Source organism: Alkaliflexus imshenetskii DSM 15055 (assembly GCF_000517065.1).
GTDB lineage: Bacteria > Bacteroidota > Bacteroidia > Bacteroidales > Marinilabiliaceae > Alkaliflexus > Alkaliflexus imshenetskii.
The window spans coordinates 1990491-2221176 of record NZ_KI912105.1; the positions used below are offsets into that span (position 1 = coordinate 1990491).

The following is a 230686-nucleotide window of genomic DNA, read 5'->3' on the forward strand; positions in this document are numbered from 1 at the left end:
CCACACGCATCCGAATGGTTCACGAACCCCGTCAAACCTTCAAAGGACACTGGGCTGGTGTTGATCTCGGTCTCAACAACTTCTTCTCATCGCCCTTTAAGAGCGAACTGCCCCAAGATGCGCGCTTTATGGACCTCAACACAGGCAAATCGGTTACCGTAGGCGTTAACATCCTTCAGCACAACATTGGCCTGCAAAAAAACAGCAACAACCTGGGACTGGTCACCGGTATGGGAATCACATTTAACAATTACCGTTTGGATTCACCCAATATTCTTACCCGCGACGAACAGGGAAACACCTCCTACATTGTTACCGACAGAGATATCAAGAAAAACAAGCTCACCACCACCTTCCTGACTGTGCCGTTGCTGCTCGAAGTGCAAATACCTAACAGCTCCGACAGAAATCGGATTTATCTAAGCGGGGGCCTTTATAGTGGATTTAAACTGGGCTCACACACCAAAATGGTGTATCATGACAACGCCGGCAGTAAAAAAGAGAAATCACGCAGCGACCTCAACGTAAACTCTTTCAAGTACGGAGCCACCGTAAGAGCAGGCTCCCGTTTTGTGAAACTTTATGCCACCTGCGACCTGTCAAGAATGTTTCAGGCCGGGCAAGGACCCGAACTATATCCCTGGAGTGTGGGGATTACACTCTTAAACTTTTAACTTTGCACGGGCTTTACAGGGGAGTGAAATAGCCAAAATGAAGATTGCAAGCCTTATGATGCGCATCATTTTTAAAGCACTTTCGCTCCCAAACAAGGCTCAATGAATCAACACACCAAAGACTAAAACATCAACCATGATACGCTTATATCGACTCATAACACCAGTGCTATTGCTGCTTGCTGCACCAATGCTATTGCAAGCCCGCCAAAACACAGAACAATGGGAACGCAAATGGGCTATGAAACCCGGTGTTTATAGAGTTCTAAAGAATGGGCAAATCGGCATCGTTAATGAGAGTGGCAAAATTTTGGTGCCGTGCAGTTTCGATCAGGTTTACGATTTGGATGACGAAAATTACGTACGGGTGCTCAAGAGCCTTAAAATTGGCTTATACCATCTTGAGAAGGGCATCATTCTTCCTGCCGAATACGACCAAATCTGGCCATTTTTAAACGACAAAGCCAAGGTGCTGAAAAACCGCAGGATGGGATACGTGAATCGCGATGGCTCCACATTCATCCCGGCCGAATATAATCACATCTGGCCTGAGGAGGATGGATTTTTTAAAGTGCTCAAAGATGGCAAAACCGGCCTGATTGATACGGAAGGTAACGTGGTAGTGCCGGCCGATTTTCAGCAGATATGGCCATTTAAAGATGGGCTGGCCCGCGTTCTACAGAATGGGAAACTGGGATTTATCGATCGTAACGGCAATCCGGTCATCCCGCCAATGTACGATCAGGTAAGTGATTTCACCGATGGAAAAACCCTGGCGATGATGAATGGTGTTTCTATGTACATTGATACAGAGGGGCGCGTGATTCACATCCCCGAAAAAACCAAAAGTGAAGCGCTGATACCGAATGAAAATTTATCAAAAGATTCTATTAAAAGCCCTACGCACAGTGAACCAGCCGTTCGTATAGGTCGTGAGCAGGTGCAAATTCATCGTGAAGGCAATGTGAGAGAAATAACCATTAGTCCGGCTTACCGCTCACCCAAACGCCGCATTCGCTATTTCGAAGGAAACCTGTCGGGTATCAACCTTGGCATAAACAGCTATGTGGATGCCGACTTCAATGAAAACGTGCCTCCCGGCTACGAGTTTATGGATCTGATACATGAAAAATCCATTGAATTCTCCATCTATCCAGCACAAAAGAACATCCGGCTAATTGGGTCACACGTGGGTCTGGTTTCATCATTGGGACTGCAATACAACAACTATCGCTTTGACTTGAACCGCTTCTCAGATTTGAATGAAAACTCTATGGCATGGTTCCCCAGTATCTCTGAAACAGCTCGTATCGGAAAGTCCAAACTGACAACCCTCTACCTCAATGCGCCTGTGATGCTGGAGTTTCACATTGCCGATGCCCGATCAAGAGACCATTTGTATGTAGGATTTGGCGTGGTGGGCGGCATGCGGCTGCGATCACATACCAAAGTGAAATATTCCGACGAAGGATCAAACTTCAAACGTAAAAACCGCGACAGTTTTGACCTTAATCCATTCCGGTACAGCTATATTGCGCGGGCAGGATACAACAAAATAGGTATCTACGCCACCTATACACCAATTTCGTTGTTTAAGGATGGTAAAGGGCCTGAACTTTATCCCTACTCTGTGGGCGTGTCGTTCAATTTTAACTGACAGGTTGGCCGCTGCAAATAACTGACTATATTTGTAATTGCCAACCAAATATCAGTACCATGATGGAGATACAAACCATTGACGACCTGAAGCTTATTTCAAAAAAACGACCCGATAAGGTAACGCTCAGGTTCTCCGCTCTGGATGATGCCCAGAACCACGACTGGAGCAAACAATTCAACGACCTGCTCGACGAATGCGGATGCAGTTCGGGCAGGCAGTTTATCACCTATGCAGCACCTTTCTACATCATACTCATTGTTTTTCTGGCAGCTTTCACAAACCTCACAAAACCTGTCATCATCGGCGTTTTTGCAGGAGCTATTGTTGTAACCGGTGTAGCTGGCAAAATAGTCGGACTGCGACAACGCAACCAAAAAATCGATGCCCTTATCAACCAGTTTTTGAAAGATACCAATCTCTAAAAGAGGTTGTTTCTGGATAATTGTTTTTGGATGTTTTAATTATTAAAGCAAATGCTGGCAGTCTAATCACTTCATTTACCAGAGCCCTTCCGCTCCACAATTCACATCATACTGCCTTAACTCCCACAAAACACCCACCCATCAATAAGTAAAGTGCTTTCATCCAAATCTAACCCTCTATTTGTTATTACCCTAACCATTTTTTTAGTAATATTGCATCCGTTTTGGGGTAAACAAAACTGAATCATAACCAGGGAAAATCGCGATGAAAATCTTAAAATCCTCTCTTTGCCGGATTTTTTTCTATACACAGCACATCCATCTTTCCTTCCGTTACAGTATCCCGCATTTCAACAATCTTTTCAAATAACAAACCACCTTAGTAAAATGCCAAAACGGAACGACATCCACAAAATTCTCATCATCGGATCGGGCCCCATTGTGATTGGGCAGGCGTGTGAGTTCGACTACTCAGGCACCCAGGCCTGTAAAGCGCTGCGTGCGCTGGGCTACGAAATTGTGCTGGTGAACAGCAACCCGGCCACCATCATGACCGACCCCGAGATGGCTGATTTCACCTACATTGAGCCGCTCAATGAGTACGCGCTCACCGAAATCATCAAAAAAGAACGTCCCGATGCCCTGCTGCCCAACCTGGGTGGACAAACAGCGCTAAACCTCTCGCTCGACCTGGCCAACAAAGGCATTCTCGAAAAATACAACGTTAAGGTCATCGGTGTGAACCTCAAAGCCATCGAAAAAGGCGAAGACCGCATCGAATTCAAAAAATCGATGAATGAACTGGGCATTGAAATGGCACGCAGCGAAGCTGTGGTTACCGTTGAAGATGCCGAGCGTGTAGCCGATGAGCTTGGCTATCCGGTGGTGATACGCCCTGCCTATACCATGGGTGGCACAGGTGGCGGTCTCGTTTACAACGTGGAAGAACTTCGGACCATTGCTGCACGAGGTATTGCTGCCAGTATGATTAATCAAATCCTGATTGAGGAGTCGGTGCTTGGATGGGAAGAGCTGGAACTCGAAATTGTGCGCGACCAAAGCGGAAAAATGATAACCGTTTGCTTCATCGAGAATGTGGATGCCGTGGGCGTTCATACCGGTGACTCATTCTGTACAGCGCCAATGCTCACCATCTCAAAGGAAACGCAGCTGCGCCTTCAGGATTTCGCCTACCGCATCGTAGAGAGCGTGGGCGTGATTGGCGGAACCAACGTGCAGTTTGCGCACGACCCCAAAACCGGCCGTGTGGTGGTTATCGAAATCAACCCACGCACCTCACGCTCCTCGGCTTTGGCATCAAAAGCTACCGGCTTCCCCATTGCCCTGATATCGGCGATGCTGGCCTGCGGACTTACGCTCGATGAGCTGCCCTACTGGAAAGAAGGCACCCTTGATAAATATGAGCCGTGGGGCGATTATGTGGTGGTGAAATTTGCCAAATGGGCATTCGAGAAATTCGAAGGATTGAATGACAAGCTAGGCACCCAGATGCACGCCGTGGGCGAAGTAATGAGCATCGGAAAAAACTATAAGGAAGCATTTCAAAAAGCCATTCGCTCGCTGGAGACCGGTCGTTATGGGCTTGGTTTTGCCAAGAACTTTAATGAGTTGCCACTCGACGCACTAATGATGTTACTTAATCACGCATCAAGTGAGCGCCAGTTCATCATGTACGAAGCGTTGCGCAAAGGTGCCACAGTGGAGCAACTGCACGAAAAAACAGCCATCAAAGCCTGGTTCATCGAGCAGATGAAAGAAATGGTAGAACTGGAGGAGCAACTGCTCACCTACAAAGGAAGTCAACTGCCTGACGCACTGTTCCTACAAGCCAAAAAAGATGGCTTTGCCGATAAATATCTGGCCAAATTACTTGCCATCCCCGAAAAGGAGATTAGAGAGCGCCGCCTTTCACTCGGACTTGAAGAGGCGTGGGAGCCTGTACCGGTTAGCGGCGTGAACGATGCAGCCTACTACTACTCCACCTACAACGCACCCAACCAGGTGAAGGTGGATGACAAAAAGAAAATCATGGTGTTGGGTGGTGGTCCCAACCGCATTGGACAAGGCATCGAGTTCGATTACTGTTGCGTACATGCGGCCTTCGCCATTCGCGATGCCGGTTTTGAGTCCATCATGGTGAACTGTAACCCCGAAACCGTATCTACCGATTACGATACATCAGGCAAACTTTACTTTGAGCCGCTCACAGTAGAAGATGTGCTGAGCATCTACAATAAAGAAAAGCCCGATGGTGTAATTTGCCAGTTTGGCGGTCAGACACCGCTCAACGTGGCCAGCGAGCTGCAAGCCAACGGCGTAAAAATCATCGGCACCACGCCGGAGACCATCGACCTGGCCGAAGACCGCGACCAGTTTCGCAAAATCATGGAGAAGCTCAACATCCCGCAACCACCATCGGGCATGGCCAGCACCGAAGAAGAAGCCATCGCGATTGCTTCACGCATCGGATATCCGCTGATGGTACGCCCATCTTACGTTTTGGGTGGAAGAGGTATGAAAATTGTGTTGGATGAGGCCATGCTGCGTCAGTACGTGAAAGCGGCTGCCGCCGAAGTGTCGCCCGACAGGCCACTGCTCATCGACAAGTTCCTTGAGGATGCCATAGAAGCAGAAGCAGACGCCATTGCTGACGGAACAGATGCGTTTGTACCCGCTGTGATGCAGCACATCGAATATGCAGGCATCCACTCGGGCGACTCGGCCTGCGTGATTCCGCCCGTGGTGATTACCGATGACCAGATTGCGACCATCGAAGATTATACCCGTCGCATCGCCATCGAAATGAAAGTGATTGGTCTGATGAATATCCAGTATGCCATCTACAACGGTGAGGTGTACATCCTGGAGGCCAACCCCAGAGCATCGCGGACGGTTCCTTTGGTATCAAAAATCTGTAACATCCCCATGGCAAAAATTGCCACGCAAATCATGCTTGGCAAAAAGCTGTCGGACTTTAACCTGAAGAAACCTGTGTTCTCGCACTTTGGTGTGAAAGAAGCGGTATTCCCCTTTAACATGTTCCCCGATGTGGATCCCGTGTTGGGGCCAGAAATGCGCTCCACCGGCGAAGTGCTGGGTATGGCCGACAGTTTTGGCCTGGCCTTCTTCAAATCACAAGAAGCCACCAAGTTGAAGCTGCCCACCGAAGGCAACGTACTCATTACCATTGCCGACCGCGACAAAGATAAAATAGTGGACGTAGCCAGGGATTTTGTGAAGATGGGCTTCGGCATTGTAGCCACCAAAGGCACCAAAGCATTCCTTGCCGGGCATGGCGTTGAGGCTCAGGAAGTGTTAAAAGTTCACGAGGGGCGTCCCAACATTGTGGACATGCTCAAAAATGGCGACATCAACCTGGTGATTAACACCCCCGCCGGTAAGCAGAGTGAGTTTGATGACTCCTACATTCGTAAGAGCGCCATCAAACACAATGTGCTTTACATCACCACTACCGCAGCAGCCAAAGCAGCAACTGCGGGTATCAAGGAGCGCCACAATGGCAATTATCAGGTAAAATCTCTTCAAGAATATCATAAAGGGATTAGCTAATAAATTGATACCCCCAAACAAAACAAAAAGCCTCCAATCAGGGGCTTTTTGTTTTTTTATATCGATGAATAACACTCCCACCACGTCATTAACAATGCTTTTCAATCATAAATCAACACTTCATCGCCCTCATCTACACTTTTTTCTTTCTGAATAAAAACTAATTTTGCCATAAAGGAATTTAACTGTGAACGAACCAATAGTAGTCGCCATTGAAGGTGTGGGAGATGTGATGTTTCGCCCTGACAAGCGAAGCAAGCGCCTATCCATTCGACTCAAACCTTTTGAGGGCGTACAGGTGATATATCCTCCTGGCTTTCCGGTAAAATCGGCCTTTGATTTTGTGAATGAAAAAAAAGAGTGGATAAAAAAAGCCCGGATAAAAATGGAAGCGCGCGAAAGCGATTTAACCCTCTTTGACGAAACCACCCAGTTTAAATCACGCTCCTTTACGCTAAAGATACAAAAAGCGCCACGAAACGATGTGCGACTGCATCTGGCCAATGGTTATCTAAACGTTTACTATCCACAACATTTGAATGTGGCCGAGACCCCAATACAGGAAGCCATACGTTATGGCATTGAAGAGGCTCTGCGGCGCGAAGCCAAACGCTACCTGCCAACAAGGCTGCACCAGCTGGCCATTCAAAATGGCTTGCGATACAAACAATTGTTTGTGAAGAACCTCAAAAGCCGTTGGGGAAGCTGCTCAGGCGTTGACAATATAAACCTGAACCTGCACCTCATGCGCCTGCCCGACCATTTGATTGATTATGTGTTGCTACACGAACTGGCTCATACCGTAGAGAAAAACCACGGCCCTCGTTTCTGGGCACTGTTGAACCGAATGACAGGCGGACAAGCCAAACTTCTGGCTGAGGAGATGAAACAGCACCGCACCAAGATATACTAATTGCATTAAGCAATAATTCAATTATTGCAACCATTATCCATCACAATAAGGCATATTTCAATGTTTTGCACTATTTTTGCACCGAAAATATCATTGTTCAATTTCTATATTTTGACAAAACATTAATATGGCAACTACAGCAGATTTTAGAAACGGGATGTGCATCGAGTATAACGGACAGCTGTGCACCATCGTTCAGTTTCAACACGTAAAACCGGGAAAAGGTCCGGCATTTGTAAGAACCAAACTAAAGAACATATCAACCGGTCGTGTGCTGGAAAACACTTTCTCCGCAGGTGTAAAAGTAACCGAAGCACGCGTGGAGCATCGTCCGCATCAGTTCCTGTACAAGGATGAAATGGGCTATCATTTAATGAATTGTGAAACATTTGAGCAGATGGCTGTGGACGAAAATCTGGTTGAGAGTCCCGATTTGCTTCGCGAAGGCCAGGAGGTGGATATGGTTTACCACGTAGATTCTGAAACACCGCTGATGGTTAACCTGCCGCAATTCATCATATATGAAATAACATATACCGAACCCGGCGTTAGAGGTGATACATCTTCTACCTCATCATTGAAATCTGCCACCATTGACACCGGCGCCACCATAATGGTTCCACTCTTTATTGAGCAAGGTGAAAGAATTAAAGTGGACACAAAAGAGCGTACTTACGTTGAGAGGGCAAAAGAATAATTTACTGGAAAATAACTTCAGAATGGAGTGCGGTGTTTCCGCCACCCACACACCGTCGTTATCCATCTCAATTTCATGCAAATACACACCTTTGCATCACAACTTTAACAAGGATGAACTGGTATAACCGGCTCATCCTTTTTTCTTTTTCTGTCAAAAGTTATGAACATTCAGCCATCATTCTAATAAAACACTATTTGACTACATCATTTTTTTTGTAAATTTAGTCGGTAGCTGAATGGGCAATTTCACGAAGATGATTACACAGACCAAGAAAAAACGCATCAAACTCTATAAAGACCGGCTCAACATTCTGCTGGATTTGGCGCAAACCATCAATGAAGATCACAGCATTGATGATTTGTTGTCGGAGTTTGAAATACTCCTGCGCGAAGAGCTCGACGTAGGTAAAGTATTGGTCTATACCTGCTCAGATGGCATTTGGCGAAACCTGCTCATATCAGGAGTTACTCCCGAAGAGGTTGCAAAAATTGATGTAGAACGAGATTTACTTGTTTACAGTGGCATCGAAAACATCACCCTATCCCCGCCCGAGAATTTGGTGGGGTTTGATGCCATCATACCATTGTTTCATCGGTTTAAAGCCATCGGATACGTTCTGATTGGCGACGTGGACGAAGAGCATCAAGGCATAAGTCCGACCATCAAACACCTGAAATTAATCCAGATTATATCAAACCTCATCATTGTTTTTATCGAAAACAAACGGATGCAGGATGCCCTTCTGGAGCAACAGGCAATGAAAAAAGAGTTGGAACTAGCCTCACGCATTCAGAACCAACTCATTCCCGGCCCCGATGCGCTGCCCAAACACCGGCGGCTTTCCATCCACACAATCTATTTGCCACACCAGGGCGTTGGTGGCGATTACTACGACTTCGTGAAACTATCGCGCAATACCATTGGATTCTGCGTGGCCGATGTATCTGGGAAAGGTATTGCTGCTGCCTTGCTGATGTCCAACTTTCAGGCTGTGTTGCGCTCGGCATTTACATCGCGTGTGAGTTTACGAAAACTGGTTCACCAACTAAACCGGCGGGTGAATGAAAGTGCCAACAACGAGAAATTCATCACCATGTTTATCGGGAAATACAACATCTCATCCCGAAAACTCACTTACGTGAACGCCGGGCATTTGCCCCCTTTCCTCTTTGAGCCTAAAAAAGGACATCTTATTTCGCTCGATAAGGGTTGCATAGGCCTAGGGATGCTGGATGTGATTCCGGTTATTGAGGTAGGTCGAATATCCATTTCGAAAAACTCCAAATTTCTGGCATTTACCGATGGCTTGGTGGAGCTGGAGCGTGGCAATAAAATCACCTCCGGACTGATGTCGGTAGAAAAAATCATCTCCAACGCCAATCCCATCGAAAAAAACATTGAAGAGATTAAAGCCTTCATAAACAAACACATCGACCGCCGTGCCATTTTCGATGACATTTCTCTCATCGGGATGAGTTTTTTCTAATGGTACCCAATCTGATTTTTTCTATTTTTGTGGCGGTTTAATCATTTCAACAGAACATTCTATCATGGAAGAAGATGTAAAAATAGTACTGGAAGATGCCGCTGAAAAGATGGGCAAAGCAGTAAACCACCTGGATCAGGAAATTGGGAAAGTAAGAGCTGGAAAAGCCAATCCCAAGATGCTGGAATCGGTCATGGTTGATTATTATGGCACAATGACGCCGATTACGCAGGTTGCCAGTATCAACACGCCGGATCCGCGCACCATCGCAATTCAGCCATGGGAAAAAAACCTCATCCCCATTATTGAAAAAGCCATTATGGCTGCAAACCTGGGCATGAATCCCGATAACAACGGCGACATAATCCGTATCAATGTGCCGCCTCTTACCGAGGAACGACGTAAAGACCTGGTAAAGCAAGTGCGAAAAATGGGTGAAGATACCCGAATCGTGATACGAAATATTAGAAGGGATACCAACGAAGAGTTTAAAAAGCTGAAAAAAGATGGTCTGCCGGAGGATATGGAAAAAGATGGCCAGGATCAGGTTCAGAAACTAACGGATAAATACACCAAGCTGGTAGATGAACTGCTGGAGAAGAAAGAGAAAGAGATTCTGACAGTTTGATTTACATTGTGATAACGTTTTAAGAGCTGCCCTATTACCGGCAGCTCTTTTTTATTGGCTACCGTATGAGCAATAGCACCGCCGACAACGCAATGACCACCACCACAAAATAACGGAAGCCCATTTCAGGTATGTAACTCACTATTTTTCGGCCTGTCATGGCGCCAAAAAACACTGCCGGAATCATCACAAAATTCATTTGAAGCGTTTGAAGAGTGATAGATTCCCATATAAAAAAGTGAAGCGGCACCTTAATAAGATTGAGTACCAGAAAAAAAATGGCACCCGTACCCAAAAAGCTGTTCTTGGGCAAACGCATTGAAAGAAGGTAAAGATCGAAAATTGGACCCGCCGCGTTGCCAATCATTGTAGCAAAACCTCCTGAGAAACCAGTAAAACCAGAGAGAAAACCCGACTTGGAAAAATCGGGCTTTCGGCCACTCAAGTCAAAAACAATCACCAAAAGCAAGCAGGCCAGAACTGCAATGGCCATTATATTGCGGAACAGCGCATCGCTGATGAGTTTGCCAACTAAAACCGCTAAAAGGATGCCCGCCAACGACCAGGGTAACAGCCTGCGCACATGACTCCATTTGGTACTTTTACGGTAGTAGCGCAAAGCAAAAAAATCGCCAAACACCAAAAAAGGCAATAAAATACCAGCCGAAGCCATCCCACCATACAAGTAAGCCAGTATGGGAATGGAAACCATCCCAATGCCCTTAAGTCCACTTTTTGACAACCCATTGATAAAGGCACAACCCAACGTGGCAAACCAAACACCCCAACCCACATTCAAAGGGTTCAATATCTGTTCAAGCATCAATTATTCTGGTTAGCTTATTAGTGATAATTATGGGCTATCAAAGAAGACTCTGAATCTTCAACAATAGCACATCATGTTATGCTGCACGAATCACTGCTTCATGCATCTGGCATATTAAGAGTTTAGTTGCCTTCGAGCTCGGCAAGAATGGCAAAAGCCTCCTCTGTAGAGTTGCCGCAGATAAGCGGTTCGGCCTTAAACCCGTCGCACACCCTTGGGCGATCGGGTGAATTAAAGATGGCGCACCGAATGTCATCGGTCAGATGAATGCACCGTACACCGGCAGGTTTGCCATTTGGCATCCCAGGTATGGGCGACGAGATGGAGATAACGATACAGCAAGCCCCACATTTTTCCCTACACTTCATGGAAAGTAAAATTTTGGTGCAAAAATAAGTAAAGCCTTGCCGATAACAAAGCGTTAACATGTCAATAACCACTTTAAAATCAGAAGCGACAACCTTTCTACCTGATTGCTGGTTAAAGATGTAGAGGAAATATTGCTAACTTAGCCGTAATGATTGATGTAAGACAGCCGTCTGTTATAACCATGACAAAGATGGTAAATTGCGAAAACAGATGACGCGCATCATGTCGGCCAAAGCAGTATAATATAGTCGAAAAGGGTGCTTTTTACATCTACTATTACCCTTTAAATGAGGCTTTAAGTTTTAGCAGATAAAGCATTACTATGAACAAACATTTTGATTTACTCAAGGAGTGGTTCTCGAAACAAAAAGGCACCTTAACAGCTCTCTCGGGAGGTGTAGATTCATGTCTGGTTGCCTGGGCTGCCCGACAATCACTTCCAAAGGAGCGGGCCATCGCCATTATTGGAGACTCCCCGAGCCTTAAACGCCGTGATTTGCAAACTGCCATCGCATTTTGTGAGGAGAATGACATCCAGTATGCCATCATCCACCCCGGTGAGATAAACGACCCCAATTACCGTCAAAACCCCGAAGACCGTTGTTTCTGGTGCAAAAGCTCACTTTACACTGAAATGGGCGAGTATCGTAATCAACATTACCCTGATTTCATCCTTCTTAACGGAAACAATAAAAGTGATTTTGGAGACTACCGCCCGGGACTTAAAGCAGCAGAAAAATACCATTCATACAGTCCTCTGGCTGAGTGTGGCATGACCAAGGAGGATATTCGCGCCTTAGCCAAAGCAGCCGGGCTTAAAGTTTGGGACAAACCAGCCAGTCCGTGCCTTAGCAGCCGCTTTCCTTACGGTGAACTCATCACAGTTGAAAAACTATCACTGGTAGAAAAAGCAGAGGAAATTGTTTCGTCATACGGTTTTATTGATGCCAGAGTGCGCTATTTTGGCGAAAAAGCCAGAATTGAAGTGCCTCAGTATCAAGTGTCACTACTCAAAACCAAGATGCCTGAAATAAGTCGCCAGTTTGAATCCATTGGTTTCAAAAGCACAGAAGCCGATGAGGAAGGCCTCGTTTCGGGGAAGTTGAACCGCGCCATAGGTAAATAAGGAAAATTAGATATGAAGTTTGACACCCCATTGGTGCGCGGGCGCCTCATCAAACGATATAAACGTTTTTTGGCTGATGTAGTTCTGGACACTGGCGAAACAGTTACGGCACACTGCACCAATAGCGGCAGCATGAAGAGTTGTCTGGAAGATGGTGCAGAAGTATTCCTTACGCCTGTAAACGATCCAAAACGCAAAACACGTTTCACGTGGGAAATGATACGCATCAACGGCAACTGGGTAGGAATTAACACCTCCAACCCCAACAAACTGGTATTTGAAGCCATTCGGAACAAGGAAATACCAGGTCTTGACAACTACACCAGAGTCACCCGCGAAGTGAAATTTGATGAGAGTCGCCTTGATATTCTTGCGGAGAACGATTATGAGCAATGCGCCATCGAAGTAAAAAATGTAACGCTAAAGGATGGTGATTTTGCCACATTCCCCGATGCCCGAACCGAACGTGGGCTAAAGCATTTGCACACGCTCATCCGGCTGAAAAAAGAGGGCTACAGAGCTGTAATGGTGTATGTGATTCAACGTATGGATGTGACAACCTTTGCCCCCGCTGCCGACATTGATCCGCAATATGCTACCGCCCTCAAACAAGCAGCTGAAAATGGTGTTGAGATATTTCCGGTTCAGGCCCGGGTTACGCCTGAAGAGATTAAAATTGAGCGGGTGCTTAGCTATGTTTTTATTCGATGAGAATAATCGAATAAATCGTAACAATTGGTTAAAAAAAGATTATTACGACACTCACTTAGGCACTAAGCTCGAAAAAGGATTTCGCAGGCCACGGAACTCTTCTAGGTCACAGGTGAAAGAGCCCACCACCAGATTAAACCGGATTCGTATGGGAATGCGATTGGCATCACGGGTAATCCATACGTGCATGTCGTCTTCGGTTTTAAAGGCGCGCCCAACCTCGGTAACCGGTGAAAACTTATAACACTCCAAACGACCAAACTTGGTGTTTATGGTTTCAATGCCACGGTAACGTATTCGTAATGGAAACTCCTCATCCGAAAAGTAGGTCATTATCTCAATCACCTCACCCTCCTTCATATTGTCGTTGAAGTATTTTTTGCGTGCCAGATAAAACGCTGCAACAATATCGTATATATCTGCCTTAACATATTTTTGCCCTGAACGCTGGCTGTTGATAAATGTAGAATCGGGGCCATGGTTAAAAAGAACCTCGTTGTAATAGCGGTAGCGCCCCTCTGAAATGTTTCGGATAGATTTTACCGGATAATCGGTCTTTGGATCCACAAAACTTTCGTACACGTTTCTGATTTTAAAGACCCTATCGGCCAGTCCAACAGTGTGTGCTGAACCTACAAGATGATGAAGCTTTTTGCCATTGAGGACAGTGTCCCTTACGGATAACACCCCACGACCGCCGGTAATAAAACCATAATTCATCACATAATGCAACTCCTCACCAGGACCGTAAGCCATACGCGACACCGGTTTGGTTGATTGAGCTGTTATAACAGGGATAAAAGCCATAACAACAGCCAGGGCAAAACCATATTGTTTGAACACTCGCTTCATAATTCAGATTTTAGTGGGTATTAAGCCAAAACAGCTTCATCACTCAACTACGCAGGATTGGCCCTATTCCCAAACCAAACAGATAACATTTATAGAGCCTAAACTGTTTAATCGATTCTCTTTTGAATCACCGGTAGTAGTTGTTATAAATCGTTATACAAATTATGCGCCTTTCTTGTTTCAAAGATGCAACAAAAGGATTCGACAATGCCCCTTGCCCCTATTTTTCAGATAGTTACGACATCATAAAACAATTAAATAATTTTATTTTTGGGGGTGGTAGCAACAAATTCTTTAAGATAGAATGGCTCGAAGTAGGCCACGTTTTCAAACTTAGCTTCGAGGAAATATTTAAAGGCTATTTTATCCATCTGCGATGCAAGTGGTACAATGTTGTCGATATAAACAATATTGCTATGGCGCATTGTCTCCATGCATTTACCTGCCCCATTTCCAAAAAATGCAATCTTTTTATCCTCGAGCAAATGCTGATAACTGTGTTCGTCGATTATCTCGGCACAGGTATTTGTAATGGGATTCATATCTGTATCGAAAAGCGCTGTATAAACTTCCATACGACGTGCATCCATCATCGGGCAAAGCAACTCAACCTCCTGCGGGAGCGTCTCCATGTTAACACCCAAGGCCATAACTTCCAATGAGGGAATGGCAATGAGGGGGATTCCCAATGCAAAACATATTCCCTTGGCTACTGAAACACCTATACGCAATCCGGTGTAGGAACCCGGCCCGCCACTCACTGCTACAGCATTTAACTGAGACATTGCATATCCTGAAGTCTCCATCAGGCGTTGAATGAGAACCGTGAGTAGCGTACTATGAGAGTTGGGCGAATCTTCGCGCATTGACGCTATTGTAGCACCATCCTTTGATAAAGCAACGGAGCAGACACTTGTTGATGTTTCGATACAAAGAATTAGCGACATGAAAATCGGAATTGATGTGCGACAAAATTAAAATTTATAAAGTGATATATCAACCTCATTACTCCTGATACGCCTATACAAAAAACAACTGAGAGACTTTATCTCACAGAAGTCAGATTTTCTTATCAAAAGAGTTTAAAACCTGACGGTATCTTCAACAATTTTCACTTTATTCGCGATATCATAAACAACCAAAACCGCAATAGTTATGAACCTAACCTTTAACCAGTTCGCGTTTTTAAACCAATTTAAACCGGACAAACCCGTTCGATTAAATCAGATTCAAATCGGGCTAATGAAGCACCTGTTTCTATTTCTTACCATACTTCTGGTTACGAAAGTAAGCGCTCAGGACTTTGACCATCTGGCGGCAAGGCCACAAATTGAGTGCTCTGACATATCGCTCAACAGTTCCCTCCTATTTGAAGAGCTATTTCTGGCACACAATACCGATTCGGCTGCTCAGTTACTAACTTATTGGCGCTCAAGATGCGGTATGCGCGAACCCATTCATAGAGCCTATATTCTTCTTGCGCTAAAGAACAACCAGTTTCAGGACTCTTTACTTACCGATAACGCCCTTTACTTTGTCTTTAACTACCTTAACCGGCTTGAGATGATGCGCGAACAGAGTTATTTTGCCTATGATAATTACAAGCCATACTTTGGTTTTGTGCCGGTAGGTCAAGAGTTTGACAACTTCACCATTAGAGCAGCAAAGGAGCTAAAGCGAAACTTTGAAGTGGGCACCATTGAATATCTGCTATGTGATTTTTATGGTGGAAATGAAGATGTTTTCGCCAATCTGCAAGCAGAAGAATACAAAGAGTCGGCACTTGCATCCCAGTATCATGAAGTTGTGGCAAAAAACCTTAACTCGCCCGAATTTCACATGGCCTGGATAACCGGTGTATGGATTCCGACCGTCGCCTTGAGCAAGCTCGGTGTGCATCCTGAACTTGGATTTCAGATGGGCTACAAAAAAGAAAAAATGAATTATGACCTGACAATGGCTCTGAAATTTATCAACTCACCAAACGAATTTTATGCCAAAAGACCCAAGTCTGATGCTGGTCCGGAACTCACCGACTACTTTTTTGGCGGATACATAGGTGTTGATGTGGGACGCGACGTTTATGTGAACAGAAAACATGAGATGCAAATTACCGGCGGCATTGCTTTTGATGGATTTACGGTACTCGAGGCCGATGATGACAACAACCTGAAATCGGCATCGGCCAATTCATACAATTTTAATCTGGGGATGGGATACCGCTATTACCTGAATCAATCGTTCTACCTTGGATTAAAGGTGAAATACAATCTGGTTGATTATACCCTGACAGACGTGATTGATTTCTCAGGTTTCCCAATAACCATCCATTTTTTAATTGGGGGTTTTGAAAACAGCGTAAAGCGTAAAAATCTAAGGGAGTTAAAATACAAATGGAGAGAGTAATACCGATTTTTTGAAGACAATATTGTTGCCTCTTCGCAAGAAAACAGTTGCAACGGAATATGTCTGCAAACAAATAAGCCCGGCAAGTTCAGTTGCCGGGCTTATCCATTCTTAACCAGTATTTATGATTGATGTATTACAAAACAAGCGGTCTGCCCTGGTAAAAATCAAGAATCTTTAGCCGCAGAAGGTAGGCGTACTTAGCCTGAATAAAATCAGACTCCGCTTTCATGTATTCTGTTTTTGATACGTTATAATCCACAGAGTTCAGCAACCCAACATTAAAGCGCTGCTCGGTATATCGGAACGACTCTTCGTAGGATGCCACAGCCGACTGCCCGGCCATATACTGCCGGAAAGCCGCTTCGGCATCGGCCACAGCCTGTTGAATCTCTTTACGCAACACCTGCTTTTGGCGATTCAGTTCATGCTGCGCATTCATAACACCAAGCGAGGCATTTTTAATTCCCATACGAGCCTGTAAACCATTAAAAATTGGTATTGTAACATTCACGCCATAGTATCTGAAAGCGTTGTCTCTAAACTTGCGTTCAAAATCGAAATTTGGCTCCTGCTTATATTTTGAGACATTGGTTCCCAATCCGGCCGTTAACGACACACGCGGATAGAGATAACCCTTGGCGATTTTAACATCCATCTCACTGCTTTCGAGTCTAAGCTGTGCCAGGGATATTTGTGGCAGCGTATTCACAGCATAATCGTAAACAGAGCTAACGGCAACCAATTCAGAACCCGAGATTTCGGGAATTTCAGGCGTAACAATATCAAACCCTTCAGCATCTTCCAAATCAAGAGCCTGCGCCAAATCGAGAAGTGAGAGCGTGAGATTGTTTTCAAGTCGCGTTACATTTGAAAGCTCACGGGCAGCAAGAGCCCGCATCTCAAGAAGATTGCCTTCGGGCAGACTACCGGCACGCACAAGTTTCTCAGACCGATCAACCTGCATATTCACCAGCTCGAGCTGATGACGCCCGGCTGCCAGGAGCTCTTTATCAAACAGTATTTGCATATAGAGTGCTGTGATGTTCAGCGCAATGTCATTCTCGGTTTTTTCAACCTCTTTTAAAGCCGCTTCCCAGTCAACCAGCCCCTGTTCAATGCTGTTACGACGGGTAAACCCCTCAAAAACCGGCACAGAGGCAGAAGCACCAAGATTAAAAACCCGGGTGGTAACATCAATAATCTCGTAATTCACATCGTTGCGAACCCGTCCCATATTGGTGGTAAAACTGCTGGAGCCGTTCACGCTGGGATAGAGATTCAATTTTTTCTGCTGATATTGGTTTTCGGAGTATTGTGCATTTAGAGAGCGCTGCTTTATCACGAGATTGTGCTGTCTGGCATGCTCAATGCACTGTTCGAGGCTCCAGACACCGTTGTCACGGGCACTGACTCCGGCAAACAGAAACAACGACAAAACAATGGTTATAATTGATTTCATCTGTCTATAATTTGAATTTTATTTGTTAGATGGAACTCGCCATTTAGTCATTACCATGTACTTAGAAGCATACTATATGGCGCGTTTCATCTGTTATAGTTTGTTTTTAATGGACACATGGGGTAACATGAACCCGGCATGTATCATGACACTTTACATTTTCTGGGTTCCTGACACATTCACCATCAATATTGCAAAAGTGTCAAAGATGAGAAAAAAGGGGTTATCCTTTATCAAGGAAGCAGAGAGAGTTTGTGTAGGATAACCCCTGAAACAGCCAACAAAAAAGGCGCTATATTTTCGGTACTTTCACTTTCTCCTCACTGTTCAAACCATCCACAACTTCTATGTTAATACCATCGGAAAGACCTGTTTTAACCTGCCGTTTCACAAAAGTCTGGGGAGCGGTTTCCACCTCTACAAAGATGGAGTCTCCACTAAACTGAAGCACTTTTTCGGCCACCACAAGCACGCTGTCGCGCCGGTCGAGCACAATGTCAGCATTTGCACTGTATCCGGCTCTGATGAATACATTATCCTGAAGCTTCACAGCGGCACGGATTTCAAACTGAATGGCTCCGCTCTCCTCCACACCCTTGGGCGAGATATACTCAAGGTATGCATCAAAAGATTCCGACTCAAGCGCACCAATGGTAAGCAGCAGGTGCATGCCTTCCTTTATTTTGCCCACTTCGGTTTCATCCACCTTACCTTCAAAAATCATCTCGTTCATATCGGCCACTATGGCAATGGTTGTTCCATCGTTAAAAGCGTTGCTTCTGATTACTGAGTTGCCTTCCTTAACCGGTACATCTAAAACCATTCCTTCAATTGTTGAACGAATAAGTGTGTTGGTTTGAGCACCCATTTTTTTGGTTACCCCTTCCTGAATCAGCTGCAAGTGGTTTTCGGCAGCACTCAGGTCTTCGCCTCTGGTTTTAAAGCGCAACTCTTCGGCTTCAAACTCCGAGCGTGCAATCACACGTTGCTCAAAAAGCTCTTTTTTCCTTTCGAATTCGGTACGCGCGTTCTCAAATTCAAGACGCGCTTTATTCAGCCTGTTTTCAGCAGCATTCACCTCAATCATCTCAGGAATAATCTGGATGCGGGCAATCAAATCACCTTGTTTCACACGATCACCCGGATTCACGAAAATATCGCGGATTATACCGGACTCCTGAGGCTTTATAGCAATTTCACGACGTGGCACCACACTGCCGGTAGCCACTGTCTTTTTAACAATTGTGGTAGTGAATGGTGATTCCACATCATACACTATTGGGTCGGCTTTTGATTGTTTGTAGAGATATACAAATACCCATAACACCAATGCGGCAAAAACCAGAAGTCCGAAGATTTTGAGAATACGTTTCATTTTATTTGGGTTTTATAGTTTTTGTTTTTGTTTATTATTTTCTGATAACCATTAAGTTTATATTACTCATGCCGGAGAGCTTCAATCGGTTTGATGCGTACCGCTTTTTGAGCCGGTATAAGACCAGCGATAAGTCCCGTAATCACCAAAATGATGAGAGCTGATATGGCCATGCCGGCACCCACTTCCGGGTTCATGAAAAAGACGTTCTCGTCAGGATTGGCGGCAATGGAGCGCTCAATCAACACATCCACTCCTGACAGAATCAGCGTGCCCAGAGCCAGACCGATAAAACCGGCCAGGGTGGTAAGGAAAACTGACTCTGTAAGAATCTGGCTCACAATAGTCCAGGGCTTGGCTCCAATGGCACGTTGAATTCCAATCTCTTTGGTGCGTTCTCTTACAATAACCAACATGATGTTACTAATACCTACTGCGCCGGCAATCAGCGTTCCTATGCCCACAATCCAAATCAATACATTGATTCCAATAAAGAGATAACTCATGGTTTTCACTTGCTCTTCGATGTTTACATGGCCGATGGCATCCAAATCGTCGGGGGCAATAGAGTGTCGACCTTTGAGGTATGCAGAGACCTTCTCGGCGGTGCTGGCCACACTTTCGCCCTTTCGAGCGGTGAATCCAAAAAAATGAACCTCATTTCCATAGTTGTAGGCTTGCTGCATGGTGGTGAATGGCACAAATACGGATTCACGCTTGTCGGCGCCAAAGTTGATGTTCGGGTTTTTGGAGCGTGATACGCCGATAACCTGAAACCAGACACCAGACACCTTAAGATATTCGCCTACGGGATCTTCGCCGGGGTCAAACATCACTTCATAAACCCTTTCACCAATCACACACACCTTTCGGTTATGCAGGATGTCCATCTGGTTAATAAACCGTCCGTATATCATCTCATTTGGGTCGATAAGGTTATATTCGGGCACTTCGCCAAAAACCCTGAAAGAGCCGCTTCGCAATCCGCGAATCACATTTTCGCCGCTGGAGATGCGCCATCCCTGAAGTTTGGGAGCAATCACCTCCACCTCTGGAATTTCCCGGCGAATGCCTTCAATGTCCTCATTGCGAAAACTCCAATAGCGTCCCTGTCTGAACCCTTTGTATGGTTTTGTGGTGCGATTGGTCCATACAAAAGCGCTATTTGGGGCAAAATCTTTAAACCCACTGGTTACACCATTCACGAGTCCGTTGCCGGCTCCGGTCATGGTAACCAGCATGAAGATGCCCCAGAATACACCAAACGCCGTAAGCACACTTCGCAATTTGTTTTGTTTTATGGCATTGAAAATTTCCTGCCACCTGTCCCTGTCAAACACGATAATAAGAATTAAGAGTTAGTAGTTTCAGAAAGTTCGCCATCCAACATCACACTATCCATTTGGCCGGGCGTCCTAAATTTATTTATGCATCGCATCTTACTCATCGTGCAATGCTTCGATGGGCTTGATGGCCGCAGCCTTACGAGCCGGGATAAAACCAGCCATTAACCCGGCAATTACAAGTACGACCGCGGCCGAGATGGCCACACCAAAATCGGCCGAGGGATTATAAAACACATATCGAATCATCTCATTTCCCTCTGCGATATTAGCCAATACCATTGTAGCGATGTGTAACAGCCCCATGCCCAAAAGTAATCCTACAAAACCAGCCACCGCCGTGATAAAAAGGGATTCGAATAAAACAAGCTGAATAACACTAAATGGCGATGCGCCTATGGCTTTTCGAATGCCAATCTCCTTTGTGCGTTCCTTCACGAGAATTATCATGATGTTGCTCACGCCAACAATTCCGGCAATGATGGTCATGATACCAACAATCCATACAAACAGACGAATACCACCAAACACACCTTGAGCCCGCTGAAAATCTTCCAAAGTATTCCATACATTCAACGCCCTGGTGTCAGACTCGGCAAAACGATGTCGTTTAGCTAGAAAGGATCGTATTTCTGCTTCTATTTGCTTGTTCTCTTCCACACTGGTTGATTCGGTAGTAAGGGCCAGATTGCTGATGCGATTGGCGCCATTGAATACGCCCTGCCCTGTTGTAATTGGCAATATGGCATCCTTTGAATCCTTGTTGGTGGGGTCTTCAAGCACACCAATCACCTGAAAAAATATGCCTCCTACCTTAACATATTTGCCAATTGGGTCTTCATCTTTAAAAAGATTGTCAATAATAGATTTAGACAAAACAATTACTTTGCGGGTTTCATTAATATCGTTGTAGTTGATAAACCGCCCGTTAACAATGTTTAGGAGCCTGATATTCAAAAAATCGGGCATCACACAGGTTACGGTATAATTGCTGTACTCATTTTTATAGGTTATGGCCACATCCTGCCACAAATAGAGACGACCAGTAATGTTACTGATACCTTTCAATTCGCGCTTGAGCAGTTCGTAATCCTCGTTGGTGAACTGAATGCGCCGGCCTTTTTTCAGGCCTTCGAACGTTTCGCCGGTTTGTCCCGGCCAAATTTGTATGGCATTTTTAGCTATGGAACGGAAGTTAAACTCCATGCCATTCTGCAAACCCTTGCCGCTGCCAAGAAGGATAATCAACATGAATATCCCCCATGCCACACTGAAACCTGTCATCACAGCCCTAAGCTTATTTTGTTTCAGAGTGGTCAGTATTTCTTCCAAATAATCAAACATGGGTATTGTTGGTTGGTGGTTAGAGATGAGTTGAGCCTATTGTCGCATTTACGACGCATCATGGCCAAACTAATTCACTTTGACTGATTCCAGCTCAAAAGCATGGTTAACCTCGTTGGACTCGATAAGTCCGTCTCTCAGACGAATAATTCGTTGAGTTCGGGCAGCAATATCGTTTTCGTGGGTTACAATAATGATGGATATGCCGGATTCGTTAACCTCCTTCAATATCTCCATTACTTCGAGAGATGTTTGCGAATCGAGCGCACCGGTAGGTTCATCGGCCAAAATCACTTTTGGGTTTGAAATCAGTGCCCGGGCAATGGCTACCCGCTGTTTTTGTCCGCCAGACAACTCTGATGGCAAGTGGTGAGCCCATTCTCTAAGGCCAAGCCGCTCGAGATAGTCTAATGCAATGAGGTTTCGTTTTTTGCGGTTAACACCCTGATAATAGAGCGGCAACGCCACGTTCTCCATCGCATTTTTAAAAGAGATCAAGTTAAACGACTGAAAGATAAAGCCGATGTAGCGGTTTCGGAAACGGGCAGCTTTGGTCTCATTCATTTTGCCAATATGCTTCTCGTCCAGATAATAGGCACCTTCGTCGTAATTGTCGAGAATGCCTAAAATGTTGAGTAAGGTGGATTTCCCTGAGCCAGATGATCCCATAATACTAACCATTTCGCCTTCGCGGATGTCCATGTCCACTCCTTTAAGCACGTGTAGTGAGTTGCTGCCATTCACATAAGATTTGTGCAGCGATTCTACCCGGATAATGCTTCTACTCATTGTAAGATAATTTTGTGGTTAAGTGTTTTTTTATTCAATCCCAAAACCGGACAAGCCACGAATCAGGAAACCATAATATAGGACGGATATTATATTCCGTTAGTTACAGGCAGTATTTATATTTAGAATACAATTAATTGCGATGATTTTATTACAATCATTAAGCCAAAACGGATATGTGCTTAATTTTCTGCATTATAAGTTTTTTACAAAAGTTCAAAAAAAGATGACAATTGTCTGTTTTTGGACGCCAGATGTTCGAAAACGGACAAAACCAAAGATACAACAGATTCACTTGAGAGTAAAGTATTAAACACAAAAGCTCCCTGTTGCTAAATCACGATTTGCTGCAACAGGGAGCTTTGCGCCTATAACCAATCACTGATATCAGAAAAACCAGCGATAGGTTAGATTGAAATTTCTTCCCGGCATCACAAAGTTCCTGTCTTCAATTCGTGAAAGGTGGTCACGGTATTTTGTGTCCAGTGCGTTGTGTACTTTAAGAATGATGACATGTCGACCCATGCTGTTTAGTCTCAGACCTGCCTGCAGGCTCAGAAGTGAATATCCTTCGGTCACATCTTCCTCCGGAGCCACCTTACTCTGGGGGCTTACTGCCATAAAACCGGCACCCACCCATCCACGGGTAAAATCGTACTCTATCTCATTGTTGAACCTAAATGGTGGAATAAAAGGCAGGTTTTCATTTGGGGCATCTTCAATTTGTCGTATGCCGCGCACCCAGTCGGTACTTGATTGAAATCGCAAACCTGGCGCAAGTTCAAGACCCATACTTATTTCGCTGCCAAACAGTACAGTCTCGCCTTCGGTGTATTCAAAAACTGGATAACCGCTGGGCTGATGCACCTCTCCGGTGGGCTGAAAAATAATGTAATTGGCAAAATCGTTCACAAAACCGGTTATCTCAATCTCAAAATTGCCCCTGCGGTAATTCACAAATAAATCGCCTCCATGGCCAATCTCATCCTTTAAGCGTGCATTTCCTTTTTCATAAACACCTGCCCCCAGGTGGGAACCATCAGCAAAGAGTTCTTCAACCAAAGGGTTTCGGTGTGAGCGAGCAAGCTGACCGCCAATCTCCAAACCATCAAACGGGCGCACATTTAATCCAAGCGAACCCGAATAGTTAAAAGCGTTGCGCTTAAGACTTATATCAGGAAAAACCTCGTTTTTAAGTGCACGGGAGTTTTGAAAATCGAGTCGCAGTCCGAACTGTAACCGCATGGTGTGTGAAAGAGGCACCTCCTGAAAAGTGAAGGTTGCTAGCGAAAAACGCTGTTCTCCAGGCGTGTAGGCTTCGTCACCTATCACATCAAGCTTCTGACCGTTAAAGCTGAAACCAATTGCACCCCGGGCCAACACACCTACTGGTTTATGTTGCAATGTGAGCGTTGAGCTAATGGCCATCTGCTCATATTCCAGTTCAATCTCTTCATTTGAGCCTCCGCCGGTGAGGTGTTCAATCTCAACCTCCTGCTGATGAAAATGGGTGGCATTAAACCGCACCTGTGCCTGGTCAATGAAATTACCCTCCAGCTTACGTCCGAAACGTCCCTGGAATGCCATCCTTCGGGCACGAATTTCAACACTCTCCTCAGGCACATCAATCGATTCGGGAATCTCAAAAGCCTGATCAGAAACCGAAAAACTCATACCGCCATTTAAATTGTCACGTTTCATACCCCAACCAAACGCCCCATCGTAATTGCGCATGGATGTGCCGGGAATTTTTCCTTCCGGCGTGGTGATGTCACCGGCCTGTCGCATGGCGATACGGCCGGTGAAAGCGTTTTGCTCACCCCCGTAAGTCATACGTCCAAAGCCTGCTCCCATGTTATTCATGGTGGCGGCCTGTCCTGAAACTACACCGGTAACACCCATATCCCACTGGTCTGGAATATCGGTCGTCATCAAATTAATGACACCACCCAACGCACTGGAGCCATAAAGAAGACTGGCAGGACCACGTATCACCTCTACACGGCTGGCCACAAGCGGGTCGAGAGAAATGGAGTGGTCGGCCGATGTTTCGGAAATATCGCCCATGCGCTCACCATTCTCGAGCACCAGAATGCGATCCCCATCCATGCCACGAATAACGGGACGTGCGGGCGCAGAGCCAAAACTACGCATGGCCACACCCGGCTGTCCATTGAGCATCTCGCCAAATGAAGGTTCTGCCCGACGCTGAATCTGCTCTCCCATAAACACCGCATCGGGCTGATAACGAAAACCACTTGCCGTTGGCGATGCGGTTAACGTTACCTCATTAAGGCTGATACTGGTGGGCGTCAGTTTTATATCTACCTCACGTGTGGATTTCGCAATGGCTTCGATCTCCACTTCAGTAATGGTATAACCCATACTCTGAGCAAGCAGTATGTGGCGCCCTTCGGGAAGATTGGTTAATAAATAGTGGCCACTGGCATCGGTAATAGTTCCAATACGGGTACCCTTGATAAGTAAATTTACAAATGGCAAATGTTCACCGGTTTGTGCATCAATCACGTGCCCAAAAATGTTGGCATCGGTATTGGGACGTTGATCAACAGGGTTTGCATAAACCTGCATCACATTCCCTGCCATTAAAAGAATAATAAAGATAAATATATTGCGCATAGTTGTGTAAATATTTAATTTTAAGATGATTTGTTTGTGTCTCAGTTGTAAACAGCGCCTAACTTGCTCCTTAGGACATTATCAGCGTATCAACTGCAAAACGTTTGTTTCAGATAAGTGCCCCGAACAATCTTCGCTCTCCCTGAACGAGCTTAAAAAAGTGGAAGTACAATGTGACAGTCTGGTTCAACAAACTCGTGGCGCACAGCCCTCCTGCTAATTCAGGCTCAAACTAAGAGCGGCATAGTTGACTTTACTTACGGGAAAAACGATGTGATTATCAGCCTTGGTAGAATGAAATGACCTCTTCCGTATTCCCACAATACCCATTTAAAGATCCTTATGACCTTTGGTTATTCGGGAGATGACTGATTGGGAAAATTATTGAAGCGAAATTTGTGGGGGACCTCTGAGTTTCAAAGCACGGTAGAATCCATGCTGCAAATCACTCTCCAACAGAGTTCGGTGAGCTCTTCGGGTTTGCGTTTTGAATAAAATACCAAGAACCAGCAGTGCGACCAAAAGCGGCGCAGCGCTGTATATCAACGAAAGAAACAGAAACTCAAAACTATTGTGATGGTGCTTTTGAAACGGAGTGCCAGGAATAGTATTGCTCTTGTAAGGGTGGGCATGCTTCATTACCGTTCCATTGTCCAGCACGTGGTAGTGCCAGTTTGTTATCTGGTTATGATAAAGCCAGATTACAAGCGGCAAACTAAGCAGTATAAACAATTTTTGTATGAACCTCTTACGTTCCATCCGGAGCGGATTTAATATGTCCGATTTTTGCAAATATAGCGAAACAGCGCTGTTTATCAACTAACGAAGCAATGCATTAAAAAGTTTTAGAAGAATTTATTGTTTGTTAGTAAACAGTGAATTACATAAGTACAAATTCATAAACATCATTTTAACCAAAAATTAACTTTTACGCATTCATCTTTATATCAGATGATTAGGTCTTAAATCTTGCGCCATCCCTTCGTATGGCATACTGCACTGATGCATATTCGCTCAAAATCAACTAATTTTGCGCCCTCAATTGGAATTTGATTTATGCAGAAACTCAGAAACATTGCCATCATTGCTCACGTTGACCACGGTAAAACCACCATGGTAGACAAGATGCTGATGGCCGGTAAACTCTTCAAAGAACACCAGCAGGTGGGAGAGCTTATCATGGATAGCAACGACCTGGAAAGAGAACGCGGAATTACCATCTTATCAAAAAACGTATCCGTTACCTGGAAAGGACATAAAATCAACATCATAGACACCCCCGGCCACTCCGACTTCGGCGGAGAAGTAGAGCGCGTACTCAACATGGCTGATGGCGTTTTGTTGCTGGTAGATGCTTTCGAAGGCCCTATGCCACAGACACGCTTCGTGCTGCAAAAAGCATTGGCGCTTGGACTTAAACCCATCGTGGTGATTAACAAGGTGGATAAACCAAACTGTCGCCCCGAAGAGGTGCAGGAGTCGGTTTTCGATCTCATGTTTAACCTTGAAGCGACCGAAAACCAGCTCGATTTTGTGACCATATATGGTTCAGCAAAAGAGAACTGGATGTCGAAAGACTGGCAGACGCGAACCAGCGACATCAGCGTGCTGATGGATGCCATAATAGAGCATATTCCTGCACCGGAGATAAACGAAGGTACACCACAGATGCTCATCACATCACTCGACTACTCCTCTTACCTTGGACGAATTGCCATCGGACGTATGCACCGGGGCACGCTGAAAACCGGAATGGAGATTGCCCTTGTAGGACGAAAAGGCGACATGTACAAAACGCGAATTAAGGAACTTAACGTATTTGATGGTCTTGGACGTACCAAAGTAGACTCTGTGCCTACCGGTGAAATCTGTGCCATCGTGGGTCTCGACCGTTTTGACATCGGCGACTCAGTATGCGACCCTGAAAATCCTGAACCACTGGATCCCATCGCCATTGATGAGCCAACAATGAGTATGTTATTCACCATCAACAACTCTCCATTTTTTGGTAAAGAGGGAAAATTGGTCACATCGCGTCACATCAGAGATCGTTTGGACAAAGAGCTGGAAAAAAACCTGGCGCTGCGTGTAGAACCAACCGAATCTGCTGATGCATGGAACGTTTTCGGGCGAGGTGTGCTTCACCTTTCAGTACTCATCGAAACCATGCGCCGCGAAGGTTATGAGTTGCAGGTAGGCCAGCCAAGGGTTATCATTAAAGATGTGGCCGGCGAAAAACACGAACCGGTAGAAGAACTTACCATTGACTTACCCGACGACTGCTCTGGTCGCGCCATCGAAATGGTGACTCAGCGCAAAGGCGAACTGCGCATTATGGAACGTAAAGGTGACCGGGTACATCTGGAATTTATCATCCCATCGAGGGGAATCATCGGTTTGCGTAACAACCTGTTGACTGCCACTGCCGGAGAAGCTGTAATGGCTCACCGTTTCATCGAGTTTCAACCGTGGAGAGGCCATATTGAAAAGCGTCAGAACGGCTCCCTTATCTGCATGGAGAGTGGAACAGCCTTTGCTTATGCCATCGATAAATTGCAAGACAGAGGTAAATTCTTTATCCATCCGCAGGATGAAGTATATATGGGACAAGTAATTGGTGAGAACAACCGTGATGGCGACCTTACCGTGAACGTGACCAAAAGTAAGAAACTGACCAACATGCGGGCATCCGGATCAGATGACAAAGTGCGCATCGTGACGCCGATTATTTTTAGCCTCGAAGAAGCACTGGAATACATTCAGGCCGATGAATATGTAGAAGTAACGCCCAAATCCATCCGTCTGCGCAAAATCCTGCTGTGGGAGCATGAACGTAAACGCGTATCAAAACAGGGTGAGTAAATAGTTATGGTGCGCAGTATTTAAAGCTTTCGAAGTTGCACAAACTCAATGGGCATCTAAGAAATCATCGGCGCCATTAACATACATCTTGCAGATATCAAAAAAACTGCCTGAAGAGACTTTCTATGTCACTTCAGGCAGTTTTTTTAAACATCGTCATTGTGCATGATGCGAAAACGTGTGTAACCATAGGTTGGCACAGGATGTCGCATAAAACTCTCAACCCGCGCAAATCCAGGCCCTCTTTGGCACCTCTCCAAAAACTGCTTTAATGCACCCGCTTCACCTTCCGCATCAATTTCGACCCTTCCACCGGGCAGATTTTTCACATACCCGTTCACCTGGTGGTGCAATGCCTGTTGGTGCACAAAATACCGGTATCCAACTCCCTGCACGCGTCCATCAACCAAGACCTTAATCCTTTGCATAACCGGTTTTTCTTTCAAAATTAATCAATTCTGTAAATGAAGGGAATAGATTTTAATTGCAAGAATGGCGCTTTTTTTTATATTTGTTTAATGCATTGAACCTGAACAAGCAATAGCGGTTTCGATGTATATAACATCAGAATCGCATGGCGAGTTTAAACGCCCGTATATTGGAGCTGCAAATTGTATTGCATCTAATTGTCATACAGTAAATTTAAAATTACTTCAGTATAAACCCATACCTGAACAGCCATGGAAGAAAACGTAAAATTCATTCTGGATGAGACCCGTGAGCACATGGAAAAAACCATCGAACACCTGGATAGGGAGATGGCCAAAGTACGAGCCGGTAAGGCCAACCCCAAAATGCTGGATGGCATAATGGTGGATTTCTACGGCACCATGTCGCCTCTTTTGCAGGTGGCCAGTATCAACACCCCGGATCCACGCACCATTGCCATTACACCTTGGGATAAAAAGATAATCCCCGTTATCGAAAAAGCCATTATGGCCGCCAATCTGGGCATGAATCCCGACAACAACGGCGACGTGATCCGTATCAATGTACCTCCGCTAACCGAAGAACGCCGTAAAGACCTGGTTAAGCAGATTAAAAAAATGGGTGAAGATTCACGTGTTGGTCTGCGCAATGCACGTCGTGAAGCCATTGATCAATTCAAAAAACTTAAGAAAGAGGGCCTTCCCGAAGATATGGAAAAAGATGCCGAACAACTGGCACAAAAAATGACCGACGAGTACATGAAGAAAATTGATGAGCTTCTGGAGAGGAAAGAGAAAGACATTATGACGGTTTAGTTGTTGATTTGAACTGCTTGGTTTGAACCTGTTCCAATACCATCTGCAAGGGACTGTTTTTGCATCAGTATGGTGCTGCCATTCTCCTGTTATTTCTCTTTCAAAAAAAAGAGACCTAAAACATCAACCAGTTTCTTTACCAAAACACATCAAAAAAGTTATTTAGAAACATTCTTCATAAGCAGTAGAAGAATGTTTCATTTTGCTTTATTTCAACAACTTAAACGCCAGACGAAAAATCTGATTAATATTCGATTAATACCCTCATAAGATTTTTTTACGCAGAATATTAAGATGGAACTAAAGGCGCCAACCTACATTTACAATCGAAAATAGAGCCGGGGATATCTGCAGGTTACATGCACAGTTCAGAGCAAATACGTAATCAAGATTGGTAAGAGATTCCGGAAGATTTTTTACAAACAGACCAGATTTTTAAACCTGTAATTGAACCGTCTCTATTTTTAATTCATTATCAAAGCGTTTTTTTTCATAGTTTAAATCACACCTAACAGACAAATCCCGGTATGCTGGAGTTTCTTCTCTCCAAACATACCGGGATTGTTTTTTTAAACCTTCGGTAAGATATCTAAGCAACTTCAGTGATTCATCACCATAAATGTGCGATTACATCTATGTATCATCTATCCCAAAAAAACGTTACGATACCCTAAATGAATCTATTACGCCTCCGTTTAAATTGCGATAATCAGTGAGTAGCTCTTTTTACCTTTCTGCACCAGAATATACTTGTTATTGAGCAAGGCCGAAGCATGAACTGTTGCTTCATGCGACTCTACCTTCTCTTTGTTAATGCTTACACCACCACCTGCAATGGTGCGTCGTGCATCTCCTTTAGATGGAAAAACAGCAGCCGCATCTGACAGCAGGTCGAGTACGTTAACACCTCCATCAATCATCGCCCGTGGCACTTCAAATACCGGCACCCCATCAAAAACCGAAAGTAGGGTTTTCTCGTCCATCTTGCGCAAGGTTTCGGTGGCGCCTTTACCAAATAGAATCTGAGAAGCCTCCAGTGCAAAATCGTAAGCTTCGCGTCCATGTACCATCACGGTTACTTCTTCGGCCAGTCGCTTCTGTAAAAGGCGCATGTGTGGTGCCTCCTGATGCTCGGCCACCAATGCCGCCACTTCTGTGCGCGGTATGAGGGTGAAAATCTTGATGTACTTTTCGGCATCGGCGTCAGAAGTGTTCAGCCAAAACTGAAAAAACTGATATGGACTGGTGCGTTCGGGGTCGAGCCACACGTTGCCCGATTCCGTTTTGCCAAATTTACCCCCATCGGCCTTGGTGATGAGCGGACAGGTAAGTGCAAAAGCTTCGCCGCCCGCCACGCGGCGAATCAGCTCGGTGCCGGTGGTGATATTGCCCCACTGATCGGAACCGCCCATCTGCAACTTGCAATTTTTGGTTTTGAAGAGATGCAGATAGTCGTAGCCCTGCACCAACTGGTAGGTGAATTCGGTGAATGACAAGCCTTCACGAGAGTCGCCACTGATGCGCTTTTTAACCGAATCCTTCGACATCATGTAATTTACAGTGATGTGTTTACCAATGTCCCGAATGAAATCCAGAAAAGTAAACTCCTTCATCCAGTCGTAGTTGTTCACCATCTCCGCCCTGGTTGGCACATCGGAGTCAAAATCGAGAAAGCGACTCAACTGATTTTTTATGCACTCCTGGTTGTGTCGAAGCGTTGGTTCATCCAGCAAGTTACGCTCAGACGATTTCATGGATGGGTCACCAATCATACCGGTGGCACCGCCCACCAACACAATGGGCTTATGACCTGCCGCCTGAAAATGCTTCAGCATCATTACACCTACAAGGTGGCCAATATGGAGCGAATCGGCAGTTGGGTCAATTCCCACATAGGCCGATGTCAACTCATTTTTTAACAGCTCTTCTGTACCTGGCATGATGTCGTGAATCATGCCACGCCAGTTTAGTTCCTCAACAAAATTCATTTTATCTCAGTTTTATAACTTCAAAATATAGTAGGTGCATCGCGTTTTAAGCAGTCAGCATCCAACGGCTCAAATGAGCCTTGCCCCTGAACATCAATTTGCAAAGATATTAAAAAAGCCAACAGTAAAAATCGGAATTTTCAGGTCATTACGGGCGGTGGTGTTTCTGTCATTGGCTCACCCGGAATGAGATGCTTAAAGGGAATTTCGAGCAGACGCAATGTAGCCGGCGCAAACTCCTTCAGCGGTATAAAAAGAAATGAGTCCGACCGCGTCTTTTCCGAGAAAGCCCTGTCACCATAGCCAAACGCCTGAAGTGCCAGCATCACAGCACTAATGAGAAAAGCAGCCTTTATGATTCCGAAAAATGCGCCCATCAACCGGTTGAGCCATCCCAATGCAATGGCATTCATCAGCTTGTCAATCATTCGGGCAAAAAGATGCACCAGAATCACTACGCATACAAAAATCAAGATGTATGAAAGCACCGACACAAACTGAGAAGTTACGAAACCCGAGAGCCATCCCGCTGTTGCATCCGAAAATTTAACGGCCAATATAATGCCCAATACCAATGCTACCAATGATGCCAATTCAATAATAAATCCATTCTTAAGACCCTTTAGAAGGAAAAGCAACAGAATGATGCCGGTTACAATATCAAAAACAGTCATTTATTTTGCATGTTTAGAGTGCTTTAGGTCAGCCTTTGTTTAAAACGGCAATAGGCTTTAACCCTGGCTATACAACATATAGTGATAAGAACATTTTGCTTCAATTCATGTCTTAAAAATAATACAAATTAATCAGCAGGCAAGGATGCTGCATCGTCAACAAGGAAAATACCCAAAGGTACACGCACAAGTGAAAACTCACAAAAACTTCACCAGTGGATAAAATGAGCGCTTGCTGCTCACATCAATCTTTAAAAAAAAGTACTTTTGAAATAAAATCAGAAATAAGTCAAGGATACCATGATTGATAAAGCTTCACGTTTTGATGTGGTGGACGCCCTGCGAGGGTTTGCCATACTCTCCATAATGTTGCTCCACAACATTGAACATTTTGATATGTATCACCTTCCCGATACACTTCCTGAATGGATTAAAGCGATGGATACAGTGATATGGGACGCCCTGTTTTTTATGTTCGGTGGAAAATCGTATGCCATCTTTGCCCTGCTTTTTGGGTTGACCTTCCACATACAAATGAGCAACAGACAAAAGGATGGGTACGACTTTGGCATGCGCTTTTTGTGGCGTCTTTTGCTGTTATTTGGTTTCGGGTTCATCAACTCCCTATTTTATCATGGCGACATTCTGGCTATTTATGCTCTGATAGGAATCTCTCTGGTACCCGTGCGGCATCTCTCCAATCGTGCCGTACTCATCATTGCCACCATTTTGATGTTGCAGCCGCTTGAGTGGGGAAAAATCATCTACATAATTTCCAATCCGGAGTACATAACCCCGGCCAGAACATCATACATCTACTTTGGCAACATACACCAATATCTTGGTGATGGCTCATTTACCGACGCCGTAATAGGCAACCTGACCAACGGACGCACCGCCGTATTTTTCTGGTCTCTGGAGGAGGGACGCTATTTTCAGACGGCATCACTTTTTATGCTGGGAATGCTGCTTGGCAGACAACAACTGTTTGCTGAAACCGATAAAAGCAAAACATTTTGGTTGCGTACACTGCTATTTGCAACAGTGATATTTATTCCGCTCTACATTTTTGTGAAGAACATTCCGGAAGTAGTAGCCGACCAAACGCTCCATTTTCCCCTAACCGTAATCTTTAAATCGTGGTCCAACTTTGCCTTTATGATGATATTGGTTTCGCTGTTTGTACTATCCTACCGACATTCGGCCGGCGTTAAGCTGTTTGGCGGACTTCGCTGGATGGGACGCATGAGTTTGACCAACTACATTATGCAATCCATTTTGGGTTCATTCATATACTATGGTTACGGCCTGGGCATGTATCTGCATACCGGCGCAACTTACAGTCTGCTGATAGGGATTGCTCTGGCCACCATACAAATGCTTTTTAGCCGATGGTGGTTTACGCGTCACAAAATGGGGCCACTGGAAAATATTTGGCATCGTGCCACGTGGATTTAATAAAGCCATTGCTTCAAACTTTTTTATTTATCTTTGAGGGATAAAAAATTAAGGTTGCTATGTATGCCCATAATCAATGATATTTTCTCCCTTTTTAATGCCAGACGCGGCACAGAGATAGAGTATTTCAGGCAAAATGCCGGTGCGGTTCAGGAAAAACAGTTCCGAAACCTCATCGACAGAGCCAAAAGCACCGTATATGGAAAGCAGCATGATTTTGAATCCATCCGTTCAGTAAATGCATTCAAAGAACGGGTACCTGTTCAGGATTATGAAGGGCTGATGCCACACATCATCCGACTTCGGCAGGGTGAAAAAAACCTGCTTTGGCCAGGCGAAATCAAATGGTTCGCCAAAAGTTCAGGTACCACCTCTGCCAAAAGCAAGTTCATACCCATATCGCGTGAAGCATTAAATGACTGCCACTACCAGGGTGGCCGCGACACATTGGTCATCTATAACCAATTGATACCCGACAGCAATCTTTTTTCGGGTAAAACGCTCACTTTGGGCGGGAGTCATCAAATCAACAGTTTCAGTAACGACTCGGTCTACGGTGACCTATCGGCCATCCTGATCGAAAACCTGCCGTTTTGGACCAATTTTGTGCGCACACCGGGTCGCGAAATCGCTCTGCTCGATGAATGGGAGAAGAAACTGCAACTGATTACCGAAACCACCATTAAAGAGAATGTAACCGCACTGGCCGGCGTTCCGTCATGGTTTTTGGTGCTGCTAAAAAACGTATTGGCCTACACTGGCAAAAAAGACCTTTTGGAAGTTTGGCCCAATCTGGAGCTTTTCATACATGGTGGTGTGAGCTTTGTGCCTTACCGACAGCAATATCAGGAGCTCATACCTTCCCAGAGTATGCACTATCTGGAAACGTATAACGCCTCCGAAGGATTTTTTGCCATTCAGGATGACTTCTCCTCACCTGGCTTGTTGCTCATGCTCGATTACGGGGTGTTTTATGAATTCATGCCTTTGTCGGAATTAGGAAATCCGTACCCTAAAACTTATACCATTGAGGAGACAGACACTGAAACCGATTACGCGCTCATCATCTCCACCAACGGAGGATTGTGGCGTTACCTTATTGGCGATACCGTCCGCTTTGTGTCTAAAAAACCCTATAAAATCATCATCACAGGCCGTACCAAACACTTCATCAACGCCTTCGGCGAAGAGTTGATGATTGAAAATGCCGAAAAAGCCCTCCAGGTAGCCTGTAATGCCACAGGCGCCATCATAAAGGAGTATACAGCAGCGCCAGTTTATATGGGTTCCGATGCCAAAGGAGCCCATCAATGGCTCATCGAATTTGCCAATCATCCGGATGATTTCGGAAAATTTACCAACCACCTGGACAATGCCCTAAAAGAGGTGAACAGCGACTATGAAGCCAAACGTTATAAAGACATGACGCTGGTGATGCCCGAAGTAATAATTGCACGCGACAACCTTTTCTTTGATTGGCTTAAGAAGAAAAAGAAACTGGGCGGACAAAACAAGGTGCCACGACTTGCCAATAACCGTGAGTATATGGACGACCTCCTTAAATTAAACCTTTAACTAACATCAGACTAGAGAAAACATGCACATAGCCATTGCAGGAAATATAGGTTCCGGAAAAACATCGCTTGCCGGATTGCTTGCCAAACATTATGGATGGGAACCTCACTACGAAGAGGTGGACGAGAACCCATATCTGGCCGATTTTTATGAAGATATGAAGCGATGGTCCTTTAATCTGCAAGTCTATTTTCTCAACAGTCGCTTTTCGCAAATTGTGAAGTTTCGTCAAGCCGAGAAAACAGTTGTTCAGGATCGCACCATTTATGAAGATGCTTACATTTTTGCCACCAATCTATACGACATGGGGCTAATGAGTGAACGCGATTTTAAAAACTACCTCTCGCTGTTTGAACTCATGACGAGTCTTATTCAGCCGCCCGACCTGCTCATTTATCTTCGCGCATCGGTACCAACTCTCGTGCGTCAAATTGAACTGCGTGGGAGGCCATACGAAGCTACCATACGCCTCGATTACCTCAAGAGGCTAAATGAGCGTTACGAAGGGTGGATGATGAACTACAAAGAAGGAAACCTCCTCACCATAAGCGTGGACGAGATTGATTTTGTGAACGACCCATCGGCTCTGAGCCTGGTATTTGATAAAGTGGACGCCAAATTACACGGGTTGTTTTAAGAATGAAGCACGCCTTTGGGCAAAACAAAAATTTGCTTAGCCACATAGATATTACAAATTAGTCTGCTTTGAAGATTATTTGACTATTAGATGCGGAGCAAGGCGAAGTACCGCAATGCGGGGTAAAATATTTAGGCCGATAGACAAGATCAATCCAACTATCTTTCTCAGCTACTCTATCTGTCTGAAAGTCTTTGCATCAATATCGTGTATTAAGAATTATATTTAAACAGTTACTGAGTTGTACTAACCTTAACAAACCAACTTTATGCGTTTACTTGGAAACATTATCTGGCTTGTATTTGGCGGACTAATGATTGCCGCTCAATATCTGATAGCTGGTTTAATCCTGATGGTTACAATCATAGGGATTCCTTTTGGTATTCAAGCTTTCAAACTGGCTTTTGTGGCGCTGGTGCCTTTCAATGCCAAAGTGGTATCCACCCAAAGTCAGGGTGGCTGTCTCAATACCATTTTCAATATCATCTGGATTTTTCTGGCCGGAATATGGATTGCCCTGACCCATGTTTTTTGGGGACTGCTGCTTTTTATCACAATCATTGGAATTCCTTTTGGCCGTCAACATTTTAAGTTGGCGGGCCTGGCACTCACACCTTTTGGATATAGGGTTGAAGGTTATTAACATCTGGGTTCATCAACTTTGATAATCTAAAATTATTTAGCTTTGTAAAGTTGTTTCGAATTATACCAATGCCGTTTGGTTGGATACTAGAAGGAATTTAGGTGACTGTCCAGAAAAAGCATTCAACAGCCTCTAATTTATTGGAAGGGTAACACGACTTGTTTCATCAAGCAAAAATTTTTGTTGCATCATTGTGATTCTGTTTTCAAAAAACTTATAACGTGCCATTTATGAAATCAACGATAAAAAAAACGGTGGCCGCAACAGGCCATTTCCTTTTCAGATATGCGCTCGGCATTCTACTCATCTGGATAGGCATAATGAAGTTTCGCACACCAGAAGCACGATACATTGAGCAAGCTCTGGCCGAGACGTTTGTTTTTAAATGGATGATGAAATATGTCACGCTCTACGCTTTTACCAAAATAATAGGAATTCTGCAGATTACTGCAGGGGTTTTGATAATGCTCAAACCTGCTTCCAAAAAGCTTTCGGCCTGGGGTGGCGCATTGGCTACCCTGATACTTTTAGCCGGTGTAGCAGCCTATTTTTCTTCTGGCATTCTTTGGCAAGGCAACATTGGAAGCATTGGTTTCGCAAATACATTGGAGGCATTCCTCAAAAGCTTTATTTTATTGGGCGTAGCAGGCTGGTGCTGGAGCGACTCTATTTAAAAACAAACCTCAAACCCCATGATTAAAAATATAACCATTTATTGCGCTTCGAGTCCCGGCATTCCGACACACTATTTTGAAGCAGCCCAAGCGGTAACCGCCCTGCTGGTAAACCACGGTTTTGGAGTCAGGTACGGTGGTGGTGCCGTAGGGCTGATGGGTACCGTGGCCGATACAGTACTTAAGTTAGATGGTCAAATCACCGGAATTATCCCAAAATTTATGATAGATGTGGAATGGGAACACAAAGGTGTAAAAAACATGATACATGTTAACAGCATGCATGAACGGAAAGCCCTTCTCATTCAAGACACATCGGCCGTTTTGGCGCTTCCCGGCGGAAGTGGAACCCTTGAGGAACTCTATGAAGTGGTGTCGCTCAAAAAGCTGGGGTTCTTTCCCCACCCCATCATCCTGCTTAATACCAACGGCTATTACGACCCACTTGTGGAGATGGCTCAAAAAATGGCCGATGAAAACTTCATGCGCCCTGAGCACCTGAAAATCTGGAGTGTAGCAAACACACCGGAATCGGTTATTGAGGCCATTGAAAAACATGAGCCCTGGGGGCCCGAGGTGATTAATTTTGCGGCCGTTAGAGAGGGCGAAAATTAGTCTGAAAGTGACGATGGTGGAATAGAATCACGTTGAACTACCAAATTATTAACTGATGAAGTATTTGAGTGAATTATATGTTGCAGTACCACAGGAAGTTCAGTTGCCTCAGGTCACCCTGCCTCAACCAACTGTACTGCCGCAGGCTACTGATACAATTCGCTCCCAGCAATTGCCTCGACCCGTTATTCAATTGATAGATCCGGCACTATCACGTGAGGTTCCCGAACGGTTTCAACTCAGACCACAAAGAGCTACACCTCCCCCGCCACCTGAACTCTCTGCGGCGGACTCAATAGATTTAAACCTGGTTGGAAACACCGGAATGCGAACCAACTGGGAGGTGAAATTTAACCTGCTTCAGCCTTTCGACGAAACAGATGATGGCGAAGTAAGTGAGGCTTTTCTGCTAAAGCACCAACCAGCTGCGACAGACACACTCCAACATACTTTGGAAGGCGTTGAAACGCCAGCCAGCCGTGCTGCTGAAATCATTGCCCATGTGGCTCAAGAAACAGAGACCGATTTACCCGCCAGGTTGCAAGAGCAGCAACTGATGCGCAGCGACTGGTTTATTGCCCTCTTAATTGTTTCCGTATTGGTTACAGGCATCGTGAAAAAGTATTGGGCCAGATACCTCAATGATCTGTTGCAATCACTGGTATTCCCCTCACAAATAAGCAGGTTAAGCACCACAAATGCCTCCAACTTTCAGCCATCACTCATCTTGAGTCTGTTGTTCTATTTCAACAGCTCGCTTTTTCTATTCCAGTTTTTGGAGCATACTAACCGTACTTTCATGAGCCTATCAGGCGCAATTATGCTGCCTTTGCTCTTTATCTTTCTGTTTCTGCTATTCACCGGAAAAACATTGGCTTATAGAGTTGTAGGACGCGTGTTTGGCACCTCCGGTCAAATACATGATTATCTATCAGGGTCATCGGCTGTGAGCAAAGCCTTTGGCCTTTTCCTTCTTCCCATCATCCTGTTTATGCCCTTTGTTGAGCCTGACACACAACTCTTGCTCATCAAAGCCGGCATCGGCATGTTTATGACACTCTATCTGATACAGATAACCCGTGGTATTCATAACAATTTAACCAATATTGTTTCAGGATATTACATTATTTTGTATCTTTGCGCTCTGGAAATTCTACCCTTATCCGTTCTATTTAAGGTACTGTTCAAATAAAGATGGAGTAGTTCCGATTTTTGTTGAACTAAAACTGAATCACATTGAAGATCAAGAAAATTCTGGTTTCGCAACCAAAACCAACCACGCCTAAGTCGCCCTATTTTGAATTGTCTGAAAAGAACAATGTAAAAATTGACTTTCGACCTTTCATTCAGGTTGAAGGATTAGACGCAAAAGACTTCCGCAAGCAAAAAGTCGACATCCTGAATCACACTGCAGTTGTTTTCACCAGCCGCACCGCCATTGACCATTTTTTCCGACTCTGTGAAGAGACCCGTATCACTGTTCCCGATACCATGAAGTACTTCTGCATATCTGAAGCTACTGCATTTTACCTTCAAAAGTACATTGTTTACCGGAAACGAAAGATTTTCCATTCGACTGGAAAATTTGCCGACCTGGTAGATGTCATCAAAAAACATAAGGAAGAGAAGTTTCTTGTTCCATTGTCTGACATCCACAAACAGGAGATTCCGGATTTGCTCAACAAATCGAAGGTGAAATATACCAAAGCCACCTTCTACCGTACCGTAAGCAGTGACTTAAGCGACATCAAAGAGATTGACTACGACATGCTTGTGTTCTTCAGTCCGTCGGGAATCGCATCACTGTTCCAGAATTTTCCCGACTTTAAGCAGAACGATATAGTGATTGCTTCATTTGGCCCTGCAACCGCCAAGGCCGTGACCGAAGCCGGACTGCGCCTCGACATACAGGCGCCCATGCCTCAGGCTCCGTCAATGACTGCAGCACTCGAAATGTATATCAAGCAACACAATAAAAAGTAGTTGTTTGACTTCCGATACACGGAATCTAAACATCAAACACTCCATTCGTATCGCCTACGAAGCGGAGTGTTTTTTTTAACAGAGAGACAACCGCCATGCAACCAGAACGCCGTACATTCCCCAAAAAGGAACGTCTGTGCAGCAAAAAACAGATTGAAGCACTCTTTTCGCAGGGGCGTTCGCTCATGGCTTATCCCGTAAGGGTTCAATATCTTTTGGTAACTGCAATAGATGATGCGCCATCCAAGACACTCTTCTCAGTACCAAAAAAACGCTTTAAAAGGGCCGTAAAAAGGAATTTAATCCGCCGCCGGATGCGTGAGTCCTTCAGGTTAAATAAACACCTTATCTACCCGCTTATTCCATCCGGAAAACAATTGCTTTCCACATTCGTTTATATTGACAATGCCGTACTTGATTACACAGCCATCGAAAAGGGCCTTCTAAAGGCATTTGACAAACTGGCGAAAGAACTTGCACGTGCTGCTGGTGAAGAGACCCAGGAAAACTAAATGGCGGCAAAAACCAATGTGGTTACAATGGAAAAAATCGTTTCATATATACGTCAGGCGCTGGTGTTTATTCTGATATTGCCAGTAAAATTCTATCAGTATGTCATCTCGCCCATGATTGGTCCATCGTGCCGATACACACCAACCTGTTCGGCCTATACAATTGAAGCGCTGAAAAAACATGGCCCGCTGAAGGGTTTGTGGCTTTCGGTAAAGCGAATTGTCTCATGTAACCCATGGGGAGGCCATGGCCATGATCCGGTGCCCTAAACACTTATTCAAAAAGAATGGTTTAGGGTCACCACACTCTATCTGTTCTCCTCCTATCCGAACAACGCCAAAATCTGCACGCAAATGATGAGCAAAACCATTGCTACAGGATAAACAGTGGCGTATGCTACTGCCGGTGCATTGGTATCTGTCATGGGCGATACGGCTGCCAGACCGGGTGTACTTGTCATTGCTCCGGTGAGGGTACCCATCAGAGAGAGGAAATTCATCTTTTTAAAGAACCTGGCGACTAAAACTGCGAGAAACATTGGTATAAGGGTGATTGCACCACCAATAAAAAACAGGTTCATCCCATACGCTTCAAATGTCTCTTCGATATTGGCGCCGGCTTTGGTGCCCACCTCCACAAGGAAAAACATAAGACCCAATTGGCGTAAAAGTTGGGTTGCAGCTCCCGACATACTCCAGATAACCGGTCCGGTTCGTCCAATGCGGCTGAGAATCATTCCTACGGCCAAAACGCCGCCGGTGAGTCCGGGATTAAAAACAAAACCATTTTGGCTGCCAAATGAAAGTGAGAGATTTCCCAACAACACACCCAGCACAATACCCAAAGCGATAGGGAAAAAATCGGTATCGGAGAGTTTTTTATCATTGTTTCCGAAGAGACGGAAAACCTGCTTCATGTTTTCATGACTGCATGCCACCATCAGCTTGTCACCCATTTGCAGGCGTAACGATGGCGACGGCGCAATGTCAATGCCACTTCGACGAACGCGCGTCACAGTGGCCTGATACGTAGTGCCAAGGTTAAAAGAACCCAAAGGCTGGTTCATCACCTCTTTGTTTGTCACCAGCACAGATTGTACTTCGTAAGATTTATGAAGCGGAATCTCCTCATCACTTTCGCTGCCCACAAGCAGCCCGAACTTTTGAAGTGCATCCTCAGTTCCCACAGCCTTAACCAAATCTCCTTTATGAAGTACTGCCTCGGGAGAAGGAACCATTGCCTCTCCCATGTGCTGAATACGCGAAATAACAGCATTGGTCATGGAGCGTATTCGCAAATCGGCAATGGATTTATTGATGATGGCATCGTTTTCGACACGGAAAATTCGTGTTTTGATTTCCGGATATCCGGAGAAACTCTCCTGTTCAAACTCCTCTTCGGCCTGTTTTACGTTTGCCCTGATTAATTTCGGATACAAACGCACAAATAAAATAACCCCTATCACGCCAAATGGATACGCAATACCATAACCGATTGAAATCATGGGTGAATGGGTCGCATCGATAGCTGCCGCCAAACCGGGAGTACTTGTGAGTGCGCCGGTGAGCAGACCAATGGCAACAGGCATTTCAACACCCGTCCAATACCAGGCAAAAAAAGCAAGCAAGGATGCAGACACAATCACGATGGTGGTAAGCACCACCAAAAGTCGACCCTGCTTGCGAAAAGAGTCAAAAAAGCCAGGGCCGGCCTGCATACCAATGGTATAAATAAAAAGTATGAGTCCAAGCTGGCCAATGATTGGTGGAATGACCAATCCATGATGACCAAAAAATATGGCCACAAAAATAATGGCTGATATGTCGAGTGAAACACCTGCAATTTTAATGTTGCCAATGATAAAACCAATGCAGATAATGACGAAAAGAATGAAGTAAGGTTGTGTCAGAAAATCCATAGCGCGTAGGGTTTGATTGAAGTTACAAAGGTAGCGCAAAACAGCGTGTAATCTTTGGTAATGACGCTGTTAAATGTTGTTAAACAAAATATGCCTGCAGCGTGGCAGGCATATTTATGCTTAATATTTGTCAAAAAGGTTGTTAAAACCGATATACAAAACCAATTTGTGCATTAAAAATGTACTCCTGAATTGAGTAACCATCATTCACCCTCAAACGGAATGAGGAGAGGTCGCCCGGTCCACTCTCATAGGACAAGACAGGAGGCATCATCATGTGAAGTCCCCATTTTTGGCTAAAGGCATAGGAGAAGCCGGGACGAATACGCAAACCAATTGAGCTGTCGCTATCCACATCGCCGCCATAAAAATTTAACGGTAACTCACCCTGTCCGAAAAAGCTGAATGCCGAAGGGTTGCCAAAAGTATAGCGGGCAAATGGAACAATGGAAGTCGTATTTATTTTAGTGGTAGTGAGAGCGGTCTCAACTTTGGTATTGGAAAAGCCAATGCGCCCACCAATGGCCCATTTTTCATTCAAATGGTATCCAAACTCGGGCATAAACGTGGTAGTGGATTGCTCGTTGGTTCCATTGTCAACACTGCTGATACCAAGCGTACCGCCAAGCCACATTTTAGCATCCTGTGCAGAGACCTGAAACATCAGACCCATTGCAAACGCTACTGCTAACAAACTGTTTTTCATGGTTTTGGTTTTTAAATTATACTCAATAAAAAATAAAATTAGAACATTCTCTATATCAACACAAAAATTATTATTTGTAATATCTGACATACAGCGCGCGCAGTCCACAATATTTTGTAAAGTTTTAATCCGTTCAATCCAACTTTCTTTCTTATTTTTGTGAATGGGTAACCCAGAGGCAATTGAGAATACAAATATACTAAAGCCTTGCACTGGGTCAAAAATAAACAATTGCGGCTCATTTTTTGAGACATTACAATTATAGTGCCGATAATGGGTTAAGCAAATTTGTTGAAACATAAAGGCGACGTTGATTGTTCAAATAAAATCTGTTTGATTGAATGAAAGAAGCGAAAGAAACAAATAAAAAGCAGCATCTGCTGGATCAACGGTACCTTGCCATGGCTGCCATCTGGGCGCAAAACTCATATTGTAAGCGTCGACAAGTTGGCGCCTTGCTGGTTAAAGACAAGATGATTATCAGCGATGGTTACAATGGCACCCCTTCGGGCTTTGAAAATGAGTGTGAGGACGAGAACAACAAAACCAAACCCTATGTGTTGCATGCCGAGGCCAACGCCATTACAAAAGTAGCGCGCAGCAACAACAGTTCCGATGGCGCAACCCTATATGTTACCTCATCACCCTGTATTGAGTGTTCAAAACTTATCATTCAGGCTGGCATCATCAGAGTTGTATTTTCAGAGAATTATCGTATGGAGGATGGCATTCAACTCCTTAAGCGAGCCGGAATTGAAGTGGTTCAAATTGATGTGTGATGATAACCTGAAATCCAATCCAGATAGCCTCACTGCCATTCTGGTAAATGCAACCCAATTAACACACATCTACTAAGTAGCTAATTATAAAAATTGTATCATAATGCGATATAAGAACAGTTTAAAACAGATAGTATTGCCGGTGGTTTTGGCATTGGTACTAATCGTAGGATTTTTCATCGGAAAAATCTGGACACCCGGACACCCACAGGCTTCGGGAAGTCGCTTGTTCATATATCCGCAAACCAATAAAATTGAGGCACTGCTCAATCTCATTCAGGACGAGTATGTAGATACCATCGACAAAAACGATTTGATAGAGAAAATCATTCCCGAAATCCTTAAAAACCTTGACCCACATACGGTATATATTCCGGCACAGGATCTTAAAACTGCCAACCAGGAGTTGGAAGGAAACTTTGGTGGCATTGGGGTGCAGTTCAGCATGCAAAACGACACCGTTATGGTGATCAGTGTGGTGTCGGGCGGCCCATCTGAAAAACTTGGTATCATCCCCGGCGACCGCATCATAACCGTAAACGACAGTACCATTGCAGGTGTTAACATGAACAGCGACAACGTAGTGGGCATGTTACGGGGAGAGATGGGAACAAAGGTGAATGTGGGTATTCTGCGTCGTGACCGCCCGGAACTGATAAATTTTGAAATCACCCGTGGCAGTATTCCGGTTTACAGTGTGGACGTCTCTTACATGATAACCGACTCCATTGGCTACATCAAAGTAAGCCGGTTTGCACGAAATACGTATCAGGAGTTTCTGACAGCCATGGCCCGTCTGAAAGCGCACAATTGCCAAAATGTGATTATTGACCTAAGAGGCAACTCAGGTGGATATCTGGATGTGGCAATTAGCATGAGCAACGAATTTTTGGGAAAAGGAGACCTCATCGTTTATACAGAAGGGAAATCGAGCCCACGACAAAATGTTTACGCCAATGGCGCCGGCTCATGTCAAAATGTGGGTGTTACCGTGTTGATTGATGAGTTTAGCGCCTCGGCGAGTGAAATTCTTGCAGGTGCCATTCAGGACAATGACCGTGGACTGGTGGTGGGTCGCCGCTCATTTGGCAAAGGACTGGTTCAGCAACAGATTCCCCTGCCCGATGGCAGTGCCATTCGCCTCACTGTGGCCCGATACTATACGCCAAGCGGCCGCTGCATTCAAAAACCTTACGAAAACGGTGTAGAAGATTACCACCGCGACATTCTCGCCAGATTTGAGCATGGTGAGTTTTTTGAGCGCGACAGTATCCTGCTCGACGAATCGCTGCGCTACCAGACGCGAGGCGGGCGCGAAGTTTACGGTGGTGGAGGTGTTATGCCAGATGTATTTGTACCCCGCGACACATCGGCGCTAACCGACTATTTCTTTGCGCTGCGCGACCGTGGTTTGATATATCGGTTTGCACTGCAATATACTGATGACAACCGCCTGCAGCTTCAGCGTTTTGAGACCGTTACCGCTCTTAAAAAACATCTAGACAGCCAGCCCATTACCGAGCAACTGATACGTTTTGCCACCAGACAGGGAGTGCCGTTTAACGAAACGCAATACCGCAGGTCGTTGCAACAGATAAATGTTGAAGTGAAAGCCTATATTGCGCGCAACATCCTTGACAACGATGGCTTTTACCCTGTTTTTCATGAAATTGACGAAATGGTAAAAACAGCCATCAGAGAAATACGTGCCGGAAATGACAGGATTAAGATCGCAAATCCTTAGAGCAGATTTGAAACGGATAATTGGTAATGAACGATTTTAGCGTTTCAATCTAAAGCTTTATACCCAACTCTGAATAATTCACCAGACAACCCGCTAACTAACATTTAAACAGGCGTTGAACGCATGTATATAGCCTGACTAATCATCAAAATAGAGATAAAATGATTTTTAAAGTCATATTGTACCTAATCATCATCTACTACATCCTAAAATTGATAGGACGTATTTTTCTGCCCATTTTTGTAACAAACCGCATCCGTAAGATGGAGGAAGACAAACAGAAGGCCTATAAAGAGTATATTAACCAGAAGAAGCGTAACGAAGGCAAAGTAACGATAGACCGCGCACCCGGAAAATCAGGAAAAGAGCGTGCTGACAACGGAGAGTACGTGGACTATGAAGAGATAAAATAATCAAAGGTTAGACGCACTGACATCCGTATTACATAGAAACGCAGGCCGAAAATTTTTCAGCCTGCGTTTGTCATTTAACCCGTGTGGGTTTTACCGTTTGTGAAGACCACACTCTTTGGTGTCCGGATTTTCCCACCACCAACGGCCGGCACGCACATCCTCACCGGGCTGAATGGCACGGGTACATGGCTGACAGCCTATTGAGGGAAAACCCTTGTCGTGTAGCACACTATAGGGTACTTTATTGGCTTTTATGTAATCCCATACCTGCTCCTCAGACCAGTTGGCCAATGGGTTTACCTTTACAAGTTTATTGTTTGCATCCCACTCTACCACATGTATGTTGGTGCGCGTTACCGATTGGGATGCTCTAAGCCCGCAAATCCATGCATCCATGGTTGAGAACGCGCGCTGAAGTGGTTCAATTTTTCTCAGGAAACAGCACTCTTTCCGATTTTCCACGCTCTCGTAAAACAGGTTGATGCCTTTTCCATTCACCATCTCCTGCACCCTTTGGTAATCGGGAAAAAATACCTCGATATTGATTTTGTATTTACGCGATGTGCGATCAATTAAGTCATACGTCTCGGGGAAAAGCCTTCCTGTATCGAGTGTAAAAACACGTGCCTGTGGATCTATCTTCAGCAACATGTCGGTAAGTACCTGGTCTTCGGCACCCATACTCGAAGAAAGCGCAATGCGGCGACCAAAAACGTTGACCATCCGCTCTATTATCTCCTGCGGCGTGGCTTTGGAAAGCTCATCATTCAGTTTGTCAATCTCTTCCTGTTTCATCGTTTAGAAAATGGTATAAAAACCAACTTAAAATGTGTATAAAATTAATATAAGTATCACTGTGAAAAACAACTGATTAAACTCCATTTGTAAAACATGATATGGCCACGAAGAGTGTTAGTTTTTAGACAGATAGCACAATTTAGGAAGATGAAAACCTAAACAATCCACATCAAGTTTTATAAAAAGCTTATCTGCAATCGCCAAAGCAAACGCCCAGATAGCGCCCTTTCTCTACCAAACCATTGGTTGGATCCACGAGTCGCAATTTTCCACCTACCTCATCCAATGGTATGGACGTGATGATGCCGTTGCGTAAGGCCACCATTGAGCCAAATCTACGCTCGTTTACCATCTTGGCCGCATAAGCACCAAAACGAGTGGCCAGAATACGATCCGTCGCTGTTGGGCTTCCTCCTCGCTGAATGTAGCCCAGAATGGTCTCCCGGGTCTCCAGCCCTGTGGCTTTGCGTATCTGCTTTGCAATGTATGCGCCTGCCGACTTCTTTGAGGCTTTCTCGATACCTTCACCTACTACCACAATGGAATAGGGCTTTTTCTTGCGGCTACGCTCCATCAAGCACTCATTCACCAGATTCAGGTCATAGGGTATTTCCGGTATCAATATCACATCGCCACCACCGGCAATTCCCGAGTGCAAAGCAATCCATCCGGCATGATGCCCCATCACCTCTATTACCATCACCCGTTTGTGCGAGTAGGCCGTAGTATGCAAGCGGTCAATGGCCTCTGTGGCAATATGCACAGCGGTATCAAATCCAAATGTGAGGTCGGTTCCCCATATGTCGTTATCGATGGTTTTGGGCACGCCTATTACATTTAAACCCTCTTTGGCGAGCATAGCGGCGGTGGTCTGGGTGCCGTTGCCACCAATACACATTAAAGCATCAAGACCCAACTCTTCGTAGTGCTTTTTAATCAGGTCAGGCTTGTCATTCACATCTTCACCATCTCCAGCTTTATATGGTTTGAGTCGCGATGTTCCCAGAATGGTGCCACCCAGAGTCAGAATACCTGAAAGCATCTGCTCATTAAGTTTAATGGTATCCTTCTGCACCAAACCGCTAAACCCATTGATAATACCTATCACCTCCATGCCATATTCTACTATGGCAGTTTTACCTACTCCACGAATGGCAGCATTGATACCCGGGCAATCGCCGCCGGCCGATAATATGCCGATTTTTATTTTCTTGCTTCCCATTTCTTTGCGTTTAATCGGATTAAAATTGTGGCCTAATGTTTATGAAAAAATCTATTAGCATCAAGGGCAAGGTATCGAATCAGGAATGAAATACCAATAAAGGTATATCGGTATTAAACAACAACTTTTTTGTAATGGACGGGCTGAATATTTGCCTGAGTAGCGTACGTTTCCGGCGGGTCATTGCCACCAGATGGGTCTCGTTTTCAGCAATATATTCTTCAAGTGTTTTTAAATAACTTTTACCTGTAATGATGTCAAAGTTGATGCTATAATTGGGATAGGTTGAATCGCAGTATGTTATGAGTTGCTCCATGCGTCTGATGTCATCACGACCCGCTTTGCCGGGCGAGTAGTGCACAGCAGAAATCTCTGTATGAAACGGTGAAATGATACGTATAAGTCTATGGAGTGAAACATAGTCGCGCTCATTAAGTTCAACCAAAAAAAGCACTTTTCCCAGCTTGGTTAAGTCGATGGTTGAATGAGACGGAACAGCCAAAACAGGTGCAGTAGAGCGGTTTATCACATCACTTGTAATGCTTCCAAGCGTCTCCTTAATGGTTTCGCCTTTGCATTTTGTTCCCATAATAATGACATCAAACTGCTCGTTATTGCTGATTTGAGGAATTACATCCTCGGGATAGCCATACTCAAAACGATGCGTCATCTCGATGTTTCGGTTCTGCAACGAAGTCATGGACTGCAATATATCACTGGTAAGCTGTTGCAAACGCTCTCTTTTTAAGCGCTCGTCACCTTCAACATCCGGTCGGTTCTGTTCATCGGCCGGCAGTTCGTCGAGTGTAACAAAACTGGAAAAACAATGCAGAATAGTAACTCCGGCAGGAAACTTTTCAGCCAGTGTCAGAGCAAGAGTGAGTGCATTGATAGAGTAATCGGTGAAATTTACCGGAACCAGTATTTTTATCATATCAAAATTTCTTTGCCTCTACGGTAGCTGAAAGTTAAGATTTTTTCGGTCTTTCTGCATATATTAATGATCAAAAAATGGAATGCTGTCATTGGCATTCCATTTTTTTATTGATAAACCAAAGGCATCGCCTTATAATATCATTATACTAGATTATAAGCATGGCATCACCATAAGTTCCAAATCGGTACTTCTCTTTAACGGCAGTTTTATAAGCCTTCATCACAAGGTCGTATCCGCCAAAGGCCGCAACCATCATCAAAAGAGTGGACAATGGCAGATGAAAATTGGAAATCATGCAGTTGGCAACCTGAAAATCATACGCCGGGAAAATGAATTTATTCGTCCAGCCTTCGTATGGTTTCACATGACCGTAGGTGCTTACCGAACTTTCGAGGGTTCGCATAACGGTGGTTCCCACAGCGCAAACCTTCTTTTTCTTATCCTTACCGTTGTTGATGATATCGGCATCCTTAGCGGTGATGATGATCTGCTCTGAATCCATCTTGTGCTTGGTCAAATCTTCCACATCCACAGTCCGGAAATTGCCCAATCCCACGTGAAGTGTCACGTATGAAAAATGGGTGCCTTTAATCTCAAGACGTTTCAGCAGCTCGCGGCTAAAGTGCAATCCGGCGGTAGGTGCGGCCACAGCCCCTTCGTTACGGGCAAAAATGGTTTGATACCGCTCACTGTCCTCGGGTTCAACTTCACGTTTGATAAACTTTGGAAGCGGTGTTTCACCAAGACTGTAGAGCGTTTTTTTAAACTCCTCATAGGAACCATCGTAAAGAAAACGCAACGTACGACCACGCGAGGTGGTATTGTCGATAACCTCGGCCACCAATGAGTCGTCATCACCAAAATAGAGTTTGTTTCCGATACGGATTTTACGTGCCGGATCCACCAACACGTCCCACAGTCTCTGTTCCTGATTAAGCTCACGCAACAGGAATACCTCAATCTCAGCACCTGTTTTCTCCTTGTTACCATACAAACGAGCCGGAAAAACCTTGGTGTCGTTAAACACCATTACATCATCCACCTCGAAATAATCAATGATATCTTTAAAGATTTTATGCTCGATTTTGCCGGTGGCCCGGTTAACGACCATGAGTCGAGACTCATCCCGATTGGGTACCGGATGGAGCGCAATCAGTTCGTCAGGCAGTTTGTACTTGAATTTTGATAACTTCATTGCAACAGAACGGTTATGTGAATATATTAATTTCGAAACTATTTGATACAGGAAAAACAGGCCTGTATGACACCTGATATTTTATACAAAAATAAGCTCAACTTATACGGGTTGACACTCAATTTGTTTGAATTTTTTTCAATATCTCTTCAAAATCGGAGACATCATAAGCTTGTGAGAGCCTAACGGGGCCAATGGCTGTACGTTCAAGAGCCGAAAGGTGGGCTCCATTGCCGAGTGCCAATCCCAAATCGTGGGCAAACGACCTGATATAGGTGCCTTTACTGCATACAATACGCACATTTGCTACCGGATTATCAAAACTGAGCAACTCCAACTCCATAAATTCCACTTCCCTGGCTGCCATCTCCACATCTTTGCCCTTTCGGGCATGCTCATAGGCACGTCTGCCATTCATTTTTATGGCGGAGAAAACCGGTGGTCGCTGCATCTGTTTCCCCATAAAACCAGTGAGTGCATGCTGCAGATTGTTGACATGAATTGCCGAAGCATCAAAAAGCGCATTCACATCAGTCTCCAGGTCGTATGAAGGTGTTGTGGCACCAAAGGTGATACCTGCCACATACTCTTTGGGCATTCCCATCAGCGCCTCAATTTGCTTGGTTGCGCTTCCCGTACAAAGAATCAGAAGCCCTGTGGCCAACGGATCCAATGTGCCTGCATGTCCCACTTTTATCTTTTTAAAGCCCAGATGATTACGAAGCATTATCCGCACTTTATTTACCACATCAAACGAAGACCATTTGTAAGGTTTATTGATGAGCAGGATACGTCCATCCTTAAAATCGTCGGGCCTGCAAGTGTCGTGAACACGCAAGCTATTTACCAGTTCTTCCATCCAACTATTTATCCAAGCAGACTACCGGTTATTGCAATAAGTGCCACAATTGCACAATATATTGCGAACCAAATCAGTTTGCCTCTCTTCACAATGTTAATCATCCATTTACAGGCCAACAGGCCGGCCAGAAACGCGGCCACAAACCCAACGACCAAAGCCGTGGTTCCGGGAGCATTAGATGCTGCCTGCGCTGCGCTATCATATTTTAAAACACTCAGAAAGTTTTCGCCAATAATGGGAATCAGCACCATCAAAAAAGAAAACCTCGCTACTTCTGTTTTGCGGTTTCCGAGCAACAAACCTGTTGCGATGGTGGCACCCGAGCGCGATATACCCGGCATTACTGCAACAGTTTGTGCTATACCAATAATGAAAGCATGTGCAAATGATATATCCTTATCGCCCGATTTCCGGTAGTAGGCAAATGCGAGTAATGAGGCAGTTACCAAAAGCATAAAACCTACAATAAGCAAAATGCGTGGACTGTCGAACACAGCCTCCACTATATCCTTAAAAAACAGCCCTACGATGGCAATAGGAATCATTGACACGGCAATTTTAGCAATGTACTTCGTTTCGTCGTTCCACTTAAATTGAAACAGACCCACGAGCAAATCGGCAATGTCATGCCTGAAAACAAAGAGCGTGCTCAACACCGTAGCGCCATGAACAATAACTGTAAAAGTAAGATTCTCGGTGGTATCCACTCCCAGCAATTGCTTTCCAATTTCGAGGTGGCCACTGCTACTGACCGGCAAAAACTCAGTTAATCCCTGGATAAGTCCAAGAATAAGTGCTTCGAACCAATTCATATTTAACTATTGTTGTGGTGTAATAGGATCAATTCTTTTTGTCCACCGAGGGTTTTTTCATGATGGCATAGATGGCAAACAAAAATCCGAAAAGCACCACCATTGGTGCAAGGGTAACCCTTCTGAATCCATAAACAGCCTCGCTAAACACATCCGGATCGTCGCTGCCGCCGCCTATCATCAGGATAAATCCAATAACCACGATGGCAAATGAGATGGCCAGCAGGATGTAATTCTCTTTGTCGAGGGCCATGTCAAACTTTCTTCCTTGTGTTTCCTTTTTTAAACTCTCTTTTTTAACCATTTCAAAAGGGTTTTATCAGTAATAAAGTTCATCGGTATGCAACCGCAAATATTTGTTCACTGCAAAAAATGTAGAGACAAGCGTAATGGCAATGCCAAGCATGATTACCAGAAAAAACAGTACCGCAATAAGAAAGACATTGGCAAAACCAACCACCCCTTCCATTTCACTACTTACCATGTAGATGAGACCGGAGAGCAACAGTATGGCCACGGTGGCACCTGCCAGTCCGTGCAAAATACTTGTGACCAAAAAAGGCTTTCGGATAAATCCCCTTGTTGCACCCACAAGCTGCATGGTTTTAATTAAAAAACGACGTGAGTAAACCGACAACCTAATGGTGTTGTTGATTAGGGCAACAGAAATAAGGAGCAACAACACGCCAAAAAGTCCAAGTACAATGGTGATTTTTCGAACATTTTCATGGATGGCATCGAGCAGGTTTTTCTGATAATAAACCTCCTTTACCTGCGGAAAGCTCATGATTTGCGCTTCGATTCGCGCCATGCTGTCGGGATTTGCCCATGCAGCAGCCAGCTTCACCTCTATGGATGCCAAAAGCGGGTTATATCCTAAAAAATCAACAAAATCTTCGCCCAGCTCTTCCTTCAACAATTCGGCTGCCTGATCCTTGTTTACATATTCGGCTACACGAACATAAGGCGAGGCACTGAGAATTTTTTGCAAGCGCATCACTTCCGCTTCGCGGGCATTGTCTTTTATCAGGACAGTAAATCCAAGGTTTTCCTTCACATAAACCGAGAGCCTGCTGGCATTCAGGTAAATAAAACCTATGATACCCAGAACAAACAACACCAGCGATATGCTGATGATGGTGGTGGCATAAGAACTACGAAGTTTGCGTTTGGCGACGGTGTTACTCATAAACAGCCTCAGTTTGGATTCTGAAAGGACATAATTATCTCAACTTAGCCGCAAAGATAGTACAATTGCCACTCATTTCCAGAAAAAAAGGCATCAATAACCTTCACAACTGCGCAAAGGCTTATTGGGCAATGTTTTTTAATCTCAAATAAACTGTTTAATTTCGGGCGATGGTGATTCATTTTAAATTGATAATTGGGCACATAAACCTACTTAATGTCACCAAAGCATTGATAACCACCAAAAACAGCAAAGTTGAGATTCACAAATGCTACCCGTGAAAAGCTCCAAAACCTAAGTCGCCGCCCCCTTGTGCGCAATGTGGGCGTTGTGGCAGTTGGTACGGCACTGGCGCAAGCTGTAGCCATGGCCTTCTCGCCGTTGATAACGCGTCTGTATGGTCCCGATGCCTTTGGTGTACTGAGCGTGTTTATGTCGCTGCTGACAATACTAGCCCCGGTAGCTGCTTTAACTTACCCCATCGCCATTGTGCTGCCTAAGTTTGATGCCGATGCAATAGCCCTTAGCCGGCTTTCGTTGGTAACAGCCCTTCTTTTGTCATTCATTACGGGCATAGCCTTATTGCTATTTGGGACATACATTACAGGTTTTCTGAATATTGAGACCATCAAACCGTACCTTTACCTTATACCGGTGGCCATGTTTCTGTCGGCCTTGCTGCAGATTGCTCAACAATGGTTGCTCAGAAGACAACAATTCTCTTTCACATCGAAAACGGGTGTGCTGCAAGCCATCATGGTTAACGGCCTAAAACTTGGCGCTGCGTTCTTTAGTCCGGTAGCAGCATCGCTTATCTTCATCACCACTATCGGAAATGGGCTGCATGCCGTAATGCTTTCAAGAAAACTGACGAGGGAGTATGCAATGATGTTTAGAACAAAAATCAGAACATCAGCAGTAACCATCAAGTCAATTGCACTAAAATATAAAGACTTTCCGTTGTTTCGGTCACCGCAGATGCTCATCAATTCGATATCACAAAGTTTGCCCGTGCTCATATTAACCACCTATTACGGACCAGCCGCTGCCGGATTCTATGGTATCGGGCGAACAGTGCTAGGAATGCCCTCTCAGCTGATTGGAAAATCGGTGAGCGATGTATTTTACCCCAGAGCAGCACAAGCCTGGCAAAACGGCGAAGACATCACCAAATTGCTTGTAAAATCTACAGCCATGATGGCATTGGTGGGATTCCTCCCCTTTGCCATTGTATCGGCTGTTGGTCCATGGCTCTTCAGCCTGGTGTTTGGCGCAGAGTGGGATGTGGCCGGAAGATATGCGCAGTGGATGTCACTTTGGCTCTATTTTGCCTTTCTGAACCGCCCTGCTGTATCAATTATTCCTGTAATTAAACAACAGCAATTCTTTCTTTACTATGAAGTTATAAGTTCCATTTTACGTGCTTCTGCTTTGGTCGCTGCATTCCATTTGTATGCCTCGGATGTTTATATGATTGCTGCATTCAGTCTCGCCGGAGTTGCGCTGAACATCTTTCTCATATCTTACGTGATTTGGAAAACACGGCAGATTAAAACAGATAACAAGAAACCTGTATGAGCGACTTTCTATACTCCTCGCAACAACAACCACCGGGTCAAATGGCGGCGATTGTACGTCGCATCTATCCGGAGCAATTCCGGCCTGTGAAGGAGTTTCACGGACGCTGGGGCTCACTGGCCGTTAGCCAAAATCACTACAACGGGTTTGACGCCGTTGAGACGGAGACCTACATTTGTGCAGTAGCCGGAGGGCCGTTACTCACGTTTTGCGACAATCAATTTCTTGCCGGATTGCCATCGTCAGTGGGCACGCATAAAATCCTATCAAGATGGAAAACAAGTAAAGAGATTGTTTGGGACGAGGATTTAAGCGGGCCTTTTGCCATAATCCTTATTGATAAAATTAGTGGGGAGATAGAGACTGTTACCGATTTGATGTCGTTTATCCCTTTGTTTAAGACTAAAGATAAAGATGCCTTATACATTGGTTCACATGCTGATATTGTAGCAGAAATATCACAAAGAAATCAACTTACCGATGTGGTTTCGATAGCGGACTTTGTTCTGAATGGATTTGTTACCTACCCATTCACTTTTTACAAAGATATAGAACAGATGCCGCCAGCCTCTGTAACAAGAGTTAGTCTGGCCAACATAAACGAACTTATATCGGCGCACTATTGGATTCCGAATGAATCTTATTCATTTGACAATATAGAAGATGCATCACTCTACTTACGTAATGGTTTAACCAAATACATCGAACAGGTGACTGCGTCGATGTCACATATAGCGCTTTTCATCAGCGGAGGAGAGGATTCACGAGCCATTTTGGCTATGACACCGGAGCGCTTGAAGCGAGACGCCTATGTGTTTTTGGACGGATTCAATGCCGAAGCAAAAGTGGCAAAAAAAATAGCTGCTATCTATGGTGCAGCATTTCATTATTGTGAACGGTCACCAACCCATTATCTGGACAACCTTGCGCCATGTTCGAGACTTACAGGCAGCGGAGCCCAGTTTCATCATGTACACAGTTACGGCTTTCACAAAAGTTGTAATCTTGATACGTATCAGGCGGTTCTGGGTGGCTTTTCATCAGATGCACTGTTAAAATGCTCCCACCAGCCCCGACGGTTTAAATCCAACAAGTTTCCAGAATTGGTTCAAATTCCGGCTAAAGGCGGCTTTTCAATTCAAGTTGAAAACAATTTATTCCATGATGAAATATTAGAATCTGTAGGAAATCGGCGTGCGGCGCACATGCAATTCATAAGACAATTCCGCGGAGAATCGGCCGAAGAGTGGTTTGAACTCTGGCCCGCCTCCATGAATATGAACATTCCGAACCTACATGGTAACCGCCGCTTATTCAGAAGCTATGAACCATTTATGTCAACTGTTTCTGTAAAAGTATCGGCATCGGTACCACAGAGGTGGAAAACAAATCGCCGTCTGTTTCATAAAACCATGCAACCGTTATTTAAACCCTCGCGTGGCATACTTCATGCCGATGGCTGGCTGCCATACTGGCCATGGTGGGCAAATGTACCGCTTAAATTGACGAACTGGCTCATGAGAACCACTGCTATAAAACTGGGGATTATCAATAGGAACCAAGGCCCATGGTGGGACTGGCAGACACTTTGGTCAAGTAGCGTTTGGAAAATGCGTCAAAAGGAGATGCATCTACCCGCGGAACTATTGGGAACGAAGGAACCACCCGACCCCCAGTCTCCTCAATTGTCAAATATGCAAAAACTCAATCTGCTGCAAGTGGATCAATTTTTTAAGCATTGAGAATTCAGAGTGATAGCGGCCACTGCCGACGTATTTTTTTCAGCAACAGATAGTTCATAAACTGTCTGAATACGGAGGTGTCGTAAAACTGTTTAAAATTTTGAATGATAGACTCATCTATATATGCGTCTGAACAAAAACTTTCGGTATCGAGATAGTCTGTTAAAGCGGAATAATACCGTTTACTGCGCCGCATGTGAGTGCCCGAGCCATCCACTCCAAGGTTGGCAACAAGCGATTTTGCAGGGTAAACCGTTGGCATCTTCTGACAAAAGCCGGCATAAGCAAACCGGACGGCCCATGAGTTGTTCTTTCCAATTTTCTGTTTCATGAGCATTGGTGTCAAATCGTTACCAGCTTTATTAAAAGCTTTAATTTCATCATCTGAATGGATGAATTGGTTAAAATGGTGTACATGCCAATCGGCCATCTCCCATCTGTTACGCCAGGTAGCCCAACCCCATGAACCAATACGGGGTGCCAGATAAGTGCTGAAGGCATAGCTCTGAGGCACAATGTCGGGTGGAGTATAGCCACATACAGAAAAAACATTACAATCTTTGTAGAAATCAATGGCTCTGTTCATAAATAGCAAAAAACCAGGACTCACTATAAGATCATCTTCCAGGACAATCAGCGCATCCTCAGTTTGAAACAGATCCGTCAGCCCGGCGATAATATTGTCTGCAAGTCCCATGTTATAATCTCGCGCAACCATCTGAACCTCTCTAAAACCATGCACGCCATCACATATCCGCCTGACGTGATTCACCAAAGGCCTTGATTGCTCATCCTTTGGTCCATCACTGAATATAACCAGCCGCGACTGACCAGCACCGGGATTGTTGGCCAGCGCATCCAACGCTTTTTGGGTATGGATAGGCCGATTGTAAGCAAACATTGCAATGGTTCTCATTTTATTCCTTTGAATTAATCTGTTGTTCGAAAATATCAATAGCCTCCTTACAAGTTAAAGAGCTATCTACCCGCTGCATGATAAAACTGCATAGCTCCTCATAAAACAGATTGATGCCCGGACTAACACGCTGATTGTTACGGCAGTTGTGCCAGAGAAAAGTAAAGACGCCATTAAAACGTCTGCATTCGGAAAGCAATTGATCCAAAGATTCCAATATACGCTGATTTTCAAGTCCACGTTTCTCGAAGAGCGTAGTATCCATAGCCAGTAAAGGTAACTCCCATAATGGGAGCATCATTTGATTGTCATGATCAAAAGGGTGATACGGATGACAATAGCCATGCCTGAAACCCTCCCTGGCAGAAAACCCCATCGTTGAATCATATACCAGACCAGCCGATGACTGAAAACGAAAAAGTTCTGGAAGCGTTCCAACCAAATAGTGTTGTCTTGCTCCGTTTGGCTCTATGCTAAAGTATTTAATAAATTGAGATACCTCATCGTGATAATTTTCAACACTTTTTAATGACCTAAACGAACCATGCAACCCCACCTCACAATTGTTGTTCTGCAGATACTTAACCAATTGCTGAATGGGTTTACGGTTGAATGTATAATCACCAGCTGGCTCACCTCTGCGTTTATTAAGCATAAACCAAGTGGACCGAATTTTATGCTTCTTTTGAGTTTGAATCAGAAACGGAAAACTATAATACAAGTTGTTGGGGTGTGCGAGTGGTGCAAAATAGCGCAAACTGCTATGCCAGGCAAACCGCAACCTATCTATAAAACAATACTGACTATCGCCTTTTACAAATACATCCAACCACCTGGACAATACCGATTTGATTTTAAAGAAATTAATGCGATCCACATCGTGTGTCATCAAAAGCACAGGGCCTGAAAATGGATGGCGTCTCCGTAGCTCCAGACTGTGAAACCGGGCAAAAGCCTCCAGCCCATCAATAATTACATCAAAATAATAATTAACTAGTGGTTTGTCTATGATATTCAACTCCTTTTGAACAGACCTATTGTAATCATAACGCCCGTACGCGTCGATCAACTCAGGATTGTCCCATTCATGATAGCCACTCAGAATAAAGAAAGCTGATTTCAATATGTCATGATGAAATTGCAGATTACCCTCTTCCGTCAGCGTATAGAAGCGGGCGTTTTCAGAACATGGGAACAAAACAGGGATATCATCCACCAGCATGACATCATTTTCTATATAAGGTTTATGTGATGATATAAAACTTATTGACTTATTCATACTTATGCAATTATCTACATAAAAAACAAAACCACTCACCTTGTCCCATCCACACAGATGATGACCCAGATGATGCAGTACATAATTCAACTGTTGTTTGTTTAATGGCGCTTGCATGGATAGATTGAAAACTTCTGAAAATGTAATATGTGGGCAATTGAAACTCAAAACAATAAACCTGGAGACATCAGTCTGCCATCGATGTCTTCACAATTAAAAATAACCAATCCTGCTGTGATTGCAATGTTTTTTATAATTTACATCGTTATAAAAACGATTGTAACACACCTTGAAGAATTAAACTGTTTTTATAACACAATTTATAACAACAATATACCTATATCTTTTATACTAATAATTGAACAAAAAATGAATGCCAAATCCATCAGAGAGGAGTATCGCGCACTGAGAAATGAATTGGATAAAGAGATTTCCAATCTCGAAAAAACACACAACCAGCACATGATCTGCAAGAAAGGTTGCGACCTTTGTTGTTTGTCTTTCAATGTTTTTCCAATTGAATTTGATGTGATACGTGAAGAGATGCAGTTGGAATTGGACAAAACAGCCATGTCGGCTGAGGAGACGCCCACAGATACGTGCTCCCTGCTTCAGAACCACAGCTGTACCATATATCCCTCGCGGCCGTTTATTTGTCGCACACACGGACTGCCTTTGCTTTATATGCAGGATGACGAATGGGTCTTGTCGCACTGCGAATTAAATTTTACGAACATAGATGAGGATTACTTTGAACCGGAACAGTGTCACGCTCAGGACACATGGAATAGCCGCCTCTTTATGCTCAACAAGCGATACATTGAATCTCTTAACGACCCAAACCTTAATGAGACTGACCTGATGCCATTGTCGGCACTCAAAACACGATAGATAATAGATTTAACGCAGATCCGCTACCGAATGCTATGTGGAAGAAAATATACCAACCTATCCATCCGTCCATAAAATGGGTGATGGCTTTTTTTGCATTATCGCTCTGTTTGCTATGCATTTTTCCGCGGCCCACATTTAAAACACCCTATGCCACCGTTTTAACTGACCGGCACGGACAGCTTTTAGCGGCTCAAGTGGCCGATGACGGACAGTGGCGTTTTGCACCCGGCGACTCGGTGCCATGGCGTTTTAAAGAATCCATCCGGCTTTTTGAGGACGAGTATTATTACCGACATCCCGGAATCAATCCGGCTTCGTTGGTGAGGGCTTTATGGCAGAACGTGCAACACTCGTCGGTAAAGAGCGGGGGCAGCACGCTGACCATGCAGGTAGCCCGACTGGCACGACCGGCACCACGCACCCTTCCCAACAAAATGATTGAGATGTTCAGGGCGATACAACTGGAACTATTCCTCTCCAAAGATTCTATCATGACACTCTATGCCGCACATGCGCCATTTGGAGGAAATACAGTTGGTATTGAAGCTGCCGCCTGGCGCTATTTCAACCACCCACCCCATGAACTCACCTGGGGCGAATCCGCTTTACTTGCAGTTCTTCCCAATGCACCCGGGCTTATGCATCCGGGAAAAAACCAGGAATTGTTGCGACAAAAGAGAGATCGCCTGCTTAATAAACTTCATCACAAAAACATCATCGATGAGACAACGCTCCATTTGGCGCTGATGGAGCCGATTCCTGTTCATCCCAGACAGATGCCTCAACTCACACCGCACCTGCTCGACCAACGAATAGTGCATCATAAAGGCAGCACCTATGCCACCACCATCGATTTGCATCTTCAGGAGTTGGCCAGTCACGTTGTTAACCGTCACAGCAGACTTTTGGCGCGCAACGAAATACATAACGCCGCGGCCATAATCGCTTCGGTAGAAACGGGCGAAGTGGTGGCCTACGTAGGTAACAGCACACCGCTTCATCACAACAAAGGGCATCAGGTGGACGTTGTTCGTGCACCTCGCAGTTCTGGCAGCATACTTAAACCACTTCTTTACGCAGCAGCCATGCAGGATGGACTAATCCTCCCCGGATCCTTGATTCCCGATGTACCAACTTTTTACCGCAGTTTTGCGCCACGAAACTATCAACGGCGATTTGACGGTGCAGTACCGGCAGGAGCCGCATTGTCCCGATCGCTCAATGTGCCCTTTGTACGCCTGCTGGATCAGTATGGCGGCGAGAAGTTTCTTAACGATCTTCATAAACTGGGATTTTCGACCATGGAGCAGCCTTACGGTCATTATGGGCTAAGCCTGATTCTTGGAGGCAGCGAAAGCACCTTGTGGGATCTGGCCGGAGCCTATGCTGCACTGGCGCGCACCCTGAACCGCTATGTTAGGGAGAACGGCATCTACCTGAACACCGACTTAAGGCCACTTCATTTGTCGTTAAAAGAACAATCAAATCAGAGCCAACCAACCGAGGAGCCAAAGCTCTTTCAGTCCTCAGTAATACATGCCACACTATCGGCACTTACAGGCACGCAGCGGCCCCCGGAGGAATCCGGATGGGAACATTTTTCGTCATCGCAGCGGATAGCCTGGAAAACAGGGACAAGTTTCGGCTTCAGAGATGCCTGGAGTGTAGGTGTTACACCGCAGTATGTGGTGGCAGTATGGGCGGGAAACGCTTCAGGAGAGGGCAGGCCGGGCATCATTGGTGGCATTGCTGCGGCTCCAATTATGTTTGAACTCTTCGGCTTGCTGAATGCCGGCGCGGCCTTTGAGACACCTTATGATGACATGGTTCAGGTAGCTGTATGTTCAGAAAGTGGCTTTAGAGCATCACAGTTTTGCCAAAAGGCTGATACGCTCTTTATCCCCAACACCATAAAAAAATCGCCACCCTGTCCGTATCACCATCGTGTACACCTTACAGCTGATGGACGCTACCGTACAAGCATAGAGTGCGAACCCCCCGGCACCATCCGCAGCGAAACGTTTTTCACCCTCCCTCCTTTAATGGAGTGGTACTATCGACCTTTGCACCCGGGCTACCGAACGCTGCCACCCATGAAGCCAGACTGTGGCAACGACGTTGATATCAACCCGATGGATTTTATATACCCGCCGGCCAACACAACCATATATATTCCTACCACGCTCGATGGCGACAAAACCCGCCTGGTTATTCGCGCGGTGCACCGTCACCCAGAGGCCACCATTCACTGGCACATCAACGGACAATATATGGGAAGTACCAATCAGATACACGATATGGAGTATCTTCCCGACACCGGAAGGCACCTCATCACATTGATTGATGACAGCGGCAATCAAATCAAAAGAACCTTTAATTGCAAATGATATTTATTGAACAAATTACCCCTTAAGAGTTGTTAAATGACAATTAATCTTAAATTTGCAGATTACTGCTCTTGATAACTTCGGAGATGGAATAAATTTTGCTTCAGCTATCGATAAAATAAAGAATACATGAGAAAACGCAGAGGATTATCAGCAAAAGGCTGGCTACTGGCCGTTGTGCTGAGTATTACGGTAACCATCGGATTTGTGGCCGCTACCGGCGACCGTCGCAACTTTGAGTTGGTAAAGAACCTTGACATATTCTATACGCTCTTCAGGGAACTGAATAGTTATTACGTAGATGAAATAAACCCCGAAAAACTCATCAAAACCGGAATAGATGCCATGCTGGAATCTCTGGATCCCTATACATCATTCATCCCGGAATCGGAAATGGATGACTTCAGGTTTATGACCACCGGCGAATATGCAGGCATTGGCGCACTGATAACCAAGAGGGGTCGTTATGTAGTTATTTCAGAGCCCTACGAAGGATTCCCGGCGCAGGAAGCAGGCTTAAAAGCCGGTGACCGAATTCTTGAAATCGACGGGAAAGACATGAAAGATAAGGAGACCTCCTTTGTGAGTGATCGACTGAAAGGCCCTGCCGGCACCCAAATAAACGTGCTGGTAAAACGTCCCGGCATCGACAAGGAGCTGATGATAACCATCAACCGCCGAATGATACAAATAAACCCGGTTCCTTATTATGGCATGGTAAATAACGAAACCGGACTAATCATTCTCAACAATTTTACTCAGGAGTGTGCCCGCGAAGTAGAAAGGGCATTTACTGATTTGAAAAACAATCATGGCATGAAAAGTCTCATCCTGGATTTGCGTGGCAACCCCGGTGGTTTGATGGATGAGGCTGTGAAAATTGCCAATTTATTTCTGCCCCGTGGCAGTGAGGTGGTGAGTACCCGTGGCAAGGTGTCGCAGTGGGACAAAACATACCGTGCACCACGTGAACCAATTGACACCGTGATGCCGCTTGCCGTATTGATTAATCGCGGATCGGCATCAGCCTCTGAAATTGTGGCTGGCGCCATTCAGGATCACGACCGCGGTCTGGTAATCGGACAGCGCTCATTTGGCAAAGGTTTGGTTCAAACAACCCGAAGCTTGGCATACAATACCAGCCTCAAAGTAACCACTGCCAAATACTATATTCCAAGTGGCCGTTGCATTCAGGCTGTTGACTACTCCAACCGCAATGAAGACGGAAGCGTGGGCTTAATACCCGACTCGTTGATGAAAGCCTTTAAAACAAAGGGTGGACGCACCGTATTCGATGGTGGAGGCATTTCACCTGATATCACCATCACACCCGAAAGATTTGCCAACATAACCTTTGCATTGATGGCGCAACAAACAATCTTTGATTTCTCAACCGAGTTTGCTGCCAAAACGCCAACCATTGCTAAACCGGAAAAGTTTCAAATCACCGATGAGATGTACAACGCCTTTAAAGATTACGTAAGCAATCTGGAAGAGTTCCGTTATGAGTCTCAATCACAGGAACAGTTTCGGAAGCTGAAATCAGTGGCGCAGCGTGAGGAGTATTTCAAGTTGGCCGAAGAAGCATTCAAGGAGCTGGAGGTGTTACTTACGCCCAATGCAACAAGAGATCTGGAGATTTTCCGCGAAGAGGTAAGTGAATTGTTGTCTATGGAATTAATCAGACGTTATTACTTTCAGCGTGGAGCCATCATCTTTAACATTGGACGCGACAAAGAGATCAAAGAAGCCTCAAATGTATTGGCTAATAAAAGCGAATACCGTGACATGTTAAACGGAACGGTACTCACACATGCCGGAGACAAGCGGATGAACAATTAACCTCTGCTACAAGTTATCAGAAAAGGCACAAGGAGAAGCGGGAATAACCGCAACCTTGTGCCTTTTTATATTATTGGTGAGTTCGCTAAACCTGCAATTGAGTGAAAAGCCAATCAGACCAAATTCATCTGTTGTCATCGGCATACCACTCGGCAAAAGAGTTGGCCGTTTCGTTCAGTTTAAGACTGAAAAGTTCGACATAAGGGGGCAGGTTATGTTGCAATCGTTGCGCAAAATCGATGAGCATATTTTCGCAGGTGGGCTGATAATCGAGGATAAAATAGCGCTCTGTCATCTGTTCCAATTGCCTGAGCTGGGCTTCCGGTACGCGATTGCTCAGCACGATGGCATGATCCAGTTTCTGCACAATTTCGCGGTTCACAATCTCTTTAAGATCGCCAAAATCCATCACCATTCCGAGCTTCACATTGTCGACGTCGGTAATGGGCGTTCCAATAACGGTAACTTGCAGAATATAGGAGTGTCCGTGAATATTTTTACAAAGCCCGTCATAATTCCACAGGGCGTGAGCCATCTCGAAACGAAACTCCTTGGTAAGTCTTATTTTTGACATTTCTCTCTCTTCAACTGATTATAATTCAACTTCACCTGATACCAATACAATCATCCTGCTGAGCATTTGCTTACACAATCAATGATGTTTCGCAAACTGTCATGTTTCAGAAAATAGAAGGTGTTTTTTCCATCGCGTTGCGAACTGAGCACCCCTTTATCCTTTAAAATACCCAAGTGATGGGACGCAGTACTCTGTTCAATTTTCAGCAGGTTATGGATTTCGGTCACCGTCATTTTTCTGCCATCTTCAAGATGCGAAAGAATTGCAATACGCATTGGGTGCGCAATGGCCTTAAGCATACTTGCAGCCTTCTCCAAAACAACCGGATCCAGGTCTTTTATCTTCATGTCGTAAACAATTGGTTGCATGATTGGTTCTAATTTTAGGTTAACCACATTGGCATTGACCGGTATCGTATTGATAACAATGGTCATGATTTAGAGTGTGGTGCAAAGATAGATAAAAGAACCATACAAATATCTACATTCTGCAAATATTTACATATTTAGATGTGATTCCAACAAAAATGTACAGTCGGGCAGCCTTTGAAGGAATGGCTTCAATTAAAACAATCACAAACCCCGACAAACGAAGAATTTATATAAAAGAGAAAGTTAATTACCTTATAAATTGCTATTTTTGACTTTTGTTAGGATCAATCAATGAGTATATCTTCCAAAATTAAGGCCCCCATAGAAAAGGAGATGAAGGAGTTTGAGCGTTACTTTAAGACGCAACTCAATTCCCGCATCCCCTTACTAACGATCATTACAAACTATGTGTTGCGACGCAAGGGAAAACAGATGCGTCCGATGCTGGTGTTTCTGGCTGCAAAACTGAATGGTAATATCACTGACGCAAGTTATACTGCAGCAGGTCTCATTGAACTGCTGCATACTGCCACACTGATTCACGACGACGTGGTGGACGAGACTTATCAACGTCGCGGTTTTTTTTCAATCAACGCGTTGTGGCGGTCAAAGATTGCGGTGCTCGTTGGTGACTATTTCCTCTCCGTGGGCCTTATCAGTGCACTGAAAACAAAACAAATAGGCGTGCTCGAAGTGGTTTCAGATGCAGTAAAGGAGATGAGCGAAGGCGAATTGTTACAGATTGAAAAATCGCGCCAGCTCAACATCACCGAAGAGGTGTATTACGATGTGATACGCATGAAGACGGCCACCCTCATTGCAGCCTGTACCAAGGCCGGCGCCTATTCCGTAAATGCCACCGAGTCTCAACTGGAAAAAATGCAACAGTTCGGCACCTATTTGGGCATGGCTTTTCAGATTCGCGACGACCTGTTAGACTACGAAAAAACCAATCTGGCCGGCAAACCCACCGGTAACGACCTAAAGGAAAAAAAGATAACCCTGCCGCTCATTCATGTGCTCAACCAGATGCAGAATGGCGAAAAAAGGGAGATACTGCGTACCATCAAGCGACATCATAAAAATGAGCGAAAAATTGCGCCTATTATGCATATGGTGAAAGAGCGCGGAGGCATTGAATATGCCCGGCTAAAAATGATTGAGTACCGCGACAAAGCACTAAACATCCTTGATACATACCCCGAATCAGACGCTCGCGAGTCGCTGCGCGAGCTGGTCTATTTTACCACCACCCGAAAAGTGTAACAAAGCTCATTAACATTACTTTAACTTCGTTTAGTAAACTTTCGGTGCACCCCTTCGTTAGTTCAATATAGATGTTTGTTAACTAACGATATTGTAATGTTATTCAACTTACTAAGAGTAAAACTACTGGCTTTTCAAATCATGGTTTCCGCTTTGGCACTGAGCCAAAACACCATTACCGGTACAATTTATGACCAATCAACCAGGCAACCTATCGAATTTGCACAAATAGCACTTATTCAGCCATCAGACAGCCTTTTGGTAACCGGAGGACTAACCAACCAATATGGTCGTTTCGAGATTCACACCGGCTCATCGGGCAATTATCTGATGCGAATAGGATACATCGGTTATACCGAGAAGTGGAAAAACATACAGATCATCTCTGAAAACAACTATTTGGGAAGAGGTTACCTCGCGCCATCCACCACCGCGCTTGGGGAAGTACAGATGATGCCTTTAGCCAGCGGCGCGGGTTTACTCGGGAGTCACAAGTTATAACCCTCTCTCTTACATATCGTTTCCGCAATTTCCGTCAGACCAATGACCGTACAAGAGACAATGGCATTGATGGTGATATTGAAGGCCTCTTCTGAAATGTTTAACAATTACTTCGTCTGAGTGAACAATTTGCCTATTCAGATGTTTTTGTCTTATTTATTCATTTAATGTAAATATCATGAAAACAACCGCATTTATACTTATCGCACTAATGGCATTGCCAGCAGCAAATGCCCAAACACTTAATCTTGATGTACAGAACAGCACCATACAATGGACCGGACGCAAAGTAGCCGGAAGCCACTATGGCAACATCAGTTTTGAATCGGGCAGCCTGATACAACGTGACAACAGCTACAGTGGTGGTGAGTTTGTAGTAGATATGCAATCTTTGACAGTAGAAGATATAAAAGACGCACGCACCAATGCGCAATTGGCAGGTCACTTGCGTTCCGATGATTTCTTTGGCGTGGATACATACCCAAAATCAAGGCTCGTCATCCGTTCGGCAAAACAAACCACAGGTAACAATTTTGAGTTTAGCGGCAACCTTACCATAAAGGATCAAACACATCCCATCACCTTCCAGGCCGAGAGAGCAATATCCGGAGGTGCTGCACGATTCACCGGGACAATAATTGTTGACCGTTCAAAATTCAACGTACGATATGGCTCCGGAAGCTTTTTCTCAAACCTCGGTGACAACCTCATCTATGACAACTTCGACTTGAAGTTTGACGTGACATTTAAATAATCCAGAGGATTAGATGTAAGATGATTAGATTTAAGATGATTAGTTGTAAGATTTGTAGATAGAAGATGGATAGATATTGAGAGACGAAACAATGTGCAACGAATTAATCTTTAACAGGTTTGATGTGATTCTGTCATGAACATTGCTACTTCTACTCTATGATTGAAATCTAATTATTCACATAGAGAATTATAAACAAGAAAGTGCGCAAAGAGCTGTTCGTAAAAACACGCTTTGCGCACTTTCTGCAATATTTTGATGAGTGTCCTAAAAACTTAGTTGTTGAGCCTTTCAATTTCAGCACGAATGGCTTCCCAGCGCGCTTCGTCCATTTTGGGGCCAATTACTTCAATCACATTGGCCGATAGCATGGCGCCAATTTGTCCGCAATGTTCAAGAGGCAAGGCATGAATCAATCCATATAAAAATCCGGCAGCATACAAATCGCCGGCACCGGTGGTGTCAACAGGTGAAGCAGGTAGAATACCAACTTTAACCACCGTGTCAATATGCTTTATCATTGAGCCTTTTTCACCCAGCTTCAACACCGCTGTTTCGCACAGGTTACCCATCCATTCCAAGGCCTCATGCCCTTCCAGACCTTGCGTAAAAGCGCGGGCTTCCTCTTCGTTGGCAAAGAGAATATCCACGTAATCGTTGACCACACTGCGCAAAAAATCGAGGTTATCGGTCACCACATTGTAACTGGCCAAATCAAGAGAAACTTTTAATCCCTGCGCTTTAGCCTTTTTCAAAGCCTCACGAATAAGCTCCTGATTTTGTACCAGATAGCCCTCCACATGAAAGTAAGCATATCCATGAAAAAGATCCTCGGGTATATCGTTGGCAGATAATTCTACTGCCGCACCCAGACAAGTAGCAAACGTGCGTTCCGAGTCGGGAGAAATCAGAGCCATAGCCCGTCCCGATTCATTATCGCTCAACAACAACATCGGTGAGATGTTTTTGCGTTGCATGTCGTTGCGGAAAAAGGCACCCCACTCATCGCGTCCCACTTTACCAAAAAAACCGGTATTCACGCCCAGATTTGCCAGTGCATGAATGGTATTGGCTGCAGAACCACCGGATGCCTTGCTGCTCCCGTTTTTTCCGGCCACATCAAACACTTTTCGAGCCGTGTCACTGTCAACAAGCTGCATACTCCCCTTTGGCAGTGCCAACTCATTTAACACCTGATCACTTTCGAGCCGCATCAACACATCCACCAGGGCATTACCCATTCCCAATACTCTTCTCATAATTTGCTGTTTGTCAAATTTCAGACTGCAAAGATGAAAATTTTTTCGCAAAATGAGTTGCATAATTAAATGAAAGGATATAGTTTTGCAGGGCAATTGAGAATTGTAGCCGGTTTCAATGGTTTTTGGACGTTTACAACAATTTGCAACAAAAAATTCCTCAGTAGCTCAGTTGGTTAGAGCGGCGGACTGTTAATCCGTAGGTCGTAGGTTCAAGTCCTACCTGAGGAGCTCCCCAAAACATCCTAATGAACGATTTTGGCAGATTCAAAAGCGAATCTGAAACAAACAAGACTGATTTTCATACTCCTCAGTAGCTCAGTTGGTTAGAGCGGCGGACTGTTAATCCGTAGGTCGTAGGTTCAAGTCCTACCTGAGGAGCTTTTTTATTTACCTCTCCGGAGTTTCTCACCTCAATCATTTATCACACATTCTTATCGGGTCAAAAGTGATGCTTGGATGCAAATGCTTTGCAATTCCATGTTTTCTGTCATTTACAAATTGTGTATGTTTGGATAAATTTGCTTTCTGAAGCTGCTTCGCTTTGCTTGTAAGCAATAAAAAATTCAACCTTATAATCGTCATGTATAAATCATTTAGGAAACATCTCCAAAAAGAACTGGAAACCATTGAAGAATCAGGCCTGTTTAAAACTGAACGCATCATCACCTCGCCTCAGGGAGCTGAAATTGATGTGGCCGGATCAGGAAAATCGCTGAACTTTTGTGCCAACAACTATCTGGGGCTTTCAGCGCATCCGAGGATAATTGATGCAGCCTCACGTGCATTGCAAACACATGGTTACGGCATGTCATCGGTACGTTTTATTTGTGGCACGCAGGACATTCATAAGGAGTTGGAGGCATCCATAGCGCGCTTTTTTGGCATGGAAGATACCATCTTATATGCTGCCTGTTTTGATGCCAATGGCGGCGTTTTTGAGCCACTTTTTTCAGAAGAAGATGCCATCATATCCGATGAGCTTAATCATGCCAGTATTATCGATGGTGTGCGTTTGTGCAAGGCAGCGCGTTACCGTTATAAGCACGCGGACATGATCGATTTGGAAGAGAAACTTAAAGCCGCACAGGCGCAGCGTTTCCGAATCATCGTAACAGATGGTGTTTTCAGCATGGATGGTGACATTGCTCCATTAAAGACCATCTGCGATTTGGCCGAACAATATGACGCGCTTGTGATGGTGGACGACAGCCATGCAGCAGGTTTTATTGGCAAGACAGGCCGTGGAACGCATGAACACCACGATGTAATGGAACGCGTTGACATCATCACAGGGACCCTCGGCAAAGCGCTTGGCGGCGCCATGGGTGGATATACTACCGGTAAAAAAGAGATCATTGAGATGCTACGCCAGCGCTCCCGCCCATACCTGTTTAGCAACTCTCTGGCACCGGCCATTGCAGGCGCCGGACTCGAAGTGTTCAAAATGCTTGAAGAAAGCACTGCTTTGCGCGACAAACTCATGGATAACGCGGCTTATTTCAAAGCGAAAATTGAAGCTGCCGGTTTCACCATCAAACCATCCAATTCGGCCATAATTGCATTGATGTTGTACGATGCAAAACTGTCACAATCGTTTGCTGCGCGTTTACTCGAAGAGAACATTTACGTCATAGGATTTTATTATCCGGTAGTGCCCAAAGGACAAGCACGGATACGTATTCAGTTGTCGGCAGCGCACGAAAAAGAACAGCTTGACAAAGCCATTGATGCCTTTATTAAAATTGGCAAAGAGCTTGGCGTTATCTAATCAGAATTCTCTATGCAGACCCATCTGACTCAAAATTTTAAGGGTAAGTTAAAAGCAACAAAACCATCGGCAATCCGATGGTTTTGCTGCTTTTAAGATATAGCCAATATTATTAACACGGTAACACCATTGGCAAAAAATGAAAAAAGCAGATACCCATCAAGCAATCCACCTGATTCCATTTTACGGCCGCGGACGCCACATCGGTAAAGACTTTGTGTTCGAGACAGGACTAGGAGTTGGCTACAGCTGGGTATTCGAAAAGTTTGATTATTTTGATTTTAGCACCGAAACAATAAAAGAGAATAAAAATACCAAACGCGAAACCGCATAAGGCATTCGCCTCAAATTAAGATATCTGTTTTAGCAAGTCGGCACTTAACCCTTATTCGGGCCATATCAAACGGATAATCTTCTGGGCGTTAAAGCTGTCAAGAAAAGGTGCAACCATCTCCCACCTCTGGTCAATGTCTTCCTGTTCTATGGGTTTATGAAGGTATTCCGAAACAGTGGTGGCCCACTCCTCCTCGGTAGATGCAATAACGCACATTGACTCCAATCCCGTATTTTTAACCATTTCGGGAGAAGCAATACAGTGCCTGCCGGCAAACAACGAAACCAGCAACTTGAGCCGTAAACCGGTGGTTTGCTTAGCAGGAAGCACAATGGCCGATGCGTTGTGAATCAGATCCAACATTTTGGCGTCGTCTGGATTACTTACCAGCTGACAATAAGGCGTCTCCAACACTCTTCGGGCCAGATCATAAGATGGCTTTTTGCCAGCAATAATAAGCGGAACCTGAAGTCGCATGCACAATTTCAGCATCGCCTCAGCTGCGTTTACATTTTCCGATACCGATAAATCGCCATGATACATTACGTAGTCACCCTTACCGGGAACAACCGACAGCTCAGTGTGCCCATGAAATGCTGTTACAAGTTGAGTGTTTGAATTGATATCCTTCCAAAACGCTGCATCGCTGCCCGAGATGGCCATAATACCCGTTGCAGATGAGAGTGAACGTTCATAACGCTTAAGACGCGCCGCTTCCACAATATAAAAGAGCTTCTTTTGCCATGACTTTTCCACATTTGCAAGGGAACTGTAATAGTGGTATTCCACGTTGTGGGCTCTCACCCACACGGTGCGACCTTTTAAGGATGGATGGTTAAGCCATGCGGTGGAATGCGTTCCCTCAAATAGGATGGGGTAATCATCCTTTGTAAGTGTATTGAGTAGCTGTCGCGAATGCCTGCTTTGAATAATATATGGCAGTGTTGAGAGCTGGCTGACAAACCCCATTCTTCGCCGGTAATAATAAACCTTTGAACAATACTGTTTCATAATGGGCGCTTCTTCCCTGCTGTAGAGAAAACAGTGCAGTATAATGTTCACACCAGACTCATGAAGCGCTTTGATTTTGTAAAACAAATCAATGGCACCGCCATAATTGGCCGGCCAGGGTACCGTAAATGAGACCACGTGCAAAGTCTTACTTTTTTCCATATAAAACGCGCATGACAAGAGTAAAGTGTTGAAGAATTGCAGTTGTGCTGAAACACAGGTAAAAGCAATTTGTCAAAAGCAATTAAAATGCTAAGATATAAGAAAAGACCGTTTTCTCACAAACTTTTGGCATTTAACGGCAATTTGATAAAAAAAGTACTGCCCTTCCCCACTTCACTTTCGACCCAGATTTGACCGTTTTGCATTTTCGTAAGCTGATAACACAATGGGAGGCCAAAACCGGTGCCTGCTTCACCTGCTGTGCCCTGTGTAGATGATGTGCTGTCAACAAAAAAAAGTCCATCGAGCACTTCCTTACGGATGCCCACTCCATTATCCTTCACGCTGATAATGGTATGGGAGGCATCAGAGTGGGTTGCTACAATAATTTCACTGTTTGGATAGGAGAACTTAATGGCGTTGGAGACAAGATTGCGTAAGACCGTATTCAACATGATTTCATCGGCCCAAACATAAGCCGAATCAGACACCTGTGCGCTGATATTGATGTTTTTGTTGGCGGCAAGGGGCTTCACCTGGCTTATGGCTTTTTCTACCGATGGCTTAACTGGCAACACAGAAGGGAAGTATTTCATCTTTCCGGTTTGCGACAACGCCCAGTTCAGAAGGTTTTCAATAAGCTCGAAAAGGGCATGCGCATTATTATTGAGAATGGATACGAGATAGAAATTCTCATCGTTGGTATTGCTATGAAATTGAGTGCTTAGCAACTCAAGAATACCGATAAGGTTGCCGAGGGGGTTGCGCAAGTCATGGGCAATAATGTAGAGAAACCGGTCCTTTTGTGAGTTTATCTCCTGCAATTCGGCATTTAGCTGGCGTAAAGAGTTCTCCATCTCAATATGGGAAGTTACATCTCTGGCGGCGCCAAAAAATAAGTCGCCAAACGGTGCCGAGCGCCATTCGATGTATTTGTATGAGCCATCTTTGCATCGGTAGCGGTTGATGAAGGAAACAACAAAATTGCCCTCCAACAACTTTTTATGTTCCAATGTGGTAATATTGATATCATCCGGATGAACAAAATCCATAAATCTACGTCCGAGTAACTCATCCAGGCTGTATCCCAAAACCCTTTCCCACTCAGGGTTTAAACGCGTGAATACACCTTTACTATCCGTTATGGACAACATGTCGAGCGTAAGAGAAAAAAAGTTGTCGAGCTCCTCGGTTTTCTGTCTGGCCAGGTCTTCAATGGAACGCTTCCAGCTCACATCATAAGCTGTGCCCCTTATTCTAAGGTCCGTATCCTGTTCGTCGAGGTATGTTTTAGCGTTTACTTTGAGATGAACCGGCACGCCATCCTTGCGTTGAAAGATGACTTCATGTCCATAAATTTCGCCTCGTTTTAATAACGTCGAAAAAGAAATGGCATCTTTAATAGCCTGCTCCCGGGGCATAAGCTCAGTGTATTTTCGCCCCAAAATTTCACTGATATCATATCCAAGGGTTTTTACCCACTGCTGATTCACAAAAACAAACCGTCCATCACCATCCATTTGAAAAATAAGATCCTTTGAGTTTTCGACTAAATCTTTATAGAGCCTTTTGGATTTACTCACCTCCTCGTGTAAAAGCAGTTCTTCGGTAATATCTTGTATGGTGCCAATCATTATATCCGGCATGCCATCCAAACCAAATGTAAGCTTCCCCTTTGCGTGCATCCATCTGGTCTGGTTATCGTTCATACGAATTATGCGATATTTTTTGTTGAAGTGCTGTTTGGCGGTCAATATTTCATTATAGAAGTAATCCTGTATCATCATCCGGTCGTCTGGATGAATGATTGCAAACCAACCTTCAATATCTTTTTTATAGCCGGAAGGCAATCCAAAAATCTCGCTCAATCCGTGGGAATTGTTCCAGTTTCCATTTGAAATGTCAAGCACATAGTATCCGAAGTTGATAATTTTGCGTGCTTCGTTAAGGAAGTATTCGTTTTTTTTAAGTTCGTGATGGTAGCGATCCAACTCGGACACATCCTTAAGCATTAACAATGCGGCATTTCTTTCATTGATATCACTGGCATGTTCAAAAATAACCTGAATGGCTCTGTGGGGAAAGTCCAACAGATGAAATAGTACCGCATTTACATAGACCGCTTGATTGTTGGCAACTTCATATATCATTTTGCGCATGGTTTCGCGCTCTGTTGATACCAGCAGATCTTGTATCACCCCGTCAAATCGCCCGTAATCGGTGGCATAGAGCAATTGCTGCGCCTTATGGTTAATTTCGATTATAAAGCCCTTCTCATCGATTAACACCATGCCATAGGCATCACTTTGCCACCCTCTTTCAAAAATGCGTTTATATGCAATAACTTTTGCCAACTCCTGCTCAAGAGTCCGAATCTCTTCGGTCAGTACTTCATAGGATTTCAGTGTTTTCATTTTACCCTTAGTATCATGAACATTTGCCATCTGATATTCATCTCATTCAACAGGGCTTAAGGATAATGTATGATTAAATTTCGACCATTTTATTTTCAAAGGCAACTCTAATTTTATTATATTCAGTAAAAAAAGCCCGGGAACAAATTCCCGGGCTTTGAGGGTTGGGGTACTATTACATTTTAATTACAGTTTCTCTTTACCAAGCATCACATCGCGAAAGAATTTTCCGGAACGTGTAGGCGTGTAGTTCCAATCCTGAATCAACTGTGGAGACCAATCTGGATCAAAACACCAGGCTACCCATGAAATGCCTTTATCCTTAAAATATTTCATCAGTGTACGGCCATATTCTTCATCACCGATACAGGGAATGTGTGCGCCCCGATCCGTAGCCTGCATAAACCCTATTTCGGTCGCAATCACCGGATAACTATCGGCAGCAAATCCAAAATCCCGTTCCCACTGAGGCACCCAAGGCTGATTGCGCTTTTGCGGATAGGGATGACTCACATAAGCAATACCGGGAATTTTTAGCGGTGCATACATCAACGGAGTTAAATCATATGCCCAGTTAAATCCTGCTACCAGCGGAATGGCATGAGGACTGTTGGCTCTGATTACCGCAATGATGTCGATGACGATTTCGCTCCATTGCTCCCAGGTAAGAGTGCCGAGCTGGTCTGAGAATGTGGTGGGCTCATTAAACACCTCATAAAGAGCAACTATTGGCTCATTGGCATATCGACGTGCAACAATATACCAGAACTCCATAGTTTCTTTAAGTGTGGTGTTATACATTTCGTGTTGAAAAAGACCGGTACGCAGGTTTCCGATGGAGTGCCAATCGATAATCAGGTAGAGGTTGTACTCGCGAGCCCACTCCACGGCCTGATCGATCAGTCGCAGATAATCCTCTGTGCCTCGTGAACGCCAAGCACTGGGATGCACCGGAAGGCGCACAATATTTGAACCCCAGTCACGCGCTTCCTTAAAAAGATTTTTTTTCCATTGACCTTCCTTAACCAACCGGTCGGGGTCAGCCAGGTTAATTCCCTGAAAAATTATCGTTTCACCTTTATCATTAACAAAACGATTGCCCTCAACTGATATGCGAGGCAGGGTTTTGTTGCTCTGTCCGAAAGCTGAAAGTGTCAGACTTAGGAACAGGCAACCCATAAAAAATAGAATGCGCTTACTTGTGTTCATCTGTATAGAATTTGTTTTACATATTCAGTGTAGATACTTTACGTGCCTTGAGTACCAATAGAAAACCGAAAATCACATTGTTAAAAATGTTTGGCTATCCAATCATTCAAAAGTATGAAGAGCACGGAGTTGGATTAAGTGTATCATCAACACTAATACAAATATATAAACAATCTACATTTTTTTACAAGATGTTTTTAATTTTAACACATTGGGTGGTTGCAAAATTGTTCTGAAATATGTCAGGATTGACTCTTGGATATGCATAGAATCCACACTCTGGCTAAAAGAACTCTAACCTCTAATTGCTTTAGATTGCAATGGTTTTATTTTGAAAGGATACTTCGTACAATTGTAGAAGCAGCAATAATTCCGAAAAGAGCAGGCATGTAACTGATGGTTCCTACAGTGGTTTTCTTGTTGGGTTCATCATCCACAAAAAGAAGGTGTTCCTTTTGCACCATTTCGGGACTGAATACAACTTGAAAGCCTGATTTAATATCAAACTTATTCAATCGTTTACGCACCATCCGGGCCAACTTGCAGTTATAAGATTTGGAAATATCTGCGACCTGCACCAGAGCCGGATCCAATTTTCCACCAGCACCCATCGATGAAATAACCGGTGTACCTTTCTGTAGAGTATATGCGATGAGCAAAACTTTGGGTGTAAGTGAATCAATGGCATCCAACACGTAATCATAAGGCGTTTGTAACAACTCTATTATTTCCTGTTCCGTTATGAAACAATTGATGGGATGAAGAACCAATTCGGGATTGATATCCAGCAGCCTGTTAGCCATCACCTCAACTTTTGCCTTAAATTGCGTACTGCTCAAGGCAGGCAATTGACGATTTCTATTTGAAGGTTTAACGTCATCGCCATCCACAAGAGTTATTTCACCTACGCCTGCACGCACGAGCATTTCAGCAGCCCAGGAACCAACCCCACCCATACCGGCAACCAATACATGCGCTTTTTGAAGCTTTTCCAAACCCTGACTTCCAACCAGCAAATCTGTACGCTCTAACCAATCCATTTATGATTCAAATAAACTTATGTAGCTTTTATATATTGTGTGCTTTATTGTCTCCACTGATTCATTTCTATGATTTGCTGCCAGTTTATACACATCCTGAATTGAGCAATTTGCTTCATCGGTTTCGAGGAATAACCGGTTTTGAGGAACCACCTTAATCGAAGCTGCTGCTTTTGCCAAAGGGTTTGCCATTGCAACTCCAAACGAGAGATAAATTCCGGCATTAATCAGTTGAACCGCAAGGTTTGGATGAGCATTAAAACCATGAACTATCCATTTTTGTGTTGGTTGCAACTGCTTATATAAAGTTATTAACTCATTATAATAACCTATGCAATGTATAATCAATGGCTTATGTTTTCTCTCTGACAGATTCACCTGATACCTGAAGGCTTGCTCCTGTATTTCAAAAGCCCCTCCTCTATACTTATCAAATCCACATTCTCCTATGGCATGCAGATTATTATAGTCGTTCAGTTGAATTAACAGTTCATTTAAATTCGGTGTGTCTGTATCCCAAGGATGAACACCACAGGCAAAAGGCCCGGATACAGGCTGAACTGCCTGCTCCGGAACCATCCTGAAACTATAGAGCCGGATTACATCGAAATGCGTATAATCCTTATGTGTATGAATATCTATAAATTTCACAGACATCTGCAGCTCGCACGTTAACGTTCAACCTCTACCCAACTTCCGGATTCGGAAGCTCTTACGGAATAATCGTACATGGCTTCGCAAGAAACAGGTGGCAGAAAAAACCTGCCTGTATAAGAGGCATGTAAAACAGTCACCAATCTTTTTCGCTCCCCTGCACGCAATGTGAAATAAGAATAGACCCTGTCATCGCGTATGTCGCGATAATCAGGTTGATCCAGCTCATGAGCCTGTCCCGACTCCTCAAACCTAAGGTTGCGAACCTCCCAACCTGAAGGAAACACCTGAGAGAGAGCCAAATTGTGCATTGGAACCGCGGATGAGTTGTTCAACGTAACCACCACTTTGAAATCAGTGCCTTGCTTTAGCTTGGACACATCGATTGGTCTGTTATCCAAATCAAAATAGCGAATCTGCATCCCAAGGCTTCCTGTCTGCGATATGTGCGCGGTGTCCAGCATGGGTTGCCCTGTAAGTATCAGGTTGGCAAAAACTTCACCCTCTGATTTATTCTCAACCGTAATTTTTCCTTCTGGCAGATTCTCAAGCAACAGCGGCTTTTGCCACATAGCCTTTTGAAAAGTTACCTGCTCAGGAGTCTGGCTGTTAACCACAATCTGAACCCTGGCATTGTTGCTGGTGACAGCGCGTCCGGCAGCATAATGACTCAGTGCCATCAGTGCATAGGCAGTGGTTTGCGTACTCATCCAGTCAGCCGCTCTCATGCGGATAGACAACTGCTGGGCAAGTCTGGCCGCCCGTTCGCTGTCGTTGAGCAAGATTAGCGTTTCGAGCATCATGGCCATATCCCTTTCAGGCGAACCGTACGTGCCGTTCCAGTTATATTCTGTGGATTGTTCAGGGGCTCCGGTAGTCAGCTCCCGCGCCACCTCACCGATGCCAGCCAGAGCATACGCCGCAGCAAGGCGCCAGCGCACCTCTCCGCTGATACCGGGCTGTTGTCGCAGGCGATTCATACCCGCCATGTCCGTTTCTCCGGCAAGCACAAGGGTGTATAGCCTGTAGGCTTGTATCAAGTCGCTACCTCTGTTACGTCCCGAGCGGTCGGGCGCCCATGCCGACGAAGCCGTTTTTTGGTGATTTATCCATGCATTCCTCAAGTTTCGGGGTACAGTATAGCCCTTCTTCTCAGCTTCGAGCATAAAATGGCCTGCATAACTTGTGGACCACGCATCGGGTTGCGCCCCGCCCGGCCAATAGGCAAAACCGCCATTGGGTGTTTGATAGGCCGCCAGTCGACCAATTACACTCCTTACATTTTCCTGTGTTTTAGATATTTCTGCAGGTTGTAACATAGAAACATCCGGAAGATAAAGTTGCGGGAAAGCACCAGATGTTATCTGCTCAATGCAACCATGTGGATAATCAAGTAAGTATTTAAGTCGGCGACCAAAATCTATTGGCTGAATAGTACTTAACTCCAATACAGCAGAATTGGTTCCAATCATCCCGTTGAGTTTGTAAGGGAGCTCGGATTTTGCTCCGGCAGGAATCACAGCAGAGACCACTCTTGTGACCGGAGAACTTGCGCTCCTAATAGGTAAATTAACTGTATGTGAACCTTTCTCAGATCCATTTTCAGCGGTAACTTCCACACTGGCTGAACCCACAAACTCACCGGCAGTTAATTCAAAGAAAATCGTCTTTTCCCCATCTTTATCGAAACGTACAACTTGCTCTCTGTTTCCATTAACTGTTAATCCTTTACCAGTATTTACTTTTACCTTAACTTCACCTAACGCACTGCCGCTGGCAAAAACAGTAACAGGGAGTGAGACCCGCTCGACAGGGCCCAGAACACGAGGTAAGGCACTCCACACCATTAAAGGCTGACGCACTGTAACACCCTTTTCGGCGGCACCGTGAGCTTTTCCAGAAGTAGCCACTACCATAACGCGCACCGAACCAAAATAGTTGGGAACATCAATCTGATGACGGTTCTTTCCGCGCCGTTTGAGCTCAAAGGGCCCTAAATAACGCACCATAGGTTCGAAGCGTCGAACCTGATTGTCGGTACCAGCTCCCAGCAGCTCATCGTCGCCACCAATGCTGAACAGCCGTTCAATACGCCCGCCATAAGCACCCAACACGTAATCATATATATCCCAGGTTTTTACGCCAAGCGCCTCTCTGGCATTGAAGTGATTCCAGGCGTTGGGTGTACGAAATCGGGTAAGCCCCAACAGACCATCATCAACAACTGCCAGAGTATAACTCATCTCAAGTCCTGATTTTTCAGTAACTTCAACAGATACGCGTTGTCCGGGTCGCCATTCGGCAGCAGTGTTAATGACAGGGCTCAGAACAGTAGCTGGTGAATGAACCATCACAGGAATGACACCATACATACGCACCGGCAAATCGTTATCCTTAAAGCCATGTGGTTGTAGAAGACTGATATGCAAATAAATATTAGGCGTCATTTCCTCTGTTACATCAAATGAAAAACTGGTAGAACCCTTTGATGGAAAGACCCACCACGTACGCAAAACGCCAGAACCATTCTCTACACTAATAAGAGCACGCCCTTTATCACCAGAAGGAAAAGTGACAGTGGCTTTTTCTCCAACACTATACTGAGGCTTATCGGTATTAAAAGTTAAAACAGATGCAGCATCAGCATCTATCCCGCCCGGTTTTTGAGCCCATCCGGGCCAATCAACCAAAACCGTTTGAGAAGCCGAATGCCCTCCCGCTTCGTCAACCACACGAATCAAGTATCGTCCCCACTCGGGACGATCGATGCGAAATGGCAACATGGCTTTTCCTGAAGTGGTGTTAAGCCGTCCTGACTGAATCAATGTGGCCGAACCCGAACTCACATATCTGGCCAAATCCTCCTCGGAACGATCCCACCACCACCGCCAGTTCAACTTATAAATCTGAAAGCTCAGATTGTTGACCGACAGAGGTTCACCTGTCTCACTCACAGTAGCAACCTCAATCTGATGGGTATCATCGGTAAGCAGCATCCCGTTTTGGTCACCTTTTGGGGCACGTATGCCCACATAGCGACCATAAGGTGAGAATGGAACCGCAACACGATCAATGCTGAATGAGCCACCCTCCTCAAAAACCCGGGTGGTGAATGCCGCCTGCAGAAAACCCGGAGCTCGTTGCTCCATCGAAGGCAATGCATTAAAAACAGCCTTTCCGGTTGCATCAAGCGTGCCATCAAACACTATCGATTCAGAAGGCTCAAACTGACGTGTTGCATCATCAAAACTGAAACCCTGAAAGTTGGTAAAAGACGTTCTCATGGTTTGAAGACCAACTGTAACACGACTTTTTAAGTTTGATGCCGTTGCGCCGTGTAACCATTCCGCAAATAGCTTAACCGGAAGGGGCTTTTGGGCTGAAAGTGTCTCACCGTCAAAACCCAGTTCAATGCGCAAACGATTGGGCTTAATGGTCTCAATACGGATATTCTGCTCAAAAACGGCATCGCCCAGAGATACACGAGCGAGCCAAAAACCGGTGGGAGCGCTCTCCTGTGTGGCCGTACGGAAGGTGTAGAGCCGGTTATTCGGATGACGCGCGACCTGACGCGCAACCAGCTGACCACGAGGATTGATAAGCTCAAAAACAGCTGGATGGTTCGCCGGGAGGCGGTTTTGCCTGTCTTCCGGTATAAAGGATATGAAGATGGAATCTCCCGGGCGCCAAACGCCACGTTCGCCGTAAATATAACCCTTCAAACCATCACGTAGGGTCTGTCCGGCCACGTCGAATCTGCTTAACGAGAGGGAGCGGCCATCATCGAGGCGTAAGTAACCACGCTGTTTATCTTTTTTCGCAACCAGAAGAAAAGGTCGTCCATCTACTTGAAACGAGGCGCTTCCATCAGAGGCTGTTTTTCCACTCACCAAGGGCTGCATCTGAAAGTTGAGCACTTCCAGGGTGACATCAGACACCGGCTCGGTGCTGCGCAAGTCCGTAACAAAAACCTTAAGCTGACCGGTGGTGCCAGATTTTAGAATGATGCCCAGATTGGAGGCCATCACGTTGCGACTCACCCACCGTGAACGACGGTAATAAGCATCCGAGCAAGGGTTGTCGCGCTGATACCAATCCCACGGTTCGTAATAATAAGGATATTCACTGTAATAATCATCGGGACGATCCCAGAAATCCTGGTCGTTGGCCATCCGCTCAAGCGTCATTCCGGATGTTTCATTTTCAGAACCTTCCGCACAAGGATAAACCGAGCATGAGCGGTCAAAAGCCAACTCAATTCGATATATGGCTCCCGGATCAGGCTGAATAAACCGCGACAGTTCAAGAGCGAAACTGTTCCACCGGTTCAGGTCGAGCGTTGGATCTTCGTCGAGCGCCAGCATGGATTGGTGCACAAGCCGACCCGCGCGTTTTAGCTGTGTACTTTCATCGAGGGTATTGATTTGTAAAAAATGAGGCACATTGTTTTCATATATCTTTATAATGCGCACCATAATCTTTTTAAGACCAACCGCTTTAAAGTGCATCATCAGGTTATCGGAAAATGGAAGGATATTGCCCTGCCCAATAAACTCCACTGCCGGGTTTAGGCTGGCAAAGGCGATCTGATGACGCAGTACTTCAGCAATTCGGGCACCGCGAGCGTTCTGTATGCCGGGCATTACAACAACCTCAAAATCGCCATAAACAGGTAGCGCTGGAAAAACCTCCACTACATTGTCGTTGAGCACATAAGAGAAGCGGCTGACATCTGACAAGGAGATGAGCCCTTCAAGATTTTGAAGACGGTCAAGCGGATCACTAAACACCAGCCTAACCACTTGCCGGGGCTGTTGCTCCGACTCCACGGCTAAAAGCGAAAACTCACCTTTGGCAGGTATGGTTTGTGAGAGCACACCTTCGCCTTTGGCGCCAATGGCCTTTCCTGAGTGAGAAATGGCAACATTTCCCTGGGCTGTACCCCTCTCGATTGGTGCCACTTCAAAATAGTGGTTTTTTCCATCCGGGTGTTGCCATGTAACAGGCAGCACTTTACCATTGAGTGTTACGGAAACAATCTGCCGTGCTTCGGCAGAAGTTATGTCATCGGCAACAAGCAGTTTGCCTGATAACTTGTAATTATCAAAATCGCCTTCGGAAGCAGACTGCAAGGTGTTTAGAATCACTCTGTAGTTCTGCTCCATTGTCGCAACGCCAAAGTGAAAATCGTCCTTTTCGCCGGGGAAAATCTTATTAAGGTGCATGGTCACCTGCCACTTTTGACCCGATGGCAGTCGGGATGCAGGCACAAAACGCAACGTTCGGTGATCCACCCAATTCCACTTTCCGCTAACTTTTGGCGACAGGGAAGCGATTGATGCAGGAGCCTCGGCGCCGGGTACGGCAGATGGCACGCTGTCGCTAAACTCAACCAGGAAACTTCCTGAAGCAGAAATATAACCAGATGTAAAGGCCGCAATTCGCGGATGAAACGGAGAGTGAAATATCTCTTTGGATACTGATTTTTTACAACTGCCAAAACTCAAAGCAAACAGAGTTATCAGCACGAGGAAAAAGGGTTTTCTTATTGTTTGCATGATTTCAATTATTATTCAGACAATTCATCGTGTTCATTTTCAATGTTTTTATGGCAACTAATCACCTGTAATCGCTATCACTACTTTTCCCCGGGCATGCCCAAGCCCTGCATACTGCATTGCCTCGGCAGTCAGTGACAAAGGGTACATTTTCTCGATTACCGGTTTGATGTGTCCCTCATTCATAAGCTCAGCCAAAAATTGCAAATCATCCGTATTTGATTTGGCAGATACATTAAGCAACTTTCGTGAGCCCAATGAGATGAATCGGCCTAAAATCAAAAATTTCATGATTTGGGTCAGGCTTCCTCCAACCATAACACATGCACCGCTACGTTTCAGCAGCCGCTTATAAGTTGTGAGCGGATGGTTTCCATTTATGGCCAGAATCCTGTCGTAACGCTGCTGGTGATTGGAGAAATCTTCCCGTGTATAGTCTAGGACACGATTTGCTCCAAGCGCACTGGCCTGCGCCACATTTTGAGTGCTGCAAACAGCCGTAACCGAAGCTCCAAAGTATTTTGCAAGCTGAATAGCAAAAGTGCCAACGCCCCCGCCACTGCCCACTATCAGCACATCGTGCCCATGTATAATATCTCCTGACTTTCTGATGGCCTGTAAAGCAGTGATGGCAGCCAACGGAAAAGCTGCGCATGATTCATACGAAAGATCTGTCGGTTTATGTATCAAAAGCTTTTCGTTCACCGCAACATATTGAGCAAAAGCACCAAATCCGGAGTCGGCAAGTTCACAAATAACGGCATCACCTAACTTAAATCCCTGTACGTCGGAACCAACTTCAACCACTTCTCCAACCACATCAGCTCCAAAAATGCCATTCTTTGGGATGATGCCCATCTTGAAGGAACGATAATCCGCCGCGTTAATCGAAGAGGCGTATATTTTCACCAACACCTGCTCTGCTTTTGGCCGGGGTTTTTCTACATCGCAGTAGCAGAGCCTGTCAGGCTTACTCCTTTTTTGATAAACAACTGCTTTCATCGATTCCATACTCCAATAATTAAAATTTTAAGAGTAGAGTTACCTGCCATCAAAACATGAAACCCTATTTCCGGGCAGGGATTGACTAAAAAGCTTCATGTCAGCCTTTATCCTGTCCGCATCATCTTCGGGATAAACTGAGATATCATACACATGCACCAATTGTCTGCTGTTCACAAACTCGATTTTGGTTTTGTGTATGACCACATCTGCAATTTCATGCCAACGGAGAGATACCGGCGTTTTATATGTGTTTTTAAACTGAATGATGTTGGAATCGGCAGATATGTAGCTCTTTTCTACACGTAAACTTTTACCATAAAGCACAAATACCAGGGAAAATAAACCGACAATAAAACCTGAATAGCTGATAAGCATATCGGGCTGAAAGCCGTGCTTTACAGATACAAATGTGGCAAAGCCAAGATTCACAACGGCTACAAGCCACAGCCATGATTTGTGAGCAGATGACAGTGTCTTCCTGCCTTTAAAACTAAAAATCAGAGAATTCATAAATATAAATTGATGAGATTTTAATACGTTACTCTACCCAAACAACTGAGCCCAGCGCTGCAATTCCATTTTCGTTGAACGCTTCTACAGCAAAGCAATACTTTTGTGTCGTGTTCAAGGCGTTAATGGTGATGGTAGTGTCATCCAAAACCTGATAATTGTGGTAAAGTCGCGATTCATCCACGCCAAAGCGGACATTGTAACCTGTTGCACCAGGCACCTTTGCCCATGAAAGTGATACACTGCGCCGGTCATTCTGATTGCGAACCGCATCGACTGAAGCAACCGTTTCCGGAGCGACGCCATAACCCTTGCCAAAAACGCGGAACCCGCTCAAGGCAAAATGCCCATCAGGAACTTCCACGTTCTTAACCTTCACAAAACGGCAAGTAACCATTGTTGGAAGTTGTATGTAATCATGAGTATTGTCAACCATGTTCGCAGATTTATCAATCAACAGCGTCCAGTTTTTCCCATCGGTGGAACTCGCCACCGTGTAGCGGTGATAAAGTCCTGGTTGCCGGCCAAAAATATTGGTTTCATGTTCAGCAAAATTGAGTTGAAGGGCATACACATCGTGCAGTGCACCCAAATCGATGATTGCAAACTCTCCGGCATTGCCACTGGCAGCAGCCCAATAGGTGCGGATATCCTCATCGGTGATATAGCTGGCAGGTAATGAGTCCACAGACGAAGAGACCTGAACCTCCTTGCCATAGGAGAGCAACATCCATCCCGGGAAAACATCTTCAAAACCATCGATTTTTTTGGTAGGCACAATCATTGGCCAATCGCCAAAACGCGTGACAGCGTGCATCGTTCCCTCCTCATCATAAAAAGCCGGATAGATACCAAGGCGGCGTTCAAAAATCTGTTTCTGAGAGATGGTGATGGTTCCGATTTGCCACAAGTTGTTATATGCATCCAGAAAAGAACTTCCGTGGCCTGCACCCGCTGCAAAACCTTCGGGTTTCCATGCAAATGGATTATGCGTCTGAATGGTGAACGGCCCCAGAGGGCTCTCGGCCTGATACACGCCGTCGGCATAACTCTTATATTCTGTACCCGGCCCAGAATATTGCAAATAATATACACCATTGTGCCTGGTCACCCATGCGCCTTCAATCCATGGCGCCTGATTAATCAACGTATTGTAGTCACCCGGCACTTCCCAGCCATATATCTCTGTCCTGGCGTGCATAAGTTCAACTGGCTCTCCAATAAATGCAAAATTGTTGTGATAATCTACTTCTACACCATAAATCGGATTGACATCCGAACAGCCCCAATAGAGATAGAGACGGCCATCGTCATCGAGGAAAAAAGCAGGATCCCAAACAGGTTGCTGCAGCTCAGCTACAGCAACTGACCACTCGCCACTTAACGGATTTGCGCTTTTGTAAATGGTACTAAGGTCGTTGGAAGAGGCCAGAAAAAAGAGTGTGTCATCCAAGACAATTGCTGTGGGGGCATATTCTTCGATGGGAATCTGATTTGTTTCGATAAATGTCCATTGCACCAAATCTGTTGAGTGCCAATAGCCGCCAGACTTGGATGCAAACAGGTAATACCTGTCGCGAAACCACACCACGGTAGGGTCAGCGGCTTCCCGGCGCGATGGCTCATCACTGCAAAACCGATAGCTGATATTGACAGGATTGCAGATGGTTTGAAAGATTGCGGGCTCAGACTGGGTGGATGTTTGGCATCCAACAAGCACCATAAATAAAATTAGGGCTAATAAAAAAGGCTTCATAACTTGTGTTGGGTTAATGTGAATTCGGTTGGAGTTTTACGTTTCTGTTTCTGAATAAGATAACTGCATAGGATACCCATAATATGGTTTCGATGCTTATGGCAATTAAAATCGAGTTGTTAACTGTTCCACGGATAAACTCATAAGAACCCGCGCAGGCCAATCCAAACAAAGTAAGTCCGGCTGCCAGACAGATAAACTGGCGCACATCGGAATGTGGTAAATTACGCGTTGCAAACATCAGCACCGATAAACCCATCATAAACATTGCTACACGGCGTGCAAGAATTAATGTGGTGTCGGATGGCATAAGCCCAATGTCAATTATGAATGCGGCCGACATGAAAAACATCTGAAAGGCCAGATAAGCAAACAAAATAGCTGTGGCAATGGCAACAGTTTTAAAGAGATTCATTTTTGTAAAAGGTTAGTGGTTAGTAGTAATTTATGATAATCATACCTTGTGGGGGCACAATATGTATGATACATATAACTGCCGGCACTGGTATATAGTAAGGGAATCTAAAGCTAAGGAAAAAATGGCGAATTGATTTGGCTGCACTGGAAAAAATACATTTCGATATTTGGTGCTCACCAAAAAGCAAACCGATGCCACTTTAGATAAGCGCATCGGTTGGAAAGATTCAATTAAAAACCTAAAAGAGTTTATCCTACTGGAATGTGTGACATCAGAGAAATGTTTTTAATATCGGAATAATCGTATAGGTAAAATCCATCATCGCCAATCATAAATAGCAACCCGTTAATCGGAATTACATCATATGCCTTAATAAATGGGAACCTAACTATTTCATTTTGTTTGATGCGGGTTTTATCAGTTGCATCGAAAACTTTCAAACCAGCGTCTCCTTCGCATACAAACAATACACTACCATCGATACCTAAGCCATACGGACTAACCATGTCAAATGAGCCCACCAACGTATTGTTTTTGTAATTTTCCGAAAGCTGAATAACATCCAAACGATTCACATTACTTCCACACATTGTTCCTCCCCGCAAAGTCACATAGGCATAGCCATCTGCCACAACCACCGGATCGCAAGCTGTCACATGCCAAAAATTACTAACTAACAAAGGCGCTAAGGGCACCTCTAAACTGAAGATTCTCATCCCAGATGATGTTCCTAAAAACATGTGGTTATCATACATGAAGATGGTTTCCACATCCCAACCAACGTTTTGTTTTCCAGCGGCTACCGGGTTGTCTGGCGCTGACACATCAAAAAAATAACAGGTGGATATGTCCACTGCATAAAGAAAGTCATTGTAAAGACCGAACCGAGCCATTGAACCAGCCACACCCACAGTTGAACCTGAAGAACCCCCCACGCCATTTCCAGAGCCAAAAAATGCCCAATCGTTGTGCATCCAACGCCATGTTGGATATATTGGATAATACTGAGGCTCTAGTTCTTGTCGAATGGTTTCCACACGCCAATCAACTACCACACCTTGCTCTCGATTCACATCCAATTGACGATAATTATTGCCTGTGGGTGGCACCATATATGGTAAGGCGTCTTGTACACGGGCAACCTCCTTTATTGATGTTACATCCGATACATCAATCGATACCAAATCAACAAAACTGTCGGCATATAAAATATTATATCGGACGGCGATGTCAACACAACCGGGTATCTCGATGAAAGCAACATTCTGCGGCGATTTAGGATTGCTTAAATCTAAAACATGTACGCCCTTCATAAACTCTACCACAAAAATATGGTCGTCCTTGAAGTATATCTTGCCGGGCTTCTCCAGATTTCTGGCAGATGAAGCTTTCACCGCAGCCCGCAACTTATCAAAAGTCATGTAAATGGGTGCGTTGGCTCTAAACTCCTCTGTATAAGTGTCCATACAAGCGGATAGACAAAAAACGGAGATTAATAATGTTATAAGTGTATATTTCGCTTTCATCATTTATCTAGTTTATGATTATACCAAGTTTTATGGTTAGCCGGTTGTAATCCACATCAAGACTATAGTCATTGTTTGCAGCATAATTTAATCGATGGAAACGATATCCTGCCGAAATAGTAATGGCGTACCCGGAGCGGGTCTGACTGAAAATACCAATCGCTGGATTAACAAGAAACCCACCTTTGGCCTTAAATGGAGTATTCTCCTCCACAGGCCAGGGCCATATCATGCCAGGAGCGTTGCCATTATTTATAATTGCCCCATAGGAAGTGCGGGATTTTTCTATTGGAAAGAGATAGCCGCCATGTAAAATGAGAAAAGGAACGGTACGCCCACTTCGTAGATTATACATCGCATTTACAGTTGCGGGCACATACGTTTCATGAAGAAACTCGACACCGCTGCCTAACCCAAAGGATAACTTGCTGAATACAGAGTAATTAAAGGAAGAACTTACAACAAATGGCGCTGATTGACGATTCTCCGGATTTCCGACTAAAAGTCCCATCTCGCTTAAGTTGAAGAATCGGTTGTTTGACACAACTACTTCATCGAAATTATCTGTTTTATCCTGCTTGATTCGCGGTGGTCTGTTTTTGGATATAAACTCAACTTCAGAGGCATCTAAAACAAATGTGCTTTGTTGAGAAACGATTTGGATCTTTTCTAAATCGGAGGTGTAAATGTAATCACCCTTAATCACCCTGCCGTCCTTTAGGTGTATGAAGCCCCGGGCATAACTTCCTGACTCAATTTGAGCATAGAGAGGGACAAAGAGAAATGTTGTGATTAGGGAAAGCAAAAGTTTTACCATCATCGTAAGTTTTTCATATTGATGATGATAAATAAATAGGTTGCGCCTAATACAAAATTAAATATACAAAAGAGAAATCCATGCTACTCCAATCTAAAAGAAAAGCGAAACCAGTTCGTCAGCTGATTCATTCAAGGTGTTTAGCAGTTCACAACTTCTAATTGATTCTCTTAAATCATTTTTAGAATGATACTTACCCTCAATCATATTAATTAATTGTTTTATAATGCTTGCATCAGGATGGTTGGATTTTATGTCGGCATGGGAAATGCGACCTTTATCTACTTTCATCTGAACTGCAAACACATAACCATTAAATACCGAACGTTTCCTGAACTCATAGGGTGGGCCATAGCTGTAGTTCCATTCAGTGGTAGAATATTTCTCCTCACTGAGTTTCTCAATGGCCATCACTTCCGATTCAAGAAAATCAGAAAATATTATCCCATTGTTTGATTGTCTGATAGCTTCTTCCAGTTCAACTAAAAATTCATTGGCAGATGTAATTCTGTTGAATATCTCAGTAAGATTCATCACCTGGCTTCGAACGGATTTTACCGCCTTGTCGCGAAAGCGCGTAGGATCACTCTTAAGACTGCCGGTAAGCATGTCGAGCCGCGAGTTAAACAACAACGTGCCATGGTGCATCACACGCCGCTTATAAACATGACAGGCATTTCCGGAGATTTTTTTAAAGTTGACCAGCAAATCATTACGGTCGCCACTTCTGGCCGGAATGCCCCAACTGTTTAACACATCCACAATGGGTTGAGTGGCGCACTTAAAATTCACCAAATCATGCGTTTCTCCGTTTTTAATAAAGCAGAAGTTTATGTTTCCCTCGTCGTGAAATACAGTACCTCCGCCCGACAAGCGGCGATAAAGAGGGATATCATTGGCTTCGAGAAATGAAAGATTTATCTCAGCCAGCGCATTCTGATGTTTACCAATAATCACTGAGGGTTTGTTGATATAGAAGAAATGCACATCCTCAGCCACATGCCGCAACAGGTACTCTTCGGCTGCAAGGTTAAAGGCCGGGTTGTTACTTCGGCTGATAATGGAGCGGGTATGTTCAGACATGGTGACTTTTTACTTACTATTCGTATTTTATTGACAATGTAAAGATAAAACCACAATCGGAAATTTAAGTTTAATGCCAACATCAATGAAAGCACCGAATCTGAAAATGAAACAAACAAATCTTTTTATCTTTAAACGGCTAAAAGTAAAAATATATTTAAACATCGTAACTTCCGCACCGAAATGAGGGTTGTAATACAAAGAGTTACCAAGGCAAAAGTAACCACATCATCCGGACATGAGTCGCATATTGAAAGAGGTCTGATGATTCTCGTAGGCATTGAGCATCGGGATAACGAAACCGATGCCGATTGGCTGGCCAATAAAATTGTGGCACTTCGCATTTTCGATGATGAGAACGGCGTGATGAACAAAAGTGTGATGGATGTGGATGGTGGATTGATGGTCATCAGCCAGTTTACATTGCATGCGCGCACCAAAAAAGGCAACAGACCTTCGTATATCGAAGCTGCCCAACCCAACGTCTCGGTTCCCTTGTACAATTTGTTTGTAAAGAAACTGGAGACCATAACCAATAAAACTGTTGCCACTGGCGTGTTTGGTGATTACATGCAAATATCGCTAGTGAACGATGGCCCGGTGACCATCGTGATGGATTCCCAAAATCGTGAATAGCTTAGAGGCTGCTTACTTTAAAATCGTTACAAATGACAATTGAAGCGTTACAACAATCGGTAGATGGCTGGATAAAAACCCATGGAGTGAAATATTTCAGCGAACTTACGAACACAGCCATCCTGATGGAAGAGGTGGGCGAGCTGGCACGGCTGATGGCACGGAAATATGGCGATCAGTCGTTTAAAGCAGATGAGTCGGATCGTGACCTGGGTGATGAAATGGCCGATGTACTCTGGGTTTTGGTTTGTCTGGCCAACCAAACGGGAGTGAACCTGACCGACGCCATTCAGGCCAACATAGAAAAGAAAACGCGCCGGGATGCCGAAAGACATAAAAACAATCCAAAACTTAAATAGAGTAAATCATAAATAACTGATAATAAAACAGAAAGAATAAATTATGGAAACGTATCCTTTATTTGAATTGTTTCAAGAGGACTTTGAAAAAATCCCTTCTTTTGATGCCGCCACCTTAGAGAAACCTTCGGCATCGGAAGATTTGCTGAAACGCATTTTCAATTGCATCGATCTTACCAGCCTGAACACCACCGATAGCAGCAACTCAATTGAGGAGTTTTGCGAGAAAGTAAGCAACTTTCCGGCGGCCTTTCCCGACATGCCAAATGTAGCTGCCGTGTGCGTTTATCCGGTTTTTGCATCCATACCCACCACCAAACTACGTAATCTGGAAGTAGAGCGCGCGGTGGTTTCAGCAGGATTCCCATCGTCACAAACCTTTCTCGACACCAAAATAGAAGAGACCAAACGCGCAGTGTTTTTTGGTGCCAATGAGATAGATATAGTGCTTTCGGTGGGCGAGTTTCTGGAAGGAAACTATGAATTTGCCGGGAATGAAATCACCGCCATTAAAGGAGCAATGGGCGACGCACATCTTAAAGTGATACTTGAGACAGGTGCACTTAACAGCAACGAAAACATTTGGAAAGCAAGTTTGCTGGCAATGGAAGCCGGCGCCGACTTTATCAAGACTTCCACCGGAAAAATGAGCCCGGCCGCCACACCCGAAGCCGCCTGGATAATGACGCATGCCATCCGCGCCTTTGCTCAGAAAAAGAAGAAAATCATCGGCTTTAAACCAGCAGGAGGCATTGTAACTGTTGAAGATGCATTGGTTTACTGGAGCATTCAACAAGAAGTGTTAGGCGAAAAATGGCTCACCAATAAACTTTTCCGACTTGGAGCAAGCCGCTTAGCAAACAATATTCTCACCGAAATTGAAAGTTTGAGAGGCACTGGAAAAACCGTCAGCTATTTCTAACAATTGATTGCTAACTCAGACTGTTGTAAGAACTCATTTACGATTATGAGGCCGCACTCGGTTCATGGTATCGGCAAAATTAACAGGCGGATAGCTCGTTGATTGAGCCGAAACCACCATGAATTGCTCCTTCCCGTTTTTAAGTTTAACGGTGAGAAGGTATGCTTTGCTGCCATCTTCGGTTACTTGAAAAAGAGCATACAGAAATCGCTTTACAGATACATCATTAATATCATCAAAACTAACTATTTGGTCATAGTCACCTATCTTTTTTGTTAAACCTTTGTATGATACCGATATTTGACCAAGTTTTGTAAGTGCCCGCCTGATTTTTAGATGACAGAATAGCACCAGAAACGCCACAGATAAAACAATGAAAATAAGCAGTATAACATACATCCTGAACGAAAGACCTAAGGAGTGCGTAGCCAGGGTTAATAAGGATGGCGTAAGAGAAACCAGCGGAATTGCAAAAATTCCGGCACGGCTCAAAACTCTTATCTGATTTAACGATAACGTTTTTGATGTGTAAATATCGAATGAGTTCATTGGGTATGGATTAAACAAGGCAGTTCTGGGTAAGGAGAACACCGAGACTTCAAAATACAAAAATCTGAATAAAACCAAAACTAATAATAATTCAGTAATTTTGTGAGAAAAGAAATCAGATGCAAGAAAATCAAAATGTTGAATGGAAAGAAAATTGGAAAGATGAATATCTAAAATGGATTTGTGGTTACGCAAATGCATCTGGAGGAAGCATAATTATTGGAAAAAATGATAATGGAGAGATTGTTGAATTAAAGAACACCAAAAAACTTCTTGAAGATATCCCAAATAAAGTAAGAGACATTCTAGGTATTTTGGTAGATGTTAACCTCCACAAAACAAAAGACGGCAATTTCCTTGAAATCAATGTTGAGTCACAGCCATTCCCTGTAAATTACAAAGGGCAGTATCATTATCGAAGCGGAAGCACAAAGCAAGAGTTAAAAGGAGCGGCATTGGATATGTTCTTACTTGAAAAGAAGGGAAAAAAGTGGGATGGCGTTCCTGTTCTCAATATTTCTGTAAATGATTTAAAGAGCGAAACATTTGAATTTTTCAAAAAAAGGGCAATAGTCAGTAAGAGAATTGATGAAAGTATTCTAACAGAGGATAATATCAACATCCTTGAAAATCTGAAACTAACAGAAAAACCATACTTAAAACGCGCATCAATATTGCTGTTCCACCCTGACCCAGAAAAATATGTTACCGGAACCTATATAAAGATTGGTTATTTTCAAACAGATACAGAGTTGATATTTCAAGATGAAGTAAAAGGAAATCTGTTCGAACAAGTAGAGAGAACAATTGAATTACTTTTTACAAAGTATATCAAAGCATTAATCTCGTATGAAGGTATACATCGGGTTGAAACTTATGAATATCCAAAAGATGCTGTTCGTGAAGCTCTTCTAAATGCTCTCGCACATAAAGATTACTCAAGTAGCACTCCAATTCAAATAAGCGTTTATGATGACAAAATTATGATTTGGAATTATGGCCAGTTACCTGAGGATTGGACTGTTGACAATTTAATGCGAAAACATTCATCAATTCCTTACAATCCAGATATTGCAAATGCATTTTTCAGAGCAGGTTATGTTGAATCTTGGGGACGAGGAACAATAAAAATCATAGAACAATGCAAAATGCACAATTTACCAAAGCCTGATTTTCAGAATATAGGCAAAGATTTTTGGGTTATCTTTAAGAAGGATATTTATAATAATGAATCCTTGCAAAAGTTAAAGCTTAATGAAAGACAGATTAAAGCTGTACTGTTTGTAAAAGAAAAGGGAGAAATCTCAAATAAAGATTATCAAGAAATATGTAAAGTTTCGAAAGGAACTGCGACAAAAGAATTACGGGAACTTATCGAGGAATTTAATATATTAGAAAGAAAAGGCAACGTTGGTGCTGGGACAGTTTATGTAATAAAATAAAAAACGAATTGGATAATAATTGGATAAATTGGATAATCTGATAAACCCCAGCCCACAATAGTGTGAATAACCAATGGCTTTGGTTCGGCTAAAAAGTAACCCTTCTGCCCCGCCTTATTTTCTGTAACGCCGGACAAAGACGCAGCTCGCAAAAAGCCACTGATCATACATAGGTGCATTACATTCGAACAGATTCATGACCTTACTCGAAAGGTTAAAAGTAATTCAAACCACATTGATTTCCAAGCCGATTCACACGACCCAAACAGAATGCACCCAGAGAAACAGCAGAACCCTTCTCAGAGGAGTGTCAGCTACATCAGGATTTTTTTTGTTGCCGACAATCTTTACCTTTACAACTCAATATCAATGACAATAATCCACAAACCATTCATCAATGATTGAAAAATTAAAACCTTTCGGACCATACCTGGCCGCTATTGGATTCTTTATCGTACTGACTTTTGCCTATTTCAGTCCGGTGCTCGAAGGAAGGGCATTGCCACAGATGGACAACACCCATGCCATCGGGATGGCCAAAGAACTGGCAGACCATGAGTCACAAACCGGCGAAAAGGCACAATGGACCAACTCTATGTTTGGTGGGATGCCGGCTTATCAAATCAAAGCCGACTCCTCTGCAAACCTTTTCAGTTATGTGAACCGCTATTCGAGGCTGGGTCTTCCCTATCATACCGCAGCCATACTGTTTCTCTATCTGGCAGGTTTTTTCATTCTCATGAGAAGCATGGGTTTCAATCACTGGCTCAGTGTGGTAGGAAGTGTGGCTTTTGCATTTGGCTCCTACAATCTGATTATCATCATTGCCGGACACATCACAAAGGCTTACGCCATTGCGCTGATGGCTCCGGTTTTGGGTGGTATGCTCTATACCTATAACAAAAACAAATGGGGCGGTGCACTTTTCACCACAGTGGCACTGGGAGCCGAAATAGCCTACAACCATGTTCAGATTACCTACTATCTGGCACTTCTGGTTTTGATATTGGTGTTGGATAAACTCTCGCGCGCCATTGCCAACAACACACTGCCTGATTTCATTCACCGCACAGGTTTGTTGGTTGCCGCAGCTCTTTTGGCTGTGTTGCCAAATATCACCAACCTTTGGACCACCTACGAATATGGACGCGAAAGCATTCGTGGAAAATCAGGCCTGATGGAGGAAGAGACAGCAAAAAAAGTAAGTGGTCTGGATCCCGACTATGCATTTGCCTGGAGCTATGGCAAAGCAGAAACACTTACGCTTCTCATTCCAAACTTTAAAGGAGGCGCTTCTGAGCCCATTGGTAATAATGAGTCGGTTATCAGTAACGTGGATGATCGATTGCGTTCCATCGTGGCAGAACAGTCACAATACTGGGGCGGAAAACCATTTACCAGTGGCCCTGTATATGCTGGTGCCATCATCTGTTTCCTGTTTGTATTGGCGCTCTTCTTTTACAAAGGAAGAGAAAAATGGTGGCTATTGGCCGGTACCGTTCTCTCTATTCTTTTGGCATGGGGCCATAATCTGGAATGGTTCAACATGCTCATGTTTAACCACTTTCCTCTATACAACAAGTTCCGTACGGTGGAGATGGCACTCGTCATCGCCTCACTCACCATTCCGGTGCTCGCGCTTTTGGGGCTGAAAGAAGTTGTTGACAACCCATCAATTATCAAAGAAAAAACAACCTGGTTCATGCTTTCGCTGGGACTTACCGGCGGTGTGGCGCTTCTCTTTTATCTGTTCCCGGGTATCCTTAGCTTTATCAATGCCCACGAGCTAAACGCCCTCACAGCACAGAAAATGGCCAATCCCGATCAGGCGGCCATGATTGACTTGTTCATTCAGGAGCTGAAATTTGCCCGTATGGCATTGCTTAAAGCAGATGCTTTCCGCACGCTCATTTTCATTGCCCTTGGCAGTGGCTCGCTCTGGTTTATGGCCATGGAACGCATCTCAGCCAAATATGTGGTGCCGGGACTACTGTTACTTATTCTGGTAGATTTATGGGGCGTTGACAGACGTTATCTTAACAACGACCACTTTGTGCCTGCGCGCCAAATGCGCCAGCTCTTTACGCCTACGCAAGCAGATTTGGAAATACTCAAAGATAAAGACCCAAATTTTAGAGTTTTCTCCATCTATCGAAATCCGTTTAATGAGGTACATACCAGCTATTTCCATAAATCAATTGGCGGATATCATGGTGCCAAATTGCAGCGCTATCAGGATGTGATTGATCGCTACCTACAGCACGATGCACGCGGCATGATGACTCTATTGCAACGTAGCAGCAATGTCAATGATTTGGCAGATGTTTTGGCCGAAATGCCTGCCATAAATATGCTCAACACCCGCTACATTGTATTTCATCCTGAAATGGAACCCTTTCAGAATCCTCATGCCATGGGTAATGTCTGGATTGTGAACGAGATACGCACGGTTTCAACTTACAAAGAGGAGATTGACGCCCTGCTGGAAGAAGACCTCCACAACACGGCCATTGTGCACAATGAGTTTGCCGACATCCTTCAGTATCAAACTGTAGGTACAGAGGGCGGAAGCATAGAGCTTACATCCTACTCTCCTGAAGTTCTGAAGTACTCGGCTTCATTGGCTTCGCCCCAATTGGCGGTTTTCAGTGAAATTTTTTATACCGGCGGATGGAAAGCCTTCGTGAATGGTTCTGAAGTACCCATTATAAGAGCCAACTACCTTCTGCGCGCCATCTTTGTTCCGGCTGGAAACAGTGAAATAGAATTCCGCTTTGAACCCACCTCCTACCGATACGGAAAAATGGTTGCCACCATTGGTTCAATATTGGTGCTATTACTTGTTGTACTCTACTTCTGGAGACGAAAACAACACACTGAAATATAACTAGTTACTAAACATACATTAAAAAGCCCCGGCAAACTGTATGGTACAGTTTGCCGGGGCTTTTGATTATAAACACGATGTTGAAAATCGATTGACAGCTACTATTTCAAGGGCACACCAGCTTTTTGAAGAATGGCACTGCACTCCTGCCTCATAATAGCAAGCTCACTCTCTATCTTGATGATTTTGGAATTGAGCCCTTGCAACATAGCCTCAAGAGAATTGAGTGTTTTTCGCACAAAAAAGGCTGATAATTTGATTTTATGCTCCTCCACCCAGTCGATGATAAGGTTATTGAAAAAAGTGTCTTTAAAGCCAGTAATTGATTCAAAATGCAAGGCCAAATCTCTTCCGGGAGCAAACTCTCCAAGTTCATTCTTGAAGGCGCAAAGCAACATATGTGCCTCCACGGCGTGACTGAGTATTTCGATGGATGCATTTTCAGGCTTTAAGAACTCCTCCATATCGGCAGTGCCGCCCCAAACCACAACTTCTTTCAGGTTTCTGTTGAGCGAAACCAATTGATGTCGCGCCATCTCACCCAAATCAAAAGCAGAGCGCGCTTCCTTTAAATCGGCTTGTAAATTCTCTATTTTAAACAGATAGGCAACCAAACTAACGGCTTTGGCATCATCCACACCGGAGACAAACTTCTCGAATTGTTTTTTCAACTTTCGCTCGGAGGTTTCAAGCGCTTTAACCGAAACCTCTTCATGGGACATGTAACCTACGCGTTGCGACAAATACGCTATAACCTGTGCGCCGGCAAGTTGATTCAGCTTGGCAAAAAGAAGCGACATTCGTGTGGGAAGTTTTCCAGGCGTAGCAGAGCCCAACATATTATAAAAAAGGAGATTTAACGGCAGTGTTTCTCCAGAATGAGCCCCATAACCCACCTTCTTTAATCGGGTTTCTGCTTTTCGAAAGGCTCTTTGTTCTTCTTTGAGGGCAACAAAGCATCTATCATAAAGACGCTTTTGATGAATACGTAAACGAATAACCCTTCTTGTTTCAGAGATCTGTTGTTGAAAATCATGAAACATCATACGCTCATTATTTATCGGTTTAGGGGTAAGCAATTTTATATGCTTAAAAAATCAACTATCTGATATTACAGCTGATAAACTTTAACAGCCAACACACATTAGGTAACCATTTCGGTTAAGTATCCATACAATTCCAACTGGTTCTGGTTAACAAAACAAAAATCTTCAAAATATGTTTAGTAAGACTCCTATCTGCCTGTTTGATAGCCACATAACCAGGCCACACAAACAGAGGTAACCATATTTCAATTCAGGAGCCCAAATATAATAAAATGCTAAAACATTGTTATTCTTATTGTTTACTTTTTCGTCAATTTTTCAAAACCGACCATGCTTAACAAAATAATAAATAAACTTTAAAGAGATTGGAACGTGATGAATGATAGTGCTTACAATACCATAATTCTTCACCATAATATGAAAACGTTCGCGCAATCCGGGCAAAATATTTTTTTTCGTTAGTCCGCCATCCAGAAACCGCGACAGCACAATATTTGTATTTTCAACTTGGTGTGAATTTCTGAGCGCAGAAAGAAGCCACTCATAATCAGCTGAGAAGCGATACTTTAAATTATACTTGCCACATACGCGCCGATGCACTATCACTGATTGATGGCTTACCAGCATACCACGCTTAAAATCTTTCCAGGTAAGCTTGGCGGGTGGCGATAGTCTTCTCAAACCCAAGGCCTTTCCGTCCTCATCCACAATAACGGTTTCTCCGTAATATACATCTGCACCCAATCTAGATCTAAACACATCGAAAAGGGTTTCCGCACTCTCAATTTCATCGCCAGAATTGATAAACCAGAAATAATCACCGGTTGCGTGAGCCATTCCTTTATTCATGGCATCATAAAGTCCTTTGTCAAGCTCGCTAATAAAACAGGAAACCTTTTCAATATATTTTTGCACAACCGCATGTGTACCATCATTACTGCCTCCATCCACAATCAGATACTCAAGATTTGGATAGGTTTGCGACAAAATGCTTTTGATGGTTCGTTCGATGGTGGTTTCACCATTGAACACCACCGTGATGACTGAAACTTTTGGAAATGCAATTATCTGCTCGCCGCTCTCCATACTACCGGAGTAATGATTCATACAGAGCCATATATTTACGTGAAACAATCTCTGGTGTAAAATGTTGCAGCACCTTTTCTCGCGCCTTTGAACGAAACATCTGTTCGTCGCATTTAAAAAGAAGCGTATCGATGCTATCAGCCAAACCTGTTGCATCACCCGGCGCGGATAGAAATCCGTTGATGCCGTGGGTAACCATTTCGGGCACCCCTCCAATGCGAAATGCAACAATTGGCGTGCCACAAGCCAACGATTCCATTACCGTGTTTGGAAGATTATCTTCAAGCGATGGAAGCACAAATACATCTGCTGCCGAATATAAACTAACCAACACGTTAGGGTCGGTTATATAATTCATTAAGTGAACACGAAACGGCAACTTGGCCACAAGCTGATCCGAGGCTTTTCCGAACATCACCAACTCAATCTGGTTGGATTTACCCCTCTCCGAAAGTTTCTCCATTGCTTTAAGAAGATGTACCATGCCCTTTCGTGGATCGGTCACATTGGCCGCTCCAAAAAGAATAATTTTCTTATCAGACGGCAACCCAAGTCCTAAACGGGCTGCTTCACGTGGAACCGGCTTAAAAAAATCTGTATCTATCGGATTGGGAATAGATGTAATATCCGTATTTTCAGTAAGGGTGGCGCGTTTTGCCTCCGATGCGAGCCAGCTGCTGCATGCTACCAGAGAGAGCTTCCCATTCTGATAAACCTCCCGCTTTCTATTATGTTGAATGAATGACAGGTCTCCAGCTGATGCGTCACGGATAACAGGACAATTGCCACACTTTATCTGAAACCCGACACAAGAGCCTGCATAATGACAGCCGCCGGTAAAACTCCACATGTCGTGAAGTGTCCAAACCACCGGCTTTCCTAATAGCAGCAGCTTTTCTAGCCCCCGCAATGATAAAAAGCCCTGATTAAACCAATGTAGATGAATGATATCTGATTCTTTAACAAGATGATGCTTGCTTAAATCAAAACCTTTACGTGAAGTAGAAAAGGCAAACCTTGTGGCACGACCCTTCTCATGCGGAATGAAACCAGCTACTTCGTATAAAAAGTTATAGAGCAAGCGAGCCTTACCCCTGCGCGATTCAGCAACAGATGTCACCCAGTTATTTGTACTCTTTTTCTCCGCCACCAACATAGAAGTATCCACTTCCATTGTTCTTAACGCATTAACAATGCGCGATGCGGCCACAGCAGCACCTCCGGTTACGTCACTTTTATTGATATGTAATACGCGCATAGCTCTGGATTTCAAATTTGAACATATTGCAACTGCAAAAATATAAATAGACTAAAAATACAACTCGCTTAATTGTATTCTAAAACATACAACTAACATTGTGTTGGCTTGATGTGAGCAATCACAATGAACCAAAGTCTCTCAAAGATAAAGCAATAATTTACAAATACCGGACAGGTAACCACTCTTAACGCTGTTTAAACATGTAATTCTCCCTCATAATTTGTAATTTGGCTCTCTTAAACTGCCTCAAAAAACACTATTACAATAAGTCATCGATTACAAAAGTTAATATCAAACACAGAAATAAACACACATGTCTGAAACAAAACCAAAATTGTTCCTGCTTGATGCCTATGCGCTTATCTTCAGGGCCTACTACGCATTTATCCGCGCACCGCGAGTAAACTCAAAAGGGATTAACACTTCGGCAGCTTATGGTTTCACCAACACCCTGCTTGACATACTCAAGCGCGAAAACCCATCACACCTGGCTGTGGTAATTGATTACTCCGGCCCTACTTTTCGCAACGAAATGTATCCCGAATACAAAGCACACCGCGAAGCCACGCCCGAAGACATCAAAAAATCAGTTCCACAAATCAAATCCATATTAGAAGCATTAAACATCCCGCTTATTTCTATATCAGGATATGAAGCCGACGATGTGATTGGTACTTTGGCCGTGAGAGCATCAGAAGAAGGCTATATGACTTATATGGTTACTCCCGATAAAGATTATGCACAGCTTGTAAATGAGAATATTGTCATGTACAAACCGAAGTCGCGCGGCAATGAAATAGAGATATGGGGAACAGAGCAGGTATGTGAAGAATTTCAAGTGCCCAGTCCCATCAATGTGGTGGACGTACTGGCACTTTGGGGCGATGCTGCTGACAACATTCCGGGTTGCCCTGGCATCGGGGAGAAACGCTCAAAAGAGCTTATCGCAAAATACCATAATCTGGATGGCGTATACGCAAATATTGAAGATTTTAAAGGCAAACAAAAAGAGAATCTCATTGCATACCGTGACCAGGTTGAACTGGCGCGCAAACTGGTAACCATCTGCACCGAGGTGCCTGTTGAAGACCAACTGTCTGACTTTAATATAAAAGCGCCAAACCTGGAGAAACTGCGGGCGATAATGGACGACCTGGAGTTTAAATCGCTTTGGGAGCGAATTTCAGGCGAAAACAAAACAGTAAAACCAGCACCTTCACAAGGGTCGCTTTTTGATGTAGCAGAAGTAAGCATTCAGCCTGCTGTTAGCAGCTACAAAACAATTGAGGATGTGCCGCATCAATACTATTTGGTAGACAATGAAATGGCCATAGCTTCTCTGTCGATGGAACTGTCAATGCAGGAAAGTTTCTGTTTTGATACAGAAACCACCGGACTGGATGTGTGGAACGACTCACTGGTAGGCATCGCGTTTGCCTGGAAGTCCCATGAAGCCTATTATATGCCGCTTTCAGCCAATAAGATGGAGGCTATAACACAATTGTCAAAACTTAAATCCGTTTTCGAAAACAAAAACATCCTCAAAATTGGCCAAAACATCAAGTTTGATGCTTTGATGCTTAAAAGCTACGGCATAAATGTAAATGGGCCATTTTTCGATACAATGGTAGCACATCACCTGATTCAGCCGGGCTTGCGACACAACATGGATTATCTGGCCGAAATTTACCTGAACTACACGCCAATATCCATTGAATCACTTATCGGAACAAAAGGCAAAAATCAGGGCAGCATGAGGGATATAGCCATCGATAAAGTTAAGGAGTATGCAGGCGAGGATGCCGACATCACCTTTCAACTTAAGGAAGTTTTGGAACGAGAACTGAAAAAAGATGGATTAACCTCTTTTTTTAATGAGGTTGAAATGCCTTTAATTGAAGTTTTAATTGAAGTGGAGTACAACGGTGTTCGCATCGATGTGGAGGAGTTAATGCAGTCTGACAAAGTATTGGAATCACGCCTGAACACATTAGAAGCTGAAATCATTCAAATGTCAGGTCGTGAATTTAACGTTAACAGTCCTCGACAAGTTGGTGAAATATTGTTTGATAAGTTAAACATCGACAGTAACGCTTCAAAAACAAAATCGGGTCAGTATACCACCAACGAGGAGACGCTTCAAAAGATTAAAGACCGGCATCCTATCATTCCCTTAATTTTGGAACAAAGAGGACTTAAAAAATTGTTATCCACCTATGTATATGCATTACCTGAACTTGTAATTAAAGCAACCGGACGTCTTCACACTTCATACAATCAAGCCACCGTGGTAACCGGCAGATTGAGCAGTAGCAATCCAAACCTTCAGAATATTCCGATTCGAGACGACGAAGGAAAAGAGATTCGCAAGGCCTTTACAGCACGGGATCATGAGCACACTTTCCTAAGTGCCGACTACTCTCAAGTTGAGCTAAGGTTAATGGCACATCTCTGTAAAGATGAACATTTAGTGGCTGCATTTAACCGCGGAGAGGACATTCATGCCGCTACTGCAGCGCGAATCTTCAACGTGTCTATTGAAAACGTAACCTCAGACATGCGCAGAAAAGCAAAAACAGCCAACTTTGGAATTATTTATGGCATCAGCGCTTTTGGGTTAGCCGAACGACTAAACATCTCGAGAAGCGAAGCAAAATCAATCATCGATGGCTACTTTGAAAGTTTTCCTGGCGTTAAAACATACATGGACAACTGTATTCGCCTGGCACGGGAGAGTGGTTTTGTAGAAACATTGTTCGGAAGAAAGCGTTACTTACCCGATATCAACTCCAGAAATGCAGTGGTGAGAGGAATGGCCGAACGCAATGCCATCAATGCCCCTATTCAGGGAACTGCTGCAGATATAATTAAAAAAGCCATGGTCGATATCCAAAAACGTTTAACCGAAGCCAAACTTGAGACTAAAATGATACTTCAGGTACATGATGAATTGAACTTTGATGTGCCAAACCAGGAACTCCATATTGTAAAATCACTTGTTAAAGATGCCATGGAATCGGCATGCAAGCTTAGCGTTCCACTGGTAGTTGATATGGGCGAAGGAAAAAACTGGCTCGAAGCCCATTAAATTAAATTGTGGATTACCGTACAAAGGAGTAGGTTTTATGTGTGGTGATAAAACAACAGGGACTGCGCGAACATGGCAGTCCCTATTTTTTTGCAATATCTTGTCCAAAATAATCCTGGATAGATTTGGCTCTGGCAGCACCTACAACATCTTTCAACTCATCAAATGATGCAGATTTAACGCCTGATAACGATTTAAATCTATTGAGAAGTGATTCCATCGTTTTGCTTCCGATTCCGGGAATAGATTCTAACTTCGAAACAAAAGCACCTTTGCTGCGTTTGTCACGATGAAAAGAAATTCCGAATCGGTGGGCTTCATTTCTAAGGTGCTGAATTAACTTTAACGACGGCGTATTCTTATCCAGATAAAGAGGCACCGGATCTCCGGGATAAAAGATTTCCTCAAGTCTCTTGGCAATTCCAATTATGGCAATTTTATCACCTAAATTCAATTCGTTTAACGCATTCATGGCTGATCCAAGCTGTCCTTTACCGCCATCAATCACTATCAGTTGAGGTAAAGAACTCCCCTCCTCCAACATACGCCGATACCGCCTATGCACAACTTCTTCCATCGAGGCAAAGTCGTTAGGTCCTTCCACTGTCTTTATATTAAAATGGCGGTAATCCTTCTTGGAAGGCTTGCCATTTTTAAACACCACGCAGGCTGCAACCGGATAGGCTCCCTGAATGTTAGAGTTATCGAAACACTCAATGTGAACCGGCAGTTGTTTTAACCTAAGATCTTTTTGTACTGTTTCCAGAAGCTGCACATGTCGGGGTGTTTTTAAGTTATTTGACTCCTGCTTCAACTTCTCAAGCCTGTAAAACTTTGTGTTGCGTTCAGACAATTCAAGTAACTTCTTTTTATCACCTATCTGTGGAATTGTAAACTCCACACCTTTCAATGTGACATCAGGTTTAAAAGGAAGAATAATTTCAGGCGCATTGCTCTGCAACCTGTCTCTAATCTCAACAATGGCAAGAGATAGTAATTCACTCTCCGATTCCTGTAGCCGCTTTTTATACTCAATGGTATGTGCCTGAACAATGGCGCCATTTAGAACTTTCAAAAAATTGATATAAGCAGATTTCTCATCACTCAGAATAGAGAACACATCCACATTGTCAATCTTTGGATTTACGATGGTTGATTTGCTTTGGAAACCAGTTAAGAGTTTAATGCGCTGCTTTATCTCCTCGGCCTCTTCAAATTTATAATCAGTCGCATATTGATGCATCAAATCTTTCAGGTAACGTATTACAGACCCAATATTGCCTTTGAGAATGTTGCGTATGTCTTCTATGTAGTTCTGATAATCAGCTTCGGTTTGTAAACCTTCACAAGGCGCTTTGCAGTTCCCCAGGTGATATTCCAAACATCGTTTAAACTTGCCTTTGGCGATATTGTCAGCAGTAAGTTGTAGTCGACAAGTACGAATCGGATACAAGTGACGAAACAGTTCGATGAGTGTGCGCACCATTACCACAGAAGTGTATGGCCCAAAATAGAGACTGCCATCACGTATCAGTTGACGTGTTTGATATACTCTGGGAAAGGGTTCGTTACGTACCACAATCCATGGAAAAGATTTGTCATCCTTTAAAAGCACATTGTACCGAGGCTGATACTTCTTGATGAGATTATTCTCAAGCAACAACGCATCCTCTTCGGTATCGACCACAATGTGGCGGATGGTTCGTATTTTTTTAACCAACACGCGTGTTTTGCCATTCTCTGGCTCTCGGTTAAAATAGGAGGCAACACGCCGCTTTAAGTTCTTTGCCTTGCCCACATAAATAATCCGATCGTTCTCATCGAAAAACTGATACACACCCGGATTGGTTGGTAAAGTTACAACGATACCTCTGAGAGATTCCAGATGGCTATTGGCAAGTAGAAAACTCATGCTTTTTCAAAAAGAGGAACAAAATCAAATTTATTGACGTCAAACAGCCCTTTGTCACCGAGTTTTAAAGATGGGATAACCAACAACGACAAAAAAGAGAGTGTCATAAACGGTGCCCGGAGCGTGGAGCCTAACGTGTGAGCCATCTGATCTAACGTCTCATACTTCTTAGCCACAACCTCACCCCGTTCAATACTCATCAAGCCTCCAACAGGCAATGGCAAAATTTCTGTATAAGAACCATCAGAAGCAGCAATACCACCAGCGTTTTCTATCAAAGCATTTACAATGCGTACAATAGATTCATCATCCACGCCGGCAACAATGATATTGTGACTGTCGTGCGCCACAGTGCTGCCCAATGCGCCCCGCTTTAAGCCCATATTCTTCACAAAACCAACGATGGGTTTCTGAGGGTGGTATCTGTTAACAACAACCAATTTCAGAATGTCAGAGGAAAGATCAGACACAACCTCTTCTCCTGAAATGAGTGTGGGGTTCCATTTAAATTCATTTGTCAAAAGTTCTCCATCCATGACTTCAATAACGCGTATATGCTGGGTGTTGTTTGGCAAATAGACTTTGACGTCATCCGGCGAAATTGCGTTGCAATTAAAAACATTTACTGGACTCACATCGGGTAGATTAAAGTTGATGCCATTTGCTAGAGAATAAACCAGTACACCATCAATATATGTATTCTGCACATTAAAGTCAGACAAGTTATCCACTACAATTAAATCCGCAAAATCACCTTCGCGGAGTAGCCCAACTGGCAAACCATAATGTTCAGCAGGCACTACGGTAGCAGAGCGTATCAAATCAAAAAAATCTACTCCCTTTTCCAAACCAAGCCGAATCAATTTGTCGATATGCCCTTTTTGAATCAGCTCATCGGGGTGACTGTCATCCGTACAAAGCATTATGCTGTCGGCATGCTTTTCGAACAGTGGATAAAGGGACGAGAAATTTCGAGCAGCACTTCCCTCCCGGATTTGAATTTTCACTCCAAGCTTCAACTTCTCGAGAGCTTCCGCTGGAAATGCACATTCATGATCTGTCGATATTCCGGATGCCACATATTTTTTAAGAGACTCCCCGGTGAGCCCGGGCGCATGACCATCAACGGGTTTTTTCGCTGCCTTTGCAGCATTTAACTTGGCATGCACTTCAACATCATCATAGACCACTCCCGGAAAGTTCATCATTTCGGAAAGAAACCATATATCTTTGCGGCTGAGTAATCGCGACACAACTTCACTGTTGAGATTTGCACCAGAAGTTTCAAAACTGGTGGCAGGCACGCATGAGGGCGCCCCAAAGAAAAACTTAAGCGGCACTTTATTACCATCCTCAATCATAAATTCAACGCCCTTCTCCCCGGCCACATTGGCAATTTCATGAGGATCTGTAACCACTCCTACTGTTCCACGTGAAACAGCCAACTCGGCAAACCGCGAGGGCGTGAGCATGGAGCTTTCAATATGCACATGTGAATCTATCAGTCCAGGCAAAATAAAACAATCAGGAGCTGTGTCTGTTTTGCGAATTTCCTGAATAATACCATCGCAAACAACTATTTCGCCTTTATAAATGTCGCGTGTAAACACGTCTACAATATTTCCTCGTAAAATAAGATTACTCATAAAAATGGCTTTAATAATTGTGTAACTAGACAGAAACTGTGATAATAATAAAATTACTGGAGAAGGGGCTTCGCGTTATAAGGATTCGGCTGGTGACTATAAAATGGTTTATCACTGGCACCGCTGCGTAGACTAAACGCTCTAATATGTAATAATTCGTCGTTGTTCCACGTGAAACACTATCGACCCATTAATACCAATAACACATTAATATCGCTTGGTGAAACTCCACTTATTCTGGATGCTTGCCCAATCGTTTCAGGGTCTATCTTTTTTAGCTTCTGCCTACCCTCCGTTGAAATGGTGTGTATCTCCTCATAGTTAAATTTACCTTTTATGCGAATGTGCTCAAGGCGTTTTAACTTATCGGCTATTATCTTCTCACGTGAAATATAACCTTCATATTTAATTACAATCTCTGCTGCTTCAATTATCTCCTCGTATCGATCTATAGGTATCTGATCACAATATGTATTTAATGGTTTATACCATTTTACCAAGTCGAGAAGTTTAACCTGAGGACGCGAAATGATATCAATAAGTTTTATACCTTGAGAAAGCGTGGCAGAACCAACAGAAGTCAGAAAGTCATCCACATCAATTGGTTTAATACTATGACTCCTTAAGAAGTCGATCAGGCCATTTCGATGCTGGAGTTTTTGATTTAAGAGATCTAAACGATAATCATCTGCCAAACCAATATCATAGCCCTTTGGTGTTAACCTAACATCAGCATCATCCTGACGGAGTAATATACGATACTCAGCTCGGCTGGTAAACATACGGTAAGGCTCATCTACCCCTTTGGTAATTAAATCGTCAATTAACACACCAATATAGGCTTCATCACGCTTAAGCACAAAAGGTTCTTTCTGCTGCGCAGAAAGCGCTGCATTAATACCAGCTATCAATCCCTGAGCTGCTGCTTCCTCATAACCGGTTGTTCCATTAATTTGTCCAGCAAAATATAGCCCCTCAATAAGCTTTGTCTCTAAAGTGGGCTCTAACTGCGTAGGATCGAAAAAATCGTACTCAATGGCATAACCGGGACGAAAATACCGTGCATTCTCTAAACCAGGAACCATTTTTAAAGCTTCAAACTGAGCACTCATTGGTAAAGAACTGCTAAAACCATTAAGGTAATATTCAATGGTATGCTCTCCCTCAGGCTCAAGATACAACTGATGCCTATCCTTATCCTTGAAGGTTACAATCTTCGTCTCAATACTTGGACAATATCGCGGACCTAAACTCTGAATGGTTCCATTATACATTGGACTTTCGCTTAAACTCGCTTCAAGTCGATCGTGAACCTGCGAATTGGTATAAGTGAGATAACAACTACGCTGATGTAAAATTTTATTAGATACAGGCAGATAACTGAACTTATAAAAATTATCCTCTCCTTGCTGTTCTTCAAGTTTAGAAAAATCTATGGTGCGTGCGTCAATACGAACTGGTGTGCCAGTTTTCATCCGATCAGTTTTAAAACCGGCGGCAAATAATTTTTCGGTAATACCATAAGAAGCCGGTTCGGAAATACGTCCACCCTTCACCTGAGTAGAACCGATGTGCATTAAACCGTTCAGAAAAGTTCCCGTAGTAAGAATGATTTTTGATGCAAAGAATTTAACACCCAATTGAGTGATAACACCGGAAACACAATTGTTATCTAAAATTAGATCTACAACAGAATCTTGCCAAAATGATACTCTGGGAATCTGTTCCAGCGTTTCGCGCCATTTAGTTGAGAAAACCATGCGATCACATTGAGAACGTGGCGACCACATAGCCGGACCTTTACTGCGATTCAACATGCGAAACTGTATCGAAGAGGCATCGGTGACTAATCCCATACGTCCCCCCAGCGCATCAATTTCTCTCACAATCTGACCTTTTGCGATGCCACCAACAGCGGGATTACAACTCATTTGAGCTATCTTATTCATGTCCATTGTAATAAGCAAAGTCTCCATTCCCATGGTACCGGCCGCCGCCGCTGCCTCACACCCTGCGTGACCTGCTCCAATTACAATTATATCAAAATCATATTTCATATCGATAAAAAAAGAAAGGCAATGAAATGTAACAAAAAGTAAACTTAACGGGATTAATAAAAATGGCAACGATAAAAAAATATAACTCCTTTCTACAACTGAATAAAGTCAACTTAAAAAATTCTACTTCCAGATTGTTTACTAAATGAAAATTTTATATTCTTTTCCATTTCTATAAAACCTTTAACCAGCAAAAATAAGTAAAACAAATGAAATAGAAAGATGTTAATACTTAATCAAAATATTTAAAAATAGAGATACTTAAATATTTTAAAATAGCGCTCTAATAAACATAATTAAGAGTCTGTGCTCGTCATATAATAATTAGGCAAACACCTACAATGGGGTGAAACAAACCACAGGTGGTAAAAATAGAGGAATAAATTGATTTACAGAATGTTAATGCACTAATCCTGAAAGCTTCTCGAGCCAGAAATCTTCCTGGGCACGCATTTTTATGCGATCAGCATCTGTTGAATCATCCCAGCCTAGAAGATGCAATACACCATGAACGATGACACGATGCAACTCATCGTGAAATGAAAGGTTGAAATTGGCGGCATTACTTTCAACAGTATCTACGCTAATGAATAAATCTCCGGAGATAGTTTTCCGAGACGAGTAGTTGAAAGTAATAATATCTGTGTAGTAATCGTGATTTAAAAATTGACGATTCATCTTAAGAAGATACTCGTCGCTACAAAAGACAACAGAGAGAGACCCTACAGTTTTAAGTGTTGATTCTATAACTTCCTGCAACCAAGATTCGGCCTTTGTATAATCAAACAAAGGTTTCTCAACATCTTCGTTATAGAAAGCTATACTCACAAACTAAGCGATATTGAAAAAAAGTGAAACCTGGTTGCCCGAATCATTAAACTCAATTCTGTCAGCGAGATGATTCATAAGAAAAATACCTCTACCATGCGTTCGTTCAATATTCTCTGGCAAGGTGGGATCAGGCAGATTATTATAATCAAAGCCGGGACCACAGTCATGTATACAAAACTGAATTTCTTTGTCAGTCACTTGATATTCCAATACCACATCCTTTTCCCTGTCGAGTTTGTTACCATGCACAATGGCATTGTTTACACCTTCAACAACGGCTAAAAGTAATTTCCCGTAGATATCTGTATGAATCTTGTATTCTGCGGATATCTCGTCAATCAGCTTCTCAACGAGGCTTATATTATGTATTTCTGATTTTAGTATCATCCGGTTCACTTGCCTTGCGTTTTAATGTAAGTTAGATAACCATAGGGCTATAATTCAATATTTACCTTATACTAAAATATCTATAAAGAGTTTCCTAAATTACAGATTATTTTATGGTCGTAACCATTTTGCTGGATCTAATTTCTGATTTCCATTCCAAATTTCAAAATGTAAAACGCCATTGGCTTGCCCTGTCTCTTTATAAACTTTACCTAAAATCGTGCCAGCATTTACACTTTGGCCTTGTTTTACGGCTACTTCGCGCATATTGGCATATACAGTAAGAAAAGTACCGTGACGCACAATAACGGCCGTATTATAGCCAGGAATGGCCACTACCCGACTGACTTCGCCCATGTGAACCGCAAAAACATCATCGCCTGCTACACTTTGAATGTCAATACCATTGTTTTTAATGGTTACATTTTTAAGCACAGGATGCTCATGTTCACCGAAACGATTAACTATAACACCACTGGAAACAGGCCATATCAATTTTCCTGCAAAATCTTTAAAATCGGTACCTAAATTGCTAACACTTGCCGTTCTGATATATTCTAAAATTCTATTTTCCAAATCTTTGGCTTGCTTCTCCTTGGCACGCAAGTTAGTAAGTAGCCATTGTTCTTCCTTTTGCAAATTGGTAACAAGTCTGTTCTTTTCCCGACGACTATTCTCAAGTAAGCGATACTCCCGCTCTAGCTCTTGTAAGCTCTTCTCTTTTTGATCTCTTTGTGCTTTAATATCTTGCAAGAGTGCTCGGAGTTTATCTTGCGAATCTTTTAATATACGTCCCTGATTTTGTCGATATTGCGAATACTCCTTAAGCAATCTGTAACGTCTATATGCCTCTGAAAAACCATTAGCACTCATAAAAAAGGCCAATTCCTCAAGTGCATTTCTTCTTTTGTAAGTATCCTGAATAAGCAGGGCATATTCCTGTTTTATAGCGTTGAGATCAACTTCCAACTTATTAATTTGCAATTGATTGAACTCTAAACTTTGATCTATAAGGGATATTTCCTGTTCCAGCGATGCGAGCAACTGTTCGCGAACTGATACTTCACGCGCTATGACCTGAACTTGTTGAAAAGCGCTCTCTCTTGTAGATCGTTTATCTTGCAACAACTTATTGGTATTGGCAATCTCCTTTAGCAATAAATCACGCTGCGATCGAAGATTATCAACATTTTGCCCCATTAACGCCTGAGAGACAACAATAGAGAGTAATACAATTCTAAAAATTAACAACTTCATAATTACCGGGTATCCTGAAAGATATAGATTGGGAACCATTAATATCAAAACCTACATAGTTGAACTTTATAGACATAGACTCCCTGCCATGTGTTCCAAAGATGGATATTTTATTAGGGAAAGAGTGCCGATTATTAATTTGATTAAAATCAGCATACTCAATTCTTAGCACAGATTGGTTTGAGGGTTGCGAAATTATTGAGCGATTAATACGAAACTTACCCGGAGCAATCTCTAAACGGTGAATGGTAAGATCATCACCACGCTGTAAAGAGCGAGAGGCTGTGCGGTCATCTGCAGATTGCAGAATATAGAGATTATCGCCTACAGAGGCTCGATAACGCTTTATTTGACGTAAATCGGTATCAGGATAACCAAAAAGCGAGTTGGTTAAAATTTGCTGTATAATTTTGAAATTTAGGTTAACAGAGTATTGCTGTGATAAACTGCGGTAATCACCTTTCATCACCTGCCTGTTTATACGATCAATAACAGTTATATTTCGTTCATCAAGACAAATTCTGAAAACTTCTATTCCCATAAGTGGCACAACAGAAATTATAATGGCAGAATCTTTTTTGATATACATATTGGCTCTGAAAGAACGTACCTGACCGGGAATATCCAACTCTACCAATAGACGGCGGAAATATAAGGATTCATAAGGTAAATCGTTAACTTGAATCAAATCTACAAGCCTGTCTTCGCTTAAACCCACAACAGCATCACCAGTAATAATTCGCTCTTTACTTCGGCACGAACCCATGAAAAGAGTCAAAACTATAACAACAACTAAATAACAAACTAATCTCAGGTTCATAAAACAGTTCAAAGTATAAAAAATCTTCTTCTTAATAATCCCCTAAACCTTAATTTTCTGGTATAAAGGAACTGGTTCGAATCTTTTCAGCCAGCACACTGGAGACCTCGTCATCGGTTTCAGACGCCAATTTCCAGTAGACCATTGCTTTATCTACATTCCCATTCTTAAACAGAATATCACCGTAATGTTCAAGAATCACACCGCTTGATGCTCCGCCATGCTCCATAGCTTGTTCAATAATGAATAGTGCTTCTACATAACGGGCTTTTTTAAACAGTACCCAGGCGTAAGTGTCCAGGTAGGTAGAATTATTTGGCTCCAATTCAATCACTTTGCTTATCATTTGCTCAGCGCGATCTAGATCTTTGCCAACCACACTAAGATAATATGCATAGTTATTTAAAACCACGATGTTGTCAGGGTTAATCTCAAGACTTTTACGATAGGATTCGAAACTTTGTTCGGGTTTACTTAACTGGAAATAGATATCACCCAGCATACCGTATATTTGGCTTTTGAGCGAAGTATTTGAATCACTTAACTCGACAGCTTTTAACAAATAACCAACGGCATCTTCGTTACGTTTGTTGAGCAAATAGGCATAACCCGCAGTATAGTAAAAAAATCCATTTTCGGGAAATAGAGTTGCAGCACGTGTTGTGTGCTTAATCATACTCTCAAGTTCATAGTTTGTAAAAGCAAGTACTAAAAACTCCTGCCAAACATCTTCTTGATTTTCATCAATTAAAAGAGCAGATTCAAAGTGAGTAGCAGCGAGACTATCCTTGCTAAAATGCCTATAAAAATTAGCGTACAAAATATGTGTTTGAGATTCATGGGGATGCGCTTTAACCATTGCATCAAAGTAAACAATGAAATCTGAATACCCTAAAGGATTCTCTTTTGAATCAATAGACATTAAAAATGGGATAATACGTTGTATTTTTGATTCAATGTCTACATTTGAGCTTGAAAAAGCAGTTTTTAAGGAACTCTTAAAATTAGCAGAGTCTCTTTGATTCAGATAGTAATTGGCTAAACTGAAATGTACCTGACCGTTTTGAGGATCACGCAGTCGTACATCGTTATATACCTGGTAAGCCTTTGGTAACTGGTTCGTTTGCGTATAAAAATCTCCCAGATAGATACGATATACCAAATTCGCTGGGTAAGTATTTATAAGCTTTGTAAGTTCTTGTTCGGCAAGTTTTGGCTTGTTAGCAGCAACCCATACTGAATGCTTCTCTAAACTGAGCATTTCATTTATTCCTACCAGCGACTCAATTCGGTTTAGAGTATTAACTGATGCTTGATACTGACCCACACCGTATTGTATTTGCGATAAATGATATAAATACTCAGGATTTGTAGGGTATTGATCAGCAAGATATAAAGCGGATTTAAGAGCCAGTTCTATTTTGTCATTATGAAGATAAAGCTTACTTAGCAGAGAGAGAAAAAACTCGTTAGTAGGATCATATTGAACTGCTTTAAAAAGATAGTTTTCAGCGTTTTCAAAATCTCTACTCTGTATAAGTAAATTACCTATTTCAAAGTAACATGTGGCGCAAGTTGAATCTAACTTAAGTGCTTCAGTATAATAGAGTGCGGAATTGCCGAGATCGCCCATCATCTTTAATCTGTTACCTTCGAGAAACAGATACTCAAAGCGTCTTTGTACAAATTCATCCTGATGCTTTATGGTAAAGAAACGTCCGGTTGGATAAAGTACGTCTTCAAAAGAGGTAGATGCCTTCTTGGTAGAACCACATGAGGCAACAACAACGAGTATAAAAAAACTATATAGGGCATTCTTAAAATAGTTCATTCAAACGGATATTAAAATTTGAAAATCAATGTTTTTTACGTTTTCTAAAAGTAAGAAGTTATCAAAAAAGTAATCTTTTTAAAGAGATGATAAAAGATCAATGTTTTCCTGTATGGCCAAAACCTCCGGCTCCCCTATCTGTTTCAGTTAGCTCAGAAGCAATCTTCCAGTCAAAACGTTCATATTTGTTAATCACCATTTGACAAATTCGATCTCCACTATTTATCTCAAACTCCTCTGAAGAGAGATTTATAAGAATAACTTGTATTTCTCCACGATAGTCAGCATCAATGGTACCAGGAGAATTAAGTACAGTAATTCCATGCTTGATAGCCAAACCACTTCTTGGTCTGATTTGTGCTTCATAGCCATGTGGTAACTCAATGAACAATCCAGTAGGTATCAAAACACGTTCCAAAGGCTTAATAATTACTGAACTTTCTATTGATGCCCGTAAATCTACCCCCGCTGAATGTATGGTACTAAACTCAGGTAAAGGATTGTTGCTACGGTTAATAACTTTAACTTCAATCATTTGCATTATAATTTAACAGATTTACGTTGTAGTGCTAGAAAAAAGAAAACGAACAGAACATACATAGTGGTTTTGAAAATCATACTTACTATTATATTTTCAAAGCCTATTAGGTTGTCCAATGTGAACACAATTGTTCCAAACAGTATATACAGTGCAATTCGCTTCAGATTATAAGGTACCGGGTAAAATTTCTGACCAATAAAATAAGATACAAGAACCATTATACCATACCCTGCAAGCATTGCCAAAGCACCACCTAAAATTCCAATTTTTGGTATTAGAACAAAGTTTAGAGTGATAGTAATCAACATCCCAATTATCCCAAAGATAGCACCAAAGTAAGTTTTATCAGTTAGTTTATACCATAATGATAGGTTAAAATAGATGCCGTAAAAAAGCTGACTTACCAATACAAACGGGATAATCAGATTACCTTTAATATATTCGGCAGTGAGTAGAATATTGATTACATCAAGATACAGCATTACACCTAAAAATATGAAAATGCCAAAAAACACAAAATAATCCATTATACGCGCGTAAGCATAAACCCCTTTATCCTGGTTCTTAAAAAAATAAGGTTCAAATGCAAAGCGAAAAGATTGCGTAAAAAGACTCATCAGTACACCTATCTTGAAATTGGCACCGTAGATAGCCAACTGATGAAATCCATCTTCGCCAATCAACCTGGGCATTAGAATTTTATCACTATTTTGAGTGAGCATACCAGTAATACCTACAACAAGTACTGGCCATGAATAAACCATCAAACTTTTCAGAACTGAAGTATCAAATGAACCTTTTAATCTAAAGAATTCAGGTAAAAAGAAAATAATGATTCCAATACTACTTATGGCATTACTAAGCAGAATGTAAAATACACCGTTACCGGAATTATACAAATTAACAATGCTTTCAGGCAAATAATCATGTCTTATAAGCCAAGGAATAAACAACAAAAAGAATAAATTGAGAAAGATATTGGAAAAAATGCTTATCAACTTAATTACACCAAAACGTACAGAACGGTTGTGTAATCGTAAATTGGCAAAAGGGATAGCTAAAAAAGAATCAAAAGCTACTATAAGGCCCATTAAAAGCAATGAAGCGCTATATTGACCATCATAGTATACTGAACTAATAGAAGGCGAAAGAAAGGCCATAAAAAGCACAAGTATGGCACTTGTTACAGCCAACATAATTATGGAGGTCTTATAAACCGTATCACTCTGCTTTAATCTGGAAAATCGAAAAAAACCTGTTTCAAGACCATAAGTAAACATTACCAGCAGTATGGAAATGATACCGTAAATGTTAACTATTGCGCCATACTCCTGTGTTGTAATGGTACGAATGTAAAAAGGCATCAAAAGCCAATTTAACAGACGTCCAATCATAGTTGTAGCGCCATAAATTACAGTTTCACCTGCTAAAGACTTTAAGCTTGTACTCATTGATTACCCGAATAAGGAATTTTGAAGTGCGCCCGGTGTACGTCCAAAGTGTTTATAAGCTAATGCTGTTACAACCCGCCCACGAGGGGTTCGCTTTAAAAATCCCTCCTTTATTAAGAAAGGCTCGTAAACTTCTTCTATGGTTCCACTGTCTTCACCTACAGCTGTGGCTATGGTAGTTAAACCAACAGGGCCACCATCAAACTTATCGAGCAGGGTAAGAAGAATTTTCCTATCCATATCATCTAAACCATACTCATCTATGTTTAGTGCCTTAAGAGAAAATTTAGTAATGCCAAGATCAATTTCTCCGTTACCTTTTACCATGGCAAAATCTCGTACACGTCGGAGTAAAGCGTTGGCAATACGCGGAGTTCCTCTACTGCGTCTGGCAATTTCATCGGCAGCACTATGCTCTATTTTGGCATTTAAAATACTGGATGAACGCGCTACAATGCCACTTAAAATATCATTGTCATAATATTCAAGATGGCAATTAATGCCAAATCTGGCTCGTAATGGACTGGTTAGTAAGCCGCTTCTTGTGGTGGCACCAATTAGTGTAAAGGGATTTAAGTCTATTTGTATGGATTTGGCTCCCGGACCTTTGTCAATAACTATATCAATTCGAAAATCCTCCATAGCTGAGTAAAGATACTCTTCTACAATGGGACTTAAACGGTGAATTTCATCAATAAATAAAACGTCGTTGGGTTCCAAACTGGTGAGAATTCCTGCCAAATCGCCTGGTTTATCCAGTACAGGTCCGCTTGTAAGCTTAAAACCTACTTTTAATTCATTGGCAATGATGTTTGAAAGTGTTGTTTTTCCCAAACCCGGAGGGCCATGCAAAAGTACATGATCCAAAGCATCACCGCGCATTAGCGCCGCTTTAACAAAAACTTCCAGATTTTCAACGATTTTTGATTGACCTTTGAAATCATTAAAGGCTAGCGGACGCAACTGTCTTTCTTCTTCTATATCGCCTGACCAGCTTTTATCAGGGTTTCTCAAATCAATATCCATGGGTAAATTTACCTCTCTCTCTAGTTATTCACTATACCCAAATCACTGATAATGGCATTAAATATCTCAATATCGAAAGGTTTAGCCATGAAGTCATCCATCCCAATGGCGAGACATTTTTCCCTGTCAGCATCAAATGTATTGGCAGTTAAACCGATAATGGGAGTATGCGAACCACGCTGTTGCTCCATTTCACGAATTCGTTTGGTGGCTTCCATACCATCCATCACAGGCATCATTAAATCCATGAGAACAAGATCATAATTTCGTTCCTGAAGCTTATCCAATGCTTCCTGCCCATTATTGGCCACGTCAATGGAGAACCCATACCGGGTTAAATTCAAAAATATCAGTTTCTGGTTAAGAATATTATCTTCCACTAACAGTAATGACAGTCCCTTCATAACGAATTATTTGATATAAAAATTTGCAATCTATGAAGATTATCAAAGATACGAAATTATAAATTATTGATTATAAATTATAGAATGCTGAAAATTAATTGCAAAGTACAACAATAAAGTATCAAAATTCTTTGATACCATAAACTGAATATATCTGTAATTTAACTTGAAATTTAAACTAAAGTTTGAGTTTAGCAGATAAATCAAGCATACGTTCAATGGGCTTAAGAGCCTTTAAACGTATATCTTCATCCACATAAACTTCCGGATACTCATGCTTGAGAGTAAGATAGATCTTCTGTAAGGTGTTTAGTTTCATAAACTCACAATCATTGCAACCACACGTTGAATCCATTGGTGGTGCAGGTATAAAGAGTTTTTCGGGTGAGGCTTTTTGCATCTGATGAATAATACCGGCCTCAGTAGCGACGATAAACTCTTTACTCTTATTTTCAACGGAATATTTAAGCAAAGCAGCTGTACTGCCTATAAAATCAGCCATTATCAACAATGGTTTCTTACACTCAGGATGTGCCAAAAGGAGTGCGTTGGGATGGTCTTTTTTCAACTGGGCAATTTTTTCTACCGAAAACTTCTCATGTACATGGCATGCACCATCCCATAAAATCATCTCTCTACCACTCAACCCTTGTAAATAGTTACCCAAATTCCGGTCCGGGCCAAATAGAATAGGTGTTTCTTTTGGAATACTGTTGATAACCGCAACAGCGTTGGTACTTGTAACCACAATATCGGATAATGCTTTAACAGCTGCAGAGGTATTCACATAAGTAACAACTTCGTGATTTGGATATTGCTTAACAAACGCCTCAAACGCATCGGCGGGACAACTATCAGCCAAGGAACAACCGGCATTTAAGTCAGGAACCAGCACTTTTTTATCAGGTGATAGAATTTTAGCAGTTTCACCCATAAAAAATACTCCAGCCAATAGTATGATGTCAGCATTGGTTTTGGCGGCCTGTTGAGCTAAAGCAAGGCTGTCACCTACAAAGTCAGCTATTTCCTGAATCTCTTTAACCTGATAGTAGTGGGCCATGATGATTGCATTCTTCTCCTTTTTCAGACGATTGATTTCTTTTACTAAATCAATCTTTTCCGAAACACCCTCCGTCACATATCCGGCACTTATCCACTCACTATTATTATTCATATTAATTAATTTTAAAATAGAATGATAATGATAATAGCCTGTTCATTCTGTTGAGAAAACTATTTTAAATTTATTGTTTTGTATGGTTATGAAACTTTGAAGTTCACTTATGAACACTTTTCAAACTCAAAACTTGTTGAAAAACAAAACATAGCACTAGTTGTTCACAGGCTGTTAAGAACTTTCAAAGTTAGAAAATAATTCATTTGAGAGAAATCAATTCTGGTTATAAAAGGTGTTTATAACTTATTCCATGTTTTTAAAAAATATGCTTGCAGAGTTCTTTTTTTGGATACCTAGGGATTATTTCAGAGAATATCAAGAAATATTTATCTAATTCTATTCACTTGTGTCCACAAGATATTAACAATGTTTTTAACGATTGTGTTTCTCAATTGTTACTTATCTGACGGTAGCAGTGTGATAGCGATTTAAAGTAAAATTAGATATACGTACATTTAGGTAGACAGTTACTTACAAAATATTAACAGCGCTGTTAAAACCTGATGTTTATGTTTTATCTTTGAACCACTGAATTGTGTGTTAATGTAATTAATCTGGTATTTAACGTTTGAATTTGTGAATAATGAATGCTAAAAAAATTGCCATCGGATCTGATCATGCAGGTTTTGAGCTGAAAGAGATTTTGAAACAATATCTTACTGATAAAGGTATAGAAGTTATTGATTTTGGAACACATTCTGCCGATAGTGTGGATTATGCGGATTATGCTCATCCTTTAGCAAATGCCATTGAAGATGGTAGTTGCGAGGCGGGCATTACCATTTGTGGTAGTGGAAACGGAATTAACATGACTGTTAATAAACATAGAGGTATTAGGGCAGCCCTTTGCTGGTTACCTGAAATTTCTCGTCTTGCAAGGGCACACAACGATGCCAATGTGTGTACTTTACCTGGTAGATTTGTAAGTGAGGATACTGCCAAAGAAATTGTTGATCTGTTTTTAAGTACCCCTTTTGATGGAGGCAGGCATTTGCAGCGTATTCAAAAAATATGCATCTAAAAATTGTTTAAATGATTAGCAAGACAAAGAAATTTTTGTCTGATTCAGAACGGATTGTATTTGATCGCAAGCATCGAAATACAATCCGTTTCAATATTTCTAAATACCAGGTTTCTGTTGAAGCTGGTAAAAAAAGATTTAGCGCGCTGGAGGATGCAAAGTCACGCGCAGCGGTAGTTAAACGATATGTAGTTGAACATCTCTCGAGCTATTTGGAAGAGTTTGAAGAGAGAGCTACCGCTAACGGAATTGAGGTATTGTGGGCTGAAGATGAAGATGAGGCGATAATGCATATCAAAAATGTTATCGTTTCAGAGAAAATTAAGAAAGTTGTTAAGAGTAAATCAATGACCTCAGAAGAGATTGCTTTTAACGAAGTTTTTGGTGATTTAGGTGTTGAGTGTGTTGAAACAGATTTAGGTGAGTTTATTGTTCAAAATGCCGGAGAAAAGCCATACCATATACTTACACCTGCCATGCACAAATCACGTGGTGATGTGGCTCAACTGTTTAATCGATTGTTTGGCACTTCCACTGAGGCCACTGCTTCTGAAATGACAAGTTTTGTAAAGGGTGTATTGCGAAGTCAATTTGAATCGGCAGAGATGGGTTTAACCGGTGCCAATTTTCTTCTGGCCCGTGAAGGGGCTATTGCTTTAACTGAGAATGAAGGAAATGGATTGTTTTCTGTTTCTTACCCGCGTGTACATGTGGTTCTTGCTGGTATCGAAAAAATACTTCCATCAGTAGAGTATCTGGATCTGTTTTGGCCATTGCTTGCTTTGCATGGTACGGGTCAGCGACTTACTGCTTATAATTCTGTGATTTCCGGACCTGCCAATGAATCAGAATTAAATGGTCCTCAGCGCATGGTTATTGTTTTATTGGACAACGGACGTACAAATCTTTATCAAAAAAAGTATCAGTCAGAATCGCTTGCGTGTATTCGTTGTGGTGCTTGTTTAAATGCCTGTCCGGTATATAAGAATGTGGGTGGTTATACTTATAATGCAGTATATTCCGGACCAATAGGTTCAGTAATTATGCCGCATCTTAAACCAAATGATGATTATTCACATCTAAGTTTTGCAAGTTCGTTATGTGGTGCTTGTTATGATGTATGTCCGGTAAAAATCAATTTACCGGAATTACTTTTACGCAACAGAAGAGATACTGTAGAAGGTGCAAAGAAGTATGTAGGCAGCTCTTTATTAATGAAATCTTTATCTGCCGTCTTAAAAAATCCACGCTATATAAGTCATATTAATTTTAAAATTCAATCATTTTTATTCTCTTTGTTTATGAAAAAAGGTTTTGGTAAACAACGTGATGTTCCAACTATCGACAAATCATCTTTTCAATCGCAGTGGAAAAACCATCAGATAAAACATTGATTTATGTTGTCAAATACTTGTAAATACGCATTACGTTCGATAATTTTTATAGGCATAAAGTCGCAGAATGGAAATCTGGTGAACGTTCGAACTATCGCATCTGAGTTAGATGTGCCCATGCAGTTCCTGAGTAAAATTTTGCAGATTTTTGTTCGTAAGGAGATACTTACCAGTGTGAAGGGACCAGCAGGGGGCTTTAAGTTTTTGAAGAATCCTGATGATGTAACCTTATTTCAATTGGTAGAAATAATAGATGGTCCAGAGTTATTCGAACATTGTATTATTGGAACCAAACCATGTAATTCAACCGATTCAGATGTGAAAAAATGTCCTGTGCACGATGAGTTTGCATCTGTGCGACAACAGGTGGCTGAATTTTTTAAGAGCGAAACCATTGGACGTGTAATCCGTGATTACGACAATAAAGAAAAACTATTTCTAGCGCTTTAAAATTAAGCGTATCATGCGATAAAGGAAAAACCCTGCTAACACACCAAGTGTGTTTGCAATAAAGTCGAAATATTCGCAGCTGCGATTTGATAGGAGTGGTTGTAGAATTTCAATTATACCTCCGGTCGCAATAAGAGCCAAAATGTGCCAAATATTGTTTTTAGGTTTCAGGTCTGTTTGTTTCCATATTCTGGTACGGTTTCGTTCAAAGAATAGCACAAACGAAAGTGAAAAATACATTAGGAAATGCACAATTTTATCTGAACCCCTGAAATCCCAAAAATTAGAAGATGGTACATTTGAACTTTGAATAAGACTTAATATGAGGATAAATGCTCCAACCGTGATGGTTAATTTATATCTGAAAATGCTCTTTGCGAATGATGTCATATTGAAAATTTATGGTTGCAAATTACAATATTTTATGGTTTCAAATTAACTGATTTACTTTTTTTATGTTTGGAACTTCAATTTTGAAGCCAATTGTTGATAAATGCGGAAATAGTTTCGTTTTTTAGTGAATAAAGTGTTTATAACCTGTTGAAAACCCTACATAACTCTTTGTTTTTGAATGTTTCACGTGAAACATTTTATCTTGAAATATAATATGGCAGGTGTTTATTTACATATTCCTTTCTGTTTTACCCTTTGTGGATATTGTGATTTTTATAAATCCACAAAACTGGATAAAATGGATCAATTTCAGAATGTATTGTTGATGGAAATGGAAAGCAGAAGTGTCGATTTCAGATTTCCTATCGATACCTTTTATGTGGGCGGTGGTACACCATCTTTGATTGCAGCCGATTTCTATCAAAAGTTGTTTTCGCTATTGCATAAAAATTTTAATTGTAGTGTAAATATGGAGTGTACCATCGAAGTTAATCCCGATGACATTTCAGAAGATTATTTGCACGCTTTAAAAAATGCCGGATTTAATCGTGTAAGTATAGGAATTCAAAGTTTTCATGAACAAGACTTGCGCCAAATGGGACGGCGCCACAATGCACAACAGTCGATGCAAGCAGTTGCTTTGGCGAACAGTTGTGGTTTTTCTAATATTGGTATTGATTTGATATATGGATTACCATGGAGCACAGAACAGTTTTTTGAGAAAAATCTACAGATAGTAAAGGATTTACCCATTCAACATTTATCTGCCTATCATCTTACCATTGAAAAAGGAACAGGATTTCATAGATTAAAGCAGTCCGGAAAATTAACCGAAATAGATGATTCTCGCAGTTTAAGGGAGTATGAAATGCTATGTAATGAGGTTGAAAAAATGGGAATGCAACATTATGAAGTCTCTAATTTTTGTCTGTCAGGGTATGAATCAAAACATAACTCTTCCTATTGGAATGGCGTGCCTTATCTTGGTTTAGGTCCCGGAAGTCACTCCTTTGATGGAAAAAAGCGTCGATGGAATAAGTCGGATCTCACGCTGTACAACAAGGGCAATCTTGATTTAATATTTGAAGAAGAGGTTCTTTCTGAAGTTGATTTTTTTAACGAACAAGTGATGCTGGGTTTACGTACATCAAAAGGCATATCTCTGACCGAAATGGAAATACGCTTCCCACACTACTATCTGGATTTTTTAAAGCGTATTGATAAATGGATACACCGCAATAATCTGGTAGTTACTAATGGCTTTATAACGTGCAGTGAATCCTCCTGGTTCGTGGTGGATTCAATTATTGAGGATTTGTTTGTTGTTTAATAATTTCACTATGTACGCGCTGTTTCTTTTTTTTTCTTTGTTTTTTTCCAGGCCAGAGGCTGTTGAATTGGAACCAATCGTGTTTCTTGAGAAAATGGAACATTCTGGAAATTATCTTTTGATTGATACCCGGCGGGTAGAAAAATATTGCGAATCACGATTGCCCGGTGCTGTTTGGTGTGGTAGCAGAAAGATGTTGCGCGGTAAGGTGAAAGATGCTGATAAGCATATAGATCTATTTGTTTATTGTAGCATTGGAAAAACGAGTAAAATAGCCACAAAACAATTAATTCGTATGGGCTTTAAAAATGTGTATGAATTGAAGGGAGGATTTCCGTTGTGGAGCGAATTGGGATTTCCTATGGATGCGATGCCCTTTCACGATGGTGATATCTGTAATGACGTTTTATTTACTCCTTAACGCTTACTTACCAGTAGGTGTTATGTGTAGCAGATAATTGTTTTTCAATCGAGATATTCACACACAAAACAACTGACATTCATTTAATTAGTTATTAATTAGCAATTTTACAATTTAGAGTTTTTATATTGCGCTTTAAGTTTAACCTACTCATCAGTAAGTAGTTGATTGAGTATTTTGTATAGTTGATTTTGGTTGTTTGTCCTTCTTATTTTAATAGGAATGTTATAATTAAACGTAAATGAAGAAAAATACGCCTTTGATAATCACCTGGCTATCAATATTTTTGAATATACTCTTGTTTATATTGAAGTTCTGGGCTGGTGTAGTATCAAATTCAGTTGCCATTCTGGCCGATGCCTGGCATACACTTTCCGATTCTGTTTCTTCTATCGCAGTTTTAGTCGGTATTAAGTACTCTTTGCAACCAGCTGATAAAAACCATCCTTTTGGCCATGGACGCGCTGAGCTTATTGCATCGCTAGTGGTGGGTGTATTATTGGCCGTGGTTGGCTTTAATTTTTTAGTCGAGTCGGTTGTAAAGTTTAGGGAGCGTGAAGCGTTTTTTTATGGGCCATTGGCTATTTGGGTTACCGCAATTTCCATTGTCATCAAAGAAGTAATGGCCCGTTATTCAATGTACTATGGTAAAAAGTTCCGCTTCAATTCATTAATTGCCGATGGCTGGCACCACCGTTCCGATTCAATTAGTAGTATCGTGATAATGGTTGGTATTTTCCTTGGTAACCGTATATGGTGGATTGATAGTGCTTTGGGTGCGATGGTTTCCATCTTGATATTTCATACAACATACACCATCATGAAAGATTCCATCAGCGTGCTGATGGGTGAAGCGCTCGACAGGGAAACCGAAGCAAAAATTGTGGGTTTTGGTGATGGTTTGGTACCAGGAATGGAGTTGCATCCGCACCATTTCAAAATTCACCATTACGGAAATCATACCGAACTTACTTTTCACATTCGGTTACCCGGTAACTTAAGTCTTGAGGAGGCTCACGATATAGCCAGTAAGTACGAAGCTTTAATAGAAGATAATCTGAATCTGTGTGTTACAATTCATGTGGATGCGGTAGAATGTGCTTCAGAATGATATGGCACGCCATAAAACGCGAAAACGGCCTGAAATTGATTTTTTCAGGCCGTTTTTCGTCATCAAATATCTTTGGAGTTATCAGAACCCCATTTCTCCGTCGGAATACTGTCTAACGAGAGATAATACAGCTTCAGCGCAACCTTCCTCTCCGCCACGGAACGAGAAAACAAGTTGATATACTTTTGTGGTGCGGCAAACAAAGTCAAAAGCTTTATACATTTTGCCGCTTTCCAGGTTACTTACAAGCAATCGGTCCTGGTCGTATAGTTGCATAATCACTTCTTCGGGATTTGCAGGTCCGTTTACTACGTTGAAACGATAATGGTTACGGCTGTTAAGCAGTACGTTGAAACGAACCATTCCGGTTTTAACTTCATTGGGTTTTTTAACCAGAGATATAGAAAAATCTTTAATGTACTGGCTGTCTCCCATTTCCTGCAGTGCTGATTTTTTCACTGAATCGTCACATTGCGACCAACAGGTTACAGTTCCAAGCGTGAATACCAGTATCAGACTTAATATTATCTTCTTCATGTTGATTATTATTTTAGCATATTAAGTAGAACAGTCTTTGTCAAAATCAGGCAACAATTTTTGTGCGGATTTTTTCAATGATGTCCATTATGTTATTTAAAGTTTCTTCTGAATAGTGAACCGTACTTATTTCATCCTGAATAAAAATGAGCACGCCATCTTTTTCAATACGCTGAGGTTCTCCAAGTTCTCTGGTTATGCGTATGGGAGCGTATGCTTCTTTTAGCTCACGTATGTCGGCTACTAAGTCGGCAAAATTTGGTTCAGCAGCATAGTTACTCAAAATAATTTCCAATATATTGATAATATCCTTTTGCTCAGCAATTCGAATGGATAAATCCTTATTTCCAGATTCTCTAACAACACTCGAAGCAATGTAAAGACCTTCAATCCAGGCACCGGTAACAATAAGGGTACTCACGTTGCTGCGATTTTGCTCACGCAGGTAGCTGTCCATACGGTTAAAACTGGTTACTGACATCTCCATTAACGAATCCAGATTGGTTGAACTGGATGCCATACGGCGAAGTGCATTGAAATCGAAAAACTGACCAACACGAATACCATCGGCAAGCGTTTTAACTGCCAAAAGATATGATACAACAATGTTATTTTTATCAAAGGTGTTGATGTACCCTAAGTCGGCACTGAAAACACCAAGGTTTAATGCCCTTTTAAAGCTTGTTTCATATCTCGATACATTGTCGGGATTGTTAAGAATTCGCTGGGTAAAATCTACGCCCGAGGTTTTGAAAAGATTGGCCATCTCAACAGGTGATGAGATATTGCCAATAACTTCGTTCATGATCTCTTCTGAAAGCTTAAGTGGCGCGTCGGTAATTAATGAATCCGGAAGCGTGAGGGCATTTTTGTCTGATTTTTTCGATTCAGAACAGCCTGAACAACTTCCTAAAAGTTGAAATCCGGCAAGTATCAACAGGGCAATAAGTAAGTTCTTTATCATGACAATTAAATTTAATTATTTCGTTTAAGTTTAAGTTATTGTGCGTTATACCTTCTTTTTCTTAAAAAGGTTTCTTTTTCCCCATTTGATGCTTCCGGCGTAGTTAAGGCCTTTTTTCAACAGGTCAAAATATAGCATAATATACATGATGAATGTCAATATCCATACCATAGTAATATTAAACCATAGTGTTTCGAAAAATTTTCCGCCGAAATGTTTCATTGGCGCGAAAAAGTGTGTTCGGAACGACCATGCTTTATCTGGCTCAGGCAGCTGATATATGGGGTCAGCCATTTGTACCAGATGATTGCCCTGACGAACAATTTTGTTTTTCTCAAATTCTCGGCGCACAATGGATGAAATACTCTCATTGTAATAATCGTCTTTTATACGATTAAAGCGCTCAGGGTTTGCATTCAGGTTTACAGTAATAAACTGGTCCTTAAGTCCATTGGCTCTTGAGAATACAGTGCGGTAGTGAGCCGTTAATCTGGTGATGTATTCGTCTGCTTTGTTGCCGGCATCAACAGTAAAGTTTTCGGGTGTAAAAGCATTCAATAGATCAAATCCAATCTCGGGAACACGACGCATCTCTTTTGCAATTTCGTTACGGAGTAATTGCAGGTCGTTTACATATTTCTTATCGCGACGGTCTTTTTCGTCGAGCACATGAACAGTACATTCTGTTAATAGTTGTCTCAACTCAGGCAGATAATGCACCTGTTTGAAGTCGGCGCGGCTCTCCTCCATCTCAATTTCAAAGAAGTTTTTCTTGAAATTGTTGTGCTTATATTGATGAACGATAATACCTTCATATATGTAGCGCGATGGCATGAACTCGGCAATTGCGGGCACTTTATCTACGCTGGTAAAATCTTTATTGAGTTTGTCGAAGGTAAACATGGCACCGCCAAGAACCATCTGCGGAATCATCACCAGTGGAATGAGAATATAGATGGTAACAATTGAGTTAAACGATGCCGAAAGTATCAGACCCAGTATGTTGGCAAAGGCAGCGATGGAAAAGAGTGCCAGCCAAAATTCAAAATACATGTCTCTAATTCCCAAAACATAGTTTCCTACGGCTACAAACAAAAGCATTTGAATGGCTGAAATAGAGAAAAGCAACAAAATTTTTGACCCCAGATAGCTTGAACGACTTAGCTTTAAGAACGACTCACGTTTTAGTATTTTGGCATCTTTGAAAATCTCTTCAGCACTGATTATCAGCCCAAAAAACAGCGCTACCACAATGCCCATAAATACATAAGGCGGAAGGTTTTCGTTTTCCCTAAAAATGTATATATCTGATGTAGGATCTGCAATGTAGCGTATCAGATAAGCCAGAATAAATCCCAAAAGCGGCGCTTCGAGCAAGTTTAATGCAATGTACTGGGTGTTACTGATTTTGGCAAAAAAGTCACGCAGCGTATAAATTTTAAACTGGTTAAACCATGAGGGAATATCCAGACTTTTGGGTGGAGGTGTTTTAATTTGCTCTACCGTAGGTATTTGATTCTCTTTTTTGTAGTGAACATGCCACTCTTCTGGAGATACTTTACGCTTGTTTGTGTAGTTTCCGTATTCGTCAATTACACTGGCATCTATAATGTTAAAAATCAGCTCAGGGTTCAGGTTTCCACAAGTGGGACACTCTCCCTGGTCGCTGTTAATTTGTGAATCGAGTTGTTTAAAGTAGATGAGTGATTCGCCCGGGTTTCCATAAAAAACTGGGTAACCGCCAGTGTCAAGAATAAACATCTTGTCGAACATTTTGTAGATGTCCGATGAGGGTTGGTGAATTACAACAAAAATGAGTTTTCCTTTAAGCGCCAATTCGCGTAAAAGGTTCATCACGTTTTCCGAGTCTCGTGATGACAGTCCCGAAGTAGGCTCATCAACAAAAAGAATGGCTGGCTCTCTGATGAGTTCCAGTGCAATGTTGAGCCGCTTACGCTGGCCACCACTAATCATTTTGTTGAGGGGAGAACCTACCTTCAGATGACGTCGTTCATACAGTCCGAGGCTCTGCAACGTATCGTCAACGAGGGATGTTAGTTCCTCTTCTGATTTGTTTTTGAAACAAAGTTTGGCATTATAGTAAAGGTTGTCAAAAACCGACAGTTCTTCAATGAGCAAGTCGTCTTGCGGAATAAGACCAATTACACCCTCCAGCTTCTCTTTCTCGGTATGCAGGTTATGCCCATTGATGAGCACCTCTCCTTCAGTAGGTTTTTCAATTCCTGATAACACATTTAGCAGGGTGGTTTTTCCTGCTCCCGAAGCACCCATTATACCAATGAGGCGCCCGTGCTCTTCGGCAAGGTTGATATCGCGCAAGCCAACAGCTCCGTTTTTAAATCTGAACAGCACGTTGTTTACCTCATAGGAAATACGTGCTGAATCGCTGTCGGCCAGAAACCTGCTTACCACATCGGTGTAGTAAATAGGCTTGCCTTTAGGGATGCGGATAAAACTTCCCTTTGGGAAGAGATATATCCGTTTGATGTTAATTGATAGGCCATTAAGAAACAGCTCCTGATCTCCGGTATAGCGCATGAAATACAAATCGGCACTTTTCACACGCAGGATAATGATTGAGCCGTTTAAACCGGAGGTCTGGATATGTTTGCTTAGTTCCTCGTTTTTGGGCTGGTCGTTAACCAGCATGAAATCAGCGCTGTTAAGTTTTTCAATATCCTGTTCGAGTACGAAAGCCTCTATGGCAGAGATTTCGTTTTTAGGAATTTTGAAAACATCGGCCACCGTGTTGATGATGGCCATTCGCTGATCTGTCAGTTTCATGTCCATGCTAATGAGTTCATACAAACGCACCAGCACGACCACTTTTTGTTCGCGGTTTAATTGTTTATTGATTTTTTTGCAGATGCCGAGGATTTTAACAGAGTCCTTCATTGAGGTCAGTTTTACTTTGCCCTCCTCTTCAGTATCTTTTCCATCCTCTTTGCTGGCCTCGGCCGAGTGTTTCAAAAAGAGTGCAAAATATTCTTCAACAGCCTCAGTATTAAGCTGCTGTTTCAGAAACGAGCGCACATACTCCGTCTCATTGGATTCAACGCCTCCATCCTGCTTGGTAATTAAACCAAACAGCTGCATTAATGCTTTTAGAATTTCTTCACTCATTCTTTAAAAAATCAATGGAACGCTTGTTCCTACCGGGAATTAGTCGGTGTAAACAATATAGTCAAATGGGATCTCCACAATGTCCGAATACTCCTCACCTGCCTCGAGCATGTCTTCTTCGTCCTCGTGGTAATGCCACTTAATCACAACTTCTTTTCCGCTTTCTACAATTTCTTCAAATTTGAGAAGAATATCCAGAATTACTTTTGAAGAAGCAGTGTTGAAGTACTCCAGTTTAAAATTAAATTCAGTCCGGTCATTTGGTTCTTTGGCGTACGCATCAATCCAGTCTAGAATTTGCTCATAAAACTGGTTAACGTCCTCAGGAAGAGAACGACCCGAAATTTCGAATTGACCGCTCGCCTTATCCAGAATCACGTTTGGGGTATCATCTGTTCCTTTGATGTTAATAATTTCCATAACTATCAGCGCTTTAATCAGTTTCTTTTAATTGTTGAGGTGAGGATAAAAAACGAAACTTTATCATTCAGTTCCTTAAATTGGTATCCCAGCTTGCTCCCGGTTTTCTTTGCAATATCGATAAATCCGAGTCCTGCACCACCTTTTTCAGAAATTGTGGTTTCTTTAATTTGTTGTTTGAACAGAGCAGAAAGTCCTTCTTTATCAAGGCTGTTGATGTGTTCCAGGTTTTTCTTAAGATCCGGTACTTTCTCGTTTTTAATGATGTTGCCGGTAATGATGTTGTAGGAGTCATCACCTTTGCTCACCATTACAATGCCGCGACGCTCCTCGTCTTCTTCACTAAGGGCATCGGCATGTTTGCTGATGTTTTGTAAACATTCGACCATTACATTGAAAACCTTTTTCTGCACAGTGTTTGATTCTGCACTTTTTGAAAGGCTTTTTTCAGTTAGGGAAGTAAAGGTTTTGGTTATTTCCTGTGTTACTTCACCCTCGTAAACCAAACTAATTTCGTTGGTTTTCATAGTCTTATAGAGTTGGTAAGCAAACTCCAGAAAACCTTGCTTCTCTTTTTCCATTTCGTTAATCATTCAATAATCAAAAAAGTATGTAAATATAACTACAATTCAATTCCTATCAATAGCACATCGTCAACTTGTTTTTCATCGCCCATCCATTCATAAAAATCTTTTGAAAAATGACGGGCAAAATGTGCCATACTGGTGCCTGCATTTTCGGTGAGGCTTTCACGAATGCGACGCGCCTGATACTTTTTGCGGTCAGTGCCTCCAATCTGATCCGGCAAACCATCAGAGAACACAAAAATTTGATCGCCTCTCTGATAGTTAATAACGTGATTTTCAAAATCTTTTTCAACTTTATTTCGAATTGGAATGCCACCAATTGCTTTTCGGGTTCCCTGGTATTCGTTAAGTTCGCCGTTACGAACCAAATAAAGTGGGCGGTGCGCACCTGAATAGTTTAGTATCTGTTTCTCCTGGTCGATGATGCAGAGAGCTAAGTCCATTCCATCGCGTCCAAGGGCTCCTTCCTGGTCTTGCTTTAGTGTGCTTCGAACCTGTTGATGTAATTCATCCAGAATTTGAGCCGCACTGTGGTCTGTTTGGGCGTTTACTATGTTGTTGAGCAGGAAGTATCCAATAAAGCTGATAAGTGCGCCCGGCACTCCATGACCGGTACAGTCTACGGCCGCCACGTATGAAATGTTATCTTTTTGGAAAAACCAGGGAAAATCACCGCTCACCACGTCTTTCGGACGATAGAAAATAAACGACCGTGGGAAATACCTCTGAATTATACGTGTATCAGGCAAAATCGACGTCTGAATACGTTGCGCATAATTGATACTGTCCGAAATTTTCTTGTTTTTCTCTTTGATGTCCGCTTCAATTTTCTTGAATTCGGTCATATCGTGCGCCACAAAGAGAATGGTTTCCAGCTCTCCCTCCTCTCCCAGTTCCGGGATGGCTTTAATCTGCATTATGCGCTCCCCGTCCATTGAGTTAATAGCCACTTCTGAGATGGACTGGGTCATGTACTCTCTGATATAGGCCAGGCTCTCCTGAACAAAGTCGATAAATCGGGTATCAATATCAAGTTCGTTGATACGTTTTTTCACCAGTTCGTGCGCCGGAAGGTTCATGAATACAGAAACGGCAGGGTTAACATATACAAGTTTACCCATTATATTTAAACGGATGATCATATCGGGTGAGTTTTCCGATAAGCTTTGCATCCGGCTCTTCATCCGTTCTTCTTTCTCTGCACGTTTTCTTTCAGTTATATCCTGGGTGTTGAAAATAATTCCCTTAATGGCAGGATCGTGCAGCAGGTTTTTTCCTTTGGTCTCGAGAAATAGTTTCTCGCCGTTTTTTCTGAGATAGGTATATTGCGCTGTTTGCTCGCCTCCAGGAGTATCAAGCAGATATTGAAAGAGGTTGTTAATGGTTTTTAAACCGCGTGGGGTGAGGATATCGGGATCCATACCCGTAATTTTGTCATCATCATTATAGCCCAGAATGCGTTTAACCGATGGACTTTCGAAAAGCAGTTCCTGCTCCTCACTGTAGATGGAGATAAATTCTGACGCGTTGGTAAGCAGCGCTTCGAGTCTTTTGCGTGAGTTGGCCACCTCTTGAATTTGTGACTCAAGCATTTTATTAGAACGCTCCAACTCCTCTTGTGCCGCAATCATTTCATGAGCGTTTTTACGGAGCTGGTCCTCGTTTTCGCGCAGCGCAGCAGTCATCTGTTGCGATTCAACAAGAAGCTGTTCGGTGCGGGTGGTAATTTTCAGGTTGTATATGGTTTGCCCAATGGTAGAACTAATTTCTGATGCAAACTGCAACATAAATCCAGGCACTTTGTCATCCAGAAAAGCCATCTCCATAACGCCTTGCAGATTCTCTTCCTGCTGAAGCGGTAATATAAGGATACTTCTGGGTTTTTGCTCACCCAATAAGCCGGAGGTAACCGTGTAATAATCCTCTGGTATTTCGGTACGGTAAATCATGGCTTTTTCGTACGCAGCGGCTCCAATGAGACCTTTTCCAATCTCCACCTCATTGAACTCAAAACGTCGTCTGCCGTAAGCGTACATGGCTGTACGTTTTAGCACCTGGTTGTTTAGTATATAAAATGCGCCTTGTATGGCACCTGTATAATTAATGATGGCTTTAATGGTGCTGAATGAGAGATCTTCAAGATTGTGTGCATTGCGCAGCAAATCTGAAATTTCCTCTTTTCCTTTGGTAATCCAGTTATGCTCTTCTTCTTTCTTCTTGCTTTTTCGAATATTCTCTCCAATGTCAATAAGGGTTTCTGAAAGAACATCTCCATTGGATTTTAACATCTCCCATTTGTTGCTCTTCAGTGCGCGGGCCAAATCGTAATTGCTACGGATACGGTTATTTAGCTCTTCTAGCTGATGTTGTGTGTCCGAAGTTTTAATTTTCACTTTGTTGAGTGAATAGAGAAGCAGTAAAGGAAAGGCTATAATTAGCACATTGACAATCCATACCGGTACAAATTTGTGTAGGTAGAGGATGTTTAATAAAGTCACCGGCAAATCGAGGAAAGCCAGAAATCCTGACCATGAGAAAAAGAGCAGGAATAATACGGAGAGCAGCAGGTAGTATCTCTCACGCATGTTGAGCACATACGGAGAAAATTGCTTTTTCCACTTTTTACTTATGTATTTTATGTTTAATGATTCTAACATCATCAATACTTATAGAATTCCTTTATCAATTAACTTTTCAGAAATGACATGCCACATTTTTTCAATTTCGGTGTTATGAAAGGTTATCATTTCCAGCAAATATTTACATTCGCCATTTTTAATTACCGGCAAAAGATATAAATAACCTTTTGAGGATGCTCCTAATCCGGACGATATTTGAAAATAGTCCTCCGGCAAATCCGCAACCAGCATTGGAACACCATCCGATACAGCCTGGCCGTTAAGACCTTCTCCGGCTGTAAATGAAGCAGGAGTAAAATCTTCGGGCAATGCATAGCTCTGTTCTACGTTAAAATGGCCTTTGGGTTCTGTTTCTTTGTAAAGAACCAATGCCCCTGCTTGAAATACTTCTGAGATTAAATGCAGAAGATGGTGCTTGTCTCCTTTTTTTATATCGTTACGGAATAGTTTGAGCATTACCTTTTCCTGATAAGATGCAAATTTTTGTGATGCGTACTCTTTCTCTTCGTATGCCGATAGCTTCTCCTGTAACTCTCGTTTTTGGTTCTCCCAGTCGGTCGTAGCATTTTTAAAATCTGCCTCTAAGGCAGAAAGTGCATTGTTGGTTTTGCGGTATTGATTATCGATAAGATAGATAGCCAATACGAACAGCATGAAGGTGACCGATTCAAGCATATAGAAATAGCCTGAAACAGAAGGTGGTGCTACCAAATATTTCACTACGGCCACCATCAATGCGATAAGCGCCGGAACATAGAGCTTCAAGAGCGCAGAATGCTTTTTTAGTATGTCAGTGTTCATTGTGGCAGAGCATTTAAAAATTCCAGAATTTGTTGGGGATCAAGAACCAAATCAGGTTGAAACAGTTGTAGCGCCGAACGTGGCATCGTATCAATGTCACACGATTTTGGGTCCTGAACAATGGTAAAGCCTTTGTTATCGGCAATCTCTTTTATTCCCCTGGCTCCATCTTTGTTTGCGCCGGTTAAAAGAATGCCCAACACCCGGTCGCGAAAAGCATACGCTGCCGACGACAAGGTATAGTCGATTGATGGGCGGCTGTGATTAAAACTCTCCTCGGTTGATAGTGCAATGGATCCGTCAAGTTCAAGAAACAGGTGGTAGTTGGATGGCGCCAGATAGACCGTGTTGGGTCGCAGCTTCGCCTTATCGTTGGGTTCAACCACCGGTATAACTGACTTTAGGCTTAAACCTTCGACCAAACCAGATCGTACATGCTTCAATCGGTGAAGACATAAAACAATAGGTATTTTGAATTCGGGGTTTATGCCAGCCAGAATATGCGATACAACAGAAAAACTTCCTGCTGAACCACCCATTACAATCACTTTATATGTCTGATCCTGATTATACATGATTGAAATTGCGTATTCTGGATGGTTTTTGGAATATTTTCTCGTTTTTATCGATGGTGATAAGCTCTTCTTGCAGAAAAGATGGCAGCTCCTCTTTTACGCCTATGGCTATGAATCCGCCAGGCATTAGTTTTTCAACCAACAAGCGGAAAGTATTATCAGTGAGCTTTCGATTGTAATATATGGATATATTTCGAAACAGTATTAAGCCAATATTCTCTTTACTGTTTTCCTGTGAATGAAAAGCCTCGTGCCTGCATTGAACAAGATTGCGGATTTGCTGCGAAACCGTTAGTGAATTGTTGCCAACCTCAAAGTAGGATTCGTAGTTTTCCTTATCTTCCAATCGTTTATAGTTGGTTTGATTAATGTCGTTGTGTCCCGGGTTTATTCTTCCTGCAGCAATGTTTTCACAGTTTTTTAACGATGTGTTGTTGCAGAGAATTTTGTACTTGTCTGACAATCCGGCCTCGTGAAGAATTATAGCGAGCGAAAATGCCTCTTCCCCACTTGCTTCATGCGGTAGCCAAAGTGTTTGGCAATCTTCAGGCAATTTAGGCATAACCTGATCACGGAGATGTCGCCAGAAAGCAGGATCCCGAAACATTTCCGTAGTTTCTACATTCATCAATGTTTTCACATCATCTCTGAAGGCACTTTTCGAAAGGTATTCGATGAACTGCTCTTTGCGGCGTATATGCAGTTGTTTACAAATCATGGATAGCCTTCTTTTGAGAAAGGCAAATGCATAATCAGAATAATCCATGTCAGGAAAATCTGCCATGGATGCTGTTAATTCTTTTATGTCGTTTATTCCAAGATTCACAATAAAACTATCTAGTATTTAAAATGAAATGTGTTTGTACGTTCGTAAACTGGGCCGTTTTTCGCAAATTTTGTTTTAAAAAAGCCGTTGATTGACTCATGTGTGCCCAGCACCATTGCCCCACCCGGGAACAGGGTGTCGTGAAATTTCTGAATTATTCTTGATTGCAGACCCGAATTGAAATAAATCAAAACGTTACGGCAAAATATTAAATCGAACTTATTGTAAAACGGCAAAGGCTGTTTTACCAAATCATGTTTTATAAACTTCGCTTTACCAAGTAAGGATGGCTTAACGGACATTCTGTCTTTTGACTCGTCGATATCAAAATATCCCAGGAACTTTTCCTTCGGAAGGTTTGGAAAGGCATCCTGAAAATTGTTCAGATATTTCTGAAAATTGAAATTGTACTTATATGAACCGCTATTGGCTACTTCAAGAGATTTTTTACTTATGTCTGTGGCATAAATTTCGCATTTATCGGCTAATCCCATTATATCCAACAATATGAGGTTGGAATATACTTCCTGACCCGATGAGCATCCGGCATGCCAGATGTTTATTTTTGGTCTGCTCTTTAGTGCCCAATAGACTTTTTCATAAAGATGTTTCCATACCGGAGGATCACGAAAAAGCTCTGTGGTGTTAACAGTAATTGCTTCTACCACAAGCTCAACAAACTCCTCGTCGGTGCGTGTTTTATAGATTAGTTCATCCAGATTCAGGCGATAATCCTGCATTATTTTCTGGATGCGTCTATCGATTGAATTATCTGAATATTCACAAAAATCATAGGGTGAACATTCCTTAAGTACTTGCAGATAATCCTTATATGTCTGTCTCTCTTCCCTATTCTGCATGCTTAAGGCTATTGTTAAAATAATTCTACTTCCACATTTTGAATAAATGCGGTATACGAAAAACTGTTGTCAACCTGGGCTTCGGAAAGCAGGAACAGTACCGGAACATCTTCACCGTATTTGTTTCTAATAGGAATTTCGCGTCTTTCGCCAATGATTTTGTTTCCTTCTTTGGTTACAAAGGCGGCTACAAACTCGTTGGTTTTGGTTGTTTCTTTAGAAAATAGCATCGACACACTTTGTCCCAGCACTTCTGAACGATCATAACCCCAAAGTTTCTCAGCTGCCGCATTGAAAAACTCGAGTGTGCCGTCATCATTGGTTGTGATGATGGCATCCAGCGCACCTTCAAGGGTTTTTTCATTGCGAATTTTTACTGCCTCAATCTCCTTGAATTGTTCTTTCATTTCGTTGCGCGCATCCTCCAGCATCATACCCAGCTCCTCTTTGCTTCGCTTAAGGGCTTCCTCCATTTCAACCTGTTCAGTGATGTCATTTTCGAGACTCAGAATCTTGAGAATGTCGCCATTGTGATCCATAACAGGACTATAGGTTGATAGCAGATATATCTCATCGCCTGATTTGGTGCGTCGTCTTACGCGTCCACGAAAGTTCTGACCATTTTGCAAATCAGCAAGAATTCTGTCGAGTTCTCCAACATCCTCTTTAAAGAAAAATATCTTCAGGTTTTGTCCTTCAACCTCTTCGGGTTTGTATTTGAATCTTTTCAGGAAGTTATCGTTAACGGACAACAGCTTTCCACTGATATCAAATTCACATGAGATGGCGGCATGGTCAATGGCTTCGAGAATTCCTTTTCGCTCTATTTCTCTACGGTCGCTCTCTTCTTGTGTTGCACGCATCTCTTCAAGGTTTTGGCGCAGCTCTTCCTCTTGTTGAGCCATTTTTTCAGCCTGAATCTGCGTCTCTTTTAACAGTTTGTTGGTCTGTATGTTATTTTTTACTGTGGCAATTGTTGCGGCAATACTTTCTGCAGACTTTTCAACCAACTCCACTTCAAATTTCTGAAGCACCTGAAAGGACGCCAGCTCAATTACACCATAGAGTTCATCGTTGGTTTTAAGCGGTACAATAAGTATTGTTCCCGGATTGGCCTCTCCCAGTCCTGAGGTAATGTGAATGTAATCGCTTGGGATGTCGGTAAGCAGTATGGTCTCTTTTTCGAGTCCGCATCGACCAATGAGCCCTTCGCCCCAGTTTATTGTTTTGTCTGTATATTTTCGCCTGTCGAAAGCAACGCAGGCAGTCATTTCAAAGTATTTGTCGCCGTTTTTGCTTTGGTTAAGCAGAAATACTCCACCCTGATTTATTTTCATGTAGTTTACCAGGTAGCGGATAATGTTGTATGAGAACTCTTCCAGGTTGTCATTCGATTTGCGAAGTATTTCGCCAAATTGGGCAAGACCTTGTGTCACCCAGGTGCGTTGCTCCTCCTCTACCCTTCTGCGTTCCTGTTCTGTTTTACTTTGCACCATAAATTCGCGCAGGTTAAGCAGTGCCTTAGTCATTGGGTCTTTCTTGTCCTCATTGGTGAGTGGTTCGTCAAGTTTGTCCTGTCTGAGGTTTTCGATAAATGACAAAACCATTTTGGTACGTCCGGCTTCTTTGAGGAGCTTATTCGTTTGTCTTTTAATAATGGCACCAAATTGTCGGGCTATATACCAAGTCATTAAAGCAAAAGCGAGCGGAAGTACCACAACACCCCACATACCCGGAAAGATACGGAATAGTTCGGCCAAGGTTCTGTTGGATTGGGCAAATGCCGGTGCATCAAAACTAAGCAGAACAATTATAATGGCAAGGATGAAACCCAATGCCACACTTTGCAGTGTAGATTTGGAAATCAGTTTTTTATACTTAATTTTTTTCATTATTTGCAAACTTGATAAATGATTCCGACAATTATACGTGACAGGTATAAATGGGTTTTAAAAGAATTTTTTGATAAGACTTGGGCCAATGTCACCAATACCCAAAATTTCTTTGGCAGCTCCCAGCTTTATTGCTTCTTTGGGCATACCGAAAACAACGGAGGTTTCCTGGTTTTGCGCTATTGTGTCTGCCCCTACTTCTTTCAGTTCTAAAAGCCCTTTGGCGCCATCTGCTCCCATGCCGGTAAGTAAAACGCCGGTTGCATTTTGTCCGGCATATCGGGCAGCTGAGCGAAAGAGTACATCAACCGAAGGACGGTGTCGATTAACCAGAGGACCCGTTTTAACTTCGACAGAATACTCTTTACCTACCCGCTTAAGCAGCATGTGGTGGTTTCCGGGCGCAATAAGTACACGACCTTGATAGAGACGGTCACCATCTTCAGCTTCTTTTACCTCTAATTCACAAATGTTGTTGAGGCTGTTGGCAAAAGAACGTGTGAAACCTTCTGGCATGTGCTGCACAATGGCTATTCCGGGCATTCGTGGGGGCAAGCTTTTCAGAAACAGACGAATGGCCTCCGTCCCTCCTGTTGAAGCGCCCAGTACAATAATTTTTTCAGTATCTACAATGCGATTCTTCAATGAAGAACGCTCAAGAATGATGTCGGCCGAATATTTGGGCTGCACCAGCTGTGCAACCGGGGGATTGTTTATTTTTAACCGCGACAGTTTTGCCTGAGATGCAGCTTTTACCGCATCGCAAAGCATAATTTTTGATTCATTAAAAAACTGTGCAGCGTTCATCGCGGGTTTTCCGATGATTTCTGAGGCTCCATATTCCAATGCTTTCATGGCCACTTCGGTACCTTCACTGGTAAGGGACGAAATAACGACAACAGGAATCGGATGCTGCGACATTATTTTACGCAGAAATGTAAGCCCGTCCATGCGTGGCATTTCAATGTCAAGTGTTATGACATCGGGCACTTCCTTCATTATTTTTTTTACAGCAATCAGTGGATCAGCAGCAGTACCCATCACTTCAATCTGGGGATCGCTCTCCAGAATTGATGTGAGGCTTTGACGCACCACAGCCGAGTCATCGACTATTAATACCCGAATTTTCTTATCCATAGATTGCTCTGATAAATGTTGAAATTAACATCAGGCCTGGTGCGATTGTTTTCGCTTTCGGCCTGATGTGCTAATATTCTCTTTTATCAATGAATTTGTGCCTTACCTCCCCAGTATCGGTAAAAAAGAGGATTTTCCTCCCTTTTCGGCCACCGGTACTGGAAGCGACTATCGGAATGTTCTTTTCCTCAAGTAACATGCGGGCCACCCGTATATTGCGTTCTCCGATGAGCATTGCACTTCGGTCGGCCGCAATAAGATCCCCTCCTCCAAATATCTTGGCTTGTAGGTTTTCTTTTCTGCATCCTAAAGCATAGAGTCGTTCCAGCAGTTTTTCAATGGCAATGTTGCCATATTTAGGCGACGCCAAATCGTTTCCGTTCCAGTTGGGAAGCATATAGTGATTGATGCCGCCCGCCTTTACAACCGGATCCCACAGGCATATAGCCACACAGGATCCGAGTATGGTTTTTACCATATAAGGCTCCTTGCTGGCAAACAGTGTTGAAGGATACAAAAAATGTTGATAATATTGATTCATTCTAATTCCTTAAAAAATCTCGTCATCATCATCGAAGAAGATGTCGTTTCCTTCTCCGCTAAATCCTTCAACTACGTTTTTTGCTTCAGGAATTCTAACCGTAAAGGTAGAACCGTCCCCTTTTTTGCTGGCGATTTCGATGGATCCACCCATTACATCAAGTAGCGCTTTGGTGATGGACAAACCAAGACCATGGCCGCGGTTAATGGAGTTGATTCCTGAATCGAGACGCTTGAAACGTTCGAAGATGACTTTTTGATTTTTCTCGGAAATGCCGGTTCCATAATCCTGAACCGAAATATTGAGCGAGTCCTCATCGGCCGTCATGGTGATGATGACTTTACTATCTTTAAAACTGTATTTGAGCGCGTTGTTAAGCAGGTTACTCATGATGAGTTTAAGCTTTTCACTGTCGGTTTTAAAATAGAAGTTCTTTCCAAAACCATATTCGATATTGTAGTTGAATTCAATATCGATACCCATTTTGCGTGCTACCAGGCTGAAAGACTCTATAATGGTCTGAACAATGTTTCTTACATTAACCTTTGCAATGTTGGGTACTACTTCGCCAGCCTCAATTTTTGCGGCAACAAAGATGTTACGAAGCTGAAAATCGAGGTTAAATGCCTCACTGTGGATGAGCGCAACCATGGAAACTACTTTTTTCCAGTCGTTTTTCTCAACCTGAAGGATGGATTTGGACAATCCAAGTATAGATGTAAACGGGTTTACAATCTCGTTCGAAATGTTGGAGATGAAGTGACTCTTTAATGCTTCTGATTCTTTAAAACGCTTTGTTACATCCTGAAGCTCCTGTGAGAGCATATTTACCTCCTGCTCGTATTTGGTACGCTCCTGGAGCCTGTCTTTGAGCTCCTTTAAAAGTTGTCTGTCCGAAAGATTCGTCATAGTACAGTTGTTATTATATCCTCTGGTTTGATTGTATTTATTTTTTTCTAAAAATTGTTGGCTTTATATGTTCAAGCGGTAAATCCATCCCTGAGAGTGACTCTGAATGGCCGATGAAAAAATAACCTCCTTTTTTGAGGTGCATACACAATTTCGAAATAACCCGTTCTTGTGTGGGTCTGTCAAAATATATCAGTACGTTTCTGCAAAAAACTATATCAAACGTTTCCTGTATGCCGTAAGTTGCGTCCATCAAGTTAAGATAACTAAGCCTGATGTTTTTTTGAAGCAACGGATGTACCCGGCTTGTTTGATTGTGAGGATCCTTACTTTTAAGGAAATACCTCTTTTTTATTTCGAGCGGAATGGTAGCTACCTTGTTCATGGCGTATACACCGCGAGCGGCTTTTTCGAGCATTTGGGTTGAGATATCAGTACCTAATATCTCAAATTTGAACAAGGGGTTTGCCCGCTCAAACTCATTCAAAACAATAGAAATGGTATAGGGTTCTTCTCCACTTGAACAGCCTGCGCTCCAAACCTTTAGTGGCTGATTGCCGCTGTCTCTTCTAAACTCAGGTAAAACAGTCTCATTGAGAAAGATAAAATGCACCGGTTCTCGAAAAAAATCTGTTTTATTGGTTGTAACTACGTTTAAAAAGTGCAGAAGTTCCTTTTCCTGGCCTTCTTTACTAAAAAAGTAGTCTTTGTATTCCGAATAAGAGTTCATACGCAGTTCCCGTATGCGTTTTAACAAACGTCCCTGCAACATGATTCTTTTTATCGGAGGCATCTTTATGCCATATTCGGAGTAGATGTAACGGCTAAAAACCTGAAAATCTTTCTCCGATAATTCTGCTTTAAAGCAATCCAGACCTCCGGAATTTTCACTTCCAATATCCATTGATTTGCTCGTTGGTTATTTGATGTTGGTTATAATATCCATCATGGAAATGATCTCCTTCTGATTGAACACCATATCGGCGTTTAAAATATATATGAATTGATTGTCAGATGTATATGTTCCTAAAATGTATCCTGGCCGGTAGTCATCATCGATGGTTTTAACGCTGCTTTGGTCGGCTTCAAACACGTCCGAAACGGCATCCACCAAAATTGCTACCCGGTAGGTTTTTCCGAGCACGTCGTTGGTAAGCTGCAACACGATGATGCAGGTGGATGGTTCAACCTGTATGGGTGTCATGCCAAATTTTATCGATGTGTCAATCAGCGGAATCACTTCATCACGGTATTCAATAACTCCTGTGACAAAAGGAAGTGACTGCGGGAGTGGTTTTGGGGTGATATACTCTTTAATCTCCATTACTCTCGCCACATTTACGCCAAACACGTCTTCTCCGAGTTTAAAGGTGAGATATGAATTTATTTCAACGGACATATCAGTTTTTTTTCCCTGTTATTTTTCAATTACTTCCATTATGTTTTTGATATCAATGACGTGTATAAACTCTTCATTGATACAAAGCGTCCCTTCAAAGGTGTCGATCAATCCTTTCTTACCATCGGTAACAGTTTCTGTTAGTTCAGATTGATTGGTCTCGATAACTTCCTTTACCATATCTACCAGAAGACCCAACCGGGACTCCTGCTCAGCGTTTGGGTTTATTACAATGATGGAGGTATCAGCTCCGTTAATGGTTTTTTCATTTCCCATTAGGATACGCATATCCACCACGGGAACAATATTACCGTGCAGATTTATGATACCCAGCATGAATACCGGTGTGTTGGGGACTGCTGTAATGGTTGATGGAACCTCGAGTATATGGTTTACCTGAAGTGCATCAACAGCAAAAATGTCCTCACCTATTTTAAACGACAATAATGTCAAATCCTGAGATGTCATAACTTGTATGGCTTGGTTTTTACAGATAAAACAGACTGTATCAGCCGGTTACTTTAATATTTTTTCTGGACTGTAACAGTCTTGATGTATCAATTACCATCGATATTGTGCCATCGCCCATGATTGAGGCTCCGGAAATTATCTCCTGTTTTTTAAGGTATCTGCCCAAGGGTTTTACCACAGTCTGGTACTCTCCAACTACGTTATCTACAATTACGCCGCTTTTTTTGTCTTCAGATTTAACCATGACCATCTGTACAATATCAGTCTGGTGTTGTGGTTCATTGAATACTTTTCTGAGATCAATAAAAGGCACTTGCTCTTTGTCGATAATCACAACGTTGTTAAACGATTGTTTGATTTGAGCCGGATCAAGGGCGTATATTTTGTCGATGGATGAAATGGGTATTACATATTGATTGTCAGCAACTTTTACAAGCAAACCATCAATAATAGAGAGCGTAAGTGGCAGACGTATCGATATCAGGGTGCCTTTTCCAACTTGAGATTCAATGGTAACTTCTCCCCTGATGTTTGCGATTTTTCGTCGTACTACATCCATACCAACGCCACGTCCCGATACATCAGATACCGTATCACGCGTACTAAAACCGCTCACGAAAAGCAGCTCAAGTATCTCTTTTTCGTTGAGAACCGCATCGGCCTCAATAATGCCCTTTGAAATGGCTTTTTGACGGATATACTCCGTATCCATGCCTTTACCATCATCCGAAATCTCAACAATTACGTTGGCTCCTGAATGAAATGCTTTGAAAAGGATGGTGCCTTTAGGAGATTTTCCTTTTGCAATACGCTCTTCGGGCAATTCAATACCGTGGTCTATTGAGTTACGTAGTATATGTAGCAGCGGATCGGTAAGGTTTTCAATGATGTTTTTGTCTAACTCAAGATCGCCACCTTCAATTACAAAATCAATATCCTTGTTCTGCTCTTTGGACAAGTCTCTGACCAGCCTCTGAAAACGCATCAACTCACTTTGCAATGGTATCAACGAAATGTCAAAGGCATTTTCCCGTAACTGCCGAGATAGCTTTTGAATGTTCTCAGTAAGTGCACCAATTACAGGATCGTCATGATTTTCGGCATAAAGACTAAGCTGGGCCTGAATGGTTACCAATTCGCTCACCAAGGTAACCAGTTCGTCAATTTTGTGCGATGTTACGCGAATACTCGATATTTTGTGTTCTTTAACGACAACTTTCTTTTTTTCTTCAGGTTCTTTTGTCTGAACCTTATTCCAGTCGCCACTTTTAAAGTCATCAGGAGTTAAAAGCAGGTTGTGTTGTAATGCTTTTTCAATAAGTACGTTGATTTCCGGTTTGCCGATGATATTAGTTTCAGCAATTTGGTCAACGTGAAGTTCACATTCATCCTCAACAAAAATGAAAACATCCTTTATTTCGTTGACCGACTCGGCAGTGTTGACGAGAATTTGCCAGATGCAGTAGTTGGACGTGTTGTCAATTAAATCGAGAGATGGAACCTTGTGCGTGTATGCAATTGAAACGGCTTGCCCCAGAGCGTGAATGTCATCCATCAGGTATAGCGGGTTGGTGCCGTTTTGAAGGAGTTCAGGCTGTGGTATAAAACTAATCAGGTAAGTTTTTGTGGCGATGGCCGCTTCAGCTCCGCTGGCTTCAACCGATGTCATGCCTGCTTTTTGAGCCGGCGAATCTGTAAGGGTCAGAAAAGCTTGTACACGCTGAATAAACGCTTTTTGGTCTGCAATTTCCTCATCGTTAGTTAAATCTCCGGTTTTCAGCAGGTGGTTGATGTGGTCGATAGCCGAAAAAGTAAGAGAGATAAGATCGGTAGATACGGCTAACTTATTACCTCTCACCCAATCAAAAATGGTTTCCAGGTGATGGGTAAACTCGCTCAGATGATTAAATCCAAACATTGCTCCGCCCCCTTTCAGGGAGTGCATCGCCCTGAATATCCTTTCAATGAGTTCTTTATTGTTCATGTCTTTTTCCAGAAGAAAGAGTGCTTCTTCCAGATCATGAACATTGTCCATTGATTCCTCTACAAACTTAGCTTTGAATTTATCTATCATGAGAAAAATGCATTTGGGCATTTAAACGTATTGAGAATTACCTCAATTACTGTCTTTGAATACTGTTCTCTTCTACAAATGTTTGAATGAGCACTTCGATGGCTCTTTTGGTTTGCCAAATAAGTTGAGGCGTTAGATTTCGCTGCCCTGCCCTTATGTCATAAAAGGTTCTTTCCAGTTTTCGAGACAGTTTGGATGCCCCGTCGAAACCAAGCATCGGCCCCGTACCACTTATTTGATGTGTCAGGGTAAAGATTTGTTCTGTCAAAACCGGGTGGTCTTCAACCGGCACCTCCTCATGAGAGAGCTTTATGTTGATGTCTTCCAACTCTTTGACAGTTGTTTCGTAAAACTGTTTCTTAATTTCTGCTAACATTGCTTTACGCTATCGAATAACTCTGGAAATGGCAGAAAGCAATTTAGCTGGAACAAACGGTTTAATAATCCATCCTGTAGCTCCGGCTTCCTTGGCTTCCATTTTTTTAGCGGCCTGTGACTCAGTTGTCAGAAAGAGGATTGGAATGTGTTTGTAATTTTCCATCTCACGCACTTTTCTGATAAGCCCCAGCCCGTCGAGGTTTGGCATGTGAAGGTCGGTGATGATAATATCAATATGACGGCCGTCGAGGAATTTTAACGCGTCTTCACCATCAACACCAACGAGCACATCGTAACCTTCATTCTGAAGCGTAAAATTTACCACTTCACGGATACTTTCGGAATCGTCTACAATTAGAACGGTTTTAGCCATAATATTTTGATTTTTAGTTGTTTTGTTTGAGTAGATTGCCGAACCCGGCGTTTACGATCAAGGATTCCAAGTCCTCGGGCAAAGTCATGGAGAGATTCACCGCAAAACCCTTTTTCTTTCCGCTGTGTTTGATTGAGTGCAGCAGCTGAATAAAGGTTAAATCGATGTTGTCAACATCCTTAACTGTAATATTAACTACCGACTGATCGGTAATTTGACTCTTCACGCTTTCGGTTACTTTTTTGATGGTGTTGATAGTCAACTGTCCAGTGAAAGTAATGTCGAGTTCGTGGTTGTTTTTCTTATAGTCGATGTTGAAATTCTCTGCCATGGTTTCTATTTTGATCGTGTCTGATACGCAGGATTAACCTAAAAAGTTATATTCTTATGAAACTTCAAAACTTTTCATAGTTGTCCAAATCAAATTCCTTCTCGAGGTTAGAAAGATTCTGCTTGATTCCACCGGGTTTTGACGAATCCAGCGTTTCTCTGCTGCCAGCTTTTTTGTCAGCAGATGGTTTTTCTGTTTTCGATTGAGGTACCGATTGTCCTGCCTTTTCCTCCCCTATATTGAAATAGCTGACCGCCTCCTGAAGGTTTTGTGCCAAACCGGATAGCTGCTCTGAACTTTGGGTAAGCTCATCTGAGCTGGATGCATTTTCCTGGGTAATCATGTTCAATTGCTGCATGGCCAGATTAATTTGGTCGGCACCAGTTTTTTGTTCCATGCTGGCTGCGGTAATCTCTTTAATGAGCAAGGTGGTTTTCTCGATGTCGGGTACCAGCATTCTGGCTTTCTCGCCGGCTTCTTTCGATACCTTGAGTCCTTTGTTAACGAGGGTTACAATTTCATCGGCTGCCGATTTACTTCTTTCCGCCAGTTTACGCACCTCTGCTGCAACAACCGAGAAGCCACGACCGTGTTCTCCGGCTCGTGCCGCCTCAACCGCCGCATTTAGCGCCAGAATATTTGTCTGGAAAGCAATGTCGCTGATGATGGAGATTTTTTCTGAGATGGCGCTCATGGCTTTGGCCGCTTCAGAACTCAGCTCGTTGGCGATGTTTACGTCCTTGGCTGTTTCTACTGTAATTTTTTCAGTCTGAATGGCATTGTCTGTGTTCTGGTCGATGTTTGCAACCATCTCTTCGATTGAGGTAGATACCTCCTCGGCAGATGCTGCCTGATCAGCAGAACCTCTCGACAATTGCATTGAACTTTTCTTCAGAACATCACTTGAGTAGACCAGATTAGCGGCATTTTCCTTAATGGAAACGACAGTCCTTTTAAGGTTGTCGGCCATGTTTATCATCTCTTTGGCAAGTACACCAATTTCGTCATCCTGATTTACATCCACACTTGCAGTGAGGTTACCACTTCCAATTGCTTTTGCAAATTCAACGCCTTTGTTAAGTGGCAACACAATGGCACTGTAAAGCAGCCATGCAATACCTAACGAAGCCACAATCAGTAACAATCCCATGATGATAACCACCCAGGTTAGTGTGGCAAATGCTGAACGCATATTTGCCAGAGCCTCTTCGTTCAGTGCTGCGTATTTATCGGAGATAGTTGAAATCTCATCGGCAATTTGATCCGAGAGGCGCATGATACCGCGACCCTCCATCACCATGTCCTCAGCCTGGAAAAATACCATTACATCTTCATAGGCTTCAAATGAATCAAGACTCTCCATCACTTCGCGTTGCAGACCGTAGAGCGAATCTGTACGATGGATTATTTTTTCCAATAGTTCAATGTCTTCACTGTCTCTCCAGCGATTTGCAATTGGCCTGAGTCTTTGCTGAAGTTGGGGCCAATCGGTGTTTTGAAGCTCAACTAATCTTATTTTGTCAGGTGTTCCCGGCTGTTTGTCAACGAATACCCAGTTTCGAATGAGCATTTTACTCTGGGTAATTTCGGTATCTAACTCACTTAAAGCCTGAACTGTTGGGCCATATATTCCGGTAACCTGATTGTTAAGGTTTGTGCTTCTTACCAAAGTAAAGATTGTAAGAACACTGTTAAGCAAAACAACAACCAAGATAAGGCCGAACCCATACAACAATTTCTGGCCTATATTCAACTTCATCTTCATTTTTTAATCATTTGTTGGTTTATATCTCTCGTTTTCTGGTTCTGATATTACGTCTGAATTCAAAATATCAAGCAAGCATTCTCACTACATGATACCACAAAAATGGTTTTCAGAATAAAAACTGACCGCCGCAACTCGCCAAGCTATATGGTTTAATTCGTAAATTGCGATAAATCAGTTTATTCTGAACACACTATTTTGCCGTCGGCAATTTAGCAAAATTATCAAAGAGATACAGAAACCTTTATTGAAAAAATGGCATAATTCATTTAATCTTAAAAGTACTCTTCTCTTTTTGACTGATGCAATCAATAAAAATACAGTTGATGGCCTTTGCACAGGTTTTACAAGTTGATTGCTGCAGCCATTCCTTCAAGCCTTGAGCTAAACTGCAACCCCATTCGTGCAGCATTTGCTTTGTGTAGCTCAAACCGCAATGTGCCGTCGCGAACTACAAAATTAATTGCCGAACCATGATTTGTTGCACCTTCAGAATCAGTTATTATCAGGCTGTTTTTTTGACGGGCCTTATTAATAAGCGCTTCTGAATTGCTCCGTAAGTTAATTGATGAGGATACATAAATCACCTGACAGCCTTCTACTTCGTCGATGCTTCTGTATTCTCTAACAACGACATCTTGAAACCCAAACTTTTTTCCTTCGGATTGACTTCGAATCCAGTCTGCAATTTCGCGGTCACGTACAACTCCAATTACAAAATCTCCCTGTAGGGACGATTCAGGCCACCCAATGTATCGTATGAAATTTAGGGTGAACACGGCTTTAAACTTTGCCTCCTGCGCTACCATTGAAAACATGGGAAGCATGAGAAGCAATAACAATAAGTAATGCTTTTTCATAGAATTGTGTCCTTTCTCTTTTTACCTGACCAATATTACGGAGAGAAAACTATTTGGTTTCTTTTTTTACAATTTTTCAGAATGTGAGCAGGTTTTAAGATTTTGGTTAACATAGATGTTTGCAGGTAAAGTGCTGGCTAACAGGCATGAATTTAATATGAAAGAAAAATGCAAAAATGAATTTTAGTGTGTTGAAAAAGGGGTATCTTACAAATTGTAAGTGAGATTTGCGGACTCAGTTAGATCATCTTTCCGCTTCAATGAAAACAGGAGTTTGATTAAGCTGACAGACTCAGAAAAGAAACATAAGCACCAACAAAATTGACTTAAACCTTCTTCTACACCCAGGTTTTATAGCAGGGTGTCTACTGTTTGCTTTCTGTTTGCTATCTGTTATTTACATGGCTCGGATTTTTCTCTCAAAGGTGATTTAAAACAGTTTCTTATTTTTTGCTTAAATTCGCATCTTTTTGCGGATATAGAGGTTAATACAAACAAATATGTGGGTTAGAGTTGCCAGTACCATTCTTAGAAACCGTTTGCCAATTTTGTTTATTCTGGGTGCCATAACTGTGTTTATGGCGTTTCAGGCTCAACGCATTGAGATGTCATATCAATATGCGCCCTTGCTGCCCGAAGACGATCCAACTTACCTTGAGTATGAGTATTTTGTAAAATTGTTTGGCAACGAAGGAAACCTTTTGGTTTTGGGCGTTGAAGACGCTTCATTTTTTGAGAAAGAGCATTTTAACAGATGGCAGATTTTGGCTGCTGAGTTAAAGGCAATTCGAGGCGTGAGTTCTGTCTTTTCAGCAGCTGATGCCTATAATCTGGTTCGAAGTCAGGAAGAGCGAAGTTTTAGGGCTGAACCTCTGTTTGCCACTGCTGAAACGGCCGCAGAGATTGATTCGCTGCGTCTGGTTTTTGAGAATCTGCCATTCTACGAAGAATTGATATACAATAAGGAAACCAACGCCTATATGATGGCCGTGATGTTGGTTCCAGAAATTTTGCAAAGTCCTGACAGGGTTCAACTAATTGAAGAGATTAAAGCAGCCGGTAACAGATACGAGAGTGGTAATGGCACAAAACTACGTTACTCGGGACTTCCATTTATAAGAGTAGAAACAGCCGAGATGGTTAAACGTGAATTAAACATGTTTATACTGCTGGCACTTGGCGTAACTGCACTCATCATATTCCTGTTCTTCAAATCATTTAAAGTGGTATTGTTTTCCATGCTTGTGGTGGGCACAGCCGTTATCTGGGCGCTGGGCAGTCAGGCGTTGCTTGGATTTAAAATTACCATTCTCACCGGAATGATACCACCGCTCATTATTGTAATCGGCATCCCAAATTCAGTTTTTATGCTGAATAAGTACCATCAGGAGTTCCGCAAGCATGGAAACAAAATAAAGTCGCTCCAGCGGATGATTCGCAAAATTGGCAATGCCACTTTTTTAACCAACCTGACAACAGCCAGTGGTTTTGCCACCTTCGTATTTACCAGCAGCCGCATCCTGGTTGAGTTTGGAATTGTAGCGGCTATCAATATAATGGTGGTTTTTATTCTTTCTCTGCTGCTTATTCCGATTATCTTCAGCTTTTTGGCCGACCCGCAGGAAAGGCATATCAAGCATTTGGATCGCAAGTTAATGGTAAAGGTAGTTGAGAAGTTAATGCACATTTCACTCTATCATCGACGTAAAGTGTTTGTGGTAACCGCCATAATGCTAATTGTTGGACTTTATGGAATTTCACGCATCAAAACCACCGGCTATATGCTTGACGACATACCTCATGAACACGCCCTGTATGAGGATCTTAAATTCTTTGAGTCGCATTTCAGCGGTCTGATGCCGTTGGAGATTCTAATTGATTCACGGCGCCCCAATGGAATGATGCAAAGTGCCAACATGCAGAAAATGGATTTGTTGCAGGAGCGACTTGACTCCATTCCGGTTCTTTCACGCCCCCTCTCCTTTCTTGAACTTGTAAAGTTTTCGCGACAGGCATATTACAATGGCAACAGCAATTTTTATGGTGTGCCCAATAGCAGGGAGCGCAATTTTATATTGTCATATATGCAGGGAGGCGGAAGTGACACAACCGGACTAATGAGTGCTTTTATGGACTCTACGCGGCAGAAAACACGCATAAGCCTCCGCATGGCCGATATTGGAACTACCCGTATGGGCGAGCTTGACACAGAAGTGCGTGCCATTATCGAAGATGTTTTTCCGGCTGAGGAGTATGATACATTGATAACCGGTGCCAGTGTGGTCTTTTTTAAGGGTACAAACTATCTGATTCGCAATTTGTTTATTAGTTTGTCATTGGCAATAGTGCTTATCGCATCGTTTATGGCATGGATGTTTAGTTCCAAACGTATGGTGCTTATGTCTTTAATTCCCAATATTATTCCGCTATTGATGACAGCCGCACTCATGGGCTATTTTGGCATACCCATTAAGCCCAGCACAATATTGGTTTTCAGCATCGCTTTTGGTATTTCGGTGGATGATACCATTCACTTTTTAGCCAAGTACCGGCAAGAACTCAGAGAAACCAACTGGAGCATACGTGCCGCAGTAGTTCTTGCAACAAAAGAGACCGGGTTGAGCATGATTTACACCTCCATAATTTTGTTTTTTGGCTTTGGCATATTTAGTATGTCAGAGTTTGGTGGTACTGTGGCTTTGGGCTTACTAGTGGCATTTACACTGCTCGTGGCCTTGTTTGCTAACCTTATTTTGCTGCCATCGCTTTTACTCACACTTGAAAGGTTAATCACCAACCAATCGTTCCGTGAGCCATTGCTTACCATCTACAATGAAGATGAAGATATTGAGATTGATGATTTGGTAATAGAATCAAAGAAACCAGTTAATAACTCTATACAAGGCGAACAATAACCCAAAACCACACAATTATGGCATACATTCAAAGTTTTCAGGAAGAGATAGAATCCGCACTCTCAAATATGGAAGTTGGCCGGGAGCCAGCCGGTTTGTTTGAACCTGTTACTTATATATTGTCGTTAGGCGGAAAGAGAATTCGCCCTGCGCTCTGTTTGGCCGGTTGCGCACTTTTCGATATGTCGCAATTAAAAGATTGTATGCATGCCGCTTTGGGGCTTGAAGTGTTTCATAACTTTACTCTTTTACACGACGACATAATGGATGGTTCGCAAATGCGCCGTAACCACCAGACGGTTCATGAAAAGTGGAATGTGAATACCGCCATCTTATCCGGCGATGCCATGCTGATTAAAGCATACCAGCATATTGCCAGCATATCAAAATCAGCTTTGCCGGATGTGTTGACAGTGTTCAGCCGCACAGCCATGGAGGTGTGTGAGGGTCAGCAATACGATATGGAGTTTGAAACACGAAATAGTGTTGTTGAGGATGAGTATATTAACATGATACGTTTGAAAACTGCCGTACTAATTGGTGGCAGTCTCGAGATTGGAGCTATTATTGGCGGTGCATCAAGCGATGAGCGCAGTAATCTTTACCGTTTTGGAACCAACATCGGAATATCATTCCAGCTTCAGGACGACTGGCTCGATGTATATGGTGATTCCGAAACTTTTGGGAAAGCCATTGGAGGTGATATCGTTAACAATAAGAAAACCTTTCTCCTAATCAATGCACTGAACAATCTTTCAGTCACATCGCGTAAGGAGCTGGAAAAATGGATATATGCCAAAGAGTTTAATCGCGAAGAGAAAATTACCGCAGTGCGCAATCTTTACGAAGAGGCAGGTGTAGGGCAGAACGCACGAGAATTGATGGATAAATACTATCAGAGCGCGTTGAAGCATCTGAGTCTGATTGAAGGAAATCAGGAAGTTAAAAGTGAGTTGGCTTCATTTGCGCATCAGTTGATGGAACGATCCCGGTAGTTATATCTTCGTATTTTGCTGTGTGGCAGGTTGAATGTTCCAATCAACTCAGGTGTTTGAATCTATTATTACCTCAGACTCTATTTTTCTGGTACATTTTAAAACCCGATTCCAATTTAGCCGTATAGGGGTAGCATGATTTTTTGTTTTATTTCTGTAATAAAACCAATCTTGTTGCGTGAACCTGCATTAATTGCAGGTAAAGGGATTTGAGAAAAGTTGATTAAAAAAACCAACCATTCAGATAATTCCGGAATTAATTTGTAACTTTTACCTCCATACGTATAAAAATTTTAATCAGATGGCACAGCTTACCGGAAAGGTTATTCAGGTTATCGGTCCCGTGGTGGACGTAGAATTTGACATACTCGCCACAGAACTTCCGCAAATTGACGAAGCGCTGGATATTCTTGCTGATGATGGCAATAAAGTAGTTATCGAATGCCAGCAGCATATTGGCGAACACACCATCCGATGCATTGCAATGGATTCAACCGATGGTCTGCAGCGGGGCATGACTGTGATTTCGCAGGGAAGTCCAATCAGTATGCCACTGGGCGATGAGGTAAAAGGACGCTTGCTAAACGTTGTTGGGCGTGCCATCGATGGCATTGGCGAAGTAAAAAATGCTCCCAAAGCTCCCATTCACCGACCTGCTCCAAGGTTTGAAGATCTTTCTACCGAGGCGGAGATCCTTTTCACCGGCATTAAAGTAATTGACTTGATTGAGCCTTACTCCAAGGGTGGAAAAATCGGTCTGTTTGGTGGCGCAGGTGTGGGGAAAACGGTATTGATTCAGGAGCTGATAAACAATATTGCAAAGGGCTATTCCGGCTTAAGTGTTTTCGGTGGAGTGGGTGAGCGAACCAGAGAGGGTAACGACTTGCTGCGAGAGATGATTGAATCGGGCATTGTAGATTATGGACCAGCATTCAAGAAAAGCCTCGAGGAGGGACGATGGGATTTGGACAAGGTAGATATGTCTGCTTTGCGAAACAGTCAGGTGGCGATGGTTTTTGGCCAGATGAATGAACCCCCTGGAGCGCGTGCGCGTGTAGCTCTTTCAGCACTAACCATTGCCGAAGGTTTTCGTGATGGTGATGGCAAAAGTGCCGGTCGCGATGTGCTTTTGTTTATCGATAATATTTTCCGTTTTACTCAGGCTGGCTCCGAAGTATCGGCTCTATTGGGACGTATGCCTTCTGCAGTAGGGTACCAACCCACCCTTTCCTCTGAAATGGGTGCTCTGCAAGAGCGTATCACATCTACCAAAAATGGTTCCATTACATCGGTGCAGGCGGTGTATGTGCCGGCCGATGACCTTACCGACCCGGCTCCTGCTACTACATTTACTCACCTTGATGCGACTACGGTGTTAAGCCGCAAAATATCCGAATTGGGTATCTATCCTGCGGTTGACCCGCTTGACTCCACATCACGTATTCTAACTCCCGAAATAGTGGGTGAGGCACATTACCGTACAGCTCAGAATGTGAAGGAAATTCTCCAACGATACAAAGAGTTACAAGATATTATTGCCATTCTGGGAATGGAAGAGCTCTCCGAAGACGACAAAGTGGTTGTTCACAGGGCGCGAAGGGTGCAACGCTTTTTGTCACAGCCCTTTTTTGTGGCTGAACAGTTTACAGGACTAAAGGGCGCAAGGGTTTCCATTGAAGATACCATTAAAGGGTTTAACATGATTCTGTCGGGTGAACTGGATAAATATCCCGAGGCCGCGTTTAACCTGGTTGGTACTATTGAGCAGGCCATCGAAAAAGGAGAAAAACTATTGAAGGAGGCCCGAAGAAAATGATGGATCTTTATTTAGAGGTAGTTACTCCCGAAGAGATTCTGTTTGAGGGTTTTGTCGGGATGGTTGAAGTGCCCGGAGCCAGTGGTCGCTTCACGGTGCTTCGCGATCATGCGCCTATTATATCCACGCTTATTGCCGGCCGTATCCGGGTCATTGGTAAAGACGGAGTGGAGCGATTCTTTAACTGTCGTCAGGGCGTAGTGGAGTGTCGTGAAAATCAGATGACGGTGCTCATGGATAATCCGCGCTTAACGCCTTCAGAAGCAGGTGATTTGTAGACACAGGATCCAATACATACGTCTCAATTCCTTTAATGCCCTTGTTGGTAGCTTTATGCCATCACAAGGGCATAATTATTGTGTAAAAATAATACCTTTGTTTTATTAGTAATCATTAAAAAATCTGCAATATGAGTTTTAGTCAGCTTTGTAACAGAATTTTTGGCGAAACTACAGCCTTGTACCATGTAACCGACGATGTAGACGCACAACCTGTAAACCCATATAATCAGGGTAGTATTGAGTTTTTGCTGTTCTCAAAAAACTGGATTGATGCGGTTCAATGGCATCTTGAAGATATCATTCGCGATCCGCAGATTGATCCCATCGAGGCATTGAAAATTAAGCGTCGTATTGATATGTCCAATCAAGACAGAACGGATTTGGTTGAGTATATCGATGGCTATTTTATGGATAAATTTAAGGATGTTAAACCAAAACCGGAAGCAGGGTTAAACACCGAAACACCAGCCTGGGCTGTGGATAGGTTGAGTATTCTGGCATTGAAGATTTACCACATGGAGCAGGAAACACTTAGAACCAATGCAAGCACAGAGCACATTGCCGGTTGCAAGCAAAAGTTGAATGTATTGCTTACCCAGCGTGTTGATTTAAGTGGAGCCATTGATGAGTTACTAAGCAATATTGAATCGGGCAAAAAGTATATGAAGTTATACAAACAGATGAAAATGTATAATGATCCGGCTTTAAACCCCGTACTTTATAAAACCGGAAAGTGAGCAGTAGAAGTAAGATTCTGATATTCAGATTTAGCGCATTGGGTGATGTGGCAATGACTGTACCGGTCATCTGGTCGTTATTGCAACAATACCCTGAGCATGATATTGTTTTTGTATCCCGTCCCTTTGCACAGAAGTTTTTTACACCAATTGCTAGGGTGCAATTTGTATCTGTTGATTTTGGCGGAAAGCACAAGGGATTAAAAGGTCTTTACCAATTGTTTAAGCGGCTACGTGAACTGGGACCTTATAAGATGGTTGCTGATTTACATGGCGTTTTAAGAAGCTATGTGTTAGGAGCAATGTTCCGGCTAACAGGAGCAAAAGTGCTTTGCATTGATAAAGGAAGGCAAGACAAGAAGGCTCTTTGCGCAAAGGAGAACAAACAACTTGTTCAGCTTAAGCCAACATTTGAGCGTTATCGTGATGTGTTTATTAAGGCAGGTATGAATTTTCCATTGGTTGGTTTTCCCGGGCGAGACATTTACAATGCTGATGCCGACACCGTTCCACACAGCGCACTTAATAATCGTGGTGCCAAAATAGGGGTGGCGCCCTATGCCAAACATCAATGGAAAATGTGGCCTATAGAGAAGATGCACCGATTGGTAGAGATTCTCGATGGTAAAGGATATCAAGTGTTTCTGTTTGGAGGAAGAGGCGAAGAAGAAGCTACGCTGGAAGAGTGGGCTTCGGAGTTTGTCAATGTGCATTGCCTGGCAGGCCAGTTGAGTATGGACGAAGAGTTAAAAGCCATTGCCAATCTTGATTTAATGGTCTCGATGGACTCAGCCAACATGCATCTTGCCAGCTTGGTAGAGACGCCGGTAGTGAGCGTTTGGGGAGCCACACATCCATACGCCGGGTTTTACGGCTGGGGACAAAAACCGGATAACGCAGTACAAATAGATTTGGAATGCCGACCATGCTCCGTTTTTGGTAATAAACCCTGTTTCAGAGGTGACTTTGCCTGCATGGAGTCTGTTACCGTAGAGATGATTGAAGCTAGGATTGAACAGATTGTATCGTTGAAGAATTGACAATGGGTATTGCCTATAGCTTATTCTGAACATAAAAAAATCCCGCATCGACGGGATTTTTTTATACAGTTTTTACGAAAAAATTAATGCTTCGTGATAGTTAAATTACTAAATGGTGTAATATATTTGAACCTTTAAATAATATACCAGTTTTAAACCGTTAATGGTATACAGACTGCCTGTATTTTTTGTTGCAACGTTAACCTGACACAATTTTGAAGGATGAAGATTTCAGTAGTAATAAACACATATAATGCAGAACAGCATCTGGATAAAGTATTGGAATCGGTAAAATCCTTTGATGAAGTTGTGATATGTGATATGCACAGCACGGATAGAACAATTGAAATTGCTCAAAAATATGGTTGCAGAATAGTATATCATGCCAAGGAAAAGTATGTAGAACCAGCACGAAACTTTGCCATACAGCAAGCGCAATACGATTGGATTCTTGTGGTTGATGCCGATGAAGTTATCCCTGCTGCACTTAAGGAGTACTTATACAATCAATTAGATAAAAAGGACTGCCCAGCCGGAATATTTATTCCCCGAAAGAACTATTTTATGGGTCGTTTTATGCGTATAGCATATCCAGACTACAACCTGCGCTTTGTAAAAAAGGATGCGACATTTTGGCCTCCTTATATCCATTCACATCCAATAATAGAAGGTAAAATCATTAAAATACCTGCCAAATATGTTGGGCTGGCAATGGAGCATTTGGCTAACGATAGAATTGAACAGATTCTGACTAAAAACAATGTTTACTCTTCCGCAGAAGTTGTTCGACGTGCCAATCAGAAAGTATCCATTGGTCACATCATTGTTTCACCATTTTTCCGATTTATAAAATTGTATTTTTTTAAAGGCGGTTTTCGCGATGGAATGCCTGGGTTTTTATTCTCAATATATAAAGCGCAGTACAAATTTGACACGCTAGCAAAGATGGCAGAATCTCAATATCGTAATTAAAATTATTCGGTTACATTAAGTAATCTCCCTGATTTATGCAAAGTACAAAACCATCTGTCTCTCTCATAATCAGCACATACAACTGGAAAGAGGCATTGAAGCTATCAGTTGAAAGCGCATTAAAACAATCGGTTCAACCTGATGAGATTATTATTGCCGATGATGGTTCACGCGACGACACCCGGCTGCTTGTTGAGAGTCTTAAGGCTGTTTCGAGTGTACCAATAGTTCACATCTGGCATGAAGACATAGGATTCCGTTTAACAACCATTAGAAATAAGGCAATTGCTGCGAGTGTTGGCGATTACATCATCCAGATTGATGGTGACATTATTCTTCATCGCCATTTTATAAAGGATCATGTTGAAACGGCCCGGCCTGGATGTTTTGTTTGTGGAAGCCGGGTAGGGCTTGACAAAGAGAGTAGTTCCAAAATTTTTAAGAATCAAACATTTAGTAGCAGCCCACTGTCCGGAGGATTTAAGTACTTTTTGAATAATTTTCGGTTTTCACCGTTGCGTCGATTTCTCGCGCCGCGCTACGGACAGAAAAAAGTAGACCGCCTAAGGGGATGCAACATGGCCTTTTGGAAGATGGATTTGGTTGATGTAAATGGCTACAACGAAACACTTACCTCCTGGGGACATGAAGACGCCGAGCTTGCTTATCGGTTGATTTATGCCGGCAAAAAAAAGCGTTTTCTTAAAATGGGAGGTATTGCCTATCATCTCTGGCATCCAGAAGCGTCAAAAGATGATGAGGCCAAGCATCATGATGTTATTAATCAGGTGAAATTGTCACAATCAAGGTGGTGTGAAGATGGATTGAGGAAGTATTTAAAGGGGTAGGGATAAAGTATGGTGAAGCCTTTGATTTCTGTTATTATACCTGCGTATAATGCCGAAAAAACAATTGTTGAGTGTTTGACTGCTGTCTGTGGCCAATCTTATCAGGAACTTGAGATTATAGTTATCAATGATGGTTCTACGGATGGCACATCAACCATTATTGCTGATTTTCAAACAAATGATTCGCGAATTAAAATCATTGATCAAAACAATGGAGGCGTATCATCGGCCAGAAATGCCGGTTTGATGATTGCCAGCGGTGACTACATTGCTTTTGTGGATAGTGATGACATCCCGGATAGGGAAATGATAGAAGTTTTGTTTCACGGTCTGGTATCCAGCAATAGCGATATCAGCATCTGTGGACATTGGGTTACTTTTGTAGGTCAGAGGACTAAACAGTATGGTTCATTAAAGCGATATCAAAGAGTACTTTCAGGTAATGAGGCTCTTCAGCTGTTAATATATGATAAGGAAATAAAGAGCTACCCATGGGATAAGTTATATAAGAGAGCGTTGTTTCAAGGTATTTTATTTCCAGTTGGACGAATTTATGAGGATTATGCGATTATGTATAAGGTATTCATGCGCGCGCAAGGGGTTTACCAAACTAGCCAACCATTGTATCAATATGTTCATATTGCAAACAGTCTATCTCGTAATTTTAGTCCCAGAGGCGAGTATCACTTTTTTCTATCTGTTAAAGAGCGGTTCTTTTTTATGCAGAATCATCCATGGTTGATAAGTGACATGAAACGGTTTACTGCAGAAACTGTTAATCTTACATTTACGGTACTTAAGCGCTTTATTCGTATGGATAGATCAATCGTCATGGTTGATGAAATAAAGGAGATAAAGACGTTTTTCTGTTCTTTCGCGGGCTTTGACAGGGGACACCTTAATTTTGTCAGGTACATAAAGATTGTTTTGATGATGAGGTTTTTAAGTCATTATTCCGCCATTTTGAGAATTGTGAAAAATATATCTACTTATCTTTATACCAAAGTAAAGTTGTCTGGATAGGAACAAGAAATACAAATACCATGCGAATAGCTTTTGATGCCAAGCGAATTACACATAATGCCACGGGATTGGGGAACTACAGCCGTTTTGTAGTGAATGGACTTAGCCGTTATTTTCCAGAGAATGATTATTTGCTCTTCTCGCCATCACAGGGACATGATCACCTCCGTCAGCAAATTGAAAGCAGTCCATCGGTGCATTATCATCTTCCTGAGATGTTTCACCATCGAAAGTTGCGGTCGTTTTGGCGCTCTTATTGGGTTTCTAAAACTTTACAGGAAAGGGGTATAGACCTTTTTCATGGATTGAGCAATGAACTCCCCCTCAATATACGCAGCAGTAAAGTGCCATCAATTGTTACCATTCACGATTTGATTTTTCTTCGATATCCTGAGTTCTATAAACCCATCGACCGGGCAATTTATAAGTACAAGTTTAAAAAGGCTTGTACCGACGCTACGCACGTTGTTGCTGTCAGTGAATCTACCAAACGCGACGTAATCAGTTTTTTTGGTATTGATGAAAGAAAGATTTCGGTGGTCTACCAAGGGTGTAATCCTGTGTTTGGAATAGCTGCATCAGAGGAGTCTCGTATACGCGTTATTCAAAAATACGCACTCGATGAACCATTTATCCTCTATGTAGGTAGTATAGAGAGCAGAAAAAATTTGCTGGTTGCCGTTAAAGCAATGAAGCGCTTACAATCAGGTATCAGATTGGTGGCAATTGGTCGCGAAACGGCATATACCAAAAGTGTACGCACCTATATCCATGCCAATGGCCTATCAAATAAGGTTTCTATCCTGAACAATGTACCATTTGAAGACTTACCTGTTTTTTATCAGATGGCGAAGGTGTTTGTCTATCCTTCTTTGTTTGAGGGTTTTGGCATTCCTCTTTTAGAAGCGCTTTCGGCTAGAGTACCGGTTATTGGTGCTACCGGATCATGTCTGGAAGAGGCCGGTGGTCCGGGCTCACTATATTTTAATCCATCTAACTCTGACCAGCTGAGCAGTTACATCACCCAGATTCTTAATGATAGCGAACTGGCCGGGAGAATGGTTTCTGACGGGCTTGTACACCTCCAAAAGTTCCAGCCTGAGACGCTCAGTTCTCAAATGATCTCTCTTTATAGAGAAATTTGTAGAACTTCATTTTAGTCCGAAGCATAGGCAAGGGTTGTCTAATCGGCCTTAAATGAATATCTTAGTGTTTTTTTAACCATTGAAAAGACTCCTCCGTTTTGAAAAAGCTATTTATCATACCAATTCTGTTTATTACATTTATCGCTAAAGCTCAGGTTGAAGTGGACGCCGGCATATCTACAATGGCCAGTTTTTCTTCTTTTGAACTAAAGCCTTTATGGATGCACGCAAACCAATGGGGCGTGATTGATCCATTGGGCAAGGCCGATGCAATGATTTTGGGAGATGTGGAGATGTCATTGCTTCGGATGAAAAATTTTACGCTCGATGCCGGCGTTGCAGGTGTTGTTCGGAACCCCGCAAATGCAAGTTTTCTGCATGAGCTCTATCTTAGCGGCAAAATTTCGTTTATCGATTTTGTAATTGGAAAAAAGGCTTACGCGCCACACGCTACTTATGACCATATAAGCTCTGGTTCCTATCTGCTTGGCTCAAATGCACGCCCTGTACCGAAAATTAGTATTGGTATTTTTGATTTTATACAGGTACCCTACACTTTCGGTTGGCTCGAAGTTAAAGGCTATTTAAGCCAGGGAGTTTTAAATGAAGAACCACAACCGCGGATAACAGGCAATGTACTTCATCATGAAAAGTTTGCGTATGTGCGGATTGGTAAATATCATATCAAGCCTTATGGAGGGCTTACGCATTCTGCGTTGTTTGGCGGCGAGCGTTATGATGGAAGTAAAATACCGGTTGACTTTTGGGCAACGCTTTGGGCAAAAGGCTCCGAGAAGATAGGTGGCGGCGAGCTAACCAATGCTGCCGGCGGGCATGAGGGGTTTTGGGATTTTGGGATTGATGCCGATTTTGATTTCGGTTCGATGCATTTGGGCATGCGCAAGCCATTCACCGATCGCAATGGTTATGTTTTGAAACATGCTTTCAGACGCAATCAGGATTACAACTTCATCTGGCATTTCAAACTTAATAACAGCCGCTTTGTTAAGCAGATGTTGGTGGAGTTTGTTAAGACAGATCACCAATCGGGAGAGGGAATACCGGATCCACTGTACCCTGTCGGTTTTACAAAAGACCCAGCCAAAGTTGGGCAACTGATTTTCCCCTGGCTTGTAAGCGATTGGGAAAAATATATGGACGATAATTTCACCGGAATACCCCGGCCGGAAGGAGGCTGGAGTGCCAGGTCGTTTGAAGATTATTGGCAAACTCATTTCAATCAGGGTCATATTTTTGGTGGGCGAGCCGACAATCTGAACAATGGCATGTACTACAGAGGATATTCCTATCACGGACAATCGATGGGGACGCCACTCTTTCATACCTACTCAATGGTAAGGGCTTATGCTCCAAACTGGTCGCCCAACAATCATGGGATTTTCATCAACAACCGGGTAAGAGCCTTGCATTTGGGCTTGATGGGTGACGTTACAACTCGTTTGGACTACATTTTTAAGCTTACCATGACAGCTAATTACGGCCATTGGGCCGAAAAGTACCGGAGCCGTTACAGCTGGGAACTCACTCCCGACTATTTTTTCGAAGAGAGTAAATACCAACATCACTCATATATTAAGGTGAATTACAGAGATTGGCTGTTAGAGAAACTAAACCTTAATGGCGCCTTAGGGTATGACTTTGGTGATCTTTATAATAGCTTTGGTGTGAATATTGGCTTGGATTATCGGTTCTAACCAGCCATGACCCATTGCTCAGTAGCTATTGTTCCTTTTTTTGCAAGATTTTCAGCATTTGGCAGGAGTACCTGCTAAAAGAGATGGAATTACAAGATTATTTAGATTTTAGCTTCGACAGCAGGTAAGTCGGATATATTCGCATCATAAGCCGTATCCACTCCAACCCTTTATCGCACTCGTTTATAATATGGATGTTTTCTTTAAGTCCTGCCGATCTGTTGAAATTTGAAACCCCTTTTGTATCGAAAATGGCAATGGGAATATTTACCTTCGCAAATGTGTAGTTGTTTTTGTAGAGTGTTTTAAAAAGCTTGAAATCAGCACTCATTTTGAGCTTTTCATCAAATTGAAATATTTTGAGCAGGCTTGTCTTTACAAATGCGCTTTGATGACAAAAATACATCCGATGCTTATTTTGAGGTTCTTCTGCTTCTATTTCTACTAACATTTGCTTCTTCTCTTTAATCACATTGCCATATAAAACATCACATTCATTATCACGAATGATTTTTGAGGTTAATTCTAAGGTGTTTTGACTGGCAAAGGTGTCGCCGGAATTCATAAATAGTGTGTATCGTCCGTTTGCAAGGTTAATTCCCTTATTCATTGCATTATAGATACCTGTGTCAGACTCCGATACAATTTGGGTTATTTTGTTTTTGTATTTGTTGATTGTATGGTGAGTGTTATCTGTTGATTTTCCATCAATAACAATGTATTCAAAGTTCGCATACGTTTGGTTAACAATGCTCTGTATGGTTTTTTCAATGTTCTTTTCATCGTTGTACACAACGGTTATAATTGAAAATAGAATCTCATTATTTTCCATTCAAGATATATTTGAAGATAGCTTTGACATTCATTTGTTTTGCATGATATTCTAAATATAATAAACATTTTCCTATTCGTTTTTATTTGAATAGAGGCGCAATCTGTTGTGAGAAGCAAAAAGTATTTGTTCTATTTTTTCACTAGAACCAAATCATTAAATTAAACAACTCGAACTGAATAATCTATAATTAACCGCATAATTAATTGTCATGTCTGATAAAAGAAATACTTTTGCTTTTTAATTTTAGAAACAAATGCATTTCTTATACACCGATTGTGTTGTGCTGCTGATATTTGAAGGGGTTTCATTTGCCAGATTTGTTCATGCTTTTTAATTGGCATGTACCTCATTAGAGCGGTTTTACCATAATGAAATCTGTCGTGTAGAAATTTGAGGAGAATAGAATCAATCAACTTCAATCGTTACGTGCAGGAATGTGTCTGTGAAAGATTTGAATAATTTAAACGTATGCTAAATTTCTTAAAGTATTTTCTTAAATCTGCCATATTCTGGTTGGTGTTTTTTGCCATTTTCCGGCTGGGTTTTATTCTGGTTAACTTGTCGTATGCAGGCGATGCCTCATTTGGTGCAATGGCTGCTTCATTTCTTGTGGGGTTGCGATTGGATTTGTCTATGACTGGTTACGTTCTTATTTTAACTTGTGTGCATCAGGCTGTTACTCTGTTAGTTTTTCGAAGGTTTGTATATATTCATCTCAATTGGCTTCACTACACATTAGTAGGTGCATTTTCTGCTTTGTTGCTTGCCAACATCCATTTATATGCCTACTGGGGTCGCCATCTGGACGCAGAAGCTTTTGGGTTTTTAAAAACTCCGGGTATTATTTTAGCTTCGCTTAGATGGTGGGAGGTTTTGCTGTTTGGTGCCGGCTTGTTTGTTTTGTCAGCACTGTTTATCGCTGTTTATCGGAGATGGGTTTCAGAGAACTTTGTTGTCAAGCGGTTAAAGTTTCTAAATGCTGCCATTGCGGCATTTGTCGTATTGTTCTTAGGTGCATTGATGATAATTCCAATTCGCGGAAGTTTTGGTGTGGCACCTATAAATACTGGTGTTGCCTATTTTTCACGACACATGTATGCCAACCATGCTGCCATAAATCCGCTTTGGAATTTGTTTTACAGTTTCAAGCGTGTGGATGCTCGTACCCGCCATTATAAGTTCATGGATGAGGAGAAAGCGAAAGCATTGTTTCTTGAGACTGTTTACACAGAGGGAGCCACACAAAAAATCATCAATACAGAGAGACCCAATGTGGTCATTATTCTGTTGGAGAGTTTTTCTACACAGGTCATAGGGCGCTTAGGAGGCAATCCGGTAACGCCAAATTTCGATAAGTTGGTAACCGAAGGTGTGCTTTTTTCAAATATCTACGCAGCCAGTGACCGGTCTGATAAGGGCTTGGTAGCTACCCTTGCAGGGTATCAGGTAATGCCGGCTTATTCAATAATTCAGTATCCAGCAAAGTCTCAATCACTCTCGTTTTTACCCGAGCGTATGCGCGAGGCTGGTTATGGAGATATGACTTATATGTATGGTGGCGATATCGGCTTTAAGGGGATGAACTCCTTTGTGACGCTTGCTGGTTTCGATCAGATAATTTCAATAAGTGATTTTCCACGATCCTCTCATGGTCAAAAATGGGGCGTTCATGATGAGTACACATTTCAGCGTCTTGCTGAAGAGATGAAAAAGGCTGAAGAGCCCTATTTTAAGTTTTATTTCACGCTAAGTAGTCATGAGCCTTTTGATGTGCCGATGGAAAAAGTCTTTGACGATCCGTATTTAAATTCGATTCATTACACGGATCGTTGTCTCGGCGAATTCATTGATACTGTCAAACGTGTTGGCTTATGGGAGAATACGCTGTTTGTGCTTATTGCCGACCATGGTGTTCCCGGACCATTAAGAGCTACTTCGCAGATGAAAGAACGCTACCATATACCCATGCTTTGGACAGGTGGAGCTATTGCCAAAAAAGATACAGTTGTTAAAACACTGGGAAGTCAAACGGATATGGTCTCTACACTGCTTAATCAGCTCGACCTAAGTACCAACGGGTTTGATTTTAGCAAGAACCTTATGGCTGAAACGGTTTCGGAGTTTGCCTTTTTTACCTATCCGGATGCATTTGGTTTTATCACACCTACGATGTATCAGGTATTTGATAACCGTGCCAACCGATTCATTGTTTTTGAAGGTGAGGCGGCTGCAGCCGATAGTTTAAAGGGCAAGGCCTATTTGCAGGTTTTATCTGCTGATCATCTAAAAAGGTAAGGGGTTATTCGCATCTGTCTGAAGATATAGATTAAAGCGTTAGAATGAAACGAGAAGATTTTGAGATTATGGCGCCTGCCGGTTCGTTTGAATCGTTAATGGCCGCTATACAAGGAGGTGCCGATTCAGTATATTTTGGGGCAGGTAACCTGAATATGCGTTCGCGCTCATCGGCCAATTTTAGTCCGGAGGATTTAAAACAAATAGCAGACATTTGTCGCGACAATGGCCTTAAGTCCTATCTGACTTTGAACATTACGCTATACGATGAGGATTTGAATGAAATGAAGCGAATGGTTGATGTGGCTAAAGAGAGCGGAATTTCTGCCGTCATCGCATCTGATCAGTCCGCCATTCATTATGCCAGAAGTAAAGATGTGGAGGTTCATATCTCCACCCAGGTAAACATTTCAAATATTGAAACGCTCAAATTTTATAGCCTCTTTGCCGATGTGGTTGTGTTGGCACGCGAGCTAAACATGGAACAAGTGAAGGTGATACATGAGGCCATTGTAAGAGAAAACATCAGAGGACCCCGTGGCGAGCTTATACGAATCGAAATGTTTACACATGGCGCCTTGTGTATGGCTGTTTCGGGGAAATGTTACCTTAGTCTGCATCAGTTAAAGTCATCAGCCAATCGTGGCGCTTGCTTGCAAACATGTCGCCGGAGTTATATCGTAACCGACAAGGAGACTGGTGAGGAACTTGAGGTAGATAATCAATACATCATGTCACCCAAGGATTTAAAAACCATTCATTTTCTTAACCGGATGGTGGATGCAGGTGTAAGGGTATTCAAAATCGAAGGTCGTGCCAGAGGGCCGGAATATGTAAAAACTGTTTCCAGATGCTACAGCGAAGCCATAGAGTCTATTCTAGCTGGCACTTTTGATCAAGCCAAAATTGATGCATGGGACAAGCAGTTGGCTGCTGTATTTAACCGGGGATTTTGGGATGGATACTACCTTGGCCAAAAACTGGGAGAATGGAGTGCCAATTACGGTTCAATGGCTACTGAGCGCAAGATTTATATTGGTAAGGGAACCAATTATTTCCCCAAAATAGGAGTAGGGGAGTTCTTGCTTGAAACCCATGACCTAAGCGTAGGTGATAAGATTTTAATTACCGGCCCCACAACCGGTGCTGTTGAAATGGTTGTACCGGAGCTTCGTCTCGAGTTGAAACAGGTAGATGCCGTTAAAAAGGGTGATACGTTTTCGATGCCTGTGGAGACCAAAATTCGCCGTGCCGATAAGCTTTTTAAAATAGTAGATGCCAAGGAGATAAAACGCCAATGACCAAGCAGCGAGTAACTGGTAATTTATTAAAGATGCTGGGAGAACTCTCTGCAAACAATCGGGTGCACTATTATTTAGAGCTGGAAGGAATAACTGTAGCTGTAAACGATTTGGTAGGGCAGGAGGTTTCTCTTTTGTTTATGGATACAATCAACTGTATCTCTTGCGGAAAAGTGACCAAGAAATCGTTTGCACAAGGATTCTGTTTTTCATGTATGCAAACTGCGCCGGAGGCTGATGACTGCGTTTTGCGTCCAGCTTTGTGTAAGGCCCATTTGGGTGTTTCGCGCAACATGGAGTGGGCAAGAGGCCACTGTCTTCAGTCGCATTATGTCTATCTGGCAAATACCGGCGATGTAAAGGTTGGTGTAACCCGTGAGTCGCAAGTGCCCGTGCGTTGGATTGATCAGGGTGCCACATCTGCCGTTAAACTATGCAAAACGCCTAACCGCCACATGGCCGGTTTGATAGAACAGTACTTAAGCCGTCATTTTACCGATAAAACATCATGGAAAAAAATGGTGACCAACAATGTAGATGAAACGCTTAATCTTATTGACTTTCGCGAAAGAGCCATATCATTGTTAACACCAGAAATGAGAGCGTTTGTTTGTGAGGATGCGGCTGTGACGAGTTTGCTCTATCCGGTAGATAGATATCCTACGTCTCCGGTAAGCCTAAGTTTTGATGCCCAAAAAGAGATATCTGGAAGATTGAGCGGCGTAAAAGGCCAATATATCTTGTTTGATGATGATCGGGTACTAAATATTCGCCGCCATACAGGGTATTTAATCACATTGACTTATTGAGTTAACCAGGGAGGAACCACCATGGTTCCTTGTCGCGTGCGACGCTCAAACAGAAATCGCATCTTTACCATTACCGGCTCATGTGCAGTAAGTTTTTCTCCGTTTGCCGAAAGGGTGTTATAGCTCACGTGTTTCAATGTTTGCAAGTATCCGTTCGATAGTATTATTCCCGGCGTTATTTCATCCAAGCCATTTGCGTTTTTGCGCGCTATCTTCCTGGTTGCTGTATGTGAGCAATTTTCTAACGAAAGATATCGGTCCCAGTTTGAAGTAAGAATCTGATAGGAAGCAGAGGTTTCTGACATATTGAAACAGCCGGTTACAATTACAGGAGCGTTTCCTGCGATGTTATGGATTTTCGTTAGAAGTAAAATGGAACTTTTAACTCTGGCGCTTTCATCCAGATGGCAGAAATGTGCATTGAAAACGTAAAAAATATGTCCCGATCTAATGCTCTGTAGTTTAACCCACGAAACCGTTCGAGGTTCATTTCCACCCCATGTGAAACTTTCGGGTACTTCAGGCGTGTCTGACAACCAAAATTTTGACTTCGAAAGCAGTGTGAACCTGTCGGAGCGGAAAAGCACAGGATTCATGGTAAACTCGGTATCATCTTCATCATTTTCACCCGTAACAACCGAATATGCACCAAGCACTGTGCGAAAATCCTTCACATATTGCGGCTTAATCGCCTGCAATGTTACTATATCACTGTTTTGATCTTCAATAAATTTGATGATGCCTGGAAAGCAGAGCTCCCAATCGGCAATAGCAATTCCATTGCTACTTGCTGATATGGAGAGAACCTTAAACTGCCCGGGATTGCTACAGGCTGTCAGCAATACAAATATGCCAATTAGTAGTTTGTTCATGTCAGTTATTGAATACGGATGCGGGAATAGATATCTGCCTGATATAATTTTCCTTTCATAAAACCTGCCAGATAATCAAAAGTTTATGGGTTAAATAGCAGAAGGCATCTGTACGCGTTTAATGCATCAATGCACCATGTCTATTTCACCTATCACGGAACAAATCGTCCTGTAAGTAAAGTTAGAACAAAGCATATCAATTATCATAAAATTTACAGCAACGTATCTTTTTTATTGATAATGATAGTAATAACGACATGTGTAGGGTTAATCCGAAATGCTAACCCAGCTCCCTATTTCTGCTGATTTCCGAATGGTATCTATTACATTCATATTGCCTATGGCATCAGATAGTGGGTTTGGCATCTTTTCTCCATTTATCAAGGCCTTGGCAAAGGCATCAAACATCAATCCGTAGGCATCACTAACCGGAAAATTTACGTCGCGACTACCCTGACCGGTATTAACTGTGATAGTTGATGGCACATCCACATAACTATTAAAAGGGATATGGATTGTAATGCTGCCGGCAGTTCCTACTATATCAACCTTCTGAAAGGGCTCAGACATGGTAGAAACGTGAAAAGAGGCTCTCGCACTCCCAAAATCCAACAGCCCCGAAGTGTGCATGTCAGTTCCAAAATCGGGATGGGTTATGCTTTGAGCCAAAACGCGCAGAGGTTCCTTATCCAATAAAAACCGAGGAACAGAGATGGCGTAACATCCAATATCCATTAAAGCACCACCCCCAAAATCTTTATTGTTTCTGATGTTGGTTTCTGATGGGTTATTGTACGAGAAGGAGGTGTGAATGTATGAGATGTTTCCAATCTGGTTGGTTTTTATCAAGTTGCGCGTATGTTGCCACATTGGATGAAATTTGTACATAAAGGCCTCCATTACCGGGATACCAGTGATATTTGACACATCGGCCATTTTTTTAGCTTCTGCCTCGTCCATGCCTAGTGGTTTTTCACAAAGTACTGGTTTGCCTTGTTCAAGCGCCTTAATAGTCCACTCGGCGTGAAGATGGTTTGGAAGTGGATTGTAAATTGCATCCACATCCGGATGTGAAATGAGATCCTCGTAGTTGTTGCAAACCAAAGGAATGTTAAAATCATCAGCTACCGATTCAGCTTTTAATCTCTGACGCGATGCTATGGCGTATATGTGGCAGTTTGATGTTTTTTGCAGTGGTAGTGCAATGCGCTTTATAAAGTGATTTGAAACACCAAGCACACCAATCTTTAATTTTTTCATTGGTAATTGATTGTCATTTAGTTTATAAAGTTAAATAGCGCCTAATGTTGCTGTCCATCTCCGTAATCCAAAACCCATTGTGGTGTTATTTTTTTGCTTAAGAAACAGTGATAAGTTGACTTAAACAGCTTGTGTTTGGTGTGTCAAAAATCCCCAATTGTAGCGGACAAGCTTGTCTATTGTTTCCCCACATCATTCAATTCTGTAATTATAGAGATAATTGAACTCTCCTCCGGTGATGAGATTGAATCTGTAGGCCGATGATTTAAGAAATCCAATGCTGAAACGGCTTATTCCTTTAAGCGGGAATCCTTTATACGTGGAGCCATCTCTGTTTATAAGGTGGATTTGTCCGCCTGTTTTTTCAACAACTCCAAACTTGATGTCGTTAGCCGAAAAGCGATATAAATCCACATGTGGATGTATTGGCTCATCAAAAATAACATTGAGAGTTTCTTTACCGGCAGAATTATAAATAACCAGATTGTTACGTGTGATGTATAGATACTCCGGTGAAGTTGAAGCTGCAGGCAAAAGCGTAAACTGATGTTCTCCTGAGGTATCAATAATCTTTGTAAGCGAAGTGCTTCCTGAGGGCAGAGCAATTTTTGCCAACTCCCCATTTACCGTAGAAGTAACAAGTGCTGCCCTATCGCTGTTCTCTCCTTCAAGGAAAAAGGCCGAGAATTGGTTTCGTGTGAAAGGCACAGAGGGTACCACCCTGGTTTCCCCACGTCTGTCGAGTATGTAGTTTCTGAATTGATCGCTGAATACAATATAGTCACGCCCCTGATTGTGAAAATACTGTACAGGTGTTGACACAACTCCTTCTGTCTGAGGTAACGACCAGCCCGGGTTTCGATTCCCTGTTTTATCGAACAGGTAAATGCGTTTATCGGCCAAGGCCAGAAATATTCGATAATCTTTGTTGTTTTCGTAATCGAATACGGCCAGTCCGTTTGTTGCTTTGGCAGGCAAAGTAAATGGATACCGCGCTACATGGTTGCCGTTTCGGTCAAGCAAATAGATGCGATCAGCTGTATTAAAAAGGTATTGCAATTTGTTGTTTCTGTAATAGTCTATCTGAGATATTTCGCTTATGATTGGGCCGTCGAGCGGGCGCTTCCACAACACACGCCCCATATTGTTTATCAGATATAGATTGTAGGATGCATCCTGCACAAGAATCTCTTTTTCTCCGGAAACGTGGTTGTCTACCAGAGCGGGTTTGCCAATGATGGCTGAGTCGAGCCTGCTCTGCCAAATCGTGCGTGGCTCTTTGTCTCTGTGTGGAGCGTGGTTGGCATGCAGTGTGGTGTATGTTAAATCACCTGCTGCCGACATCTGAATTCCAATACCATAAAAATTGGCCAGTGCCTTATTCTGCTCATTGGTTGGATTAAAGTGCGTGCGATTCAGGTGTTTGTTGGATAAGTTAAATATAAAAGGAATCTCGGCGAAAAGGGAAAAGTTCTCCTGATAGGAAAAGTTTTCGGTGAAGGGGGCATAATATGGATGTGCCGAAAGTGTTTTATTCAGAATGTTGGCATACATGAAACTACCGATAGCCTCCGCACTATTAGCAAACACAAGATAATTTCGATAAAAGGCAAAATAGCGTGCCGGAACTTCCGGGAAGAGAAAACCCCAGAACTGTTGCATCATCAATGGGTCTGGTGTTTCATAAACAGGAAACCGTGTTTGGTTATCCAGCTCTGTCCATCCGAATGGTTGCGTGCTTTTACCATTTTTTGTCATCATTTCCTGTAAAGCCTGCAACGCAGCCGATTGTCCGGAAGTGAAAAAGACCAACAGTTTGTTGTTGTGAGGATTTCGGTTGTCAGGTTCTGTGTAAATTAATGCACACTCTCTTTCGATGAAAGAGAAGAAGAGATCCGCAAACTCTGCATTGTGCTTTCTCTTAAATGCTGCTGATTGTTGCGTATAGGTTTCGTTTCGGTCACTTTTCGTTATTAAGCTCACAAGATTGTCCTTAAAACGCTCCTTTGTATGCAGTGAGTAACTCATCATAAACTTGGTGGATGCAGGCAACACTCCCGAAATCTCATTCTTCTGAGGTGAAATGCCATCAAACAGTTTGGTAAACAGGGAGTCTCCGGTGCCAAAAGTAAAGCCATTCAGATATATGCCGTCATTTCTGATGTCCAAATCAAGCTCAGTCCAATCCGACACCCGGTTTAGAAATGGTGCTGAAAACAAATCGGATGTGTACTCTTGTAGATGATTGAAATTGAGATAGACAGACGTAGTGTTGGAGGTGAATGACGTTTTATGGATTTTTTTAAAGGACGCATCATCCAGTAAAGAGATGTTTCTTTTTCTCTGTTTTACTGATGCAGACAACAACGATTCTGAATTTGAAATGGAGAGAATGCCTCGATATGCCAAAACGTAAACAGGTATCGGAATCAACTTACTATCTTTAATTAGGGTTATGGTTACCCCCTCTTTTTTTACTTGTTGCGATGATGTTGAAAAGGAGCTTATTAACCGGTTAATTTCATTGGCTTCTGCTCTGGTTTTTATTGCGCAGCTTACAATCCAACTTTTATCATCTTCATCGGTATGGAGCGACAGTGTAAAAGGCCTTTTCTTAAGTTTGTTAATCGGATTGTTTTTTAAAACGAATGCAGAATCCAAAAACGCTGTAATTTTTCTGATGGTTCGGAAACTCTCGAAATGAATAAGATCGGCGGTGAAGGTTGTATTTGAGGAAAGTGACCCACTCAGTTTTTCAGGATTGTTTATTTGAAGTATGATGGCAGCGTTTACCGGAACAGCAGATACCGGGTCGTTCTCTTCAAATCGTTGCCCCTTACGAACATACAGGAAAGCTATAACAATGATGATAACAAGCGATATGATACCAGCAATTGTCAAGTTTTTTCTGAGCATATTTAACCGGTTTAGATGAGTTTCAATTTTAGTCTCTTACCTTATAATTGCTACCTTGGTTACAGCTGATTGACTACCGTCTTCACTGGCTACAAATATCAGGTAAACACCTGATTTAACAGAATCTCCCCAAAGATTTCTTCCATCCCAGAAGGCTTGTCCGCCCACCGATGAGGTTTCATATACCAGTTTCCCGGAAACATCGGTAATCTTAACATTGGTTTTAGCAACCAACCCGGTGATGGTGATGTTTCCATTAAAGCCCGGTCTGACAGGGTTTGGATAAACGTACATGTCCGAATAGCTATTACTTCCTCGCGTGGCAGTTCCCTTGAAAGAGATAAGGCCATTATTGGTTGCAATATAAACCTCTCCAGACCTTTCGTCGATGGTAATTGCGGATATATAGTCTGATGGCAAAGGACTGTTTGAGGTGTTGAATGCATGTATCTCCTTTGTTCCATCGGCAGAAACCAGAAAAAGTCCATTCCCCTGTGTGCCTAGCCATTTACGATTGGCCGGGTCGATGGCTATTGCACTGACTATTTCGTTTCCTAAAAGAAAATCCGCATAAATTGAACCATCTCTGCGAGGTACTTTAATTCTGGAAAATACAGGCTTTTCACGTGTAAAAATTGTTTGTGGCTGATACTGAACAACAATGCCACGGTCTGTTCCCATCCAGATGTGTCCATTCTGGTCTTCAGCCATTGAGTAGATGTTGTTTGTTATCTCACTTCCTTCCTCATCCCAAAGCAGTAATTGTCCTTTGTTTCTATTATCCTGATCTAATGAAGGAGGAATGGCTCCACGATAGCGATCGTCACTTTGGTCTTTTGGTGTGTTGTTAACATTCCACACAAATAATCCCTTAGCTCCTTTGGAAACAGTTAATCCTTCGCGAAAGATAGATAACCAGATATCTCCATTTGATGTAATCAATAAGGGTGCTAAGCCTTGTGTAAGTGCCGGAATATAGTAACTATATCGAATCCAGAGGTTTTCGTCAGGATAAAAAGCTACAATGGCATTGTTTACAGATGAGTTTGTAGCCCACAACACATTGTTTCTATCAAAAGCAGTAGCAGCTACTCTCACAAATCTTCTATTGTCGCCCGTGGCACTTTGCAAGCCGTTTGGAGGGATAAAATAGTTGTTGGTAACTTTCAAGTCTCCTTCCTGAGCAGTCACTTCAAAAATACCGCTGCCCCAAGAGTTGATGAAGACATTGTCCTGGTTTTTTGGGTTTTCGGTGATGCTCATTAAATCAACAGCTCCGGCAAATAGTGCTGTATTTTGTCGTGTGAAATATTTCCATCCAGTTGGAGTAAGGACTGACACTGATGCCGTAGTGTTGGTGTTATTCCATGTTGTGCTTGTGCCTCCTGGAACAGTCCACAATTTATCGCCAATGAATCTGGCCTGAAACACATAATTATTGAGTGGCCCTGCTGGTAAATATTGACTATAAATGCCTGTTGGTTCCAGATTGAGCAGACCTAGGTTGAAATCAGCAATCCAGAGTTGATTGTTACTACTGATATGTGCATCCCTAAAAGATGGGGTAAATGCTTGTCCGTTTATGGTTGGGCTTTCGATGGTTTGCGTTAACTGAAAATTGTTGTTGTAAACTCTAATGGCATTACTGCTTATGGAAACAATGCGATCACTGTAGGTTCTGAGCTTAATAAAAGTAGATACATTTGCTATGTTTGTTGTGGCGTCATTTCTCAGAAACATTAAGGTACAGGTTTCACGAATAGATCCTCTCGACACTACAAATCCATTTCCGAAAGAGCTTATAGAGTTATATGATAAATTATCGGGTGAATACAGACTCCAGGCATCGTAAATTTGTATGTTTGGAGCGTCTAGTCGTGCTCGTAATACTCCTTTTTCAGTTGCAGCATACAAATAGTCAGCATCACTGGTAATTTGAAAAATCTTCAGGTCAGAAGCGTTTTCTCCGATGAAATAAGTCGATTCAAACTCAAACTTTTTTAAATCGACAACCAGAATGGCAAAATCGGTAGCGCAATAAGCTTTATCACCAATGGTGTGAATGTGGTTAATGCGTTTGCTGCCATCCATCTGCCTAATTTTCAGGTCGTTGATGTTCGTTGTAGTGCCATTTTGAAGCACATCAATGTTCCCGTTTGTGTATCCAATTATTATAGATTGCCTGGAAGGCACATGGTTTACAGTGGAGATGCCATAGTCTGAAAGCCCATTTATTCGGGTAAGTGTACTTAAGGAATAGTCCGATTTTTCGAGTATTATCAATCCCATGCTGGTAGCGCCAATTACCTGCGTTGGTGTTTCAATGATTTCAAAGCAATTGTTATATGCAAAGTGTGATCGCCATTCTCCGGTTCGCAACACTTCTTCCCCATTTACAAAAAGAAAGGAGGATAACAACAAAATGAAACTCAAAATGTGCTTGATCATTGAATCGATATTAAGTGTGCAATTAATTTTTCTACTGCTCGTCCGCGGTGGCTTATTTTGTTCTTTTGTGCAGCATCCATCTCGGCAAAGGAGCAGCTGAAGCCTTCCGGCTTAAATATGGGGTCATATCCAAAGCCCATATTTCCTGATGGCGTATGCAGAATTTGTCCTTCTACAACTCCCTCAAAAAGATACTCTTCGCCTTCTATAATGAGTGCTATTACAGTTTTAAACCGGGCTGATCTGTTTGGTTGGTCTTTCATTAACATCAGAACCTTGGCCATGTTTTTTTGTGCATCTTTCTCTTCGCCTGCAAACCTGGCAGATAAAACACCAGGATCACCTCCCAGGGCATCAATTTCAAGTCCGGTATCATCTGCAAAAACATTGTAATTGAAATGGTTGTAGATGGTGCGAGCTTTTATGAGGGCGTTTTCAGTAAGATTGCTTCCTGTTTCTTCAATGTCGTGATGGTATCCAATGTCGTTAAGGCTCAACAATTCTGTGGAGCTGTTAAGAAGCTCTAAAATCTCCTGAAGTTTGTGATTGTTATGTGTGGCAAAAACCAGTTTCATTCTTAGCCGGTGTTTGTTTAATGGTAGAACTAAAATTTAGGAAGTTTGTTGTGTTTTTTCTTTAACATATCTGTTTCACACAATTATATCCCTAAACTACTTGATGCGAAAATATAAAAATAATCTGAGATATATTATAAAAAACCCTCCGTTCAGCCAGTGGCCGGGAGGGTTTGATTTATATAAATTGGCAATTGGGTTTACCCAAAGTTGCCATAACCATATTTCATGAGATCGGTGCGCGGGTTAATCACCATAACCGGTATTTTGGCTGAGTTGGCTATCATATATTGTTCTTGAGCACCAAGCACATAATCGTGAAATGCTATGTCACGGGTGGTCATAATGATGATGAGGTCAGCATCCCGGCTCTGCGCAAAATCGAGTGTTTCCTGACTAAACGACGCATCATTTTTTGAGAGCACCAATTCATAGTTAATATTCCGCTCTTCCAGAAAGGCTTTACAAAACACCAAATTGGCCTTTGTGCGCGGATCAACCACGCCCTCTTTGGATGTTGCCGAAAAGAGATAGATTTTTGACGGAAAATATTTGGCCATAAATTGTGCCCACTTGAGTTTTTCCTTGTTTTCCGATTTAAAGTCAACCGGAAAAACCAGCTTTATCTCTTCTTCCGCTGACTTTGGCGGCTCTTGCACAACCAGAAAAGGGATTTTTGAACCTACAATTACTTTTAAAGCCCAACTGCCGGTCAGTTTCTGAAGCCCTTTCATTCCATGGGTTCCCATCACAATCAGAGTAGCTTCCACTTCATGAGCCACCTGGTTAATGGTTTTAAAAATCGAACCCTCCTTGACCAAACAAGCTGGTTTGACGTTGTAAGTCTCGTTAATTTTTTGAGCCTCGGCAGTTAACTGTTGCTCAAGCTCGTTGATTTCAGTATCTTTTTTAGCGATATGCAAGAGTGTAATTCCCGTATCTAATCTTTTAGAAAGGTTCACTGCATGGGCTACAGCATTCATGGCCACTTCCGTGAAGTCGTAAGGCACAATTATGCTATGATTCAGGGCTTCCATATTGTAATCTGTTCAGAGTTAAATTTTGCGAATTAAATATAGTACATTTGGTAAAACAAACACACTTTTGAATAATTAATTTTATAAAGCATCGATTTTATAGGGTGAATTTTCATAGGCATCTACGAGAGAAGCGACAGAATGTTTACAGAATCGCGCTTTTTTTCACTATATAGAATGAGTGTTGATAATATTTCATGACACTTTCAATTATTTGGTATATGGATACACTGTTTGGAGGAAGTTTTTCTTAAATTACACCTATATATTATTAGGTTCATCTCCTTGTAAGTTCAAGTTGTGGGTTTATTGTTTTATCCAATTGCAGGATAGAATATTGCAGCGTACCTATTCAATTGATTTTCGATTGTAATAAGGATGTTCATTGGTTTTTATTGTATTAGCTCGTTCATTGTTGTTAAACTATTGGTGGGGATTATGGTGTTGATAGTATTATTCTCGGTAATTGCATTGTTGGTGATTCTTTATTATTTACGGCAATATTTTTTCCGTAAAGTAGAGGAGTTGGCAGCGGAGCGGGTCAGTCAGGCATTGCAGGTAAAAGAAAAAGCCATGCGCATCCGAAGTGGGTATGATCAGGAGGGTATGAACGTTTCTGAAGGCGCAAAAATTAAGCCGGTAAAGTATAATAGCGTTACTGTCTTGTTTGCCGATATACAAGGTTTTACAAAAATTGTAGAACACCTGAACCCCGAAGTACTTATTGATGAACTTGATCATTTCTTTTTCAAGTTCGATTCTGTTGTAGAGAAGCATGGCATCGAAAAGATTAAAACCATTGGAGATGCCTATATGGCTGCAGGCGGAATTCCGGGGAAAAGTAGCACACACCCCGTAGAGATGGTTTTGGTTGCACTCGAAATACAGAATTATATGCAGCAGCTGCGAGCAAGAAAAATACGTGAGCATCAAGACTTCTGGGAGCTGAGAATTGGAATTCATACCGGACCGGTTATTTCCGGGAAAGTGGGACGAAACAAGGCCAGTAACGACATCTGGGGTGACACAGTAAACATTGCAAGCAGGATGGAGTCTTCCGGTGTGGCCGGAGAAATCAATATTACCGGTACAACCTATCAATTGGTAAGGGACTTTTTTATTTGCGAGTATCGCGGTAAGATGCCGGTTAAATATAAGGGAGAGATAGATATGTATTTCATCAAAGGCATAAACCCGGAACTTTGTGAAGAGGGGACAAAGGATGTTCCAAATGAATTGTTCAACATCAGGTTGCAACACATCCGGTTTATCGATTTGGAGATGGCTGTGCTTGAACGATTGGAGAAGGAACTCCCCCAAAATGTTTCCTATCACAACGTAAAGCATACTATTGATGTCGTAACACAAGTGGAAATCATAGGTCGTGGTGAAGGTGTGAGTGAAGAGGAGTTGTTGCTTCTTAAAACTGCTGCACTGATGCACGACACAGGTTTTCTTATAACCTACAACGACCATGAAACCAATAGTATAGAGCTTTCGGCTGATGTTCTGAAACGGTTTAAATATACCCCTTCGCAAATTGATCAGATTGCGCGGTTGATAGAAGTTACGAGACCCAAAGCCCGCCCTGTTAATAAGCTTCAGGCCATTTTAAAAGATGCTGATCTGGACTATCTCGGACGCAGCGATTTCCTTATTCTGTCTGACAATCTTTATAAAGAACTTACCGAGTATAATGGAAAAATGAGTTCTCCTGAATGGAATCAAAAACAGCTCGATTTTCTTTCCCGTCACCGTTACTATACCGAAACGGCGAGAAAAATGAGGCAAGTTAACAAAGATAAACAGGTTGAAATGCTTAAAGAACTGATTCCTGTAAAAGACCAGAGAAGTTAATTATTACCCTATAATTATACCATTTTCACGCGCTTTGCTTCCATGCGGCATTCAATTTTTTTATATTTGTTCAGAATAATACATTATTATCGGTTAGGTAATTGATGCAATGGTTGTTTTAGAATCCTTTATCGGATATTTAGGAGAGTAAGTTTAGATTGAATACAGATAGCACTCTCATCTTTGACCTAAAGGCACGAGTTTTGCATGGTGCGGAGTTGTTTTGAGACTACCACCTGTATAATATTTTCAAGTAAACCGATAATCGGGGTTCTATATCCACAAGAGCTAAAATGGAAAAGATTAGCAGGTAGAAGTCTGACCCTAATTTTGGGGTTCTTAGAGTTTGACGCGTTTTTTCTATATCTATAACACATAAAAAATTGAACAATGAAAAACTACGAAGCGGAAAGCAAATTGCCAAATATGATTGGGCCGGGTACCAAAATAGTTGGTAATATTGAGACCAACGGAGATATCCGCATTGATGGAAACATCGAAGGCAACATTAACTCCAAAGGAAAAGTAGTTATTGGCAACAATGGTTTTGTAAAGGGTGAAATAGTTTGCAGCAATGCCGAAATTGCCGGAACACTTAATGGTAAGGCTACCGTTTCCGAACTGCTTTCGCTTAAAGCCAGTTCCAAAGTAAATGGTGATATCAAATCGGGTAAACTTTCTATTGAGCCTGGTGCCATATTCTCAGGAACCTGCACAATGGGCGGAAATGCGCCAACAATCCCGCTCCGCGAAGAGAAAAAGTAGTATGATTAAAAGGGTGACATCAGTTAGCTTTGATTTTTAATAGATAAGATAATAGGCTGGTCGCTTTTTAAAATATTTCACGCACTCATAAATACCATGTATCATGCCCCCGTTAAGAGGTTTTGGTTGATAACACACTGGTAGTTATAAATAATTAGCAAAAATGTCGATAAGGATTATACTTCTTATCGGCATTTTTTTTATTTTACCATAAAATATAAATCACATGATTAGACTATTGATCAAGGAAATTATTTTAGGTGCTGTTATTCTGGTTGGCGGATTACTCTTTTTCCAATCCATTGGTCTTGCAATTTGGACCAAATGGATAATTTTTTCGTTTGTGCTTACTGCACTTTTTACCACCGGAACAGTTTTGTTTAAACTGTTGAAGTTGAGCAAGTCAGAATGGACTGGGTTGTCGTTTGCAGGCATAACATTGGTCAATCAATTAATTCTTTTAATTCTTTTATTCATTTTTCTTGAACCTGAAGAGACAAATCATCGTATAGTGGCAAAAGTTGGGATTGGGATTTATCTGATTTTCCTCGGAATCGATACCTTCTGGAAATTGAAATGGTTACTCCCGCCAAAAACAAATGGGGATAGTGCCGGGAACATATAAACACATTCATTTGAAAAAGCACTCGCGTCAATGAGAGCAGCAGGTCTATTTTTCTTTTTGATAGCGACAATATTGCCGCTGCAAGTAAATGCTTCAGTGGCCGGGGAAAAGTCCGGTCAGTTTGATGCAACTGAAATGATTATGCATCACATTGCCGATGCACATGAATTTCATATTGTGACATACACCAAGGCTTCGGGGGAAGAGGTTCACATCTCAATGCCTTTACCAGTAATAATTTGGCATAGTGGCCGGTTTCACGCCTTCATGTCATCGCGGTTCCATGGCGGTAAGAATCTGGTGCCCGTTGAAGGTGCATACCTTAAATTGTATCACGGAAAAATTTATCTTACCAATGTAGAAGGAACAATCCATTACAATGAAAAGGGAGAAGTAGCTAACGCAAAGCCATTAAATTTCTCTATCACCAAGAATGTGGCGAGCATGTTTTTGGGCAGTTTTTTAATTTTCCTGATTTTTGGAACAGCAGCCAAAAGATATTCTAAACGAGGCGGTTTGGCTGTGCCCAAGGGAATTCAGTTGCTTGTTGAGCCCATTATCCTATTTGTGAGAGATGATATTGCCCGTGAGCAAATAGATGCGCGAAAGGCTGATTTGTTTATGCCCTACCTTCTTACCCTCTTCTTTTTTATCTGGATTAATAACCTTATTGGATTGATACCATTTTTCCCGGGTGGTGCAAACCTATCCGGAAATATATCCTTTACACTCACCTTGGCAGTGATGTCTTTTTTTGCTATAAATATTTTCGGATCAAAGCATTACTGGAAGGAAGTTTTAATCGCACCAGGCATTCCGTTTTTTGTGAAGATTTTTCTTGTGCCAGTTGAGATTATAGGATTGATTACCAAGCCATTTGCACTTATGTTGCGTTTGTTTGCCAACATTACTGCAGGCCATATTATCATACTCAGCTTAACCTCCATGATATTTATAATGCAATCGGTTTATGCCGCGCCAATGACCATACTGTTATCGTTGATAATGTATTCTCTGGAGTTTTTGGTGGCTATTCTGCAAGCTTATATATTCACTTTATTAACCTCACTGTTCATTGGCATGGCAGTGAATGAACATCATTAATCAAACTAAAACTTTTTTAACATGGAAGGATTGAATTTAACCCCTTTTGGCTTAGGCCTGATTGTTTTCTCTGCTGCTTATGGTATTAGTAGAATAGCGCAAGCCGCTATGGAAGCTATGGCCCGTCAGCCCGAGATCAGCTCAAAAATTCAAACCGCAATGATTGTGGTTGCTGCGTTAATTGAAGGAGCTACACTTTTTGCCATTGTTGTGGCGTGGCTGGGATAAGGTAATCGTTTTTGCACTAACCAAATTGTTGTATTATGGGACTTTTGATGCCGGATCCCGGGTTGGTTTTCTGGACCTCCTTTTCATTTCTCACGTTACTCATTTTGTTGAGAAAGTACGCCTGGAAACCAATCCTAAGGGCGCTTAAAGTGAGGGAGGAGTACATAGAGTTTTCGCTGAAGGACGCCGACCAGGCTCGTGAAGAGTTGCGCAAACTATCAGATACCCGCAAACAGATGATAGAAGCATCTCGTTTGGAAAGGGAGAAGATGATACGTGAAGCGCGCGACCTCAGGGAGGAAATAATCAGGGAAGCAAGAACCGCGGCCGAAGCCGAATCTACCCGAATGATAGAGCAAGCCCGTGCCCAGATACAACGCGAGCGTAAGGAGTCTTTATCTGAAATTAGGCAGCAAATAGGGTTAATATCACTCGAAATTGCTGAGAAGATTCTGAAGCAGGAACTTGCCAGTGATGAAAAACAGAAACATGTAATTAATGAATACCTCAATCAGGTGAATTTTAACTAATTTTGATTGTACGGTTCATCGAATTTAACAAACCATTCGTATAAATGAATGCAAGCCTGATAGCCATGCGGTATGCCAATGCGCTCTTTCAATTGGGGAAAGTAGATGAATTGGTGCTCGATTCCATTTACATCGACTGTTCCTACTTAAAGGGGGTCATGAAGGAGTCGCAGGATCTTGATCAATTTTTACGCAACGCATTGATTAAGCCAGGCAAAAAGATCCAGGTTTTTCATGGTATTTTTGAAAAGCAATTGCATGTATATACACTCAAGTTTATTGATTTGGTTATCAATAACAACAGAGAGGTACTTCTAAGTAGTATCCTTCTCAATTTTATCGAGATGTATCGCAGGTTTAAGGGCATTAAAACCGTTACGGTAATAACAGCTGTGCCCATCGATGATAAAATGCATCAGGCTATTTGTGAGAGTATAGGCAGGCAGTTTAGCTGTTTGGCCGAACTCGAATGCCGCGTTGACCCTGATATTATCGGTGGCTTGGTGCTTATGATGGATGGCAAAATGGTTGATGGCAGTATAACGGGGCAGTTGCGCTCTATGAAAAAGAAATTGTTGACTAATTAGAAGTTCAGCTAATGGAACAAATCAAACCTTCTGAGGTCTCTGACCTTTTGCGCAAGCAGATTGAGGGATTTCAATCATCTTCCCAGTTGGAGGAAGTTGGGACGGTTCTTCAGGTGGGAGACGGAATTGCCCGGGTATATGGCCTGACCAATGTAAAATCCAACGAACTTGTTGAGTTGGATAGATGCATGGGTGTGGTTCTTAACCTGGAGCAGGATAACGTCGGAATTGTGCTTTTTGGTCCTTCCCATCTGGTTCGCGAGGGCGACGTGGTGCGCCGTACCGGACGAATCGCATCCATACGCGTGGGCGATGGTATGGCGGGTCGTGTGGTGAATTCCCTTGGAGAACCGCTTGACGGAAAAGGCCCCGTACTTGGTGAATTGTACGAGATGCCACTGGAACGTAAAGCTCCCGAGGTGATTTTCAGGCAGCCCGTTAAAGAACCATTGCAAACCGGACTAAAGGCCATTGATGCCATGACACCTATCGGTCGTGGCCAGAGGGAGCTGATCATTGGCGACCGGCAAACCGGGAAAACGGCCATTGCGCTTGATACCATCATCAACCAAAAAGCCTTTTACGATAAAGGGGAGCCGGTATTTTGTGTATATGTTGCCATTGGTCAGAAAGGTAGTACCGTGGCACAAATTGTAAAAACCCTTGAGCAGCATGGCGCCATGGACTACACGGTTGTGGTGATGGCCACCGCCTCAGATCCTGCTGCCATGCAGTTTTACGCACCTTTTACCGGAACAGCTATTGGAGAATTTTTTCGCGACACTGGCCGTCACGCACTGATTATTTATGATGATTTATCAAAACAGGCGGTTTCATATCGCGAAGTATCATTGCTTTTGAGGCGCCCACCCGGGCGGGAGGCATTCCCCGGTGATATTTTTTACCTGCATTCACGCTTGCTGGAGCGTGCAGCAAGAATTATCGATTCGAAAGAGATTGCTTCAAAGATGAACGACCTACCTGCTTCCATCGCAAGCATTGTAAAAGGTGGCGGTTCGCTCACTGCCCTGCCAATTATCGAAACACAGGCAGGTGACGTATCGGCATATATCCCAACCAACGTGATATCTATTACCGATGGGCAGATTTTTCTTGAATCGTCGTTGTTTAATGCCGGCATTCGACCCGCAATTAACGTGGGAATATCCGTTTCCCGTGTTGGTGGTAATGCTCAAATTAAGCCAATGAAGAAAGTGGCCGGCACATTGAAACTCGATCAGGCACAGTATCGCGAGCTTGAAGCTTTCTCCAAATTCGGTTCTGATCTTGATCTTGCAACCATGGCGGTGTTGGATAAAGGGCGCAAGAATGTTGAACTTTTAAAACAGCCACAATATAAGCCTATGGCAGTAGCGCAACAGGTAGCTCTGATTTTTTGTGGAACCAGAGGTTTACTTCGCGATGTGCCTATGGATAAAATACAGGAATTTGAGCACGATTTTATTCAGAATCTGGAGCTGAGGCATGGTGTTGTGTTGGAGAGTATTACTGCCGGAAAACTGGATGATGATATTGAGGCATTACTGCGTGATGTGGCAGAGGATCTTTGTGTGAAATACAGAGTTCACGACCAGGAGTAATTTTTTCAGACTAAGATGGCAAACCTTAAAGACATACGCACCCGCATAAATTCGGTTAAGACCACCCGTCAGGTGACGAGTGCCATGAAGATGGTTTCTGCTGCCCGATTGAAAAAGGCGCAGGATGATATCTCGCACATCAGGCCTTTTACCAGTCGTTTGGCATCAATTATCCAAGACTTAACCAGCGCGATTGATGAGAAGATACCTGTTTCATATACCGTGAGCGGGAAAGGCAAATTAACTCTGGTGCTTGCAATAGCATCCAACCGCGGGTTGTGTGGTGGGTTCAACATAAACGTGGTGAAGGAGGTACAAAGTCTTTTATCAGGTAAATTGCGCGATGAATATCGCAAAGGGAATGTATTGGTTGGTGTAATGGGCAAACAGATTGAGAAACTCTTTAAGTCACGCGACATCAAGGCAGATTTTATATATCATGAATTGCTCTTTTCTGCCTCTTACGAATCGATTTCAGGATTGGCCAATGAGTTGATGTTAGAGTTTAAGGAGGGAAATCTGAAGGAGGTGATACTGGTGTATAATGAGTTTGTGAACGCAGCTGTTCAGGCGGTACAAGTACAACAGTATCTGCCATTTGCCGTGCCAAAGTCAGATACTGCTGATGAACTTCTTGATTATATTCTGGAGCCGGATCCAGTCAGCATCATCGATTCTCTTATTCCCAAGATGCTTCAGACCATGCTTTACCAGGTAGTGCTTGAATCTTTGGCATCGGAACATGGGGCACGGATGACCTCTATGCATAAAGCAACAGACAATGCTTCGGATCTTATTCGTGATTTGCAACTAAGTTATAACAAGGCCCGCCAGACTGCCATTACCAATCAGATAGTGGAAATAACCGGCGGAGCCGAGGCTTTAAAAGGAGGCTAGCCTCCTAATAGTTTAACGATTTTCCGGTAGCTGCTATGAACAGATCTTTATTGTTTCGTAGCAGCTCCTTTTTTTGTATCAGGCAGCTAAGCTTTACAAATCCTATTTTATAGGAATGCACAGGTCCCTGGTAGGCTTCGGAAACCGATTGAAAATCGATGAGCTTTAGGACGTCCGGATGGTTGTAGCGAAGGTAAATCTCAATGGCACCATCCTTAAAATAGTTAAAACCCTCAAAATAGTTGGCCTTTTTATACTCATACCGATAGTTGTGCATCAATGCCGTAATGTCGGATAGCACAGCCGACCCGGTTGGATGGCCGCCTGCTCCTTTACCAAACATAAACTGCTTGTCGTAGGCCAGGCCTTTTATTACCACGCCATTAAATTCGTCTTCTACACTGTAAATATATTTGTCGCGTGCCACAAAGCGTGGCAACACAAAGAGGGTGATTTTTTTATCGCGCAAGCGTTCCACCTGACCCACCAGTTTGATTTTAAAACCTTTCTCGCGGGCATAGCGGATGTCAAAGTCGGATATGTTTGAGATGCCGTAATTCAATACTTCATCGGGATTTATTACCACACCAAAGCTGTGCATGGTAAGAATGATGAGTTTGAAGAGCGAATCGAAGCCATCTACATCGAAAGATGGGTCAGCCTCTGCAAACCCTAAGTCCTGAGCTTCTTTTAGCGCCTCGGTGTAAAGTTTGTTGTGGTCAAAAACCTTGGAGAGGATGTAGTTGGATGAGCCGTTGAGAATTCCGGTTACAGACAGAAGCAGGTCGTTGTCGTAATACTCCTCCAGACTACGTATGACAGGGATACTACCACATGCCGACGCTTCATAAAGCAAGGATACGTTGTGCTTTTTCTGGAGCTCAATCATCTCCTTCATGTTTTCGGCAATCATTTTTTTATTGGCCGAAACAACGTTTTTGCCTTTGCTGAGAGCCGTTTTTACTATCTGATAAGCTTCCTGAGAATCGTTGATAAGTTCAACTACGGTATTTATTTCCGGATCGTTAAGTATGTCATTGGCATCGTAGCAAAAAAGCTCTTCGGGTAAACCTCTCTCTTTCTTATTTTTGACACATATTTTGGAGATGGCCTTATCGAGCGCCGGGCTTTGGCTTATCACGTCGTACAGGCCTTGTCCCACCACACCAAATCCAAATAATCCGATGTTAATTTTCTGTTGACTGGTCATTGGATGCTATTTTAGTTTTTCAAAAGCCTGGATAAAATCAGCTTTAATATCGTCAATATGTTCTATTCCTACTGAAACCCTCAGAAGTCCCCGCTCCACGCCGGCTGCTTTTTGTTCATCGATGGTAAGTTGTTCATGCGTGGTTGAGGCCGGATGAATGATGAGCGTTTTGGCATCGCCCACATTGGCCAGATGGCTTACCAATTTTAGGTTGTTGATGAACAAATCGGCGTCACCATTGATTTTAAAGGTGAGCATGCCGCCAAAGCCTTTCTTCAGGTATTTTTTTGCTGCTTCATGGTAGGGGCTGCTTTTTAGTCCAGGGTAATTCACATATTCCACTTGCGGATGATTTTCCAGCCATTGCGCCATCTCCATGGCATTGGTTACATGTCGTTCCATACGCAGCGAAAGTGTCTCGAGCCCCTGAATAAGCAGGAAAGCGTTGAATGGGCTAAGCGCAGGGCCATAGTCACGCAAACCTTCCACGCGTGCGCGGATGATGAAAGCGATGTTGCCGAATGCACTGCCAGCTCCAAACACATCCCAGAATTTCATCCCGTGGTATCCTTCTGATGGTTCGGTGAACATTGGGAATTTACCGTTGCCCCAGTTGAAATTGCCTCCATCCACAATTACACCACCAATACTGGTGCCATGCCCGCCAATCCATTTGGTGGCTGACTCAACCACAATGTTCGCACCGTGCTCTATCGGTCGGAAAAGATAACCGCCACCGCCAAATGTGTTGTCAACAATTAGCGGAATGCCGTTGCGTTGAGCCACCTCTGCAAGCTTTTCAAAATCGGGTATATTGAATTTTGGATTTCCGATGGTCTCTACGTAGAGCGCCTTGGTTTTTTCATCGATGGCAGCCTCGAAGTCGTCGGGGTTGTTGCTTTGAACAAACTTCACCTGTATGCCGAGTCGTTTAAACTGAACTTTGAATTGATTGTAGGAGCCACCATATAAGTATGAGGTACTCACGAAATTATCTCCTGTTTCAAGGATGTTACTTAATGCAATGAACTGTGCTGCCTGACCGGAAGAGACTGCCAGAGCAGCCACACCACCTTCGAGCGCAGCCATGCGTTTCTCAAACACATCGGTGGTTGGGTTTTGTATTCGTGTATAGATGTTACCAAACTCCTTCAGCCCAAAAAGATTGGCAGCATGTTCGGCATCTTTAAACAGATAGGATGAGGTTTGATAAATTGGTACGGCACGCGAAAGGGTTACAGGATCAACCTCCTGTCCGGCATGCAATTGCAATGTTTCAAAATGTAGCTGTGACATGTTTTTAGTCTTTTGTCAGGTTATATTATTCATTTTTAATAAACAGAAATAGCTCAACAATGCGGGTCGCATCGGAATCTGACAGTAACAAAAACTAAATGGAATAATAAAGATCAGACAGGATGCGACAGGCCGTTAGCGGCGCATGGACATTCGCATCGTGGAGAAAGAAGCTGATGACATAGTCAAAACTATTGCTAAGGCCATTGTGGCTGAGCAATGCATCAGGTGATGAATGTTTTGACGGTTTATCATATCTTTAATGTCTGTAATTGCAAATATGGCTATTTCATCGTGAAAAACAAATAGAACGACAAGAAACTATTTTTTTGTAGCAAAATTAAGGTATAGTAGGTCTGTTTTCTTTGGGTTATTGCCATTGAAGTTCATTGTTAAAGTGCGATACAGGCATTTTTACGTTATCTGCGAAAATTTCAATAAAAAATGGCTAGCCTGCGAATGTTTTTAAGATTGGTTGTGTCCAAAGAATACAACCAAAAATATAAAGGCAATGAAAAAGTTCGTTTTATCAATGATGACAGTTGCAGGTTTTCTTTTTATGGGAACCGTAATTGCAGAAGCACAAGAGAAAGAAGCAACTAAGGCAACTACAACTGAGAATGTGCGCAGTGGGTTTGTTGATGCCGATGGAGATGGCGTGTGCGACCGGTACGATGGTACCCGTCCCGGTAAAGGATTAAGAGAGGGGCAGGGCGAAGGCGTTAAGCGAGATGATGGAGTCAGACGCGGTATGCAAAAAGGTTTGCGTGATGGACGCGGCCAGAAACAAGAGATGCGAGATGGTACCGGACAGGGTAGGGGACGAGGTGACCGCCAGCAATTGCGAAATGGCACCGGACAGAATTGTCCCAATCCCCAGAAATAAATATCTTGATGGAGTTGCCTGAAATATTTGGATGATATGAGGCTCATTCGCTTTCAGACAACTCTATCGATATCAAATGTTGGGTTTTGCCCCTATTGCATAAGGTTTTTACAATGTTTTGCCAATGAAACATCCATCGTCTGACGATCTCGAAATTGTTGCAAGAATTAGGGCTGGTGATAAGGAGTCCTTTTCTGCTCTGGTTGAGAAGTACAGTCAAAGGGTATTTCAATCATGTATGGGATTTTTGCATGATACGGATGAAGCTGCTGATCTTACGCAAGAAGTGTTTGTTAAGGTCTTTGAAAAGTTAGGTGATTTTAGAGGTGAGGCGAGTTTCTCAACCTGGCTTTATCGCATCACACTAAATATGGCACTCAACCATTCGCGCAAACTTAAGTTGAAGCGTTTTTTTTATCGCTTTTCTGAGGATGGACAACGGCCAGAGTTACAACTCACCAATGATTCAAGTGCCGACAGTGGTATCATTCGGGAAGAGCAGCGGCAGTTGATTCGAAAATGTGTGGACAAGCTTCCGGCGATGCAGCGAAAGGCCTTTATATTAAATCATTATCAGGACATGAGCAACAGTGAGATGGCGAGTGTTTTGCGATTGTCGTTAAAAGCAACCGAAAGTTTGTTGTTTAGAGCCAGGAGTAGAATGAAGACCGAACTAAAGAAATCGTTAAATCCTGAGATATGGAGTGTAAGCAATACGAACAAGCAATAGCCGGTTTAACCGAAGGAGTTATTTCCAAAGAAACGCTTTTGGCTCACCTGCAAGCATGCTCCTCATGCCGAATGCTTTATAATGCTTGGGCGTTTGCCGGTGAAGTGATTGCTGATGAAAAATCGGCACAGGTATCGCCTTTTATTCACACACGCATTATGGCAAATGTTGGCAAGCGTGCCCAAGGTGCACATGGTTGGTTGCAAGGTGTGGCACTGGCAAGGGTGGCCTTGGTCTGGTTTGCTTTAGTGGCTGGTCTATTTGGTGGCTGGTGGGTAGATGGTTTCAATCATGACGATGGAAAACAAGCTGTTTATATCGATTATTTTTATACAGACCGCATGTCAATCGAATCGGGTTGGTTAAATAATGACTTTTATGAAGAATAAAACGATAGGTTTCTTACTCCTTATTTTACTTGCTTTTATAACAGGTGTTTGGGGATATCGGCTGATTAAGCCCGCAACGGATGAGGATGTAGTTGTCTCTGATGTGGTTGATGCTACTCCGGGGCGAGGTTTTCGTCACATGGTTGATGAGCTCGAATTGGATGATAGTCAGGCAGAAGCTTTTCGTCAGCTCGAAACCACCTACAGAGAGAATATTCGCCATTTCAATGGCGATTTAAGGATACTTGAAAGAGCTATTATTGAGGAGTTGTCAGTTATAAATCCGGATACAGCAATGCTTCATGTATATGCCGATTCTATTGGGAAAGTTCAAAGTCAAATCAAGCTTTTAACCATTCAGCATTTTTTGGCTTTACGCGATGTATGCAATGAAGAGCAGCAAGCGCGACTCTCGAGATTATTTACACGACTTGAAACAAGTGCTGGACGGGGTCGTGGAGCAGGATATGGCCGCGGAGAGGGAATGCAACAAGGCCGCAGACATCGACAAACAAAATAGTATTAGAACATTTGCTGTTCAAACAATCCGCGTGGGCGTCTGGGCTTCTCTCCGAAGTACCAGGTTAAATCAATTGATGGGAAAATCTTTACTTTAGAAGAACCATAGTTGGCAAATGAAAGGATGTAGCCGGGCGAGATGGAGGTATTGTGGTTTAGAAAATAGTTTAGTGCGCCATGGTGTTCAACAGCGTTAAGAGTCTCAAAATTGTGGAAGAAGAATTTTACCCCACCTTCAATAAATGTGCGATAAGTAAGTTGTGCATCTACGCGTATCCGTGCGTTCACCAACACGCCTTTGCCGGTTAATGCGGGGTTTCTGCTACCTCCCAAATGCTCATCAATGTCAATCAAATCGTTGGATCCAAGCGGGAAGCCATAATCCAGTGCCAGTGCTGCGGTTAATATCAGGTAGGGCTGCTGATTCACACAGGTGTAGTCATAGTCCCATGGTTTACTGATGATTAGCTCGTTGCGAACAGTAAATATGTGCGGCACCTTCACCAACGAGTCGGCAATGGATTGATATCTTTTTTGTTTCGCCCATTCTAATCCTGGCGTGGATGAGTAAATGCCGTGACGACTTGCGACCCACCAATTGTCAGAACGGATTCTGTGCTTAAGCATCAGGTTTGGAACCCAGAAAGCTGCTCCAAGTAGCGATTGTAACTCGTTGTTTCGGTGTATGCCAAGTCGTGAAGGTGTGGTAATGCTCACGTTGCCGGCATTCACAGTGGTGATGTAGGCCGTCTCCGCAGACCAGATATGGTCATCGCGCTGAAAATTTTCCCTCGCTCCCATTGGCTGAAGGGGGTTAAACATATTGCCCTGAGACACTTCCTTTTGTCTTTTCTCTAAATCGCGTGTGGCGCGCTCTGCCTGACTTCGTTTTCGGAGACGAAGAAACTGGGCGTGAACATCGCCACCGCCGGTAAACTCCAGCATTAACACAACTATCAAGATTAGCAAGCGCATCATTGGTCGGGTAATTTTCAGCAATTTACCAAAAAAATATTTTCGGGTAATTATATTTTACACTGATATTCAGTTTTTAGTGACAACCATCATTGCAATATTGAGCTACCATGAAAACAGTTATACCCAATTGTGAGGGTATAACTGTTTTCATGCTTTCCCAACAAGCTTGATTTCGTAGAATAGGCATCGTTGAATATTTCTAGATTTAATCGCGGATTAAATAGTTGTAAAACAAAGAATAACAGAAATTTAAGGCGCTGTTTTACGCATCAAATATTGTTCGGTGATAAGTTGTGTATAACCTTATCTCCAAGCGATTTATATCTCAGTGTTACAAAAACGTTATTAATTTAAAGCAATAAATTATGAAATCAGTAGGCCTATAATTGGGTTAACAGGATGTGTTAGATCTCCATAAGTAATTTGGTGCAAATAAATAAGTTTTATCAGAGTGGATTTAACTCTGGAAGCCGCCATAGATAGAAGTTTCAAATAAATTGTCACATTTTTTATCCGGATGCAACCATTTTGAAATTTTTGTGTCATAAAGCAGCAATGGAATGTGGTGTTGATGATGGATTGGGTTTTAAGCGTGTTTCATTCAATTGGTTGCTTTGGCATTGACTATTGGGGAGTAGTTGTTTAATGGGCGGTTGCTCCTTTCGCATACTCACAAACTATCTGTATTAAAGGGTTTAAATGCTTCAAACGCAGTTTCGCTATTGAGCGGCAAAAATCAACTACTCATCGAAATTTGTTTGTAGGCATTTATAGGATGGAATAATTTTGGCCTTGAATTGAGTCTGCAGGGAACATTCTCATATACCATCTGTTTTGGGTTTGGAGTAGACTTGACCACCCATACCAGCATTGCTGGAGTTTTAATTCGTGAATTATTAAGCTAATGAAGAAGAGAAGTATGTGTTTATTTATTAGTAGGCGATTACAAGTGTTGGTAGTATTTTCCTTTTTCCTAATCCGGATTGATGCCCAAGTGCAGGTTAAGTCCTATACTTTGCAGGAGGCTCTGGATCATGCATCAGAAAATGCATATCAAAAAATCAGTTCAGATTATGATGTGGCATCTGCCAAAAAGAAAATATGGGAGACGATAGCCACCGGATTGCCGCAAGTTGATTTTTCATCACAGTATAACCACTCCCTCGACTTAGCAAAAAGTCTTTTGCCAATTGAGTTTTTTCCTGAGGAGAACTGGCCATCCGGAGCTCAGCCGGGCGATAAAATACCTGTTGCTTTTGGTACCTCTTATGATGCCAATTTTGCGGTGGGTGTTTCTCAGCTGATATTTGATGGCTCCTATTTTGTTGGTATTCAGGCCACGCGGGTTTTTCTTGAGCTTACCGAGCAACAGCAACGCAAAACCGAAGTGGAAATACGCAACGGGGTAGCGCAGGCGTATTTCATCGCCCTGAGTGCAAGAGAAAACCGTAATGCTTTCACCGAGCTGCTTAAAGTAAATGAGGAGATTTTGCGCGAAACGCGTGCGCAGTTTTCCAGCGGTTTTGTAGAGTCGATGGACGTATCGCAAATGGAACTGTTGGTGAACGACTCCCGCAAAAGGTTGATGGAGGTGAGCCGCAACGAAGAGGTGGCGCTGGCTGTGTTGCGCTTTTCGATGGGACTTAATCCAACCGACGAAATTGAACTTTCCGATTCGCTTACATATCTATCGGGACGTATCATAGCCGGAGGCATGCCAATGGAGATTCTGGTGCCCGATACGCATGTGGATTATCAACTGGCCATGAGCAATGAGGAGAGCCAACGGCTGTATCTTAAGAACGAGCGTGTACAATACCTTCCGAAGATCAGTGCATTTTACAACTATCAAAAGATGGGATTTGCTGATGACTGGAATCTTTTTGATGAAAAATGGCATAAAGCCCAGATGGTTGGTTTAAAGGTTAGTGTGCCAATTTTCTCCTCGGGAATGCGATATGCACGCGTTCAGCAGCAGAAGTTAAGTTATCAGAAGAGCCAGAACGAGCGCGAAATGGTGCTGCACGACCTCTACAACCGCTTTTTAACCGCGCAGGCCGATATGCGAAGCAGTTACGACAACTATCTGTATAGCATCGAGAATCGTAAGCTGGCACTCGATATTCTTGAGAAAACCAGGGTGAAGTTTAGCCATGGCATCGCTTCCAGTTCTGAGTACACACAGCAGCAGAGCCAGTATATTCAGGCGCATCTTGGATATGTGCAGTCCGCCGTTAACCTAATGAATGCCCATATTGCACTATTAAAAGCTACCGGTCAGCTATAGCACCGGAAAAGTTTGTTTTATATTTTATGTGAGACCATTAATGTGATTATAATAATGAAAAGTAAATTGATTCTTTGGCCAATGATTTCCGGTTACCTCTTTCTGTCGGCTTGTGGTTCGCGTGTGGCAGACGAAAACTGGGAGAAAGCTGATCAACTGGCTGAATACAAGGTTCAGATGGAAGATCTACGGAAGAAGATAGCTCAACTAGAGCGTGAACTAAATATTGTTGACGATAAATCAACGGTGAATGTGGAGATTACTCCGGTGGTGAAAACCAACTTTGAACATTTTGTTGATGTAATGGGACGGGTACAATCTGACCAGAATTTGCTGGTGAGTCCTGAGTCTGCCGGTAATATTGTTGAGATTCTGGTTAAGGAGGGCGACAGGGTTACTAAAGGTCAGGTGCTTGCACGGCTAAATACCGATGCTCTGGATCGTTCTGTACAGGAATTGGAGGTGAATCTGGAGTTGGCCAACACACTTTTTGAGCGTCAGGAGATGTTGTGGAAACAAAATATTGGCAGTGAGGTGCAATATCTTCAAGCCAAATCAAACAAGGAGTCACTGGAGCGCAGGCTGGAAGGGCTTAAAGCGCAACGTGCCATGGCAGTAATCACCTCACCGGTAACAGGTGTGGTGGACGACTTAATTCAGAAACGTGGTGAGATGGCCGGCCCCGCAACTCCTTTTGCACGTATCGTAAACCTCGATAAGGTCTATATTACCGCAGATGTTTCTGAGGTTTATCTCAATCAGGTGCGCCACGGCGATTCAATTCAAGTCTATTTTCCGGTTCTGGATTTAACACGTAACGCCATCATTGCCCGCACGTCATCGGTGCTTGACCCTGACAGTCGTACTTTCAGAATCCGGATTGAACTGGACAACTCACGCAACCAAATTCGACCCAACCTGATGGCTGTCCTCAAACTAAGGACTTACCAGAACCAGGAAGCAGTGGTTGTACCTTCCATACTGATAAAACGTGATTTTGTTGGTGACTTTCTTTTTGTTGCCGAGGAGAACAATGGCCGCACTGTGGCCCGCAAACGTTATATCGAGCGTGGATTAAACGACAATAACAATACGGTAGTCTATTCGGGGTTAAATTCAGGTGATGGCATTATCACTCTGGGTTATGGTCAGGTGGTAGATGGTACCGTTTTGAATCATACCGGGCTAAACTAAAATAGTGCGATAACGTGCTGGCGTTTAATATTTAATCCCAGACATCATCTCTCCTTATTAACTTACGGGCTTGTATTGCTTTAAGCCCGCCGGGAGAGGTTGTATTTTTTCTATTCATTTTCCATTTATAACATTCTAGCCAAATGGAGCATATTAAAGACGGAGATATCAGTCACAGACAGTTTAAGCCTACTTTTTGGGCACTCGCCAATAAGAATACAATTTATATATTGACTTTCTTTTTATTGCTGGGCGGAATAATGACCTATAGAGGTTTGCAACGGGAGTTGTTTCCCGAGATAGTCATCCCTTACATTATGGTAAGCACACCATATCCCGGAAATAGTCCTCCCGATATTGAGAACCTCATTACCCGCCCAATAGAGAAGCAACTTAAAGGGTTGAACGGTGTTAAAAGGTTGTCTTCGGCTTCTTTTCAGGACATGAGCCTTATCGTGGTTGAGTTTGATGCCGATGTAGATGTAAAGATTGCCTTGCAGGATGTAAAGGATCAGGTGGATAAATCTAAAAATGATCTGCCCGACGATTTGGATACGGATCCCATCGTGGAGGATATTGATTTTTCTGAGTTTCCGGTGATAAATATTAACCTTTCGGGTGATTACAGCCTGATAGAGCTTAAGAAGTTTGCCGAGGATTTGCAGGAAGAGTTTGAATCGTTGCGTGAGGTACGAGAGGCAGATATACGTGGAGTTGATGAGCGGGAGATAAAGATTCATGCCGATCCGCTAAAGTTGGAGGCTTTTAACCTCACCTTTTTTGATATTGAGCAGGCTGTGATGAGCGAAAATGTCACCATTGGAGCTGGCGAGATTTTAGTGGATGGCACCCGTCGATCGGTACGTACGGAAGCCAACTATCGCACCATTGAGGAATTGGGGTCAACCATCGTAAAATTTGAGAACGATAAAATCGTTTATCTGCGCGATGTGGCCGAGATTATTGATGGTTTTGAGGAGAAAAGCTCCATTTCGAGGCTTAACCATCAGCCAGTGGTTACTTTGAGTATTGTGAAGAAAAGCGGAGAGAACCTTCTGGACGCTACCGAAAAGATTTTTAAGATTATTGAAGCGCGGCAAAAGAGCAACATGCTGCCTCCTGACCTTACAGTGACCATCACCGACGACCAGTCGGTATATATCCGCGATCAGATAAGTAATCTCGAGAACTCAATTATTTTAGGAATGATTCTGGTGATGCTGGTGTTGTATCTTTTTATGGGTATCAGAAACGCCTTGTTTTCCGGAATTGCAATCCCAATGTCAATGTTTATCTCTTTCCTGATACTGGGAGAGATTGGATATACTATCAATACCATGGTTCTCTTTAGCTTGTTGCTTGCGCTGGGAATGCTAGTGGATAATGCCATAGTGGTGGTTGAGAACTCGTACCGACTTTTTGAGGAGGGCTACTCACGTATGGAAGCGATAAAGAAGGGTGTGAGTGAAATTGCCATTCCCATTATCTCGTCCACTGCAACCACGTTGGCAGCATTTTTCCCGTTATTGTTCTGGCCCGGAATTGTGGGAGAGTTTATGAAATATCTACCCATCACATTGATCATTGTGCTGTCGTCGTCGCTTTTTGTAGCATTGGTACTAAATCCGGTTTTTGCGGCAAGGTTCATGGCCATAGAAGATCCCGGCAAGAAGGTGAATCACAAACAACTTTTTTTAATCACCGGTCTGATATCTGTTATTGGCATCATTTTTTACATTGTTGGCAATATTCTCGTAGGGAACATCCTACAGTTGCCGTTGTTGCTGAGTTTGTTAAATGTGTTTCTGCTTAAACCGGCAGCATGGAAGTTCCAGAACCGGCTGCTTCCCTGGCTCGAGAACCGCTACGAAGCAACGCTGAAACTCGCTTTGGGCAAACGTACATCTGTTTGGTTGTTGGTGGGAATGGTGGGAATGTTTATTTTCTCAGTCGTCTTTTTTGCATCGTCGGTACCCAATGTGATATTTTTCCCTGAGAGTGATCCTAAAACGGTTTACATAACCATGGAGTTGCCTTTGGGAACCGACATCGACAAAACGGATGAGGCTGCTCAGCGTGCCGAGGAGATTGTGTATGGCGTACTGGAGCCCTATAAGCACATTGTGAGTTCGGTAGGGGTAAATGTGGGCAATGCACGTGGCGATTTTTTTGAACCCGGCAGAGCTCCCAACAAAACCCTCTTTATTATCACTTTTGAGGAGTATGAGTTTCGCGATGGCATCAGCACATCCAAGGTGATGCAACAATTAACCGAAGCTTTGAAGGCTTTTACCGGCGCTAAATTTTTCGTAGAGAAAGAGGAAAATGGCCCGCCCGTAGGTAAACCAATTAATCTGGAGTTGGCGGGAGATGATTTTAACAGGCTGGTGGCAATTGCCGAAGATGTGAAACGACACATTGATGAGGTTCAGATACCAGGCATCGAAAACCTGGAGATGGACATAAACATCAGCAAGCCGGAAATGCGCGTGAATATCGACAGGGAAATGGTACGGCGACTTGGCCTTTCCACACAGATGGTAGCAGGGTCACTGCGTACCGCTTTGTATGGCAGCAGGGTAGATAAGTTCAAGGATGGTGAAGATGAATTCGATATTGTGTTGCGGCTGGAAGATCGCCACCGTAACAATGTGGCATCACTAATGAACATGAAGCTAAAGGTTGAAAAAGATGGAAAGAGCTATCACATTCCGGTGTCATCGGTGGCGCGCTTTACGTACGATACCACATACGAAAATATCAAAAGGAAGAACAACACCCGTATGATTACTTTGTATTCGAACGTGATTGAGGGGTACAATGCAAATAAAATTAATGAGCGTATTCGTGATGTAATGGATAGCTATGAAATGCCCACAGGTTATAGGTGGGAGATGACCGGTGAGCAGGAGAACCAGCAGGAGACTTCAGAGTTTCTGCTAAAGGCGCTGATGATTGCCATTGCACTCATCGCAATGATTCTCATCACACAGTTTAACTCAGCCATTAAACCGCTTATTATTTTAGCTACCGTGGTGCTAAGTACAATAGGTGTATTCATGGGTCTCGGTACTTTCAGAATGGAGTTTGTAATTTTGATGACTGGGGTCGGCATTGTATCACTTGCAGGAATTGTGGTTAATAATGGCATCGTGCTCATCGACTATATCGATTTAAAGCGCCGTGAGAAAAAAGAGTTGCTTGGGCTGCCCGAGAATGGCCGTTTATCACGCGAAGATGAGAAAGCTGCCATTATTGCTGCCGGAAAGACGCGTCTTCGCCCGGTGTTGCTCACAGCCATCACCACCATTTTAGGGTTGATACCATTGGCCATCGGTCTCAACTTCGATTTTTTCGGATTGTTCTCGGAGTTTAATCCACGTATCTATTTCGGTGGTGACAATGCCGCATTCTGGGGGCCAATGTCTACCACAGTGATTTTTGGACTTACAACTTCAACCTTTCTCACTCTGATAATGGCACCTGTGATGTATATTATCGCGGTGCGTGTTCGCAACCGGTTTGTTAAGGAGAAAGTGGATTAAGGTTATATATAATAGCAAGATAAAGCAAATGCGGTGCATGATTCATACACCGCATTTGCTTTATTTAAATCTTTGTGGACTATCGATTCTTCAGAGGTAATTTAATCTATTTTTTTGATGATACCTCTTTTAGTGCTTCTGAAACATTGATGGCATAGTCTCCAAGTTTCTCGCACTCAGAGAAAATGTCATTGAAAAGGATGCCGGCCTCGTATGAGTAGACATTCTTCGAGAGATTGTCGAGGTGATCAGCCTTTAGCTGATTCCTGTAATTGTTGATCTGATCCTCAATTTGAACAGCCTTGTCGAGAATCACATGCTGCTCATCCACGTTGAGGTTGTCGCGCATAATTTCTAACGACTCTTCCACAAGATTGAACATCAGTTCCAGTTTCTCCATGGCCTCTTCGCTAAAGGTGATTTTTTTCTCGCGCATACGGTTAACTGAGCGGGCAAGGTTGAAATTACAATCACCTACACTCTCCAAATCACCTACAAGTTTGAGCATCGAACGCATGCGCCGGCGCCCTTGTTCACTTATTTTGTGCTGTGATACCTGACTCAGATAGTTGGTGATTTCCACCTCCACATTGTCGCAAATGCCTTCGTATTTCTGAATTTTGGTGTAGAGCTTGTTGAATTTCTTATCACTGGTTTCGTATAATAGTTTTCTGAAGAAACCAAACATTTTTGAAGTGTGTTTTGCAAAAAACTGCACCTCTTTTTTGGCTTGCAGAAGCGACAGTTCCGGAGTGCTCAACATGCCGGTGGTAATAAATTTCAGGCGGAAGTCCTCTTCTGAATCTTTGTCACGCTGTGGAATCATCTTTATCACCAGTTTTTGAAGCAGAGGTGTAAACCAAATAAAAATGAGTACATTAAGAATGTTGAAAGAGGTGTGGAAGAGGGCCAGGGCAGTAGGAATTGCTGCAGGCGACTCTGAGGGTGACACACCGTTGTGATGCGTTACAAAGTGATCAATCCAATATGTGAATTGGTTGAATATAGCCAGCATCCAGATAACACCAAGCAAGTTAAATATAAGGTGTACGCGTGCGGCACGCTTGGCACTCAGATTGCCTACCGATGCTGCTATATTGGATGTGACAGTGGTACCGATATTTTCGCCTAGAACCATCGCCGCAGCCATCGGGAACTCAATCCATCCCTGATTACACATTACGAATGTAAGTGCCATTGTTGCAGAAGAGGATTGTATGATAACGGTTAAAAGGGTGCCAATGCCCAGGAAAATGAGCGTAGAGGTGAACCCAAGGCCGGTAAAACGCTCCACAAAGCTCATGATTTCGGGGTTCTCATTGATGTTGGGTACTGAGTTTTTGAGGAAATCGAGACCCAAAAAGAGCAAAGCAAACCCGAGCAGGAATTCGCCCCATGAGCGTCGGTTGCCTATTCTGCTAAAGATAAGCGGCAGGGCAATGGCAATCATTGGCAACGAATAATCGCTGATGGCAACTTTAAACCCGAAGAGTGTAATAACCCATCCTGTAACTGTGGTTCCTATGTTGGCGCCCATAATAACCCCTATAGATTCTTTAAGGGTTATGAGACCGGCGTTTACAAAACCTACAACCATCACAGTAGTTGCGGAGGATGATTGCACCACGGTGGTAACAAAAAATCCTGTCAAAACGCCAAAAAACCTGTTGGAGGTCATGGCTGACAGGATGCTTCTCATTTTTGATCCGGCTACTTTTTGAAGCGATTCACTCATCATCTTCATTCCAAACAGGAACATCCCGAGTGAACCGACCATGGTCAGGAAGTCGAAAAAAGAATAGTTCATTGTTCTTGTGTGTTGGCGGTAGTCCTTTTGGCAATGATTCGCCTGCTTCTGACATTTAGAAGATTACCGCGTGCAATTATTTGTTGACGGTTACAAAAATAGACTTTTTTCTTTTTGCAGGAAATCTGTTTACCCGGTTTTTATGCATACGGCATTGCAATCATTGTTGCTTCAGGCCGAAATGGTTTCATTGTCAAGATAACCAGTCTGTTGCAAACCAATGTTGATTTCTCCTTTTTGGTATGATTTTACATAGCGTCATTTCTGTTATCTATTTCTTGAAGTGCGAGCAAATCTGTTCTGAATGAATTACGGCTTAAATTCCCAAATGGCAAAGATTACCCTGATTGCCTTTCAGAAGATGATTCCGTAACCCTCTCAATGGTATTTCCTTTTCCCACTTACGTTTAAAGTTCACAATAAAAATGCAATATTCCTGCTTTTTAATGACAACGATACGCTTTTTACTTTAAGTTTGTACTTTATTTAAATCCGATATGTGTTATGGAACACCTGTTTCTTCCAAAATTCATTACGACTTTAAAAGAGGGGTACACGCGGCATCAATTTACTAAAGATATTATGGCCGGTACCATTGTGGGCATCGTGGCACTTCCTTTGGCCATTGCTTTCGCCATCGCATCAGGTGTTGGTCCCGAGAAGGGTTTGGTTACTGCCATCGTAGCAGGGATATTGATTTCCCTATTGGGTGGCAGCCGCGTGCAAATTGGAGGTCCTACTGGTGCATTTGTTGTAATTGTTGCCGGTATTATTGCCAACTATGGAATTGATGGTCTAATCATTTCCACCATAATGGCAGGTCTCATTATGATTGTTTTTGGATTGTTGCGTTTAGGCGTCATTATCCGCTTTATTCCCTATCCGCTCACTGTTGGATTTACTAGTGGTATCGCAGTTCTAATTTTTGTATCTCAGATAAAGGATTTTTTTGGACTACAAACCGGCCCAATGCCAGCAGATTTTGCCGGAAAAATAAACATGTTGATAGTATCATTTGATACCATCAATCCTGTGGCGCTTGGTATTGGCGTAATGAGCGTTTTGGTTACGCTGTTTTGGAGCAGGATAACTGCACGTGTGCCGGGGTCGCTTATCGCTTTGCTCATAGGTGTGGTGCTTGTTATAGTTTTTGGCGTGAATGCTGAAACCATTGGCAGTAGATTTGGTGAGATACCCTCTAGACTTCCTTTGCCGTCCTTTCCCGATGTGAGTATGGATTTAATTATAAAGCATATTGGTCCGGCCTTCACAATCGCGATGCTTGGTTCCATTGAATCGTTGCTTTCGGCTGTGGTATCGGATAGTATGATTGGAGGACGCCATAGAAGCAATACTGAATTGATAGCGCAGGGAATAGCCAACGTGGGCAGCGGATTGTTTGGTGGCATTCCTGCCACAGGCGCCATTGCACGCACGGCAACCAATGTGAAAAACGGAGGTAGAACGCCTGTTGCAGGAATTGTACACGCTTTGGTATTGCTTATAATTATGCTTTTTGCCGGAAAATGGGCAGCCCTCATACCTCTTTCCGTACTAGCCGGAATACTTATGGTGGTAGCATACAATATGAGTGAATGGCGCTCGTTTGTTACCATTCTGCGTGGGTCGCGTTACGATGTACTTGTGTTACTCACCTCGTTTATTCTAACGGTGGTGGTGGATTTAACCATCGCCATTCAGGTAGGTATGGTACTTGCGGCGTTACTGTTTATGAAACGTATGGCCGATGTGGCAGAGGTAAAGCCGCTTGTTTCGTATGCATCAGGCGACAAGGATGATACAGGTATGGTGGGTTTGGAGCTTCCGAGAAATACCGACGTATTCGAGATTTCGGGACCTATGTTTTTTGGTGTTGCCAATAAGTTTAAAGAGCTGATGCATGAAATTGCGGATGATTCAGACATCATAATCATCCGGATGCGAAATGTACCAATGATTGATGCAACAGGTATTCATAATTTCAATGCCATGCTCGGACACTTTATTCATAAACGAAAACGCGTTTTACTCTCAGGCGTTAATGAAACCGTATTGTCGGAGTTGCGTCGTCACGGCATTGTGGCATTGGTAGGAAAGGAGAATATCTTTTCCCACTTTGAGGAGGCGCTGGCCAAGGCACAACGTGTAAGTAAGCGATAGATTGGTGGCTGTTCTAAAGTCCCAGATGCATGAGGTAGAGTTTGGCGCATGCACGTGCATCGCTTAGCGCATCATGGTGATTTAGGTCAATGTTGAATCTGTGGCACAACGCGGCAAGGTTGGAGCGGTATATGCGATAGGTACACTTTTTCTCATATTCAGGCTCCTGAAGTTCATAATATTGCAAAGTGCTCTTTAGAACCGGAAAATCGAACGATAGTCCATTATGGGCAACCACCGTCTGATATTTAATGTAGGGTTCAATCAAGTGCCAGACATCTTCAAAAATGGGAGCTTCGGCAGTTTTGTCAGGTGTAATGCCGTGCACCTGAACCATTTTTCCCCAATAGTAGTTTCCCGGAGGCTGCACCAGCATATCAATTTCCTTTACTATTATACCATTCTCAACACGCACAAGACCAACCTGGCAAATGCTCCAGCGGTGTCCCTGTGCTGTTTCAAAATCGATGGCTGTGAATGTGTTGTCCATCTGGGTTTAATTAGAGGTTTGGAAAATAAAAAAGGATTTCATCCGGCAGGGACGAAATCCTTTTTTTTGTGGGCCCAGCTGGGCTTGAACCAGCGACCCCCTGATTATGAGTCAGGTGCTACTAACCAACTGAGCTATGGGCCCTGCTAACAAATTTGTATCTTTGTTTTTTAGCGAATGCAAAAATACAAAGAAAATAGAATAATCAAATATTCTGAGACGAGATTGTTGGTGGTATTGAAAAATTTAATCGCAATTTTTTAGCTTTGTGCCTGCTAATTCTAAGATAGAAAGCTTTTTAAATGATGGATTGGTTTGTGCATAATGGAACTGAAAAAGTTTAATTCTATGTAGCATCAGTGAGTTGTTTTGGTATTGAATCGAAAAAATGGAGATGAAATGGATAATGTGAAGAATATTTTGTTTGATTTGGGCGGTGTTGTAATCGACATTGATGTGCAACGTACGGTAGATGCACTGGCAAAACTTTTTGGAATGGAGGGCAACGTAACGCCGCGTGATGTGCTTGGGCAGGAGGTTTTTCTTCGATATGAAACCGGACTGATTAGTTCTTCGCAGTTTGTTGCTTCCATCAGACGATTGTCGGGTAATGGTGTGAACGAAAGCGATGTGATTGATGCGTGGAATTCGATGCTTGTGGAAATACCTGAAAGACGTGTAAAGACCATTGAGCGATTAAAGTTGCAACACAAACTGTATGTGTTGAGCAACACCAATTCGTTGCACGTGGAACGCTTTGAACGGATGGCTCCCGGTTACGACCACCTGTCACAGTTGTTTGACAGGATGTATTTCTCGCATCTGATAGGTAGCCGTAAGCCTGATACAACGGCATTTCTATCCGTTGTGGTGCATAGTGGTATTGTTGCAGAAGAGACGCTCTTTGTAGATGACCTTGCCGATAACATAGAAACAGCCCGTCGGTTAGGATTTCAAACGCTCCATGTTTCCAACGGGCTTGATATTTCTGATTGGTTTGAACAGAACTGGTTTTAGGTTTTGGTAGGGTTCTTTTTCTTACCGTTTCACCAATAGCCAAACGCTTTCTTTGCCTGGCGTATTTCGTTCCGATTCGAGTGCGCTCACCGCTTGTTCCCAATTGTTAAATGACATGTACGATACTTTGTAAAAATCTGGATTGGGACCATGTTCTCTTTGAATTATTTCTGAACGCATGCCTTTTTGAGCCAAATCTTGTTGAAGTTTTTCAGCATTAGAATATTCCATAAAACTGGCTGAAATAAGGAAGTACTTATCATTGCCGGAGGGTGTTTTAAAAACGGGCTCTTCAAATACCTCTTCGGCATATACTTCCGGTTCTTCATCCACCTCCTGAATGGTTTCTTCAACCACAGGTTGTGGCTGGGGTGTGGGTTTTTTGGCGGTTTTGTTACAGGCAGCTATGGAAAATGCCAAGATGATTGTCAGCAGATAAATACTTTTCATAAGATTAGATTTTATAGGGTGTTGTTGCATTAGAAACCGGGTTTTCTCTTTGTTTGTTATCAATAAAAAAGTATTGTTTTTTATCGGGAAAAATACTTTGTAAAGCAATGATGTGTGAATTTACACTCTATAATCAAAAACATCAAATCAAAATCCCCAAAAAACAATCATCTTATATTGTTTTTATCTTTTAGCGCAATGCATAAAATTCAGTTCTATTTTACAGATTTCATTTTAATAGGCGAAAGTTAAAGTATTTTTCCCGGCCTTGTCAAATTATTTTTTAGTTAAAAAGCCCCGTTGTGATTGTTTTTGCAATCTCAACGGGGCTTTAAACTAAGTATTTTGTCTGTTGATTATGTTTGTTTATCCATATCTTGGTACCAATAGTAGTGCACTTTTGTTTTATGGATTTGTTTCGGTTACTTTTAGTGTGAAGGATGTTTCACCGGATTTGTAACGGAACATGTTGATATACAAATATCCGGTGTTGGTTGTGAAGGTCATAGCGCCTTGCTGGTCTTCCTCTTTATTATAGTCGATACGGAATTGATGCTTGTTGCTCTGTTTTTGAAAGAAGAAAGGCACATCAGAAACCCAAATTTGCAAGTATTGCATTAAAGTAGCAAGGTTGGAAAAGTCAGATGATTTGTTCAGAGTGACTTCCACGTTGTAGGTTTTTCCTTTCTCCAGCTTCAGATAGTAATGATATTCAGTGGTGATGGCATCTTTATCCTCGTCAGGCACATTGCCAACAACCACATTGCCTGTTTGGATAGAGGTTGGATTTTTCATGCTTCCTGCCTCCGCCGCTTTGTCATGGAGTTCTTCAAAGTTTTCAATTTTGTCCGGATCAGGCTCGTCATCACCGGGCTCTTCATCGTCATCGGGCTCTGTGATAGGGTTTTCACTTCTGACAGCTTCAAATTTGGTGATGCCATCAGATTCTTCAACCAGAATTTCCAGATTGTCGCCAGACAGTTGCCAGGTAGCAACTACTGCCTCTGAATCTCCATCGATGGTAAAAGTTATCTCATTGCCTTTGTAATCGAAGAATCCTTTTTCAATTACCTGCATACCCTCAAGACTTGTTCCTGTCAATGAAAAATATGTGAATTGGCCATTTTGAAAATGGAAATACTGCGTTGGCTCTTGGGCAGAGGCTGATTTTTCTTCTACAATCTCTGCCTGTTCCTCTTCGGCCTCTATAAATTCCATGGAAGTAATTTGCCAATAACCTTCGAGGGCAAAAGGGGTATTTTTGTCATCCTTTGAACAGGCTGTGATGAACATCAGTAATACGACTGCAGCCCAAAGTTTTAACCACAAACAATTTTTATATGTTGTCATATCTGTTTATTTATCTTTGTTTTACAATTGGTCAACAGTAATGGTAACTTCCACATCTTTCAGGTAGCTGTGAACCTGAATGTAAAGACATTCGGAATCGGGCACTACCATGTAGGTTAACGGATTGTTGGGTGTAGGAAAGTTCTTTTCACTCACATCCACACCGCCTTCGGCAATGAAGTTTTCTGAAATGGTAATGGTTGCGTATTTATTGAACACGTTCTTGTTCACATCTGCAGGAGCCACAATTTCATTTATGCGGATGCGGTAGGTTTTGTTTTTCTCAACATGCAGATAGAATCGGAACATGTTACCGGTGGTTGTTTGAATGAGTTTTTCCTTTACGGTAACACCTGTTTCAATCAACATTGGGTTTATATCGAGACCTAGCTGTTGATTGATTTTATGGCGGGCTGCACAACCTGTGGCTGTATTGTCATCATCACCATCACTATCACCATCGTCGTCGTCATTGTTTCCGGGTTCTTCGGCAGGAGCTTCTTTGGTTGCAACAATTTGCTTAAAAGGGCCAGATTCAAAATCAATGGTTATTTTGTTTCCGGCGATGGTGTATGTAGCCGGGTAAGTTTCGGTTTGGTAAGTCAGGTCAATGTTTCTGCCATTGGAAGTAGCGTATAAACCGGAGTGTTCATCTACTATGCCAGTATAGTTTTTGACAGCGTATTTCCATACGTTGCCATTAAACTCAATGTAGGCATTGTTCTCGCCATTTGGATACTTGATTTCTTCTTCTGCCTGCTCCTGCTCGGGGTCCTCGCTGGCAACGAGGCGTATTTCCTTTTCAATTTTCCATAATCCTTCCAGGGTAGCAGGCTCCTGAGTATCTTTATCTTTGCTGCAGCTTGTGGCCACTGTGATCATCATTCCCAATAAAAGTGCGGGAAGAATTTTGTAGGTGTTTATGTATGTCATTTTGTTTTGGATTAGCATGATATTGCTCGAAAAACCATGCACGTATGTACGCAGTTTTTCAATTAAGGTTCTAAAATTAGACAATATTGTTAAGTAAACAATTGGTTGTCCAATTCTCTATCATGCCAATCCTTGGTCGGCCAGGGTTTAATCTACATACTTGTAGCCAACCCCTTTGATGGTACGGATATGATCCTGCCCAATTTTTTCACGTAGTTTACGAATGTGTACATCAATGGTACGGTCGCCAACAATGATGCTGTCGCCCCAAATGGAGTTATAGATATCTTCGCGGGTGAAAACCTTATCGGGTTTGGATGCCAACAGAAGAAGCAGTTCAAACTCTTTTTTGGGCAGCATGAGTTCATTTCCGGCTACGGTCACCACGTATCGTTCCTTGTCGATAATTAATTCGCCGATTGATATCACGTCTGAGTCGCCCGTATCCTGTACGCCGGTTCCTGAGCGGTACCGCTTAAGCAGAGCTTTGGCACGTGATATCAACACTTTTGGTTTAATGGGTTTTGCGATGTAATCATCGGCGCCGGCTTCAAACCCTGCAATTTGCGAATAGTCTTCGCCACGTGCGGTGAGAAACGCCACGAGTGCGTCTTTCAGTGCTGGTTGGCGCTTAATCTCCTCACAGGTTTCGATGCCATCCATGCCTGGCATCATCACATCCAGAATTATGAGGTGCGGCACGGTTTCAAGTGCAATTTTTATGGCCTCTTTGCCGTTTTGTGCCGTGAATACCGTAAACCCTTCTTTCGTAAGGTTGTAGCTTAGGAACTCCAGAATGTCCGGCTCATCATCCACCAGAAGCAGTCTGTATTTTTCTGTTTCGCTCATGTCTATTTGGGTTATTTTATTTAGCTTTTTTGAGTGTGAAGGTGAATGATGTGCCTTTGCCATACTCACTGTTCACGTTAATGGTTTGTTTGTGGGCTTCAATAATGTGTTTCACAATGGCCAGCCCAAGTCCGGTGCCGCCCTGGTCGCGTGAGCGGCTTTTGTCCACGCGGTAAAACCGCTCAAATATGCGAGGCACCTCGTTTTGCGGAATCCCCACACCATTGTCGCGAACCTGCACCAATACCACCTTGTCCATATCGTAAAAACTTACGGTGGTATTTCCGCCTTCGCGTCCGTAATGAATGGCGTTGACTACCAGGTTGCTGATTACCTGAAAAATGCGTTTTTTGTCGGCATACACCATGGTGGCTTTATCGGTTGATTTGCCAAAGCGCAGATTTATGTGGCGGTCTTTGGCTCTAATCTCCTGCATTTCAAAAACATCCTCAACCAGATTGAAGAGGTTAAACTTTTCGTACTCCATCTCCAATTCGCCCGATTCGAGTTTGGCAATGGCCTCTAGGTCGTTGATGATGGATATCATCCGGTCGATGCTTTTCTCGGTGCGTTTCAGGTAGAGCATGTTTATATTTGGGTCATCAAGCCCACCATCCAAAAGGGTGAGAATGTAACCCTGTATGTTAAAAATCGGCGTTTTTAATTCGTGCGATACATTGCCAAGATACTCCTTTCGGTACTGTTCCAACTGCTTGAGGGTTTGAATCTCTTGAATTTTTCCTTTCATCCATTCGGTTACTTCCTTGTTTATATCCACAAACAGATCGCTCTTGTTGTTGGTGATCTCTTTCAGGGATGGTTTGAAGTTATGAATGGTTTTATAGATTGGCTTTATCTTGGCGTAGATATATGAGTTGATGAAATATTTAACAAGATAGAATGTAGTAGCAGTGAATACCGGGATGGTTATGAGCAAGGAAACCAGTTTGTTCGAAAACCAATTGTTGAGGATGAGAAAAATCAATGCCAGTCCCAGGAAGGTTAGGGTTAGATAACCTGCAATTCTTTGTGGAGCAATCGGTTTCATTTTGAATATGATGCTTTTTGTTTTCCTGTGTGATGTTGGTAGCAGTGAATATTTTGCTGCTGTAATACAAAATTAATTGAAATATAACATACTTTACCTTGACAAGTTGACGAAGGCGCATGTTAAGTTAATGTAAATCGTTGTTATGTTCTGAAATTGAGCCATAATAATTGTAAATTTGTACAATTTGCGCGCATATTCCTAACAAAAAATTAATATAGGTAAGTTTTTTTCGCTGTAGTTGATGCACTATTTTTGATTTATAAACGTCACTCACATGCTGTTAATCTGGACTTGTGTCACTCTTCTTTCGCTTCTGGCATTTTTTCACCTGGTTGTAGGGGTTTCAAACGATGCGGTGAATTTTCTCAATTCTGCCATTGGCTCGCGTATTGCATCGCGGCGTGCTGTATTATGGACAGCTGGCGCCGGTTTGCTCATTGGCACATTTTTTTCCGGCGGAATGATGGAGGTGGTGCGAAATGGCGTTATCAATCCCAATAGTTTACATCTTAGCGATTTGCTCATTGTTTTTGTGGCTGTTTCCATCATCAATGTGATTGTGATCGACGCCTATAACAGCATTGGTTTTCCAACATCAACTACCATTGCAGTTATTTTCAGCCTGATAGGAGGGGGACTGGCCGTTGTTATGATGAAAGGTGCAGAGACTGGAATGGCCTACTCGGGTTTCATCAATACCGATCGCATCTTTCTGATTTTTGCCGGTATATTGGTTTCCATTCTCATGGCTTTTGTGATGGGTGCTGTGGTGCAATTCGTGACCCGTCTTATCTTCACTTTTCAATATCAAGGTCGATTTACTTTGTTGTTTGCATTTGGTGGCGCTTTTGCGTTCACGGCCATTCTGTTTTTGATATTTAAGAAAGGTGTGGGTGGCGTTATCTGGGAAGAGCATTTCAATACATTTGTCGAGCTTACCTTGATGGATGTGCTGATACCCACTTTTATCATCATATTTTTTGTGCTCTGGGGATTGGGCACTTTGATAAAGATAGACATTCCGCGGTTGGTAGTTTTTTTTGGGACTTTTGCCCTGGCACTGTCTTTTGCAGCCAACGATCTTGTCAATTTTATCGGCTTACCACTTACCGGCATTGAGAGTTTTAAAGAGTTTTTGAATACTCCCGGTGCTGATATTAACACGTTTTCACTTCATTTTTTGGATAACGACTGGATTCGCGGCCATCACTTTCAGGATGGCATATACATGACTTTTTTTGTGCTGGCCGGTGCCATTATGATGATTACCGTTTTTTACTCAAAAAAATCGCGTTCGGTAACCGAAACAGAGGTGTATCTTGGTCGTCAGGCGCCAGGTTATGAGCAGTTTGAGCCTTCTCCCACATCGCGGTTGCTGGTACGTCGTTTTCTGTCGATGTATCAGAAAGTAGAAGCGTGGCTACCAGCGCCTGTGCATAACTTTATTTCTGCCAGATTTGCCCGCTCAGTGGTTCCTGAGCGACATGCCGGAACCGACGAACTGGTATATTTTGATACGGTGCGCGCCACTGTGAATCTGGTTGTGGCTGTTCTGCTAATCTCTGTCGGCACCTATTTGCGTTTTCCGTTGTCCACCACCTTTGTCGTATTTATGGTATCCATGGGCACTTCATTTGCTGATCAGGCCTGGGGACGCGAGAGCGCTGTGTACCGGATTTCAGGAGTGCTATCGGTGTTGGGCGGTTGGTTTATAACTGCGTTGACCGGTTTTTTGGGCGCGTTTATTTTTACGCTGCTTATTTGGTGGGGTGGCTGGGTTATGGCGTTGGTTCTTTTTGCATTGATGATTCTGACGCTTATTGGCACCACGCGTTATCACCATCGCAAGCAACAACAGATCGAGACTCAGCGACAAGGATTTATCAATGAGCAGGCCGAAAGTGTAGAATGGCTGCGCGAAACCGGAAGTGAAAATGTAAGGAAGCAGCTACTTGAAATCTCTAAAATCTATTTTTTAATCATCAATGGGCTTATTGATGAAAACCTCAAGCAGTTAAGGGAAGCCGTGCAGAAGTCGGAGTTGCTACAACAAGCTGTTAAAAACCACAAGGAGGAGTTGTTTCGCACATACAGTAAACTACCCGATGAGGTTCAGGACGCAGGGCATTTATTTGTGCAGGCGCTCGATTATCTCACCGAGCTGTCGAATACTTTAAGTATAGTGGCACCACTTGTCTATTCTCATGTTGAAAATCAGCATAAAGGTCTTACCAATGTGCAGCAGGATGATCTTTCTGTTATTCTTGATGAGGTGACATCTTATCTCAATTTTGTAATTCATTTTGAGAAGGAGAAACGCTTTGATGCCCTTGCAGAACTTAAAACGCGACAGCGAATACTAATTGATACCATTGAAGAGTACCGCCTGGAACAGATACGGCGCATACGCTCAGGCGAGGGGAAAACACGGGTGAATGTGATTTATATGGAACTTCTGGGTGAGACTAAGAATATGCTGATTTATTGCCACAATTTATTTCAGGCCTTAAGAGAGTTTTACATTCATTCGGGCAATAAAACATAACCCGCAGATTGCTCTGCGGGTCGTGTATGGTGAGGTTTAAAATCTTTGGTAATCCTCGTCGTTCACTTCGGGGTAAGTCATTTTCAGATCTACACCTTTGACATCATGGGATTCACCGTTTCCTTTGCGTGCCACCATCTTTTTGCCTGAAGTAAGTTTACTGGCCGCAGCAACCTTCTTCTTTCCTTTACGGTTTTTGCGTTCATCTTCGATGGTAAAGAATGATACCACCTCCTTCATCTGTTCTGCTTGTCCCGACAACTCTTCGGAGCTGGAGGCCATCTCTTCAGAAGCAGCCGCATTTTGCTGAATCACCTGGTTAAGCTGCTGAATGGCATTGTTCACCTGGTCTGCACCTGAGTTTTGTTCCATGCTTGCAGCTGCTATTTCCTGCACCAAACGGGCCGTCTTCTCAATTTCAGGCACAATGGCTGCCAATTGCACGCTGGCCTCTTCCGATACGGTTACACCTTTTTCGGAGAGCATATCAATTTCTTCGGCGGCAATCAGACTGCGTTCTGCTAGTTTACGTACCTCTTCGGCTACCACAGCAAATCCTTTTCCATGTTCGCCGGCGCGGGCTGCTTCTACGGCCGCGTTAAGCGCCAGCATGTTGGTTTGGTCGGCAATGTCGCCAATGATTGAGATTTTCTTGGCTATCTCTTTCATTGTAATCACAGCAGTGCCGGCACTTTCTGTACTTTTCTTGATTCCGGAAGCAGCCTGAAGGGCAATTTTCTCTGTCTGCAACGCATTATCGGTATTTTGCTGTATGTTGGCAACCATCTCTTCCATAGATGATGAAACCTCCTCGGCCGAGGAGGCCTGTTCACTGGCACCCTGCGACATTTGCTGCGATGTGCCACTCATTTCCTGACTGGCAGCAGCTATGTTATCGGCTCCTGAAAGAATGTCACCAATTATTTCACGCAGTTGTTCCACCATTTGCTGTAACGAACGGGCCAGGTGACCTATTTCATCTTTTTGTTGCAGTAGGGTTTCATCAATTTCTACAGTGAGGTTACCACCGGCAATCTCTTCAGATAGTGCCACACCTTTGTTGATACCACTTGTAATGGCTCTGGAGATGAGTAGCGCCAGGAAAATGGCCAATGCCAGACCAATGAGGATGGCCAGTATCATGGTGATGTTGGAGGTGGTGATGATTCTATCACCTGTTCTGATTTCATTACGTGCGGTGGTTTGGTTGTATTCAACCAGTTGTGCAATGCTATTCCTAACGCCTTCAAGATACTGAATCACATCCACCATTTGAATCTGTTCCATTGCAGCAAATAAGCTCACTGCTTCCTGAGCCTGTTCATTCAGTATTTCAAAATATTTAAAGACTTCATCAGCGGCCGGTATCATCTGATTCATGTAAATGTTCTGACCAGTGGCACGGTCTCCTCTGCGTAAAGCGGCATTGGCATCGTGAACAGCTCTGTGAAAGCGGTTATGGTGCTCACGCATGTTGGCAATTGCAGTATTGATTACTGTATTGGAAGTTCGTAAGTTGGGAATCCATCTGCCAAGGTTACAGGCTGATGCATCATCACCTCCATCAAATGAGTGTCCTAACTGTACCGCATTACCCAATCGCACTTGTAGCGCATAATGATCCTTTTCGAAGCGTTCCAGATTCATCAGAAGTTGCATTGGGTAGTGAATATCCAATCTGTTGAGTCGTTCAAGGTCAGCCTCAAAAGCCTCGTTTCTGCGTCGCCATTCAACCAATGCATCTGTAAACTGACGGTATATTGCCGCTTCTTCAGCAGATTTAGGGAATTTTTCAAAGGCTTCTATCGCTTCCCGATAACGCTGACGTGCAGCGTGAACTTCTCTAAGTTGTTTTGAGCGCTCATCAAGGTTTAAGTTTGGATTTAGCATTGTGCGCATACTTACCATAAGTGTTTCAATATTCTTCTCTGCCTCAAGCAGATATTGTACACTTGGCATGTTTACATCTGCCACTTGATTAAAGGAGCTCCCTACACTACGCAGACTAAAAAGTCCTATTAATCCTACTATTAGAGCAATTACAGCTACTATGGAAAATCCCGTGAGGATTTTTTGTCCAATTTTTAAGTCGTTGAATTTCATTTTATGTCCTCCTGTGCTTATTGGTTCTGGTTTGTTGTTTCGTTTATTTGTTCTTTGGCTTTCATCAATTCGTTCATATTTAATTGGTCGTCTGATGAAAATACGGTATCCATGTTGAGAATGATGTAGAATTTCTCTTTCACGCGGGCCATGTTTGAGATGATGTCTGACCGGTATTGCTTTCCGATACTCGGTGGTGGGAGCAAGTCCTCTTTTTCGATTTTTAGTACGGCTTGCACGGCATCAACCAATATGCCCAGCATTACAAATTCACCTGAAATGTTGGCCTCAATTACCAAAATACTTGTGGTTTTGGTGCGTTCGGTGGGTGTCATTCCAAATTTTACGCGTGTATCTACCACCGGCAGCACGTTGCCCCTGAGGTTGATAACTCCTTTCATATAGCGCGGAGCTCTGGGTACTTCGGTAATTTCAGCCATCCCCAGAATTTTTTGCACTTTGCCCACATGCAGTGCAAATACCTCATCTCCCAACCGAAAGGAGAGGTAAGATGTGATTTGGGATAAATCTTCTTTACTCATCGTTTATTGAATTTATGAATGATTTAGTAGTTCTTTTATGATGGCGTTGGTGTCCAGCACAAGGGCAATGGTGCCATCGCCCATGATGGTGGCTGCCGATATAATTTTTTGTTCATGATACATGCGCCCGAGAGGTTTTAGTACAGCTTGAATCTTCCCAATAACCTGGTCCACCGGAATGGCAATGTTCTGGCCTTCGTGATTCACCACCACCATCTGGCACTTTTTGGGTGTGTTTCCCTTTATCGAGAGTTCCTTACGTAGGTTGAAGAATGGATATTGCACGCCATCAAGCGTTACCACATTGATGAAGTTGTTCTCCATCTGACTTGATTCTATTGAGTATATCCGGTCGGTAAGCGACATGGGAATCACATATTGGCCATTGTTTACCTTCACCAACAGCCCATCGATAATGGAGAGTACCAGTGGGAGTGTGATAGTGATTTCGGTGCCGCGACCATATTCTGAATGGATGGCCACTTCGCCGCGAATGGCTTCGATGTTACGTTTGACCACATCCATACCAACACCTCTTCCCGATACTTCGGTCACTTTTTCGGCTGTGGAAAATCCTGGCAGAAAGACCAGATTCAGCAGCTCTTGGTCGCTGAGGTGGTCGGCCTCGCTGATGAGCCCTTTGGCAATTGCTTTCTGACGCACTTTTTCGGTTTGTATGCCGGCACCGTCATCTTTTATACGCAGCACCACGTTGGCGCCTGAGTATCCGGCATCCAGATGAATGGTGCCTGTTTCGGGTTTGCCCTTAAGTTTGCGCACATCGGGAAGTTCAATGCCGTGGTCAATGCAATTACGGATGATGTGGAGCAGTGGGTCGGTGAGGCTTTCGATCATGGTTTTATCCAGTTCGGTTTCGGTGCCTTTGGCCGTGAAAGCGATTTTCTTACCCAAATCGTTGCTCAGGTCGCGCACCAACCGCTGAAACCGTGTAAGCATGTTTTCAACCGGGATGAGGCTGATGCTAAAAGCACTGTCGCGCAGCATGCCGGTGAGTTTTTGTACACTTTCAGTAACTATTTTGAGTTCCGGAATTTGGTATCGGGAAGCAATGTTGTTTAATCTTTCCTGAGTGATCACCAGCTCGCTCACCAGATTTACCAGGCCATCAATTTTATCGGCTGCCACACGTATGGAGCTGAGGCTGCGGTTTTGTTTGTCGTCATCGCATGGAATAGCAGCTTTTTGAGGTGACGGGTCGCTTTCTATGTTCAGCTTGCTGCCAATAAAGTCTGAAAAATCGGCCAGCCCAATGTTCTCCTGTTGGCTGCTTAACTGCTCTAATTTTCTAGAGAAGTCGCTATTGAGAAACAGATCGGAGTCACTGATTTTTTGGATGCCGATGGTAGAGTTATCTTCTACAAAAATAAATACATCCTTGATGGCATTTTGATCCTCTTCGGTTGCAAGAAATAGATCCCAGTATATGTAGGATTGTTCAGGGTGAAGCTCGCTAAGGCATGGAACAGATATGTAGCCGGGTATTGCGTACATATTGCCCATATTCCCAAGCTCATCAATAAGGAAAAGAATGTTGGTTCCATTTTCAAAAGCGGTAGGTCCCGGATAAAAATGGATATGCCAGGTGGCCATTTTATGCGAAACAGGTTTCTCAGGTTCTGATATGGATGTATTTAGTGTTGCAGATGTAAGCAGCTGAAAAGTCTCGTTTCGGATTACGTCATCAATATCTGACACCAGGTTCTTGTACCGTTCCTGAATGGCCGGCTGTTGAAGTTTTTCCGGTTCGAGCAGTATCCGCAGCATATCTACAGAGTTGAGTGTAACCGAAAGCATATTGGACGACAAGTTGAGTTTTCCGGAACGCACCAGGTCATAAATATTTTCCATGCGGTGCGTAAATTCGCTGAGTTTATCAAAACCGAACATAGCACCACTTCCTTTGAGCGAATGCATTACGCGAAACACACGTTCCAGCAACTCCTTGTTTCCCGGTGATAGCTCCAGTTCAAGAAGGGCTTTCTCCAAATCATGTATGTTGTCAAGGGCCTCTTCGATAAAGCGCGCCTGGAAATTTTCAAATGATGCAATCATAGTATCCTGTAGTAAGATTTGACACGATTATTACTGTCGATGGCGACTTAGTTGTTATCAGGCAACCCAATCGTTTGCCTGATACTTTTCATTAAGGTCTGGATGTTTAAGGGCTTTGGAATGAAGTCTGCCGCCCCCATCTCTTTTAAAATTTTAATGGTGTCATGCTCATTTAGAGCTGATACAACAATTATGGGTATGCTGGCATAATCCGGCCGGTTTTTCAATCGTTCCAACAGCTGGAATCCCGAAATTTTTGGCATCAGCAAATCCAGTAATACAAGTGCCGGTTTTTGCTGGTATATCATGTTCCAACCCTCTGCTGCCGATGTTGCCGTTTTGTTGGCATATCCGGCTTCGTCAAGAATTGCGGCCAAGAGCACATTGTTGGTTTGTGAATCGTCAATGATTAGAATGTAGCTATCCATTATCTGTTTGGATTTGAATGTGACATTGTCCCTGATTGGTAAAGTATTGATACTATTTACGCAGGGTTTAAAATTCAGATTCGTTTCCTTTGATGATGTACATTATCGTATTGTGGTGATTTGCATCACCTTTTTGACGGCTGGTAAACAAAGCGAATGTTTATAAAACAAAATCAGGCAATACCCATATTACGTATTGCCTGATTCAGTATCTGTAGAATATAATTGAAAGGTTACAATCTGCTATGGATGGGCTATTTTGAGGTGTTTTGTTACAGTTTGTATCAGTATTTCCGGATTTAATGGCTTATGTAAAGAATCAACGCAGCCTGCGGCAATGGATTTTTCTTGTTCACCATTATTGGTAACGGATGTGAGCGCAATAATCTGAACGTCTGCGTTTTCTGCTTTAATGATGTGGGTAGCTTCTATACCATTCATTACAGGCATTTTGATGTCCATGAGAATAATATCAACAAATAATTCGCTGCGCGAAGCCTCTATTGCTTCAATTCCGTTTTTTGCCCGGATAATCCTGATGTCGGCATTTTTGATGCTATCCAGAATGGTATCGTGAATAAGAATGTAATTTACATCATCGTTAACAGCTACCAGAATGGTGAACTCGCGACTCCCGGTTACATAGCGACTGTAGTCTGACAACATTCTATTTACGTTGTCCTCTGTTTCAGGTACAATTTTGAAGGAGAATAGGGAGCCTTTGCCAGGTTCAGACTCAATATTTATAACAGATCCCATCTTTTCAACAATTCTGGATGCAATGGTAAGTCCCAGTCCGTTGCCGTTATAATTTCGGCTATCGGCCATATCTGTTTGATAGAAAGGCTTGAAGATGTCACTCTGATAGATTTTTTCAATGCCAATTCCAGTGTCTTCAACAAAAAAATTGAGAGCCTCTTGCTCCACGTTATAACCAAAACGGATATGTCCGCAGTGGGTGAACTTTACAGCGTTGGATACCAGCTTCTCTAGTACTTGCCTGATTTTTTCTGCATCAATATAAAAGGTAGTGGGTGAATCAAATGTGGGTGCGGATGCTTGTAGTTCAACCGAATGACTAACATTTGACTCAAATTGTGTTTTTATCTCCTCCAGTATTGAGGTAAGATTGGTGTATTGAGGCCTGAGATCAAAGTCACCAGCTTCCAATCGAGACACATCAATTATATCTTCTACTATCGAAAGAAGTTGAAACGTGCATTTGTTTATGTGATCAACATAGTTGCTTTGTTGCCTGCTTGAAAGATCTTTTGTTTTGAGCAGTTCGCCAAAGCCGATGATGCCGTTCATGGGCGTTCGAATTTCGTGTGACATATTCTGGAGGAAGGCTGTTTTTAAACGATCACTCTCCTCGGACTGCTCTTTGGCAATATTTAGTTCTTTGTTAAGAATTTCAAGTTGAAAATTCTGGTATGCAAGGTCGTATGCATTTTGTTCGCTGCGCAAATAGAGAGAAGCATTCTGGATTGCAAGAGCCGCTTGTGTGGCCATTGTTTGGCATAGCGTAATGTCGGTTTCCGAGAAACTTCTTGTTTTTTGTGTTGAGCCTAACGTGATGATGCCTATTACCGATTTCTTGGTTATAAGGGGTAAAAACAATACTGTTTTCAGACCTCGCGCCTGGAGTATCTCTCTTTCGCTTTCTGATAATACTGCGCTTAATGTGTCATGAATAACAATGGGTTGTTTTTTATTGATACAATCATTGATGTGCGGATGATCCTCCGGATTTGCCGCTGTGGCAATTGGATTGGATGCATCGGTTAATGGGGGGATAGTGGTTTTAAGTTGTAGTATTCCATCGTCTTTGAAATAAATGGCACCACAGTCGAGGTTCAAAAGGTCTAAACCGCTGTTCAGAATGGTTTGGAGCAAATCATCCATATCAAGTGTAGCAATGAATGATTGGCTAATTTCCAGCAGTGTGGCGAGGTTGTTGTTGTATTTCATGGTTTCGCGCTGCGCCAGAATGCGACCGGTGATATCCTCCTTAACAGCTACAAAATGGGTAACCGTTCCATCCGTTTCGATGATGGGCGATATCACTGCCGACTCATAATAAATGTCGCCATTTTTCTTGCGGTTGATGAATTCACCATGCCACTCGTCACCGGCTTTTATGGTTCGCCAAAGTTGATCGTAGGTCTCAGGTGGTGTCAGACCCGATTTAAGAATGCTTGGGTTGTGCCCCGTTACCTCATTGGCTTGGTAGCCTGTGAGTTGGCAAAATTTAGGGTTCACAAATTCAATATTCCCTTGTACATCGGTAACAATGATGCTGGCCGGGCTCTGTTCCGTAGCAAGCGACAGTTTTTTCAGCTTCTTTTCAGTGGCTTTTATCTGTGACAAATCGATATCGACACAATATATGACTTTGCCTAAATCATTGATGGAGAATACGATGTGAGAACTGAATGCCGGTACAAGTTTTCCGCTTTTATGCTTCAGATACATCTCTGCCGGAGGTATTCCCTTACCGGTTCGTACCATTTCGGTCACAGCTTTTTTAACCTCATTCTGCATCTTATCAGGGATAATTAAATCCAAAAGGTTGCGCCCCAGAGCTTCATTTTCGCTATACCCATACAAAAGTTCGCTGCCACGGTTCCAGAAAACAACTGTGCCGTCTTCTTTGTATCCTTGTATCGATATTGTTTTTAGTTTATTTAATTGTTCATGAAATAGCTGTTCGCGCTCTAAAATCAGATTGGCATCAGGCGCCACATCCGGAAGTTGTAACGCAAAAAGTGACACCGTTTGTTCGTCACACAGAAAAGCTTTTAACAGTATCTGTTTGGTTAGTTTTTGGCAAAAGAAGGATATCTCCTGTTCGGTGCCTGTATCGATAACTTTCTTAATAAAGTCGGACCAGGTAAAATGCAGTGAAATGTTTGAATGCAACAATGGTTTCAATGTGTTTTGAAAATCGTTGTCATTGCCTTGAATGTGAAAAAGATCCAGAAACGCCTTGTTTGCCCATGAAAAGTGAAAATTCAAACAATCCTGGAATTTGATCGTACAAACTCCAGTTGTTGAAACAGTGAGGATCTTTTCAGAAATTTGGCTAGTAAACATTTTTCATGCAGTTAATTGTTATGTTTCTGAATATTAACAAACATTAAATGCTTACGCAATAGTTGAGAATTTGTTTTTGTGAAGGGTAATGTTTTTTAGAATGTGTAAACTGTAGCAATGTAATGTCTTCCACAAATTTTGTTTGTTTATGAGCAATTACTCTACCAGTACAGCAGTGTTAAACTTAGGCTCTTCGCAGCTTTTATTCGATGAGTTGGCAAAAATTACCGACATCAGTTCGATGGCGGAATTTCACTATAAAAAAGGGGAGCTTATTTTAAAACAAGGTATTCCGGCAACCTATGCCGTGTACATACAAAATGGAACTGTGAAGGTGTGTAAGGAGAATTCCAACGGAAAACTCAACATCATTACATTGTGCGAGGCCGGTCGGTTTCCGGGCATACTCGCCATACTTGGGAAAGGGGTAAACGAGTTCACGCTTGAGGCTCTGTCGGGTGTTACAGTTCTTAATATCAATATGGATGCGCTACGTTCTGTGCTGCTGAACTGCCCCGAGCTAGCTATGCACATTCTTGAAACTGCCGGCCGGCAGGCCACTGATGCCATCACACGTCTGGCCACCATCAACAACAAGCAGTTGCCGGGCAGATTGGCCGACATTCTGCTTTATTTCTACCATTTCTTTGGCGAGCAGATGGAGTTTGAACTGCCGCTCAAACGGCACGAATTGGCGCAGTTTGCCGGCACCACCAAGGAGAGTATCATTCGCACGCTGGCTGAGTTTAAGCACGATAAAATCATCGAACTCAATGGCAGTCAGGTGCGGATAAACAGTATGGAAATTGTGGAAACGCTTAGCCGACTTGGTTAAGAGGATTAGATGAAAGCGTTTTAGAAGGATAGATTCGTCCGGCAAGATGACTGTTAATCTCTATACTCTAAAAATCTTATCTAATCATCTAACATCTAATCATCTATTCGTCTTTCCCCTACCTAGTTAATTTTGTTCTTAAACTTGGCGTGCGCTAGTTTTTTAGCTTCAAGAGAGAAAATAATCTCTTCGGCCACGTTGGTCATGTGGTCACCCACGCGCTCCAGGCGACGCACCACCGAAAGGATGTCTAGTAGTACCCTTGTTTTATCAGGCTTTTGCTTAATGAGTTCCACCACAATGTCGGGTGCTTTTTTATTGATGGCATTCAAATCCTTGTCCATCTTAAAAATGCCGCGTGCCAGTTTACTGTCTTCATTGATGAAGGCGCTGGAGGCATCTTTCATCATCAATGAGCAGATGTGAAACATCTCCGTGATTTTCAGTTTGCTGATGATCTCTTCGTCCACCGGTTCCTTTAAATCTTCGATAACCAGGCTTATGGCATTGGCAAAATCGCCGATGCGCTCCAAATTGTAGTTAATTTTTAGAGTGGCCAGCACAAACCGAAGGTCGGCGGCAAAGGGGTTCTGAAGCGCCAGAAAGGTTTCGCACGCTTCGTCAATCTTCAGTTCAAAGGCATCCACGCGCTTTTCTTTCATGCTCACTTCATTGGCCAGACTTTTGTCAAACTCCAGGAGTGCCGTGCGGGTGTTATCCAATTGTGAGGAGACCAATCCCCACATATCTAAAATGTTAGACTTTATGGTTTTGAGGTCGTGTTCCAGATGCTTCATTTCAATTCCTTGTGTGAAAGAGGTGTTGTGTGTTTGTTAAAGGTATCATCCAAATCGACCGGTGATATAGTTCTCGGTCAGTTTCTTGTCGGGGTTGGTGAAAATTTTATCGGTATCGCCATACTCAATCAAATCGCCCATGTGAAAAAATGCCGTTTTGTGGCTTATGCGCGATGCCTGGTGCATGTTGTGCGTAACGATGATGAAAGTGTATTTCTTCTGAAGGTCAAAAATCAACTCTTCTATTTTTGCTGTTGAGATGGGGTCGAGTGCCGAGGCGGGCTCATCCATCAGGATAACTTCCGGCTCCACAGCAATGGTGCGGGCAATACAAAGCCTCTGCTGCTGGCCACCTGAAAGCGCCATGGCAGATTTCTTCAGGTCGTCTTTTACCTCGTCCCACAATGCAGCCTGACGCAGTGATTTTTCCACAGCCTCATCCAGCAAATTTTTGTTGCGCACACCGTTGATGCGTAATCCATATATCACATTTTCATAGATGCTCTTCGGAAAAGGGTTTGGCTTCTGGAAAACCATGCCTACTTTTTTGCGCAGCGCTTCAACTTCCGTTTTCTTGTCGTAAATGTCATAACCTTTGTGAAGCACCGTTCCATTGAAATGGAAGCCGTCGATGGTATCGTTCATACGGTTAAGCAGTCTGAGAAAAGTTGATTTTCCGCAGCCACTGGGGCCAATAAAGGCTGTAATGGAGCGTGGCGCAATGTTCATGTTGATGTTTTTGAGGATATGCGCCTGCCCGTAAAAAACATTCACGTCCTTCACTTCAAACTCGTAGTTTTTCACCGCCATCTCTTCAGGGGTAAAAATTTTGGTTGAGTTTTTCTTCTGCACTTTCTCTTTTTTCGTTTCCACTATAGTATCCATAACTGATTGTCTTTACATTTTATACTTTTTCCTGAGCCTGTAACGGATGATGATGGCCGTTAAATTAAGACCAAACACCAGGGCTATCAGGAGAAAGGCGGTGCCGTATGCAATGGGTCTTACCAGTTCAATGGCATGGTGTTGTGTCGACATGATGTAGAGGTGATAGGGCAGCGCCATAAACTGGTCGAACAGTGAGCCGGGTAATTCCGGCAGAAAGAAGGCAACCCCGGTGAAAAGGATGGGGGCTGTTTCGCCCGATGCGCGCGATATGCCAAGTATGCCGCCTGTAAGTATGCCAGGCATGGCGTATGGCAGCACGTTGTAGCGCACTGTTTCCCATTTTGTGGCGCCCAAGGCCAGTGAGCCGTCTCTGAATGAGCGTGGGATGTTTTTCAAAGCTTCCTCTGCGGTGGTTACAATCCACGGCAGTGTTAACACGCCCAAGGTGAGTCCCGATGCCAATACCGAGCGTCCCATGCTCATGGCCTGCACAAAAAGCGCCACCCCAAACAAACCGTAAACAATTGAAGGCACTCCGGCCAGGTTACGTATCGATGCCCTTATGAGGCGGGTGGTGAAATTTTGCTTGGCGTACTCATTAAGGTAGATGGCAGTGGCCACGCCTATGGGAAATGAGAATACGATGGTAATGAGCGTTACAATTAATGTTCCCATAAGGGCCGGGAAAACGCCTCCTGCCGACATCCCTTCGCGTGGCGATTCTGTGATGAAACTCCATGACAGCACACCGGCACCTTTCGAGAAAATGTCAAAGAGTATCACTGCAAGAAACAATAGCACGATGATGGCGCAGATTGTCACAATCAGGTATCCCAGCGAATGCTCTATTTTTCTTAATCTGTTCATAACTTATGTCTTCCAACGTGCTGCGTAATTCTGTCGGCCATAAAGTTGACCAGCATGGTGAGGATAAACAGAATTAACCCCACAGCGAATAAACTGTAATAGTGTGTTGTATTATAGGGTACTTCGCCCAATTCGATGGCAATGTTGGCGGTCATGGTACGTACCGAGTCAAAAATATTTCCCGGCATGCGCAAGGCATTTCCTGTGGCCATGAGTACGGTCATGGTTTCACCAATGGCTCTTCCAAAACCAAGCATAATGGATGCGATGATTCCTGAACTGGCTGCCGGTATCACCACTTTTACAAGTGTGTACCATTTGGTGGCACCTAAGGCAATGGATGCAGCTTTATACTCTTCTGGCACTGAGCGGATGGCATCTTCCGATACGCTTATGATGGTTGGCAGTGCCATAAAAGCCAGCAGAAAAGAGCCGTTCAGAGCATTTAGTCCCGCAGTCAGGCCAAAGGTTTTGGCGATGAGCGGCCCCAGGAAAACAATGCCAAAGAACCCGATTACTACTGAGGGAATACTGGCCAAAATCTCGATGATGGGTTTTAGTGTTTCTCTCACGGCCGGTTTGGCTATTTCGGAGATGTATGCCGCTGTGCCAACCCCAATGGGGATGGCTATCACCATGGCGCCAAGGGAGACGAACAGGGTGCTTACCACCATCGATAAAATACCATAGGCCGATTGGTCATAACCAGAAGGGTTCCAATTGGTGCTCAGAAAGAAGCCTGAAAAAGAGACCTCCTTAAAGGCTTGTACGCCATAATAAAAGAGCATTGAAAAAATACCACCCAGAAAGAGGATGACCGATAATCCTGCGAGCATTAGCAGCCCGCGTATCGCTTTATCTTTTATTTTTCTGATGTCTTGCAAAGCCTAAAAATTGTTTGTTATCAATATCAATTACTGTTGAGGCGGGCATTATTCAATAATGCCCATCTCTTTAAGTTGCTGCAAGTATTTTTCACCGATGGGATAGTATCCGGCATTGGCCACAATCTGCTGGCCTTCCGGACTCAGTTCAAAGCGGATGAATTCGAGGATACGTCCTTCGGGCATGCCGTTGGTAAACTGATACAAGGCGCGGCTGATTGGGTAATCGCCCGACTCCACGTTTTCTTTTAACAGCGGGGAGAATGCTGTAGAGTTTTCATCCAACGCCACATTGATAACAGAAATTCTGTCGGCCACTTTGCCGTCTTTGTCAACAATGTAACCAATGCCGGTGTAACCAATTGCTGTGCGGTCGCTCCTAACGGCTTCTACAATCTGAGCGGTGCCGTTCATGTTGCGCATGTTGTTGGTATAGTCGGCTTTCACTACATGGTCGCGGAAATAGACATAGGTGCCGGAGTTGCTCTGACGACCATACACCGTGATGGGTAAATCGGGACCGCCGAGTTCACTCCAATTGGTGATGATGCCCTGATATATTTTACTGATTTGGTCAATGGTCATTTCCGTGATGGGCAACTCGTGGTTGATTATAACTGCCAGCCCGTCGATGGCAAAGGGGATGGCTACCGGCTCTACGCCGCGGTCACGGGCTTGCTGTATTTCGGAGGCATTCATGGCACGCGATGAGTTGGCGATATCGGTCTGGCGATTTATCATAGCTGCGATACCGGTGCCTGAGCCACCGCCTGTTACAGCAATTGATTGTTCTTTGTTGATGGCCATGTAAGCTTCGGCGAGGTTCTGAACCATGTTCACTTCACTGTCGGAGCCGCTGATTTGAATGGCGTTGGAGCGATTTGCGCGTCCTCCGCAGGCTGCAAATAGAATAGCGCTCAGGGCGATGGTGCCGATGAGCATAATCTTTCCAAATTTCATAATTCCTGTGTTTGTTAGTAATTGTCTTATTATGACAATACAAAATTACCACAGTGGAATCTGGAAGCTGTTACCCGTATTTTAACAAATAATTACCTGCACCTTAAATCAATGTTAAGCCAGTGTTAAGAAGTAGCTGCAATCAAGTTAGTCAACAAATCGATAGCCAATACCCGATTCAGTGGTTAAAAGTGTCGGCTTAGAAGGATTTTCTTCAATCTTTTTTCGCAGTTGAGCAACAAAAACCCGTAAATATTGAGTTTGCTGTAAATATCCATAACCCCATACCTCTTTGAGAATGTATTGATGGGTTAATACTCTGCCCCTGTTTTTCACAAAAAGACAAAGGAGTGAATATTCGGTTGAAGTTAGTTTTAGTAGTTCACCATTTTTGTAGACGCTGTGGTTCACCATATCAAGAGTGATGGAGCCAAATTCAGCAATAGGCAGATCATTTCGATTTTCATTTAATCGAATTGCTGCCCGGATGCGCGCAAGTAGCTCACCACCTCTAAAAGGCTTGGTGAGGTAGTCATTTGCCCCATTGTCAAGTGCACGAATAATTTCATCTTCCGAGTCGCGAACAGAAAGAATTATTATTGGCCGGGAATACCATCGGCGTAAATCCTTGAGCATCTCCTGTCCATCTATATCTGGAAGTCCTAAATCAAGGATTATTAAGACCGGATGATGTGTAGCGGCATCTACCAAACCTTTTTTGCCTGTGGAACTGGCAACAACGTTAAATGAATTAGCTGAAAGTGTTATTTCTAACAACCGTCGAATCTGCAATTCATCATCTATTATTAGGATGGTAGGTTGATCAGTCATTGCTATGTTGTTTGTAATTGTTCAATATACGGGTCTTCAGTCGGAATCCAAATAGTAAAACAAGCACCGCCTTCTTTGCGGTTTTCCAGATGTATTTTACCACCATGGGCTTCAACAAATCCTTTTGCTATTGAAAGCCCTAAGCCTAAACCGCCTGGTTTGCTGTCGTTTATTCGATAGAATTTATCAAATACATGCTCGAGGCCTTCTGGTGGAAAACCTGACCCGTTATCATTTATCGTGATAATCATCTCTCCAATATTATGAGAAACTAATAGCTCGATTTCTGAATTGTCAGCGGTATGTTGTGAGGCGTTTATTATCAGATTGTAGAGAACTTGTTCCATCAAACCGAAATCTATCTTTACCAATGGCATATCGTCAGCTACCAATATGATTATATTAAAATATTTTAACTCCTCTTCCAGTTCATTGGTTACTTTATTGATAAGATCGTTTATATCATGCCAATCTCGTCTAACAGAAAGAAACCCACTCTCGAGACGTGACATATTAAGCAAATTTCCTATTAAACGGTTTAGACGTCGTGAAGCAGTATTTATCTCGTTGTAAAGTTCTAGTCGAATCTCTCCATTGTGTGTTTCATTCAACAATGTGTCTGAAGCACCCATTATTGTGGCAACGGGGATTCGAAATTCATGAGATATTGAATTAAATAGTGTGCGATACAATCTGGCCGATTCATCCAAGAAACTGGCTTTCTGGGCTATGCGAGACAGAAAATCACGTTCAAGGGCATTTGCTATTTGCACTAAAAAAGCATCCCACAATGGGTTTTGGTCAAAGTTTGATTCAGACAATACATGAGATACGACTAGTACACCTGTGTTTATTGATGCCCCCGTAAGAGGAAATGCCTTATGATTACTGTGACTTTGATACGAGGTTCCGGCTCCCGTGCATTGTTGATTTCTAAAAGTAAGTTGTACGATTTCTGAGATGTCAGGTGTAATGGTTTCACTTAAGACTAAATTATTGTTCCCATCTTGGATGTATATCTGAGGTGTAATGCCAAATCTCTGAGAAATTTGTGATATGGCAACATCAGTAATTTCTGATGAATGACCTGCTCTTGCGAGTAGTTTTGTTAGTTGAAGTAAATCGTTGGTTCGAGCTTCTCGTTCACGCACCAGTTGTTCCTGACGACGTATGCGAGTAGTTAGAATCCCATTGAGCAAAGCAATGATAAAAAAAAGCCCAAAAATGAGAATGTCGTCTGTCTGGGCGATATGGAATGTATAATGAGGTGGAATGAAATAGTAGTTCCAGGCCAGAGCGCTCACTGATGAGGCCAATAGCACAGGTCCAAGCTTAAACATCGTAGCTATAAAAGAGACCACAAATAACAGGATGAAGGAGACAAGATGATAGCTTTCTGTTTTAGCCAATGGCATACAAAGGACGATAGTTACACTAATGGCCAACAATGAAAGCAGATATGGGTGAATCGGCTTTAGTTTTCGGTTAATTATGGTGTGCTTCACTTCAATTAGTTTTTCCAGTAACTACCAGTAAACAGAATGAGAATCGTATAAATTTCAAGTCGTCCCACAATCATAAGAAACGATAATATAAGCTTAACAACATCTGAAAGATGCGCAAAATTTCCGGCAGGACCTACACTTCCAATTCCCGGGCCGATTCCCGCCATACAGGTGGCTACTGAGCTAAGAGCTGTTTGTCCGTCAACACCGAGTAAAATAAGCGAAAAGCTTCCAATAGCAAATACCACAAAATAGGAAATTATATAACTTAGGATTGAATTGTTCGTTTCGTCATTTATTGTGCTTTTATTGAGTTTGAGTAAAATTATTGCATTCGGAAAAATCATTTGTTTGAAATTTTTATGGATGTTTTTGAAGAGTAATAAATGACGAATCATTTTTATGCCACCAGCTGTTGACCCGGTGCTTCCTCCAAGAAACATAGCAAAGAAAATGGTAAGCCAGGCATAAGGCTGCCATTCCATATAATCAGCAGTTGCGAACCCGGTACAAGTAATGATTGAAATAACCTGAAAGAATGATTCCCTGAATGCGTTCTCAGGGGTTTTTCCTGAATCCAGAATTAAACTACCGGTAATAAAGGTACCTATTATAAGAATACAGATAAGGTAAAATTTTAACTCCTCGTTATCATGAACCTTTTTAAACTCTCTCTTAAATAAGTAGTAATGAATAGCAAAGTTCATCCCTGCCAAGACCATAAAAATCATTACAACGTATTGAATGTATGGCGAGTACCCGGCAATACTGTCGTTCTTAGGTGAAAATCCCCCGGTAGCTATAGTGCCAAAAGCATGGCATAAACTCTCAAATACACTCATCCCGCCTAACAAAAGAAAAACTGTCTGGGCGGCTGTAAGTGAGATATAAATAATTAATAATCGTTTGCCAACCTCTTTGATTTTTGCCTGAATTTTGTCTTGCAACGAAGATTCCATTGTAAATAGATGGTAACTGCCTATATGAAGGGATGGCATCACTACAATAACTAGAACAATGATACCAATCCCACCAATCCAATGAGTTAAACTTCTCCAGAAAAGAATTGATTTGGGGAGCGATTCAATGTCTGTTAAAATTGATGAACCCGTGGTAGTAAACCCTGAAACTGATTCGAATATAGCGTCTGTGAACTCAGGTATGGTGTTCGACAAAAGATAAGGAATAGCCCCGGTTAACCCCAGAACTATCCATGAGAGTGTTACGGTGAGATAGGCCTCACGTCTTTGTATGGTGATATTCTGAATTGAAAGATGCGTGAAAAAATAGAATATAAGTCCCGGAATAAAAACGACAAGAGACGAAATTATAAAAGGTCTTACTGGTTCATCAAATATTACTGCTACCAAAGCACAAGCCGCCAGTGCCCCTGATGAAATAAATAAATTACGACTTAAAACGTTTAGAACAATCCGGTAGCTTATTATCTTTTCCATTGATTTTACAGGATTTTCGCGTCTCAGTTGTATTTATTAGTCATGAATTTGTATATAACTCTGATAACATATACAGAAATTCTTATGAATAGCACCAAAAGAACGATTATGCCTACTATTTCCAATGCACTCAAACTTTCCATTTTGTTATTTGACGTTTATAATGCCACAAAGAAAACACGGATTTTATAAAGGGATTGTTAAAACAGAAGGTAGATATATCAAGAAATTATAAATTTCAGTCAGATTAATCGGTTCTTATATTATAAAAAGAGGAGCTGTCGTTTTGTGACAGCTCCTCTTTTAGTTTATAAAGTAATCAGCACAACTCATTAATGCTGACCGATATTCCGCATCTAAAATTTATACTGCATTCTAAGTGTAAAAGTATTATCCTTAAGGTCTTTGTTGTATCCTGCAAGGTTTTGTGATGTTTCGTTTTTAGGCATATCATAGTATGCAGTGATACGGATGTTTGAATCCACGTCATAAATCCAGCCAAGGGCCATGTTGGTATAGGCCACCTCCGTTTTCGAAAGGCGACTGTTGCTTCTGCCAAGGTCGTCTGAACTCACTTTTGTGTTTGGGTCAAACCAGTCATATTTAACCATTAGTGTATGCTTTGTTCCCGAAATTTTATGGAGCAGCATGGCGTAACCACCCTCTAACTGACGTATGTAGGTGTCAGAGATGGGCGCAGCAGCCGGTGTACGCGTGGAACCAAAAGCTCCGGGCTGGCGGCCTGCAATGTATTCGCCTTTAAAGGTGGTGGTGCCGAGACTGTTTTTTACTGATATCTGGGTGTCAATACTAATGAGGTTTTGCGCGGCTCTTTTGCCGGTATTTGTCTCTGTTGAATCTACCACAAAGCCTTTACTGCCATTGTCAAGGGTTCCCATTTCCCACACGTATTTGTTTGGCTGGCGAAACCCGCCAATGTGTCCCGAAACACGCGCTGCATAACTAACCATACCGTTGTTTGTGGTTCGGTTGATCCCGATGTTTCCTATAAAATCTTTAAAACCATCAAACTCGGACGCATTGCCACCGGTGGCGTTAAACAAGCCGGCTTCTGCCTTCAAAAAATTCCAGGATGAGGCTTTTGAGGGCTGCCATGTGAGTTTAACTCCCAAATCACGCTCAGCGGGGAAGAGCATCTGTGCCACTCTCGCTCTTTCAGGTGATTCGCGACGCGACGAGGATTCCAGTATTTCATAGCTGAACGGACGCTTAAATATGCCGGTGGTCAACGTCAGATTGTTGGTCCATGGCGACTTAAATGCCGCGTAGGCATCACGCAGAGCCACCCCACGTTCAGTGGCATCTATCTGCAACACATATTCACCACTACCGCTTTTATATTCGGTTTTCAATCGGGCTCGACGTACAGAAAAACGACTGTCGCTTTCATTTGTAAAATTTCCCCCAGCCATTGATTCAGCGCCAGGCGTCTGAATATGCTGATACTGAGTTTGAATGTAACCTGTGATTTTAAGTTTTTTCAATGCATCCAAATCCTTTTGTATTTTTTGAATTTGAAGTGCCAATGAATCGGTGGCGGTTAGTGATGATTGCTGGGCTACAGCGGGATGTGAAATGAGGTATAGGGCAATGGCTCCGAAAAGAGAAAGAAAAACTTTCATTTCCTGTGGTTTTGAGATTAGATATTTCCTGTATGGAATCCCGAACGTTTGTTAAGCAATCGTTATCCCGTGTGTGTTCTGCAATTTCCTGTGTGGTTGGCCTTATCTTTATGTTATCGCAATTTAAGCAGTATGGTTTAATTTAAAAAATCATTAACCGCTTGTGAAAATAAAGTTGTGGCCTTTTCCGGGTGCAAAACTATCAGTGTAATGTTAACTGATTGTTAAGGCAGTTTTAAGAATCTGTGTATTATAGAATTTAAATGCTTATCGTATTTTAGTAGTGCAAATTAAATGTGCCGTTCCTTAGGAACTCAAAGAACTTTAGATTGTGTTTTTAACCGGATTAAAATCCGGCCTTATAGGATTATCCGTTCCTTCGGAACTTTATTTGGCTAATGCTCAACTCAGCATTGCTGTTTTGTATCAGTTGTCGAGCCAGGCCTTGAACTGTTGCACCTTTTCTCTGCTTACAATTATCTCCTCGGTATGTGGTACGGATAGCTTTATCTTGAGCCGGCTTCCGGACCAGATAACCACATCCTTTATATAGTCGATGTTTACAATATGTTTGCGGCTTACGCGGAAGAATTGTCGTGGATCAATCAGAGAGGCGACTTGTTCGAGGGTAAAATCCAATGCATATTCATTTCCTTGAATGATGAGCATGAACACCGCTTTTTCGAGCGAATAGAACAATGCGGTATCGCTGGTGGATATCATTTTCAGATGGTCGCCAACCTTCACCAGAAACCGACTTTTATAGTTATTGGACAGTTGATTCAAAGCCTTGGCAAAGGCATGATAATCACTGTTGGCCGCACTAGCGTAGAAGCCGGTCCTGAATTTGTTGATGGCGGTGCTAAGTTCTGCTTCTTTTATAGGTTTCAGCAGATAGTCGATGCTGTTAACTTTGAAGGCCTTAATGGCGTACTCATTATAAGCCGTGGTGAAGATGACCGGGAAACGCACCTCTGTCTGTTCAAAAATCTCGAAGCTGATGCCATCGGCCAGTTGTATGTCGAAGAATGCCAAATCGGGGTGCGGGTTGTCGTTGAGCCATTTTACCGTGCTACGTACTGTGTCGTGACACGCCACAATAATGGCATCCGGAAGCAAGTGCGCCAGCATCTGTGTCAGTTTCTGCGCCGATAGTGGCTCATCCTCAACGATTAATACTTGAATAGGCATCTCTTAATTTTGGTTTTCGGGTTGGTAAATAATGGGTAAAGCCACTGTGAACAAGCCTTCTGATTGTGTCACGCGTATGTTTTTACCGGTTAGCTGTTCATATTGTTTGTCTATACTGGCAAGGCCAAATCCATGATTGTCAGTAATGATTTTTCGTGGCTGGAAGTTATTGCTCACCATGATTTGGTTGTTCTGGCGTGTGATTGTGATTCTTAAAGGATTTTCACGCGAAGCCTCATTGTGTTTAAATGCGTTTTCCAACAATATCTGTAGCGACACAGGAACAATCTGCCCCGAAGTATCATCTATCTCAATATTTACCGCCAAGGCATCTCCAAGCCGCAATTGGTGTAGGTTTATGTAGGCGTGAACAAACTCAAGTTCTTCGTGAATTGATACAAATGTTTTGTCCTTCTGTTCCAGAATGTAGCGATACACGTCTGAAAAGCGACTCACAAATGATTTGGCTTTTGCTGCGTCCACATCGATGAGCGAATCCAGAACACTCAGACTGTTAAACAAAAAGTGTGGGTTGATATGGCTTTTGAGGGCTTCGTATTGAGCTGAGAGGGCTTCTCGTTTGTTTTGCTCCTCCCGGATAAGGAGGGTGCGCCATCCTTTAAAGTATTTGGTTACATAAAAAACACCGGTAATGAGCAGAGAAATAAACAATTGTATCACACCTACCAAAATGAAGTAGCGTGGGTTATCCTTGAAGGTAAAACCGGCTATGAGATGGTGAAAAAAGTAGTTTACGGTAAAAATAACGATAGCAGAAACAATCACCGTTCCAATCACATCAATGGCAAGTGCCAATCCGGGTCGCTTATCCCACGGGAAAAATATATCCAGAAGGGATGAAGCCATTTCATTAAGTTTCCAGAGTGCACCGCCTATTATCAAACAATACAGCACCACGCCCATGAAAATTTCATACGATTGGAAAATCCCGCCCCGACTAAATATCAAGCTGATGGTCAATCCAATGAGTAATACGATGACGATGTCGCGCAGGGTGCGGATTAGAAATTTTTTTATTTTTTCTGATGAAACTGTCATGTTAAACTGAAGTTATAATTAATTCTTAGTGATAGATACTTTAGAAGGACAGAGATGAGGGTATTTCACATCTATTCTATCCTTCTAAATATCTTATATCTATTCATCTTAATTTGCCAAGGTCAATCATTCTCGCAGGCCGAAATCATCTGTAGAGTGATCTCTTTTCCCCACGCCGGACTTAACACGTTCGTCTGCTTG

Annotated in this window: 199 protein-coding genes and 3 tRNA genes (2 of these 202 only partly in view); 84 read left to right on the top strand and 118 right to left on the bottom strand. The window is 42.7% G+C overall.

The genetic code is table 11. The features are described from left to right. The 8 genes from ALKIM_RS0108255 to frr (ALKIM_RS0108290) form a co-directional block, all read left to right on the top strand. A protein-coding gene (locus tag ALKIM_RS0108255) for a porin family protein (protein WP_235714397.1) crosses the window boundary here: on the top strand, positions 1-674 show its 3' portion. It extends 262 nt beyond the left edge of the window; 674 of the gene's 936 nt are visible here — the last part of the coding sequence; its start codon lies beyond the left edge, outside the window; the stop codon is at positions 672-674. Between the two features lie 136 nt (positions 675-810). Beyond that, positions 811-2331, top strand: coding sequence for a WG repeat-containing protein (locus ALKIM_RS0108260; protein ID WP_084555841.1), 1521 nt, complete (start codon positions 811-813; stop codon positions 2329-2331). Positions 2332-2390: 59 nt separating this feature from the next. Further along, entirely contained in the window at positions 2391-2756 is a 366-nt protein-coding gene (locus ALKIM_RS0108265) for a hypothetical protein (RefSeq protein WP_026474221.1), read from the top strand. A 387-nt stretch (positions 2757-3143) separates the two neighbouring features. After that, positions 3144-6347, top strand: coding sequence for a carbamoyl-phosphate synthase large subunit (carB, locus tag ALKIM_RS0108270; protein WP_026474222.1), 3204 nt, complete (start codon positions 3144-3146; stop codon positions 6345-6347). A gap of 187 nt (positions 6348-6534) precedes the next feature. Continuing rightward, positions 6535-7260: a M48 family metallopeptidase gene (locus ALKIM_RS0108275; protein WP_026474223.1), complete on the top strand. Its 726-nt coding sequence runs from the start codon at positions 6535-6537 to the stop codon at positions 7258-7260. A gap of 127 nt (positions 7261-7387) precedes the next feature. Next, positions 7388-7957, top strand: coding sequence for an elongation factor P (gene efp, locus ALKIM_RS0108280; RefSeq protein ID WP_026474224.1), 570 nt, complete (start codon positions 7388-7390; stop codon positions 7955-7957). A 256-nt stretch (positions 7958-8213) separates the two neighbouring features. Then, entirely contained in the window at positions 8214-9446 is a 1233-nt protein-coding gene (locus ALKIM_RS0108285; protein WP_026474225.1) for a PP2C family protein-serine/threonine phosphatase, read from the top strand. Positions 9447-9510: 64 nt separating this feature from the next. Continuing rightward, on the top strand, positions 9511-10074 hold the full coding sequence (gene frr, locus ALKIM_RS0108290) for a ribosome recycling factor (protein WP_026474226.1): 564 nt from the start codon (positions 9511-9513) through the stop codon (positions 10072-10074). Between the two features lie 58 nt (positions 10075-10132). Here frr (ALKIM_RS0108290) and ALKIM_RS0108295 read toward each other — a convergent pair whose 3' ends face one another. Beyond that, the gene (locus tag ALKIM_RS0108295; protein ID WP_235714398.1) at positions 10133-10897 is read right to left on the bottom strand and encodes a sulfite exporter TauE/SafE family protein; all 765 of its coding nucleotides are present in this window, start codon (positions 10895-10897) and stop codon (positions 10133-10135) included. A 125-nt stretch (positions 10898-11022) separates the two neighbouring features. After that, positions 11023-11268 carry a YkgJ family cysteine cluster protein gene (locus ALKIM_RS0108300; protein WP_084555842.1) on the bottom strand — a complete coding sequence of 82 codons (246 nt, stop codon included), beginning with the start codon at positions 11266-11268 and terminating at the stop codon, positions 11023-11025. Positions 11269-11591: 323 nt separating this feature from the next. Between ALKIM_RS0108300 and larE the strand changes: the two genes are divergently transcribed. Beyond that, positions 11592-12395, top strand: coding sequence for an ATP-dependent sacrificial sulfur transferase LarE (gene larE, locus ALKIM_RS0108305; RefSeq protein ID WP_026474229.1), 804 nt, complete (start codon positions 11592-11594; stop codon positions 12393-12395). A 12-nt stretch (positions 12396-12407) separates the two neighbouring features. Next, the gene (sfsA, locus tag ALKIM_RS0108310) at positions 12408-13106 is read left to right on the top strand and encodes a DNA/RNA nuclease SfsA (RefSeq protein WP_026474230.1); all 699 of its coding nucleotides are present in this window, start codon (positions 12408-12410) and stop codon (positions 13104-13106) included. Positions 13107-13157: 51 nt separating this feature from the next. Here sfsA and ALKIM_RS18045 read toward each other — a convergent pair whose 3' ends face one another. Both ALKIM_RS18045 and tsaB read right to left on the bottom strand, forming a co-directional pair. Continuing rightward, positions 13158-13958, bottom strand: coding sequence for a DUF3108 domain-containing protein (locus ALKIM_RS18045; protein ID WP_052345490.1), 801 nt, complete (start codon positions 13956-13958; stop codon positions 13158-13160). 254 nt (positions 13959-14212) lie between these two features. Continuing rightward, positions 14213-14905 (bottom strand): tRNA (adenosine(37)-N6)-threonylcarbamoyltransferase complex dimerization subunit type 1 TsaB, encoded by a 693-nt coding sequence (gene tsaB, locus ALKIM_RS0108320; RefSeq protein ID WP_026474231.1) that lies wholly within the window; start codon positions 14903-14905, stop codon positions 14213-14215. Positions 14906-15200: 295 nt separating this feature from the next. Here tsaB and ALKIM_RS0108325 point away from each other — a divergent pair, with 295 nt between their 5' ends. Next, positions 15201-16364 carry a hypothetical protein gene (locus ALKIM_RS0108325; RefSeq protein ID WP_157363858.1) on the top strand — a complete coding sequence of 388 codons (1164 nt, stop codon included), beginning with the start codon at positions 15201-15203 and terminating at the stop codon, positions 16362-16364. A gap of 136 nt (positions 16365-16500) precedes the next feature. On the opposite strand, the gene ALKIM_RS0108330 is transcribed toward ALKIM_RS0108325, so the two are convergent. The 7 genes from ALKIM_RS0108330 to ALKIM_RS0108365 form a co-directional block, all read right to left on the bottom strand. Further along, the gene (locus ALKIM_RS0108330; protein ID WP_026474233.1) at positions 16501-17826 is read right to left on the bottom strand and encodes a TolC family protein; all 1326 of its coding nucleotides are present in this window, start codon (positions 17824-17826) and stop codon (positions 16501-16503) included. Positions 17827-18118: 292 nt separating this feature from the next. Further along, positions 18119-19201 (bottom strand): efflux RND transporter periplasmic adaptor subunit, encoded by a 1083-nt coding sequence (locus tag ALKIM_RS0108340; protein ID WP_026474235.1) that lies wholly within the window; start codon positions 19199-19201, stop codon positions 18119-18121. 62 nt (positions 19202-19263) lie between these two features. After that, entirely contained in the window at positions 19264-20541 is a 1278-nt protein-coding gene (locus ALKIM_RS0108345; protein WP_026474236.1) for an ABC transporter permease, read from the bottom strand. A 99-nt stretch (positions 20542-20640) separates the two neighbouring features. Continuing rightward, the gene (locus ALKIM_RS0108350; protein ID WP_026474237.1) at positions 20641-21888 is read right to left on the bottom strand and encodes an ABC transporter permease; all 1248 of its coding nucleotides are present in this window, start codon (positions 21886-21888) and stop codon (positions 20641-20643) included. A 69-nt stretch (positions 21889-21957) separates the two neighbouring features. Next, positions 21958-22677, bottom strand: coding sequence for an ABC transporter ATP-binding protein (locus ALKIM_RS0108355; RefSeq protein WP_044117829.1), 720 nt, complete (start codon positions 22675-22677; stop codon positions 21958-21960). Positions 22678-23064: 387 nt separating this feature from the next. After that, positions 23065-25317, bottom strand: coding sequence for a TonB-dependent receptor (locus tag ALKIM_RS0108360; protein ID WP_026474239.1), 2253 nt, complete (start codon positions 25315-25317; stop codon positions 23065-23067). A gap of 381 nt (positions 25318-25698) precedes the next feature. Further along, a complete protein-coding gene (locus tag ALKIM_RS0108365; protein ID WP_026474240.1) occupies positions 25699-26076 on the bottom strand; it encodes a hypothetical protein in 378 nt (125 codons plus the stop codon). A 297-nt stretch (positions 26077-26373) separates the two neighbouring features. Here ALKIM_RS0108365 and typA point away from each other — a divergent pair, with 297 nt between their 5' ends. After that, positions 26374-28179, top strand: coding sequence for a translational GTPase TypA (gene typA / locus ALKIM_RS0108370; RefSeq protein ID WP_026474241.1), 1806 nt, complete (start codon positions 26374-26376; stop codon positions 28177-28179). A 146-nt stretch (positions 28180-28325) separates the two neighbouring features. Here the strand turns inward: typA and ALKIM_RS0108375 are convergent, their stop codons facing one another. After that, on the bottom strand, positions 28326-28607 hold the full coding sequence (locus ALKIM_RS0108375; RefSeq protein WP_026474242.1) for an acylphosphatase: 282 nt from the start codon (positions 28605-28607) through the stop codon (positions 28326-28328). A gap of 252 nt (positions 28608-28859) precedes the next feature. On the opposite strand from ALKIM_RS0108375, the gene frr (ALKIM_RS0108380) reads away from it, so the two are divergent. Further along, a complete protein-coding gene (frr, locus tag ALKIM_RS0108380) occupies positions 28860-29423 on the top strand; it encodes a ribosome recycling factor (protein ID WP_026474243.1) in 564 nt (187 codons plus the stop codon). Positions 29424-30118: 695 nt separating this feature from the next. Here frr (ALKIM_RS0108380) and tyrS read toward each other — a convergent pair. Further along, positions 30119-31411 (bottom strand): tyrosine--tRNA ligase, encoded by a 1293-nt coding sequence (gene tyrS, locus ALKIM_RS0108385; RefSeq protein ID WP_026474244.1) that lies wholly within the window; start codon positions 31409-31411, stop codon positions 30119-30121. 140 nt (positions 31412-31551) lie between these two features. Beyond that, on the bottom strand, positions 31552-32085 hold the full coding sequence (locus tag ALKIM_RS18050; protein WP_052345491.1) for a CvpA family protein: 534 nt from the start codon (positions 32083-32085) through the stop codon (positions 31552-31554). Between the two features lie 300 nt (positions 32086-32385). Here ALKIM_RS18050 and ALKIM_RS0108395 point away from each other — a divergent pair, with 300 nt between their 5' ends. The 10 genes from ALKIM_RS0108395 (at position 32386) to yidD (ending at position 40452) form a co-directional block, all read left to right on the top strand. Then, a complete protein-coding gene (locus ALKIM_RS0108395) occupies positions 32386-33543 on the top strand; it encodes a DUF418 domain-containing protein (protein WP_026474245.1) in 1158 nt (385 codons plus the stop codon). A 63-nt stretch (positions 33544-33606) separates the two neighbouring features. After that, positions 33607-35118, top strand: a complete 1512-nt coding sequence (locus ALKIM_RS0108400; protein WP_026474246.1) for a GH3 auxin-responsive promoter family protein — start codon at positions 33607-33609, stop codon at positions 35116-35118. A 22-nt stretch (positions 35119-35140) separates the two neighbouring features. Further along, positions 35141-35755 (top strand): deoxynucleoside kinase, encoded by a 615-nt coding sequence (locus tag ALKIM_RS0108405; RefSeq protein WP_026474247.1) that lies wholly within the window; start codon positions 35141-35143, stop codon positions 35753-35755. A gap of 268 nt (positions 35756-36023) precedes the next feature. Next, the gene (locus tag ALKIM_RS0108410) at positions 36024-36398 is read left to right on the top strand and encodes a YccF domain-containing protein (protein WP_026474248.1); all 375 of its coding nucleotides are present in this window, start codon (positions 36024-36026) and stop codon (positions 36396-36398) included. Between the two features lie 230 nt (positions 36399-36628). Further along, positions 36629-37072, top strand: a complete 444-nt coding sequence (locus ALKIM_RS0108420) for a DUF417 family protein (RefSeq protein ID WP_026474249.1) — start codon at positions 36629-36631, stop codon at positions 37070-37072. 18 nt (positions 37073-37090) lie between these two features. Then, entirely contained in the window at positions 37091-37687 is a 597-nt protein-coding gene (locus tag ALKIM_RS18055) for an LOG family protein (protein WP_044117830.1), read from the top strand. 55 nt (positions 37688-37742) lie between these two features. Continuing rightward, positions 37743-38879, top strand: a complete 1137-nt coding sequence (locus tag ALKIM_RS19270; protein ID WP_052345492.1) for a DUF4271 domain-containing protein — start codon at positions 37743-37745, stop codon at positions 38877-38879. Between the two features lie 44 nt (positions 38880-38923). Beyond that, positions 38924-39670 (top strand): uroporphyrinogen-III synthase, encoded by a 747-nt coding sequence (locus ALKIM_RS0108435; RefSeq protein ID WP_026474250.1) that lies wholly within the window; start codon positions 38924-38926, stop codon positions 39668-39670. Positions 39671-39765: 95 nt separating this feature from the next. Continuing rightward, a complete protein-coding gene (gene rnpA, locus ALKIM_RS0108440) occupies positions 39766-40182 on the top strand; it encodes a ribonuclease P protein component (protein WP_026474251.1) in 417 nt (138 codons plus the stop codon). 27 nt (positions 40183-40209) lie between these two features. Beyond that, positions 40210-40452 (top strand): membrane protein insertion efficiency factor YidD, encoded by a 243-nt coding sequence (gene yidD / locus ALKIM_RS0108445; protein WP_044118233.1) that lies wholly within the window; start codon positions 40210-40212, stop codon positions 40450-40452. Positions 40453-40505: 53 nt separating this feature from the next. Here yidD and ALKIM_RS0108450 read toward each other — a convergent pair whose 3' ends face one another. Both ALKIM_RS0108450 and ALKIM_RS0108455 read right to left on the bottom strand, forming a co-directional pair. Continuing rightward, positions 40506-42101 (bottom strand): aspartate:alanine exchanger family transporter, encoded by a 1596-nt coding sequence (locus tag ALKIM_RS0108450; RefSeq protein WP_026474253.1) that lies wholly within the window; start codon positions 42099-42101, stop codon positions 40506-40508. A 142-nt stretch (positions 42102-42243) separates the two neighbouring features. Next, a complete protein-coding gene (locus ALKIM_RS0108455; protein ID WP_162148806.1) occupies positions 42244-42807 on the bottom strand; it encodes an outer membrane beta-barrel protein in 564 nt (187 codons plus the stop codon). 341 nt (positions 42808-43148) lie between these two features. Between ALKIM_RS0108455 and ALKIM_RS0108460 the strand changes: the two genes are divergently transcribed. The 3 genes from ALKIM_RS0108460 to ALKIM_RS0108470 all read left to right on the top strand — a co-directional run bounded on the left by ALKIM_RS0108460 (position 43149) and on the right by ALKIM_RS0108470 (position 45743). Further along, positions 43149-43586 carry a deoxycytidylate deaminase gene (locus ALKIM_RS0108460; protein ID WP_044117831.1) on the top strand — a complete coding sequence of 146 codons (438 nt, stop codon included), beginning with the start codon at positions 43149-43151 and terminating at the stop codon, positions 43584-43586. Between the two features lie 103 nt (positions 43587-43689). Beyond that, on the top strand, positions 43690-45330 hold the full coding sequence (locus tag ALKIM_RS18065; RefSeq protein WP_044117832.1) for a S41 family peptidase: 1641 nt from the start codon (positions 43690-43692) through the stop codon (positions 45328-45330). A 161-nt stretch (positions 45331-45491) separates the two neighbouring features. Continuing rightward, positions 45492-45743: a DUF4834 family protein gene (locus ALKIM_RS0108470; RefSeq protein ID WP_026474256.1), complete on the top strand. Its 252-nt coding sequence runs from the start codon at positions 45492-45494 to the stop codon at positions 45741-45743. A 90-nt stretch (positions 45744-45833) separates the two neighbouring features. On the opposite strand, the gene ALKIM_RS0108475 is transcribed toward ALKIM_RS0108470, so the two are convergent. The 8 genes from ALKIM_RS0108475 to ALKIM_RS0108510 form a co-directional block, all read right to left on the bottom strand. Beyond that, positions 45834-46538, bottom strand: coding sequence for a phosphoadenylyl-sulfate reductase (locus ALKIM_RS0108475; protein WP_026474257.1), 705 nt, complete (start codon positions 46536-46538; stop codon positions 45834-45836). A 190-nt stretch (positions 46539-46728) separates the two neighbouring features. Then, complete coding sequence (locus tag ALKIM_RS0108480) at positions 46729-47763, bottom strand: 6-phosphofructokinase (protein ID WP_235714399.1); 1035 nt, start codon at positions 47761-47763, stop codon at positions 46729-46731. A gap of 79 nt (positions 47764-47842) precedes the next feature. Beyond that, positions 47843-48697 (bottom strand): universal stress protein, encoded by an 855-nt coding sequence (locus ALKIM_RS0108485; RefSeq protein ID WP_026474259.1) that lies wholly within the window; start codon positions 48695-48697, stop codon positions 47843-47845. A gap of 148 nt (positions 48698-48845) precedes the next feature. After that, a complete protein-coding gene (gene queA / locus ALKIM_RS0108490) occupies positions 48846-49895 on the bottom strand; it encodes a tRNA preQ1(34) S-adenosylmethionine ribosyltransferase-isomerase QueA (protein WP_026474260.1) in 1050 nt (349 codons plus the stop codon). A gap of 118 nt (positions 49896-50013) precedes the next feature. Continuing rightward, positions 50014-50754 carry a tRNA pseudouridine(55) synthase TruB gene (gene truB, locus ALKIM_RS0108495; protein WP_044117833.1) on the bottom strand — a complete coding sequence of 247 codons (741 nt, stop codon included), beginning with the start codon at positions 50752-50754 and terminating at the stop codon, positions 50014-50016. An 8-nt stretch (positions 50755-50762) separates the two neighbouring features. Next, complete coding sequence (locus ALKIM_RS0108500; RefSeq protein ID WP_026474262.1) at positions 50763-51569, bottom strand: undecaprenyl-diphosphate phosphatase; 807 nt, start codon at positions 51567-51569, stop codon at positions 50763-50765. A gap of 28 nt (positions 51570-51597) precedes the next feature. After that, entirely contained in the window at positions 51598-51873 is a 276-nt protein-coding gene (locus ALKIM_RS0108505) for a DUF3098 domain-containing protein (protein WP_026474263.1), read from the bottom strand. A 15-nt stretch (positions 51874-51888) separates the two neighbouring features. Next, positions 51889-52758: a cell division protein FtsX gene (locus ALKIM_RS0108510; RefSeq protein WP_026474264.1), complete on the bottom strand. Its 870-nt coding sequence runs from the start codon at positions 52756-52758 to the stop codon at positions 51889-51891. Positions 52759-53013: 255 nt separating this feature from the next. On the opposite strand from ALKIM_RS0108510, the gene ALKIM_RS18070 reads away from it, so the two are divergent. Together ALKIM_RS18070 and ALKIM_RS18075 are read left to right on the top strand one after the other, a co-directional pair. Further along, positions 53014-54336: a lipopolysaccharide biosynthesis protein gene (locus tag ALKIM_RS18070; protein WP_044117834.1), complete on the top strand. Its 1323-nt coding sequence runs from the start codon at positions 53014-53016 to the stop codon at positions 54334-54336. Then, the gene (locus ALKIM_RS18075; protein ID WP_052345493.1) at positions 54333-56078 is read left to right on the top strand and encodes an asparagine synthase-related protein; all 1746 of its coding nucleotides are present in this window, start codon (positions 54333-54335) and stop codon (positions 56076-56078) included. Before ALKIM_RS18070 ends, ALKIM_RS18075 begins: the two co-directional genes overlap by 4 nt. A 4-nt stretch (positions 56079-56082) precedes the next feature. On the opposite strand, the gene ALKIM_RS18080 is transcribed toward ALKIM_RS18075, so the two are convergent. Together ALKIM_RS18080 and ALKIM_RS0108530 are read right to left on the bottom strand one after the other, a co-directional pair. Beyond that, the gene (locus tag ALKIM_RS18080; RefSeq protein WP_044117835.1) at positions 56083-56994 is read right to left on the bottom strand and encodes a glycosyltransferase family protein; all 912 of its coding nucleotides are present in this window, start codon (positions 56992-56994) and stop codon (positions 56083-56085) included. 1 nt (position 56995) lies between these two features. Beyond that, positions 56996-58273: a polysaccharide deacetylase family protein gene (locus ALKIM_RS0108530; protein ID WP_157363862.1), complete on the bottom strand. Its 1278-nt coding sequence runs from the start codon at positions 58271-58273 to the stop codon at positions 56996-56998. 369 nt (positions 58274-58642) lie between these two features. On the opposite strand from ALKIM_RS0108530, the gene ALKIM_RS19275 reads away from it, so the two are divergent. The 3 genes from ALKIM_RS19275 (at position 58643) to ALKIM_RS0108545 (ending at position 63396) form a co-directional block, all read left to right on the top strand. Further along, complete coding sequence (locus tag ALKIM_RS19275) at positions 58643-59164, top strand: YkgJ family cysteine cluster protein (protein WP_162148807.1); 522 nt, start codon at positions 58643-58645, stop codon at positions 59162-59164. Between the two features lie 35 nt (positions 59165-59199). Beyond that, positions 59200-61554 (top strand): penicillin-binding protein 1C, encoded by a 2355-nt coding sequence (gene pbpC, locus ALKIM_RS0108540; RefSeq protein ID WP_026474266.1) that lies wholly within the window; start codon positions 59200-59202, stop codon positions 61552-61554. A 129-nt stretch (positions 61555-61683) separates the two neighbouring features. Then, entirely contained in the window at positions 61684-63396 is a 1713-nt protein-coding gene (locus tag ALKIM_RS0108545; RefSeq protein ID WP_026474267.1) for a S41 family peptidase, read from the top strand. 124 nt (positions 63397-63520) lie between these two features. Here ALKIM_RS0108545 and ALKIM_RS0108550 read toward each other — a convergent pair whose 3' ends face one another. After that, positions 63521-63970 (bottom strand): 6-pyruvoyl trahydropterin synthase family protein, encoded by a 450-nt coding sequence (locus tag ALKIM_RS0108550; protein ID WP_026474268.1) that lies wholly within the window; start codon positions 63968-63970, stop codon positions 63521-63523. A gap of 50 nt (positions 63971-64020) precedes the next feature. Beyond that, positions 64021-64341, bottom strand: a complete 321-nt coding sequence (locus tag ALKIM_RS0108555) for an ArsR/SmtB family transcription factor (RefSeq protein ID WP_084555955.1) — start codon at positions 64339-64341, stop codon at positions 64021-64023. A 294-nt stretch (positions 64342-64635) separates the two neighbouring features. On the opposite strand from ALKIM_RS0108555, the gene ALKIM_RS0108560 reads away from it, so the two are divergent. From ALKIM_RS0108560 to ALKIM_RS0108570, 3 genes are all read left to right on the top strand, one after another. Next, on the top strand, positions 64636-65610 hold the full coding sequence (locus ALKIM_RS0108560; RefSeq protein WP_026474270.1) for a polyprenyl synthetase family protein: 975 nt from the start codon (positions 64636-64638) through the stop codon (positions 65608-65610). Between the two features lie 96 nt (positions 65611-65706). After that, entirely contained in the window at positions 65707-66111 is a 405-nt protein-coding gene (locus ALKIM_RS0108565) for a carboxypeptidase-like regulatory domain-containing protein (RefSeq protein ID WP_026474271.1), read from the top strand. A gap of 178 nt (positions 66112-66289) precedes the next feature. Then, positions 66290-66865, top strand: coding sequence for a YceI family protein (locus tag ALKIM_RS0108570; RefSeq protein ID WP_026474272.1), 576 nt, complete (start codon positions 66290-66292; stop codon positions 66863-66865). Between the two features lie 275 nt (positions 66866-67140). Here ALKIM_RS0108570 and ALKIM_RS0108575 read toward each other — a convergent pair whose 3' ends face one another. Next, entirely contained in the window at positions 67141-68124 is a 984-nt protein-coding gene (locus ALKIM_RS0108575; protein WP_026474273.1) for an adenosine kinase, read from the bottom strand. Positions 68125-68281: 157 nt separating this feature from the next. On the opposite strand from ALKIM_RS0108575, the gene ALKIM_RS0108580 reads away from it, so the two are divergent. The 4 genes from ALKIM_RS0108580 (at position 68282) to ALKIM_RS0108600 (ending at position 70229) form a co-directional block, all read left to right on the top strand. Beyond that, positions 68282-68355 (top strand) — tRNA-Asn (locus ALKIM_RS0108580). Positions 68356-68431: 76 nt separating this feature from the next. Next, positions 68432-68505 (top strand) — tRNA-Asn (locus tag ALKIM_RS0108585). Positions 68506-68707: 202 nt separating this feature from the next. Then, positions 68708-69895: a glycine C-acetyltransferase gene (gene kbl, locus ALKIM_RS0108595; RefSeq protein WP_026474274.1), complete on the top strand. Its 1188-nt coding sequence runs from the start codon at positions 68708-68710 to the stop codon at positions 69893-69895. 139 nt (positions 69896-70034) lie between these two features. Further along, positions 70035-70229: a hypothetical protein gene (locus tag ALKIM_RS0108600; RefSeq protein ID WP_026474275.1), complete on the top strand. Its 195-nt coding sequence runs from the start codon at positions 70035-70037 to the stop codon at positions 70227-70229. 51 nt (positions 70230-70280) lie between these two features. On the opposite strand, the gene ALKIM_RS0108605 is transcribed toward ALKIM_RS0108600, so the two are convergent. The 13 genes from ALKIM_RS0108605 to ALKIM_RS0108670 all read right to left on the bottom strand — a co-directional run bounded on the left by ALKIM_RS0108605 (position 70281) and on the right by ALKIM_RS0108670 (position 89392). Then, positions 70281-71402, bottom strand: a complete 1122-nt coding sequence (locus ALKIM_RS0108605) for a glycosyltransferase (protein WP_044117836.1) — start codon at positions 71400-71402, stop codon at positions 70281-70283. 116 nt (positions 71403-71518) lie between these two features. Continuing rightward, positions 71519-73816, bottom strand: coding sequence for a PAS domain S-box protein (locus ALKIM_RS0108610; RefSeq protein ID WP_162148808.1), 2298 nt, complete (start codon positions 73814-73816; stop codon positions 71519-71521). Positions 73817-74002: 186 nt separating this feature from the next. Then, positions 74003-75025: a glycoside hydrolase family 5 protein gene (locus tag ALKIM_RS18090; protein WP_084555843.1), complete on the bottom strand. Its 1023-nt coding sequence runs from the start codon at positions 75023-75025 to the stop codon at positions 74003-74005. Between the two features lie 326 nt (positions 75026-75351). Next, entirely contained in the window at positions 75352-76065 is a 714-nt protein-coding gene (locus ALKIM_RS0108625; RefSeq protein WP_026474278.1) for a tRNA threonylcarbamoyladenosine dehydratase, read from the bottom strand. Next, on the bottom strand, positions 76066-76722 hold the full coding sequence (locus tag ALKIM_RS0108630; RefSeq protein WP_026474279.1) for a TatD family hydrolase: 657 nt from the start codon (positions 76720-76722) through the stop codon (positions 76066-76068). 14 nt (positions 76723-76736) lie between these two features. Next, positions 76737-82277, bottom strand: coding sequence for an alpha-2-macroglobulin (locus ALKIM_RS0108635; RefSeq protein ID WP_044117838.1), 5541 nt, complete (start codon positions 82275-82277; stop codon positions 76737-76739). A 57-nt stretch (positions 82278-82334) separates the two neighbouring features. After that, positions 82335-83288 carry an NAD(P)-dependent alcohol dehydrogenase gene (locus ALKIM_RS0108640; RefSeq protein ID WP_218916691.1) on the bottom strand — a complete coding sequence of 318 codons (954 nt, stop codon included), beginning with the start codon at positions 83286-83288 and terminating at the stop codon, positions 82335-82337. Between the two features lie 30 nt (positions 83289-83318). Continuing rightward, the gene (locus ALKIM_RS0108645; protein WP_026474282.1) at positions 83319-83792 is read right to left on the bottom strand and encodes a hypothetical protein; all 474 of its coding nucleotides are present in this window, start codon (positions 83790-83792) and stop codon (positions 83319-83321) included. A gap of 28 nt (positions 83793-83820) precedes the next feature. Then, positions 83821-85548, bottom strand: coding sequence for a family 43 glycosylhydrolase (locus ALKIM_RS0108650; RefSeq protein ID WP_026474283.1), 1728 nt, complete (start codon positions 85546-85548; stop codon positions 83821-83823). 13 nt (positions 85549-85561) lie between these two features. Further along, the gene (locus tag ALKIM_RS0108655) at positions 85562-85963 is read right to left on the bottom strand and encodes a hypothetical protein (RefSeq protein ID WP_026474284.1); all 402 of its coding nucleotides are present in this window, start codon (positions 85961-85963) and stop codon (positions 85562-85564) included. Between the two features lie 251 nt (positions 85964-86214). Then, the gene (locus tag ALKIM_RS0108660) at positions 86215-87432 is read right to left on the bottom strand and encodes an LVIVD repeat-containing protein (RefSeq protein WP_084555844.1); all 1218 of its coding nucleotides are present in this window, start codon (positions 87430-87432) and stop codon (positions 86215-86217) included. A gap of 67 nt (positions 87433-87499) precedes the next feature. After that, a complete protein-coding gene (locus ALKIM_RS0108665) occupies positions 87500-88312 on the bottom strand; it encodes a hypothetical protein (RefSeq protein WP_026474286.1) in 813 nt (270 codons plus the stop codon). Positions 88313-88402: 90 nt separating this feature from the next. After that, positions 88403-89392: a lipoate--protein ligase gene (locus tag ALKIM_RS0108670; protein ID WP_026474287.1), complete on the bottom strand. Its 990-nt coding sequence runs from the start codon at positions 89390-89392 to the stop codon at positions 88403-88405. A gap of 183 nt (positions 89393-89575) precedes the next feature. Here ALKIM_RS0108670 and dtd point away from each other — a divergent pair, with 183 nt between their 5' ends. The 3 genes from dtd to deoC are packed head-to-tail and all read left to right on the top strand — an operon-like array spanning position 89576 to position 91309. Beyond that, positions 89576-90028 carry a D-aminoacyl-tRNA deacylase gene (gene dtd, locus ALKIM_RS0108680; RefSeq protein WP_026474288.1) on the top strand — a complete coding sequence of 151 codons (453 nt, stop codon included), beginning with the start codon at positions 89576-89578 and terminating at the stop codon, positions 90026-90028. 32 nt (positions 90029-90060) lie between these two features. Further along, a complete protein-coding gene (locus ALKIM_RS0108685) occupies positions 90061-90387 on the top strand; it encodes a nucleotide pyrophosphohydrolase (protein WP_026474289.1) in 327 nt (108 codons plus the stop codon). A gap of 43 nt (positions 90388-90430) precedes the next feature. Further along, the gene (deoC, locus tag ALKIM_RS0108690) at positions 90431-91309 is read left to right on the top strand and encodes a deoxyribose-phosphate aldolase (protein ID WP_052345496.1); all 879 of its coding nucleotides are present in this window, start codon (positions 90431-90433) and stop codon (positions 91307-91309) included. Positions 91310-91342: 33 nt separating this feature from the next. On the opposite strand, the gene ALKIM_RS0108695 is transcribed toward deoC, so the two are convergent. Further along, entirely contained in the window at positions 91343-91858 is a 516-nt protein-coding gene (locus ALKIM_RS0108695) for a hypothetical protein (RefSeq protein WP_026474291.1), read from the bottom strand. Between the two features lie 119 nt (positions 91859-91977). Between ALKIM_RS0108695 and ALKIM_RS0108700 the strand changes: the two genes are divergently transcribed. Together ALKIM_RS0108700 and ALKIM_RS0108715 are read left to right on the top strand one after the other, a co-directional pair. After that, positions 91978-93300: an ATP-binding protein gene (locus ALKIM_RS0108700; RefSeq protein ID WP_026474292.1), complete on the top strand. Its 1323-nt coding sequence runs from the start codon at positions 91978-91980 to the stop codon at positions 93298-93300. Positions 93301-93697: 397 nt separating this feature from the next. After that, a complete protein-coding gene (locus ALKIM_RS0108715; protein ID WP_044117839.1) occupies positions 93698-96187 on the top strand; it encodes a hypothetical protein in 2490 nt (829 codons plus the stop codon). A 101-nt stretch (positions 96188-96288) separates the two neighbouring features. On the opposite strand, the gene ALKIM_RS0108720 is transcribed toward ALKIM_RS0108715, so the two are convergent. From ALKIM_RS0108720 to ALKIM_RS0108730, 3 genes are all read right to left on the bottom strand, one after another. Continuing rightward, positions 96289-97233 (bottom strand): hypothetical protein, encoded by a 945-nt coding sequence (locus ALKIM_RS0108720; protein WP_026474295.1) that lies wholly within the window; start codon positions 97231-97233, stop codon positions 96289-96291. 318 nt (positions 97234-97551) lie between these two features. Continuing rightward, positions 97552-98340 carry a glycosyltransferase family 2 protein gene (locus ALKIM_RS0108725; RefSeq protein ID WP_235714400.1) on the bottom strand — a complete coding sequence of 263 codons (789 nt, stop codon included), beginning with the start codon at positions 98338-98340 and terminating at the stop codon, positions 97552-97554. Beyond that, positions 98321-99577, bottom strand: a complete 1257-nt coding sequence (locus tag ALKIM_RS0108730; protein ID WP_026474297.1) for a glycosyltransferase family 4 protein — start codon at positions 99575-99577, stop codon at positions 98321-98323. Before ALKIM_RS0108730 ends, ALKIM_RS0108725 begins: the two co-directional genes overlap by 20 nt. A gap of 316 nt (positions 99578-99893) precedes the next feature. Between ALKIM_RS0108730 and polA the strand changes: the two genes are divergently transcribed. Then, positions 99894-102668 (top strand): DNA polymerase I, encoded by a 2775-nt coding sequence (gene polA, locus ALKIM_RS0108735; RefSeq protein ID WP_026474298.1) that lies wholly within the window; start codon positions 99894-99896, stop codon positions 102666-102668. An 82-nt stretch (positions 102669-102750) separates the two neighbouring features. On the opposite strand, the gene uvrC is transcribed toward polA, so the two are convergent. The 13 genes from uvrC to nadA form a co-directional block, all read right to left on the bottom strand. Then, positions 102751-104580: an excinuclease ABC subunit UvrC gene (gene uvrC / locus ALKIM_RS0108740; protein ID WP_044117840.1), complete on the bottom strand. Its 1830-nt coding sequence runs from the start codon at positions 104578-104580 to the stop codon at positions 102751-102753. Next, positions 104577-106226 (bottom strand): adenine deaminase, encoded by a 1650-nt coding sequence (ade, locus tag ALKIM_RS0108745; protein WP_026474300.1) that lies wholly within the window; start codon positions 106224-106226, stop codon positions 104577-104579. The genes uvrC and ade overlap by 4 nt, the downstream gene beginning before the upstream one ends. Before the next feature lie 179 nt (positions 106227-106405). Beyond that, positions 106406-108283: a tRNA uridine-5-carboxymethylaminomethyl(34) synthesis enzyme MnmG gene (gene mnmG / locus ALKIM_RS0108750; RefSeq protein ID WP_026474301.1), complete on the bottom strand. Its 1878-nt coding sequence runs from the start codon at positions 108281-108283 to the stop codon at positions 106406-106408. 399 nt (positions 108284-108682) lie between these two features. Further along, a complete protein-coding gene (gene ybeY, locus ALKIM_RS0108755) occupies positions 108683-109111 on the bottom strand; it encodes an rRNA maturation RNase YbeY (protein WP_026474302.1) in 429 nt (142 codons plus the stop codon). 3 nt (positions 109112-109114) lie between these two features. Beyond that, entirely contained in the window at positions 109115-109501 is a 387-nt protein-coding gene (locus ALKIM_RS0108760; RefSeq protein ID WP_026474303.1) for an ATP-binding protein, read from the bottom strand. Positions 109502-109612: 111 nt separating this feature from the next. Beyond that, the gene (locus ALKIM_RS0108765; protein WP_044117841.1) at positions 109613-110758 is read right to left on the bottom strand and encodes a murein hydrolase activator EnvC family protein; all 1146 of its coding nucleotides are present in this window, start codon (positions 110756-110758) and stop codon (positions 109613-109615) included. After that, positions 110739-111524, bottom strand: a complete 786-nt coding sequence (locus ALKIM_RS0108770; RefSeq protein ID WP_026474305.1) for a DUF4292 domain-containing protein — start codon at positions 111522-111524, stop codon at positions 110739-110741. The genes ALKIM_RS0108765 and ALKIM_RS0108770 overlap by 20 nt, the downstream gene beginning before the upstream one ends. 103 nt (positions 111525-111627) lie before the next feature. Beyond that, entirely contained in the window at positions 111628-113409 is a 1782-nt protein-coding gene (locus ALKIM_RS0108775) for a tetratricopeptide repeat protein (RefSeq protein WP_026474306.1), read from the bottom strand. Positions 113410-113506: 97 nt separating this feature from the next. After that, entirely contained in the window at positions 113507-113944 is a 438-nt protein-coding gene (gene dut / locus ALKIM_RS0108780; protein WP_044118238.1) for a dUTP diphosphatase, read from the bottom strand. Positions 113945-113949: 5 nt separating this feature from the next. Then, positions 113950-115401 (bottom strand): lipopolysaccharide biosynthesis protein, encoded by a 1452-nt coding sequence (locus ALKIM_RS0108785; RefSeq protein ID WP_026474308.1) that lies wholly within the window; start codon positions 115399-115401, stop codon positions 113950-113952. Between the two features lie 3 nt (positions 115402-115404). Then, positions 115405-116427, bottom strand: a complete 1023-nt coding sequence (gene ruvB / locus ALKIM_RS0108790) for a Holliday junction branch migration DNA helicase RuvB (protein WP_026474309.1) — start codon at positions 116425-116427, stop codon at positions 115405-115407. Positions 116428-116447: 20 nt separating this feature from the next. After that, positions 116448-116831, bottom strand: coding sequence for a response regulator (locus tag ALKIM_RS0108795; RefSeq protein ID WP_026474310.1), 384 nt, complete (start codon positions 116829-116831; stop codon positions 116448-116450). Between the two features lie 178 nt (positions 116832-117009). Next, positions 117010-118005, bottom strand: coding sequence for a quinolinate synthase NadA (nadA, locus tag ALKIM_RS0108800; RefSeq protein ID WP_026474311.1), 996 nt, complete (start codon positions 118003-118005; stop codon positions 117010-117012). 586 nt (positions 118006-118591) lie between these two features. Here nadA and rpiB point away from each other — a divergent pair. From rpiB to ALKIM_RS0108815, 3 genes are read left to right on the top strand one after another with little or no spacing between them, the layout of a single operon-like run. After that, on the top strand, positions 118592-119029 hold the full coding sequence (gene rpiB, locus ALKIM_RS0108805) for a ribose 5-phosphate isomerase B (protein WP_026474312.1): 438 nt from the start codon (positions 118592-118594) through the stop codon (positions 119027-119029). A gap of 11 nt (positions 119030-119040) precedes the next feature. Continuing rightward, positions 119041-120423 (top strand): LUD domain-containing protein, encoded by a 1383-nt coding sequence (locus tag ALKIM_RS0108810; RefSeq protein ID WP_026474313.1) that lies wholly within the window; start codon positions 119041-119043, stop codon positions 120421-120423. A 3-nt stretch (positions 120424-120426) separates the two neighbouring features. Further along, positions 120427-120873 (top strand): RrF2 family transcriptional regulator, encoded by a 447-nt coding sequence (locus tag ALKIM_RS0108815; RefSeq protein WP_026474314.1) that lies wholly within the window; start codon positions 120427-120429, stop codon positions 120871-120873. Here the strand turns inward: ALKIM_RS0108815 and ALKIM_RS18095 are convergent. Next, complete coding sequence (locus tag ALKIM_RS18095; protein ID WP_052345498.1) at positions 120862-121263, bottom strand: VanZ family protein; 402 nt, start codon at positions 121261-121263, stop codon at positions 120862-120864. The genes ALKIM_RS0108815 and ALKIM_RS18095 overlap by 12 nt on opposite strands. A gap of 217 nt (positions 121264-121480) precedes the next feature. Between ALKIM_RS18095 and hemW the strand changes: the two genes are divergently transcribed. The 3 genes from hemW (at position 121481) to ALKIM_RS0108835 (ending at position 124128) form a co-directional block, all read left to right on the top strand. Next, the gene (gene hemW, locus ALKIM_RS0108825; protein ID WP_026474315.1) at positions 121481-122596 is read left to right on the top strand and encodes a radical SAM family heme chaperone HemW; all 1116 of its coding nucleotides are present in this window, start codon (positions 121481-121483) and stop codon (positions 122594-122596) included. Continuing rightward, a complete protein-coding gene (locus ALKIM_RS18100) occupies positions 122586-123017 on the top strand; it encodes a rhodanese-like domain-containing protein (protein ID WP_157363866.1) in 432 nt (143 codons plus the stop codon). The genes hemW and ALKIM_RS18100 overlap by 11 nt, the downstream gene beginning before the upstream one ends. Before the next feature lie 241 nt (positions 123018-123258). Continuing rightward, entirely contained in the window at positions 123259-124128 is an 870-nt protein-coding gene (locus ALKIM_RS0108835) for a cation diffusion facilitator family transporter (RefSeq protein WP_026474316.1), read from the top strand. Between the two features lie 81 nt (positions 124129-124209). On the opposite strand, the gene ALKIM_RS0108840 is transcribed toward ALKIM_RS0108835, so the two are convergent. From ALKIM_RS0108840 to ALKIM_RS0108950, 23 genes are all read right to left on the bottom strand, one after another. Beyond that, the gene (locus tag ALKIM_RS0108840; RefSeq protein ID WP_026474317.1) at positions 124210-124665 is read right to left on the bottom strand and encodes a hypothetical protein; all 456 of its coding nucleotides are present in this window, start codon (positions 124663-124665) and stop codon (positions 124210-124212) included. 46 nt (positions 124666-124711) lie between these two features. Further along, positions 124712-125629 (bottom strand): hypothetical protein, encoded by a 918-nt coding sequence (locus ALKIM_RS0108845; protein WP_026474318.1) that lies wholly within the window; start codon positions 125627-125629, stop codon positions 124712-124714. A 45-nt stretch (positions 125630-125674) separates the two neighbouring features. After that, positions 125675-128773: an ATP-binding cassette domain-containing protein gene (locus tag ALKIM_RS0108850; RefSeq protein ID WP_026474319.1), complete on the bottom strand. Its 3099-nt coding sequence runs from the start codon at positions 128771-128773 to the stop codon at positions 125675-125677. A gap of 39 nt (positions 128774-128812) precedes the next feature. Next, the gene (locus ALKIM_RS0108855) at positions 128813-129193 is read right to left on the bottom strand and encodes a DUF1987 domain-containing protein (protein ID WP_026474320.1); all 381 of its coding nucleotides are present in this window, start codon (positions 129191-129193) and stop codon (positions 128813-128815) included. Positions 129194-129210: 17 nt separating this feature from the next. Next, on the bottom strand, positions 129211-129774 hold the full coding sequence (locus ALKIM_RS0108860) for a SiaB family protein kinase (RefSeq protein WP_044118241.1): 564 nt from the start codon (positions 129772-129774) through the stop codon (positions 129211-129213). A 41-nt stretch (positions 129775-129815) separates the two neighbouring features. Continuing rightward, the gene (locus ALKIM_RS0108865; protein ID WP_026474322.1) at positions 129816-132440 is read right to left on the bottom strand and encodes a PAS domain S-box protein; all 2625 of its coding nucleotides are present in this window, start codon (positions 132438-132440) and stop codon (positions 129816-129818) included. Positions 132441-132446: 6 nt separating this feature from the next. Continuing rightward, on the bottom strand, positions 132447-133220 hold the full coding sequence (locus tag ALKIM_RS18105; RefSeq protein ID WP_044117842.1) for a GAF domain-containing protein: 774 nt from the start codon (positions 133218-133220) through the stop codon (positions 132447-132449). Beyond that, positions 133217-133795, bottom strand: coding sequence for a chemotaxis protein CheB (locus ALKIM_RS0108875; protein ID WP_026474323.1), 579 nt, complete (start codon positions 133793-133795; stop codon positions 133217-133219). The genes ALKIM_RS18105 and ALKIM_RS0108875 overlap by 4 nt, the downstream gene beginning before the upstream one ends. Then, positions 133788-134621: a CheR family methyltransferase gene (locus ALKIM_RS0108880; RefSeq protein WP_026474324.1), complete on the bottom strand. Its 834-nt coding sequence runs from the start codon at positions 134619-134621 to the stop codon at positions 133788-133790. Before ALKIM_RS0108880 ends, ALKIM_RS0108875 begins: the two co-directional genes overlap by 8 nt. Before the next feature lie 11 nt (positions 134622-134632). Further along, positions 134633-135481 (bottom strand): CheR family methyltransferase, encoded by an 849-nt coding sequence (locus tag ALKIM_RS0108885; RefSeq protein ID WP_026474325.1) that lies wholly within the window; start codon positions 135479-135481, stop codon positions 134633-134635. 14 nt (positions 135482-135495) lie between these two features. Next, the gene (locus tag ALKIM_RS0108890; protein ID WP_026474326.1) at positions 135496-137373 is read right to left on the bottom strand and encodes a PAS domain S-box protein; all 1878 of its coding nucleotides are present in this window, start codon (positions 137371-137373) and stop codon (positions 135496-135498) included. 57 nt (positions 137374-137430) lie between these two features. After that, positions 137431-138510 (bottom strand): protein-glutamate methylesterase/protein-glutamine glutaminase, encoded by a 1080-nt coding sequence (locus tag ALKIM_RS0108895; protein ID WP_026474327.1) that lies wholly within the window; start codon positions 138508-138510, stop codon positions 137431-137433. Between the two features lie 70 nt (positions 138511-138580). Continuing rightward, positions 138581-139051, bottom strand: coding sequence for a chemotaxis protein CheD (locus ALKIM_RS0108900; RefSeq protein WP_026474328.1), 471 nt, complete (start codon positions 139049-139051; stop codon positions 138581-138583). A gap of 9 nt (positions 139052-139060) precedes the next feature. Continuing rightward, positions 139061-139960 (bottom strand): sensor histidine kinase, encoded by a 900-nt coding sequence (locus ALKIM_RS0108905; RefSeq protein ID WP_026474329.1) that lies wholly within the window; start codon positions 139958-139960, stop codon positions 139061-139063. A 37-nt stretch (positions 139961-139997) separates the two neighbouring features. Then, positions 139998-140864, bottom strand: a complete 867-nt coding sequence (locus tag ALKIM_RS0108910; protein WP_026474330.1) for a CheR family methyltransferase — start codon at positions 140862-140864, stop codon at positions 139998-140000. Between the two features lie 15 nt (positions 140865-140879). Continuing rightward, positions 140880-141359, bottom strand: a complete 480-nt coding sequence (locus ALKIM_RS0108915) for a chemotaxis protein CheW (RefSeq protein WP_052345500.1) — start codon at positions 141357-141359, stop codon at positions 140880-140882. Between the two features lie 18 nt (positions 141360-141377). Further along, positions 141378-141827 (bottom strand): chemotaxis protein CheW, encoded by a 450-nt coding sequence (locus ALKIM_RS0108920; RefSeq protein WP_044117843.1) that lies wholly within the window; start codon positions 141825-141827, stop codon positions 141378-141380. Positions 141828-141867: 40 nt separating this feature from the next. Next, positions 141868-143904, bottom strand: coding sequence for a chemotaxis protein CheA (locus tag ALKIM_RS0108925; RefSeq protein ID WP_026474333.1), 2037 nt, complete (start codon positions 143902-143904; stop codon positions 141868-141870). 46 nt (positions 143905-143950) lie between these two features. Continuing rightward, positions 143951-144280, bottom strand: coding sequence for an Hpt domain-containing protein (locus ALKIM_RS18110; protein ID WP_052345501.1), 330 nt, complete (start codon positions 144278-144280; stop codon positions 143951-143953). Between the two features lie 9 nt (positions 144281-144289). Next, on the bottom strand, positions 144290-144655 hold the full coding sequence (locus tag ALKIM_RS0108935) for a response regulator (RefSeq protein WP_026474334.1): 366 nt from the start codon (positions 144653-144655) through the stop codon (positions 144290-144292). A 13-nt stretch (positions 144656-144668) separates the two neighbouring features. Next, positions 144669-144986 carry an STAS domain-containing protein gene (locus ALKIM_RS0108940; RefSeq protein ID WP_044117844.1) on the bottom strand — a complete coding sequence of 106 codons (318 nt, stop codon included), beginning with the start codon at positions 144984-144986 and terminating at the stop codon, positions 144669-144671. Positions 144987-145050: 64 nt separating this feature from the next. Then, positions 145051-146745, bottom strand: a complete 1695-nt coding sequence (locus ALKIM_RS0108945) for a methyl-accepting chemotaxis protein (protein WP_235714401.1) — start codon at positions 146743-146745, stop codon at positions 145051-145053. 350 nt (positions 146746-147095) lie between these two features. Next, positions 147096-147611 (bottom strand): YfiR family protein, encoded by a 516-nt coding sequence (locus tag ALKIM_RS0108950; protein ID WP_026474337.1) that lies wholly within the window; start codon positions 147609-147611, stop codon positions 147096-147098. A 500-nt stretch (positions 147612-148111) separates the two neighbouring features. On the opposite strand from ALKIM_RS0108950, the gene ALKIM_RS18115 reads away from it, so the two are divergent. The 11 genes from ALKIM_RS18115 to ALKIM_RS0109005 all read left to right on the top strand — a co-directional run bounded on the left by ALKIM_RS18115 (position 148112) and on the right by ALKIM_RS0109005 (position 161098). Beyond that, the gene (locus ALKIM_RS18115) at positions 148112-150526 is read left to right on the top strand and encodes an efflux RND transporter permease subunit (protein ID WP_044117845.1); all 2415 of its coding nucleotides are present in this window, start codon (positions 148112-148114) and stop codon (positions 150524-150526) included. Positions 150527-150543: 17 nt separating this feature from the next. Beyond that, complete coding sequence (locus tag ALKIM_RS0108960; protein WP_026474338.1) at positions 150544-151521, top strand: polyprenyl synthetase family protein; 978 nt, start codon at positions 150544-150546, stop codon at positions 151519-151521. 301 nt (positions 151522-151822) lie between these two features. Next, positions 151823-153337: a F0F1 ATP synthase subunit beta gene (atpD, locus tag ALKIM_RS0108965; RefSeq protein ID WP_026474339.1), complete on the top strand. Its 1515-nt coding sequence runs from the start codon at positions 151823-151825 to the stop codon at positions 153335-153337. Then, positions 153334-153615 (top strand): FoF1 ATP synthase subunit delta/epsilon, encoded by a 282-nt coding sequence (locus tag ALKIM_RS18120; protein WP_044117846.1) that lies wholly within the window; start codon positions 153334-153336, stop codon positions 153613-153615. The genes atpD and ALKIM_RS18120 overlap by 4 nt, the downstream gene beginning before the upstream one ends. A 131-nt stretch (positions 153616-153746) precedes the next feature. Next, a complete protein-coding gene (locus tag ALKIM_RS0108975) occupies positions 153747-154355 on the top strand; it encodes a DUF4254 domain-containing protein (RefSeq protein ID WP_026474340.1) in 609 nt (202 codons plus the stop codon). After that, positions 154352-155395, top strand: a complete 1044-nt coding sequence (locus ALKIM_RS0108980) for a glycosyltransferase family 9 protein (protein ID WP_026474341.1) — start codon at positions 154352-154354, stop codon at positions 155393-155395. The genes ALKIM_RS0108975 and ALKIM_RS0108980 overlap by 4 nt, the downstream gene beginning before the upstream one ends. A 222-nt stretch (positions 155396-155617) precedes the next feature. Further along, complete coding sequence (locus ALKIM_RS0108985) at positions 155618-156367, top strand: glycosyltransferase family 2 protein (protein ID WP_026474342.1); 750 nt, start codon at positions 155618-155620, stop codon at positions 156365-156367. A gap of 35 nt (positions 156368-156402) precedes the next feature. Further along, positions 156403-157215, top strand: a complete 813-nt coding sequence (locus tag ALKIM_RS0108990; RefSeq protein WP_026474343.1) for a glycosyltransferase family 2 protein — start codon at positions 156403-156405, stop codon at positions 157213-157215. Between the two features lie 9 nt (positions 157216-157224). Beyond that, positions 157225-158238 carry a glycosyltransferase gene (locus ALKIM_RS18125; protein WP_052345502.1) on the top strand — a complete coding sequence of 338 codons (1014 nt, stop codon included), beginning with the start codon at positions 157225-157227 and terminating at the stop codon, positions 158236-158238. Between the two features lie 20 nt (positions 158239-158258). After that, positions 158259-159398: a glycosyltransferase family 4 protein gene (locus tag ALKIM_RS0109000; protein ID WP_026474344.1), complete on the top strand. Its 1140-nt coding sequence runs from the start codon at positions 158259-158261 to the stop codon at positions 159396-159398. Positions 159399-159481: 83 nt separating this feature from the next. Continuing rightward, positions 159482-161098: a hypothetical protein gene (locus tag ALKIM_RS0109005; RefSeq protein WP_026474345.1), complete on the top strand. Its 1617-nt coding sequence runs from the start codon at positions 159482-159484 to the stop codon at positions 161096-161098. A gap of 97 nt (positions 161099-161195) precedes the next feature. On the opposite strand, the gene ALKIM_RS0109010 is transcribed toward ALKIM_RS0109005, so the two are convergent. Further along, positions 161196-161930 (bottom strand): glycosyltransferase family 2 protein, encoded by a 735-nt coding sequence (locus tag ALKIM_RS0109010; protein WP_026474346.1) that lies wholly within the window; start codon positions 161928-161930, stop codon positions 161196-161198. A gap of 471 nt (positions 161931-162401) precedes the next feature. On the opposite strand from ALKIM_RS0109010, the gene ALKIM_RS0109020 reads away from it, so the two are divergent. The 3 genes from ALKIM_RS0109020 to ALKIM_RS0109030 are packed head-to-tail and all read left to right on the top strand — an operon-like array spanning position 162402 to position 166338. Then, positions 162402-164228, top strand: coding sequence for an LTA synthase family protein (locus tag ALKIM_RS0109020; protein WP_026474347.1), 1827 nt, complete (start codon positions 162402-162404; stop codon positions 164226-164228). A gap of 44 nt (positions 164229-164272) precedes the next feature. Continuing rightward, positions 164273-165529 (top strand): peptidase U32 family protein, encoded by a 1257-nt coding sequence (locus ALKIM_RS0109025; protein ID WP_026474348.1) that lies wholly within the window; start codon positions 164273-164275, stop codon positions 165527-165529. After that, positions 165526-166338, top strand: coding sequence for a DUF2797 domain-containing protein (locus ALKIM_RS0109030; RefSeq protein WP_026474349.1), 813 nt, complete (start codon positions 165526-165528; stop codon positions 166336-166338). Before ALKIM_RS0109025 ends, ALKIM_RS0109030 begins: the two co-directional genes overlap by 4 nt. On the opposite strand, the gene ALKIM_RS0109035 is transcribed toward ALKIM_RS0109030, so the two are convergent. The 6 genes from ALKIM_RS0109035 to ALKIM_RS0109060 all read right to left on the bottom strand — a co-directional run bounded on the left by ALKIM_RS0109035 (position 166332) and on the right by ALKIM_RS0109060 (position 175446). Beyond that, positions 166332-167210, bottom strand: coding sequence for an exonuclease/endonuclease/phosphatase family protein (locus ALKIM_RS0109035; RefSeq protein ID WP_026474350.1), 879 nt, complete (start codon positions 167208-167210; stop codon positions 166332-166334). The genes ALKIM_RS0109030 and ALKIM_RS0109035 overlap by 7 nt on opposite strands. A 267-nt stretch (positions 167211-167477) precedes the next feature. Then, complete coding sequence (locus ALKIM_RS0109040; RefSeq protein WP_026474351.1) at positions 167478-168470, bottom strand: Gfo/Idh/MocA family protein; 993 nt, start codon at positions 168468-168470, stop codon at positions 167478-167480. A gap of 192 nt (positions 168471-168662) precedes the next feature. Beyond that, positions 168663-171386, bottom strand: a complete 2724-nt coding sequence (locus ALKIM_RS0109045; protein WP_026474352.1) for a DUF3352 domain-containing protein — start codon at positions 171384-171386, stop codon at positions 168663-168665. A 36-nt stretch (positions 171387-171422) separates the two neighbouring features. Continuing rightward, complete coding sequence (gene porZ / locus ALKIM_RS0109050) at positions 171423-173834, bottom strand: type IX secretion system anionic LPS delivery protein PorZ (RefSeq protein ID WP_052345503.1); 2412 nt, start codon at positions 173832-173834, stop codon at positions 171423-171425. Beyond that, on the bottom strand, positions 173831-174409 hold the full coding sequence (gene rdgB, locus ALKIM_RS0109055) for an RdgB/HAM1 family non-canonical purine NTP pyrophosphatase (RefSeq protein WP_026474354.1): 579 nt from the start codon (positions 174407-174409) through the stop codon (positions 173831-173833). Before rdgB ends, porZ begins: the two co-directional genes overlap by 4 nt. Before the next feature lie 200 nt (positions 174410-174609). Beyond that, a complete protein-coding gene (locus ALKIM_RS0109060) occupies positions 174610-175446 on the bottom strand; it encodes a universal stress protein (RefSeq protein WP_026474355.1) in 837 nt (278 codons plus the stop codon). A 438-nt stretch (positions 175447-175884) separates the two neighbouring features. Here ALKIM_RS0109060 and ALKIM_RS0109065 point away from each other — a divergent pair, with 438 nt between their 5' ends. The 9 genes from ALKIM_RS0109065 (at position 175885) to atpG (ending at position 183640) form a co-directional block, all read left to right on the top strand. Then, positions 175885-177303 carry an adenylate/guanylate cyclase domain-containing protein gene (locus ALKIM_RS0109065; RefSeq protein ID WP_044118245.1) on the top strand — a complete coding sequence of 473 codons (1419 nt, stop codon included), beginning with the start codon at positions 175885-175887 and terminating at the stop codon, positions 177301-177303. Positions 177304-177693: 390 nt separating this feature from the next. Continuing rightward, entirely contained in the window at positions 177694-178068 is a 375-nt protein-coding gene (locus ALKIM_RS0109070; RefSeq protein ID WP_026474357.1) for a bactofilin family protein, read from the top strand. Between the two features lie 226 nt (positions 178069-178294). Beyond that, entirely contained in the window at positions 178295-178693 is a 399-nt protein-coding gene (locus ALKIM_RS0109075; RefSeq protein ID WP_026474358.1) for a hypothetical protein, read from the top strand. A 30-nt stretch (positions 178694-178723) separates the two neighbouring features. After that, positions 178724-179797, top strand: a complete 1074-nt coding sequence (gene atpB / locus ALKIM_RS0109080; protein ID WP_026474359.1) for a F0F1 ATP synthase subunit A — start codon at positions 178724-178726, stop codon at positions 179795-179797. 21 nt (positions 179798-179818) lie between these two features. Further along, positions 179819-180025 (top strand): ATP synthase F0 subunit C, encoded by a 207-nt coding sequence (atpE, locus tag ALKIM_RS0109085; RefSeq protein WP_026474360.1) that lies wholly within the window; start codon positions 179819-179821, stop codon positions 180023-180025. Positions 180026-180060: 35 nt separating this feature from the next. Further along, positions 180061-180555 carry a F0F1 ATP synthase subunit B gene (gene atpF, locus ALKIM_RS0109090; RefSeq protein ID WP_026474361.1) on the top strand — a complete coding sequence of 165 codons (495 nt, stop codon included), beginning with the start codon at positions 180061-180063 and terminating at the stop codon, positions 180553-180555. A 44-nt stretch (positions 180556-180599) separates the two neighbouring features. After that, positions 180600-181142 (top strand): ATP synthase F1 subunit delta, encoded by a 543-nt coding sequence (gene atpH, locus ALKIM_RS19280; RefSeq protein WP_052345504.1) that lies wholly within the window; start codon positions 180600-180602, stop codon positions 181140-181142. A gap of 11 nt (positions 181143-181153) precedes the next feature. Beyond that, positions 181154-182743 carry a F0F1 ATP synthase subunit alpha gene (atpA, locus tag ALKIM_RS0109100; protein ID WP_026474362.1) on the top strand — a complete coding sequence of 530 codons (1590 nt, stop codon included), beginning with the start codon at positions 181154-181156 and terminating at the stop codon, positions 182741-182743. A gap of 15 nt (positions 182744-182758) precedes the next feature. Further along, positions 182759-183640 (top strand): ATP synthase F1 subunit gamma, encoded by an 882-nt coding sequence (atpG, locus tag ALKIM_RS0109105; protein ID WP_026474363.1) that lies wholly within the window; start codon positions 182759-182761, stop codon positions 183638-183640. Between the two features lie 4 nt (positions 183641-183644). On the opposite strand, the gene ALKIM_RS0109110 is transcribed toward atpG, so the two are convergent. Both ALKIM_RS0109110 and ALKIM_RS0109115 read right to left on the bottom strand, forming a co-directional pair. Next, positions 183645-184850, bottom strand: a complete 1206-nt coding sequence (locus tag ALKIM_RS0109110) for a homoserine dehydrogenase (RefSeq protein WP_026474364.1) — start codon at positions 184848-184850, stop codon at positions 183645-183647. A gap of 6 nt (positions 184851-184856) precedes the next feature. Continuing rightward, the gene (locus ALKIM_RS0109115) at positions 184857-186146 is read right to left on the bottom strand and encodes an O-acetylhomoserine aminocarboxypropyltransferase/cysteine synthase family protein (protein ID WP_026474365.1); all 1290 of its coding nucleotides are present in this window, start codon (positions 186144-186146) and stop codon (positions 184857-184859) included. Positions 186147-186657: 511 nt separating this feature from the next. On the opposite strand from ALKIM_RS0109115, the gene ALKIM_RS18135 reads away from it, so the two are divergent. The 4 genes from ALKIM_RS18135 to ALKIM_RS0109135 all read left to right on the top strand — a co-directional run bounded on the left by ALKIM_RS18135 (position 186658) and on the right by ALKIM_RS0109135 (position 188671). Next, the gene (locus ALKIM_RS18135; RefSeq protein WP_044117848.1) at positions 186658-187032 is read left to right on the top strand and encodes a hypothetical protein; all 375 of its coding nucleotides are present in this window, start codon (positions 186658-186660) and stop codon (positions 187030-187032) included. A gap of 124 nt (positions 187033-187156) precedes the next feature. After that, positions 187157-187762, top strand: coding sequence for an RNA polymerase sigma factor (locus ALKIM_RS18140; RefSeq protein WP_044117849.1), 606 nt, complete (start codon positions 187157-187159; stop codon positions 187760-187762). After that, positions 187732-188151 (top strand): hypothetical protein, encoded by a 420-nt coding sequence (locus ALKIM_RS0109130; RefSeq protein ID WP_026474366.1) that lies wholly within the window; start codon positions 187732-187734, stop codon positions 188149-188151. The genes ALKIM_RS18140 and ALKIM_RS0109130 overlap by 31 nt, the downstream gene beginning before the upstream one ends. Beyond that, the gene (locus tag ALKIM_RS0109135) at positions 188141-188671 is read left to right on the top strand and encodes a Spy/CpxP family protein refolding chaperone (RefSeq protein WP_026474367.1); all 531 of its coding nucleotides are present in this window, start codon (positions 188141-188143) and stop codon (positions 188669-188671) included. Before ALKIM_RS0109130 ends, ALKIM_RS0109135 begins: the two co-directional genes overlap by 11 nt. A 2-nt stretch (positions 188672-188673) precedes the next feature. Here ALKIM_RS0109135 and ALKIM_RS0109140 read toward each other — a convergent pair whose 3' ends face one another. Further along, positions 188674-189648, bottom strand: coding sequence for a hypothetical protein (locus ALKIM_RS0109140; protein ID WP_026474368.1), 975 nt, complete (start codon positions 189646-189648; stop codon positions 188674-188676). A gap of 904 nt (positions 189649-190552) precedes the next feature. On the opposite strand from ALKIM_RS0109140, the gene ALKIM_RS18145 reads away from it, so the two are divergent. The 3 genes from ALKIM_RS18145 (at position 190553) to ALKIM_RS0109155 (ending at position 196674) form a co-directional block, all read left to right on the top strand. Continuing rightward, positions 190553-191935 (top strand): TolC family protein, encoded by a 1383-nt coding sequence (locus ALKIM_RS18145; RefSeq protein ID WP_084555850.1) that lies wholly within the window; start codon positions 190553-190555, stop codon positions 191933-191935. Between the two features lie 54 nt (positions 191936-191989). After that, entirely contained in the window at positions 191990-193129 is a 1140-nt protein-coding gene (locus tag ALKIM_RS0109150; protein ID WP_084555851.1) for an efflux RND transporter periplasmic adaptor subunit, read from the top strand. Between the two features lie 143 nt (positions 193130-193272). Next, positions 193273-196674 (top strand): efflux RND transporter permease subunit, encoded by a 3402-nt coding sequence (locus ALKIM_RS0109155; protein WP_026474370.1) that lies wholly within the window; start codon positions 193273-193275, stop codon positions 196672-196674. Between the two features lie 106 nt (positions 196675-196780). On the opposite strand, the gene ALKIM_RS0109160 is transcribed toward ALKIM_RS0109155, so the two are convergent. Further along, positions 196781-198481 (bottom strand): Na/Pi cotransporter family protein, encoded by a 1701-nt coding sequence (locus tag ALKIM_RS0109160; protein WP_026474371.1) that lies wholly within the window; start codon positions 198479-198481, stop codon positions 196781-196783. Between the two features lie 504 nt (positions 198482-198985). Here ALKIM_RS0109160 and ALKIM_RS0109170 point away from each other — a divergent pair. Further along, positions 198986-200641: a SulP family inorganic anion transporter gene (locus tag ALKIM_RS0109170; protein ID WP_026474372.1), complete on the top strand. Its 1656-nt coding sequence runs from the start codon at positions 198986-198988 to the stop codon at positions 200639-200641. 13 nt (positions 200642-200654) lie between these two features. Here the strand turns inward: ALKIM_RS0109170 and ALKIM_RS0109175 are convergent, their stop codons facing one another. Then, a complete protein-coding gene (locus tag ALKIM_RS0109175; RefSeq protein ID WP_026474373.1) occupies positions 200655-201131 on the bottom strand; it encodes a 3'-5' exonuclease in 477 nt (158 codons plus the stop codon). A 69-nt stretch (positions 201132-201200) separates the two neighbouring features. Beyond that, positions 201201-201275 (bottom strand) — tRNA-Ile (locus tag ALKIM_RS0109180). A gap of 255 nt (positions 201276-201530) precedes the next feature. Between ALKIM_RS0109180 and ALKIM_RS0109185 the strand changes: the two genes are divergently transcribed. After that, the gene (locus ALKIM_RS0109185; RefSeq protein WP_044117852.1) at positions 201531-202148 is read left to right on the top strand and encodes an HAD family hydrolase; all 618 of its coding nucleotides are present in this window, start codon (positions 201531-201533) and stop codon (positions 202146-202148) included. Between the two features lie 21 nt (positions 202149-202169). Here the strand turns inward: ALKIM_RS0109185 and ALKIM_RS0109190 are convergent, their stop codons facing one another. The 5 genes from ALKIM_RS0109190 to ALKIM_RS0109210 all read right to left on the bottom strand — a co-directional run bounded on the left by ALKIM_RS0109190 (position 202170) and on the right by ALKIM_RS0109210 (position 206778). Beyond that, positions 202170-202598: an SPOR domain-containing protein gene (locus ALKIM_RS0109190; protein WP_026474375.1), complete on the bottom strand. Its 429-nt coding sequence runs from the start codon at positions 202596-202598 to the stop codon at positions 202170-202172. Between the two features lie 405 nt (positions 202599-203003). Further along, positions 203004-203948, bottom strand: coding sequence for a lipocalin family protein (locus ALKIM_RS0109195; protein ID WP_044117853.1), 945 nt, complete (start codon positions 203946-203948; stop codon positions 203004-203006). Positions 203949-203969: 21 nt separating this feature from the next. After that, a complete protein-coding gene (locus tag ALKIM_RS0109200) occupies positions 203970-204881 on the bottom strand; it encodes a hypothetical protein (protein WP_026474377.1) in 912 nt (303 codons plus the stop codon). 147 nt (positions 204882-205028) lie between these two features. Continuing rightward, positions 205029-205730 carry a response regulator transcription factor gene (locus ALKIM_RS0109205; RefSeq protein ID WP_026474378.1) on the bottom strand — a complete coding sequence of 234 codons (702 nt, stop codon included), beginning with the start codon at positions 205728-205730 and terminating at the stop codon, positions 205029-205031. A gap of 16 nt (positions 205731-205746) precedes the next feature. Then, positions 205747-206778 (bottom strand): sensor histidine kinase, encoded by a 1032-nt coding sequence (locus ALKIM_RS0109210; RefSeq protein WP_026474379.1) that lies wholly within the window; start codon positions 206776-206778, stop codon positions 205747-205749. A 277-nt stretch (positions 206779-207055) separates the two neighbouring features. On the opposite strand from ALKIM_RS0109210, the gene ALKIM_RS0109215 reads away from it, so the two are divergent. Beyond that, positions 207056-209326: an inorganic phosphate transporter gene (locus tag ALKIM_RS0109215; protein WP_026474380.1), complete on the top strand. Its 2271-nt coding sequence runs from the start codon at positions 207056-207058 to the stop codon at positions 209324-209326. Between the two features lie 36 nt (positions 209327-209362). Here the strand turns inward: ALKIM_RS0109215 and ALKIM_RS0109220 are convergent, their stop codons facing one another. The 5 genes from ALKIM_RS0109220 to ALKIM_RS19285 form a co-directional block, all read right to left on the bottom strand. After that, positions 209363-211429 carry a methyl-accepting chemotaxis protein gene (locus tag ALKIM_RS0109220; protein ID WP_044117854.1) on the bottom strand — a complete coding sequence of 689 codons (2067 nt, stop codon included), beginning with the start codon at positions 211427-211429 and terminating at the stop codon, positions 209363-209365. Positions 211430-211446: 17 nt separating this feature from the next. Next, positions 211447-211971, bottom strand: a complete 525-nt coding sequence (locus ALKIM_RS0109225; RefSeq protein WP_026474382.1) for a chemotaxis protein CheW — start codon at positions 211969-211971, stop codon at positions 211447-211449. Positions 211972-211983: 12 nt separating this feature from the next. Next, entirely contained in the window at positions 211984-214044 is a 2061-nt protein-coding gene (locus ALKIM_RS0109230; RefSeq protein WP_026474383.1) for a chemotaxis protein CheA, read from the bottom strand. 47 nt (positions 214045-214091) lie between these two features. Next, positions 214092-214472 carry a response regulator gene (locus tag ALKIM_RS18150; protein ID WP_044117855.1) on the bottom strand — a complete coding sequence of 127 codons (381 nt, stop codon included), beginning with the start codon at positions 214470-214472 and terminating at the stop codon, positions 214092-214094. A 243-nt stretch (positions 214473-214715) separates the two neighbouring features. After that, on the bottom strand, positions 214716-217490 hold the full coding sequence (locus ALKIM_RS19285) for a PAS domain S-box protein (protein ID WP_052345507.1): 2775 nt from the start codon (positions 217488-217490) through the stop codon (positions 214716-214718). Positions 217491-217716: 226 nt separating this feature from the next. Between ALKIM_RS19285 and ALKIM_RS0109245 the strand changes: the two genes are divergently transcribed. After that, a complete protein-coding gene (locus ALKIM_RS0109245; protein ID WP_026474384.1) occupies positions 217717-218403 on the top strand; it encodes a Crp/Fnr family transcriptional regulator in 687 nt (228 codons plus the stop codon). 122 nt (positions 218404-218525) lie between these two features. On the opposite strand, the gene phoU is transcribed toward ALKIM_RS0109245, so the two are convergent. The 12 genes from phoU to ALKIM_RS18165 all read right to left on the bottom strand — a co-directional run. After that, the gene (gene phoU, locus ALKIM_RS0109250) at positions 218526-219200 is read right to left on the bottom strand and encodes a phosphate signaling complex protein PhoU (protein WP_026474385.1); all 675 of its coding nucleotides are present in this window, start codon (positions 219198-219200) and stop codon (positions 218526-218528) included. A 45-nt stretch (positions 219201-219245) separates the two neighbouring features. Then, complete coding sequence (gene pstB / locus ALKIM_RS0109255; RefSeq protein ID WP_084555854.1) at positions 219246-220085, bottom strand: phosphate ABC transporter ATP-binding protein PstB; 840 nt, start codon at positions 220083-220085, stop codon at positions 219246-219248. Between the two features lie 12 nt (positions 220086-220097). After that, positions 220098-220955, bottom strand: a complete 858-nt coding sequence (gene pstA / locus ALKIM_RS0109260) for a phosphate ABC transporter permease PstA (RefSeq protein ID WP_044117856.1) — start codon at positions 220953-220955, stop codon at positions 220098-220100. Beyond that, complete coding sequence (gene pstC, locus ALKIM_RS0109265; RefSeq protein ID WP_218916693.1) at positions 220952-221839, bottom strand: phosphate ABC transporter permease subunit PstC; 888 nt, start codon at positions 221837-221839, stop codon at positions 220952-220954. Before pstC ends, pstA begins: the two co-directional genes overlap by 4 nt. 48 nt (positions 221840-221887) lie before the next feature. Continuing rightward, positions 221888-222799, bottom strand: a complete 912-nt coding sequence (locus tag ALKIM_RS0109270; RefSeq protein ID WP_026474389.1) for a phosphate ABC transporter substrate-binding protein — start codon at positions 222797-222799, stop codon at positions 221888-221890. A gap of 147 nt (positions 222800-222946) precedes the next feature. Then, on the bottom strand, positions 222947-223630 hold the full coding sequence (locus ALKIM_RS0109275) for a response regulator (RefSeq protein ID WP_026474390.1): 684 nt from the start codon (positions 223628-223630) through the stop codon (positions 222947-222949). A gap of 2 nt (positions 223631-223632) precedes the next feature. Further along, on the bottom strand, positions 223633-225135 hold the full coding sequence (locus tag ALKIM_RS18160; RefSeq protein ID WP_157363868.1) for an ATP-binding protein: 1503 nt from the start codon (positions 225133-225135) through the stop codon (positions 223633-223635). Positions 225136-225140: 5 nt separating this feature from the next. Next, positions 225141-226592 carry a TrkH family potassium uptake protein gene (locus ALKIM_RS0109285; protein WP_044117857.1) on the bottom strand — a complete coding sequence of 484 codons (1452 nt, stop codon included), beginning with the start codon at positions 226590-226592 and terminating at the stop codon, positions 225141-225143. Positions 226593-226948: 356 nt separating this feature from the next. Further along, positions 226949-228235: a porin gene (locus ALKIM_RS0109290; protein ID WP_026474392.1), complete on the bottom strand. Its 1287-nt coding sequence runs from the start codon at positions 228233-228235 to the stop codon at positions 226949-226951. 426 nt (positions 228236-228661) lie between these two features. Then, positions 228662-229426, bottom strand: a complete 765-nt coding sequence (locus ALKIM_RS0109295) for a LytR/AlgR family response regulator transcription factor (RefSeq protein WP_084555856.1) — start codon at positions 229424-229426, stop codon at positions 228662-228664. Positions 229427-229429: 3 nt separating this feature from the next. Beyond that, positions 229430-230485 (bottom strand): sensor histidine kinase, encoded by a 1056-nt coding sequence (locus ALKIM_RS0109300; RefSeq protein WP_026474394.1) that lies wholly within the window; start codon positions 230483-230485, stop codon positions 229430-229432. Positions 230486-230607: 122 nt separating this feature from the next. After that, positions 230608-230686: the end of a tetratricopeptide repeat protein gene (locus ALKIM_RS18165; RefSeq protein ID WP_044117858.1), read on the bottom strand. Its footprint extends 563 nt past the window's final position; 79 of the gene's 642 nt are visible here — the last part of the coding sequence; the start codon falls outside the window, past its right edge; it ends in the stop codon at positions 230608-230610.

Bases quoted from the DNA above. Each gene is read 5' to 3' on its own strand.
- ALKIM_RS0108260 (WP_084555841.1), top strand. From the start codon at position 811: ATGATACGCTTATATCGACTCATAACACCAGTGCTATTGCTGCTTGCT.
- ALKIM_RS0108265 (WP_026474221.1), top strand. From the start codon at position 2,391: ATGATGGAGATACAAACCATTGACGACCTGAAGCTTATTTCAAAAAAA.
- carB (WP_026474222.1), top strand. From the start codon at position 3,144: ATGCCAAAACGGAACGACATCCACAAAATTCTCATCATCGGATCGGGC.
- efp (WP_026474224.1), top strand. From the start codon at position 7,388: ATGGCAACTACAGCAGATTTTAGAAACGGGATGTGCATCGAGTATAAC.
- ALKIM_RS0108285 (WP_026474225.1), top strand. From the start codon at position 8,214: ATGATTACACAGACCAAGAAAAAACGCATCAAACTCTATAAAGACCGG.
- frr (WP_026474226.1), top strand. From the start codon at position 9,511: ATGGAAGAAGATGTAAAAATAGTACTGGAAGATGCCGCTGAAAAGATG.
- ALKIM_RS0108295 (WP_235714398.1), bottom strand. From the start codon at position 10,897: ATGCTTGAACAGATATTGAACCCTTTGAATGTGGGTTGGGGTGTTTGG.
- ALKIM_RS0108300 (WP_084555842.1), bottom strand. From the start codon at position 11,268: ATGAAGTGTAGGGAAAAATGTGGGGCTTGCTGTATCGTTATCTCCATC.
- larE (WP_026474229.1), top strand. From the start codon at position 11,592: ATGAACAAACATTTTGATTTACTCAAGGAGTGGTTCTCGAAACAAAAA.
- sfsA (WP_026474230.1), top strand. From the start codon at position 12,408: ATGAAGTTTGACACCCCATTGGTGCGCGGGCGCCTCATCAAACGATAT.
- ALKIM_RS18045 (WP_052345490.1), bottom strand. From the start codon at position 13,958: ATGAAGCGAGTGTTCAAACAATATGGTTTTGCCCTGGCTGTTGTTATG.
- tsaB (WP_026474231.1), bottom strand. From the start codon at position 14,905: ATGTCGCTAATTCTTTGTATCGAAACATCAACAAGTGTCTGCTCCGTT.
- ALKIM_RS0108325 (WP_157363858.1), top strand. From the start codon at position 15,201: ATGAAGCACCTGTTTCTATTTCTTACCATACTTCTGGTTACGAAAGTA.
- ALKIM_RS0108330 (WP_026474233.1), bottom strand. From the start codon at position 17,826: ATGAAATCAATTATAACCATTGTTTTGTCGTTGTTTCTGTTTGCCGGA.
- ALKIM_RS0108340 (WP_026474235.1), bottom strand. From the start codon at position 19,201: ATGAAACGTATTCTCAAAATCTTCGGACTTCTGGTTTTTGCCGCATTG.
- ALKIM_RS0108350 (WP_026474237.1), bottom strand. From the start codon at position 21,888: ATGTTTGATTATTTGGAAGAAATACTGACCACTCTGAAACAAAATAAG.
- ALKIM_RS0108355 (WP_044117829.1), bottom strand. From the start codon at position 22,677: ATGAGTAGAAGCATTATCCGGGTAGAATCGCTGCACAAATCTTATGTG.
- ALKIM_RS0108360 (WP_026474239.1), bottom strand. From the start codon at position 25,317: ATGCGCAATATATTTATCTTTATTATTCTTTTAATGGCAGGGAATGTG.
- ALKIM_RS0108365 (WP_026474240.1), bottom strand. From the start codon at position 26,076: ATGGAACGTAAGAGGTTCATACAAAAATTGTTTATACTGCTTAGTTTG.
- typA (WP_026474241.1), top strand. From the start codon at position 26,374: ATGCAGAAACTCAGAAACATTGCCATCATTGCTCACGTTGACCACGGT.
- ALKIM_RS0108375 (WP_026474242.1), bottom strand. From the start codon at position 28,607: ATGCAAAGGATTAAGGTCTTGGTTGATGGACGCGTGCAGGGAGTTGGA.
- frr (WP_026474243.1), top strand. From the start codon at position 28,860: ATGGAAGAAAACGTAAAATTCATTCTGGATGAGACCCGTGAGCACATG.
- tyrS (WP_026474244.1), bottom strand. From the start codon at position 31,411: ATGAATTTTGTTGAGGAACTAAACTGGCGTGGCATGATTCACGACATC.
- ALKIM_RS18050 (WP_052345491.1), bottom strand. From the start codon at position 32,085: ATGACTGTTTTTGATATTGTAACCGGCATCATTCTGTTGCTTTTCCTT.
- ALKIM_RS0108395 (WP_026474245.1), top strand. From the start codon at position 32,386: ATGATTGATAAAGCTTCACGTTTTGATGTGGTGGACGCCCTGCGAGGG.
- ALKIM_RS0108400 (WP_026474246.1), top strand. From the start codon at position 33,607: ATGCCCATAATCAATGATATTTTCTCCCTTTTTAATGCCAGACGCGGC.
- ALKIM_RS0108405 (WP_026474247.1), top strand. From the start codon at position 35,141: ATGCACATAGCCATTGCAGGAAATATAGGTTCCGGAAAAACATCGCTT.
- ALKIM_RS0108410 (WP_026474248.1), top strand. From the start codon at position 36,024: ATGCGTTTACTTGGAAACATTATCTGGCTTGTATTTGGCGGACTAATG.
- ALKIM_RS0108420 (WP_026474249.1), top strand. From the start codon at position 36,629: ATGAAATCAACGATAAAAAAAACGGTGGCCGCAACAGGCCATTTCCTT.
- ALKIM_RS18055 (WP_044117830.1), top strand. From the start codon at position 37,091: ATGATTAAAAATATAACCATTTATTGCGCTTCGAGTCCCGGCATTCCG.
- ALKIM_RS19270 (WP_052345492.1), top strand. From the start codon at position 37,743: ATGAAGTATTTGAGTGAATTATATGTTGCAGTACCACAGGAAGTTCAG.
- rnpA (WP_026474251.1), top strand. From the start codon at position 39,766: ATGCAACCAGAACGCCGTACATTCCCCAAAAAGGAACGTCTGTGCAGC.
- yidD (WP_044118233.1), top strand. From the start codon at position 40,210: ATGGAAAAAATCGTTTCATATATACGTCAGGCGCTGGTGTTTATTCTG.
- ALKIM_RS0108450 (WP_026474253.1), bottom strand. From the start codon at position 42,101: ATGGATTTTCTGACACAACCTTACTTCATTCTTTTCGTCATTATCTGC.
- ALKIM_RS0108455 (WP_162148806.1), bottom strand. From the start codon at position 42,807: ATGAAAAACAGTTTGTTAGCAGTAGCGTTTGCAATGGGTCTGATGTTT.
- ALKIM_RS0108460 (WP_044117831.1), top strand. From the start codon at position 43,149: ATGAAAGAAGCGAAAGAAACAAATAAAAAGCAGCATCTGCTGGATCAA.
- ALKIM_RS18065 (WP_044117832.1), top strand. From the start codon at position 43,690: ATGCGATATAAGAACAGTTTAAAACAGATAGTATTGCCGGTGGTTTTG.
- ALKIM_RS0108470 (WP_026474256.1), top strand. From the start codon at position 45,492: ATGATTTTTAAAGTCATATTGTACCTAATCATCATCTACTACATCCTA.
- ALKIM_RS0108475 (WP_026474257.1), bottom strand. From the start codon at position 46,538: ATGAAACAGGAAGAGATTGACAAACTGAATGATGAGCTTTCCAAAGCC.
- ALKIM_RS0108480 (WP_235714399.1), bottom strand. From the start codon at position 47,763: ATGGGAAGCAAGAAAATAAAAATCGGCATATTATCGGCCGGCGGCGAT.
- ALKIM_RS0108485 (WP_026474259.1), bottom strand. From the start codon at position 48,697: ATGATAAAAATACTGGTTCCGGTAAATTTCACCGATTACTCTATCAAT.
- queA (WP_026474260.1), bottom strand. From the start codon at position 49,895: ATGAAGTTATCAAAATTCAAGTACAAACTGCCTGACGAACTGATTGCG.
- truB (WP_044117833.1), bottom strand. From the start codon at position 50,754: ATGGAAGAACTGGTAAATAGCTTGCGTGTTCACGACACTTGCAGGCCC.
- ALKIM_RS0108500 (WP_026474262.1), bottom strand. From the start codon at position 51,569: ATGAATTGGTTCGAAGCACTTATTCTTGGACTTATCCAGGGATTAACT.
- ALKIM_RS0108505 (WP_026474263.1), bottom strand. From the start codon at position 51,873: ATGGTTAAAAAAGAGAGTTTAAAAAAGGAAACACAAGGAAGAAAGTTT.
- ALKIM_RS0108510 (WP_026474264.1), bottom strand. From the start codon at position 52,758: ATGAGTAACACCGTCGCCAAACGCAAACTTCGTAGTTCTTATGCCACC.
- ALKIM_RS18075 (WP_052345493.1), top strand. From the start codon at position 54,333: ATGAGCGACTTTCTATACTCCTCGCAACAACAACCACCGGGTCAAATG.
- ALKIM_RS18080 (WP_044117835.1), bottom strand. From the start codon at position 56,994: ATGAGAACCATTGCAATGTTTGCTTACAATCGGCCTATCCATACCCAA.
- ALKIM_RS0108530 (WP_157363862.1), bottom strand. From the start codon at position 58,273: ATGAATAAGTCAATAAGTTTTATATCATCACATAAACCTTATATAGAA.
- ALKIM_RS19275 (WP_162148807.1), top strand. From the start codon at position 58,643: ATGAATGCCAAATCCATCAGAGAGGAGTATCGCGCACTGAGAAATGAA.
- pbpC (WP_026474266.1), top strand. From the start codon at position 59,200: ATGTGGAAGAAAATATACCAACCTATCCATCCGTCCATAAAATGGGTG.
- ALKIM_RS0108545 (WP_026474267.1), top strand. From the start codon at position 61,684: ATGAGAAAACGCAGAGGATTATCAGCAAAAGGCTGGCTACTGGCCGTT.
- ALKIM_RS0108550 (WP_026474268.1), bottom strand. From the start codon at position 63,970: ATGTCAAAAATAAGACTTACCAAGGAGTTTCGTTTCGAGATGGCTCAC.
- ALKIM_RS0108555 (WP_084555955.1), bottom strand. From the start codon at position 64,341: ATGCAACCAATTGTTTACGACATGAAGATAAAAGACCTGGATCCGGTT.
- ALKIM_RS0108560 (WP_026474270.1), top strand. From the start codon at position 64,636: ATGAGTATATCTTCCAAAATTAAGGCCCCCATAGAAAAGGAGATGAAG.
- ALKIM_RS0108565 (WP_026474271.1), top strand. From the start codon at position 65,707: ATGTTATTCAACTTACTAAGAGTAAAACTACTGGCTTTTCAAATCATG.
- ALKIM_RS0108570 (WP_026474272.1), top strand. From the start codon at position 66,290: ATGAAAACAACCGCATTTATACTTATCGCACTAATGGCATTGCCAGCA.
- ALKIM_RS0108575 (WP_026474273.1), bottom strand. From the start codon at position 68,124: ATGAGAAGAGTATTGGGAATGGGTAATGCCCTGGTGGATGTGTTGATG.
- kbl (WP_026474274.1), top strand. From the start codon at position 68,708: ATGTATAAATCATTTAGGAAACATCTCCAAAAAGAACTGGAAACCATT.
- ALKIM_RS0108600 (WP_026474275.1), top strand. From the start codon at position 70,035: ATGAAAAAAGCAGATACCCATCAAGCAATCCACCTGATTCCATTTTAC.
- ALKIM_RS0108605 (WP_044117836.1), bottom strand. From the start codon at position 71,402: ATGGAAAAAAGTAAGACTTTGCACGTGGTCTCATTTACGGTACCCTGG.
- ALKIM_RS0108610 (WP_162148808.1), bottom strand. From the start codon at position 73,816: ATGAAAACACTGAAATCCTATGAAGTACTGACCGAAGAGATTCGGACT.
- ALKIM_RS18090 (WP_084555843.1), bottom strand. From the start codon at position 75,025: ATGAACACAAGTAAGCGCATTCTATTTTTTATGGGTTGCCTGTTCCTA.
- ALKIM_RS0108625 (WP_026474278.1), bottom strand. From the start codon at position 76,065: ATGGATTGGTTAGAGCGTACAGATTTGCTGGTTGGAAGTCAGGGTTTG.
- ALKIM_RS0108630 (WP_026474279.1), bottom strand. From the start codon at position 76,722: ATGTCTGTGAAATTTATAGATATTCATACACATAAGGATTATACGCAT.
- ALKIM_RS0108635 (WP_044117838.1), bottom strand. From the start codon at position 82,277: ATGCAAACAATAAGAAAACCCTTTTTCCTCGTGCTGATAACTCTGTTT.
- ALKIM_RS0108640 (WP_218916691.1), bottom strand. From the start codon at position 83,288: ATGGAATCGATGAAAGCAGTTGTTTATCAAAAAAGGAGTAAGCCTGAC.
- ALKIM_RS0108645 (WP_026474282.1), bottom strand. From the start codon at position 83,792: ATGAATTCTCTGATTTTTAGTTTTAAAGGCAGGAAGACACTGTCATCT.
- ALKIM_RS0108650 (WP_026474283.1), bottom strand. From the start codon at position 85,548: ATGAAGCCTTTTTTATTAGCCCTAATTTTATTTATGGTGCTTGTTGGA.
- ALKIM_RS0108655 (WP_026474284.1), bottom strand. From the start codon at position 85,963: ATGAATCTCTTTAAAACTGTTGCCATTGCCACAGCTATTTTGTTTGCT.
- ALKIM_RS0108660 (WP_084555844.1), bottom strand. From the start codon at position 87,432: ATGGACACTTATACAGAGGAGTTTAGAGCCAACGCACCCATTTACATG.
- ALKIM_RS0108665 (WP_026474286.1), bottom strand. From the start codon at position 88,312: ATGATGGTAAAACTTTTGCTTTCCCTAATCACAACATTTCTCTTTGTC.
- ALKIM_RS0108670 (WP_026474287.1), bottom strand. From the start codon at position 89,392: ATGTCTGAACATACCCGCTCCATTATCAGCCGAAGTAACAACCCGGCC.
- dtd (WP_026474288.1), top strand. From the start codon at position 89,576: ATGAGGGTTGTAATACAAAGAGTTACCAAGGCAAAAGTAACCACATCA.
- ALKIM_RS0108685 (WP_026474289.1), top strand. From the start codon at position 90,061: ATGACAATTGAAGCGTTACAACAATCGGTAGATGGCTGGATAAAAACC.
- deoC (WP_052345496.1), top strand. From the start codon at position 90,431: ATGGAAACGTATCCTTTATTTGAATTGTTTCAAGAGGACTTTGAAAAA.
- ALKIM_RS0108695 (WP_026474291.1), bottom strand. From the start codon at position 91,858: ATGAACTCATTCGATATTTACACATCAAAAACGTTATCGTTAAATCAG.
- ALKIM_RS0108700 (WP_026474292.1), top strand. From the start codon at position 91,978: ATGCAAGAAAATCAAAATGTTGAATGGAAAGAAAATTGGAAAGATGAA.
- ALKIM_RS0108715 (WP_044117839.1), top strand. From the start codon at position 93,698: ATGATTGAAAAATTAAAACCTTTCGGACCATACCTGGCCGCTATTGGA.
- ALKIM_RS0108720 (WP_026474295.1), bottom strand. From the start codon at position 97,233: ATGATGTTTCATGATTTTCAACAACAGATCTCTGAAACAAGAAGGGTT.
- ALKIM_RS0108725 (WP_235714400.1), bottom strand. From the start codon at position 98,340: ATGAATCATTACTCCGGTAGTATGGAGAGCGGCGAGCAGATAATTGCA.
- ALKIM_RS0108730 (WP_026474297.1), bottom strand. From the start codon at position 99,577: ATGCGCGTATTACATATCAATAAAAGTGACGTAACCGGAGGTGCTGCT.
- polA (WP_026474298.1), top strand. From the start codon at position 99,894: ATGTCTGAAACAAAACCAAAATTGTTCCTGCTTGATGCCTATGCGCTT.
- uvrC (WP_044117840.1), bottom strand. From the start codon at position 104,580: ATGAGTTTTCTACTTGCCAATAGCCATCTGGAATCTCTCAGAGGTATC.
- ade (WP_026474300.1), bottom strand. From the start codon at position 106,226: ATGAGTAATCTTATTTTACGAGGAAATATTGTAGACGTGTTTACACGC.
- mnmG (WP_026474301.1), bottom strand. From the start codon at position 108,283: ATGAAATATGATTTTGATATAATTGTAATTGGAGCAGGTCACGCAGGG.
- ALKIM_RS0108760 (WP_026474303.1), bottom strand. From the start codon at position 109,501: ATGATACTAAAATCAGAAATACATAATATAAGCCTCGTTGAGAAGCTG.
- ALKIM_RS0108765 (WP_044117841.1), bottom strand. From the start codon at position 110,758: ATGAAGTTGTTAATTTTTAGAATTGTATTACTCTCTATTGTTGTCTCT.
- ALKIM_RS0108770 (WP_026474305.1), bottom strand. From the start codon at position 111,524: ATGGGTTCGTGCCGAAGTAAAGAGCGAATTATTACTGGTGATGCTGTT.
- ALKIM_RS0108775 (WP_026474306.1), bottom strand. From the start codon at position 113,409: ATGAACTATTTTAAGAATGCCCTATATAGTTTTTTTATACTCGTTGTT.
- dut (WP_044118238.1), bottom strand. From the start codon at position 113,944: ATGATTGAAGTTAAAGTTATTAACCGTAGCAACAATCCTTTACCTGAG.
- ALKIM_RS0108785 (WP_026474308.1), bottom strand. From the start codon at position 115,401: ATGAGTACAAGCTTAAAGTCTTTAGCAGGTGAAACTGTAATTTATGGC.
- ruvB (WP_026474309.1), bottom strand. From the start codon at position 116,427: ATGGATATTGATTTGAGAAACCCTGATAAAAGCTGGTCAGGCGATATA.
- ALKIM_RS0108795 (WP_026474310.1), bottom strand. From the start codon at position 116,831: ATGAAGGGACTGTCATTACTGTTAGTGGAAGATAATATTCTTAACCAG.
- nadA (WP_026474311.1), bottom strand. From the start codon at position 118,005: ATGAATAATAATAGTGAGTGGATAAGTGCCGGATATGTGACGGAGGGT.
- rpiB (WP_026474312.1), top strand. From the start codon at position 118,592: ATGAATGCTAAAAAAATTGCCATCGGATCTGATCATGCAGGTTTTGAG.
- ALKIM_RS0108810 (WP_026474313.1), top strand. From the start codon at position 119,041: ATGATTAGCAAGACAAAGAAATTTTTGTCTGATTCAGAACGGATTGTA.
- ALKIM_RS0108815 (WP_026474314.1), top strand. From the start codon at position 120,427: ATGTTGTCAAATACTTGTAAATACGCATTACGTTCGATAATTTTTATA.
- ALKIM_RS18095 (WP_052345498.1), bottom strand. From the start codon at position 121,263: ATGACATCATTCGCAAAGAGCATTTTCAGATATAAATTAACCATCACG.
- hemW (WP_026474315.1), top strand. From the start codon at position 121,481: ATGGCAGGTGTTTATTTACATATTCCTTTCTGTTTTACCCTTTGTGGA.
- ALKIM_RS0108835 (WP_026474316.1), top strand. From the start codon at position 123,259: ATGAAGAAAAATACGCCTTTGATAATCACCTGGCTATCAATATTTTTG.
- ALKIM_RS0108840 (WP_026474317.1), bottom strand. From the start codon at position 124,665: ATGAAGAAGATAATATTAAGTCTGATACTGGTATTCACGCTTGGAACT.
- ALKIM_RS0108845 (WP_026474318.1), bottom strand. From the start codon at position 125,629: ATGATAAAGAACTTACTTATTGCCCTGTTGATACTTGCCGGATTTCAA.
- ALKIM_RS0108850 (WP_026474319.1), bottom strand. From the start codon at position 128,773: ATGAGTGAAGAAATTCTAAAAGCATTAATGCAGCTGTTTGGTTTAATT.
- ALKIM_RS0108855 (WP_026474320.1), bottom strand. From the start codon at position 129,193: ATGGAAATTATTAACATCAAAGGAACAGATGATACCCCAAACGTGATT.
- ALKIM_RS0108860 (WP_044118241.1), bottom strand. From the start codon at position 129,774: ATGGAAAAAGAGAAGCAAGGTTTTCTGGAGTTTGCTTACCAACTCTAT.
- ALKIM_RS0108865 (WP_026474322.1), bottom strand. From the start codon at position 132,440: ATGATGTTAGAATCATTAAACATAAAATACATAAGTAAAAAGTGGAAA.
- ALKIM_RS18105 (WP_044117842.1), bottom strand. From the start codon at position 133,220: ATGAACACTGACATACTAAAAAAGCATTCTGCGCTCTTGAAGCTCTAT.
- ALKIM_RS0108875 (WP_026474323.1), bottom strand. From the start codon at position 133,795: ATGTATAATCAGGATCAGACATATAAAGTGATTGTAATGGGTGGTTCA.
- ALKIM_RS0108885 (WP_026474325.1), bottom strand. From the start codon at position 135,481: ATGCAGAATAGGGAAGAGAGACAGACATATAAGGATTATCTGCAAGTA.
- ALKIM_RS0108890 (WP_026474326.1), bottom strand. From the start codon at position 137,373: ATGAAAAAAATTAAGTATAAAAAACTGATTTCCAAATCTACACTGCAA.
- ALKIM_RS0108895 (WP_026474327.1), bottom strand. From the start codon at position 138,510: ATGGATAAGAAAATTCGGGTATTAATAGTCGATGACTCGGCTGTGGTG.
- ALKIM_RS0108900 (WP_026474328.1), bottom strand. From the start codon at position 139,051: ATGAATCAATATTATCAACATTTTTTGTATCCTTCAACACTGTTTGCC.
- ALKIM_RS0108905 (WP_026474329.1), bottom strand. From the start codon at position 139,960: ATGACGAATCTTTCGGACAGACAACTTTTAAAGGAGCTCAAAGACAGG.
- ALKIM_RS0108910 (WP_026474330.1), bottom strand. From the start codon at position 140,864: ATGGATATTGGAAGTGAAAATTCCGGAGGTCTGGATTGCTTTAAAGCA.
- ALKIM_RS0108915 (WP_052345500.1), bottom strand. From the start codon at position 141,359: ATGTCCGTTGAAATAAATTCATATCTCACCTTTAAACTCGGAGAAGAC.
- ALKIM_RS0108920 (WP_044117843.1), bottom strand. From the start codon at position 141,827: ATGACATCTCAGGATTTGACATTATTGTCGTTTAAAATAGGTGAGGAC.
- ALKIM_RS0108925 (WP_026474333.1), bottom strand. From the start codon at position 143,904: ATGATAGATAAATTCAAAGCTAAGTTTGTAGAGGAATCAATGGACAAT.
- ALKIM_RS18110 (WP_052345501.1), bottom strand. From the start codon at position 144,280: ATGTTAGCAGAAATTAAGAAACAGTTTTACGAAACAACTGTCAAAGAG.
- ALKIM_RS0108935 (WP_026474334.1), bottom strand. From the start codon at position 144,655: ATGGCTAAAACCGTTCTAATTGTAGACGATTCCGAAAGTATCCGTGAA.
- ALKIM_RS0108940 (WP_044117844.1), bottom strand. From the start codon at position 144,986: ATGGCAGAGAATTTCAACATCGACTATAAGAAAAACAACCACGAACTC.
- ALKIM_RS0108945 (WP_235714401.1), bottom strand. From the start codon at position 146,745: ATGAAGTTGAATATAGGCCAGAAATTGTTGTATGGGTTCGGCCTTATC.
- ALKIM_RS0108950 (WP_026474337.1), bottom strand. From the start codon at position 147,611: ATGAAAAAGCATTACTTATTGTTATTGCTTCTCATGCTTCCCATGTTT.
- ALKIM_RS18115 (WP_044117845.1), top strand. From the start codon at position 148,112: ATGTGGGTTAGAGTTGCCAGTACCATTCTTAGAAACCGTTTGCCAATT.
- ALKIM_RS0108960 (WP_026474338.1), top strand. From the start codon at position 150,544: ATGGCATACATTCAAAGTTTTCAGGAAGAGATAGAATCCGCACTCTCA.
- atpD (WP_026474339.1), top strand. From the start codon at position 151,823: ATGGCACAGCTTACCGGAAAGGTTATTCAGGTTATCGGTCCCGTGGTG.
- ALKIM_RS18120 (WP_044117846.1), top strand. From the start codon at position 153,334: ATGATGGATCTTTATTTAGAGGTAGTTACTCCCGAAGAGATTCTGTTT.
- ALKIM_RS0108975 (WP_026474340.1), top strand. From the start codon at position 153,747: ATGAGTTTTAGTCAGCTTTGTAACAGAATTTTTGGCGAAACTACAGCC.
- ALKIM_RS0108985 (WP_026474342.1), top strand. From the start codon at position 155,618: ATGAAGATTTCAGTAGTAATAAACACATATAATGCAGAACAGCATCTG.
- ALKIM_RS0108990 (WP_026474343.1), top strand. From the start codon at position 156,403: ATGCAAAGTACAAAACCATCTGTCTCTCTCATAATCAGCACATACAAC.
- ALKIM_RS18125 (WP_052345502.1), top strand. From the start codon at position 157,225: ATGGTGAAGCCTTTGATTTCTGTTATTATACCTGCGTATAATGCCGAA.
- ALKIM_RS0109000 (WP_026474344.1), top strand. From the start codon at position 158,259: ATGCGAATAGCTTTTGATGCCAAGCGAATTACACATAATGCCACGGGA.
- ALKIM_RS0109010 (WP_026474346.1), bottom strand. From the start codon at position 161,930: ATGGAAAATAATGAGATTCTATTTTCAATTATAACCGTTGTGTACAAC.
- ALKIM_RS0109020 (WP_026474347.1), top strand. From the start codon at position 162,402: ATGCTAAATTTCTTAAAGTATTTTCTTAAATCTGCCATATTCTGGTTG.
- ALKIM_RS0109025 (WP_026474348.1), top strand. From the start codon at position 164,273: ATGAAACGAGAAGATTTTGAGATTATGGCGCCTGCCGGTTCGTTTGAA.
- ALKIM_RS0109030 (WP_026474349.1), top strand. From the start codon at position 165,526: ATGACCAAGCAGCGAGTAACTGGTAATTTATTAAAGATGCTGGGAGAA.
- ALKIM_RS0109035 (WP_026474350.1), bottom strand. From the start codon at position 167,210: ATGAACAAACTACTAATTGGCATATTTGTATTGCTGACAGCCTGTAGC.
- ALKIM_RS0109040 (WP_026474351.1), bottom strand. From the start codon at position 168,470: ATGAAAAAATTAAAGATTGGTGTGCTTGGTGTTTCAAATCACTTTATA.
- ALKIM_RS0109045 (WP_026474352.1), bottom strand. From the start codon at position 171,386: ATGCTCAGAAAAAACTTGACAATTGCTGGTATCATATCGCTTGTTATC.
- porZ (WP_052345503.1), bottom strand. From the start codon at position 173,834: ATGATCAAGCACATTTTGAGTTTCATTTTGTTGTTATCCTCCTTTCTT.
- rdgB (WP_026474354.1), bottom strand. From the start codon at position 174,409: ATGAAACTGGTTTTTGCCACACATAACAATCACAAACTTCAGGAGATT.
- ALKIM_RS0109060 (WP_026474355.1), bottom strand. From the start codon at position 175,446: ATGGAAGCCCTGAATCATAGCATAATTGTGCCTTACGACTTCACGGAA.
- ALKIM_RS0109065 (WP_044118245.1), top strand. From the start codon at position 175,885: ATGGTGTTGATAGTATTATTCTCGGTAATTGCATTGTTGGTGATTCTT.
- ALKIM_RS0109070 (WP_026474357.1), top strand. From the start codon at position 177,694: ATGAAAAACTACGAAGCGGAAAGCAAATTGCCAAATATGATTGGGCCG.
- ALKIM_RS0109075 (WP_026474358.1), top strand. From the start codon at position 178,295: ATGATTAGACTATTGATCAAGGAAATTATTTTAGGTGCTGTTATTCTG.
- atpB (WP_026474359.1), top strand. From the start codon at position 178,724: ATGAGAGCAGCAGGTCTATTTTTCTTTTTGATAGCGACAATATTGCCG.
- atpE (WP_026474360.1), top strand. From the start codon at position 179,819: ATGGAAGGATTGAATTTAACCCCTTTTGGCTTAGGCCTGATTGTTTTC.
- atpF (WP_026474361.1), top strand. From the start codon at position 180,061: ATGGGACTTTTGATGCCGGATCCCGGGTTGGTTTTCTGGACCTCCTTT.
- atpH (WP_052345504.1), top strand. From the start codon at position 180,600: ATGAATGCAAGCCTGATAGCCATGCGGTATGCCAATGCGCTCTTTCAA.
- atpA (WP_026474362.1), top strand. From the start codon at position 181,154: ATGGAACAAATCAAACCTTCTGAGGTCTCTGACCTTTTGCGCAAGCAG.
- atpG (WP_026474363.1), top strand. From the start codon at position 182,759: ATGGCAAACCTTAAAGACATACGCACCCGCATAAATTCGGTTAAGACC.
- ALKIM_RS0109110 (WP_026474364.1), bottom strand. From the start codon at position 184,850: ATGACCAGTCAACAGAAAATTAACATCGGATTATTTGGATTTGGTGTG.
- ALKIM_RS0109115 (WP_026474365.1), bottom strand. From the start codon at position 186,146: ATGTCACAGCTACATTTTGAAACATTGCAATTGCATGCCGGACAGGAG.
- ALKIM_RS18135 (WP_044117848.1), top strand. From the start codon at position 186,658: ATGAAAAAGTTCGTTTTATCAATGATGACAGTTGCAGGTTTTCTTTTT.
- ALKIM_RS18140 (WP_044117849.1), top strand. From the start codon at position 187,157: ATGAAACATCCATCGTCTGACGATCTCGAAATTGTTGCAAGAATTAGG.
- ALKIM_RS0109130 (WP_026474366.1), top strand. From the start codon at position 187,732: ATGGAGTGTAAGCAATACGAACAAGCAATAGCCGGTTTAACCGAAGGA.
- ALKIM_RS0109135 (WP_026474367.1), top strand. From the start codon at position 188,141: ATGAAGAATAAAACGATAGGTTTCTTACTCCTTATTTTACTTGCTTTT.
- ALKIM_RS0109140 (WP_026474368.1), bottom strand. From the start codon at position 189,648: ATGATGCGCTTGCTAATCTTGATAGTTGTGTTAATGCTGGAGTTTACC.
- ALKIM_RS18145 (WP_084555850.1), top strand. From the start codon at position 190,553: ATGAAGAAGAGAAGTATGTGTTTATTTATTAGTAGGCGATTACAAGTG.
- ALKIM_RS0109150 (WP_084555851.1), top strand. From the start codon at position 191,990: ATGAAAAGTAAATTGATTCTTTGGCCAATGATTTCCGGTTACCTCTTT.
- ALKIM_RS0109155 (WP_026474370.1), top strand. From the start codon at position 193,273: ATGGAGCATATTAAAGACGGAGATATCAGTCACAGACAGTTTAAGCCT.
- ALKIM_RS0109160 (WP_026474371.1), bottom strand. From the start codon at position 198,481: ATGAACTATTCTTTTTTCGACTTCCTGACCATGGTCGGTTCACTCGGG.
- ALKIM_RS0109170 (WP_026474372.1), top strand. From the start codon at position 198,986: ATGGAACACCTGTTTCTTCCAAAATTCATTACGACTTTAAAAGAGGGG.
- ALKIM_RS0109175 (WP_026474373.1), bottom strand. From the start codon at position 201,131: ATGGACAACACATTCACAGCCATCGATTTTGAAACAGCACAGGGACAC.
- ALKIM_RS0109185 (WP_044117852.1), top strand. From the start codon at position 201,531: ATGGATAATGTGAAGAATATTTTGTTTGATTTGGGCGGTGTTGTAATC.
- ALKIM_RS0109190 (WP_026474375.1), bottom strand. From the start codon at position 202,598: ATGAAAAGTATTTATCTGCTGACAATCATCTTGGCATTTTCCATAGCT.
- ALKIM_RS0109195 (WP_044117853.1), bottom strand. From the start codon at position 203,948: ATGACAACATATAAAAATTGTTTGTGGTTAAAACTTTGGGCTGCAGTC.
- ALKIM_RS0109200 (WP_026474377.1), bottom strand. From the start codon at position 204,881: ATGACATACATAAACACCTACAAAATTCTTCCCGCACTTTTATTGGGA.
- ALKIM_RS0109205 (WP_026474378.1), bottom strand. From the start codon at position 205,730: ATGAGCGAAACAGAAAAATACAGACTGCTTCTGGTGGATGATGAGCCG.
- ALKIM_RS0109210 (WP_026474379.1), bottom strand. From the start codon at position 206,778: ATGAAACCGATTGCTCCACAAAGAATTGCAGGTTATCTAACCCTAACC.
- ALKIM_RS0109215 (WP_026474380.1), top strand. From the start codon at position 207,056: ATGCTGTTAATCTGGACTTGTGTCACTCTTCTTTCGCTTCTGGCATTT.
- ALKIM_RS0109220 (WP_044117854.1), bottom strand. From the start codon at position 211,429: ATGAAATTCAACGACTTAAAAATTGGACAAAAAATCCTCACGGGATTT.
- ALKIM_RS0109225 (WP_026474382.1), bottom strand. From the start codon at position 211,971: ATGAGTAAAGAAGATTTATCCCAAATCACATCTTACCTCTCCTTTCGG.
- ALKIM_RS0109230 (WP_026474383.1), bottom strand. From the start codon at position 214,044: ATGATTGCATCATTTGAAAATTTCCAGGCGCGCTTTATCGAAGAGGCC.
- ALKIM_RS18150 (WP_044117855.1), bottom strand. From the start codon at position 214,472: ATGGATAGCTACATTCTAATCATTGACGATTCACAAACCAACAATGTG.
- ALKIM_RS0109245 (WP_026474384.1), top strand. From the start codon at position 217,717: ATGAGCAATTACTCTACCAGTACAGCAGTGTTAAACTTAGGCTCTTCG.
- phoU (WP_026474385.1), bottom strand. From the start codon at position 219,200: ATGAAGCATCTGGAACACGACCTCAAAACCATAAAGTCTAACATTTTA.
- pstB (WP_084555854.1), bottom strand. From the start codon at position 220,085: ATGGATACTATAGTGGAAACGAAAAAAGAGAAAGTGCAGAAGAAAAAC.
- pstA (WP_044117856.1), bottom strand. From the start codon at position 220,955: ATGAACAGATTAAGAAAAATAGAGCATTCGCTGGGATACCTGATTGTG.
- ALKIM_RS0109270 (WP_026474389.1), bottom strand. From the start codon at position 222,799: ATGAAATTTGGAAAGATTATGCTCATCGGCACCATCGCCCTGAGCGCT.
- ALKIM_RS0109275 (WP_026474390.1), bottom strand. From the start codon at position 223,630: ATGACTGATCAACCTACCATCCTAATAATAGATGATGAATTGCAGATT.
- ALKIM_RS0109285 (WP_044117857.1), bottom strand. From the start codon at position 226,592: ATGGAAAAGATAATAAGCTACCGGATTGTTCTAAACGTTTTAAGTCGT.
- ALKIM_RS0109290 (WP_026474392.1), bottom strand. From the start codon at position 228,235: ATGAAAGTTTTTCTTTCTCTTTTCGGAGCCATTGCCCTATACCTCATT.
- ALKIM_RS0109295 (WP_084555856.1), bottom strand. From the start codon at position 229,426: ATGCCTATTCAAGTATTAATCGTTGAGGATGAGCCACTATCGGCGCAG.
- ALKIM_RS0109300 (WP_026474394.1), bottom strand. From the start codon at position 230,485: ATGACAGTTTCATCAGAAAAAATAAAAAAATTTCTAATCCGCACCCTG.